General features: G+C 63.6%; 152 protein-coding genes, 1 tRNA gene, 5 other RNA genes, 4 pseudogenes and 1 riboswitch (1 of these 163 running past the window's edge). Of the genes and pseudogenes, 103 read left to right on the top strand and 59 right to left on the bottom strand.

The genetic code is table 11. The features are described from left to right. Window positions 1-1565, bottom strand: partial view of a HEAT repeat domain-containing protein gene (locus ABQZ00_RS09275; RefSeq protein ID WP_323536987.1) — the 5' portion only. Its footprint begins 2422 nt before the window's first position; the window shows 1565 of its 3987 coding nt (coding positions 1-1565); its start codon is at window positions 1563-1565; its stop codon lies off the left edge, out of view. 258 nt (window positions 1566-1823) lie between these two features. Here ABQZ00_RS09275 and ABQZ00_RS09280 point away from each other — a divergent pair, with 258 nt between their 5' ends. Genes ABQZ00_RS09280 through ABQZ00_RS09290 form a run of 3 tightly spaced genes read left to right on the top strand, consistent with a single transcriptional unit; the run spans window position 1824 to window position 5720 of the window. Then, window positions 1824-2969: a hypothetical protein gene (locus ABQZ00_RS09280; protein ID WP_323536986.1), complete on the top strand. Its 1146-nt coding sequence runs from the start codon at window positions 1824-1826 to the stop codon at window positions 2967-2969. Beyond that, window positions 2966-4738, top strand: a complete 1773-nt coding sequence (locus ABQZ00_RS09285; protein ID WP_323536985.1) for an ATP-binding protein — start codon at window positions 2966-2968, stop codon at window positions 4736-4738. The genes ABQZ00_RS09280 and ABQZ00_RS09285 overlap by 4 nt, the downstream gene beginning before the upstream one ends. Window positions 4739-4784: 46 nt before the next feature. Then, window positions 4785-5720, top strand: a complete 936-nt coding sequence (locus ABQZ00_RS09290) for a hypothetical protein (protein WP_323536984.1) — start codon at window positions 4785-4787, stop codon at window positions 5718-5720. A 411-nt stretch (window positions 5721-6131) separates the two neighbouring features. Here ABQZ00_RS09290 and ABQZ00_RS09295 read toward each other — a convergent pair whose 3' ends face one another. The 4 genes from ABQZ00_RS09295 to ABQZ00_RS09305 all read right to left on the bottom strand — a co-directional run bounded on the left by ABQZ00_RS09295 (window position 6132) and on the right by ABQZ00_RS09305 (window position 10132). Continuing rightward, window positions 6132-6935 carry a hypothetical protein gene (locus tag ABQZ00_RS09295; protein ID WP_323536983.1) on the bottom strand — a complete coding sequence of 268 codons (804 nt, stop codon included), beginning with the start codon at window positions 6933-6935 and terminating at the stop codon, window positions 6132-6134. Window positions 6936-7117: 182 nt separating this feature from the next. Next, window positions 7118-7519 carry a GIY-YIG nuclease family protein gene (locus ABQZ00_RS23830; RefSeq protein WP_503064256.1) on the bottom strand — a complete coding sequence of 134 codons (402 nt, stop codon included), beginning with the start codon at window positions 7517-7519 and terminating at the stop codon, window positions 7118-7120. Between the two features lie 200 nt (window positions 7520-7719). After that, window positions 7720-10032 carry a hypothetical protein gene (locus tag ABQZ00_RS09300; protein ID WP_323536982.1) on the bottom strand — a complete coding sequence of 771 codons (2313 nt, stop codon included), beginning with the start codon at window positions 10030-10032 and terminating at the stop codon, window positions 7720-7722. Between the two features lie 25 nt (window positions 10033-10057). Beyond that, window positions 10058-10132: transfer RNA gene (locus ABQZ00_RS09305), tRNA-Asn, on the bottom strand. Between the two features lie 255 nt (window positions 10133-10387). Here ABQZ00_RS09305 and ABQZ00_RS09310 point away from each other — a divergent pair. Further along, window positions 10388-11194, top strand: a complete 807-nt coding sequence (locus ABQZ00_RS09310) for a hypothetical protein (protein WP_323536981.1) — start codon at window positions 10388-10390, stop codon at window positions 11192-11194. A gap of 288 nt (window positions 11195-11482) precedes the next feature. Here the strand turns inward: ABQZ00_RS09310 and ABQZ00_RS09315 are convergent, their stop codons facing one another. After that, entirely contained in the window at window positions 11483-12193 is a 711-nt protein-coding gene (locus ABQZ00_RS09315; protein ID WP_323536980.1) for a hypothetical protein, read from the bottom strand. 751 nt (window positions 12194-12944) lie between these two features. On the opposite strand from ABQZ00_RS09315, the gene ABQZ00_RS09320 reads away from it, so the two are divergent. From ABQZ00_RS09320 to ABQZ00_RS09335, 4 genes are all read left to right on the top strand, one after another. Next, complete coding sequence (locus tag ABQZ00_RS09320) at window positions 12945-13244, top strand: hypothetical protein (RefSeq protein ID WP_323536979.1); 300 nt, start codon at window positions 12945-12947, stop codon at window positions 13242-13244. Window positions 13245-13748: 504 nt separating this feature from the next. Continuing rightward, complete coding sequence (locus ABQZ00_RS09325; protein ID WP_503064257.1) at window positions 13749-14087, top strand: tyrosine-type recombinase/integrase; 339 nt, start codon at window positions 13749-13751, stop codon at window positions 14085-14087. A 385-nt stretch (window positions 14088-14472) separates the two neighbouring features. Next, complete coding sequence (locus ABQZ00_RS09330; protein ID WP_053069772.1) at window positions 14473-15030, top strand: TetR/AcrR family transcriptional regulator; 558 nt, start codon at window positions 14473-14475, stop codon at window positions 15028-15030. A gap of 89 nt (window positions 15031-15119) precedes the next feature. Beyond that, window positions 15120-16295 carry a DUF418 domain-containing protein gene (locus ABQZ00_RS09335; RefSeq protein ID WP_323539616.1) on the top strand — a complete coding sequence of 392 codons (1176 nt, stop codon included), beginning with the start codon at window positions 15120-15122 and terminating at the stop codon, window positions 16293-16295. Window positions 16296-16440: 145 nt separating this feature from the next. Here ABQZ00_RS09335 and ABQZ00_RS09340 read toward each other — a convergent pair. Together ABQZ00_RS09340 and ABQZ00_RS09345 are read right to left on the bottom strand one after the other, a co-directional pair. After that, window positions 16441-16620 (bottom strand): annotated as a pseudogene (locus tag ABQZ00_RS09340) (transposase); the annotation flags it as partial. A 212-nt stretch (window positions 16621-16832) separates the two neighbouring features. After that, entirely contained in the window at window positions 16833-17816 is a 984-nt protein-coding gene (locus ABQZ00_RS09345) for a GlxA family transcriptional regulator (protein ID WP_323536977.1), read from the bottom strand. Window positions 17817-17911: 95 nt separating this feature from the next. Here ABQZ00_RS09345 and ABQZ00_RS09350 point away from each other — a divergent pair, with 95 nt between their 5' ends. Both ABQZ00_RS09350 and ABQZ00_RS09355 read left to right on the top strand, forming a co-directional pair. Next, window positions 17912-18781, top strand: coding sequence for an MBL fold metallo-hydrolase (locus tag ABQZ00_RS09350; RefSeq protein WP_323536976.1), 870 nt, complete (start codon window positions 17912-17914; stop codon window positions 18779-18781). A gap of 11 nt (window positions 18782-18792) precedes the next feature. Continuing rightward, the gene (locus tag ABQZ00_RS09355) at window positions 18793-19281 is read left to right on the top strand and encodes an isochorismatase family protein (RefSeq protein ID WP_323536975.1); all 489 of its coding nucleotides are present in this window, start codon (window positions 18793-18795) and stop codon (window positions 19279-19281) included. 79 nt (window positions 19282-19360) lie between these two features. Here ABQZ00_RS09355 and ABQZ00_RS23835 read toward each other — a convergent pair whose 3' ends face one another. Continuing rightward, window positions 19361-19483 (bottom strand): AraC family transcriptional regulator, encoded by a 123-nt coding sequence (locus ABQZ00_RS23835; protein WP_115562122.1) that lies wholly within the window; start codon window positions 19481-19483, stop codon window positions 19361-19363. A 42-nt stretch (window positions 19484-19525) separates the two neighbouring features. Further along, window positions 19526-20031: pseudogene (locus ABQZ00_RS09360) on the bottom strand (integrase core domain-containing protein); the annotation flags it as partial. Between the two features lie 596 nt (window positions 20032-20627). Between ABQZ00_RS09360 and ABQZ00_RS09365 the strand changes: the two are divergent. The 9 genes from ABQZ00_RS09365 to ABQZ00_RS09405 all read left to right on the top strand — a co-directional run bounded on the left by ABQZ00_RS09365 (window position 20628) and on the right by ABQZ00_RS09405 (window position 41502). After that, a complete protein-coding gene (locus tag ABQZ00_RS09365) occupies window positions 20628-22178 on the top strand; it encodes a ShlB/FhaC/HecB family hemolysin secretion/activation protein (RefSeq protein ID WP_323536974.1) in 1551 nt (516 codons plus the stop codon). 34 nt (window positions 22179-22212) lie between these two features. Continuing rightward, a complete protein-coding gene (locus ABQZ00_RS09370; protein WP_323536973.1) occupies window positions 22213-23991 on the top strand; it encodes a DUF2341 domain-containing protein in 1779 nt (592 codons plus the stop codon). 5 nt (window positions 23992-23996) lie between these two features. Next, window positions 23997-24401: an ExbD/TolR family protein gene (locus ABQZ00_RS09375; protein ID WP_115527826.1), complete on the top strand. Its 405-nt coding sequence runs from the start codon at window positions 23997-23999 to the stop codon at window positions 24399-24401. A gap of 10 nt (window positions 24402-24411) precedes the next feature. Beyond that, entirely contained in the window at window positions 24412-25104 is a 693-nt protein-coding gene (locus ABQZ00_RS09380; RefSeq protein WP_323536972.1) for a TonB family protein, read from the top strand. A 27-nt stretch (window positions 25105-25131) separates the two neighbouring features. Continuing rightward, window positions 25132-26832, top strand: a complete 1701-nt coding sequence (locus ABQZ00_RS09385; protein WP_323536971.1) for a putative porin — start codon at window positions 25132-25134, stop codon at window positions 26830-26832. 2 nt (window positions 26833-26834) lie between these two features. Further along, window positions 26835-27485, top strand: a complete 651-nt coding sequence (locus ABQZ00_RS09390) for a hypothetical protein (RefSeq protein WP_323536970.1) — start codon at window positions 26835-26837, stop codon at window positions 27483-27485. Further along, window positions 27482-27850, top strand: a complete 369-nt coding sequence (locus tag ABQZ00_RS09395) for a hypothetical protein (protein WP_323536969.1) — start codon at window positions 27482-27484, stop codon at window positions 27848-27850. The genes ABQZ00_RS09390 and ABQZ00_RS09395 overlap by 4 nt, the downstream gene beginning before the upstream one ends. 24 nt (window positions 27851-27874) lie before the next feature. Beyond that, window positions 27875-39922, top strand: a complete 12048-nt coding sequence (locus ABQZ00_RS09400; RefSeq protein ID WP_323536968.1) for a filamentous hemagglutinin family protein — start codon at window positions 27875-27877, stop codon at window positions 39920-39922. A 263-nt stretch (window positions 39923-40185) separates the two neighbouring features. Then, entirely contained in the window at window positions 40186-41502 is a 1317-nt protein-coding gene (locus ABQZ00_RS09405) for a PstS family phosphate ABC transporter substrate-binding protein (protein WP_323536967.1), read from the top strand. A 495-nt stretch (window positions 41503-41997) separates the two neighbouring features. Here the strand turns inward: ABQZ00_RS09405 and ABQZ00_RS09410 are convergent, their stop codons facing one another. Continuing rightward, window positions 41998-42963 (bottom strand): LysR family transcriptional regulator, encoded by a 966-nt coding sequence (locus ABQZ00_RS09410; RefSeq protein ID WP_115562030.1) that lies wholly within the window; start codon window positions 42961-42963, stop codon window positions 41998-42000. A 115-nt stretch (window positions 42964-43078) separates the two neighbouring features. Here ABQZ00_RS09410 and ABQZ00_RS09415 point away from each other — a divergent pair, with 115 nt between their 5' ends. From ABQZ00_RS09415 to ABQZ00_RS09460, 10 genes and pseudogenes are all read left to right on the top strand, one after another. Continuing rightward, window positions 43079-43702 (top strand): flavodoxin family protein, encoded by a 624-nt coding sequence (locus ABQZ00_RS09415; RefSeq protein WP_323536966.1) that lies wholly within the window; start codon window positions 43079-43081, stop codon window positions 43700-43702. A 33-nt stretch (window positions 43703-43735) separates the two neighbouring features. Beyond that, window positions 43736-44035, top strand: coding sequence for a YciI family protein (locus ABQZ00_RS09420; RefSeq protein WP_323522929.1), 300 nt, complete (start codon window positions 43736-43738; stop codon window positions 44033-44035). Between the two features lie 16 nt (window positions 44036-44051). Continuing rightward, the gene (locus ABQZ00_RS09425) at window positions 44052-44510 is read left to right on the top strand and encodes a hypothetical protein (RefSeq protein WP_323536965.1); all 459 of its coding nucleotides are present in this window, start codon (window positions 44052-44054) and stop codon (window positions 44508-44510) included. Next, window positions 44461-45156 (top strand): type 1 glutamine amidotransferase domain-containing protein, encoded by a 696-nt coding sequence (locus tag ABQZ00_RS09430; protein ID WP_323536964.1) that lies wholly within the window; start codon window positions 44461-44463, stop codon window positions 45154-45156. Before ABQZ00_RS09425 ends, ABQZ00_RS09430 begins: the two co-directional genes overlap by 50 nt. Window positions 45157-45262: 106 nt before the next feature. Further along, window positions 45263-46294: an amidohydrolase family protein gene (locus ABQZ00_RS09435; RefSeq protein WP_323536963.1), complete on the top strand. Its 1032-nt coding sequence runs from the start codon at window positions 45263-45265 to the stop codon at window positions 46292-46294. 339 nt (window positions 46295-46633) lie between these two features. After that, window positions 46634-47338, top strand: coding sequence for a putative quinol monooxygenase (locus ABQZ00_RS09440; RefSeq protein WP_323536962.1), 705 nt, complete (start codon window positions 46634-46636; stop codon window positions 47336-47338). A 57-nt stretch (window positions 47339-47395) separates the two neighbouring features. Further along, window positions 47396-47676 (top strand): annotated as a pseudogene (locus ABQZ00_RS09445) (helix-turn-helix domain-containing protein); the annotation flags it as partial. A gap of 833 nt (window positions 47677-48509) precedes the next feature. Then, window positions 48510-48806, top strand: a complete 297-nt coding sequence (locus ABQZ00_RS09450) for a XapX domain-containing protein (RefSeq protein ID WP_323536961.1) — start codon at window positions 48510-48512, stop codon at window positions 48804-48806. 290 nt (window positions 48807-49096) lie between these two features. Continuing rightward, window positions 49097-49987: a glyoxalase gene (locus ABQZ00_RS09455; RefSeq protein WP_323536960.1), complete on the top strand. Its 891-nt coding sequence runs from the start codon at window positions 49097-49099 to the stop codon at window positions 49985-49987. A gap of 6 nt (window positions 49988-49993) precedes the next feature. Beyond that, window positions 49994-51391 (top strand): alginate export family protein, encoded by a 1398-nt coding sequence (locus ABQZ00_RS09460; protein ID WP_323536959.1) that lies wholly within the window; start codon window positions 49994-49996, stop codon window positions 51389-51391. A 641-nt stretch (window positions 51392-52032) separates the two neighbouring features. Here the strand turns inward: ABQZ00_RS09460 and ABQZ00_RS09465 are convergent. From ABQZ00_RS09465 to ABQZ00_RS09475, 3 genes and pseudogenes are all read right to left on the bottom strand, one after another. Continuing rightward, window positions 52033-52281, bottom strand: a pseudogene (locus tag ABQZ00_RS09465) (MFS transporter); the annotation flags it as partial. A 102-nt stretch (window positions 52282-52383) separates the two neighbouring features. Next, window positions 52384-52460, bottom strand: a non-coding RNA gene (locus tag ABQZ00_RS09470) — sX9 sRNA. Window positions 52461-52662: 202 nt separating this feature from the next. After that, window positions 52663-53352, bottom strand: coding sequence for a DUF1349 domain-containing protein (locus tag ABQZ00_RS09475; protein WP_323536958.1), 690 nt, complete (start codon window positions 53350-53352; stop codon window positions 52663-52665). 146 nt (window positions 53353-53498) lie between these two features. Between ABQZ00_RS09475 and ABQZ00_RS09480 the strand changes: the two genes are divergently transcribed. The 6 genes from ABQZ00_RS09480 (at window position 53499) to ABQZ00_RS09505 (ending at window position 58103) form a co-directional block, all read left to right on the top strand. Then, a complete protein-coding gene (locus tag ABQZ00_RS09480) occupies window positions 53499-54041 on the top strand; it encodes a TetR/AcrR family transcriptional regulator (protein ID WP_323522939.1) in 543 nt (180 codons plus the stop codon). Window positions 54042-54239: 198 nt separating this feature from the next. Next, on the top strand, window positions 54240-54665 hold the full coding sequence (locus ABQZ00_RS09485; protein ID WP_323536957.1) for a YqaA family protein: 426 nt from the start codon (window positions 54240-54242) through the stop codon (window positions 54663-54665). 170 nt (window positions 54666-54835) lie between these two features. Then, a complete protein-coding gene (locus tag ABQZ00_RS09490; protein ID WP_323536956.1) occupies window positions 54836-55111 on the top strand; it encodes a hypothetical protein in 276 nt (91 codons plus the stop codon). Between the two features lie 228 nt (window positions 55112-55339). Further along, window positions 55340-56491: an SPFH domain-containing protein gene (locus ABQZ00_RS09495; protein ID WP_115553812.1), complete on the top strand. Its 1152-nt coding sequence runs from the start codon at window positions 55340-55342 to the stop codon at window positions 56489-56491. A 14-nt stretch (window positions 56492-56505) separates the two neighbouring features. Then, window positions 56506-57852 (top strand): TFIIB-type zinc ribbon-containing protein, encoded by a 1347-nt coding sequence (locus ABQZ00_RS09500; protein ID WP_323536955.1) that lies wholly within the window; start codon window positions 56506-56508, stop codon window positions 57850-57852. Then, window positions 57852-58103 carry a hypothetical protein gene (locus tag ABQZ00_RS09505; protein WP_115527782.1) on the top strand — a complete coding sequence of 84 codons (252 nt, stop codon included), beginning with the start codon at window positions 57852-57854 and terminating at the stop codon, window positions 58101-58103. The genes ABQZ00_RS09500 and ABQZ00_RS09505 overlap by 1 nt, the downstream gene beginning before the upstream one ends. Before the next feature lie 153 nt (window positions 58104-58256). On the opposite strand, the gene ABQZ00_RS09510 is transcribed toward ABQZ00_RS09505, so the two are convergent. From ABQZ00_RS09510 to ABQZ00_RS09530, 5 genes are all read right to left on the bottom strand, one after another. After that, window positions 58257-59306 (bottom strand): Gfo/Idh/MocA family protein, encoded by a 1050-nt coding sequence (locus ABQZ00_RS09510; protein WP_323536954.1) that lies wholly within the window; start codon window positions 59304-59306, stop codon window positions 58257-58259. A gap of 168 nt (window positions 59307-59474) precedes the next feature. Beyond that, a complete protein-coding gene (locus tag ABQZ00_RS09515; RefSeq protein WP_323536953.1) occupies window positions 59475-60170 on the bottom strand; it encodes a thermonuclease family protein in 696 nt (231 codons plus the stop codon). Window positions 60171-60240: 70 nt separating this feature from the next. Continuing rightward, window positions 60241-60316, bottom strand: a non-coding RNA gene (locus ABQZ00_RS09520) — sX9 sRNA. Window positions 60317-60721: 405 nt separating this feature from the next. Then, window positions 60722-62056 carry a PQQ-dependent sugar dehydrogenase gene (locus tag ABQZ00_RS09525; protein ID WP_323536952.1) on the bottom strand — a complete coding sequence of 445 codons (1335 nt, stop codon included), beginning with the start codon at window positions 62054-62056 and terminating at the stop codon, window positions 60722-60724. Continuing rightward, window positions 62053-62469: a hypothetical protein gene (locus ABQZ00_RS09530; RefSeq protein WP_115527778.1), complete on the bottom strand. Its 417-nt coding sequence runs from the start codon at window positions 62467-62469 to the stop codon at window positions 62053-62055. Before ABQZ00_RS09530 ends, ABQZ00_RS09525 begins: the two co-directional genes overlap by 4 nt. Before the next feature lie 750 nt (window positions 62470-63219). Between ABQZ00_RS09530 and ABQZ00_RS09535 the strand changes: the two genes are divergently transcribed. Continuing rightward, window positions 63220-63852: a carboxymuconolactone decarboxylase family protein gene (locus ABQZ00_RS09535; RefSeq protein ID WP_323536951.1), complete on the top strand. Its 633-nt coding sequence runs from the start codon at window positions 63220-63222 to the stop codon at window positions 63850-63852. 1716 nt (window positions 63853-65568) lie between these two features. Continuing rightward, window positions 65569-68319 (top strand): S8 family serine peptidase, encoded by a 2751-nt coding sequence (locus ABQZ00_RS09540; RefSeq protein WP_323536950.1) that lies wholly within the window; start codon window positions 65569-65571, stop codon window positions 68317-68319. Between the two features lie 459 nt (window positions 68320-68778). Here ABQZ00_RS09540 and ABQZ00_RS09545 read toward each other — a convergent pair whose 3' ends face one another. After that, window positions 68779-78978, bottom strand: a complete 10200-nt coding sequence (locus ABQZ00_RS09545; protein ID WP_323536949.1) for an autotransporter-associated beta strand repeat-containing protein — start codon at window positions 78976-78978, stop codon at window positions 68779-68781. Between the two features lie 730 nt (window positions 78979-79708). Here ABQZ00_RS09545 and ABQZ00_RS09550 point away from each other — a divergent pair. Beyond that, entirely contained in the window at window positions 79709-81520 is a 1812-nt protein-coding gene (locus ABQZ00_RS09550) for an EAL domain-containing protein (RefSeq protein ID WP_323537424.1), read from the top strand. Window positions 81521-81637: 117 nt separating this feature from the next. On the opposite strand, the gene ABQZ00_RS09555 is transcribed toward ABQZ00_RS09550, so the two are convergent. From ABQZ00_RS09555 to ABQZ00_RS09570, 4 genes are all read right to left on the bottom strand, one after another. Beyond that, the gene (locus ABQZ00_RS09555) at window positions 81638-82558 is read right to left on the bottom strand and encodes a M14 family metallopeptidase (protein WP_323536948.1); all 921 of its coding nucleotides are present in this window, start codon (window positions 82556-82558) and stop codon (window positions 81638-81640) included. 80 nt (window positions 82559-82638) lie between these two features. Continuing rightward, window positions 82639-82869 carry a ferritin family protein gene (locus ABQZ00_RS09560; protein ID WP_323536947.1) on the bottom strand — a complete coding sequence of 77 codons (231 nt, stop codon included), beginning with the start codon at window positions 82867-82869 and terminating at the stop codon, window positions 82639-82641. Beyond that, window positions 82870-83148: a DUF892 family protein gene (locus ABQZ00_RS09565; protein WP_323536946.1), complete on the bottom strand. Its 279-nt coding sequence runs from the start codon at window positions 83146-83148 to the stop codon at window positions 82870-82872. Window positions 83149-83578: 430 nt separating this feature from the next. Then, window positions 83579-83836: a KGG domain-containing protein gene (locus ABQZ00_RS09570; protein WP_005990975.1), complete on the bottom strand. Its 258-nt coding sequence runs from the start codon at window positions 83834-83836 to the stop codon at window positions 83579-83581. Between the two features lie 490 nt (window positions 83837-84326). On the opposite strand from ABQZ00_RS09570, the gene ABQZ00_RS09575 reads away from it, so the two are divergent. Next, window positions 84327-84401: non-coding RNA, sX9 sRNA (locus tag ABQZ00_RS09575), on the top strand. Between the two features lie 212 nt (window positions 84402-84613). On the opposite strand, the gene cobA is transcribed toward ABQZ00_RS09575, so the two are convergent. From cobA to ABQZ00_RS09610, 7 genes are all read right to left on the bottom strand, one after another. After that, window positions 84614-85360: a uroporphyrinogen-III C-methyltransferase gene (gene cobA / locus ABQZ00_RS09580; protein ID WP_323537423.1), complete on the bottom strand. Its 747-nt coding sequence runs from the start codon at window positions 85358-85360 to the stop codon at window positions 84614-84616. Between the two features lie 65 nt (window positions 85361-85425). Next, window positions 85426-88161 (bottom strand): nitrate reductase, encoded by a 2736-nt coding sequence (locus ABQZ00_RS09585; RefSeq protein ID WP_503064272.1) that lies wholly within the window; start codon window positions 88159-88161, stop codon window positions 85426-85428. A gap of 59 nt (window positions 88162-88220) precedes the next feature. After that, window positions 88221-88586, bottom strand: a complete 366-nt coding sequence (nirD, locus tag ABQZ00_RS09590) for a nitrite reductase small subunit NirD (RefSeq protein WP_323536944.1) — start codon at window positions 88584-88586, stop codon at window positions 88221-88223. Continuing rightward, the gene (gene nirB / locus ABQZ00_RS09595; protein WP_323537422.1) at window positions 88583-91000 is read right to left on the bottom strand and encodes a nitrite reductase large subunit NirB; all 2418 of its coding nucleotides are present in this window, start codon (window positions 90998-91000) and stop codon (window positions 88583-88585) included. Before nirB ends, nirD begins: the two co-directional genes overlap by 4 nt. 58 nt (window positions 91001-91058) lie before the next feature. Next, the gene (locus ABQZ00_RS09600) at window positions 91059-92228 is read right to left on the bottom strand and encodes a nitrate/nitrite transporter (protein WP_193552886.1); all 1170 of its coding nucleotides are present in this window, start codon (window positions 92226-92228) and stop codon (window positions 91059-91061) included. Between the two features lie 822 nt (window positions 92229-93050). Beyond that, the gene (locus ABQZ00_RS09605; RefSeq protein WP_055854329.1) at window positions 93051-94130 is read right to left on the bottom strand and encodes a CmpA/NrtA family ABC transporter substrate-binding protein; all 1080 of its coding nucleotides are present in this window, start codon (window positions 94128-94130) and stop codon (window positions 93051-93053) included. Window positions 94131-94134: 4 nt separating this feature from the next. Then, entirely contained in the window at window positions 94135-94707 is a 573-nt protein-coding gene (locus ABQZ00_RS09610; protein ID WP_055854586.1) for an ANTAR domain-containing response regulator, read from the bottom strand. 84 nt (window positions 94708-94791) lie between these two features. Between ABQZ00_RS09610 and ABQZ00_RS09615 the strand changes: the two genes are divergently transcribed. Then, window positions 94792-95796 carry an NAD(P)-dependent oxidoreductase gene (locus ABQZ00_RS09615; RefSeq protein WP_323536943.1) on the top strand — a complete coding sequence of 335 codons (1005 nt, stop codon included), beginning with the start codon at window positions 94792-94794 and terminating at the stop codon, window positions 95794-95796. A gap of 268 nt (window positions 95797-96064) precedes the next feature. On the opposite strand, the gene ABQZ00_RS09620 is transcribed toward ABQZ00_RS09615, so the two are convergent. From ABQZ00_RS09620 to ABQZ00_RS09645, 6 genes are all read right to left on the bottom strand, one after another. Then, window positions 96065-96427: a hypothetical protein gene (locus ABQZ00_RS09620; protein ID WP_323536942.1), complete on the bottom strand. Its 363-nt coding sequence runs from the start codon at window positions 96425-96427 to the stop codon at window positions 96065-96067. Beyond that, the gene (locus ABQZ00_RS09625) at window positions 96411-96980 is read right to left on the bottom strand and encodes a molybdenum cofactor guanylyltransferase (RefSeq protein WP_323536941.1); all 570 of its coding nucleotides are present in this window, start codon (window positions 96978-96980) and stop codon (window positions 96411-96413) included. The genes ABQZ00_RS09620 and ABQZ00_RS09625 overlap by 17 nt, the downstream gene beginning before the upstream one ends. A gap of 37 nt (window positions 96981-97017) precedes the next feature. Further along, the gene (locus tag ABQZ00_RS09630; protein WP_323536940.1) at window positions 97018-98271 is read right to left on the bottom strand and encodes a molybdopterin molybdotransferase MoeA; all 1254 of its coding nucleotides are present in this window, start codon (window positions 98269-98271) and stop codon (window positions 97018-97020) included. A gap of 483 nt (window positions 98272-98754) precedes the next feature. After that, a complete protein-coding gene (gene xth, locus ABQZ00_RS09635) occupies window positions 98755-99798 on the bottom strand; it encodes an exodeoxyribonuclease III (protein ID WP_323536939.1) in 1044 nt (347 codons plus the stop codon). A gap of 460 nt (window positions 99799-100258) precedes the next feature. After that, window positions 100259-100474, bottom strand: a complete 216-nt coding sequence (locus ABQZ00_RS09640; protein ID WP_323536938.1) for a hypothetical protein — start codon at window positions 100472-100474, stop codon at window positions 100259-100261. Window positions 100475-100787: 313 nt separating this feature from the next. Continuing rightward, window positions 100788-101090: a hypothetical protein gene (locus ABQZ00_RS09645; RefSeq protein ID WP_323536937.1), complete on the bottom strand. Its 303-nt coding sequence runs from the start codon at window positions 101088-101090 to the stop codon at window positions 100788-100790. On the opposite strand from ABQZ00_RS09645, the gene moeB reads away from it, so the two are divergent. Together moeB and ABQZ00_RS09655 are read left to right on the top strand one after the other, a co-directional pair. Further along, window positions 101089-102231, top strand: coding sequence for a molybdopterin-synthase adenylyltransferase MoeB (moeB, locus tag ABQZ00_RS09650; protein WP_323536936.1), 1143 nt, complete (start codon window positions 101089-101091; stop codon window positions 102229-102231). The genes ABQZ00_RS09645 and moeB overlap by 2 nt on opposite strands. A gap of 306 nt (window positions 102232-102537) precedes the next feature. Then, window positions 102538-102614: non-coding RNA, sX9 sRNA (locus tag ABQZ00_RS09655), on the top strand. 16 nt (window positions 102615-102630) lie between these two features. Here ABQZ00_RS09655 and ABQZ00_RS09660 read toward each other — a convergent pair. The 8 genes from ABQZ00_RS09660 to ndk form a co-directional block, all read right to left on the bottom strand. Further along, on the bottom strand, window positions 102631-103851 hold the full coding sequence (locus tag ABQZ00_RS09660) for a molybdopterin molybdotransferase MoeA (RefSeq protein WP_323536935.1): 1221 nt from the start codon (window positions 103849-103851) through the stop codon (window positions 102631-102633). A gap of 163 nt (window positions 103852-104014) precedes the next feature. Continuing rightward, the gene (gene der / locus ABQZ00_RS09665) at window positions 104015-105412 is read right to left on the bottom strand and encodes a ribosome biogenesis GTPase Der (protein WP_115527763.1); all 1398 of its coding nucleotides are present in this window, start codon (window positions 105410-105412) and stop codon (window positions 104015-104017) included. Between the two features lie 10 nt (window positions 105413-105422). Beyond that, complete coding sequence (bamB, locus tag ABQZ00_RS09670) at window positions 105423-106640, bottom strand: outer membrane protein assembly factor BamB (RefSeq protein WP_161963866.1); 1218 nt, start codon at window positions 106638-106640, stop codon at window positions 105423-105425. Beyond that, window positions 106640-107278 carry a YfgM family protein gene (locus tag ABQZ00_RS09675; RefSeq protein ID WP_055854356.1) on the bottom strand — a complete coding sequence of 213 codons (639 nt, stop codon included), beginning with the start codon at window positions 107276-107278 and terminating at the stop codon, window positions 106640-106642. Before ABQZ00_RS09675 ends, bamB begins: the two co-directional genes overlap by 1 nt. Window positions 107279-107348: 70 nt before the next feature. Then, window positions 107349-108209: a RodZ domain-containing protein gene (locus tag ABQZ00_RS09680; protein ID WP_323536934.1), complete on the bottom strand. Its 861-nt coding sequence runs from the start codon at window positions 108207-108209 to the stop codon at window positions 107349-107351. Then, window positions 108206-108994 carry a type IV pilus biogenesis/stability protein PilW gene (gene pilW, locus ABQZ00_RS09685; protein WP_323537421.1) on the bottom strand — a complete coding sequence of 263 codons (789 nt, stop codon included), beginning with the start codon at window positions 108992-108994 and terminating at the stop codon, window positions 108206-108208. The genes ABQZ00_RS09680 and pilW overlap by 4 nt, the downstream gene beginning before the upstream one ends. A 10-nt stretch (window positions 108995-109004) precedes the next feature. Further along, on the bottom strand, window positions 109005-110210 hold the full coding sequence (gene rlmN / locus ABQZ00_RS09690) for a dual-specificity RNA methyltransferase RlmN (RefSeq protein WP_055854364.1): 1206 nt from the start codon (window positions 110208-110210) through the stop codon (window positions 109005-109007). Between the two features lie 18 nt (window positions 110211-110228). Beyond that, window positions 110229-110654 carry a nucleoside-diphosphate kinase gene (ndk, locus tag ABQZ00_RS09695; protein WP_002812972.1) on the bottom strand — a complete coding sequence of 142 codons (426 nt, stop codon included), beginning with the start codon at window positions 110652-110654 and terminating at the stop codon, window positions 110229-110231. Between the two features lie 218 nt (window positions 110655-110872). Between ndk and ABQZ00_RS09700 the strand changes: the two genes are divergently transcribed. The 3 genes from ABQZ00_RS09700 (at window position 110873) to ABQZ00_RS09710 (ending at window position 115268) form a co-directional block, all read left to right on the top strand. Next, window positions 110873-111505 (top strand): TetR/AcrR family transcriptional regulator, encoded by a 633-nt coding sequence (locus ABQZ00_RS09700; protein ID WP_007963815.1) that lies wholly within the window; start codon window positions 110873-110875, stop codon window positions 111503-111505. Between the two features lie 25 nt (window positions 111506-111530). Further along, on the top strand, window positions 111531-113903 hold the full coding sequence (locus tag ABQZ00_RS09705) for a 3-hydroxyacyl-CoA dehydrogenase/enoyl-CoA hydratase family protein (protein ID WP_323536933.1): 2373 nt from the start codon (window positions 111531-111533) through the stop codon (window positions 113901-113903). Between the two features lie 159 nt (window positions 113904-114062). Next, window positions 114063-115268, top strand: a complete 1206-nt coding sequence (locus tag ABQZ00_RS09710; protein ID WP_055854369.1) for an acetyl-CoA C-acyltransferase — start codon at window positions 114063-114065, stop codon at window positions 115266-115268. A 337-nt stretch (window positions 115269-115605) separates the two neighbouring features. Here ABQZ00_RS09710 and crcB read toward each other — a convergent pair whose 3' ends face one another. The 5 genes from crcB to ABQZ00_RS09735 all read right to left on the bottom strand — a co-directional run bounded on the left by crcB (window position 115606) and on the right by ABQZ00_RS09735 (window position 123169). Continuing rightward, entirely contained in the window at window positions 115606-116007 is a 402-nt protein-coding gene (gene crcB, locus ABQZ00_RS09715) for a fluoride efflux transporter CrcB (RefSeq protein ID WP_055854372.1), read from the bottom strand. Between the two features lie 113 nt (window positions 116008-116120). Continuing rightward, a riboswitch (Fluoride riboswitch) is annotated at window positions 116121-116189 on the bottom strand. A 2-nt stretch (window positions 116190-116191) separates the two neighbouring features. Further along, window positions 116192-117481, bottom strand: a complete 1290-nt coding sequence (locus ABQZ00_RS09720; RefSeq protein ID WP_323537420.1) for a replication-associated recombination protein A — start codon at window positions 117479-117481, stop codon at window positions 116192-116194. Window positions 117482-117822: 341 nt separating this feature from the next. Then, window positions 117823-118494: an outer membrane lipoprotein periplasmic chaperone LolA gene (lolA, locus tag ABQZ00_RS09725; RefSeq protein WP_055854377.1), complete on the bottom strand. Its 672-nt coding sequence runs from the start codon at window positions 118492-118494 to the stop codon at window positions 117823-117825. A gap of 57 nt (window positions 118495-118551) precedes the next feature. Continuing rightward, a complete protein-coding gene (locus ABQZ00_RS09730; protein ID WP_055854378.1) occupies window positions 118552-120477 on the bottom strand; it encodes a DUF3857 domain-containing transglutaminase family protein in 1926 nt (641 codons plus the stop codon). A 337-nt stretch (window positions 120478-120814) separates the two neighbouring features. Next, entirely contained in the window at window positions 120815-123169 is a 2355-nt protein-coding gene (locus ABQZ00_RS09735; protein WP_115512948.1) for a DNA translocase FtsK, read from the bottom strand. 284 nt (window positions 123170-123453) lie between these two features. Between ABQZ00_RS09735 and trxB the strand changes: the two genes are divergently transcribed. The 4 genes from trxB (at window position 123454) to infA (ending at window position 126689) form a co-directional block, all read left to right on the top strand. Next, the gene (trxB, locus tag ABQZ00_RS09740) at window positions 123454-124422 is read left to right on the top strand and encodes a thioredoxin-disulfide reductase (protein ID WP_055854385.1); all 969 of its coding nucleotides are present in this window, start codon (window positions 123454-123456) and stop codon (window positions 124420-124422) included. Between the two features lie 57 nt (window positions 124423-124479). Continuing rightward, window positions 124480-125598, top strand: a complete 1119-nt coding sequence (locus ABQZ00_RS09745) for a GNAT family N-acetyltransferase (protein ID WP_323536932.1) — start codon at window positions 124480-124482, stop codon at window positions 125596-125598. A 43-nt stretch (window positions 125599-125641) separates the two neighbouring features. Next, window positions 125642-126391, top strand: coding sequence for a leucyl/phenylalanyl-tRNA--protein transferase (gene aat / locus ABQZ00_RS09750; protein WP_323536931.1), 750 nt, complete (start codon window positions 125642-125644; stop codon window positions 126389-126391). A 79-nt stretch (window positions 126392-126470) separates the two neighbouring features. Next, window positions 126471-126689, top strand: a complete 219-nt coding sequence (gene infA, locus ABQZ00_RS09755; protein WP_002813418.1) for a translation initiation factor IF-1 — start codon at window positions 126471-126473, stop codon at window positions 126687-126689. A gap of 396 nt (window positions 126690-127085) precedes the next feature. On the opposite strand, the gene clpA is transcribed toward infA, so the two are convergent. Both clpA and clpS read right to left on the bottom strand, forming a co-directional pair. Continuing rightward, on the bottom strand, window positions 127086-129368 hold the full coding sequence (clpA, locus tag ABQZ00_RS09760) for an ATP-dependent Clp protease ATP-binding subunit ClpA (RefSeq protein ID WP_055854392.1): 2283 nt from the start codon (window positions 129366-129368) through the stop codon (window positions 127086-127088). Window positions 129369-129510: 142 nt separating this feature from the next. Further along, window positions 129511-129831, bottom strand: coding sequence for an ATP-dependent Clp protease adapter ClpS (gene clpS / locus ABQZ00_RS09765; RefSeq protein ID WP_016901748.1), 321 nt, complete (start codon window positions 129829-129831; stop codon window positions 129511-129513). Window positions 129832-130069: 238 nt separating this feature from the next. Between clpS and ABQZ00_RS09770 the strand changes: the two genes are divergently transcribed. The 7 genes from ABQZ00_RS09770 to ABQZ00_RS09800 all read left to right on the top strand — a co-directional run bounded on the left by ABQZ00_RS09770 (window position 130070) and on the right by ABQZ00_RS09800 (window position 135410). Then, window positions 130070-130528, top strand: a complete 459-nt coding sequence (locus ABQZ00_RS09770) for an NUDIX hydrolase (RefSeq protein WP_323526431.1) — start codon at window positions 130070-130072, stop codon at window positions 130526-130528. Continuing rightward, window positions 130525-131661, top strand: coding sequence for a tRNA 2-thiouridine(34) synthase MnmA (gene mnmA, locus ABQZ00_RS09775; protein ID WP_323536930.1), 1137 nt, complete (start codon window positions 130525-130527; stop codon window positions 131659-131661). Before ABQZ00_RS09770 ends, mnmA begins: the two co-directional genes overlap by 4 nt. Continuing rightward, window positions 131661-132275, top strand: coding sequence for a high frequency lysogenization protein HflD (gene hflD / locus ABQZ00_RS09780; protein ID WP_323536929.1), 615 nt, complete (start codon window positions 131661-131663; stop codon window positions 132273-132275). Before mnmA ends, hflD begins: the two co-directional genes overlap by 1 nt. A 147-nt stretch (window positions 132276-132422) precedes the next feature. After that, on the top strand, window positions 132423-133613 hold the full coding sequence (locus ABQZ00_RS09785) for a methyl-accepting chemotaxis protein (RefSeq protein ID WP_055854408.1): 1191 nt from the start codon (window positions 132423-132425) through the stop codon (window positions 133611-133613). Window positions 133614-133699: 86 nt separating this feature from the next. After that, window positions 133700-133987: a hypothetical protein gene (locus ABQZ00_RS09790; protein ID WP_055854412.1), complete on the top strand. Its 288-nt coding sequence runs from the start codon at window positions 133700-133702 to the stop codon at window positions 133985-133987. 296 nt (window positions 133988-134283) lie between these two features. After that, window positions 134284-134979: a hypothetical protein gene (locus tag ABQZ00_RS09795; RefSeq protein WP_323536928.1), complete on the top strand. Its 696-nt coding sequence runs from the start codon at window positions 134284-134286 to the stop codon at window positions 134977-134979. A gap of 167 nt (window positions 134980-135146) precedes the next feature. Continuing rightward, window positions 135147-135410: a hypothetical protein gene (locus ABQZ00_RS09800; protein ID WP_153066238.1), complete on the top strand. Its 264-nt coding sequence runs from the start codon at window positions 135147-135149 to the stop codon at window positions 135408-135410. Between the two features lie 22 nt (window positions 135411-135432). Here the strand turns inward: ABQZ00_RS09800 and ABQZ00_RS09805 are convergent, their stop codons facing one another. Beyond that, on the bottom strand, window positions 135433-138219 hold the full coding sequence (locus tag ABQZ00_RS09805; protein WP_193552856.1) for a bifunctional diguanylate cyclase/phosphodiesterase: 2787 nt from the start codon (window positions 138217-138219) through the stop codon (window positions 135433-135435). Between the two features lie 119 nt (window positions 138220-138338). Here ABQZ00_RS09805 and ABQZ00_RS09810 point away from each other — a divergent pair, with 119 nt between their 5' ends. Both ABQZ00_RS09810 and ABQZ00_RS09815 read left to right on the top strand, forming a co-directional pair. Further along, window positions 138339-140471 carry a sensor histidine kinase gene (locus ABQZ00_RS09810; RefSeq protein WP_323536927.1) on the top strand — a complete coding sequence of 711 codons (2133 nt, stop codon included), beginning with the start codon at window positions 138339-138341 and terminating at the stop codon, window positions 140469-140471. A gap of 3 nt (window positions 140472-140474) precedes the next feature. After that, on the top strand, window positions 140475-142196 hold the full coding sequence (locus tag ABQZ00_RS09815) for an EAL domain-containing protein (protein WP_046964054.1): 1722 nt from the start codon (window positions 140475-140477) through the stop codon (window positions 142194-142196). 149 nt (window positions 142197-142345) lie between these two features. Here the strand turns inward: ABQZ00_RS09815 and ABQZ00_RS09820 are convergent, their stop codons facing one another. Next, on the bottom strand, window positions 142346-143572 hold the full coding sequence (locus tag ABQZ00_RS09820) for an ATP-binding protein (protein ID WP_055854422.1): 1227 nt from the start codon (window positions 143570-143572) through the stop codon (window positions 142346-142348). A 132-nt stretch (window positions 143573-143704) separates the two neighbouring features. Between ABQZ00_RS09820 and ABQZ00_RS09825 the strand changes: the two genes are divergently transcribed. Next, window positions 143705-143780, top strand: a non-coding RNA gene (locus tag ABQZ00_RS09825) — sX9 sRNA. A 226-nt stretch (window positions 143781-144006) separates the two neighbouring features. Here ABQZ00_RS09825 and ABQZ00_RS09830 read toward each other — a convergent pair. The 3 genes from ABQZ00_RS09830 to flgA form a co-directional block, all read right to left on the bottom strand. Beyond that, entirely contained in the window at window positions 144007-144339 is a 333-nt protein-coding gene (locus tag ABQZ00_RS09830) for a flagella protein (RefSeq protein ID WP_055854424.1), read from the bottom strand. Between the two features lie 15 nt (window positions 144340-144354). After that, entirely contained in the window at window positions 144355-144666 is a 312-nt protein-coding gene (gene flgM / locus ABQZ00_RS09835; protein ID WP_055854427.1) for a flagellar biosynthesis anti-sigma factor FlgM, read from the bottom strand. A 66-nt stretch (window positions 144667-144732) separates the two neighbouring features. After that, window positions 144733-145377, bottom strand: a complete 645-nt coding sequence (gene flgA, locus ABQZ00_RS09840; RefSeq protein ID WP_323536926.1) for a flagellar basal body P-ring formation chaperone FlgA — start codon at window positions 145375-145377, stop codon at window positions 144733-144735. Window positions 145378-145677: 300 nt separating this feature from the next. On the opposite strand from flgA, the gene ABQZ00_RS09845 reads away from it, so the two are divergent. The 18 genes from ABQZ00_RS09845 to ABQZ00_RS09930 all read left to right on the top strand — a co-directional run bounded on the left by ABQZ00_RS09845 (window position 145678) and on the right by ABQZ00_RS09930 (window position 164029). Beyond that, window positions 145678-146622, top strand: a complete 945-nt coding sequence (locus ABQZ00_RS09845; RefSeq protein ID WP_016901727.1) for a chemotaxis protein CheV — start codon at window positions 145678-145680, stop codon at window positions 146620-146622. A gap of 580 nt (window positions 146623-147202) precedes the next feature. Further along, window positions 147203-147604: a flagellar basal body rod protein FlgB gene (flgB, locus tag ABQZ00_RS09850; RefSeq protein WP_055854433.1), complete on the top strand. Its 402-nt coding sequence runs from the start codon at window positions 147203-147205 to the stop codon at window positions 147602-147604. A 3-nt stretch (window positions 147605-147607) separates the two neighbouring features. Beyond that, the gene (gene flgC, locus ABQZ00_RS09855; protein WP_005914451.1) at window positions 147608-148015 is read left to right on the top strand and encodes a flagellar basal body rod protein FlgC; all 408 of its coding nucleotides are present in this window, start codon (window positions 147608-147610) and stop codon (window positions 148013-148015) included. A gap of 37 nt (window positions 148016-148052) precedes the next feature. Further along, on the top strand, window positions 148053-148724 hold the full coding sequence (locus tag ABQZ00_RS09860; RefSeq protein ID WP_323536925.1) for a flagellar hook assembly protein FlgD: 672 nt from the start codon (window positions 148053-148055) through the stop codon (window positions 148722-148724). Between the two features lie 31 nt (window positions 148725-148755). Then, complete coding sequence (flgE, locus tag ABQZ00_RS09865; RefSeq protein WP_115527748.1) at window positions 148756-149979, top strand: flagellar hook protein FlgE; 1224 nt, start codon at window positions 148756-148758, stop codon at window positions 149977-149979. Window positions 149980-150123: 144 nt separating this feature from the next. Continuing rightward, on the top strand, window positions 150124-150879 hold the full coding sequence (gene flgF / locus ABQZ00_RS09870) for a flagellar basal-body rod protein FlgF (protein ID WP_055854442.1): 756 nt from the start codon (window positions 150124-150126) through the stop codon (window positions 150877-150879). A 1006-nt stretch (window positions 150880-151885) separates the two neighbouring features. Continuing rightward, window positions 151886-152671: a flagellar basal-body rod protein FlgG gene (flgG, locus tag ABQZ00_RS09875; RefSeq protein WP_006452262.1), complete on the top strand. Its 786-nt coding sequence runs from the start codon at window positions 151886-151888 to the stop codon at window positions 152669-152671. A 38-nt stretch (window positions 152672-152709) separates the two neighbouring features. Continuing rightward, complete coding sequence (flgH, locus tag ABQZ00_RS09880) at window positions 152710-153402, top strand: flagellar basal body L-ring protein FlgH (protein ID WP_055854443.1); 693 nt, start codon at window positions 152710-152712, stop codon at window positions 153400-153402. 10 nt (window positions 153403-153412) lie between these two features. Next, the gene (locus ABQZ00_RS09885; RefSeq protein ID WP_055854446.1) at window positions 153413-154531 is read left to right on the top strand and encodes a flagellar basal body P-ring protein FlgI; all 1119 of its coding nucleotides are present in this window, start codon (window positions 153413-153415) and stop codon (window positions 154529-154531) included. 1 nt (window position 154532) lies between these two features. Beyond that, window positions 154533-155723, top strand: a complete 1191-nt coding sequence (gene flgJ / locus ABQZ00_RS09890; protein WP_115512936.1) for a flagellar assembly peptidoglycan hydrolase FlgJ — start codon at window positions 154533-154535, stop codon at window positions 155721-155723. A gap of 11 nt (window positions 155724-155734) precedes the next feature. After that, window positions 155735-157609 (top strand): flagellar hook-associated protein FlgK, encoded by a 1875-nt coding sequence (gene flgK, locus ABQZ00_RS09895; RefSeq protein ID WP_055854453.1) that lies wholly within the window; start codon window positions 155735-155737, stop codon window positions 157607-157609. Further along, complete coding sequence (gene flgL, locus ABQZ00_RS09900; RefSeq protein ID WP_055854455.1) at window positions 157609-158814, top strand: flagellar hook-associated protein FlgL; 1206 nt, start codon at window positions 157609-157611, stop codon at window positions 158812-158814. The genes flgK and flgL overlap by 1 nt, the downstream gene beginning before the upstream one ends. A 318-nt stretch (window positions 158815-159132) precedes the next feature. Next, window positions 159133-160332, top strand: coding sequence for a flagellin (locus ABQZ00_RS09905; RefSeq protein ID WP_115527746.1), 1200 nt, complete (start codon window positions 159133-159135; stop codon window positions 160330-160332). 236 nt (window positions 160333-160568) lie between these two features. Beyond that, window positions 160569-161894, top strand: a complete 1326-nt coding sequence (gene fliD, locus ABQZ00_RS09910) for a flagellar filament capping protein FliD (protein ID WP_323536924.1) — start codon at window positions 160569-160571, stop codon at window positions 161892-161894. Between the two features lie 150 nt (window positions 161895-162044). Continuing rightward, window positions 162045-162458, top strand: coding sequence for a flagellar export chaperone FliS (gene fliS, locus ABQZ00_RS09915; RefSeq protein ID WP_055854461.1), 414 nt, complete (start codon window positions 162045-162047; stop codon window positions 162456-162458). 8 nt (window positions 162459-162466) lie between these two features. After that, window positions 162467-162760, top strand: coding sequence for a hypothetical protein (locus tag ABQZ00_RS09920; RefSeq protein ID WP_055854464.1), 294 nt, complete (start codon window positions 162467-162469; stop codon window positions 162758-162760). Next, on the top strand, window positions 162760-163326 hold the full coding sequence (locus ABQZ00_RS09925; protein ID WP_323536923.1) for a PilZ domain-containing protein: 567 nt from the start codon (window positions 162760-162762) through the stop codon (window positions 163324-163326). The genes ABQZ00_RS09920 and ABQZ00_RS09925 overlap by 1 nt, the downstream gene beginning before the upstream one ends. A gap of 70 nt (window positions 163327-163396) precedes the next feature. Next, window positions 163397-164029, top strand: coding sequence for a response regulator transcription factor (locus ABQZ00_RS09930; RefSeq protein ID WP_055854470.1), 633 nt, complete (start codon window positions 163397-163399; stop codon window positions 164027-164029). Here ABQZ00_RS09930 and ABQZ00_RS09935 read toward each other — a convergent pair. Continuing rightward, window positions 164011-164184, bottom strand: a complete 174-nt coding sequence (locus ABQZ00_RS09935; RefSeq protein WP_161961611.1) for a hypothetical protein — start codon at window positions 164182-164184, stop codon at window positions 164011-164013. The genes ABQZ00_RS09930 and ABQZ00_RS09935 overlap by 19 nt on opposite strands. Before the next feature lie 98 nt (window positions 164185-164282). Here ABQZ00_RS09935 and rpoN point away from each other — a divergent pair, with 98 nt between their 5' ends. The 26 genes from rpoN (at window position 164283) to fliP (ending at window position 191558) form a co-directional block, all read left to right on the top strand. Next, window positions 164283-165686: an RNA polymerase factor sigma-54 gene (rpoN, locus tag ABQZ00_RS09940; protein ID WP_115553772.1), complete on the top strand. Its 1404-nt coding sequence runs from the start codon at window positions 164283-164285 to the stop codon at window positions 165684-165686. A gap of 8 nt (window positions 165687-165694) precedes the next feature. Next, a complete protein-coding gene (locus ABQZ00_RS09945; RefSeq protein WP_005997154.1) occupies window positions 165695-166078 on the top strand; it encodes a response regulator in 384 nt (127 codons plus the stop codon). After that, complete coding sequence (locus tag ABQZ00_RS09950; protein ID WP_323536922.1) at window positions 166071-167555, top strand: sigma-54 dependent transcriptional regulator; 1485 nt, start codon at window positions 166071-166073, stop codon at window positions 167553-167555. The genes ABQZ00_RS09945 and ABQZ00_RS09950 overlap by 8 nt, the downstream gene beginning before the upstream one ends. 117 nt (window positions 167556-167672) lie before the next feature. Then, window positions 167673-168782, top strand: a complete 1110-nt coding sequence (locus ABQZ00_RS09955) for a DegT/DnrJ/EryC1/StrS family aminotransferase (protein ID WP_323536921.1) — start codon at window positions 167673-167675, stop codon at window positions 168780-168782. A gap of 64 nt (window positions 168783-168846) precedes the next feature. Further along, the gene (locus ABQZ00_RS09960) at window positions 168847-169071 is read left to right on the top strand and encodes an acyl carrier protein (protein WP_055854478.1); all 225 of its coding nucleotides are present in this window, start codon (window positions 168847-168849) and stop codon (window positions 169069-169071) included. 5 nt (window positions 169072-169076) lie between these two features. Next, a complete protein-coding gene (locus ABQZ00_RS09965; protein ID WP_115558972.1) occupies window positions 169077-170117 on the top strand; it encodes a ketoacyl-ACP synthase III in 1041 nt (346 codons plus the stop codon). A 2-nt stretch (window positions 170118-170119) separates the two neighbouring features. After that, entirely contained in the window at window positions 170120-170881 is a 762-nt protein-coding gene (locus ABQZ00_RS09970; RefSeq protein WP_115512927.1) for an SDR family NAD(P)-dependent oxidoreductase, read from the top strand. Then, the gene (locus tag ABQZ00_RS09975; protein WP_323536920.1) at window positions 170878-171657 is read left to right on the top strand and encodes an SDR family NAD(P)-dependent oxidoreductase; all 780 of its coding nucleotides are present in this window, start codon (window positions 170878-170880) and stop codon (window positions 171655-171657) included. Before ABQZ00_RS09970 ends, ABQZ00_RS09975 begins: the two co-directional genes overlap by 4 nt. Then, window positions 171654-172319: a PglD-related sugar-binding protein gene (locus ABQZ00_RS09980; protein WP_115558971.1), complete on the top strand. Its 666-nt coding sequence runs from the start codon at window positions 171654-171656 to the stop codon at window positions 172317-172319. Before ABQZ00_RS09975 ends, ABQZ00_RS09980 begins: the two co-directional genes overlap by 4 nt. A gap of 13 nt (window positions 172320-172332) precedes the next feature. Beyond that, the gene (locus tag ABQZ00_RS09985) at window positions 172333-173478 is read left to right on the top strand and encodes an aromatic ring-hydroxylating oxygenase subunit alpha (protein WP_323536919.1); all 1146 of its coding nucleotides are present in this window, start codon (window positions 172333-172335) and stop codon (window positions 173476-173478) included. Then, window positions 173468-174091, top strand: a complete 624-nt coding sequence (locus tag ABQZ00_RS09990; RefSeq protein WP_115512923.1) for an LbetaH domain-containing protein — start codon at window positions 173468-173470, stop codon at window positions 174089-174091. Before ABQZ00_RS09985 ends, ABQZ00_RS09990 begins: the two co-directional genes overlap by 11 nt. Next, window positions 174088-175611 (top strand): FkbM family methyltransferase, encoded by a 1524-nt coding sequence (locus ABQZ00_RS09995; protein WP_323536918.1) that lies wholly within the window; start codon window positions 174088-174090, stop codon window positions 175609-175611. The genes ABQZ00_RS09990 and ABQZ00_RS09995 overlap by 4 nt, the downstream gene beginning before the upstream one ends. Before the next feature lie 369 nt (window positions 175612-175980). After that, entirely contained in the window at window positions 175981-176349 is a 369-nt protein-coding gene (locus ABQZ00_RS10000) for a hypothetical protein (RefSeq protein ID WP_146095789.1), read from the top strand. A gap of 538 nt (window positions 176350-176887) precedes the next feature. Further along, window positions 176888-180415, top strand: coding sequence for a glycosyltransferase (locus ABQZ00_RS10005; protein ID WP_323536917.1), 3528 nt, complete (start codon window positions 176888-176890; stop codon window positions 180413-180415). 996 nt (window positions 180416-181411) lie between these two features. Beyond that, entirely contained in the window at window positions 181412-181783 is a 372-nt protein-coding gene (gene fliE, locus ABQZ00_RS10010; protein ID WP_055854604.1) for a flagellar hook-basal body complex protein FliE, read from the top strand. 13 nt (window positions 181784-181796) lie between these two features. Next, window positions 181797-183521 (top strand): flagellar basal-body MS-ring/collar protein FliF, encoded by a 1725-nt coding sequence (fliF, locus tag ABQZ00_RS10015; protein WP_115553762.1) that lies wholly within the window; start codon window positions 181797-181799, stop codon window positions 183519-183521. A gap of 10 nt (window positions 183522-183531) precedes the next feature. Further along, complete coding sequence (fliG, locus tag ABQZ00_RS10020; RefSeq protein ID WP_055854507.1) at window positions 183532-184521, top strand: flagellar motor switch protein FliG; 990 nt, start codon at window positions 183532-183534, stop codon at window positions 184519-184521. Further along, window positions 184518-185138, top strand: a complete 621-nt coding sequence (locus ABQZ00_RS10025; RefSeq protein WP_055854509.1) for a FliH/SctL family protein — start codon at window positions 184518-184520, stop codon at window positions 185136-185138. Before fliG ends, ABQZ00_RS10025 begins: the two co-directional genes overlap by 4 nt. After that, window positions 185135-186511 carry a flagellar protein export ATPase FliI gene (gene fliI, locus ABQZ00_RS10030; protein WP_005997126.1) on the top strand — a complete coding sequence of 459 codons (1377 nt, stop codon included), beginning with the start codon at window positions 185135-185137 and terminating at the stop codon, window positions 186509-186511. Before ABQZ00_RS10025 ends, fliI begins: the two co-directional genes overlap by 4 nt. Before the next feature lie 3 nt (window positions 186512-186514). Further along, entirely contained in the window at window positions 186515-186970 is a 456-nt protein-coding gene (gene fliJ, locus ABQZ00_RS10035; protein WP_115512919.1) for a flagellar export protein FliJ, read from the top strand. Next, window positions 186967-188244: a flagellar hook-length control protein FliK gene (locus ABQZ00_RS10040; protein ID WP_323536916.1), complete on the top strand. Its 1278-nt coding sequence runs from the start codon at window positions 186967-186969 to the stop codon at window positions 188242-188244. Before fliJ ends, ABQZ00_RS10040 begins: the two co-directional genes overlap by 4 nt. Window positions 188245-188409: 165 nt before the next feature. Continuing rightward, on the top strand, window positions 188410-188961 hold the full coding sequence (locus tag ABQZ00_RS10045) for a flagellar basal body-associated FliL family protein (RefSeq protein ID WP_193552442.1): 552 nt from the start codon (window positions 188410-188412) through the stop codon (window positions 188959-188961). A 9-nt stretch (window positions 188962-188970) separates the two neighbouring features. Next, a complete protein-coding gene (gene fliM, locus ABQZ00_RS10050; protein WP_115561971.1) occupies window positions 188971-189984 on the top strand; it encodes a flagellar motor switch protein FliM in 1014 nt (337 codons plus the stop codon). After that, a complete protein-coding gene (fliN, locus tag ABQZ00_RS10055; RefSeq protein ID WP_055854516.1) occupies window positions 189981-190319 on the top strand; it encodes a flagellar motor switch protein FliN in 339 nt (112 codons plus the stop codon). Before fliM ends, fliN begins: the two co-directional genes overlap by 4 nt. After that, window positions 190316-190723, top strand: a complete 408-nt coding sequence (gene fliO / locus ABQZ00_RS10060; protein WP_323536915.1) for a flagellar biosynthetic protein FliO — start codon at window positions 190316-190318, stop codon at window positions 190721-190723. The genes fliN and fliO overlap by 4 nt, the downstream gene beginning before the upstream one ends. A 1-nt stretch (window position 190724) precedes the next feature. After that, complete coding sequence (fliP, locus tag ABQZ00_RS10065; protein ID WP_323536914.1) at window positions 190725-191558, top strand: flagellar type III secretion system pore protein FliP; 834 nt, start codon at window positions 190725-190727, stop codon at window positions 191556-191558. A 642-nt stretch (window positions 191559-192200) separates the two neighbouring features. On the opposite strand, the gene ABQZ00_RS10070 is transcribed toward fliP, so the two are convergent. Then, on the bottom strand, window positions 192201-192397 hold a 197-nt coding region (locus tag ABQZ00_RS10070; protein WP_323536913.1), incomplete at its 5' end, for a hypothetical protein.

The raw sequence follows: 192397 nt of genomic DNA on the forward strand, positions 1-192397 counted from the left end.
CTCAGAAGCAGCGACGCGGCCATCCCAAGTAGATGCGGCGTCCATACAACGCGCGACGTTGGCCCCTTCTGCATGGCGACCGACGCGATGGCGTCGGCTCGTGAAGCAATGCTTGGCTGAGATGACGCCGCTGCTCGCAGGAGGATCGCAAGATGCGTCGCGGCCGCAGCGTCGTCGAAAGTCAGAAGTTCGTAATGCCGCCACGCAGCAAGGGCTGATGTGTGATATCCGATAGGTCGCGTTGCAACCACAACTCGCAGATCAGGATATCCCGCCGCACACTTCGCGATCTCTACCGCTACCATTTCTTGCCCGGAGTGGCATTCGTCCAATCCATCGCAAAGCAGCACCCAGTTTCGAAGCCCTGTATTCCTCGCTACCTGCTCTGGCACACCCGACCCCGACAGACCTAGGTGCAGCGCGCTTTCTAGGAAGCTGCTCCCAGCGTTCATGCGGGCAGCGACTGCGCTCAATTTCACTTTGAGCACCGGGTAGCCATCCGTTGCATAGACCTGCGCAAGGCGTGTCAAAAGGGTGGTCTTTCCGGTACCAGGACCTGCTACAACAACGGCGCGTGTGTAGAAGCGGCCGATCCATTGGCCGCTCAGCTCCTCATCATGGTGCCCCGGACCTCCCGAGCGGCGCCCTTTCTGATACTTCGACAATGCCGCAGCCACGTCGTTGTCGTCCCGATCGGGAACATCAATGACGACCGCCTGGAGCTGAATCCAGGCCACGCTCATCAGAAGCGGCGACTGAATTCCTACCACGGAGAAGCTCTGGTTCGTTTGCTGCACCCAGTCGCAGACGTTCGCTTCTGCCTGCAGCAGAGAGCTGCCCTGCGCGAGGATCGTTCCCGACGAGCCGAGCAGCATGCGGAGCGAGAGGCTTGTCCAGCGGCCCCGGCACTCGATCAAGCGGTGCGCGTCGCGATACAGCACGCCCCAGATCATCTCGGAGGACCCGGGGCGCGCATCCACGCCTGCGAGAACGGCCTTAACCGACGTGACGGAAGCACCGTCAGTCTCAGTCGCATGCACGGTATGGATGCGCAGACGGGCGCAGGCCGCCTCCACGGGAATGCCGTGGGTGCCGAGGAGCGTGTGCCAATGCTGCCCAAGGTCGGTAAGCGCGTCGGTTCTGCCATCTGCTAACCGGCGCAAATCCCCCCCCAGCTTTGGGATGCTCCTTGAACTACAAGGCGACGCGACGAGAACCCCATATGCAATTGAGCCGTCCACCACGCCGCGTGCCAAAAGCAAGAGCGCGCTCCACAAGTCGCTCGAACCGCGTAAGCCCTTCTTGACTTGCACCTCGACGACCTCCCCACCCGCGAGCTCGAGTCGGATGTCATCACCGGCCCCACCGCTCTCGGCTGAGACAGCGACCGGAACATCGTCCATGATGCCCGGCAACCACCCGAGTGCTACTCCGCGGATGAGATGTGCGCCTGCAATCGCCGTGACCCCTGCTTGGAAATTGAAGCCACCACCCGCTGCGGCACCACCAGCACTCCCGCGCCCCTCCTTGGCCGGCGCCGCACCGTTCCCTTTGCGCTTAGGCACCGATCGACTCCTTATTGCGCCGGATGCTTTCCGATGGGGCTTTAGTATGCAACTTCCAAGAGCAAGCGGTTCAACGACGCTCCTCACAGAAATATGAAGTTCGCGGCGGCTTGAGTTGCCTCGTGGCCATGATTCCACTGATGTAGCAACGGAGGGAAGGTCCAGGCCTTCTCTTTAAGTCTTGGGAGGCCGCATACGCGGCAGCGCTGAGATCGAAGCTGATCAGTATGCTTGCACATACACTTCCAAGGACCGGCCATGAGCTTTGATGTCAACGCGATCTACGACAAACCCCTCAGCTTTCTGATCGGGTCTGGGGCCTCGTTTGGGCTGCTCCCTACCCTTGCCCTGAAGGTCACACGGGCCGACGGCACGGCACACACTATTGAAACTCTGGCGACGCATTACGAGCAGCAGGACGATAGGAAGCGCTACACCGCACTCTTCATGCACTACTACGACCAGTGCATTCGCCCTGCTCAGGTGATGTCGTTCGAAGCCATTCGTAGCGACCCCGCGCGAGCGCCGGTGCAAGCCAACTACGAGCGCTTTGTCCGGGCGCTGCTCACGCTGCTCCAGCGCCGCCGCGGGGTCGACCGGCGCTGCAATGTGTTCACGACCAACTACGACGGGTGCCTGCCGGAAGCAGCCAATCGCATTACGCTCGACGGCGGTCAGGATTTCGTGGTCAACGACGGGAGCCGCGGATTCTTCCGTCGTGTGGTCGAAGCGCGCAACTACAACACCTATCTGACGCGCACCGGCATCTTCGAGCGGCACCGTCAGACTGTCCCCCAGATCAATATCATCAACCTGCACGGTTCGGTCTATTGGTCCCGGCATGTCGATCAAGTACATGTGACCTACAACCATGATCACTTGGTGGACGCCTCTTTAGTCAAAGAGGGAATGCGCGAGACCGTGAAGGCGTATTTGGAGCAGTTGGGCGCTGGCGGCCCAGATACCGCGCTGCCTGACGCCCCCCTCACTCAACCTCAGATGGACGAGTTCTGGACTGCCTACCGCCAGCTCCCTATCGTGAACCCCACCAAGTGGAAGTTCCACGAGACGGTTTTCGAGGAGCACTACTACCAGATGCTCCGGATGCTCAGCTTTGAGCTGGAGCGTGAGAATGCTGTCCTCATCACCTTCGGCTTCTCGTTCGCAGATGAGCATATCCTCAACCTGGTCAAACGCTCGCTGTCGAACCCGCTGCTGATGGTCTTCATCACGTGCTTCAACGAGACCGAGCATGCGCGCCTGTCCGCCCAGTTTGCTGACTACGCGAATGTGACCTGCTTGATGGCCGCGGACGGAAACCTCACCTTCGACGCGTTCAACGCGTTGCTCTCCGCCGCCAACCCAACGCCCGCCGCAGGGCCCGTGGTCGGGGCGACCCCATGATGCGGATCGGCGAGGTCATTGCCGTGTCGGGCACCAAGGTCACGCTCCGCATCGATGAGGAATCAAGCAAGGAAGTCCTATTCCATCGCGGTGAACGGCTGAAGGGCATTTCGATCCGCGAATACTTGGCCATCACCCGCGGCTTCCGCGACATCATCTGCATGGTCGAGGGTGAGTTCTTGGACGAGCGCAGGAGTGAGACTGACGGCGTTCGAACCGAATATGTGCGTCGCGTCGACGCGCGGCCCATCGGATACTTTGAGGACGACCGATTTGTACATGGGATCAAGTTTTTGCCGATGATCTTAGATGAAGCACATCTCTTATCGGACCACCGGATTGCGCAAATCTTTGACCGATCAGCACATGCCCCCGGGTTGCGAATCGGCGTGTTGCAGAAAGAAGGTCTGCCGGTCGCGCTGCCTTACACCCGCGTCTTCAACAGTCACATCGGCATCTTTGGGAACACCGGCAGCGGCAAGTCCAATACCTTGGCCAAACTCTACACAGCATTGTTCGAGCGCAACCCGCCCGGTTTAGCCCAGCACAGCCGCTTCGTTCTCATCGACTTCAATGGCGAGTACACCCAAGCGCAACTGGTCGACGTACCCCATAAACGGGTGCTCGATGTGTCGACCGGACGCATCCCCGGCGACCGCATCACGATCGCGCCGGACGAATTCTGGGATGTCGAAACTCTTTCACTGCTCTTCCAAGCCACCCAGCACACCCAGCGTCCCTTCCTGAGTCGGGTGGTGGAAGGTCGCAGGCGCTTTGGACACCTGGCCGACTCGCTGACCCGCTACTTTCGCGGCGTGATCAAGAAAACCTTCACCTCGAGCCGCCCGCGTTCAGAGCTCTTGGATCGAGCCCGCTTTTTGGCCCGCCAGTTGGGGCTCGAAGACCTACTCCAAGCGCTCGAAGAGATTCAATGGCACGGTGCCGGGTCAACCTTCTATAACGCCCGCAGTGGCACCTGGTTCAACGCAGACGGGATTAGCTACGCCGGTGCACTAGCCCCGCTCGTTGACGCCGCAGCACTGCCCGGCATGGACGCATTCGAAGAGTTGGACATTCGCTGCCAACTGGGTCTGATGAACGACATCGTTACTGGGCAGGTTCAATTCGACCACATCTTGCCACTGATGAAGCGCATGGAAGGAGCGATCGCCATGCTGCGTAAAGCCGTACAAGTTGCGGTCGTGGGCCCTCAGCTCCTCCCTATGGTGACGGTTGTATCGCTTAAGAGGTGCAGCACCGACGCAAAGAAGATTCTTCCCATCCTCATCGCCAAGAACGCGTATCACCATCACCGCGCCGCCGTGGCCTCGCCGCCAGACCGCACATTGCACCTAATCATCGACGAGGCCCACAACATACTGTCGGAGATGTCCACTCGCGAAGCGGAAGCGTGGAAGGACTACCGTTTGGAACTGTTTGAGGAAATTATCAAGGAAGGACGAAAGTTCGGCATCTTCTTGACCATTGCCAGCCAGCGGCCGGCCGACATCTCTCCGACCATCGTGTCTCAGATCCACAACTTCTTGATTCATCGCCTGGTGAACGACCGAGACCTATTCCTGATCGACAACACCATCTCGACCCTAGACCCGATTTCGCGAGCGCTGATTCCAAACCTTACCCAAGGCTGCTGCGTTGTGACAGGGACCGCCTTCGACTTGCCGATGGTGGTGCAGATCGACATGCTCAGCGCCAACCGGCGTCCAGACAGTGGCGACATCGATCTACAAGAACTTTGGCAAGCTTAGTGCCTAAGCATTCGCGCCAATCATAGGCCAACAGGATGACCCATCCATGCCAGTCACGCTTCTGACTTTCACCGAGTTCTTGGAGGAGTACAGGCACGCGCTCAAGTGGTTGCGTGGTAGGGACGTGCGTGTGGATGCAACACGTTTGGCAACGTACCTTGCCCTGATCGAAGCCGCACAGCGTGCTGAAGTTGATGGCCACCAGCCCGTGCGCCACACACCTGAATTGATGAACGCCTTGATCGAGGCTGCGGAGGTCATCGACATTGCATCATTAAACATTGGCTATCTCACCAATACTGACGCCACAGCCAAGTTGCTGACCATTTCCGGAGGGCCAGAATTCATGGGTCAGAACGGTTTTGATCGCACACGGGACAATGCATTTGAGTTAAGCACGGCTGCGGTACTGCAGGAGCAAGATGCGTTCGGAGGCTTCTCCACCACAGGTGGTGATCTCACCATTGCACCTGAGCTCAACCCTGCAGAGTGCAAACGCATTTCTTCCCTCCAACGCCTTCGCGATAGGTTGCGCGACGCCAGAGAGCAATTGAGAGCACAGGTCGTGGGTGGAAGCCCCGCTGGGGTCATTGTGATTGATGTGACCAGGCCAGTGACACACGGCCATGGCTACATTGAGGCGCCCGATGATGACGCTTTCATGCTCTTGGCTGAGCAACGCCTCAGTGCTTACCTCAGAGCCCGTGTGATGACACCGGAGATTATCAGGACGGTGGACTATCCTGAGGTGTTGGGGCTGATCGCTCGATGCCGATCTGCAGGAACATCAGGTAGTCCTTACAACATCCGTCGGTGTGTGGTGTGGCAAGCGTGCTCAATCCATCCAGGCGGGTCGGAAAGAGATACGCAGTTTCGAGAGATTGCAAAATATTTCGGGCCAGGAGAGCTACGAGAAGGCTCCCGGCAAGATCTCATCAGAGCAGCAGCTCGGGTTCGCGTGCCACCTCTACGCCGACATTGACTCTCATACTTCCAATTTTTCTTAGCTGGTTGCAGTTCGCCCAGGAATGGAGGTCAAAGCAAGATCACCATCTGTGATCGCCTTGCCACGCTTGGGATACAAAGACGAACGACACAGCACAATCGTTCGACTTAACAGACGTGCGGCATGGAATGCGCAACGCTTCATGTACTTGGAAGTGCTTTTGAATTAGGTATTGAAGCTTGGAGCTGCCCACGTGGCCCCTTCCTTACCCTCGATAAATCGTCCTAATCCCAACCGCTGAGGTTGTCTTCTGTCCAGAGCAGATCGGCTATGGCCGAGGCGGCGACGGAGTCTAACAGCGCATTTGCATGACACGAGTGATGCGTCCAGCATTGCCTCTCTAGCGGAAACGCTCCTTCAAGTAGCTCGCTTTGTCGCTACCGCAGCTCAGAGCTCGGAGTCCAATTCGATCGACCTTATGTCGATCGCTTCCCGAAGAATCTCTCCCGAACTCCGACGCCTAACCTTGAATCTAAGCATCACCGTCTCAGACCTGTTGTCTCTCTGCACATCCTGGTCTGATACATACAGTTCGGGATCCGCTAGTTCGATCATAAACCGAGGGGCAACTCTCATCGGAACAGCAAAAATCACGCGAATCACCCCCTCCCCATTGGGGGTATACACGACTAGATCGGCTGTGCTGGTCAGCGCCTGATGATAGGCGACCATCGCTTGTTCCTCCGTCATCTGCTGCTCAGCGAAGAGGCCGCCACTAGGTGTTAACGTGGTGAAGTGATCCTCCAGCCCATCTGGAGCTGCAAATGCGACTGGATCTATTTGCACAACAACTGAGTAGCCTTCAGCTTCGTACGAAAGCTTTACGGCACGCGACGATGGCTCGAACTGAGGCGGGGCTATAAGTACTGAAAATGAGAGGGGTCCTTCTGGAAGATCAGACAGGTCAATTATCAGATCATCTATTGCGCCTGTGCTTTCGTGCTCATCCAACTTATCGATGGCAGGGATGCGGTAACCATATATCTGAAAAGGCGTTTCGGTCTTGGTTAGTGGCGCAATGTAGATGGAGCCTCCATTTTGGTGGTAGTTCACGCGGCCCGACTGATGAATCGTGATCTTTTTATTCTTTGATTTCGGTATATCGAATTCGGATGTCCTGGGCGCCGCCTCTTTTGTCCCCGTGGCCCATGACGTTCGCGAGTTGCTATGGCCATCCCTTCTGATTGTCATGATCAGCGATCCGTCTCGATCGGTAGTTTCCAAGGTCATGAACTTGCGAACTACGGGTCCGTGTCTTATTAAAATTCTCATTCCGAAGTTGGTCTCTAGCTGGAGATGGGGGGGCTACATTGCTCTAGCCGCTTGGGTGTGGGGGAGTGAGGTGGTAAGTTCCGCATCCACGATAAACATCCCTAATCCAGAAGCTCTACATGCCTTTTTTGGCACTGAGGGTTTTGGTTGAGGATGTACGCCTTCCGGTGGTGCACTAGGCCGCCACTGGTGGATCGCTCGCACACATTCGACCAGAAGCCACCACGCACCTTCTGCCAACCGTGCTTAGACATCAAGAACAGAGTAAGCCTGTTCTCAAATTGCTCAGCTACCTTCCAATCGCGCGTTCTAACCGTCTTGGCGCACAACACAGCAACGGGTGAATGTAGCTGCGTCCAGGCAGATCCCTTTCCCTGGAAGTGAGCAGCAATTCGTTCGACGAACTTGCAGGATTGTCCAACGTAGTAGCAACCGTTCTCAAGCGCCAGCACGTAGATGGCAATGGGCGAAGATCGAATTGTTGAACTCAGAAGGTCTGTCATATTGACGTCCGCTTCAATGCAGCCAGATCACACGGTATGCCCACTATGTGGGCCTGCTGACGATGTCTTTAACATTCTCCTCAGCCAAGCTGAGCCGCAGCAGTACTCCCTGTCCAGGTAAGGCCGGTGACCAAAACGCCGGTACATCTTGTTGTTCATCCAGTGAGCACTTGGTTTGTCCAAGTTCCTGGCTACAGCGCTCAGGAAGCCAGCCAGTGTCGTTCGGTCGTCCAGCCTTTGAAGACCCTTGCGCCATTGGGTCCAGTCTCGTGTTGAGGCAGCCGCCGTCCTTCTGCCGCCAGCCGAAGGCCCCACATAACGGGCTCGAAGCGCGACCTGAGCGTGTTAGGTTGTTCGTAGAAATGCGCTTCAATGCGCGCGATCGCCACCTGCCTACGGGCATCGTCGAGCATCGATAGAAAGAAAAGCATCTGTCTCCACGCATACGCCGTGTTCTTGAGCATGATCAGTTGGGCATGCCAATGTGGGATCTGCATCTGCTGGCGTCTGCATATCCATTGGAAGCTCTGGAGCGCGATCGCATCCAGCGTTGGATGCAACATGGCGCGAAGTCCGGCGCCGTCGAACAGGACCGCAAGGTTGTGCGTCGTCAGGATCTGGACCTGCTCAAGGATGGTGCCGTTGATCGCTGGACTCCATCCACCCGATGAAGCGTTGGCGCGCCGCGTAGCCAAGGTCGATAGCGCATCTGTGGAATCGTTTGCCCTGCTCCACCCATTTCGCTTGATCTCGGCCTTGAGCCTATCAGGGAGAACGGCCAGTGCATCGGTGTCGATATTGTAATAGTCCGCATACAGCGTTCCCGCAATGACTTGGGCTGCGAATCGCGCGGCTTCGATAAATGTGTTGGTGAACTCGCCCGTGAAGATATCGGTCGCGATCTCATCGACGAAAGGCAGCTTCAACTTCGCGCCGTCAGCGAGGACGCGGAACTCTCTGACCAGCTTGTTGGGAGTAATAGCGTGCGGAAAGGCCGAGATCGTCATCGAAGCCGATTCGATCAGGGCCGCGCGTGCGGCACCCGCGGTAACGGTGTCGGCATTACGATCGCCATCGACCACTGAGATCCAAGGCAGCTCGTTCAAGCGCACCTGGCCTTCGAGGTTGAGCAGCAGCAGCGACCGCCGCCTCCGGAAAGCGCGATAGGTCGCAGCGTACAAACAACGCAGCGTCGGGTTGGCCAATTCGCTGCTACGGATCTCTGCAATCAAGACAGGAAGCACGCGAGCGATCGTGTCGCCCGACGTGACGATGCCGGCATCGACCAATTCGGCGATCGTGCCGCGACGGCACCGTTCCAGACGGTATCGAACCGGATCCGGCAACTGCTGGTCCGGTTCGATACCGAACGTCGCAGCCTCGTCTTCGTTGATCGGGGCTGACAACGCAGAGAAGTCGGCGATGCCTTCTGATGGGGGATATGCTGCCAGTCTCGCAGCGACGGCATGACCGATACGGTGGTGCGCCGCCGAGGCCACGTCGCGCTGTTGCTGCTGCCGGAAGGCAAGGTGCCGTGACGAATCGGGCCTGCCGTGAGCCTCAACGAAATCGTCGACGATCCTGCGAATCCGGCCGACTTGGCGCCCGGTAAGCGCGGCCGGATCGTCAGCACACGCGGCCAAGAGCGCGAACGCCTCAGTCACCCGGTCTCTCTGCCTCGTGAGGTCACCATGACCATCGGCCGGAGCGTCACTGATCCCCGCCACCAATGCCTTGGCCGACGCTTGCCAGTCTCCCGGAAAACGGCGGCACGGCCAGCCATCGACGTAGGTATCGAGAAACAGCGAGATCGTCGCGTCGTAAAGAGGCAAACGGATCTCGATCGACCACTTCTGCGCCGCTAGCCTGCGTTGTGCACCCAGTTCCGACAGACGTTGCCGAACATCGCCAGCGGTGAAGATGCTGACTTCGGCGGACAAAGGGGATGTGCCATCGATGCGCGCCGGAAAGAACCGCAATCTGTCGAAAAACGGCGCGATCGCTTCAATGATCGTTTGTGCCTGCTCGATGCGGCCCTGGCCGACGAGCCACGCGACCATCGGCAGCGCCGCCTCTTCGGGCAGATCGATACTGTAGCCACCTTCCGTGAGCATGCGCTGCAGGTGACCGAGGCCGGCCTCGGTCAGATGCCAGAGATTCAAGTCCAACCGTACCTGATCGGCGCTGACATGCACCCCCCTCTTGGACAGCTCGCGTTCGTACGCGGTTAATTCACCGCCGGCGAGCAGACGACCAGTGGCGAAACCACCGGTGTTAACCTCCAGTGTCGCCCAGGCGGGGACATCGGCGAACGGCGTGCGGGAACCATAGTGCGCGGTTTCCATCAGCACATGCTCAAGTACCTGCATCCAGCGTTCCGCACGGACGCCAGCGCGTAACCGCGCCTGCGAATCCGTGTGATGTTCCGTGGTGTCCAGCGCCTTCGCCAACTGGAAGCGCGCGTAGTTGAATCCGGGCCATGTGCTCGAACCACTGCTTCGATCTGAAGTCATGCGTTCTATCGATATTGCGAAGTGGTGGGTCCGGGGGCTGGATTCGAACCAGCGCCCTCCCGGTTAACAGCCAAGTGTTCTGCCGCTGAACTACCCCGGAACATGGTAAGAATGTCGCATGGGGCGAGCGAAAACGCAATACGACCGCGATGCCGCGTCGTCGAAGTAAGTTCAGAACCCGTACTCGAACGACCAAGCTTGGCGGCCACACAGCGGGCACCCGCGATAGCGCCAAATCTACTTTTGAGGCGAGAGGGGACATCTCCCCTAGCCTCGATAACGCGTTCGAATCTTTGATACGCTGGGGACAAACTTTAGGGTGCACGGTGTTGGCATGTGGAGAGAGGATTGGTTGTTGGCTGAGAGCATAGCGAAAGAGCTTGAACGTGCTGCGGCGGCACTTGACGAGGTTGACAAGCTAATAAGTATGGGTGCCGCCAATAATGATGATCCGGAAGACGATCGCTATCAGACCGCTGAGCAAACGATGGTCTACTATATTGACCGCGCGTACCGCTCAATTGCGGCCCTTTCTGAACGTCTGGGAATTACTACCATCGCCAAGGAGGCTGTTGCAGCGCGAGCAGACAAGAAGTTCCTTTCGGGAACCGACCGTTCTAACGAGGGCGACATTCATAGCGCGGCGCTCTCAAGGGCCCAAAGTTGCTTTGATCCGCTCAAGGCGTTGACCTCTGCCCGTGCCGTCACGGCCCAGGACATACTCCGAACCATCCTACAAAGCTCGGGTAAGATCGTAGCTGCTCGCGGCACTCCCCCAAAGAATGAGGCGGACATTCGGAATGCTGTGCTTGAAGTTTGTGAGTTCGCTTTCAACGACGCGATGCGTGAGACGTCTGTTGCCAAGCGGCTGACGGGATATCGAATTGACCTGACGGTGCGATCACTTCGCTCGGCTGTCGAGTTCAAATTCATCGACAAAAAGTCCGAAATGAGGACGGCTATTGAAGGTGTCTATGCAGACATGAAAGGCTATCGGCATCCGGACTGGGATAGCTTCTACAGCGTCTTCTACATGACATCACCATTCTATACTCAGGCAGAAGTGAACGAGGAGTTCCGCTACGTCGATGCTGATAAAAGCTGGGAGCCAATCGTAGTCCAGGGGCCGGGGGGGCGAAAGCCAAGCGGGGCGAAAGCTTGATCTTCGCGCCTAGTAGCCACGGAAACGGCACATGGAGGTGTGGTTCTTCCGCCTCACCTAGCGTGGAGTAGATTTAGCTACTCCGGCCAGCTGCTACGAGGTCAACTGTAGTGGCTGTGGGTGGCCCGCAGAATTTTCTAGTTCTGGCTGGTTTAAGTTATAGGGAGGAGGTCACGAGATGTTACGATGCCAAGTCATTTGCGCGGACGGGTGTTTCGCTCTGTCCTCTCCCCAGTCCTATCCGCCCCGCAACCTTGAGGAGGCTGCACAGGTGGTTTGCGCGGCGCCTCAATCATTGACATCTTCAATGAACAAGGTGGTGAAGTGAAAGGCATCGAAAAGGTAATAGCCGATCGCGTATCCATTGGGCTGGTGGCTCACCTCGTCTGCGTGACTGAAAATGTCATAGTAAAAGATGGTCTTCTGCAGGCCCTTCGCCTGATCCCGAATCAGCGCTGTTGCGTAGCGCTCGCGATCCTGCTTTTCCATTTCCGTGGCATCATCTCCCAAGAAGCTGTGTGGAAAATGAATCACACGGCCCTTCCAAACACATCCCGTTTCGTGGAATAGCAACGCCCGCGCAATGCTATCCATAAACCGTCGTAGCCGATCAAAATTGAAAGCGAAGGAGGTCGTCAGCAGGTGTCCTCCCGTTTCCCTTGGAATCTGCTCTTCACGAAGGTCCATGTTCATCAGGCCTACCAAGCCTGTGCGCAGCAGTTGCTTCTCTTCCAGCGCCTGGATTACCTTCCCTGCACCTAATGGATCTGCCTCATACTGCTCGTAGATATCCTGGATGGCATCCCTGTCATTTTCACTTTGAATTTGACTGGCCGCGCGCTCAATCGCGCGAACAAGCGCTCGTTCATGCGCCTGGCGTTGCGATACGACATCAGGGTTTCCATCGACCAGATTGGAGCTCAGAAAGACGCCTCTGAAATACTCGTCATCCTTGGACTTCTTTGAGTTGTGTTCGTCGCACGAGCGCACTGAAATCAAGGCATTCCGGCGATCCTCCGGAAAAAAGCACTGCGGCGGAGCGTGTTCATCGCTAACATCAGGATTTCCACAATAGTAACACCCAACCATTCTTTTTTCCCTTGAATTCCGCAGCCAATATTAGCTTATTTAACGACGCAGCGTAATGATTCGGTGCGCCCCGACGGCCTTCGGGACACGGTGCCGTAGCACTATTTTCGACGACAGAATGACCGAAGTTCCTTCGTTGTATCAGCGTAGTGCTCAGCCCTCCGGGGCAGCGGTCTTCTGTGCAGTACAAAGGAGCACGAACTTGGCCGGATACACCGGCGCCAGGCCGATGTAGATGTATTGCAGGCTCGGGTCGCTCTCCTCCTGCGGATTGTTGGAGACGTCGCAGGTGACAAAGAAGGCCTCTGCCGGCGTTGCCCGAAAAGCGCACCGCCTGCCACAGCGTGGTCAGAAATGCGATAGTGCTTTGCGAGACCGCGCTCAGAGCAACTGTCTATCGCTGCGTTCTTCCAAGCATTCGGGCGGCAACACCTCAGGCTGCGTGTTGCGCTAGCCGCGAAGCGCTGTTGCGCGACTTGGAGGATGCCCCGCAACACAAGGATCGGATTCTTGAACGCAACGCATCAAGGCGTATTTGACGCGAAAGCATCGAAATCAAATGCCTATTTGAAACGCAACGCGTCCTACTTATACCAAGATTACGATATCTGGTGTTGCGTTCGGTAAGGGCGCGGCTCCGCTGGAACGCCGGCTGCGTGGCTTGCTGTGGCATGCCAATGCCAGCGACATTCGGGATTCGGTCCGCCGTCGAAACGCCAACCGCAAAGCGGTTCAGCAGTCGATGGTCAAGGTCATCGTCGTTGGGCTGTACACCAGATACGAGACGCGCCAAGCGATGGCCCAGCTTGAAAAAGAATCGAAACTAGCGACCAGGAACGCGCCTGAGGTGCGGGAATATTACCCACCAAGACTGTTAAGCGACGGCGAGCGCTGCTTACAAGGCCGCCGTTTCAAATGCGTGTCAAACGGCTGGGTGCAGCTGACGCACGATCCCTGCTGATGGTCTACAGATCAGCCGTGGTCGAAGGGACGCTAATAGCAGTAGCGTAAGGCTTCGACTCGGGGAAGGTGCCGACGTCACGTGTGCCCCTTGCAATGACAGATCCTGCGAGCTGCAAAGGCTGATTCTGATGACCCACCTGCCCGGTCTGCGCCTGCTGTTGTTGCTGCTGCTGGCGCACATCCTTGTACGGGTTGTGAGGAGTGCCATTGCGCGCAAGCGTGCGGCACATAGGCTGGGGAAGATCGTACCGCGTGCCCTGCTCTGTCATACAGGTACAGGACGCCTCGCGCGGAGCGGATCTGAGGCGGTGGGCACGAACACCTGCGGATCAGCGACAACCGGACGCTGATCGAACACCTCAGCAGTCCACGGCATCGTTTCAAAACGCGGTAGGTGCTTGGCGGCGTAATCACTCTTGCCGGCTTATTTGACATAGCCGTTGTTGTCGCCGCTCAGCACGCCAGACCCGAGCGCTGAAGCGCCCGTGCCCGGCGTGCTGGCTTGCTCCTTCTCACCGCCTCCCATCAGGCTTGGATCACCCATGTTGACCTCAAAGCCTCGGATTTCCTTTTCAGCAGCCGAGTATCGGACTCACCTCACCTATCAACGAGGCAGTACGCCAGAATTTTCCACCGCTGGCTGGAAGAAGCCGGCCTCGATTCCGGCTCCTACGGCACCTACACGATGCGCAGGACCAAAGCTTCGCTGATCTACCGCAGGACACGAAACCTAAGGGCGGTCCAGCTATTGCTGGGGAATACGAAGCTAGAAAGCACCGTGCGCTACCTAGGCATCGAGGTCGACGACGCCCTAAAGATCGCCGAGCAAACGGATGTCTAAGCCCAAGAGGCCACTCCTCGACCGGCAAGGTCGAGGAGTGGCCAGAAGAAGAAGTTCAGAAAGTGCTGCGAGACCTCGCCCGAAAGAAGGAACTTCAGGAGGTTCCTACTGAGCGCTTCGCAACCCTGAGCATCTCTTCCGGCCAGTACACCGATCAAACGTTTGGCCCGGCCCCGCGTACTCCGTGATGGCTAGGATCAGCACGATCCACGCCAAGGCCTGGACCTTTGCCGCCTGCCCGGCACCCGCCTGAGTTCAGGCGCCGGGCCAGCCAAGCCAAACGCGATGCCACGTCTGCTCCCGGCGATGTCGTGGGTCTGCGCTCTACTTGAAATGATACAGATCGGTCTATATCATCCGCGGCGAATCCACCGCCGGAGTGATCATGAGCAAGGTTCGCGAGCGCATCCTTGATGTCGCTACCAATCTCTTCTATCGGCAGGGGATTCAGGCGGTCGGCGTGGACGCCATCATCAGCACCGCGGAAGTCGCCCGCATGAGCTTCTATCGGCACTTTCGGTCGAAGGAAGGTCTGGCGTTGGCAGTGCTGGAGCGGCGCGACGAACGACTCTGCGCCTGGTTCGAGCAGGAGGTCGAGCGCTTGGCGCCCGATGCAAATCTGCGGCCGCTGGCAGTGTTCGACGCCTTGGCGATGCGCCTGGCCAGCCCCGACTACCGCGGTTGCGCCTTCCTCAACACCATCGCCGAGACGCCGCCGCCCAGCCACGCACTGCACCGGGCTGCGGCTGCGCACAAGCACCGCTTCGAGGCCTACTTCGCCCGTTTGTTGCGAGCGGCCGGTCTGGACGAAAGCGCGGCCGGCGATCTCATGCTGCTGTTCGACGGGGCCGTGGTCACCGCGGTTCGCGAAGGAAACCCGACCCCCGCCACGCGGGCAAAAAACATGGCGGCGCGGGTGCTCGGCATCGCGCCGGCGAACTGAGTCAGTGTCTTACTGAGAGAGTAGTTATGTCTGCGGAAGCTGTGTCGCAAGACCCGGTCGCTCGCGGCGAACGGTTGTTGCAATTGGATGTGCTGCGCGGTCTGGCCTTGTTCGGTGTGCTGCTGGTCAATATCGGTTACTTCTGCGGTGCCGATTTGGCGCGGGAAGCCGGGGTCGCCTATCCGCTGGGAGACTTCGGTGGCTTGGCCGGCGACCTCGTTAGGGTGCTGTTGGAGAACAAGGCGGCGGCGCTGCTGTCGATCCTGTTCGGTGCTGGCCTCGCCATCCAAGCCGATCGTGCGTCCGAAAATGGTCAGTCGCGCTGGCCGTTTGCGCTGCGTCGCAGCGCGGTGCTCGCCCTGCTGGGCAGCGTGCACACGTTCTTGTTGTGGAACGTCGACATCCTGCTCGACTACGCACTGATCAGCTTGATGGTTCTGCCCTTCCTGCGGCTGTCGGCCGGCCGGGTGTTGTGGGCGATCCCGGTGGTGCTGATCGTCTCGGCGGTGATTGCCGGTCCGATGCAGGCGCTTGCAACGGATCTGCCGCCGGCGCAAACCTACACCCTTGGTCTCCAGCACTACGGGCAAGGTGGGTGGCTCGACGCCCTGCAATACCGATGGTGGGAAACGCTGCATGTGGTCGGCCCGATGCGTATTGCCAATCGCTTCGTCATCCTGGCGCCGTTCTTCATCGTCGGCGTTGCGGCCTGGAAGGGCGGATGGCTTTCGGCGCCGGACGCGCATCGGCGCCGGCTGCGGCAGGTCTTCGTGCTCTGCTTCAGCTTCGGGCTGGTGGCCAACGCGGTGCCGCAGGAGGCGCTGCATGCCTGGGTGAATCAGCTTGCGCTGCAGCCGCTGCGGGTCTTGATTAAGGCGACCTTCTTCTTCGCCAAGTTCGCGCTGACCCTGGGCTACGCGGCCGGCATCCTGTTGCTGCTGCAGCGATCACGCTGGCGCGTGTGGCTGGGTGTGTTCGCGCCGCTCGGTCGCATGGCGCTGACCCAATACCTGCTGCAGTCGCTGGTCTGCACATGGATCTTCTACGGCTTCGGTCTGGGCCAGTACGGGCGGATGCCGCTCGACCTGGCGCTGGCGCTGGGCGTGCTCCTGTTCGCTATGCAGGTGATCAGCAGCCGCTGGTGGTTGGCGCGCTTCAGCATCGGCCCGGTGGAGTGGCTGTGGCGGCGATTGAGCTACGGCGGCATTCGCCAGCGCCCACGGGCGCTCGCAGCGGCCGGGGCTGAACAGGCCCGAAGCCGGTAGCGTGGGTGATGCCGCGTCGCGGCATTAGCGCCGTGTTTTTTGCGCCTGTCGGCGGGGTGGTGTGCGGGCGGATTCAGCGCCATGAGCGCGTCGCTGCGGCCGCCGGCGTCGACAAGACCCGGATACTGGGATGCCGTCAATCTACTTCCACATCCTTCAGATGCCGCAACTGCGACACCTCCATGCCGGCGTAATTGGGCTTCCAGACGTAATAGGTCGGCTCGCTGATCCCGTGCTTGCGGCAGGTCTCGCCAACCCTTGCACCGGCCTCGACTTCTTTGAGGATCCGAACCATCTGTTCTTCGGTGAACTTCGACTTCTTCATGCAGAGCTCCTTGGGATGGAACTCTACTTCCAAGTGGATCGAGTTAACGAGGACGCTTCACCTCCAGACCGACTGAAGCGCTTGATCCGTTCGACACCAGCGTCTGCAGCAGTACGGTGAGGTCTTCGCGCATAGATATGCGACCCCCTTAGTGGCTTGAGCGTGACATTTGAGCCCAATTCTATTGATTGACGGTTCGCCTCCCCCGCTCGCTACCCGTCCAGCGAGAACGCGCGACGCCAGTCGCGCGGGCTCACCTGGAATGCCCGGTTGAAGCTTTGGCGGAACGATACGGCCGTGCGGTACCCCGATCGTTCCGCCACCTGATCGATGGACAGCGAGGTGGACTCGAGCAGATCCTTCGCCCTGCGCAGGCGCTCGGCATCCAGCCAGCTGCCGACCGTCATGCCGGTCGTCTTGAGGAAGCGACGGGTAAACGATCTCCGGCTCATGGCGACACGTTCGGCGAGTTCATCCAGCGAATGATCGCGCTGCAGGTTTTCGCGCATGTAGTCCAACAATCGGCTGAGCAGTGCATCCTGCGGCGAGGCTGGTATCGGCTGGTCGATGTATTGGGATTGGCCGCCTTCGCGGTGCGGCGGCAGGACCATCATGCGGGCGATACGGTTTGCCTCGCGCGCACCGCAGAGCTTCCTGACCAGATACATGCAGCAATCCAATGCCGCCCCGCTGCCTGCCGACGTCACAACACGGTCTTCGTCGACGTACAGGGCATTCATGTCGAGCGTGACCGCCGGAAAGCGCGCGTGGAAATCCGCTTCGGCAAGCCAGTGCGTTGACGCGGCATGTCCGTCAAGCAAGCCCGCGTAAGCAAGCGCATAGGCGCCATAACACAGGCCAACGACGTGGGCGCCACGCTGATGGGCCGCGATCAGCTTGGCGCTCAGCGCGGCACTCGGTGCGTGATCCAGATCGGCCCAGCCGGGGATGATCACCACCTCGGCCTGGTCAAGCAGTTCCAGTCCGCCGTGAGGTATCACCGCCACCTGCCCACCCGATAACGTGACCCCTCTCCGCTCCGCGGCAATCCGCAGCTGGAACAGCGGCGGGTCATCTCCATGCACATCGAAGATCGTCAGCGGGACGGACAGTTGGAAGGTGCTGACGCCTTCGGGCGCTACCACGACGACCCGGATGGGCCCGCTGCGTTGCTGGGATGAACAGTGGCTGGCCATGGCCCGATATCATCTATGTTGGTCTTTCGGGCCACTATACACAGCTTCGCGTCCGCCTCAATCTGGGCGCCATCCGCTCAGCTTGAGAGAACCACATGAAACTCCCGTCCCTTGCACTTGCCACGGTGTTGGCTCTGGGTATCCAGACCAGCGCAAACGCGGCAGTCCCGGCATCCCCTACCACCTCGATCCAGCAGATCCGCAATGCCACGGCCAAGATCACCTATGGCGACACCGTGCTGCTGGTGGACCCGATGCTGACGGCCAAGGGCGCATATCCCGGCTTCCCGGACACGTATCGCAGCGAACTGCGCAATCCAACCGTCGACCTCCCCTTCGATGTGGGCCAGGTGCTCAAAGATGTGGATGCCGTCCTGCTGACCCACACCCATCTTGATCACTGGGACCCCGCCGCCGAAACGCTGATCCCACGGCAGATGCCGATGTTCGTCCAGCATGAGGCGGACGCCGCCCTGCTGCGCGGCAAAGGGTTCGCTGATGTCCGTATCCTCCCCGCGCACGCCACCTTTGGCGGGGTAAAAATTTCGCGCATCGCCGACCAACACGGCACGGCAGCCATGTTCCAGGTGGAGCCGCTAGCAAAGCTGCTCGGCAGCGTGACCGGCTTTGTGTTCGAGAAGGCCGGTGAGCCGACCATCTACCTTGCCGGCGATACCGTGTGGACCGACGACGTACAGGACGCGATCAAGCGCTATACCCCGGATGTCATCGTGCTCAATACGGGCGATGCGCGGATCAAGGGCTTTGATGCGGGCATCATCATGGGCGTGGCTGACACCTCGCGTGTCCATGCGCTGGCGCCGAAGGCGAAGATCGTCGCCGTCCACATGGATGCGGTAAATCACATGACCGTCTCCCGCGCAGACCTGCGCCGCTACGTAAATGAGAAAGCCATCCAGGACAGCGTGCTGATCCCTGAAGATGGCGAAACCCTGAACTTTTGAACGAGTACAACATGAACACTGCACTGATCGTTGTCGATATCCAGAACGACTACTTCGCGGGCGGCCGCTTCACGCTGGAAAACAGCGAACAGGCCCTGATCGCAGCGCTAGACGCAATCGCGAAGGCCAAACAGGCTGGTGACGTAGTCGTGGGGATCCAGCACATCGCGCCTAGCGATGGTCCGTTCATGGCGAGAGACACCCAAGGTGCCGAGCTGCATCCCGCCATTGCGGAGGCGCTGGAGGGCTGCCCGGTGATCGAAAAGCATCAAGCCGACAGCTTCCTTGGCACTACGCTGGGCGAAACACTCGCGGCCCGGGATGTCTCGGCCATTCGACTGGTAGGGATGATGACCCAGCACTGCATCACGCATACGGCACTGTCGCCGGACGCAGCGGCCTTTGACGTCACGATCATCGGCGCGGGCTGCGCTGCGCCGACCGCGATGATCAGCGGTATCGCGCTCTCCGGACTGGCCGGGCGCTGCAACGTAGTCTGATGTGTGCCGAGGCGCCTGTGGAAGGCAGGCGCCCAGCAGTAGCGAGCGTGCGAGCACTGCAGTGACGCCTCTGCAGCCTCTACGCAACCCGCGCGTGCGCCTGACGTTGACGGAACGTTGCAGGTGTACGGCCCACCTCGCGCTGGAACAACCTGATGAAGTTAGGTGTGTCGCTGAAACACAATTGTTCAGCGACCTCCAGTGACCCACCGACGACGTGCCTCGCCCTGAGTAGTGGTCGGGTTTAGAGTCTGGAGTTGATGATATCGGTGTTTGCTAAATGTTGGGCATAAGCGGCCGGCGTCATGCCGCCGATTGCCTTCTTGGGTCGGTGCTCGTTGCATTCGCATCGCCAGCGTTTGGTCTCGGTGCGCGCATGCAGCAGTGTTGGGAACCCTTGTTCGTTGAGGCATTCGTCGCGTTAGCCGGCGTTTGAAGGATTCGACGTAGGCGTTCTGGTTCGAATTGCCTGGTTGGATCAGTCGCAACTGCACGCCACAGGCATGCGCCCAGACGACCATGACCTTGCCGCAGAACTCCTTGCCGTTGTCGGTACGGATGACCACGACCGTGCGCCAGCCGGTTCAGCGCACGCGTCACGCCACGGCCCGAAATTGCGTGCTCCACCTCGATGACCACTGTTTCGTGTGTCGCGTCGTCCACGACCCCCAGACACTTGATCACCCGACCCTCGGCAGTGCGATCGAACACGAAGTCAATCGGCCACACCTGGTCGGCCTGCGCTGGCCGCCGCTATGGCTTGATTTTTTACTTCTGCGATATCTTTATTCTCTAGCTTGGTGTTTGCAAGTTAGCAGTCTAGAACAACCAACTTTGATCTTTGAAATGCAAAAGGCACGGCTATGATGACAACTGTAGTTGACGTGTCGGTATATCCATACACGCCGATTTGGCAGCGCCATGAAAGCCAAATTCAGTGAAACCTATGGCAATCCATAATCTACTTCTTGCTGCCCTGCCCGACCATTTGCATGTTCGCGTTTCACTCTGTCAAACGACGCACCAAGCGAAGCGACTAGATCAGTAGCTGTTCGTTTCAATCCTCATCATCCTCGCGCTCCATCCGTAAAAAAACCTCTATGTCACGCACCCCAACTTTCGGGTAAGAGCAGTCTGTCGCTAAAGCGTCCACACGCCGATTGACGAGTAGACGCTGCATACAGCGAGCATTGCTAGCGCTTGCTTGATTCGGTGCCCGCGTCAACGCAGCAATACAGCGCCGTCATAAAAGCATTTCAAAATCGTCATTTGCCGCGCTTAAGGTCGCACCAGCGGCGAGGTCCTCGCCGCATCTTGGGGGCGCCTTTCATATGGACTTGCGAGGTATGGCGATGCTCAGTGTGCTGGCTGTCAGCGCACCGGACGCTACTGCCATGGAGCCGGTGGAAGATGCGCATTTCGACATCCTGGCTTACCAGGTTGTAGGCAATACTCAGTTACAGAACGTGCAAGTCGAGCGTGCGGTCTATCCGTTTTTGGGTCCACAGCGCACCGCCGCCGACGTTGAACAGGCGCGTGCTGCACTCCAAGGCGTTTACGAGGCCGCAGGACTGGCAACGGTTGCGGTCAGCGTTCCCGAGCAGGATGCGGCCAGCGGTTTGGTCACGCTGCAGGTCACCGAGCAACGCGTCGGGCGGGTGCGTGTAGTGGGCGCGGACTACTATTCGCCGGACGATGTCATCCGTGGTGCGCCATCGCTGGCCGAAGGCAGCGTGCCCAACTTCAAGGACGTGCAGCGCGATATCGTTGCGTTGAATCAGTTGCCCGACCGGCGTGTGACGCCACAGGTCCAGGCGGGTGCGCAGCCGAATACGGTCGATGTGGATCTGGCTGTCGACGACGCATTGCCGCTGCACGGTTCGCTTGAACTCAATAACCGCAAGAGTGCCAACACCTCTGAACTGCGGCTCAGTGCGGCAGTGCACTACGACAATTTGTGGCAGCGCGGTCATAGCCTGAATGTTTCTGGGCAGACCGCGCCGCAGAATCCTGACGATGCGCGGGTGTATTCCGCCTCTTATCTGGCGCGCTTTTCAGACTCGCCGTTCTCGTTGCTGGGCTACAGCGTACGCAGCGATAGTGAGGTCGCCGCGATCAATAGCTACAACGTGATCGGCAACGGGTCGCTGTCCGGGTTACGCCTGATCCGCGCGCTCCCCAATGGCACTGGATTCTTCCATTCGTTGAGCCTGGGAGTGGACTACAAGGACTTCAAGGAAGACACGGTGTTCGGCAGCGACCGCAGCTCGGCACCGATCCGGTATGCGCCGTTGAGCGCAGCCTACAACGCGAGCTGGGTGAACGCGCGCAGCACCAGTGCGCTGACCTTCACCGCCACCGCCAATCTCCGCGGGGTGGGCGACGATGCCCGCCAGTTCGATGCCAAGCGTTACCGCGCACGCCCAAACTTCATGCACCTGCGCGCAGATGGGTCGCAGACCCGGACGCTGGGCGAAGACATTCAGCTCTACGCGCATGTGCAGACGCAGCTCGCGGCAGAACCATTGATCAGCAACGAGCAATTCAGCCTGGGCGGTCTTGACAGCGTACGCGGCTACGACGAGAGCCAGGCCTTGGGCGATTTTGGCGCAATCGGCCAGTTGGAGCTGCGCAGCCCATCGTTCGCATCGGCTGCAGCAAAGCTAGTGCAGGAGGCACGCGTGTATGCGTTCGTCGATGGGGGCTACGCACGCATCCGCAATCCGCTGCCTGAGCAACGGGTTAGCGAGACCCTGATCAGCACTGGTTTGGGATTCACCTTCAAGGCCGTGTCGCATCTCAGCGGCGCGGTGGATCTCGCCGCGCCGCTGTCGCGCCCGGATGGGCGCAAGCCGGACGAACTCAATGTGCTGTTTCGGCTCTGGGGCGAGTTTTAAGCCGGACGCAATCAACTTTTCAGTGGGGTAACGCGTGAGCAGATTACGGCTGTATGTATTCGTCGGTTTGATGTTGGCGGCACTGCCTGCCATGGCAGAAACCTGGTGGGACGCGAAATGGAGTTATCGCGCCAAGGTTTCGCTCAACACCACATCGACCGGCGCGGCGGTCGAGCAGGCACCTGGCCGCGTGCAGGTGCTGGTACGGCTGCATTCGGGAAATTTCAATTTCACCGATGCCAAGCCGGATGGCAGTGATATCCGGTTTGTTGCAGGCGATGACCGCACGCCACTGAAGTACCACTTCGAAAAATACGATGGTCTGGTCGATCAGGTTGCGCTGGCATGGGTGGACCTGCCTGCCCTGCCCGCCAATGCGATGACGCCGCTGTTTGTGTATTTCGGCAATCCAGAGGCGAGTACCGGCGCGGATGCAAAGAAGTCTTACGACGCCGACACCCTGGCGGTGTACCACTTTGCCGATGTGCAAGGCGCCGGCCAGGACACCACCGCTTATGCCAACAACATTGCTGCACCGTTGGCACTGGCCGACACGGCGCTCATCGGTTCGGGCCTGCGCCTGGATGGCACCGCTCCGGTGTCGGCGCCGGCCTCCGCATCGCTGACGTTGCCTGCCAACGCTGCATTCACGTTCTCTGCCTGGATCAAGCCGGCCACGCCTGACGCGTCCGGGGTGCTGCTGGCGCTGCCGGGTGCACTGAACGTGCTGCTGGAAAAAGGCACCGTGGTGGTGGAGTCGCGCAGCGGCGCACGGCTGGCAAGCGCCGCGCCGTTGGTGGGCGATGCATGGGCGCATCTGGCGGTGCGTGCCGATGGCAAGCAACTGGCGCTGTACCTCAATGGGAAGAACGTGGGCGAAACCGCGGCGACGGTTCCGGCGGCGACCGCCGGGCTAATGCTCGGCGGAGAGCCGGGCACGACGCGTCCCAACTTCATCGGTTTGCTGGACGAGGTCGAACTGAGCAAGGGTGCGCGCCCTGTCGGCGCAATCGAGGCGGCGGCACGCAGCCAGGGCGTGGATGCGCGTCTGTTGACGTTCGAGCCGGTGGAGCAGCGCGCCGGTGAAGGCGGACATGGCTACTTCGGCATCCTGCTCAATGCGCTGACACCCGATGCCTGGGCGGTGATCTGCATTCTGGGGGTCATGGCGTTGATCAGCTGGTGGGTGATGGTGCGCAAGGGGCTGTACCTCAATGCCACTGCCTCTGCGAATGCACGCTTTTTAGGCGCGTTCCGGCAGCAGGTGGCGCAGCATCCGTTGCATGCGCCTAGCTGGCAACAGCTACATGCAAGCGGCCCGTTGAATGGCGCTCGATCCAATCTGGCGCGGCTATTGAATATCGGATTGGAAGAACTGCGCGGGCGTCTTGCCGCCAGCGGTACCTCGGTGGTGCGCACACAGTCGATTGCGGCCATTCGCTCGGCACTGGATGCCGCAGTGGTGCGCGAAGGACAACGCATCCACAAAGGCATGGTGTTGCTGACCATCGCCATTTCCGGCGGCCCGTTTCTCGGTCTGCTGGGCACCGTGGTGGGGGTGATGATTACCTTTGCCGCGGTGGCTGCCGCTGGCGACGTCAACATCAATGCCATCGCGCCCGGAATCGCGGCCGCATTGCTGGCCACGGTGGCAGGGTTGGCCGTGGCCATCCCTGCCCTGTTTGGCTACAACTACCTGCTCAGCCAGGCCGATGCGGTCGCGGCGGACATGCAGGTGTTCGTCGACGAACTCGAAAAGCGCATTGCCGAAGATTACGCCGGCGATGCACCCGCACGCATGCAGGGAGGCTGAGCGCGATGAAGGTCCAGGGGCGTAAGCCGTACGACGACATCAACATCACGCCGATGCTCGATCTGGCCTACGTGCTGTTGGTGATCTTCATCATCATGACGACCGCCGCGGTGCAAGGCATCAAGGTGGACCTGCCGAAGGCCAGCGCGGCCAAGCCCTTGTCCGAACCCAAGACCAAGGTGATTGCGATCGACAGCAACGGCCAGGTCAGCCTGGACGCGGTGCCGGTCAGCATGGACGAGCTGGAGCAGCAGCTACGCAACGCGGTGGCCAACGATGCCGAGCTGCCGGTGATGCTGCGCGGCGACCGCACCGTGCAGTACGAAAAAATCATGGCGGTGCTGGATCTGTGCAGCAAGCTGGGCATCGGCTCGATCGGTCTGGCGTCGCAACGCCAGCCTGCGGGCTGAGCACGCGGCGATGGATGCCCTGGACCCCACACAACCGTTGCTGGAAACCACCGGCGTCGGGCGCTGGCGCAAGCTGGCCATCGTGCTGGCAGTGCTTGCACTGTTGGGGTGGCTGGTCTCGCTGGCACTGCGTCCTTCCACCGCGGCACCACCGCGCGCGGCACCGCCGCGCATCACCCATGTGACGCTGCCGCCCCCTCCTCCGCCACCGCCGCCACCCAAACCCGAGTTGGAGCCGCCCAAGCCGCAGCCGCGCATGCTGGACAAGCCGATGGCCGCGCCGGATCCGTCACCGCCCAAGCCGGCGGAAGCGCCGCCCGGCGATCCGCTGACCGCCGCCGCCGGACCAGGCGACAACACGTTCGGCCTGCAGGCCGGCAATGGCGGCGGCACCCGGATTGGCGGTGGCGGGGGCGGCAGTGGTAGCCCGTTCGCGGCCTATGCGGCATCGGTGCAGCGCGCCGTGCAGATGCTGTTGCAGCGCGATGAGAAGACGCGCAAGGGCCGCTACCGCGCCACCGTGGCGGTGTGGCTCAACAGCGACGGCAGCATTGCGCGCACCCGCGTGATCGCATCTGCAGGCACGCCCGAACTGGACGCGGCTATCGCCCAGGCGTTGCAGAACAAGCCCCTGCCCCAGCCCCCACCCGCCGATCTCCCGCAGCCCATCCAGTTGCGGATTGGCGCGCTCGCACCCGGTTGACGTTCCCCTCTTTCAGGAAGCTCGTGCATGACTGCCCCGTTCCCGCCACGTCGCGTTACCCGCCTTGCGTTGTGTCTGCTCGCGATGATCGCCGCTCCCGTCGTGTGCATGGCGCAAGGCGCCAGCGCGGTGGATCCTGCGCGCATCAGCCCGCAGGTGACGCTGCGCCTGATCGATCTGCTGGTGGCCAAGGGCGTGATGACACGCGACCAGGCCGATGCGCTGATCCAGGAGGCGGCCACCCCGATGACGGCCGATGTCACGCCGCCGCCTGCCGGCTTGCCGTACCAGACCCAGCCGGGCGCGATCGTGGTGCCGTATGTGCCCGAACCGGTGCGCGCGCAGATCAAGGACGAGCTGCGCAGCGAAGTGACTGCGCAGGCCAAGCGCGAAGGCTGGGCCACACCGGGCGCATTGCCGGAATGGACCCAGCGCCTGCGCCTGTACGGCGATCTGCGTCTGCGCGGTGAAGGCATTTTTTATCCCGACGACAACTACGGGTTCTTCCCCGACTTCACCGAGATCAATGCGGGTAACGGCTTCGATGTAGTCGGCACCGGCAACGCGCCGTTTCTCAATACCTCGCGCAATCGCAGCCGCATGCGCATCCGTGCGCGGCTCGGCGTGCAGGCGCAGATCGCCGACTGGATCACCGGCGATATCCGCCTGGTTACCGGTGCCGATCGCGGCCCGGTGTCGACCAACCAGACGCTGGGCGGCGGCGGCAACCTGGCCAAGGAACCGATCTGGCTGGACCGTGCGGCGCTGGTTCTGCAGCCCATGCGCGATCTCGACCTGTCGTTCGGGCGCTTTGCCAATCCGTTCTGGAGCAGCGAGCTGGTGTTCGACGAAGACATCAACTTCGATGGCATCGCCGGCCGCTACGCGTTTGCGCCGCAAAGTGACTTCGCACCGTATGTCAGTGCAGGCGTGTTCCCGGTGTACAACACCGACCTGGATTTCGGCTCGACCAACACGCTCAAGACCCGCAGCCGCGACAAGTGGCTCTATGGCGCCGAACTGGGCGCGCAGTGGCGCATGCACGACGACATCGCACTGCGCATGGCCTTCAGCTATTTCCAGTACGACCAGTTCGAGGGCAAGCGCTCCGGTGCCTGCCTTGCCCCCACCGCCAATGACAACTGCGATACGGACGGCTCGCGCCCGCAGTTTCAGCAGTTCGGCAATACGCTGGTGCCCATTCGCAACATCGTCGCCGATCCGGCCAATCCGGCCGGCCCGCAGCTGCAGTACTACGGTTACGCCAGCAAGTTCGGCATTGCCAATCTGCACGCGCAGCTTGAATTGGCGCAATTCGATCCGGTCAAGCTGCTGATCGAAGCGGACCTGGTCAAGAACACCCGCTACAACGCAGAGCGCGTGCGCTCGCTGGGCCCGATCAACAACCTTGGCAATGGCGGCGCCTTCGACGGCGGCGATCACGGCTATCTGCTCAATCTGCTGGTCGGCCAGCCACGCGTGACCGAGGCCGGGCAATGGAATGCGTCGATCGGTTATCGCTATCTCGAATCGGACGCGGTGCCCGATGCATTCGCCGACTCGGATTTCCACATGGGCGGCACCAATGCGCGCGGCATGATCCTGGGCGGCGCCTACGGCCTGGCCCGCAATACCTGGCTGTCGTTGCGCTGGCTCAGTGCCAATGAAATCTCCGGCCCGCCGTATGCGGTGGATGTGTTGCAGCTGGACCTGAGCGCGGAGTTTTGAGCATGCGCGCATGGCTGCTTCTGCTGGTCGGTACGGTGCTGTGGGTTGGAGCGCTGCCTGCGTGGGCGCAGGCACAGACCGAAACGCGTCTGCGCGATGCCTTGCGTCAAACCAGCGCCAGGCTGCGCCAGGTAGAAGCCGATCTGGCGCAACAGCAATTGGCCACCGCTGCGGCACAACGCGAGCGCGACGCCGCGCAGCGGCCTACCCCGGCGGCGGCGCCTGCGGAAAACGGCGTGCGCCTGGCGGCGCTGCAACGTGAGCTGGAACAGCAACGGCAGGCGCTGGCCGCCGAACGCGCGCAGCGTGCACAGACCAATGCCGCGCAGCAGCAGGCGCTGGCGCAACAGCAACACCAGCAGCAACAGGCATTGCTGGCCGAACGCACGCAGACGCGCGAGCGGCTAAGCCGCTGCAACGCAGAGGGCGATGCGCTCTACGCCAGTGCGCAGGAACTGGCGGTGCTGTATCGCGACCCGGCGTTCGTGCGGTTTGTGCGGGGACGCGGGCGCGAGCTGTTTGGTATGGCACGGGTGGCGCATGAAAACCGGGTGCATGCCCTGCAATCCACGATCGATGCGCGTCACGCGCAGCTGCGCACCTGCCTGGATGGTGGTGCCCTGCAAACAGCGCCAACGACCGCTGCGCCATGACGCCTTCCCTGTGGATCAGCGTTGTGTTGATGACGGTGATCGCAGCCGCTCCGGCTGCCGCTGCATCGCAAGCAGCCGTCACGCCAGACCCCGATTCGCAGGCAGCGCCTTGTGTGGAAGTGCAGATCGGGCAGACCAGCACCGGCCGTCTGTCTTGCCTGAATCAGCTGCTGCGTGAGACGACGGCGCGTGCAACCGGCGCACCCCAGGCAGCGGTCACACCGGCGAGAGGGTCGCCGATTCACCTCGGCCAGCCCACTCCGGCTGCACTGCGTCAGCGGCTTGGGCAGGCCTACGGCAGGTCCGCGCAGCCGCAGCGCCCTGCGCCACCACGCTATCCCACTCTCTTCGCGCCAGTGCGCTGACACGCGCGCTTTCAAGGATTCGTCATGACCCGCAAACGTCGCTCCCGTCCCCTGCGCGTGTTCCTGTTGAGCGCGGCGATCTCGACGGCGCTGTTCGATCAGGCGCATGCACAATCCAGCCCGTTCGTGCGACGTGGCGCCGATCCGTCCGTGCAGGCCGCGCAGGCGGCGCAACAGCAGGGCGTGCAGTCCGCCGCGGCCGGGACGCTGGCACAGAAATCGTTGCAGGCGTTTCAACGCGCCGCGCAGGCACGCCAGGCGCTGGACGCCACGCAGGCTGCGGCGCGTGCTGCGGCAGCTGCAGCGCAGGCAGCGGTTCCCGACGGGCTGGTACGCGGTGGCTTGCAGGTGCCGGACAACGTGCAGATCGATCCCGGCACGGTGCTGGCGAGCGACCCACGGCTGGGCCAGCGCAACGTTTGGCTGGGCGCCAGGGCACCGACGCAACAGGTCAGCGATGGCACCACCCAGGTGACCGTGACCCAGACCCAGAAGAAGGCCATCCTCAATTGGGAAACCTTCAATGTCGGCAGCCGCACGCAGTTGCGCTTCGACCAGTCGGCCGGTGGCAGCGAAGCCGCGCAGTGGATCGCCCTGAATCGGGTCAATGATCCGGGCGCAGCGCCGAGCAGCATCCTGGGCAGCATCCAGGCGCAGGGTCAGGTGTATCTGCTCAACCGCAACGGCGTGTTGTTCGGTGCCGGCAGCCAGGTCAATGCGCATTCGCTGCTGGTGTCGTCGCTGGATCTGTTCGACCCCAACCGTGCCCTCAGCGACCAGACGTTCATCAATCGCGGCCTGTTTGGTCCCACCGGCCAGACCAGAGTCGTGTTGACCGGCAGCGAGGCCGCCGCCGACCGCATGCCGGGCGATATCCGCATCGAAGCCGGTGCCCGTCTTGCCACTGGCAGCCAGGGCTACACCGTGATCGCCGCGCCCAATGTCAGCAATGCCGGCAGCGTCACCGTGCAGGACGGCCAGGCGTTGCTGGCTGCGGTGCTGGGCCTGCGGCAATCGCAGGAGTTGCAACAACTGCTCGGCAGCAGCGGGACGAGCGCGCCGCTGGGCTTTGGCAATTTTCTGTCGCCGATCGGCAACGATCTTTCGGGCATTGGTCAGTTGGACAACAGCGGCATCGTGTCGGCGACGCGCGGGAATGCCACTCTGGTCGGTTACTCGGTGCAGCAACGCGGCCTGGTGCAGGCCACTACCAGCATCAGCCGCCCCGGCAGCGTGATGCTGCTGGCACTCAGTCAGGACAATCAACTCGGCGACAGCCTGGCCGGTTACAAGGGCGGTTCGCTGGTGCTGGCGCCCGGTTCGGTCACCGCGACACTGCCCGAACACGATGGCGAAACCACCACCTCCAGCGCTGCTTCGGACCTGGCGTTTGTCGGCCCGCGCATGGTGCTGGCCGGCGCGCAGATGCATCTGCAGCCGCAATCGCTGACGTTCGCGCCCGGTGGCACCGTGGACATGGTCAGCCTGGCCGCTGAGAGCAGCGATGCGCAACTGCGTGGCCGCACCGCCCTCACCAACCGCCTGCTGATCGACAGCGGTGCGCGGGTCGATGTCTCCGGTATCGCCAACGTGCAGCAGGCCATGCAGGACAATCTGGTGCGCATCCCGCGCGTGGGCTTGAACGAATTGGCCGATGCGCCGTTGCAACGCGACGGCGTGCTGTTCCGCCAGGCGCTGCAGTTCGATCGGCGTGCAACCGGTGTTCGCAGCGATGGCCAGGCGTGGGTCGGTAGCCCGCTGCTCAATGCACAAGGGTATGTGGACCAGGTGCCGCGCAGCATCGATGAACTCCTGCTCGATGGCGGCACCGTCAACATCGTGGCACGCGATCTGGTGATCGCCCCGCGTGCGCAGGTGCAGCTGGATGGCGGTTATTTGCGTACCGAAGGCGGCATGGTGGAAACAGCACGCCTGCTGGGTGCCGATGGACGCCTGTACGATCTGGCCAGCGCCGATCCCACACGGCAGTATCTGGGCATCGCCGGATCGCAAACGGTCGAACACACCCGCTGGGGCGTGAGCGAACAGTTCGGCAATCCGCTGCTGGGGACGCGCCGTTTTTACGAAAGCGAGTATCTGCAGGGCGGCAATGGCGGTGCGTTGAATATCGCGCTCGGGCGGCCGCTGGGCACCTCCGGCGTGGCGGTGCTGGCCGGCGAGATCTCGGCGCACGCGGTGTCTGGGCGGTATCAACGCGCCAGCGGTGCAATGCCGCAGGGCGGCACGCTCGGTATCAACAGCGATGCGGCCTTGTACAACACCACGTTGGGGCAGTCTGGCGATGCGCCGCGCGATCCACGCAGCTGGCAGATCGTCGACGCCGCCGTGCAGATGCCGCAGGGTCTGCAGATCGGCACGCAAACCTCGACGTTGCCCGGCAGCCAGGGCAATGCCCAGCAACGCGACAACCCGCTGTTCTGGTCGCAGCTGTCTAGCAGCATGCTCAAGGACAGCGGCCTGCACGGCGTGGCAATCGGCAATGCGCCGGTGATTGCAGTGGATGCGGATGCGCAGTTGCAGGTAAGCGATGGCGGACGCATTGCATTGCAGGCGCAGCGCGTCGAAGTGGATGGTGCGCTGATTGCGCGAGCCGGCACCATTGCGCTGCAAAGCAGTGGCGGGCTGGTCAAGCCGCAGGACTGGCGGCCGGATGCAGTGGACGCGCAGGAGCGCGGCGACCTGCTGCTTGGCGCTGGCGCGCGCCTGGACGTGAGCGGACGTTGGGTCAACGACGATCGCCGGCTCACGCTGGAACCACAGGGCCGCGCATTTATCGATGCCGGCAGCATCACGCTAGACGCGCTGCAGCAGGCCATCGGCGATGCGGGTTCGGCGACCGGACGCGACGTCAGTGCCTCGCTGCTGATCGCACCCGGCGCGGTGCTGGATGCATCCGGCGGCGGCTATGTCGCACCGGATGGCAGCCTGCCGCTCAGCGATGGCCGCCCGCTTGGACACGGCGGCGACATCGCGTTGCGAACCTATCAACGCCCGGCAGGCGAGAACGCAGGTTCGCCCACCTACACCGCCGACTTGCAGCGCGCCGACAATGCCGGCCGGCTGCAGTTCGATCCGGCCAGCCTGCGCGCAGACAGTTTTGCCGGTGGCGGCACCCTGAGCCTGCGTGCGTTCGGTGTGCAGATCGGTGGTCAGGCGCCGTCGGATCCGCGAGTGCTGCACCTGGATGCGGGATTCTTCGAGCAAGGCAGCTTTGGTCGCTACGATCTGGCCGCCGAGCACGATGCCAGCATCGCCGCCGGCAGCCAGGTGCGGGTGAGCCAGCGCAGCCTGCTTGCGAACCTGCAGACACTGCCCACGGCGCCCAGCGACAGCGCGGTGTTCGCCGGTGCCACGCAGGCCGGCGGCAATGGCTACGTCTCGTTGGGTCAGCTGGATCCGTTCTATCGTCCCAGCACCGATTTCGCGTTGCGTGGTGGCGATTATCTGGGCCGCGTCGCTGGCAATCCGACGCTGGATAACGGCACCGGGCAGGTGCGGATGGAGCGCGACGCACAACTGCTGCTGGACCCGGGTGCGACGGTTCGGCTGGGTGGGCGCGGCCAGGTCACGGTGCTCGGCGGCATCCAGACCCAGGGCGGCCACATCCTGCTCTCCGGCGACACCTCGGCCAGTTCGGGCCTGTCCGCACCGCCGGATATCGACGAAGGTCAGGCCTACGCACTGCCGGGCAAATCGGTCTGGCTTGGCGAAAGCAGCCGTCTGGATGTGTCCGGCGTCGCGGTGCTCGACCCGCAGGCGGCATGGCGGCCCGGCGCGCGCGGGCTGGTGCAGCCACGCAGCGGCCGCGTGCTCGATGGCGGCAGCATCACGCTCAGCAACGACAGCGGCGCGGTTGTCGTCGCTGCGGGCGCCCAACTGGATCTGCGCGGCGCCGCCGCCACGCTGGACCTACCCAGCGGCAGCCCGCTGATTGGCGCAGGCGACCCCCTGCAGGCGCAGACGGTGGGCAGTGCGGGCGGCCAGTTGGCATTGGCCGCCGCTACCGGCCTGTTCTTCGACGGACGCATCCAGGCTGCCGGCGGCACGCCGCAACAACGCGACGGCAGCTTGTCGCTGCTGCCGCTGCAGCTGCAATCCGGTAACGGGCTGCTGCTGCCCGGACCCAGCGGGGTGATCTTCACCCAGCATGACAGCCGCCTACCGCAAGGCGCACAACCCGGTGCACCGCTGCCATTGGCAACCGCCACGCCGGGCCCGCTGTACTTCGCCGCCGACCGTCTCACCGGCGCCGGCATCGACACCTTGCAGGTTGGCGACCTGGCGCCTATCGAAGCGCGGCCGCTGGTGCCGGTCGGATTTGCCGGCGATGTGTCGTTGCAGCTGTCGCGGGCGCTGCTGTTAAACGCGCCGTCCTATGCGCTGTTGCGCAGCGATGCAACCGACTTCTCGTCACTGGCCGACAGCAGCCGGGTCGATCTTGGCGCTGCCTACGTGGGCCTGTCTGGCTACCGCCTGCAGCGCGCCGGCGAAATCACGCTGGCGCAGCCGCGAGCCGGCAGCGATACCACCCTGGCGGTGCAGGCGCAGCAGATCGATGTGGGCGGGCAGTTCACGCTCGACGGAATTGGCAATACGCTGCTGTTCAGCAGCGGCGCGCTGCGCTTCCACACCCCGGTGGCCTACGCCTATGCGCAGAACGCCACCGGCGGTGCCACCCCGCGTGCCGGCGACCTGCTGACCTCCGGCAATCTGATCTTGCGCGCCGCGCAGGTGTATCCGGGTAGCGGCGAAACCTTCCTGGTGCGTGCCCTGGGCGCGACGGATGCCAGCGGCACCCGCGCCGACACCCAGATCCATCTGCAAGCGGTCGGCGATGTGCCGGCGCTGCCGTTGTCGGCCGGCGGTACGCTGGCCATGGACGCCACCACCATCGTGCAGGAGGGCCGCCTGCGCGCACCCAACGGCCGGCTGATACTCGGCGTCCAGGCCGGCGAAGACGGCGCGGCCGATGCCGTCTTCGGCCCCCGTGCCACCACGCCCACGCGCGAGGTTCGCCTGGAGCCCGGCAGCCTGACCTCGGTGTCGTTGGAAGGCGCGGTGTTGCCGTATGGCACCACCGTGGATGGCAGCCAGTGGCGCTACGACGGCACCGTGCAAGGCACCTCGGCTGCGCTGACCGCCCCGCCACAGAAACAGATCCGTCTTGCGGGCGACGCGGTGGCCTTGGCGCCCGGCGCGCGCGTGGACCTGTCTGGCGGCGGCGATCTGCTGGCCAGCGAGTGGGTGCCGGGTACCGGCGGCAGTCGCGATCTGCTGGCCTCCAGCAACACCAGCTATGCCAGCGGCGCGGCCACGCAGGTGCCGCTGTACCCCGATGGACGCCGCGTGTATGCCATCGTGCCCGGCCCGCAATCGCTGCTGGCCGCCAGCGATGCGCCGTTCGAACGCCTGGAGGGCGCACCCGCACCCGGCAGTGCGGTGTACCTGGACGGTGTGCCTGGCCTGGCCAGCGGCACCTACACCCTGCTGCCGGCCCGGTACGCCACCCTGCCCGGCGCCTTCCGGGTGGTGATGCGGCCCGACAGCAGCGATGCCACGGCGGCGCAGAACCTGCTGGCACCCGACGGCACCGCCGTGGTGGCCGGTCATTTGGTCGACACCTTGAGCGGCACGCGCAATGCGCGCGCGCACTTGTTCGAGGTGCAGTCGGCAGCGACCTGGGGCCGGTATTCGGAATACACCAGTACCCGTGCCACCGCCTTCTTCGATGCGCAGGCCAGCCTCAGCCAGCAAGCGGCAGCTCAATTGCCACGCGATGGTGGGCAGCTGATTCTGGCAGCCACGCAGCGGCTCGGCCTGGGCGCCACGCTCTCCACCGCAGCCGCCAGCGGCGGCAGCGCCGCGCAGGTGGACATTGCCGCACGTGCGCTGCAGGTGCTTGGTAGCGGGCAGGTTGCCAGCGATGGCTACGTCGGGATCGACGCCGGCGCGCTCAATGCGCTGAACGCCGGCAGCCTGTTGCTGGGCGGCGTGCGCGAGCAGACCACGGCGGGCACGCGCGTGCACGTGACATCGCAACGTGTGCGGGTCAGCAACACTGCCGATACCGCGTTGCGCGCACCGGAGCTGTTGCTGGCCGCTGGCGGCGACAGCAGCGGCAGCGGCGTCTACATCGATGCCGGTAGCGTGCTGCAGGCGCAGGCCGGCAGTGACGCGCGGGTCGCCACACCGCTGTTGCTGGGCGAGGCGTCTGGAGAGAGCGGCGACGGTGCGCTGCTGCGCCTGTCCGGCGTGGGTCCCGTTGCGCTGCAGCGCGCCAATGTGCCCGATGCCGCACAGTCGAAGGCGTTGCTGCAGATCGGCGATGGAGCACGCCTGGAGGGTGGTGCGGCGCTCACGCTGGATTCCACCGGCGCCAGCGCCATTGCCGCTGGCGCCGTGCTGCGCGGCGAGCAGATCGATGCCAGCGCCGGCCGGGTGCGCCTGGATACGCAAGCGGTCAGCAGCGATGCCGATGGGCTGGTGTTCGGTCTGGCCAGCCTGGCTCAGTTCGGGCAGGCCAGACAAATCAGCCTGCACAGCTATGGCGACATGACGTTTGCCGGTGGCCTGGACCTGCGCGTGGACAACGCCCTCACCCTCAGCGCCGGTCGCTTCATCGGCGATGGTCGCTCGGTCAGCCTGCAGGCCGATCGGCTGACCCTGTCCAACCTGGGCGCTGCAGCCGATCCTGCCGGCGTGGTCGCAGGCAGCGGTCTGCTGAGACTGCAAGGGCGCGAGGTGGCGTTTGCAGGCGGCGACAAGCAACTGGCCGGTTTTGCAGCGGTCGCGGTCGAGGCCAGCCAGCAGGTGGTGGTGCGCGACCGTGGCGAATTCGATTTCGGCGCCGTGGATGTCGACCTGCGCGCGCCGTTGCTGCTGGCCGACGCCGGTGCCGACCATGCATTGATCACCACCGGCGCACTACGGCTCGCGCGCAGTGAAGGCAGCAGCGACACCGCTCGCCCGTTGGGCGGCCGGATCACCTTGCAAGGCGGCAGTGTCGACAGCACTGCGCTGATCCGCGCCAACTCCGGGGCGATCCAGCTGCGCAGCAGCCAGGGCGCAGTGCGCCTGCACGATGGCGCACACCTGGACGCGGCCGGCGTTGTGGACACGTTCTTCGACCGCGTCCAAGCCACGCCCGGCGGCAGCATCACGCTCGCTGCCGCGCATGGCGATGTGTCTGCCGATGCCTCCACCCGGCTCGACGTGAGCGCCCCAGCACAGGCCGACGCTGGCTCGCTGACGCTGATAGCGGCACAAGGCAGCGTCACCCTGCCCGGCCGCAACGACGGCACCGCCGCACAGGGACGCGGCGGGCGTTTTGTGCTGGATTCGGGCAGCCCGGTCGCGCTGGATCCGCTGGCAACGCAACTGGCCGCAGGCGGTTTCGATGGCGCCATCGACGTACATGCGCGCAGCGGCAATCTGTGGCTGTCGGCCGGTCGCAGCCTGCGTGCGGACAGCGTTAGCCTCACCGCCGACGGCGGCGCGTCCGTCGCCGGCCGCGATGCGGACAATGGCAATCTGCGCATCGACGGCCGCATCGATGCCTCCGGGACGCAAGGCGGCAGCATCGCTTTGTGGGGACGCCACGGCATTGCCATCGACGGCCAGCTGTTGGCGCGTGGCAGTGCCGCCGACAAACGCGGCGGCAGCATCCAGCTCGGCAGCAGCGGCGTGGCCGATGGCTCGTTGAATCCAGAGTTCGGCTACCAGAACGTGCAGGCCGCAGCGGCGGGCACCATCGCCATCGGTGCCGCTGCCGTGCTGGATGTCTCCGGCGGCAGTGCCGGTGGCCTGTCCGGTGGCGATGTGCAGATCCGCACGCCGCTGTTGAACGATGGCGAGGTCAACGTCACCGTCGCCGATGGCGCCAGCATCCGCGGCGCGCGTAGCGTGGATCTTGAAGCGTATGCGGTGTGGAGCACCACCGACGCCAGCACCGATGCAGTCAAGCATTTCGATGGCATCGTCGACCCGGCCGGCTGGTACGACGCACAAGGCAGCCTGGTGGCAGGCAGTTGGTCGGACATGACCGGCACGCCGATCGCAGTGGCGCCGAGCACGCCGGAACAGATCGCCGATTACCTGAGTCGTTATCTTTTTACCCCCGACAACGCCAATCTCGCGCATCGGCAGTTCTATGGCTATGCCGACGATGCGGCGCGCACCCCCGGCACATTGATGGGCTTTGTGCTGCGCCCCGGCTTTACGTTCGAGCAGCGTCTGGCGAATGTGCCGAATCTGCACGCCCGCCCGGGCATCGAACTGCGTAACCCCGACCCTACCCTCAACGGCGGCGAAATCCGCGTGCTGAGCAACTGGAACCTGGGCGCCGGCGCCAACCGCAATCAACTGGATTTCCGCTACAACGGCAACGCACCCACGGTCAGCCTGCGCGCCGAATCGGCCGTGATCGTCAAGGCCAGCCTCAGCGACGGGTTCTATCAACTCAGCAACCCCTTCGGCGGTGGCGGGCCGCAGGCCAGCTATCCCACGGCGAACTCCGGCTATCAGGCAGTGCTCGCGTTCGGGCAGGACCAGCTGTTCGCCACCCTGGACGGCCTGGTTCCCGCGCCGCCGTCCAGCCTGGGTGGCGACCAGGAACAGGCCCTGCAGTACTACGGCCAGTACATGCAGTTACTGGCCATGCTGCAGAAATCGCAGCCGGAATGGGCAGGCACGTTCCCGCCCTACGACACGTTGCTGGGCGGTTTCATCGCCAACTACGCGCCCGAACTGGGCTACCCGGTGCAGGACTATCCCGGTCAGCCGGTGGCGCCACCGGCGCCGAGCTCGCCCGCCGACTATCCGCAATACCTCAACAATTACGAGCGCTACGTGCTGGATCTGGCTGCGTTCTACAACGCGCTAGGGGAGTTCGCGTTGCCCACTTTCACCGCACCAGCGCTGCCAGTGCTGGGAGCGCTGCTTCCGGCGGCCACCCAGAACACGCCGTCCCTGCAGGCCAACGCCAACAATCCGCTGCCGATGGCGACCACCAGCCTGATCGGTGGCGACAGCAGCAGTTACCGCCTTATCGCTGGCGCAGATTTTTCCGGCATTCGTCCCGATGCGCTGCGCGCCGACAGCACTGCGGACGTGGTGCTGGATGGTCACCAGCGCTACCAGGAAGACGGCCTGAAAGATCTGCTGCTTCCCACCGTAGTGCGTACCGGAACCGGCAGCATCCAGATCGCCGCCGCACGCGATCTGCGTTTTGCCGACGTCGATGCACCGGCCAGCATCTACACCGCCGGCCGGCCCGCTGGCGATGGCGAGATCGGCACCGATGTCCGGGTTGTACGCAATGACGGCAGCGCGGCCGATCAGATCGTCAGCGCGCAGGCCAACGCCGACGCTGCCGGCAACATCCAGCTGCAGGCCGGGCGCGATATTGTGGGCAACCGCCAGATTTACGATCGCGACGGCAGCAGAACCGGAGTGACCGGCAATTATGTCGGTCAGTACTGGTGGCCCTGGTTGCAAGTGGGTAATCCGCTGGACACCGATGGCACCACCCCACGCGCTGGGCTCATCAACTATGGTGGCTTCGCTCAGGGGGTGCTGGCCAGCGGTGGCGACGTGGCGGTGCAAGCCGGTCGCGATATCCGCGAACTGTCGGTCTCCCTGCCGACCAGTTACCAGCTGGTGGCCGATGGCCGGCAGACGTACGGCGGCGGTGATCTCGATGTGCAGGCCGGGCGCGATGTGCTGGGCGGCGATTACTTCGTCGCACGTGGACAAGGCAACCTGAGCGCCGGCGGCAGTCTGGGCAGCGCGTTTGCCCTGAGCGCGCAAGGCTTCGATATCAATGGCACCCCACGTACCGTGAACAGCGCGGTCGACCCGGTGCTGGCGGTGCAGGACGGCCAATGGGCCGTGCACGCCGGTGGCGATGTCGCGCTTGGCGCCATCGTCAATCCCGCCTATCTCACTGCCACCGGCAGCATCGGTCCACTGTTGGGCGCTAGCGCGCGTGCGACCACCGATTACGGCCAGACCTCCTCGGTCGAGATCGATGCACTCAATGGCGATGTGCGATTGGGAACGCTCAAATTGCCTGGCGTGCTGTTCTTCAACGGGCAACGCGACCCGAGTCGCGGCACCGACAGCGCCATCCTCACCGACAGCGTATTCGACAGCGTTCTGCCCGCACAGCTGTATGCAAGCGCGCATGGTGGCGCCATCCAGATCGAAACCAGCGGCCGGCTGTATCCGTCCGCGCAGGGGCAACTGGAGATCCTGGCCCAGGACGATATCCGCTTGTTCGACGACACCTTGAGCGGCGGCAGACGCAAGTTCGAACTGGCGATGCTGGATGAAACCGGCGCCTATGCCGGCGACGACAGCGCTGCAGCGGCAACCGACAAACTCAACCTGCATCGCCAAGACACCCAGCCGGTGCGCCTGTACAGCCGCGATGGCGATTTGGTCGGCGGCTACGCGGTGGATGGCTTCATGGTCAATCCGCTGACCATCAAGCTGCCCAAATTCGCCGATCTGCGTGCCGGCGGCGATATCGTCAATCTGGATCTGCGTGCACAGAACTACCGGCTGAGCGATATAACCCGCGTGCAAGCGGGCCGCGATATTTACTACACACCGGTGCAGGGCGGTGCCAATCAAAGCACCAGTACCGAGGCGGTGCGCTGGGGCTGGATGGAGCTGGCAGGCCCGGGTACCTTCGAGGTACAGGCCGGGCGCAATCTTGGTCCGCTCACCTCGGCCAATGAGGCGCTGAGCGCGGCATTGCTCAACGACCGCAATGCCGGCGGCATCCGTACCACCGGCAACCGCAGCAACACCGGATTGCCCAGCGAAGGCGCGGACCTGGTGGTGCGCTACGGCATTGCCAATGGCGAACAAGCCGATGCCTTCGCCGCGCAATACCTTGACCCGTCCAGCGCACATAGCAACGCCACGTATCAGCAATGGTTACTCGCGTTCAGTCGCCTGCATTCGGCCGAAAGTGTCGGAACCGAGCCATCCCCCGCGTTGCAGGCCAACACCGGGCCGGCCGCGGCGGCGACCGCAACCGCAACAGATGCCTGGCAGACCTTCAACCGTTTGCCGGCCAGCACCCGCAGGCTGCTGACCGAGCGCGTTTTTCTGGACGTGCTTAAACAGGTGGGCGAAGGCTACGCCAATCCCGCCAGTGCCGATTTCCAGAAGTACGCACGCGGCTATGCCGCGATCGATCTGCTGTTTCCGGCCAGCCTGGGCTACACGCGCAACAACCTGGAAGGCGGCGCCAACGGCGCCAGTGAGCGCGTGCGCACCGGCGCGTTGGACATGCGTGGTTCGACCTTGCAGACCGAACGTGGCGGCGACATCCGTGTGCTCGGCCCCGGCGGCGATCTGCAGATCGGTAGCGTGCTGGCCCCGCCGAGCGTGGTCGATGGACAAGGCAATGTGCTGATCGGCCCGGCGCAACAAGGCATTCTGGCCGTCGGCCAGGGGGAGATCGGCCTGTTTACCGATGCCAACGTGCTGCTCGCGCAGAGCCGAATCTTCACCCAGCGCGGCGGCAACCTGACCGTGTGGAGCTCCAACGGCGACATCAACGCCGGCAAGGGAAGCAAGACCAGTGCCGAGCGCGCTCGCGCCCGCTATCTGTGCGACCAGGACCAGTTCTGCATGCTGGACGCCAGTGGACAGGTGAGCGGTGCCGGCATCGCCACGCTGCAACTCAATCCCGGCGATCCGCGTGGAAACGCCGTGTTGGTTGCGCCGCGAGGCACCGTCGACGCGGGTGATGCAGGTATTCGCGCCGCCGGTAATCTGGTGGTGGCCTCGCAGTTCGTTGCCAATGCCGACAATATCCAGGTCCAGGGCGATGCGGTCGGGGTTGGCAGTACGCGCAGCGTCAATACCAGTGCGCTCAGCAGTGCATCCAATGCAGCCTCTGCAGTGGCTGATGCCGCCAGCGAGGTCGCCAAGCGTCCGGCAACTGTCACCGACACGCCATCGATCATCACCGTACAGGTGGTGGGATTCGGTGACTGCCCTGAAAACGATGCTAATTGCCGGAAAACCCCGTGATTCTGTCAGCGCTTGCGCTCGTCATCGAATGGAGATATTGCCCCGTGCGAATGCAGTAAATCTGACATTCCCGCATAAATCCGTATGCGGTCGAAATATGAATGTTGCATTTCGTCGCAATTAACCGAAGTCACAAAAGAAATTTAATTTTGTCGCGCAACCATAACGCAAGAAGCGCAGCCTGGGTTTGCGATAGTTAATCGCATTCAATTCGCACGGATAAACCCATCCGATCCGCTGTTTTCCAATGAAGGAGAAAAGCAGTGCGCACTTCCATTATTTCCCCCGTTTCGCTCGCCGCCGCCGTCGCGGCCGCTCTTGTTGTCCTGGCCACCCCCGCCATGGCTGCCGAAAATCTGTACGGTGGCGGCGCGACCTTCCCGGCGCTGCCTTATGTGGGCAATGCCTACCTGACGCCGAACCCCGATGCGCGTCTGTCCACCAATGCCGGCAACACCGCCGGCGGCAGCAGCACCGTTGCCGGGATCAGCGCAGGCTCGATCTTCGCCACGTTCAGCGCGGGCGCCAACAGCAACAAGGTGTCGTACTGCCAGACCGGCAGCGGCACGGGCAAGAACACGCTTGCAGGTACCGTCGCTGCCAACCAAGCGTGTAACGATTTCAGCGTCGCCCCCGCTGGCCTGAGCGCAGCCACCGCCACGCCGGATTTCATCGGCACCGATGCACCGTACAGCACCGCCGACTACCAGGCATTTCTGAGCGGCAGCAATGCCGCAGCACGCGTCGGCGTGGTGCAGATCCCGACCATCGCCGGTGCCATCGCGTTGTCGCAGAGCACAGCCACCACCGCGCTGGCGTTGACCTCCGCACAGGTCTGCCAGATATATTCCGGCCAGGTCAGTGACTGGTCGCTGGTCTCCGGCAGCGGCGCAACCGGCCCGATCAAGATCGTCTACCGTACCGATGGCAGCGGCACCAGCTTCGCCTTCACCAGCTATCTGGCGCGTACCTGCAATGGCACGGCCAATGTGCCGTCGGGCTTTGTCTTCACCCCCAACCAGACCTTCAACTCGGCACTACCGGGCGGTGTGAGCACGGTGTACGGCTCGCGCGGTATCGGCGCAAGTGGCAACAACGGTGTGGTCACCGCGGTGCGCGCAACGGCCAACACCAATGCGCTGGGGTATGCCGACATTGGCGAAGTGCTGCTGCAGTCTGCCAAGTACGCCAAGGTCAACGGATTCGATCCGGCGCTGTTTGGCCAGAACGGAACCCCGGTGTCGCTGGCAGCGGCGGCCCTGCTGAGTGGTCGCGTGCTGGATGGTGCCACCGTCAACGCAGCACCGGGTACCGGAACGCAGGCCGTCAAGAATTGCGTCCGCCTGGTCAATCCGGCCGCGTCGATCACCAATGCGTATCCGATCGCGGCCATCACCTACGTTGCCGGCTATACCAGCGGCAATGGCAGCGCCGCGCACGTGCAGGCAGTGAAGGATCTGTTCGGTATCTTCTACAACACCACCACGCGTCCGGCATTACCAGCCGGCTTTGCCTACCTCGATGGCGTCGCTGCGTTCCGTACCTCGGTACAGAACACCGTGGCGACCTGCGTGCAGTAACGACTGCCGCAGATGTAATACGCAGCGATTGGCGGCGGGCAGCAATGCCCGCCGTTTTGGCTTTGCGCGCGTTGATGCTTAGAAGACGTTGAACAAGTTCTAAGGGGCACGATCCTCAGTAAGGCCTTGCTGCTGTACTCGCCATTCATTGCGACACGGTCGCTTGCTTGGCATCAGGTAGCAGCCGCTTTGCCGCACCATCTCTTAGCGCGCGCGTGTTTGGGGTGCTTGGGCTGACTCCGTCCGGGATGTTGATGCCACGCCGCCTCAAGTGCTGCCGGCGGATCGTTCAATTTGGTCAGTTGTGCCTCAAGTGCATTGGACTCCTGAAGCGCACGAAATGATCTCCGCATATGCCCGGTCTTCAGTGGCGCGCATGTGTTGGTTCAAAGTGTCTCGCTCGGCATGCGCCGTATCCAGAAATTCCTGGAGTTGAGTCCATAGCGTTTCGTTGGCGCCTTCTGCACCAGTGGCACGCTTCGACAGCACCATGCGTCAAGTCGCACCTATCGCATAGGCATCCAGCATCTTCAATGGCACGTGCAAGGTCTTATCTGCGGAAAACGCCTCCAGCAGGTAGTCCACCGTGACCCGCACACGCGGAGCGATCAGGGCGCGGTGGGGATACTGTATGACCATCTCGTAGCTGCCGGGGTGGTACTGGCGATGCAGCACGATCTTCAATCTGCCCGAGACCAGTTCCTCCCATGCCAGATGCACCCCAACCTGTGCAATGCCGATGCCGTCGCATGCGGCCGCGACCAGGCTTGCCGGTGCCGACAACGTCAGCAGCGCGGTGTCGGACGGATCGAGGGTGACGATACCGCCGTCTGTCGCGCGGAAACTCCATGTCGCCACCGCACCGCCCAGGAAGCGCCGCGCGATCAGCCTGTGCTGGCGCAACTCGCTGGGATCGCGCGGTACGCCGTGGCGCGCCAAATAATCGGGCGAAGCGACGAGGACGGTGTTCAGGCGACAGACCGGGCGCGATACCAGCGCGGAATCGCGGATGTTTCCCCCGCGTAGGGCCAGGTCGTAACCGCCGCGCACGAAATCGACGACGCGGTCGTCGAAGTCCACCTCCACCGACAAGCCGGGATGCCGCGACAGCAGGCCCGGCAGCACTGGCATCAGATGTTCCTGTCCGAACGAAACGCTGGTGGTGATGTGGACACGCCCACTGAGCTGCTCGCGCTGTATGGCAACGGCATCGACGGCCGCGTCCAATGCTTCCAGCGCCAGCCGTGCCCGCCGCAGGAACGCGACGCCCTCGTCGGTGAGCTTGAGCGTGCGCGTCGTGCGGTTCATCAGGCGCACGCCCAGCACCTTTTCCAGAGTGGCGACGTTCTTGCTGACCGCAGCGGAGGTCACGCCAAGCGTGCGCCCGGCCGCCGCGAAGCTGCCGCCGTCGGCGGCGTGCACGAAGGAAAGAATGGCGCGGACGCGGTGTGGCGAATCCATGCTGTGCTCGGATAGACAGCGGCGAGGCCGGAGACCCGATTATCAACTGCAGGTTGATAGATGATCAACCAATTGACGACTTCTGGTTTAGAGATACGCCGCGCATGATGCCGGCATGTCATCGATAAGCACTCCCCCGCCGAGCATCTGCGTCGTCTACGACAGCGGCTACGGCCACACACGTAGGCAGGCCGAGGCCGTCGCCGAAGGCATTCGCCGCGTGTCGGGAACCGAAGCGCGGTTGATCGCCATCTCCGACGGCCCGATTCCCTGGCCGGCCCTCGCCGCCAGCGATGCCATCGTTTTCGGTGCGCCCACCTACAACGGCGCGCCCAGCGCTCGCTTCAAACAGTTCTGCGAGGACTCCACCGCGGTCGCCTGGAACGCGATGAAGTGGCGCGACAAGATCGCCGCCGGCTTCACCAATTCCGGCGCGCAAAACGGCGACAAGCTGCATTCGCTGATCCAGATGGCGCTGTTCGCCGCGCAGCACGGCATGGTGTGGGTGGGGTTGGACCTGAAGCCCGGCAATGACAGCAGCCGAGGCAGCGTGCACGACCTCAACAGACTCGGAAGCTGGCTGGGCGCCATGGCGCAATCCAACGGCGACCAAGGCCCGGACGACACCCCCATCGCAAGCGATCTGGAAACGGCCGCCTACCTTGGACAGCGCGTGGCCGAGACGGTGCGCCGGCTTGGTTCCGTCGGACCTGCATCCGCCCGCGTTGAACTCGCCTGACGCACCTCCATCCATTTCCCACAAGGACCTGCCATGAAATTCCTCTGCCTCGACACGCCTCAGCCCGGCGCCAGCCTGGAAAAGTACCAGCCGCACATGCTGGACGAAGCCCGCCATTGCTGGCAGGACTACAAAAGCGGCTTCGTCCGCGACATTTATTTCCGCCAGGATCGCCCTGGCGTTGCGATCATTGCCGAAGCCGACTCGGTCGAAACGGCGCAAAAAGTACTGAGCGCGTTTCCGCTGGCCAAGGCCGGACTGATCGGCTGGGAGGTGATCCCGCTCGGCCCGTTCACGAACTGGGAAATGCTCTTCGCATCCGGCAACGCCTGAGTCCTGATGAAGACCGATGGTCCAGCCGTCCCGCTTTCAGAACCGGGCCGTGCAGATCGTCGCCCGCCTGCAACTGCCCGGCAATTCCAGCGAGGACAGCAATTTTCCGGTGCTGGTCGGCATTCGCCCTGCCGGCGGTCTCGATCTTCAACACCTTGCCGGAGCCGCTGACGCCGCCACCACTGCTGGTCGCCGGCAGCTGAGCGTTATCAAGGAGGGGCTACAGCGACCAAGCCGATGCGCTCACCAAGGAGCCAGGCCGCTGTTGGTGATCGCAGGCACCACCCACATCGCACTGTCCGAGCTGCCGCACGACATCGATCCGACGGTTGCGACGCTCGCGCATTTTTCGGCAAGCACCTCGCACTCGATGCGGTCGCTTGACCATAGACCAGAGTTCGCTCGAACACAGGAATCCCAAGACCATGCCCAAGCACGCCTCAGACCTCCTGCCAGTCCTCTTCGTCGTCACTAGCTGCGCAGTGAAGGGCGACACAGGCATTCCCACCGGCTACAACCTTGCCGAAGTCACCCATCCGCTGGAAAAACTGCACAAGGCCGGTATCAAGGTGGAATTCGCCTCGATCCAGGGCGGCGACGCACCGTTGGACGGGATGGAAGACCTGCACGATCCAGTCATCGCGCACTACTGGGCCGATGCGGAATTCCGCCATGCGATCGCCAACACGGTGCGCCTGGACGAGGTGAATCCCGCGCGCTACTCGGCGATCTTCTTCGCCGGCGGCCACGGCACGATGTGGGACTTCCCCGACAGCGCCGCTGCGCAGAACGCGATCCGCGAGATCGATGCGGCTGGCGGAATCGTCTCGGCGGTGTGCCACGGCCCGGCGGCCCTGGTGAACGCGACACGCGCCGACGGCAGCCTGCTGATCGCCGGCAAGCAGGTCGCCGCCTTCACAGACGACGAGGAAGAGGAAGTGCAATCGACGCACGTCGTGCCCTTTCTGCTGGCGTCCACGCTCAACGCACGCGGTGCGCATCACCAGAACGCGTCCAACTGGGCCGACAACGTGATCGTCGACGGCGGGCTCATCACTGGCCAGAACCCGCAGTCTGCGGCGAGCCTGGGCGTCGCACTGCGGGACGCGCTGCTGGCCTGATCGCAGGCGGATATGGCGGCAGGCGTTCACGCTCGGCGCTGACTGCTCTGGTTGCCGCCGATGACCAAGGCTGCCTGCGTCCGATCCCTCTTTCAACGGGAGCATCATGAAACTGATCTGCGTCGAAGAACACGTGCTCGATCCGGCGATCGGACAGGCCGCGAAGCCGCGCGTAAGCGCCGAGGCGCCCTACCTCGCCGATTGGGGCCGCCGCGTGATCGATGGCCGGCAGGTGACCGATCGCAGTCGCCCGCATGTCATCGCGCCTGCCGAGTCCGCGCGCAAGGCGATGGAGATGGGCGCGTCGCGACTGGCGGACATGGACGCAGCCGGCATCGACATGCAGGTGCTGTCCTTCGGCGGATTCCCGCAACTGTTACCGGCGGCCGACGCTATCGCGCTCAATTGTGCAGCCAACGACAGGCTGGCGGAGGCAGTGCAGGCCCACCCCACCCGCTATGCCGGTTTCGCCACCCTGCCCTGGCAGGCGCCAGCCGCCGCGGCGCGCGAGCTGGAGCGTGCAGTGAAGGAACTAGGCCTCAAGGGCGCGCTGATCAACGGCCGCCCTGGCGATACATTTCTGGACGATACGCGCTACGCGCCGATCCTCGCCGCGTTGGACGCGCTGAAGGTGCCGCTGTACGTCCATCCCGGCCTGTCGCTGCCTGCCGTGCAGGCGCCCTACTACGGCGGCTTGGATCCCGAGCTGAGCGCACGCTTGTCCACGTTCGCCTGGGGCTGGCACAACGAAGCCGGCATCCAGGTCGTGCGCATGCTGCTGGCCGGGGTATTCGACCGCCATCGCAACCTGCAGGTCATCAGTGGCCACTGGGGCGAGATGGTGCCGTTCTTCCTGCAGCGGCTGGAGGATTCCATTCCGCAGGAAGCCTCGGGTCTGGAACGCTCTATCTTGCAGACCTATCGCGAACACGTGTACGTCTCCCCCAGCGGCATGCTCACCCTGCCGCATTTCCAGTTTGTGTACGCGCTGATGGGCGCGCAACGCATCCTGTATTCCATTGACTACCCCTACCAGAGCCTGGATGGCGCGCGCGCCTTCATCGACAACCTGTCCGTCAGCGATGCGGAAAAGGCGCTCATCGCCCACGGCAACGCGACGCGATTGCTGAGGCTGTGAGTCGGTCATGTCGAACACGACGCTACCGCCTCGTCGGCGTACGCTGCGCCAGGCAAACCCGCGTCAACGGCCTACGCCTGGTGATGACCGCAAGCATGGGCCACACACCGGGATGATGCGGACGTCGGCAGGCGACATGGTCCGGTGCGCGTCTGGCATCACGCATTGGCCAGACGCGCGCCGCCCCGGCAACGCCCACCGCGCCGGCACGGGAATACAGGACGGCCTGAGCGACGATCAGTACCACCGTCGACGGGGGCGCATCATGAACGTTTCAATCTGTAAGTACCCGTCGAACCAAGGTGGACTGACGTGAACTGCTGGAGAATTCTATTGACCATGGCAACGATGCTGGTCGCCCCGATTGCCGCCGCGCAGCCGGTGGTACGTCTCTTCGAATTGCAAACCGATCCTGCGCGGGCGCAAGTGTTCGATGCTGCGGGCCGGGACAATATGCAGGCCTCGCTCCGCGACGAGCCCGGTGTGCTGGCGATGCATGCGGTCGCCAGCCTGAGCAGACCCGGCCTGGCCTACGTGCTCGAACTATATGCCGACGAGGCAGCCTATCGGCGCCACATCGAGACTGCCCATTACCGGCGCTTCTTCGAATCGACGCGGTCGCTGGTCACAGACAAGCGCCTGGTCGAGACCGATCCGGTGTTCCTCGCGGAGCAGCCGGCTGCGCTATCGATCCTGCAGCGCGGCAAGGCGCCGGAAGCACGCATCGTCGAGGTGACGGTGAAGCGCGAAGACCTCGCCCAATTCCATCGCATCGTCACGAAGGAGATGCGCAAATCCATGCAGGTCGAGCCCCGCGTACTGGCGATGTATGCGGCGACCCGCAAGGGGCGGCCGGATCAATGGATCTTCTTCGAGATCTACGCCGATGCCGAAGCTTATGCCTCGCATCGCCAAACACCACACTTCAAGGACTACCTGCGCCTGACCGGCGACATGCTGGTGGAAAAGAGCCATGTCGAGGTCGAAAACATCGCGCTGCAAAGCCGCGGCGGATTGCGATTTGATCCGCCGGCGAGTGACTAGGTGTTTGATCCCAGACATTGAGGGTGCACTCTTTACCCACGACTGGAAGCAAGCACGATAGGCCAGGTTCTGCACGGGAACGCCACCACGACAGAGGCAATCCGTCGAGCGATACAACATCGTCAAGAAAGTCTGAGAGCGCTCTCCAAGCGTTAAGGAATTAACCAAAAAAAACCGTGGCGAAATGGAAGAAGCGGACCGCGGTTGCGGAGTTGCCCACCGGTCCGAGGCGGCCGCGCTCCATCGTTTTATCTAGTGAGTATGAGGCGGCGATCGTTGCCTTTCGCACGCACACCCAACTGTCGCTGGCCGACTGTCTCTACGCATTGCATCCGACCGGTGACAACGTGAGTGGCTTGCGCCAGATCGCCGAGTGCGATGTGATTGGCCGCTTCGATCACATCTGCAGCGCCCAATGCTGCGAGCAGTCCGCGTTAGGTCAGGAACGCCAGCAGCGGATCGCGAAAGGCACCAGGAAGTCGCTGATCTCCACGTCTGTGTTCTCCCCCACCACCGCAATCACCACGCGCGCGGTTGAAGCGAGCGCGATAGGCGGGATCAACGCCTCCTCGGTGGATGTGGCACTCGATGTCGCTGCTGCAAGTGGCGTCGCCTTCGATGGCGGCGCTGCACATCCGGCCAGCAAGACGCATGCAGCCAACGTGGCGTGCCGAACCAATCCAGGGCAGATGCCAGGTGCCATGGTGCTGCCGTAGGTGGGTGGTGTGCGTGCATTCTTTGCCCACTCCCCCGCAGCAACAATGCCGCTGTTACGTCATTTCCTGCAATGCGTCGATGTTGATCTGCCGTGCTGGTTGATGTCGCCTGATCCAGCCTGCTGCACAGGACGCATGGCGGAGGCGCGTCGTGCGCCGTGTGCACGCATCCCCCGAACGAGTCATCGGACCCTGCCCCGACGCGGTGTTCTGGATTCGGCCCGAGGCGTCCAGCATGGACCACATCGCTGGCGTCCCTCGACGCCCTGACCCAGCGATTCCCCCTCCAGAGAGATCGCGTCCATGACGATGTCTGATGTGTCGGGCCAGCGCCACGCGCTCGCCGGCAGTGCACTCCCCTCGCCACGCGACCAGGCACGTTGGCTGGCGGTGGCACGTAGACGCCATGCACTGCCGACCTGCGCGGACCGTGCGTCACAACAGGCAGTCGCACGATGAAGCCCTATTTGCTCTCGCTTGGCGCCGGTCTGCTGGTCGGTGTGATCTACAGCCTGCTCAATGTGCGCTCGCCAGCGCCGCCGGTCATTGCATTGGTCGGCTTGCTTGGCATCCTGGTCGGTGAGCAACTGCCGCCACTTGTGCGACAGCTGACAACGCGCAGTCAGACCGAGGCCTCGTGGATCGGGCATCAGGTCAAGCCACATATGTTCGGGCATCTGCCAGAAGGCAAACGCGTGCCGCTGGCTGCGCCATCACCGCCACCTGCGCGAACCGACGAAGGCGATGCGTGAGCGCGCTCGTCCATGCGATCTGATGGTGCATCTCACCTGCGTAAGGCCGAGTACGTCGCCGGCGAGAATCCTGCAAAGACGGCCGGTTGTTCTCTGTCGCGATGCGCGTAGCTGCAACGCAGATCGCGCGCGTGATCAAGCAACTTGGCAACAAACACAGCGCGATGCGGGCGGCGTCTAGTCCAACCGGCGCGCAAGAACGCTTCAAGTGCATCCAACTCCTACCGCAAAGGCATCGACAGCCCATGGCCGGAGATGCCGCCGCCGCCCTCTTTCCCGAAGGAACTTCCATGCGTCCGCTACTTTCCCTGAGCCTGTCCGCCGCGCTGATGCTGAGCGCGGTCCTTCCGGTCCTTGCCGATGCTGCAGCGCCGGTGTCGGTCGGCCCGCAGTACGACACCACACACGTCTATGTGGCACCCGCCGATGTGGATGCGTTTGCGCGCAGTTTCGCCGCGACCTTCGGCGGACAAAGCACGCGCCAGGTGATCGCCACGGTCACGCCAACGCCCAGCAGTACCAGTTCTCAACTGGTGCAGACGCCGGCAGGCACCGTGTCGTTGTTCGGATTTCGTACGCCGGTGCCCCACCCGTTCGGCAGCGAACGCACCGGCTATCTGGTGACCGACATGCAGCAGGCAATCAGCGCCGCACGCGCTGCCGGAGCGGAGGTACTGGTTGCGCCGTTCAAGGATCCTATCGGTATGGATGCGGTGATCGCCTGGCCGGGCGGCGTCAGCATGCAGCTGTACTGGCACGACACCGCACCGCATTACGCACCGCTGGCGACGATTCCGGAGAACCGCGTCTACGTCTCGCCAGATTGTGCCGATGCGTTCGTTAAAGCCTGGCTGAAGTTCTCGCATGGCAAGGTGCTGCACGATGACCGCCGTGCGGACGCAACGCTGATCGGCCGGCCTGGCGTCACTTACCGCAGCATCGTCATCAGCTCCGGCTTCGGTGCGCTGCAGGTGTTGGTGACTGACGGCCACCTGCCCTATCCGTACGGGCACGAGCTCACCGGATACGCAGTGGACGACCTTACGGCAACGCTCGCGCGCGCCACCGCGTCCGGCGCAAAAGTGTTGGTGCCTGCGGTGGCCGCGTCGGGTCGACAGTCGGCGATGGTGGAATTCCCCGGTGGCTATGTCGCCGAGCTGCACGCCGAACTCCACTCCTGATCGCACATGTCGTTACGCCTCACACTGCCCTTGATGTTGGTCCTGTGCCCATGCGCCGATGCATGGGCGCAGTCTTCGGTCGATGCAACCGCCGCCACACCGGTACGCCCTGCCATCAAGTCCAACCGTTGGCAGGAAGACTGGTCGCCGCTTGCTGACCCCGCGCTGCGCACGCACCCGTTCGATCGCCTGAAATATATCCCGCTTGGCGACGCCGGCTACGCCTCATTCGGCATCAACCTGCGCGAACGCTTCGAAAGCAATCACACGCCTGCGCTGGGTATCGGCCGCGAGAGCGACAGCTATCTATTGCATCGCCTGCAGGCGCATCTGGACGTGCGGGTTGGCGAGCACTTGCAGCTCTTTACCCAACTGGAAGACGTACGCGCAGTGAATAAACGCCGTATCGGCCCGGCCGATGCCAATCGTGCCGACCTGCGCATGGCGTTCGTCGCATACACCGCGCCACTGGCCGATGGCGATATAAAACTGCGCGTGGGCCGGCAGGAGTTTGCCTTCGACCTGCAGCGATTCGTCTCGCTGCGTGATGGCCCGAATGTGCGCCAATCTTTCGATGCGGTGTGGGTCAACTACGAGACCGGCCCATGGCGCTGGATTGCGTTTGTCAGCCAGCCGGTGCAGTACGCCGATGTGCGCAGCTTCGATGACTTCTCCAATCGACATCTGCGCCTTGATACCGTGCGCGTCGAACGCCACGTCCTGGGCAGCGACGAACTGTCGCTGTATTACGCACGCTATCGGCAGGATGACGCCAGCTTTCTGGATGCGGCCGGCAACGAGCGCCGCGATATTGTCGATGCCCGCTTCGCAGGTGTGCACACTGCATTGGACTGGGATCTTGAGGCGATGGGGCAACGCGGAAAGGTCGGCAACAGCCGTGCGCGTGCCTGGGCGCTCGGCCTCAAGGCCGGCTACACCTGGCAGGACACCGCGTTGACGCCGCGCCTGGGGTTGCAGGTCGATACCGCCTCCGGCGACCGACATCCGGACGATGGACAGCTTGAAACCTTCAACCCGCTGTTCCCGAACGGCGCATACATCAACCTGGCCGGCTACACCGGCTATAGCAACTTGCTGCAGATCAAACCGATGCTCACCCTGCGGCCCACCACACAGCTGAGCGTTACCGCCTCGCTCGGCCTGTTATGGCGGCAAAGCACCGCCGACGCCGTGTATGTGCAGCCAGACATTCCGCTGGCCGGCACTGCCGGCACCGGCAGTCACTGGACCGGCCGCTATCTGCAGCTGCGCGGTGACTGGAAGCTCAACACACACCTGCAGACCGCCATCGAAGCAGTCCATTACCAGGCCGGCGACACCGTGCGTTCCGCCGGCGGTCACGACAGCAATTACCTTGGCTGTGAGATGAAGTTCATGTGGTAGCTGGTGCTGGATCGCCCGCCGCTGCGCTTAGCTCGCTGATTGCTGAGCATTCATTGCGAACGTAGACGCCAATGCGACCGAAGCACCGTTGCGTTGATCGACGCATCAGTGCATGAGCGCAAAGCGCTCCTGACCAGTTAATGCCTGCATGCTGATAGCACCGCGCCTTGTGCGGCAGACGTTGCAGCGTGCCGGCCGCATGTGTGGTCGATGGATTATCGCGGCTAGCAGAATGCTGCGAGCACTCATCAGTGCACGGAAAGCACACGTATAAGCACTGATGACCGAATCTACGTTTGCTCACGCGGAGCGGATGCTCCACCTTCGCACCAATGCCGGCTTCCACCTGAGCGGCCACTGTGGGAACGTACCTGACGTGACTAGGCAACGCTGGTTGGCCCGCGCTGCTGGGCGACCCGGCGTCGGGGATCGATCTACTGGCTGCGCAGACAGGTCTGGTGGTGCGGCGCGACTGAGCGATGACGGTCGCCACGCCGGGCGGCGATTACTGAAATTGATATGGGAGGCAAGATGTCCCAAGAACCGGAGACCGCAACATGCAAGCCCGTCGATTGATGCTGATCGCTGCCCGGACCCTGGGGATGCTGATGACCAAGGCGTTGGCCTAGCCCTCCCCCGCCCTAATCAGCGTTACCCAATCGCAACCAGCGGGCAGAAATGGCGACCGCACACATCGCGGCAGCCACGAGCATCAGCGCGGCGGTCAGTCCCCAGCCGTGGGCGGCGAAACCGATCAAGGCGGGGCCGGTCAGGACGCCGGCGTAGCCGAGTGTCGTCATTGCGGTGATCGCCATGCCCTCGGGCATGGCGCGCTGTTGTCCGGCCATCGAAAACAACGCCGGTGCGATGTTGGCGCATCCCAACCCGATGCGTGCTGCTGCGCACTGTGTGAAGCATGAGACGTCATCAATCATCCAACTGCGAAGACACCTGCTGCCAGGCGATAGACGGCATGAAGAGCCACTAAGAGCGGCTAACAAAACGCAGCGATCAGTCGTCAGATGGATGCGGACGGCGCGCTCAGAACCGGGCTGTGCGTGTGGTATATGCCGCTCCGAGCACCGGTCGCCACCGCCTGGCGGTAAACGCAGTCTTTTTTTAGCCGATCTAGGAAAGCTGAGCGAACAGTCGTCAGTTCGGTTTAGACGGCGCACTCAGAACCGGAGTGCACCCATGGCATGTGCCGCACCAAGCACCGAACACAGGCCACGTCCGCCTGACGGTGAACGCAGCTGTTATGTTGTAAACCCTCAGGACAGATCGTGCAGATCCTTGCCGATTACCGGGCCGAGCTTCCAGTCGGAGAAGTGCACCTTCAAGCCTTCGCGCTCTGGCGTGCAGGTCATCGGACCAACCAGATAGGTGCTGGCCACCGGGAATGGGCACAGCCGCACCAGCGGCCAATACGTGCCGTCCTTCGAGACTTGCAGACGCAGCACGCCCTTGTCGACGGTGGCGCGGATCCAGAAGTTGGACGGGTCAGCTTCGTACGGCCCTGTGGCCCAATCCGATTTGCCATCGGTCAGCACGCTACTGAGCATCGCGCGACCGTCGCTGAGCTCGATGCCCGCCTTGACCCACTGCCGCTCGTTGACGCGGATCATGAGCCCGGCCTGGTCGTAGAGCTGCTCGAACTTTGCGCGCACGCGCAGCTGGCAGGTAAATGCTGCCGGCGCCGCGATGCCAAGAAAATGCCCGCTATCGCGGGTGAATCCGTAATGGGTTTCGCGCCAGAAGTCAGTGTCCTTGTCGGTGACGACCTCCAGCACATCGCCGCTCACGATACGGTGCGATTTGGGTTCATTGAGCCATTTGCCTTGCTGCCAGTGACTGGATGGCGCCGCACCTGCACCAGTTGCAATGACCACGCCGCCAGCGGCCAAACCGCCCAGCGTCGCCCTGCGGCCCACATCGACCTGGTGTTTTTCCGAACCCGTCATACCTAGTCCTCGTGACGAAAAAGCAATGCTCTCCGGTGCCTTTCTGCGGGCAGCATAAAGCCAGTAGCGTCAATTTGTACATCTGTACCAATTAGCAAGTCAACTCTGGATTACCATCGCCCTGGTCGATACGTGCATGAAGACAGATGAGCGGCAGGACCTGGCGGCAAGACCCACATCGAAAAGAACACATTGAGCAGGCCACCTTGCAGGTGGTCGTCGAGCATGGCGTGGCTGGGACAACCTTCCGCAAGGTTGCCGAACACGCACAGGTGCCGTTGAGCGCGACCACGTACTACTTCGGCTCCATGCATGAGCTGCTGATCGCGGCATTCACCCGCTTCTCGCAGGAGGTCTCGAAGAACTTCGCCACCGAGATCCGCGCTGCGAAGAACCGCGACCAAGCCTGCGATGCTGTGGTGAACATCATCTTTGCCGACAGCACCGCCTCGCCGCGGATCTTGCTGCTGAGCTACGAGCTGTATGCGTTTGCCCGGCGCCATCCGGAAATGACCGCGATCATGGAGCAGTGGATGGCACGCAGCCGCGCGGCGCTGGAACTGCATTTTTCCAAACCCGCCGCCAGTGCGATCGATGCCTTGATCGAAGGCATGACGATCCATCGTTCGGTGGTGCGTATGACCAAGAAGAGCGTGCGCAATGCGGTGGGGCAGCTGGCCCTGCTGTAACGCGTGCTGGGCGCTGCACAATTGGGCGGTACGTGCATCGCGACTTCACTGCATGGCGACGGATTGATCGCTGCACACTGAATTTATGAGGTGAGGTTTTGCGGATGTCGCTGCCGCTCGCACAACAGTGCATGCGTGAGTCAAAGGCTTCCCTCTTCCGCTGAAACTCAAACGCCATGACCAACCCATAGGCTGTCCTTGACCTATCTCTCGCTGTTCGCATTGTCGTTGATTGCCGCTACGCTGCTTCCCGCGCAGTCGGAGGCGGCATTGGTTGCGTTGTTGCTGGATGGCGGTTCGGTGGTGGGGCTTGTGGCGGCTGCAAGCGTCGGCAACGTGCTGGGCTCTCTGATCAATTGGTGGATCGGGCGCGAGGTGCTGCGCTTCCAGGGGCGGCGTTGGTTTCCTGTAACCCTAAACGCCTTGGCGCGTGCGCAGGCCTGGTATGGCAGATACGGCAAATGGTCGCTGCTGCTGAGTTGGATGCCGATCATTGGCGACCCACTGACGCTGGCGGCCGGGGTCATGCGCGAACCGTTGCGCGTCTTCCTGCCATTGGTGACGATCGCCAAGGTCACGCGCTACGGCGTACTTGCATGGGCAACGCTGGCACTTGCCCGGTAATGCCAGGACGCGGAGCCTGCAGGACCGGCAGCGCGCATGACACAGCGCGCCATTGGCGCAGGTGGCTGCGCACGGGTTCTTAACGTGGCACGCCTATGCTGTCGGCGCGCTGCAACCCATCTGCCGCGCATCCAGGGACATTGCACAATGGACATTGCAAAGGAGATCGTATGAAGAAGCTGCACAGCATGCTGCTCGCCGGATGCCTGCTCGGCCTGAGCACCCAGGCCTGGGCCGAAGTGGCCAACCTGACCAATAGCGCCGATGGCGCCAACCGCGAAGCCGGCATTGCCGCGGTGAAGAAGAAACTTCAGGACGCCTGCACGTCGCGACGGGGCAAGGTAGACATGGCCTCGTTCGAAGTGGTGTTCGAAAAGACCAGCACCAATCCCGACGTCCCCAAACCCTATTACGTGGACGGCAAGATCAAGTGCGATCTGCCGTGATGACCGCGCTGGCGTAGCGCACTGCCCTACGCCGCCATGCACGAATGCAAAGCCCCGCGGATGCGGGGTTTTGCATGTCAGGCAGTCGTGCGGTGCAACCCGCTGTCTTCGATGGAGGGTCTGACCGCTCTGCAGGCGCCACCGGCGGCACGCCGCACCCGACGCACGGCATAGAGTTGCGTGCGCAAGACGGGTACGCTGCGGGTCTACCAATTACAGGATGTTGTCATGGGTCTGATCCAGGCAGTGGCAGGTGCGGTCAGCGGCGTATTGGCCGACCAGTGGAAGGATTTCTATACCGTGCCGGCGGATCTACCGGCGACGGCAGCGCTGTTCGCTGCGGTTTCGCACGGCAGCAACGCCGGGCGTGGTGCCAACACCAGCGCGTCGTCCAACATCATCAGCAATGGCTCGAAGATCGTAGTGCCCGAAGGCTACGGATTGCTGCTGTTGCAGGATGGCGCCATCACCGGGTTTGTCGCCGAACCGGGCGGTTACGAATGGCGTTCGGACGATGTCAATGCGCAATCGCTGTTTGCGGGCGACGGGCTGGTGGCGCCGTTGATCCGGCAGAGTTGGGAGCGCTTCAAGTTCGGGGGTCAGCCCGGATCTCAGCAGGCAGCGTTTTTTGTCTCGCTGAAGGAATTGCCGGATAACCGCTTTGGCACACAGTCGGAAATCTATTGGGACGACGGCTTTCTGGGCACGCAGGTGGGCGCGATCACGCGCGGCGCGTACACCTTGAAGATCGTCGACCCCATCCTGTTCGTGAAGAATTTTGTGCCGGCGCGCTATCTGCAACCGGGCGCGATCTTCGACTTCACCGATCTGGATAACGCCGCGGCCAGTCAGCTGTTCAACGAAGTGGTCGGCTCGCTCGCGCCCGCTTTCAGCCTGTATACGAACGACCCGGCCAAGGGCAATCGCATCACCAAACTGCAGCAGGATTCGCTGGGGTTTGCGCGCAGCCTGTCCGATGCAGTGGAGCAGGCGTATCAGTGGAAATCCGATCGTGGCCTGGCAATCGTCAAGACCACCATCGTGTCGATCGAGTACGACGCCAACACGCGCGAATTGCTCAAGACCGTGCAGCGCGCCGATGCGCTGGCCGGGGCGCGCGGTAACTCCAATTTGCAGGCCAGCGTTGCGCAGGGTCTGCAATCGGCAGGCGAACACGGCGGAGCGGCAGGCCTGGTAGGCGTGGGAATGGCCACGGGCTTGGCAGGCGGTGTGGGTGCGTTGCAGCAGCCTGTCGCAGCAGCAACGCCTGCGGCGGACGATCCGGTAGCCAAGTTGAAAAAGGCCAAGGACATGCTGGATCTGGGCCTGATCACGCAGGCCGATTACGACGCCGCAAAGGCCAGGGCGTTGGGTCTGTAAGCGCGCTCGCCGTCATGTCCGATCCCCGCTTTCCGCCGCCGCTGCCGCCACTGCAGCCGCCTCCACTGCCACCATTGGGTGCGGCACCGCCTACCGGTCCAGGCTCACCACAGGACGTGCCGCCGTTGCCGGGTAGCCTGGCGCTCGACCCTGCCACCCTGCCCGGCCCGATCCGCAAGGAAGTGCTGGCTCCCGATCCACTGGCGATCGACACCGCCGCTGCCGAGCTCAAGGACGGCCTCAACCGCTGCCCGGCCTGCGGCTCCAGCGATATCCGCCCCAAGCTCGGCACCGACCTGCTGGTCTGTCAGTACTGCCGCGCCGAGTGGCCAGGGGTGCGGGTCGAAGAGGCATTCGGCTTCGGGCAAGGCCTCGACGCGTTGCATGGCACGGTCGTCGCCTCCGGTGCGCAAGACATCGCTGCGGATGCGGCCAGCCTGATGAGCTTCAAGTGCGCCGGTTGCGGGGCCGAGGTCACCATCAACACACAAAGCGCCATGACGGCGCGCTGCCATTGGTGCCGGCATGTGTTCGGCGTCAACGAACAGGTGGCCAACGGCGCAGTTCCCGACGCGGTGCTGCCCTTCCATATCGACAAGCAGGATGCGGTAGCGCGCATCCGTCAGTTCGTGGGCAAGCGCCGGTTGTTTGCGTTGAAGGCATTCAAGCAGCAGTTCACGCCTGAGAACGTAGTGGGTGTGTACCTGCCTTACATGATCGTCGACGGCAATGTGAGCGCCAGCGTGTCGGGAATGGGCGAGATCAAGCTACGGCAGTACACGCGCGGCACCGACAAGAACAAACAGACCTATTACGACGCCGACGTATATCAGGTGCGTCGGCAGATCGAATTCACAGTGGACGATCTGCCGCTGGAATCGTCCGCGGCGCGCGGCAATCTGGATAGCCGGGTGAACACCAACAACATCGTCAACGCGATCCTGCCGTTCGATACCAAGAACGCCGTGCGCTGGAACGCGTCGTATCTGGCCGGTTTCAGCTCGGAAAAGCGCGACCGCGACATCGCGCAGCTACGCCCCAGGCTGGAAGACCAGCTGCTGTCGATCGCACGTGCACAGGTCGAACCGTCGGTCAGGCGCTATGGCCGTGGGGTGCGCTGGGAGTCGGAGCGGTTGGACGTGCACGGCACGCGCTGGGTGTCGATGTATCTGCCGGTGTGGTTGTATTCGTACCATCAGCCCGGTCGCGACGGCGGCATGCTGCACTACATCGCAGTCAATGGCCGCACCGGCGAAACCATGGGCAGCGTGCCGGTCCAGCAATGGAAACTGTTGCTGGCTGCGCTGACTGCAGGCACCGCGATCGAAGCGGCGGTTCTGTTTTTTCTGGCAGGTGTTTGATGAGCGATGATGGCGTTCTTTTTCTGCTGTTGGCGGGCCCGGCCGGTGGCTCGGCGCTGTACTGGATGCTGTATCGGTACTACCGCAACACCGATCAATCGCATGCGTTCGAGCGCGAAACCAAGGTCGATGCACAGCCGGTGACCGGTACCGACGTCAAGGTCGATACCATCATCGGCACGCGCCAAACGCAGATCGATGGCGACAATGTGTCTGCCTACCGTACACGGGTGCGACGCGAGGGCGATTGATCGTTGCCGCCGCGTTGCCTGTGGTTGCTGGGCGTGCAGGCAGTGCGACTGACGCGATGCGGGTGCGTTGGTGTGGTTGTGGTGCGGCCGTGAGGTGCTTGCGATCTGCGATGTAGCGGCTCCCCTGACAACGGTGAGGCGCGTCAAGCGGTATCAGCCAGCCGTTGCAGCCGCCGCGTGCAGCTGTGCGCGCGCCACGTCCAGCGTTGTCATGATCTGCACCACTTCGTCGAGCGGATGCAGCGGCGACTCGCTGTGGCCTTCCCCGATATAGCGTGCGGCGGCGTTTGCCTGCCATGACAGCCCTTCATAGCCCTTGATGCCGGTCGGGTCGGTCCATTCGACCGGCGTGCTGGCGTCATCGTGACTGCCAATCCGCAGCGTGGTGGGATTGTGGAAATCGCCGACCAGGTCGATGCGCCCTTCGGTGCCGGTCACGTAGGCCATCGAACTGCTGCGCGCGACGATGGAGCTGATCAAGGTGGACTGCGCATGCGCGCGATGCGACAGCACGATGGTGGAAAAAGCATCGACGTCGGTGTCGGTGAGCTCACCGACGGCGGTGATTGCGGTGGGCGTAGAGAGGATCATCGAGGAAAACTGCACGGCGTAGACGCCCAGGTCCAGCAGCGCCCCACCGCCAAGTTCGGGACTGCGTTGCCGATGTGCAGGGTCGCTGGGTCCACGCTGGCTCAGGTCGGCAAACACATGGCGCACATCGCCCAGCGTGCCATCGGCAAGCAGCTTGCGGATCACCGAGGTCTGCGGCAGATAGCGACTCCACATCGCTTCCATCAAAAACAGGCCGCGTGCACGCGCTTCCTGCACGAGCAGGTGCGCATCGTCGGCGCAGGTGGTGATGGGCTTTTCAATCAGCACATGTTTACCGGCGCGTAGCGCCAGCAGCCCATGCTGCAGATGCTCGCTATGCGGCGTGGCGATGTAGACGATGTCGACGTTCGGGTCATCGACCAACGCCTGATAGCTGTCGTACGCACGGTCGATCGCCCAGGTCTTCGCAAACGCGTTCGCACGCTCGCTGCTACGCGAGGCAACTGCCACCGGGCGTTGATGGGTATTGCTGCGCAACGCACGCACGAATGCGGATGCGATCCCGCCGGGACCGAGCACGCCCCAGCGCAGGGATGGCTCGCCTTGGCCAGGCACGAACAGATCGGGCTCGGGGATGTGGAGCATCGGCATCGGGTCGCTGCGTTGTCGTGGAGCGAGCGATGCTAGCAAACCACGCGTTTTGATCGGCGCGGCATGGCGCCTCAGGCGCAGGGCTGCAATAGCGCAAAGCAGACGCGGCCAGTACGCAGACTACATGTGCTTGCCTCTCGGGCCTGGCCGACTGAGTCCCCTCCCCGCTTAACGTGCGGCGCGCCGCCAACCGGCATTCAGCGCATCCTGGGCCGAGCAAAAATAGCGCTCACCCTTCTCGGTCGAAATGCTGGTACGCGCGTAATCGCGTTGACCCGGCATGTGGAAGATCTTGCTGCCCTTGCCCGAAATATTGCCCTTGATGGAGCACTTGCCCGGCACGGCTGCCGGTGCAGTTGCTGCTGCGCGTGATGCAACGCGATGGCGTTTGTTGCGCCGGTACTCGGCAGGCTGCTGGAAGGTTCCCTGCCAGAGATTGCGTTTTTGCTGCTGCGCGATGCGCTCATCGGCAACGAACGCAGTTGCGTACTGGCGATACGCCACCGCCCAGCCGTTGCGCACCATCCAGCCGTTGACCGATTGCCCTTGAACAAAACAATCGGCAACGACGCGTCCGTAACGGTCGGTATCCTTTTGCTGACACCGCACGGTCTTGTCGATCAGATAACCATCCAGCGCCGCTGCAGAGCGCCGGCCACAGGGCCACGCACGGCCGTCTGGATCATTGCACTGCTGCGCGCTTTCCGGCGCGTCGATTCCCCATAACCGGATGCGCTTGTGCGCCACGGTGATGGTATCGCCATCGGTGACGGCGGCCCTTCCAACAAGCTCTGCTGCGCCGGCAGGCAAAACGAGTAAGACACCCACAACACCCACAACACCCAACAACCATCTGAACAACATCGACAACAACGTCCCTTGGCAATCGGTAGAAGTCGTCCCTGCATTCTTCCCGTGTGTGCATTCTTAAAACGGCTAACAAAACGTAGCGAGCAGTCGTCAGGCGGGTGTGGACGGCGCGCTCAGACCGGCGTGTACGCGTGGTACATGCCGCAGCGAGCACCGGTCACGCCCGCCTGGCGGCTGCCCAGTCATTTTGTTAGCTGCTATTGGCCGGATGGCCTTGCCCGGCGCTGTCCTGACGCCCGACGTCCGCGCGGCAGTGCCGACGCAGGGCCGGCACTGTATGCGAATGCGAAGGGGATGGCTATCTTTTGCGAGTTGCGCACGACGACCTTTGAAGTAGACGATGCACGTGGATGTACACAACCCGTCGCAACCCGTCGCTGTCACAGCGCGCAGTTTTCCGCATGCATTGCGTTGCTGCGCACCCGCCCTGCGCTACTCGGGCGCACTGCCAAGCATCTGGCTGACTAGCCGTCTCGTGTGATCAGAACGGCAAAAGAAAGCCCGCCCGGCGCATCATGCAACCGGGCGGGCTCTCGCGTTGCAGATTACTGTGGCGCGGCTGGAGTCGCCGCTGCGGGCGCGGCTGCAGCAGCCTCTGGTGTCACGCGCCAGATGATGTTGGCCAGGTCGTCGGCCACGATCAAGGCACCGCGTGGGTCGACGGTGACACCCACCGGGCGGCCGCGCGTCTTGCCGTCATCGCCATGGAAGCCGGACACGAAGTCGATCGGCTGGCCTGCCGGGCGCCCATCGCGGAACGGCACAAACACCACCTTGTAGCCCACTGGCGGGTCGCGGTTCCAGCTGCCGTGTTCGCCGACAAACACGCCGTCGGCAAACTTCGCGCCCAGCACCGGAGACGAGAACGCCACACCCAGCGCGGCCACATGCGACCCCAGCGCGTAGTCGGGTGCGATGGCAGAGGCCACTTTCTGCGGGTCCTGCGGCATCACGCGTGCGTCCACATTTTTGCCCCAATAACTGTAAGGCCAGCCATAGAAGCCGCCTTCGCGTACCGAGGTCAGATAGTCGGGCACCAGGTTCGGGCCGATTTCATCGCGCTCGTTGACGACTGCCCACAGCGCGCCGGTGCCGGGCTGGATCGCCAGTGCGGTGGGATTACGCAGACCGGTGGCGTAAGGCTTATGCGCGCCGGTTGCCGCGTCCACTTGCCAGACCTGCGCGCGATCGACCTCTGCAGCCATGCCGCGTTCGGTGATGTTGCTGTTGGAGCCGATCGCCACATACAGATAACGGCCATCTGCGCTGGCAGTGAGCGCCTTGGTCCAATGGTGATTGATGACCGACGGTAGATCAGTCAGTTTGCTCGGCGCGCCGCTGGCCTTGGTCTGGCCGTCGCGATAGTCGAAACGCACCAGCGCATCCTGGTTGGCGACGTAGAGCGCATTGCCGATCAGCGCAAGCCCGTAAGGCGCGTTGAGCTTGTCGGCAAAGACCGTCTTCAATTCATAGGTGCCATCGCCGTCGGCATCGCGCAACAACGTCAGTCGATTGCCGCTCTTGGCCTTGGACGTGCCCTTGGCCTTGATCGGGCCGGCGATGATGTCCTTGGGCTTGAGATTTGGCGCAGAACCGCCGCGTCCTTCGGCCACCAGGATGTCTCCGTTCGGCAGCACCAGCGTCTGGCGTGGAATGCCGAGGTCGGTGGCAATGGCGGTAATGCGATAGCCCGCCGGGACGGTCGGCTTGCGATCGCCCCATGCACTTGGTTCGGCGATCGTCATGTCGGGCAGCACCCCGCGATCCGGGGACGGCAGCTCTGGCGTGGCGCCATGCTGATCCAGCTCGGGTGCCTTGCCGCAGGCGGCCAGCGCAGCAGCAAGAACCGAGACGGCAAGTACACGCGTGTAGCGGCTCATCGTGCACCTCCCACGCGCAGACCCGACAGCCCCGACCAGGTAGCGACCACTGCGAACAGTGTGGCGATTGCCGACAGCGTCAATGCCGCCGGCATGATGGCCCACGCATCGCGCGCGTGATGCAGCGCATCGAAAAATCCCACGATCCAGGTTGCCACCAATGCGATCACATAGATGATGTTACGGCTGCCACGCACCAGCGCGACGATGGCGGCCACGAGCGCGATGGTGGTCACCACCATGGCGCCGACCAACAGCCAGGACGCGAAGTTGCTCCATTGAATCTGGTAGCTGCTCCAGTAGGCGTAGTCGCTCAATAGCGCGCCAAGGAACAAGGGCCATACACCGCCAAGCACGGCTGCATGGAACGGGTGGATGGCCCAGCGACGGGGCGAAACGGCGGCTGCATTCATGGCGAACTCATTGTGGCGATGGCGAAACGTGCCCCGATGCTGCCAGCTGGCGTGTGATGAGAAAGGCGATATTCAGCGCCTCGCATCTCTACATGTCACGAACGCACTGTTGCACGCGCCAGGCTGTTGCGCTCGGCGATACCGGAAGACCGCATTGCATCGTCATGGCGTTGGCATGACATATGCGGCGAGTGTTGGCATGCGTCGAGTGTTTGTCTGCAGCGGGCGCTCACTCTGTCAGGGACTTCATCGCAACAAGGTGGTACGGACACTCGCTCATGAGTGCATCTCATAACTGCATGCGGTGCACACGGATGGAACAGCCATGCGGATACGGCATGCTGGCGCCCTGCCCTGTCGAGCCCCGCAACGGTGCGTGCATGTCGCGGTCGCGCAGTGCGTCTGGCCTGCAGGTATCGATTCACCAGGGGCGACCAACAACACGACTGCGCGACTACCCAACGGGGCTGCGGGTGCTCGGAATCGGCATGTACCGCTCGTACATTCCGGTCTCTGTGCACCGCCCAACTCCGCCGGGCAGCCGCGCATAACGTTGTTGGTTGCCGCGCAACAGGAGGTTAACGCTTGGATTTCACCGTATCTATCCCTAGATCTGGATCTGAGAGACCGATCAATGCGCCTCGTTGGCGCCCATTGATCGCTCGTGTAGTGGTCTGCGCCCTTGGCGCGGCCGCTGTTTGTGTCGTCGCCCCCTCCCCCGCGGCAGCACGTTCCCCGGAGTCCATCGGTATGCCCATCTCAGAAAGCCTGTCGCCCCAGCAGCAAGCCATCGCCCCGATTTCCGCGTTTGCGGCAACCGGCGATATCGACCGTTTGAAGAATGCGTTGGAGGCAGGTCTGGATGCCGGGCTGACCATCAACGAATGCAAGGAAGTGTTGGTGCAGGTCTACGCCTATGCCGGCTTCCCGCGCAGCCTCAATGCACTTGCGGCGTTGATGCAGGTGGTCCAGGCGCGACAGCAGCGCGGTGTGACCGACGCGCAGGGCGCGCTGCCGGGCCCGGTGCCGACCGGGCCGGAACTGCTTGCGTTGGGTACCGCCAATCAGACGCAATTGGTGGGGGCTGCGGTGTCGGGACCGCTGTTCGACTTCGCACCCGCCATCGATGCGTACTTGAAGACGCACCTGTTCGGCGACATTTTTGCGCGCGACAACCTCGATTGGGTGAGCCGCGAACTGGCAACGGTGAGCATGCTGGCAGCGCTGGAGGGCGTGGATTCGCAATTGCAGTCGCATCTGAAGATCAGCATGAACATCGGTGTGAGCAGCGCGCAGCTCAATGCGCTGGCGCAGGTGCTGGATAAACGGGTCGGTGCCGCGGCCGGCACCCGCGCCAGGGCCGCCCTGGCCAAGACGCAGTGAGGGTATTGACCAACTGATGCAGCCGCTGGCCGACGCAGCCGCAGCCGCAGCCGCAGCGTAAAGATTCGCCCAATGTGCCGCCACGTGGCAGGCAGCGACCTGGCCGCAGGTGGCGCGGCTCCTGGCGCCTGCGTGTCTGTATCCTGATGCATGGGCTGATTGTGCTGCCAGGACAGATTGCTGCCGACCTACACCGCGCTCTGCAACCACCCGACCGCAGGTGCGCGCCAGTGGTCGGATGCCCGCTCATCTGCAGCATCCTCAACACAGCCAGCAGACCGGCGTGTTGGGAGGCAAGCAGCGAGGTGCCGCCGCCCCTGTCGGCGCCGTCCATCGCCATCCCCATCCGCTGATTGCAGGATGCGGTGCGCATTGGCCAGGAAAAGCGACGACCACCGCGCCCGGCCAGCGCGCACCTTGACCCCTTGATCTCGACGCTGCGTGTCTTGCGCTGCAAACGCGTCGTTTAGCGCTTGCGTCACCTGCCCGCGCACCGCTCAAGGCACCCCAAGCGCCATTCGGGTGCCACTGCGGACTTCCATGTGCATCTGACCGCACCATACCTTCCGAACCCATGCGGGTGGTGGGTCGATCTTGCGGATGTTCAGCGGTGGCCTCTGGAGTAGCTGGTGACGGTACTAGTCGGTTGCAGACGTGATCGCCCAAGGCAGCGTGTGCAGATAGTCCGGCCACAGAGTCGGTCCGCAGTCTGTGGCGTCTATGAAGACTACACAGCCTTGCCTGCGCAGATCCCTCAAACAGTCACAGCCGCGACGCCACCGGCTTTCGCGGTACGGCGGGAGCAGAGGTCACTGGCCTCCTCCCCCAGCGAGCTGAACCTTTACAGGCTTCGAATGCCGAAGATGTCGAAAGCTTGCCCTCCACCGTCGCCACCCTCCAATTCGCGCCGTAAACCAACCGTGATTTCGAGAATTGATAATTAAATAACCGTCAACCCACCCGCGATTGGCCGGGAAAGCAATAATTAAAAATATACCCTAAAATAAACGGAATTATTCAAACCGTTCATTTTTAATGCAACCGATTGCGAAATCGGCGCCTTCAGACGTCGAATTTTGCACAATCGGAAGAGGCCGGTCGGCATTTCCCGGAGGCGTTTTTAACGCAAAAAAGGCAAGTGATAACGATCGTTTAAACAGCTTCAACCATCGCCTTAAAAAACATTATTCAAAATTTACCCACATACGGCAGAGTCCGTTAGAGTGACTAACTTGCGGTTGAATCCGCTACCAAGGGTGAGGGATTCACCGACATCTTTGACATGATTCCCTGATTACCCGCGCGCTCTATCGCATTTAGGATTGCCGCCCTCTGCGAAATGTGATGCAGAATTCTTGAGTTCGGTCCGACGTTTTTCTACATTCTGGCCTGTTAGCCGGTCTCTAATCCGATCTAGCTATGGATTAAATCGGCAATGCCTATCGCTCGATTCTTTTCTCTGAATAGCAACTGTCCATTCAGACTTTAGAGTTTATGGATAGCGCCGTTAAACAAACCGCAAGCACACGGCGAGTGCATCAGCGTATTCGCCGCGTGCTCCGTCAGCGCAACTCCGAGGGGACGGACCGCTGCGGCTTGAAGTGAATAAAACGTGAAATTAAACGCCTTCGTTGGTGACCACCAGCGCTGGGACCTTCTGCGCCAAATTTCAGAATCAGCAGTAGCGGCGCGCCTACAACGGAATCGACCACTCTTATGAATCGCTCGCTACTTGCAACCACCATCGCCTCCTGTCTTGTCCTTACCGCATGTGGCGGTGGTGGCGGTGGCGGCAACGTCCGCAATGATCCGCCGCAGAGCACCGTGATTGCGCCGGCCCCCACGCCGACCGCGCCCACCACCCCGGGCACCACGTCCGATCCGCTGCCCAAGACCGCGCCGGTTCCGACGCCTGCGCCTGCCCGCTATCAAGGCGTCGGCAGCAATCTGCTGGTGCCGATCAATGCCGATCTGGCGCAGCAAGCCGGTGCCCGGGGCCAGGGCGTGAAGCTGGCGGTGCTGGACGACAACCTGGTGCCGAGTTACGCGCCGATTGCCGGCAAGGTCGATGGCTTCAGCGATTACACCGCCAGCCCGGGCACGCCCGAGTCGTCGTCCAATGCGCTGCGCGGACACGGCACGATCGTCTCGGCGCTGGTGCTGGGCTCGGCGCAGGACGGCTTTGCCGGTGGCGTGGCTCCGGATGCGGACCTGTTCTATGCACGTATCTGCGCCGAGAATTCCTGCGGCACTCAGCAGGCCCGCCGCGCTGCGGTGGATCTGGCCGCCTCGGGTGTGCGCATCGCCAACCTGTCGCTGGGCGCTTCGTATGCCGACGCCGCCGGCAGCGCGAACGCGGCAGCCGCCTGGCGGTTTGCGTTGACGCCGCTGGTGCAGGCAGACGCACTGATCGTCGCCTCGACAGGCAACGAAGGCGCTGCCGAAGCCTCGTATCCGGCAGCGACGCCGGTGCAGGAAGCCAGCGTGCGCAACAACTGGTTGGCGGTGGGCGCGATCAATGTCGACAATGCCGGCAATGCGGCCGGTCTGACCAGCTATTCCAATCATTGCGGCGCCGCGGCGCAGTGGTGCCTGGTGGCACCGGGCAGCTTCACCGCGCCGGCGTTGGCCGGCACCGAATTACAGGGCCAGATCGCCGGCACCTCGTTCTCCACCGCTGCGGTCAGCGGCGTCGCGGCGCAGGTCCTGAGCGTGTATCCGTGGATGAGCGCGTCCAACCTGCAGCAGACCCTGCTGACCACCGCTACCGATCTGGGCGACCCGGGCGTGGATGCGCTGTATGGCTGGGGCCTGGTCAACGCGGCCAAGGCGATCAAGGGCCCGGGCCAGTTCGCCAGCAACTGGGGGATCAGCGTAGGTGCGGGCTACAACAGCACCTTTAGCAACGACATTTCCGGCACTGGCAGCTTTACCAAGGGCGGGACCGGCAAACTCACCCTGAGCGGCAACAACACCTATACCGGCGGCACCACCATTCTCGATGGCGTGCTCGCGCTGTCCGGCAGCCTGCGCTCGGATCTTCTGGTGGCCAACTCGGCCACCTTCGAGTCGCGCGGCGGCGTGATCAACGGCGGCTACAGCCTGGTCAACAACACCGGCACGACCGCCATCGAATTGGGCAAGGGCCTGACCGTCACCGGTTTGGCCAGCCTGAAAGGCAATCTGCTATTGCTGCCGGAAGCGGCGGGCTACACCGTCGGCAGCAGCGAGAAGATCGTCAAGGCCGGGGTCCTGCAAGGCACCTTCGACCGCGTGCAGTACGCCAACAATTTCTTCTGGACCGCATCGCTTGCCTACGACCCGACCACCGTCACCGCAACCCTGACCCGTAATGCGTCGGCTGCCAGCGCGCAGGCCGCCGGTGCGCCGCAGGCAGTGGTCAACGGTGCCGCCCAGGCCGATGCGCTGGTCAAGGTGCTGGACACCCGCGTGGCCTCCGGCGACACCGCAAACCTGGGTGGCCTGATCAGCGCCGCCGGCTCGCTGCTGGCGGCATCCAATGCGCAGGTTGCCGCATCGCTGCCGACCCTGGCCGGCCAGGTGCATGGTATCGAGCGCACGCTGGGCTTCCAGTCGGCACTCAACGATGCGCGCGTTGCTGCCGATCGCCTGCCCTATCTGGCAGACACCACCACGCTGACCACCTGGATGCAGGGCAGCTATCTGGATGGCGATCTGAGCCGCAGCGGGTTCGCCTCGGCCGACTACACCCAGCAGGCCACCACCTTCGGTGTGGATCTGCCGCTGGGCAGTGCCGGCACGGTGGTCGGTGCGGCAGTGACCTCGGGCCAGGACCGCGCGCACATCGATGCGTCGGCCAGCCGCCTGCGCTCGGACCGTTATGCGATGACCGCGTATCTGTATCAGCCCATCGGCCAGGCGTACGTGTCGGGCATTGGTTCGTATGGCATGAGCAATGTGGACACCGAGCGCAACGTGCAGGCCGGCAGCATCGGCGAGCGTCTGCAGGACCGTCGCCACGACACCAACTGGTCGCTGCGCGCAGAAGTGGGCCTGCTGCCGCATGCCGGGCTGTCGCCCTTCGTTGCTGCGGGTGTGGTCAGCCAGACCCAGGATGCCTTCAGCGAGGCGTCGGTGACCGGTCTGGGCCTGAGCGCCGGCAGCGACACCCTGCGCGCTGGCTACGGCGAGGTGGGCGTCCGCGGTCATCTGGCGCGCGGCAAGTGGGGCTTCGATGGTCTGGTCGCGTATCGCTCGTTGCTGGGCAACCCCAATGCCGACTTCACCGCCTGGTTCACCGGCTTGCCGGAAGCGCGCTTCAATGTGGCCGGGACGCCGGTGTCGAAGCAGGCCGTGCGCGCCTCGGTCGGCGTGCGTTACCAGGTCAACGACGCGTTTTCGCTGTACGGCAATGTGGGCGCCGAGCGTGGTCGTTCCGATTCCAACAGCATCAACGCCAATGTCGGTCTGCGCTGGCAGTTCTGATCCGGCGATGGTGGTGGTAGCGCGACACCCTCCGCTGGCCGCGTAATGCCAGCGACAACGAAGGCCCCGGCATGCCGGGGCCTTCGTGCGTCTGTGCGTGTGGTAGCGCGACTGCCATAGCACGCGTGGCCGTGGGCTTGCACGCTACGAAGGCACTCCAGGAGATGCCACGGCCTGCAGAAAACGCTTGAAAAGCGTTGCTTTCGACCGATTCGGGAATGCGGCAATGCACGCCACCGACGTGATGTGCAGTCGATCCCCGCCCATGCTCACCGGCCGCCCCGCACATGGTTGTCGACGCGCTTGCGCTGGTCGAGACAGAGCGCAAGCCACGAGCAAACCGGTACTGATCGGTTACTTCATCGACGACGACGCGTCGATACGCACCCGGTCAAGCGGATCGGCACACAAAAAAAGCCCCGGCATGCCGGGGCTTTGTCGTTCACTGCGTGGAGCCGATCAGAAACTCCAGCCCCAGGTCACCTGCCCGCCATACGCGGTCTGTCCATCGCCGTTGAGTCCTTGCAACGACAGCGACAGGCGGCTGTTGGGCGAGGTGATCAGGCTGACCCCCAACTCACCGATGGCGGCATTCTTGGCCAGCGTGACGCTTTGCACTGCGAACTCCGCGCCAGTCCCGATGAAGCCCGCCGAACGCTGCACGGCGCGATCGCCGAACGCATGCCGCCAACCCACCGAGGCATACAGCGCGGCTTGCCGACCAAGCTCCCAACGCCCGCGCACACCCAGCGTGCTGGTGGTGAACGTGTCCGTGGCACTGTCGACCGTCAGCCCGGCGATCCCGCCGCGCTCGTCGAATCCATCGGTCTTCAGATGGGTGTAGTCGGCGGCAATGAACGGGCTGTACACCGCATTGCCGGTGCGCAGATTCCACGACGCTTCCACCGACACCGTTACCGCTGTGGCGTCGTATTCGCTGGTGAGCCGTTCTTCAAGCACGCCGGGCAGCATCACCCGACGCGAGCCGTCCACGCTGTAGTCCGCATAATCCACGGCGCCCTGCAGCGAAAACGCGGACCAGTCGGCCTGCCCATACACACCGACGTGCGTGCCATCGATGTCGGCGCGGTCGCCCCACTCGCGCGACCAGCTTTCGATGTCCTGGCTGCCCACCGCAACACCGAGCACGCTGCGCTCGCCGATGCGACGTTCTGCACCGGCCATGATGCCGTTGTCTTCGCGGCGCACCGAAATCGCATTGGCATCGCCATCGACGCGGTTGGGCAGGCTACGCCCGGTAATCCACACCGTGGTGTCGCCAATGCGGGTGTCCTGGCTATCGCCGCGCAGATGGCCGCCGATGCCGCTATTGAGAAAGCGGCTGTCCAGCATGGCGGTCGCGGTGCTGGCATGGCTTTCGCCCGACAGCGACGCGAAGGCGGTGGCGATTGCCTCCGGGTCGTCCGGCAGACGTATCACCGCCTGATACACCGGGCTGGTCACCGGCAGGCCATCGACTGCGCCAGCAGTCGACTGCTGGTTGGGCGTGGTCACCGCATCCACCATGCCAACGGTATTGCGGCCCATCGATATCGACAGCGCCGTTGCAGTGGTGCTGACGTTGGGATCCATAAACGCGTAGTCGGACACGACGTTGGTGAATTGTCCGGTGAGGCCGCCGGCCGCGTTGATCACCGGAATCTCGGTGAACAATGGCAGGTCGACCGCACGCACCAATACCAACGTGCTGCCCGGTGCTAGCGTGGCCGCGCCGCCTACCGTCAAAGGCGTCACCGCACCGCCCGTACCGGGCGTGACCTGCACCGTGGAGCCAGGGCCGATGGTAGCGTTGCCGCCCACACTGATCGTGCCGGTGGTGCCGCCCATGGCCAAGGTGCCGCCGGTCGTGGTCAGGCTGCCGATGCTGCCGCTGCCGGTCAGCGTACCGCCCGGCCCCACCGTCACTGGACCGCCGATGGCAGCGCCCGGGTTGGTCGGGTTGCCCACGCTCAAGGTGCCTGCGGTGATGGTGGTCGGGCCGGTAAAGCCGCTGCTGTTCGCAGTAACCAACAAGGTGCCGACGCCGTCCTTGAGCAGACTGCCGGTGCCCGACAGCGTGCCCGCATAGGTGCCGTTGGCGTTCTGCAGGAACACCAACGCACTGTTGTTTGCGATGTTGCCCTGCAGGCTGTCGGTGTCGCCGATCAAGCTGCCCGCATTGATCGTAGTGCCGCCGAGATACGCGTTGACGCCATCCAGTGTGACCGCACCGCTGCCGTCCTTGATGAGCGCACCACTACCGGTGATGTTGCCGGCAAACGTGCCATCGCCGGCTTGGTCGAACACCAGCACTGCGTCGTTGAGGATGTTGCCTTGCAGGCTGGTGGTAGTGCCTTGCAGTGTGCCGCCGGTAATGGCGGTGCCGCCGCTGTAGGTGTTGGCACGAGCAAGCCTGAGCACGCCGGCACCCCGCTTCACCAAACTACCGGTGCCGCTGACAAGGCCGGTAAATGTGCCATCGGTGGCTTGTTCGAAGACCAGCGTGGCGTTGGTCACCACGTCGCCCTGCAGGCTGGTCGTGGTGCCGATCAAGCTGCCGGCACTCACCAACGTGCCGCCGGTGTAGCTATTGGCACCGGTCAGTTGCAGTGCGCCGGTGCCGGCCTTTTCCAGCGAGCCGGTCCCACTGACCACGCCGGCATACACACCGCCGGTGGTCTGGTTGAACACCAGTGCCGCGTTGTTGACGATATCGCCCTGCACGCTGGTGCTGTCGCCGATCAAGCTGCCGGCGGCAATGGTGGTGCCGCCGCTGTAGCCATTGGCGCCGTTGAGCAATAGCGCCCCGGCGCCGTCCTTGATCACGTTGCCGGTGCCGGTGATCGAGCCGCTAAACACTCCGTTGGCTGCTTGGTTGAAGACGACGGTGGCGTTATCGACAATCGCGCCCTGCAAGCTCGCGCTATCGCCTGCCAGCGTGCCGGCACCGACTGTGGTACCGCCGGTGTAACTGTTGCTGCCGTCCAGCGTCAGCGTGCCGGTGTTGGTCTTGATCAGTGCGCCGCTGCCGCCGATGGCGCCGGCCAGGGTCAGATCGGCCGGGTTGTCGACGGTGAGCGCGGCACCCAGATTGACCGCATTGCCCAACGCGGCAGCAATCGCATTGCTGAGCACCGAATCGCCGGTCACCGACAGCGTGCCGACACCCAGCGCGGTGTTGCTGCCTACCGCCAACGTGCCGGCGTTCAACACGGTGCCGCCCGCGTAGCTGTTGTTGCCGCCGAGCGTGAGCGTGCTGGTGCCGTTCTTGATCAAGCCGCCCGCACCGCTGACCGACCCGGACAAGGTCAGGTCGTTGCTGCCGATGAGATTCAACGCACCATCCAGGATCACTGCATTGCCTACCGCCACTGCCTGGTTGCTATCGAGGCTGGTGCCCGCTGCTGCGGTCAACGCGCCGGTGCCGAGCGCTTGTGCATCGCCCAGCACCAGCGTGCCGCCACCGAGCGAGGTGCCGCCGGTGTAGCTGTTGGCTGCGTCGAGCACCAGCGTGCCGGTATCGAGTTTCTGCAGTGCGCCTGCGCCGCCGATGGCGACATCGATCGTGCCGGTCACGCCGGGGTCGACGCGAATGATGGTGTTGGCGGCATTGGCGCTCAACGCACCGGCACCGCCATCGCTCAGCACATAGCCATCGGTGACGAACTGCATGCCGGTGATGCCCTGGGTGCCCTGCACGCCCACGGTCCCGGCAGTGCCGGCAAACACCGCGAAGCTGTTCTGCCAGGTGTCGTTGGCCAGGCCGTCGATCGATGTCCAGTTGGTGCCGCCGGCCGTCCATGCAGCGGTGCCGCCATCGATGCTGCCGTTGGCAACGGTTTGCGCACCATCCCAGAACTGCACGTTGCTGCCTGGCGCCAACACCACCACGTTAACCTGCTGGGCCAGTGCGGTCTGCAGTGTCAGCTGGGTCGGGTCCACGGTGCCGGGCAGCGTGCCGATGCCCAGGCCGTTGTCGGTCAGCGCACCGCTGTAGTCGATCAGGCGATACACACCGGTGCCGAAGCCGCCGATGTCGGTGATATTGAGCGTGCCATCCAGCGTGAGGTCGCCGTTGACCTGCAGCACCCCCGTCAGACTCGGGATGCCCAGGAATGCATCGAGCGTGGCGTTGGGCGCCATGCTCAAACTGCCGGTGGTCAGCAATGCACCACTGCTCACCACCAGACGGCCGCCATTGTTGACGGTGACCGCCGCATCGACCAGGCCACTGCCGCTCAAGCTGCCGCCCGCGCCAACGCTCAGGCCACCAGCGCTGGCCAGCGTGCCATCCACATCCAGCGCGCCGCCGAGGACCTGCGTGGTGCCGCCCAGCGCGCTGGTGCCAGTGAGCTGCAACGTGCCGGTGCCCACCTTGTCCAGGTTGCCGGCGCCACTCAAGCTGCCGGCAAACGTACTGCCAACGTTGTTGACGCCCAGCTGCAGCGTGTTGCCGCCGAGGATGTCGACCGCACCCAGCCCGGTCACCGCGCCCAGCGCTGCATTGCTGCCCAACGACAGCCCGGCACCCGAGGCGATATCCACCGCGCTGGTGGTGCCCAGGTTGCCGGTGGCAGCGGTGGCCAGCACACCGGCCTGCACCGCCACCGGACCGCTGAAGCTGTTGGCGCCGGACAAGGTCAAGGTGCCCAGCCCGGTTTTGGTGAGCGCACCCGCACCACTGAGCGTGCCGGTCAGTGCCAGATCCGCGGCACTGGCGATGGTCAGATCCGCACCCAGGTTGACGCTGTTGCCCAGCGCCAGTGCGATCGCATTGCTCAAGGTGGAATTACCCAACACCGACAAGCTGCCGACACCCAGAGCGCTGTTGCTACCCACCGCCAACGTGCCGGCATTCAATACCGTGCCGCCCGCGTAGCTGTTGTTGCCGTCGAGCGTAAGCGTTGTGGTGCCGTTCTTGATCAAACTGCCCGCACCGCTGACCGGCCCGGACAAACTCAGGTCGTTGCTGCCGATGAGATTCAGCGCGCCATCCAGGACGACCGCATTACCCACGGCCACTGCCTGGTTGCTATCGAGGCTGGTGCCCGCTGCTGCGGTCAACGCGCCGGTGCCGAGCGCTTGTGCATCACCCAACACCAGCGTGCCGCCACTGAGCGAGGTGCCGCCGGTGTAGCTGTTGGCTGCGTCGAGCACCAGGGTGCCGGTGTCGAGTTTCTGCACGCCACCGATGCCGGAGATGTCTACATCGATTGTGGCTGTGGCGCCGGGGTCGACGCGGATTGCGGTGAGGGGGCTGGTCACCGCCAGCGTGCTCGCACCGGCATCGTTCAGCACGTAGCCATCGCTCGCAAACTGCAGGCCGCCGATGGTTTGCGTGCCCTGCACGACAACCGTGCCGGCAGTGCCGGAGAACACTGCAAAATCGCCCTGCCAGGTGCTGTTGGCGGAGCCGTCCTGGCCAGTCCAGTTGGTGGCAGTGCCCCATACCCCCGAGCCGCCATCGACCGTGCCATTGGCGGTGGTCTGCACGCCGTCCCAGAACTGCACGATGCTGCCCGGTGCCGCGACCACCAGGTTGATCTGCTGGCCGATCGCGGTCTGCAATGCCAATTGGCTGATATCGACGCTACCGGGAATGCTGCCGAACAGCACACCGCTGTTGGTCAGCACACCGGTGTAGTCGATCAACCTATACACACCGGAACCGAAGCCGCCAATGTCGATGACATTGAGTGTGCCGTCCAGGGTGAGATTACCGTTGACCGCAAGCAGGCGCGTAGTGCTCGGCGCCGCAAGCGACACGTCCATCACCGCGCCCGGTGCCAACGTCAGCCCGCCCATGCTGAGCGACGCACCGCTGCTCAATGCCAGACGGCCGCCATTGCCGATGGTCACATCGCTACCGATGCTGCCGCTGGGGCCGGTACCAGTGAGCGTGCCGCCAGTTGCCACGTTCAACGCGCTCGTACCCAGGCTGCCCACCACGTCCAGGACGCCGCCGCTCACCTGCGTGGCGCCGCCGATCAGGCTGGTGCCGAGCAGGTTCACGGTGCCCGGGCCGACCTTGTCCAGATTGCCGCCACCGCCCAGGCTGCCGGCGAAGTTGCCGCTGCCCAGCTGCAAGGTGGCGCCGGCATCGGTATCGACGTTCCCCGCACCGGTGAGTGCATTGATCAGGCCACCGTTGGTCAGGTTCAACACCGCACCGGCTGCCACATCCACGTTACTGGCATTGCCAAGCGATGCAGCCGTGCTGGCCACCACGGTGCCAGCCTGGATCGCCAGCGGGCCGGTATAGGTATTGCTGCCGCTCAGCGTCAAGGTGCCGAGGCCGGTTTTGGTCAGCGCGCCCGCGCCACTGATGGTGCCGCTGGCCAGCATGTCCGCCGTGTTGTCGACGGTGAGCGCTGCAGCCAGATCGATGCCATTGCTCAAGGCCACCGCGATGGCGTTGCTCAGCACCGAATCGCCAGTGACCGACAAGCTGCCGGTGCCGAGTGCGTTATCGGCCCCCACCGCAATCGTGCCGGCGTTGAGCGTGGTGCCGCCGCTGTAGGTGTTGCTGCCATTGAGCGACACGGTGGTGGTGCCGTTCTTGACCAGACTCCCGGTGCCGCTGATGGTGCCGTTCAAGCCCAGGTCGTTGCTGCCGATCAGCGAAAGCTGGCTGTTCAATTGCACGCTATTGCCGACAGCCAGCGCAGTATTGGCATCCAGTTCGGTTGCGCCACTGACCACCAGGCCGCCCACGCCCAAGGCTGCAGCGTTGCCAAGCACCAGGCGGCCGGCGTCCAGCGTGACGCCGCCACTGAAGGTGTTAGCGTTGCCCAAGGTCAATGTTGTCGTGCCTTGTTTAGCGAGACTACCGGCGCCGCTGATCACACCGTCCAGCGTGATGTCCTGCGTGCCGGGCAGCGTCAATGCGCCGTTCAAGGCAAGTGCATTGGCCAGCGTCACCGCCGTGGTGGCATCGAGCGTTGTGCCGCCCGCAGCGGTGAGCGTGCCGAAACCCAAGGCGGTGTTGCTGCCAACCACCAACCCGCCGGATTGCAGCTGCAACCCGCCACTCCAGGTGTTGTTGCCGGTGAGCGTGAGCGTCTGCGTGCCGCTCTTGATCAGGCTTCCCGCACCATCGATCACACCAGTGAGCGTGAGCGCCTGGCCGTCGATGCCGAGCGCGCCATTCACCGTGACGGCATTCTGCAAGGTCGCGGCGATAGCGGCGCTGAGCAGCGTGCCATCGGCCGCGATGAGCGCGCCGCTTCCAAGCGCCGTGTCACTGCCGACGATCAACGAACCGGCATTCAACAGCGTGCCGCCGGCATAGCCATTGTTGCCGGTCAGCGTCAACGCTCCAGTGCCCTGTTTGATCAGGCTGCCCGCACCGCTCACCGTGCCGGTCAAGTCCAGCGCGTTGTTGCCGGTCAGCGACAGCGCACCGTTCAACACGACGTCATTGCCCACTGTCGCTGCAGTGGTCGCCTGCAATTGCGTGCCGTTGGCAGCGGTCAACACGCCGCTTCCCAATGCCGCCCCGCTGTCGATCAGCAAGGCGCCTGCATTGAGATCCACGCCACCGGCAAAGGTGTTGGCGCCGGTCAGCGTCAGCGACGCACCGCCGTTCTTCACCAGACCGCCGGCACCGCTGACGCCGCCATTGAGCGCCAGGTCCTGGCTGCCGCCAAGCTGCAGATCGGCATTCAGCACGACGTTGTTGGCGAGCACGCGTGCAGCGGTGCTATCGAGCAGGCCGCCGGCAACGGTGAGGCTGCCTGTGCCCAGTGCGGCATCGCTGCCCAGCACCAGGCTGCCCGCAGTCAGCAGCGTGCCGCCGGTGTAGGTGTTGTTTCCCGCCAGGGTCAGGCTGGCGGGGCCGAGTTTGTCCAGGCTTCCGACACCGCTGATGCCGCCATTGAGCGTCAGCGCGTTGCTGCCGCCGATGCTGACCAAACCCGTCAGCGCGATGGCGTTGGCAAGCGTGCTTACCGCGACGTTATCCAGCGTAGTGCCGGCTGCGGCGGTCAATGCGCCCACACCCAACGCTGTGTCGCTGCCAACGACAAGCCTGCCCGCGCTCAGCGATGTGCCACCGGTATAGAGGTTGTTGCCAGTGAGGGTGAGATCGCCGCTCCCGGATTTGACCAGGCCGCCGGCACCGCTGATGCCGCCACCCAGCGTCAGCGCCTGCGTGCCATTGAGCGTCAATGCATTGGTGTTCAATGCGATTGCATTGGTCAACGTGGTGGACGTGGTGCCCTGCAGATTGGCGTTGCCGGTCAAGCTCAGCGCACCAGTGCCGAGCGCACCGTTATTGGTCACCTGCAAGGTGCCGCCGGCAAGCGTGGTGCCACCGCTGTAGGTGTTCAAACCACCCAAGGTGAGCGTGCCGGTGCCGAGCTTGCTCAACGCACCGGTGCCGCTGATCGCACCACTCAAATTCAGCGCGGTGCCATTGCTGGCCACGCCCAGCGTGCCGGTGAGCGCAAGCGCATTACCCAGCGTCGCCGCAGTGCTTGCATCAAGCACACCGCCGCTGGCGGTCAAGGTCCCCGTGCCCAGCGCAGCATTGGAGCCGACCACCAGGCGCCCGGTGCTCAGCGTGGTGCCACCGGTATAGCCATTGATATTGGTCAGCGTGAGATCGCCGGCACCGCTCTTGATCAGGCTGCCGCTGCCGTTGATGGCGCCGCCAAGGGTGAGCGCCTGCGCGCCGGTCCAACTCAATGGCCCGGAAAGATTGACCGCATTGGTTACCGCCAACGGTGCGCTGGTGCTGAGACTGGAGGCGCCGGTGACATTCAACGCGCCGGTGCCCAGTGCGGACGCAGTCCCCAATTGCAGGGTGCCGGCTGCCAGCGTTGTGCCGCCGCTATAGGTGTTGGCGCCGTTGAGCGCCAGCGTGCCGGTGCCGGTCTTGTTGAGACCGCCGGTGCCGGCAAGCGCACCGGTCAAGGTGAGTGCATTGCCGCTGGCACCCAGGCCCAGCGTGGTGTTGAGCGCAAACGCATTGCTCAAGGTCAACGGTGCAGTGGTGTCCAGCAGACCGCCTGCTGCAGTGACGGTGCCGGTGCCAAGCGCGCCGGAGGTTTCCAGCACCGTGCTGCCCGCGCTCAGCGTGGTGCCGCCGGAATAGGTATTGGCGCCGCCAAGCGTGAGCGTGCCGGTGCCGGTCTTGTTGAGTGCACCGGCTCCGCTGACTACACCGCCAAGCCGCACGGCATTGGTCCCGCCAATGCCCAGGTTGCTGTTCAATACAAAGGCGTTGCCCAGGTTGAGTGCGGCACCGGCCAGCAGGCTGCCGCCGGACGCTGTGACGGTACCTGTTCCCAAGGCGGCGCTATTGCCCGCGGTCAGCGCGCCGCCACTCAGGTTGACGCCACCGCTGAAGGTATTGGCGCCGGTCAGATTCAATCCGCCGGTACCGGCCTTGGTTAGCGCCCCCGTGCCTGTCAGCGTGCTGCCGATGGTCAGCGCATTGGTGCCCTGCACCGTCAAACCGCCCGCCGCGATCGCAATACCGCCGGCCGGTGCCAGCGTCAAGCCGGCAGCGGTGGCTTCGAGCGTGCCGCCGTTGGCGGTGATCGCCGTGCCCAACTGCGCGGGTATCGCAAATTGCAGGACACCGCCATTGAGTGCGCTGCTGCCAAAGTTGCTTGCGCCGCCCAGCGTCCAGGTCCCGCTGTTGACGCGCAGACTGCCGAAATTGATGTACTGATCGGTGCTTGCCGCGCCGACACCGGTAATGCCGCTACCGGTTCCTGTCGCGGAATTCTGCAGGATCAGCGTGTTGGTTCCGCCCGCACCGCCATCCACCACCCCTGTGCGTGCAAAGCTCAGCAAACCGCCTGGACCAAGCAATTCCAGTCCGAGTCCGCCAGCGCTGTTGATGCTTCCGCCCGTCACTGCGGTGAAGGTATTGGTGCTGTTGGCACCCATCGACACGCTGCCGTTGATGGTGCCGGAATTGACGAAGCTGTTGCCGGTAGCCGAGCTCTGAAAGCCGACGCGTCCATCGATGGTGCCGGTATTGACCGCATTGACGGTGCCGCCGCCACTGACCGCGATCACCGGCGTGTCGGCACCTAGTATCGAGAGATTGAGCAACGTCCGGCTGCTGATCAAGCCGGCATTGTTGATCTGCACGACGCCATTGCTGGCGGAGGTCAGGCCCAACGCCATTCCATCGAGATTGAGCAGATTGGCGCCCAGCAACCCGCCGGTCCCGTAGATGGTGCCGCCGGACAGATTGTTGGCAATCACCGATGTCGAACTTGCGTTGCCCATGGTAACGCCGGTACTCAACACCGACAGCAGACCCAGCACGGACGGGTCGATGGTGCCGCTGTTGTTGAGCGTTGCATTGGTGCCACCGAGCGCGATGGCGGTACCGCCCAGCAAACCGGCCGTCATCTGCGTGCTTGCCGCAACGTTGACGGTCAGATTATTCGCGTTACTCGAAAAAGCATTGCTGACGATCGGCAGACCGGTGCAGGTGACGGTTGCGCCGGCAGTCGGCAATGCGGGGGTGCACGCACCCCAGGCCAATGCGGGAGCGGCGGCCCCCACCGCCAGAACCACCAAGCTGGGCAGTGCACGGCGCGTCGCTCCGGGCTTACGTCGACGCCGCACCAGTTCATGCGTCACGACCCAATTGCCAATGGCTGCGTTCCAGACCAGCGCAAATGCACGATTCATTTTGATTCCCCTGATTGCCGCGCGATAGATCAGCGCGCACACATGCGCGCCTTCAAAAGACGGAAGTGGATTAAAGATTCGGTGGATTTAAAGCGTGACTCGCTTCAACCCGCTCGCTCAAGAATGAGAGTGGTTAATACCAATCCCTGGTAAACACGTTGCCAAATTAATAGGCGAATCGCCTCAATTGAACTGTGCGGAGTATCACTAACCACGCACTCGCGCGTTACACGGGCATAAACTATCGACGTGTTTACTTGTGCCCGCTTCAAACGCTTGAACGGCCGCCTTTAATGCAGCCATAGCCTTGCCAGACGGGCGAAACAGCTAAAATCAAGACGTATTTCACGGTGATCCATGCCAATGCATTGGTTGAGTCCGAATCACCGAGCCAGCCAATACGCATTACACCGCGTGATAGCGGTCCGAACCTTATGAATAGAAGAGACCGCGAATATGTCGTGTTGCGAAAGGACGGAATCACTGCCAAATGGTCTACCTGAGTCCGGTTGGATCGATATAACCAATCCACTCTCGACGCCGGTCGGTGGAATGCGGTATTTGTAGAGGCCAGTCCAAAGTGAAACGAGCAGCCGTTATCGATTATTTGTTATGTCCGCTTACGGGAGTACACGCTATTGCGCGAAGGATTCGAGCGTGATGGCAGCATCACGCCCCCGGCTCATCACCCATTGGTGACCTCGAATTGTTTCTAGTGGCCCTGCAGTGTGTGATCTTCAACACGGAACCTGACGACATGACGCTTGCTTCGGCAGACAAAACACAGGAACGCCACTTCGATTGGTCCGGGGTGCCAATCGATCTCGGCGGGATGGAGCCGCTCGAACAGATCGCTCGCCTGCTGTGCCATGCGCTGGTCGCACCAGCGGCGGCGTTGACCATTACCGAAGCCGGCCGCATGCGGGTGCTGGCGGCGCGCGGGATCAGCACCACCCAGGTCGAACAAGCCATCGCGCTGTGTCAACGCGCACCGGCCGCTGCCAATGGTGTGACGGAGTTGATCGAAGGCGCCGCACTCGCGCCGATTCAATTGGGCGATGCGGCGTTTCCCGGGCTGCCTGCACGCTTTATTGCGTGCGTGCCGGTCGGTGCGCCGCAGGCCGGCATCACCGGCACGTTATGCGTGATCGACACGCGCGAGCGCCGCCTCGCCAGCCAGGAACATCAGCAGCTGCTGATGTTTGCCAATGTGACGGCAGCGCAGCTGGAGCTGCAATTCGGCGCGGGCCGGCGTGAGCCGCACAGCGGCCTGCTCAACACGCGTCAGCTGCAATCGGATCTGGATGCCCTCGCCTTCGGCAGCCACAGCGTGCCGACCATTGCAGCTTTTATCGAGGTCTACGACACGCAGGCGGCCAACGAGGCGCGCCAGGCCCTGGGCATGCAGCCGCTGGAAGAGCTGATCCGTCACGCCAGCTATGTGCTGACCCGCGCCCTGCGCGGCAAGGCCACCGTCTATCACGTTGCGTCGATGCGTTTTGCGTTTTTTCTGCTCAACTCGGCGCCCGACGAGATGGAAGACCTGCTGCTGGATTTGCGCGACATGCTGCAAAAGCCGTTCGATGCCGCCGGGGTGCCGATGTCGCTGACCTTCCATGCCGGCGTGGTGCGCTTTGCACCGCAACAACCTGATACCAACGATGTGATGCGCAAGGGGCTGGTGTCGCTGGGCGATGCCATCGGCAACAATGCCGTGGTGTGCTGGTATAGCGCCTCGCAGGACGATGCCATCCAGCGCTCGTATCGGTTGGCGCTGGATGCGGAAAAAGCGCTGGAAGCCGGCGATTTCCGGTTGGTGTTCCAGCCGCGTATCGATCTGGAAGATCTGTCGGTCGTCGGGTTCGAGGCACTGCTGCGCTGGCAGCATGCCAGCCTGGGGCCGATCGGTCCGGACGAATTCATTCCGTTGTTCGAAAAGACCGCACTGATGTGCACAGTCACCAACTGGGTGATCGAAAGCGCATTGCTGCAGTTGGCGCAATGGCGAGCGCAAGGCCTGGATTTTTCCATCTCGATCAATCTGTCGTCGCGCGATTTCGGCAACATCAATCTGGCAGCCGACGTGATCAATCGCTGCAAGGACCTGGCCATTCCGACCACGCGGGTCGAGCTGGAAATCACCGAAGGCCGCTGGTTGCGCAGTAATGTGGAAGCCGTCCCGCGGCTGCGCGCCCTGCGCGATGCCGGCGTCAGCGTGGCCATCGACGACTTTGGTACCGGCTACAGCAATTTCGGGTATCTCACCGAGTTGCCGGTCAACGTGCTCAAGCTGGACCGCTCGCTGGTCACCGGCATTGCCAACAAGGCCGGCATGCAGATGCGCGCAGAAGCAGTGGTGCGACTGGCCAGCGCGCTGGGCTATCGCACCGTTGCCGAAGGCATCGAGCATGCCGACGAGATTGCGTTGCTGCGCAGCTGGGGCTGCGATGAGGCGCAGGGATATCTACTGTCCAGGCCGATGGAGGCGCAGCTGGTGGCGGCCTATGTGCAGGACGCCAGGGTGCAGCAACGCCTGCCTTAAGCAAAAGCCGCGTGATTGCGCTGGATTACATGCCAGTCGGCACCGCTTGCTCGCCTGCAGCACGCTGGCGGCTGAAGCGCGTCGCAAGCCCGCGCTCACGCTGCTGCCTAAGTGTCTTCATCCTTCCGAGAGTGCGTAATCCAGTGCCGCACAAATCGCCGCGACCTGTGCGGCGTTGCACTGCTGCGGCGTGGCGCGGGGGCTGTCCGGGTACACCTCGGTGGTGGTGCGATAGCGCGCAGCGGTGACGCCGGCACACAGGCCCAGGCGTCGCACCGGGTAGTTGATCACCCCATGACCCGTAACCGGCGCACCGATGATCTGCCCCTGCGCATCGGCTGGCGCGATATGCGTGACCTGCTCCACTGCCGCGATCACCGCCTGCTGAAATGCGGTCTGCGGGTCTTCGCTATCGCCCACCAGGTAGAACCCGTCCGGAATGCTGCCAGGCACGAACGGTACGCCATCGCGTGCCGCCAGCGCGGGACGGAACTCGCTCTCATCGCTGTCGGTGGTTTCGTGCAGGTCGATATGCACCAGCATCGTGCCAGCGGTTGCGGCGACCAGTTGCATCAAACCCGCCGACTCTGCAGCCGGACTGTTGTCGCGGAATGAGCGATTCGGGTCGACCGCGTCGGCGTTCCAGCGCTGGATGCGCTCATAGCCCCAGGGATTGACGCATGGCGCCACCAGCAGATTGATCCTGCCCACATACTCTGCGGCGCGTTGCTGCAGAAATAGCAGCGCGCCTTGCACGCCACTGGTCTCGTAGCCGTGCACGCCACCGGTGACGAGTGCGCACGGCAGCTTGTCGTCCCACGCGGCACTGCGCAATGCCAGCAGCGGGTACTGCATGGAATCCGCCACGATGCTGCCGTAGTGCACGCGTTGGTAGCGCTCATCCAGTGCATCGATGACCTGCACCACCTCGGCGGCGTAACTGCGTTGCACCACTTGTTGCGCGCGCCATGCGCTGCGTTCGCCATCGCCCCATGCCTGGCCAGGAGTACCGATCGGATAATCGAGATGCGTTGTCATGATCGAGCCGGGTTGCCAAAGAGCGTCCAAGGGTAAGCGCTCGCCGCGCAGAAAGAAAAAGCCCGCATTTTTTAAGATGCCTAGGGCATCAGCGCTGGCGGCCACTGTGTGGCAGTCACGTGTGAGATGGCATCGCGAACCAAGCACTCTTCGATCAGCGCGGGCAGAAGTGCAAGCAGCCAGTCGGCAATAGCCTGGTCCTGGTCCTGCGGCAGAGTCTGCCAGCAGACACTCTGTGCCTGGGCATCGCGCATGGTCTTGGCTGCACTTGGTAACGCGGTGGGCGCGGCGATCTCCAGGTTCTTGAGCAACTAGCTGGCCAGTGCGTCCTCGACGACCTCATCGAAGGTCGTCACACCCCATGGCTGGGTTGAACGCAGCCCTGTTGCCCATGGAGTTCTTGACCGCCGATGGCGATCCGTCAAGCGTTCGATGCACGATCCCACTAGGTATTGCTGGCCGCGAGGTTGCTCAAGATGCTGCTCGATGCGCGCCTTGAGTTGCCGCTCTTGCTCGATGCGCCCGGCCTGGGCCTTGCGCAGCGGTCCGGCCTGCCGCTTCGTTGCCCACGCGTCGCGCAACCATTGCATAGCGCTATCGCATCTGCGCTCTCGACCAAGCATGCGGGCGCGTTGTCGGTCTTGTGATTCGCTGCCAAGACCGTTCTGAGCACTCGCCTCATCACGTTGCAGATTCTGCAAGGTCTGCAAATTCTGCAGACGCCAGACTGTTTGATCACCAGAGGCGGAAAATTTGCACTGCAATCGATGGCGAGCACGTGCAGGTCTGCAAAAATTTCCGGGGCGCTTGTAATGCGTTTTGCATCAATCAGTTATGGAATTGGGAGCGCAAGCATTGCAGCGATGGCGTGTGCCGATGTCATTTGCGTGCAATCGATTGCTTGTCGGCGTGCGCGCTTGGTGGGCTTGCGCCCTAAAAAAGCAGGCCCTGCGCCGTGACGGCGCAGGGCCTGCATCCCCTGAATCAATGACGGCACGCTATTGCATGCCCAACCGTTGACTACGCGGATTCTTCCTGCGGCTTGGCCTGCTTGGACCGCCCGCCCTTGCTGCCAATACGCGACATATGATCGCGATCGCGGCTCACGGCCTGGCCACCCTTACGACCGGCTTCGCGTGCCTCGTCGCTGGTGAATTCGTGCGCATTACCGCTGGCGTGTGCAGCCTTGCCACCGCTGCTGGCCAGCACGCGACGCTTCTCCGGGTCCAATGCGGCAAAGCCACGCCGGCTACGAGTACTGTTCTGTCCGTCTTCCACTGTGCCTCCTCTCGATGCATCGGGTACGTCATTCGGTGAGGGGCTTAACGCAACATTCGTGCCAACCCAAAACACAGGCCAAATGGGGGCAGACGAGCACATGCAGGAAAAAACGGCTGCGCTCGCTGCGCAAATCTTGCACACCTCACGCGCCTGGAACCGCCGCATCACACTGCAGGATGGGTAGCGCTACCAAAAATGACGAAACAGATGTCGCCAAAGGCAGATCATGGCGACAGCGCGCACCCGCGTACCGACGGACGAGCGTCCACGACGGGAGCCACGATTCGGATCAGCGTGGTCTGCGCTACATCCTGCCGTGTCGGATGGTTGGTTCACCCCGCACTGCAGGGACTGACAGAACGAGCCGTCGTCAGTTGCGCGCAGCCGGCACGCAGGATCGGCTTGAGTGCGTAGTGCCGGCTCTAAGCGCAGCTGACAAAACGATTGTGCCGCCGCCAGGCGGGCGCGGCCGGTGCGAGGAATCGGCATGTACCACACGCACCTTCGGTTCTGAGTGCGCCGTCCACACCTACCTGACGACTGCTCGCTGAGGTTTTCAGCCGCTCCAAACCGCCTCAGCGCGTCCGATGGCCGCTGAGTGTTGTGCCTTCAAGCTGGGGGACCGGTCAGCGATGAGCGCTCAAAACCACACACACCCAGCATCGGCGGATCAGGCTGCTTGAGCAAAATCGCTCGCGTCGTCCTGCAATTAGAACGTGCGCACGCTAGACAGCATGCGCATCAGGCAGTGCGCCATGACGCGCCGCGCAGCGCTTACCCCACTGCCTGTTGCAGTACCGCACCGAAGCGATCGTCGCAGGCCACCGACGCTTCGGACAATGCATCGCCCACCAGCAGCAGGGTCGGCAGACCGGGCAACAGCGCTGCCGCGGCATTGGCCAGGTCGCCCAGTGTGGTCAGCCTGCGCTGCTGCTCCGGCCGCGTGGCCGCCTGCACGATGGCGGCCGGCGTGCTGGCCGGCAGATGCGCAAGCAATGCCGTCGCCAGCGCGTCTGCACGGCGCAACCCCATGTAGATGCCGAGCGTTGTGCCGCTGGCCGCCAGCGCACCCCAGTTCGGCTCACCATGGTCGTGCGTGTGCGCGGTGACAAACGTAATGCCATGGCAATGGCTGCGATGTGTCAATGACACTTCCAGCGACGCTGCGGCGGCAAACGCGGCGCTGACGCCATTGATCACCTGCACGCCCACGCCGGCGCGTCGCAGAAAACCGATTTCTTCGCCCGCACGACCGAACAACAACGCATCGCCGCCTTTGACGCGCACGACGCGCAAGCCCTGCAACGCATAACGCCGCATCAGCCGGCAGATGAACTCCTGCGGCGTGGAGCGGCAACCACCGCGCTTGCCCACGCGGATCACGCGCGCCTGCGGTGCCAGCGTGACGATGTCGGGGTTGGCCAGGTCGTCGAGCAGCAGCACCTGGGCCACTGCCAGCGCCTTGACCGCCTTGATGGTGAGCAGCTCCAGATCGCCGGGACCGGCCGACAACAACACCACATCACGCGCGCAGGAAGGTGTGACTGACATGAGAGATCTCGCAGTGTGTGGAGGGATGAGGTGCATCAGGCCAGCCGCGGTTGGCGGCACAGCCGGGTCAGTTGCGGAACGCAGGAACCGCAGACGGTGCCGCAGCCCAGGCGTTGCTTGAGCTGCGCCACGTCGGCGCCATCGTCGATGGCCGCATGAATCGCGGCGGCCGACACCTGCATGCAGGTACACACGATCGGGTCGCTGGGCGCGGAAGGCGTCGGTGCGAACACGGCCAGCCGTGCACCCCGCCAAGGCTTGCCGGCCAAGGCGACCGTCAGCAGCGACTGATTGGCATCGCTGGGGTATGCGGCAGTCAGCAGCAGGCCATCGATATGGCTCTGCCCGTCCTGTGTGCGCCAGCCAACGCGGCGCATCAATCCGCGGCGCAGATCGCGGTACTCCAGAACGTCGGCGCCGGCCGGCAACTGCAGCGCAGCCACCAGACGATCGATCCAGGCAGGATCGGGCGCGCGCTCGCAGGCCGCATGCAGCACCGCCCACTGCCCACTGGCATCGGCCAAGGGTTCAGCATGCAGACGCAAGCTCGCGTAGCCGCACTCGCGCAGCAGCGGTTGCAGTGCCTGCTGCAATGCCAACGCATCACCGCGGCGTGCCGCCAGCAGATGCCAGCCGAACGCCGCCTTCTCCACGCGGACTGCCGCGTGTTTGAGCTCGGGCTGTTGCGAGCGCGCATCCACCGCCGAGGTGCTGACCTCGTTGATGCCGCCGCTGGACAGCGTCTGCCCGCTCCAGTGCATTGCAGCGAAAACCGTGCCGGAGCGCAGTTCGTCCGACAACTCCAGCGGCAGCACCAATGCACCGCGCTTGCTGGCCACCTGTACCAACTCGCCAGCCACCAACCCGCGGCGTACGGCATCGTCCGGGTGCATGCGCAAGGACGGTTCCGGGCTGTGCGCATAGGCCGCGGCTACGCGCCCGGTGCGCGACATGCCATGCCATTGGTCGCGCAGGCGACCGGTGAGCAGGCGCATCGGAAAGCGCGCCGAGGTGGCTTCTGCCACCTTGCGATACGGCGTTGCATGAAACCGCGCACGGCCATCGGCAGTGGCGAACACTCCATCGGTGTAGCGCCGTGCCTGCCCTTGCGTCGCCCCTGCAGGAAACGGCCATTGCTGCGGGCCATTGTCCAGCACTGCGTAATCCAGGCCACCGATGTCCAGGTCGCGCCCTACCGTCAGCGCACGATGCTCGTCGAAGACCTCTGCGGTACTGTCGAATGCAAACAGGCCGGCGCCTGTGGCGGGCGCCAGCAGCGCCTCCAGTCGACGCGCAACTTCGTTGGCAATCCACCAATCGGCACGCGCTTGCCCCGGCGCTTCCACTGCCTTGCGCACGCGGGTGATGCGGCGTTCGGAGTTGGTCACCGTGCCGTCCTTCTCGCCCCAGCTGGCCGCCGGCAGCAAGACGTCGGCATAAGGCACGGTGTCGGTGCCGGAGAAGGCATCCTGCACGATCACCAGTTCGGCCTGTTCCAGCGCGGCGCGAATGCCGGCCACTTCCGGCATCGAATGCACGGGGTTGGTACAGACGATCCACACTGCCTTCAAGGTGCCGGCGCGCAGGCGCTCGAACAACTCCACCGCCGGCGTGCCGGGATTCGGCGAGATGCGCCCCGCCGGCACGCCCCAGAGCTGCTCCACTTCGGCACGATGCTCCGCATTGCCAATCTCGCGGTGCGCCGCCAGCATCGTCGCCATGCCGCCTACTTCGCGCCCGCCCATCGCATTGGGCTGGCCGGTCAGCGAAAACGGCCCAGCGCCCGGCTTGCCGATCTGACCGGTGGCCAGATGCAGATTGATCAACGCAAGATTCTTGTCGGTGCCGTGCGCCGACTGATTCAAGCCCATGCAATACAGCGACAGCGCCGCCGGGCTGCGCCCGAACCACTCGGCCGCCTGCACCAGGTCCTCGTGCGAGATTCCGCAGATCTCGGCGCTCATGCGCGGGGTGTACTCGCGCAACATCCGCTTGAGGGCATCGAACTCCTGCGTGCTCGCCGCAACGAAACGCGCATCCACCAGACCCTCCCAGATCAGGTGATGCAGCATGCCGTTGAACAAGGCGACGTCGGTACCGGGTTCGATTGCAAGGTGCAGGTCGGCCATGGCCGCGGTATCGGTGCGCCGCGGATCGATCACGATCCAGCGAATGTCCGGGTTGCGTGCGCGCGCGTCTTCGAGCCGGCGAAACAGCACCGGATGCGCATACGCCATGTTGCTGCCGGCAAACAGCACCGTGTGCGCCAGCTCCAGATCTTCATAGCAGGTGGGCGGGCCATCGGCACCGAGCGCAAGCTTGTACCCGGTGACCGCGCTGGACATGCACAGGCGCGAATTGGTATCGATGTTGTTGGTGCCGAGCAGGCCCTTGGCCAGCTTGTTGAAGACGTAATAGTCCTCGGTAAGCAGCTGCCCGGACAGATAGAACGCCACCGAATCCGGGCCATGTTCCTTGACGATGGCGGCCAGCTTGCTGCTGACATGCTGCAGGGCCTGATCCCAGCTCACCGGCGCACGCGGCGCCTGCCGATGCCGGCGCAACTCCGGCGCAAGCACACGCCCCTGCGTGCTTGCAACGGTCTGCGGCAACGCCAGACCCTTGCTGCACAGACGGCCGTGATTGGCCGGATGCAGCGGGTCGCCTTCGATGCCAACGATGCGCTCGCCATCGGCGTCGTGCTCGCTGTGGATCAGCACGCCGCAACCCACACCGCAGTAGCAACAGGTCGAACGCGTGATGCGATGCATCGGCGCTGCCATGTGCGACTGCGCTGCCGTGGCAGGCGACGCGGCCTGCAGGCCTTCGCTCATGTCGCCGGCTCGGTCACGGCATCCGGCTGCGACACCGGCTGCAACACGATCCACACGGCATCGGCTTCCACCTTGACCGGGTAGCGCGGCGCGCAGCCCACGTCCGGTGCGTGGGCCTGCCCGCTCTGCAAGCCGATCGCCCAGCCATGCAACGGGCAGGTCACGGTGTCGCCGGCCACGATTCCTTGCGACAACGGCCCGCCCTTGTGCGGGCAACGGTCGCGCAGCGCAAACACCTGGTCGCCGGCAGTGCGGAAGATGGCGATCGGCGGCAGCCCATCGACTTCCAGCACGCGCGCGCCCAGCGCCGGCAGGTCCTGCAATGCGCACACGCGCACCCATGCGTCGTTGTGCATGCTCATTCCTCCACCGTTGCGGCTGGCGCGGCGATGCGCAGCGGTTGGTATTCCTGGCGCCGCTCGCCGGCAATGCGCGCCTTCCAGGGGTCGACCAGGCCTTCCAGCGAATACAACAGCCGCTCGTACAGCGCACGCCGGTTGGCGGCGTCTTCGACCACCTGCGCACGGATGTAATCCAGCCCCACGCGTGCGATGTAGTGCACGGTGCGATCCAGGTAATAGGCCTGTTCGCGATACAGCTGCAAAAACGCACCGGTGTATTCGCGTACTTCCTCGGCCGTGGTCACCTTGACCAGAAAACGCGCAACCTCGGTCTTGATGCCGCCGTTGCCGCCAACGTGCAGCTCCCAGCCCGAGTCCACCGCGATAATGCCCACATCCTTGATGCCGGATTCGGCGCAATTCCGCGGGCAACCAGACACCGCCAGCTTCACCTTGTGCGGGCTCCACATGTTGGCCAGCATGGTTTCCAGATCTATGCCCATCTGCGTGCTGTTCTGGGTGCCGAAGCGGCAAAACTCGCTGCCCACGCAGGTCTTTACCGTGCGGATCGACTTGCCGTAGGCATGGCCGGACGGCATGCCCAGATCGCGCCACACATCCACCAGATCTTCTTTCTTGACGCCAAGCAGATCGATGCGCTGTCCGCCGGTTACCTTGACCATCGGCACCGCGTACTTGTCGGCGACATCGGCAATTCGGCGCAACTCGCTGGCGTTGGTCACCCCGCCTTTCATCTGCGGAATCACCGAGAAGGTGCCGTCTTTCTGGATGTTGGCGTGCGCGCGCTCGTTGATGAAACGCGATTGCGGGTCGTCGATGGCTTCATGCGGCCAGGTCGAGAGCATGTAGTAGTTGATCGCCGGCCGGCAGGTGGCGCAGCCATTGGGCGTGCGCCACTCCATGAAGGCATAGGCCTGCGCGTGGGTCAGTAGTTTGTGTTCGCGAATGGCACGGCGCACTTCGCCATGACTCAAGTCGGTACACGCGCAAACCGCCTTGGTTTTCGGGGTTTCCTGGAAGTTGGAACCCAGGCAATTCATCAGGATCTGTTCGACCAAGCCGGTGCATGAACCGCAGGAACTGGCCGCCTTGGTGTGCTTTTTCACCTCGTCCACAGTGAACAGGCCTTGCTCACTGATCGCTTTGACAATCGTGCCCTTGCACACGCCGTTGCAACCGCAGACCTCGTCGCTGTCGGACATGGCGCTGGCGCGGTCCTGGCCGCCTGTGCCCGAGTCGCCTAACGCGCTCTCGCCGAAGATCAGTTGGTCGCGTTGCGCCTGGATCGGCGTGCCGTCCTTGAGCAACTTGAAGTACCAGCCGCCATCGCTGGTGTCGCCATACAGGCACGCACCCACCAGCACGTCGTCGCGGATCACCAGCTTTTTATAGACGCCGCCGGCCGGGTCGGACAGCACGATTTCTTCGCAGCCATCGCCGCCCATGAAGTCGCCGGCCGAAAACAAGTCGATGCCGGTGACCTTGAGCTTGGTCGATGCCACCGAGCCGCGATAGATACCGATACCGAACTGCGCCAGATGGTTGGCGCAGACCTTGGCCTGCTCGAACAATGGCGCGACCAGACCGTACGCAATGCCACGATGGTTGGCGCACTCGCCCACCGCATACACGCGCGGGTCGAAACTCTGCAGGCTGTCGTTGACCACGATGCCGCGTGAGCAATGGATGCCAGCTTCTTCGGCCAGCCGCGTATTCGGGCGGATACCGGCGGCCATCACCACCAGATCGGCGGGGATCTCGCTGGCGTCGGCAAACTTCACCCCGATCACTTCGCCCTGTGCATTGCCCAGTAGCGCGCTGGTGGCGGTATTGAGGCGGAACTCCAGCCCGCGTGCGCGCAGCGCCTGTTGCAACAGGTTGCCGGCCACCGGGTCGAGCTGGCGCTCCAGCAACCAGCCGGCCAGGTGCACCACGGTCACATCCATGCCACGTACTTTCAACCCGTTAGCCGCTTCCAGACCGAGCAGGCCGCCACCGATCACCACCGCATGCTGTCTGCTGCGCGCGGTGTCGATCATGGTGCGGGTATCCTGGATATCGCGATACCCGATCACGCCTTTCAACGTATTGCCGGGAATCGGCAGCACGAACGGCACCGAGCCGGTGGCGATCAACAACCGGTCGTACTCGGCTTCGGTGCCATCGGCGGCGATCACGCGGCGGCGCACGCGATCGATGCGTGTCACTTCCTTGTTCAAGTGCAGATGGATGCCGTTGTCGCGGTACCACTGCAGCGGGTTCAACACGATGTCGTCGAACTCCTGCTCGCCGGCCAACACGGGCGAGAGCAGGATGCGGTTGTAGTTGGGATGCGGCTCGGCCCCGAACACGGTGATGTGATACATGCCCGGCATCAGCTTGAGCAGTTCTTCCACGGTGCGGATGCCGGCCATGCCGTTGCCGATGACGACGAGTCTGGGTTGCTTCATTGCCTGGATTCCTGTCGACATGTCAGACGCGCGCCGCGCCGGCGGTGGACCACTCGCTGCGCCACTGGGTCTTGACCCCGGCCAGCAGCGCCCAGCCACCCAACGCGAAGGCAGCGAACAGCCACATGCCCAATGCATAACTGCCGGTGTGTTGCTTGAGCACGCCCAGGCTCGCGGCCAGAGCAAACCCGCCGATGCCGCCGGCCATGCCGATCAAGCCGGTCATCACCCCGATGTCCTGGCCAAATCGCTGCGGCACCAGCTGAAAAACAGCGCCATTGCCAGCGCCAAGGCACAGCAAGGTCAGTACGAACAACGCCAGCGTGAGCGTGGCCCCACCCGCACCGAATCCGGCAATTCCCACCAGCACGGCCACCAGCAGATACACCGTCAGCAAGGCACGTGTGCCGCCGACGCGATCGGCAATGACGCCACCGAGCGGCCGCATCACCGAACCGGCTAGCACGCAGGCCGCAGTCGCCCACCCGGCAGTGCGCGCATCGAAGCCGAATTGGTCGTGGAAGTAGCCCGGCAACGCGCTCGCAAAGCCGGAAAAACCGCCAAAGGTGATCGCGTAGAAAAACATGAAGCGCCATGCATCGCGGTTGCCCACCAGCACGCGGCCGTAGTCGGCCCATTGCTTGCGTGCGACCGGTGTGGGCGCTTCCTTGGCAATCGACGCAAACACGATCAGCGTCAGCACCAACGGAATGCACGCCAGTCCAAATACGTTTTGATAGCCGAATGCGGCGGCCAGCATCGGCGCGAACAACGCGGCCAGCACCGTGCCGGAATTGCCGGCACCGGCAATGCCCATCGCAGTACCCTGATGCTCGGGCGGATACCAGCGCGATGCCAACGGCAATGCCACTGCAAACGAGGCGCCGGCAATGCCTAGCAGCACACCCAATATCAACACCTGTCCCATGCTGTTGACGCCCAGTTGCCAGGCACCGAACAACGCGGCGATGACGGCGAGCTGGGCGAGTACGCCGGCACGCTTTGCACCGACGCGATCGGCAAACATGCCCAGCACCAGGCGCAGCACCGCGCCACACAGGATGGGCACCGCCACCATCAAGGCGCGCTGCTGCGTATCCAATCCCAGCGCTTGCGCAATCGGTACCTGCAACGGCCCGAGCAGATACCACACCATGAAGCTCAGGTCGAAATACAGGAAGGATGCGAACAAGGTGGGCGTGTGCCCGGATCGCCAGAACGAGCGCTGCATAGAGACCTCTTCGAATGCGATGGCCAAAAAAAAACGGCGCCCCTCCGGTAAACCGGAAGGACGCCGTTGTCCTGGATGCGTGCGGATCGCCGTTGAACCGCTGCACCGTGTACGTGTTGTTGCAGGCACGCCGTTGTACCTGCACGTGACTGCTACGCAATCAGCGTGCCAACTTTTTCATCAACACGTCACATTGATGCAAGCCATTGAAAAATTTGCGTTTCATTGAATTTCGCGCGAATGCTTCGCGGCTTTCTGGTAGGCAGATGCAGCTCGCCACTCCCGTCTTTCGTGCGGCTACGCACCAATAGCGTGCGCCGGCCATCCAGGTGGCTAACTAGGCAAGATCAACATGTTGCACCCATCGCCTGCGCCGCAGCGAAGCCATGGACCTGCGGCTCCGCAGTGGATGCATCTGCGCTGTCCAAGCATTGCGATGCAGAAGATAAGTCGATGAGTCGCGTCGTTATAGGGACAGGCAACTACTGACTGCGTCGAGCGCGCGGTGCCCTCACCGCTCGCGGGACACGCTGTGAATCCATCTCTGGACGCTGCGTGGCGGCATCCATGCCGCCAGAGGGTCCCGCGAGCGGCGACGACACCGCACCAGACCGTTGGTCGGTCGCTGTATTGAAGAACAACACACCACCCCTCTAGCCTGGTCCTTGCGCGCCTACCGTCGCGGGACGTTATGCGGCATGGATGCCGCATAAGAGCCTCCCCGGAAGGATTCACGGCGTGTCTCGCGGTGGTGGCCGGGCAAGGCCCTTAAAAAAAACCGTGTCAGTCGCCTATAGGTGTATCGAACAACCGATTGCGCCGATGATCGCCATCCGGCACAGCCACCCCCACGCGCGCCGCGGCACGGCGATAGTTGTCCAAGCGATGGATGTCGCGCAGCCGCGCGATATCGTCGTCCTGGATGTCGTGCCATCCCCAGCGCTGGAACTGGCGCAGGAACCACTCGCCATCCGATAGCCAAGGCATGTTCACCGTGCCGTGGCGATGGAAGGCCAGCGCGGTGGCATCGCGCGCTAGACCATCGGCATCTGCATCGGCATCCAGGCACGCTGCCAGATGCGCCGCCGACACGCCGATATGCTGCGGCTCCGCCAACCACTGCGCGCAGTGCGCGCGGTTGTCCGCGGAGGCATCCAGCCAGCGGCACGCTTCCAGCACGCAGGCGGTCAATTGCTCGGTCAGCTCCGGCTGCAAGGCGGCAAACTCGCGCCGGCAGGCCAGTACCTTTTCGGGATGGCCGGGCCACAGTTGACCACTGCGGATCACCCGCGCGCCGCTGCCCTGCGCCTGCGCCACGGCTGCCCAGGGCTCCCCGGAGCAGTAGCCATCGATCAATCCACTGGCCAGGGCATCGGGCATCTGCGGCGGTGGAATGCTGAGCACATCGACATCGCGCATCGGGTCCACGCCGCCCGCGGCCAACCAGTAATACAGCCATAACGCGTGCGTGCCAGTGGGAAAGGTCTGCGCAAACACCGCGCGTCGTCCCAGGTTTTTCAGTACCTGCGGCAGCGCCTGGCCGTCGACAAGCGCCTGCGCCAATGCCGGCGCCATGGTGATCGCCTGACCGTTGTGGTTGAGCGTCATCAGCAACGCCATCGGGCACTGCGGCCCGGCAACGCCCAAATCGATGGCATACACCAGGCTGGCCAGCGCATGCGCTGCGTCCACCTCGCCCGCCAGCAGACGGTCGCGCACGCCGGCCCAGGAGGCCTGCCGGTGCAGGTCCAGCTGCAGCCCGTGCACGCGATCCAGGCCCAGCCGGTGTGCGGCAATCAACGGCGCGCAGTCGATCAGCGGCATGTAGGCCACGCGCAATACGGGGAGATCGGCTTGGCTCATCTGTTCATCCCAACAACTCGGCCATGGCCACGATGCGTCGCGCCACTTCGGCCAGCTTGACGCCCTGCTTCATCGCCTGCTGGCGCAGCGCGGCGTACGCATCGGCCTCGCTGAGGCCACGTTTTTCCATCAGCAGACCCTTGGCGCGGTCGATCTGTTTGCGGTCCTGCAAGGCCTGCTGCACATCGTCCAGGCGTTTGCGCATGCTGCTTTCGTGCGCAAACCGGGCCAGCGCCACCTGCACGATCGGCGCCAGCCGCGCCGGCGCCAGGCCATCCACCACATACGCGGTGACACCTGCGCCTACCGCCGCGTGGATCAGCGCGTCGTCGCCATCGCCGGAAAACATCACCACCGGGCGCGGCGCATGGGTGTGCAGCATCGACAACTGCTCCAACGTGTCGCGCGACGGCGAATCCACGTCGATCACCACCACATCCGGCTGCTGGCTCTGCACCGCATGCAGCAACGCACCGACCGATGCCACATCGTCGAGCACCGTGTAGCCGGCGCGCGTCAACGCCTGGCGCAGTTCGCCAATGGGCTTTTCGGTATCGTTGACCAGCAAAACACGCATTGGCGGCGGCGAGGCGTGTGGACGTGACCCGATGGTGCCATGCAACATGCCGTTGGTGCGAGTCATCATTTTGGAGTGGGCCTGATGCCGTTGTTCCCGTTGTTCGCAAATCTGCAGGGGCGTGCCGTGCTGGTGATCGGCGGTGGCGAGGTCGCCACGCGCAAGGTGCTCGCGCTGCTCAAGGCAGGCGCGCAGATCCGCCTGTACGCGCACGCGCTGTCGCCCGAACTTGCGGAGTTGATGCAGGCCGGGCGCTTCGAGCAGCTGGGCGGCGAGTTCGATCCGGCCTGGATCGACACGGTCTGGCTCGTGGTCGCGGCTACCGACGACACCGACTTGAACCAACGCGTCGCTGCGGCCGCGGGGGCGCGTCAGCGGCTGGTCAACGTGGTGGACGATGCCGAGCTGTCGACGTACCAGGTACCGGCGATCGTGGATCGCGACCCGCTGGTCATCGCCATTTCATCGGCCGGTGCGGCGCCGATGCTGGCACGCCGCCTGCGCGAGCGGCTTGAACGCGAGCTGGATGCATCGGTGGGCCGCTTCGCTGGTTTGTTTGCGCGCCATCGCGAGCGTATCCGCAGCCAATTTCCCGATATGAACCGGCGCAGGCGTTGGTTCGATCGCGTGATCGATGGACAGGTGCCGTTGCTGCTGCAGGCCGGCGACGATGCCGCAGCCGACGCTGCGTTCAATGCGGCACTCGACGACGCTGATACCGTCCCGGCGCGCGGCAGCGTGCAGCTGGTCGGCACCGGCCCCGGCGATCCAGGGCTGCTGACCTTGAAGGCGTTGCGTGCAATGAATCTGGCCGATGTACTGCTGGTCGGCGCGGACGTGCCCGACGCGGTACTCGAGCTGGCCCGCCGCGACGCCTCGCGGCGCGCACTGCCGCCCGAGCCTCAGGCACAGCACGCATTGCTGCTGGAACTGGCAAGCGAAGGCCTGCATGTGGTCGCGCTGCGCAGCGGTACCGGCTACTGCCCTATGGCAGCGGCCCCGATCGAAGCCGCACTGCAGGAACGCGGACTGGCCTGCGAGCGCGTACCTGGCATCTGCACCGAACGGTGCAAGCGGCTCACGCCGTGACCAAGAGCGGCTAACAGAAACGACTACGCAGCACCCAGGCGGGCGCGGTCGGTGCTCGGAGTGCGTATGTATCTCTACATGCACTCAGCTTCCGGTGTGCCGTCCCCACCAGACTGACGACTGCTTACTACGTTTTTAGCCGCTTCAAGTCGCAAGCAGACTGCAGCCGTGTCGGTGATGGGCAGACCGCAGGACGAGCGTTTACCGCATTCCATCCCTGTGTAGGCCCATCACGCGCATGCAGCAACGGCGCATCTAAGACGTCAACTCACTCCTTCGGAAACCGCTTGCGCGCACTGTCGCGCACATCGATATCGAAGGTCACGTGCAGCGCCATGTGTTCTGCATGCCCGGCGCCCGCATCGAAACTGAAGCTCAATCCCTCGCGGCTCGGAAGTTGGCGGGAGTGTTGTTCCAGCGCGTCGCGCGGCACCAGCAATTGCCAGTGATCGGTGGCGCAATTGCACGCAGCGTGACCGCCGGTCAGGCTGACGCTATGCCGCACCAACCGCGCGCCCTGCCCGCTTGGCAAGCGGCTGAGATTGTCGACACTGCGACCGGCAAGCAAAGCAGCCAGTTCGTCTTCGTCGATACGGAACCGCACCTGCTGACCTTCAATCTGGATTTTCATGAATGAGCTGACTCCACTGCTCGGGCGTATTGCAATTGACGAACGCGGCGCGTTCGCTGTCTGTGACAGCCACGCGATGGCACTGCAGTGAACGTTGCAGGGCGCGCAGCGAGCGTGACGCTGCAGCACCATGCATCAACGTCGACAACGCTTCACGCACGGTGGCATCGATGCACAGGCGCATCGGCAACATCTGCTCGTCGAAGGCGACACAGCGCTGCTGCGCGGGTGCCAGCAGCCGCGCGATCAACTGCGAGGACAGCAGCGGCATATCCACCGGCACCACCACCAGCGTGGTCAGATCGGCGACCTGATCGATCACGCTGACCAAGCCGCCGAGCGGCCCCAGATCCGGCTGCGTATCGGCGATGCCGTCATAGCCCGGGCGCTGGCCGCTGATCAGCACATCCTGCGCACCCGCATCGCGCAGCAGCGCCTGCATCTGCGCAATCAATGGACGCCCGCGCCAAAGCAGCATGGCCTTGTCCTGCCCCATCCGCGACGAGCGGCCGCCGGCCAGCACCACACCGGTCCATGGAGATGCGGCGCTCATGCCGTGCACGCGCCTGTCGTGCGGTCCGCATGCCGGCTCATGCCATCAACACCGGTGCTGCCGGCTGCAGATGGCCCAGCCCGAACACCTCCGCCGTCGTATGTGGCGCAGCTGCGTCGTCCTGCGGCTCCAGCACCGCCCACACATTGGCCTGCAGCAAGGGCGCCACCCGGAACGATTCCTGCTGCGGCAAGATCTGCACACACAGCGCGCCCAGCGCGTTGCAGTACAAACGCGCACGCAGATGCTGGCGCCAGATCGGCCGCGCTTGCAGCGGCGTCTCCAATGCCACGCGCAGGCCGCGCTCGTCCGGCATGCCCAGTAATCCGCGCAAGGCCGGTTCGACAAAAAACCGGAGCCCGGCAGCGCTGGCCATTGGATTGCCCGGCAAGCCCACGTACAACACGCCGTCGGTAAACCGTGCCAGCAACACCGGTTTGCCCGGTCGCACGGCGACCTTGTGAAACAGCAGGCGCGCTGCGTGCCGTGCCAGTGCATCGGGCACAAAGTCATAGCGACCGCGCGACACCGCACCCGTACTCAAGATCACGTCGGCGCCAGCGTTGCGCGCCTGTGCAAGTGCGGCGTCGAACGCCGCATCGTCGTCACCCACCTGCCCTTGCCACACCAACTCCGCGCCCGCTGCGTGCACCTTGCTGCGCAGATAGCTGCTGGTGCCATCGCGGATCTGTCCGGGCTGCAGCGGTTGCGTGGGGTCGCTGATCAACTCGCGGCCGGTCGCGATCAGCGCAACCCGTGGTCGCCGCACGACCTGAACTTGCGCGCATCCCAGACCGGCCAGCAACATCAAATGCGCACCACGCAGCACGGTACCCGCAGCGATCACGACATCATCCAGGCGAACATCTTCCCCACGGCAGCGGATGTGCTGCCCCGCACGCACATCCGCACGCAGCCGGATGCGGCTGGGGCGTGCGTCGTGGTGGGCAAGAATATCTACCTGCTCGATCGGCACCACCGCATCGGCATGCGCAGGCACGCCAGCGCCGGTCATGATCTCCCACGCCGCACCCAACTCCGCCGCACCGACATCTGTCCCTGCTGCGACCGTGCCCGCCACTACATGCTCGCTGCCTGCTGCAGCACCAAGCCCCTGTGTGGCGATGGCAAACCCATCCATGGCGCTGTTATCGAATGGTGGCAGCTCGGCCGGGCTCGACAACGCATGCGCAAGTACACGGCCCTCGGCATCGGCGCTGTCCACCCACTCGCCGACTAGCGTGGCGACCTGCTGGTGCACGATGGCAAGTGCTTCGGCGTAGCTGATCATGAGCAATGCGATGCCGACCGGTGGATGACCTGGCTAGGATACCGGCCTGCAGCGTGGCCGGTACAGCGTGGGCATTGGCGTTCTGGTAGCGCCACGACCTATGGGGCGGCGATCGACCTGCCTCTATAGCGCGCTGGTTGGCATTGCTGCGTCTATCCTCAGCAATGCCTTGGTCCTGCTGACCGTAAGCACCGGCGATGTGCCGCAGCGGATCAAACATCGTCGCCTGGATGGAATGACTGAGATTGGTTGGCGGAGCCTCTGAGTGTCGACTGCACAAACATGCATCGATTGAAAGATCAACGCCCGTGCAGTGCGTGATCTGCAGTGCCGTTCCAGCTGGAGTACAGCGCAGTGCCAGAGAAAGATGCAGAAGCCGCATCTCCGTACCCCACCCTCATTCGCAAGCGGTCTAGCGCGACGGCGTGATTGGCTTGGCACAGCAACCAGCTGGTAACCGGATGCATGGCGTAGCCGTTTCCGTTACGTCTTGCCAACCGTGCGCACAGCCTTCTTGGCTGCTGCTTTGCCAGCGTTTGCGGAACTGCCTGCCGGCGTGAGCGTTGCATTTTTCTTCTTCGCTACCGCTACCGTAGCGGACTGCTTCGCAGAACGCTTTGAAACGCCTTTCGCCGCCGTCTTGGCTGCCGGTTTGCGCACTGGCGTTTTTTTCGTCGCCCCACGTTTGCGTGTCGTCGATGCAGCGTCATCGCTCGCCGTCGTCTCGGCGATCGCGTCCGGTACCCGTACGCTGATCCAGGTAGGCGCGTGATCGCTGGCCTTTTCCAGGGCTCGCACCCATTTGTCTACGCCCGCATCCTGCAAGCCGGCCGCCAATGCGCGATTGAGCAGCAGATGATCGATACGCAGCCCGCGATCGCGCGCAAAATGCTGGCGAAAATAATCCCAGAACGTATAGATCGGCGCATCGCCATGCACCGCCAGCAGACTATCGGTCCAGCCCTGCTCCAGCAGCGTCTGGTACGCCTGCCGGCTTTCCGGTTGCAGCAATGCATCCTTGCGCCAGCCCTTCGGGTCGTAGATGTCCGCATCGGTCGGCACGACGTTGAAGTCGCCGATCAAGGCCACCGGATGCGGCAACTCCACCAACGTCTCCGCGTGACGGATAAGACGCTGAAACCAGGCGAGCTTGTAATCGAATTTCGGACCAGGCTGCGGGTTGCCGTTGGGCAAATACAGACACGCCACCACCACTCCATGAATCGCCGCTTCCAGATAGCGACTCTGGGTGTCGCTCGGGTCCCAGGGCAGGCCACGGCGAATCTCGACAGGGTCGGCGCCGCGCGCCAACAAGGCAACGCCATTCCAGGCGCGCTGTCCCTGCCAGATCACACCGTAGCCAGCATCGCGAACCGCCTGCTCCGGGAACGCCTCTTGTGTGGCTTTCAGCTCCTGCAGACCCACAATATCCGGCTGCTCGCGCGTGAGCCATTCCAGCAGGTGCGGCAACCGGCTGGCGATTCCGTTGACGTTGAAGGTGGCGATCTTGCGTGTGGTGCTTGCCATGGAAATGCCAGCTTGTTGCGCGCTCGATGAACTCGCAGCATGGCGGCGGTCACATGAAGGCGATGCCCAAGCGAGGTGAAGCTGCCGCGCAGGTATGCACGGGCGCACACGCCTCGCTGCATGCGCCCGACCATGACAGGCGAGGCATCAAGCCAGGCATGCGAGAAGGTGCCAGTCTCGCCTTCACCGGTCTGCTACCACGCCTGGGAGACCGGCGTTTGGCGATGCGGTCGCACACACAACCATACGATGCCCCAGCACGCACCACGCAACGCACCGCGTTTCACCGAGGCGAAACCGGATACGTGCATCACGAACAAGCAGCAGCATGAAGACGAAACCAACGCCGAGTCAGTGCTGACGCAGCACCGCTTTCATCACGCAAGGCATCCACATCGATCGACAGGTCGCACCACCTCATGCGCTATCGCCGACGACTGGCAACCGAGCAGCGGCGATCTCACGCTCCAGGGTCTGCTGGTCCAAGCTGATTGGCGGCCAGAATTTCATCGATCCGTTTAACAATCTGCGCGGCCTCTTCCTGCGACTGGGCAGCAGCAGTAATTTTTTCGGCACGTGCGTGGAACACGTCCCAAAAATCGTCCGGATGCTGGCTGCGAATCTCGGGCAAGTGTTTTGCCAGCTGCTTCAATTGCGCATCGATATCGGGTGTCATCAAGATCTCCTTCTGTAGCCAAACGCGGCTGATAAGACGTAGCGAAGAATGCTCAGGTGGATTCGGACGGCGCATAACTTGCGCGTTGACGCGAACACGAAAATTCCAGAGACCGTCCGCATCTGTCTGACGAACATCCAACGCAAGACCATTGCGCTACGCTACCGCCGCCTGGGTGAGCCTGATGACAATGCAGCACGCCACCTCATCGGCGGAACGAAAATCCGCAGTGCTACGGACGTACCAGCGCTGCAATCTCGCGTGGGAAATCTGCGCGCTGGCAATCCAGGCAGTGATTGGTCGTGGTTCCTAGTCACTTGCGCGCTCCGGCCAGCAGCGTCAGGTTGTTGTTGAGCTCGTGATTGAACGCAAGGTGCAGCCACTTCGCGATGCTGTTCGATCTGCTGCAGTTATCGCCGGAAGCGTGCCGCAGAATTTCTGCGCCAGGTGCGGGCCACACCTGCAGAGGGCCTTGCACAGTCATCCGCCAAGATGGCGTTGTAAAGCGTTCTTCGACACCGCGCTCGAAGGCCAGAGGATCGGCCTGAATACGCTCGACTCCCACCGTCAGCCGCTGCACATCAAACCCCCGATGTTTGCGCGACAATGGCGCCATGAGCAGCCATGACCTCTCCCCCGCCGATGCACGTGCACGCGCCCTGCAAGGTGCCTTGTTGATCGATATCCGGCAACTGCATGAGCGCGCCAGCGGCCAGGCCGAAGGTGCGTTGGCGATTGCGCAACACGATCTTGAAACCGCACCCACCCAGCATCTGCCCGACCAAGCACGCGAAATCCTGTTGATCTGCCAGAGTGGTAAACGCTCCGCGCACACGGCCGAGGTCTTGCGTGCGCTGGGGTACACGCAGGTGGCATCGGTGCTGGGAGGGACCACTGCATGGATGAGCGATGGCCTGCCGTTGGTGCGCCCGACACTGCCGGCGGACGAACAGGATTTTCTTGAGCGCTATTCGCGGCATCTGCGCTTGCCGCAGGTCGGCCTGCAAGGCCAGCAGCGGCTGGCACGTGCGCGCGTACTGCTGATCGGCGCTGGCGGGCTGGGCTCGCCGGCTGCGTTTTATCTCGCTGCCGCAGGCGTCGGCCACCTGCGCCTGGCCGACGACGATGTCGTCGACCGCAGCAATCTGCAGCGCCAGATCCTGCACACCGAAGACAGCGTCGGCAATGCCAAGGTCGCCTCGGCGGCGCAGCGCCTCGGCGCGCTCAACCCCCGCGTGCACGTCGAGGCGGTGCAGACACGCGTGACCGCCGACAACGTGGAAGCGTTGTTGCAGGATGTCGATGTGGTGGTCGACGGCGCCGACAACTTTGCGGCGCGCTATTTGCTCAACGATGCATGCGTCAAACTCGGCAAGCCACTGGTCTACGGCGCGGTGCAACAGTTCGAAGGCCAGGTGAGCGTGTTCGATGCCGGCCGCAATCGCGGGCAGGCGCCGTGCTACCGCTGCCTGTTCCCCGAGCCGCCGCCGCCGGAATTTGCGCCCAGCTGCGCGGAAGCAGGCGTACTCGGCGTGCTGCCGGGCGTGATCGGGCTGTTGCAAGCCACCGAAGCGCTCAAATTGCTACTTGGCATCGGCGACAGCCTGAGCGGCCGCCTGCTCAGCTTCGACGCGTTGTCGATGCGGTTTCGCGAGATCCGCCTGCCGCCCGATCCGCACTGCCCGGTGTGCGCGCCGGGTGTGGCATTTCCCGGCTATGCGGACTACGCGTCCTTTTGCGGCAGCGCAGTCGGCTGAGGCAGCTTTCGAAGCGGCATTGCAGGTCTGCAACGTCCGATCAGCGCTTTGATCGCGATAGCGGCGCTGATCCGCCAGCGCGACTCGGCGGCCAATCAACGCCGGTTGACGCGCTAGCGCGTTGAGCGAACCTGCCTGGGCGCCGGCGTACCACAGCGGCTTTTGCAGCGCGGCGAAGCCAAGCGGCACACATTCTCCGCACCGCTTCCTTCTTGCCCACGCGACAGCAGCGTCGCCGCGCAGACGAGTCATTTAGAGCAGCTAGTCAAACGACCTTGCAGCCGCCAGGCAAGCGCGGCGCGTGCGCGGAATCACTCGTACACACCGATTCTGAGCGCGCCGTCCATACCCACTTAACGACTGCTTACTACGTTGTGTTAGCCGCTCTTTGTCATCTGCCTACAGCGCGTACGGAATCACCCGCACGATCTCGCCCGCCTCGAAGCGACGCGCCTGCTCCGGCAGGACGATCAGGGCATTGCTGTCGGCCGCGCCACGCAGCAGATGCGAAGCGTCGCCACGATGCGGCTGCGCGCTCAGACGTCCGTCGGTGCCGCATTCCAAGCGGCCGCGCAGGAATTCCAGGCGCTCGTGACGTTTTTCCCAGGGACTGGCCAGCGCGGCGTGCCACACCGGGCGCGGCTCGCTGCGTCCCTGTAACCCGTCCAGCAACGGCACACCGTAGGCGATCAACGTTGCCAGGACAGACACCGGATTACCCGGCAGCCCCAACACCAGGCAGCGCCCGATCTGCCCCAACACCGCCGGCATGCCTGGACGCATACGCACACGCCAGAAATGGATCTGCCCCAACTCCTGGATCAGTCCCGGCAGATAATCCTTTTCGCCAGCCGACACACCGCCGCAGGTAATCACCACATCGAAGGCGGCCGCCGCATCTTCCAGCATGGTGCGGATGCGCTGCGGATCGTCCGGCAAGGTCGGCCACGCGGTCGGCGCATAGCCAAGCGCCCGCAGCTGCGCCATCAGCATGTCGCGGTTGCTGTTGTAGATCTGGCCGGGGCCAAGTGGCATGCCCGGCTCCACCAACTCATCGCCAGTGGCCAGCACCGCGATGGTCGGCCGCGGTGCCACCGCCAGTCGCGACATCCCCAGCGCCGCAGCCAGCCCGATACGCGCGGGAGTCAGCACCTGCCCGGTCTGGATCACCAGATCGCCTGCACGCACATCGCTGCCGGCCAAGCGCACCGATGCACCCGCGCTGGGTGTGGACCGGATGGTGACCACGCCGTCGCGTTCTTCGGTGTCTTCCTTGGGTACCACGGTGTCGGCACCTGCCGGAAGCGGAGCACCGGTGGTGATGCGCAGGCATTGCCCTTCGGCCAGCGTGCCGCCCCACTGCTCGCCGGCAAACTGCTCGCCGACAAGCTGCAAGCGCGTCTGCGCGCCAGCCAGATCGGCATGCCGCAATGCAAAGCCATCCATCGCACTGTTGGCGAACGGCGGCAACGCCAGTCGCGCGATCAGATCGGCAGCGCAGATGCGGCCATCGGCACGCGCGGTGGCAATGTTTTCGTCGGGCGGACGATTGGCACCGGCGACGGCGTGCAGAATCTGCAACGCCTGCGCGTAAGCAATACGGGTGGGATAGTCGTTCATGGCATGAAGGATACCAGCGTGCCATGACTGCTCGGGGCCTACCCCGTCGGCCTGTCATGCAGATGCCGCACGCGGGCGCATTACCCGCCGCTCGCTAGCCAACACATGCTGCTGCAATCCATCGATGCCACGGCGCCGAGGCGCCATGGCATACGACAAAGACTTACTTGCCTTTGACGTGCCGCATCAAACGCCGCTTGCGCGCAACCTGACGGTCCGAAAGCGTGTTCTTCTTGCCCTCGTACGGATTGGAGCCTTCGCGGAAGATGAAACGCACCGGCGTCCCCACCAGCTTGAAGCGCTTGCGGAAGAAGTTTTCCAGATAGCGCTTGTAGGATTCCGGCAGCACCTTCAATCGCGTGCCGTGCACGATAAACGTCGGCGGATTTGCGCCACCCGGATGCACATAGCGCAACTTGGAGACGTGGCCACGAATGCTCGGCGGCGGATTGGTTTCGTAGGCGATTTCCAGCGCCTGATTCACTTCGCTGGTGCTGAACTCATGCGTGGCAGATGCATGCGCGCGATGGATCGCCTGGAACAGCTCGCGCATGCCCGAGCCATGCAGCGCGGAAATCCGCACCGCTTCGGCCCAGCTGACAAAGCCCAGCTTGCGCGACAACAGGTCTTCGGCCTGCGCACGCTGATAGTCGCTCTGTCCATCCCACTTATTGATCGCTACGACCAGCGCACGGCCAGCGTCCAGGATTGCACCAAGAATGGTTGCGTCCTGATCGGTGACGCCTTCGCCGGCATCGAGCATCAGCACTGCGACCTGGCATTGTTCGATCGCCTGCAGCGTCTTGAACGCGCTGAATTTCTCCACCGCCTCTTCGACCTTGCCCCTGCGACGCAGACCTGCCGTGTCGATCAAACGGTATTGGCGACCGTCGCGATCCATATCCACTGCGATCGAGTCACGCGTGGTGCCCGGCACTTCCGAGGCGATCATGCGCTCTTCGCCAAGCAGGCGATTGACCAGCGTCGACTTGCCCACGTTCGGGCGACCGACAAAAGCGATGCGCACCCGTGCCGGATCGGTATCCAACAACTCGCCGGCACCTTCCGCAGGCAGACGCGCACCGACTTCTTCGAGCAACTCGTCGATGCCCTGCCGGTGCGCAGCAGACAGCGCGACCACATCGGAGAAGCCGTAGCGCGCAAATTCCGAACGCACAGTCTCTTCGTCGGTGCCGTCGATCTTGTTGATGACCAACACGGTCGGCCGCGCCAGCTTGCGCAACCAGGCCAGAATTTCGTCGTCCAGCGATGAGGCGCCTTCGCGGCCATCGACCACGAACAGCACCAGATCCGCCTCGCCCGCGGCAGCGCGTGCCTGACGCGCAGTTGCACCGGCCAGGCCTTCCTCGTCGCCGGCGATACCACCGGTATCGACCACGATGAAAGGGCGCTCCTCGTCGAGACGGCAGACGCCGTAGTTACGGTCGCGGGTGACGCCCGGCTGGTCATGGACCAGCGCGTCACGGGTGCGCGTCAGCGCATTGAAGATGGTGGACTTGCCGACATTGGGCCGTCCAACCAGGGCGACCAGGGGCAGCATCGCAAGGTCCTTATTGTGCCAACCGGAAGGCGGTGAGATCGCCGTCGGTGTTTTGTACCAACAGAATGCCATCGACGACTATCGGCTGCGCCAGCAGCGTGTCGCGTCCAGCGCGAGCGCGCGCGGCCAGTGCACCATCGCTGAGTTTCAGCCAGTGCAGATAACCCTTGTAATCGCCAACCACGGCGTAATCGCCCTGGATGGCCACACCGGTCAGGGAGCGACGCGCCAAGGCAGCCTGCGACCACATCGCCGCACCGCTGCTCTTGTCCAGGCCCCACACCGAACCGGCGTTGTCGGACACCACCACCATGGCGGACGACACACCAACGCCACCGGCGCCGCCGTGATCGCGTGTCCACAGCGGACGGCCGCTCGGGCCTTCCAGCGCGAGCGTTTCGTTCTTGAAGCTGGTGGCATACAGCGTGGTGCCATCCACTACCGGTGCGCCGTCCACGTCGGACATGCGCTCCAGCTCGGTGCGACCTTCCGGCACGCCGATGGCCTGCTCCCACAACGGGCGGCCATCCTGCAGCGCCAGCGCACTCAAGGTGCCGCTATCGTTGCCGACGAACACCACGCCCGGGCCAGTCACGATCGGCGCATTGCCGCGCACCGAAAGCGTCGGGCCTTCCTCGGCATGGAACCAGCGACGCTCGCCGGTCGCCGCATCGAAGGCGCTGACGCGACCGTCGTTGCTACGCACCAGTACCAGACTCTGTGCAATGGCAGGCGCGGCGATCACTTCGTTGGGTACCTTGGCGCGCCACTTTTCGGTGCCGTCGGCCTGGTTCAACGCAATCACATCGCCAGACAGCGTCCCGATCACCACCAGGCCTTCGCCAACACCGGGACCGCCGGACAGGCGCTGCTTGAACTTGCGATCGTTACGCTCTTCTTTCTTGGGCTTGTATTCCCACACGCGCTTGCCGGTCTGCAGGTCCAGCGCCTGCACGCCACCGGTGATCGCCGAGGCATACACCTTGCCATCGGCCACGGCCGGGCGCTGACGCACACCAATGTGCCCTTCGCCCTTGCCGACGCCGGTGGACCAGATCTTGTCGACCTTGACCGACGGTTCGAACTTGACCAGCTCGGCAGGCTCCTGCGCCTTCTTGGCAGCAGCATCCTTACCGGCAAACCAGCCCTTGACCGTGCTGCAACCCGCCAACGACATACCCATCAGGGCGATCAACGCAATGCGCTTGTACATGGTGTCCTGCTTCATCAAATCTGCTCCGCCGGATCGGGCACTTTGCCGCCCACATCCATCAGCTTGGTTTCCAGCAACCGGCGCTGCGGCGAGGCCACATCCACCGTGGTCAATGCCTTGGCGTACAGCGCACGCGCCTCATCGGCCTTGCCCTGCGCGACCAACGCGTCGGCGCGGATCTCCAGGCTGGTGTGATCCTGCGCATCGGCCAACAGCTTGATCGCCTCGTCCGGCTTGCCGCTCTCGGTCAGCACGCGTGCCAGACGCTGCTGCACGATCTGCTTGAGCTCGCCTTGTGCAGGTACGTCGCGCAGCGTCTTGATCGCTTCGGCATTCTTGCCGGCATCAACCTGCGCCTTGGCCAGACGTAGCGCCGCCAGCTCGGCATAGATGCCGCCCTTGCCGTCGTCGAGCGCCACGATGTCCTTGGCCGCCTTGTCCAGGTCCTTGCCCTGGATCGACTTCACCACCGCCTCGTAACGCGCGTTGGCTTCAACCAATTCGGTGGTGGTGTGCTTCTGCCACCACTGCCAGCCCAGGATCAGGGCCAGACCAAGCAGGACGCCGCCCACCAGTCCCGCGCCATTCTTTCTCAACCAGGAACGAACGCGTTCGCCTTGTTCGTGTTCGTCCAGCAGATCGTCGATCGCCATGCGTACTCTCGCTCCGTCATCCCGGAGGCGCGGAACATCAAAAGGGAAAAATGAAAAACCGCAGTCCGCTTCACTCGGAAGCAGGTACCACGGAGCCGTCGGAGGATACCGCAAAACGTGCCACGTTAGCGCGCTGGAACGGTTTCACATCGACGATACTGCCGCCTTGCTGAACCTCTACCGCCGACGCATTGCCCAGCACGATGCGGCCCACCTGACCCGGCGAATAGCTGCGACGCTCACCGGCACGGATCAGTGTTTTTTCGACTGCGCTGCCATCCGGCGCCAGGATCTGCACCCAGCTGTCGCCACTGAAACTCAACGACAGACTTTTGCCTGCATACGCCACTGCCGGTACTGCCTCGGCTTCGGGTGTTGCGCGCGGCACCGGGGTCATCGACGCAATGTACGGCGCCGGCTGCTCGCGCGGCGCTGCGGCCGGTTGCGCTGAAGTGTTACCGGCCGTGCCTGTCTTCGCTGCGACCGGCATGCTGTCCAGCGACACCGTGCTCGGCGACCTGCCGTCCAGATGCGAGCGTGTCGCATACCAGACCGGCACCGCAAACACACCGGTGATGACGACATACATCGCCTTGCGCGCGGCACTTTCGAAAATGCGGCGCGCACGCGGCGTGTGGGTATGGCTGACCAGCTTCACCGGTTCGATCGGCGCGATGCTGGCTTGCTGCAGCGACGGCTCCAGATCGATATGCAGCAGCCGCGCATAACTGCGCAACTGACCGCGCACAAAAACCGGGGCGCCCAGGCGCTGCCAGTCTTCCTGCTCAAGCGACCGCACCACGTGTGCCGGCATGCGCAGCTTGCCGGCGACATCTTCGATGCTCAGGCCCGCCGCTTCGCGCGCGTCGCGTAACTGCGGCCCGCAGCCCTTTTCCTGCTCGAAAGGGTTCGGATTGGAATCACTGATCACAATGCATTGGCCCCGGGGTTAGCGGTCGCTGCGTCAGGAAATTCCTTGACCAACCGCTGTTGGTAACGGCTGGCAGCTACCTTGTCGCCTAGCCCTTGCTCAATCTGAATGGCGAGTTGTAACACGGAAGCCGTTACCGGTGCAGCCGCAAGCCGTCGTTCGATAAAAGCACGTGCTTCAAAATAATTGCGCCGTCCGGCCTCCAGCCGCGCCATCGACTCCAACGCATAGGGATTGGCCGGATCCAGTTCGAGCGCTTTGCGTAAATCGCTTGCCGCGCGCTCGGGCTGCCCCGCCTTGAGTGCGCAACCACCTGCATTGCCGAGTGCGGACGCAGGCGATGCGTAGGTGCGGTCGGCCAATGCGCGATCGAACCAGATCAGCGATTCGGCGGGCGACCCATTGGCGCATACCCACGCGCCATAATTGTTCAACACATCTCCGCGCTGCGGCGCCAGTTCGGCGGCGCGGCGATAGGATGCGCCCGAACCGGCGACATCGCCGCGGCCACCCTGGATCAGGGCCAACATGCCGATGGCGTCCACCGATTGCGGATCTTTCTTCAACGCGGCGCGAATCTGCTCTTCGGCGCCGGCATAGTCGCCGGTCTGCATCCGGTTGCTAGCCAGGCCGAGCTTTTCCTGCACCGCCAGGCGATCCTTGGTGGCCTTGTTGTCGCGGAAGGAATACACCGGCGCGACTTCTTCCACACTCTTGGCCGAACCGGCCTTGGCATTGCGACCACCGCAGCCGACCGCGCATAACGCGATCGCCACGGCCGCCATTAACGCAAGTTCACGCTGCCGCATCTCGATCGGCCTGCCCTTCCAATGTGCGGCGGAATTCCGCCTGGCGACGGGTGCGGTCCATGACCTGCCCCTTGAGCTGCCCGCACGCCGCATCGATGTCGTCGCCACGCGTACGGCGAACCATCGTCAGCACCTGCGCGTCGAGCAGAATCTTCTGGAATGCGCGAATTTCCGTCTCGCCAGAGCGCTCGTAGCGCGTACCGGGGAACGGGTTGAACGGGATCAGATTGACTTTGCCGGCGTCCTTGGACTGCACCGTATTGTCGAACTGACGCATCAGCCTGGCCAACTGGCGCGCATGCTCCGGCTGGTCGTTGATGCCCTTCATCAAGGTGTATTCGAAGGTCACCGAGTCACGTTTCTTGTTGCCACGCAGGTAGCGCGCGCAGGACTCCATCAACTCGGCGATCGGGTACTTCTTGTTCAACGGCACCAGGCTCTCGCGCAGCGTGTCATTGGCGGCGTGCAACGAAACCGCCAGCGATACATCGCTTTCGGTGGACAGCCGGTCGATCATCGGGACCAGGCCGGAGGTCGACAAGGTCACCCGCTTGCTGGCCAGGCCGTAGCCCAGATCGTCGCGCATCACGCTCATCGCGCGCACGACGTTATCGAAATTCATCAACGGCTCGCCCATCCCCATCATCACCACGTTGGTGAGGCGGCGCTGCTGGTGCGGCACGTTACCCAGATGGCGCGCCGCCACCCAGACCTGCCCAACGATCTCGGCAGTGGTGAGGTTGCGATTAAAGCCCTGGGTGGCGGTCGAACAAAACGTGCAGTTCAACCCGCAACCGACCTGGGAGGACACGCACAGCGTGCCGCGGCCCTTGTCGGGGATGTAGACCGTTTCGATGGCGTTCTTGCCGTCGGTGCCCATGGCCAACAGCCATTTATGGGTGCCATCGGTGGACGGCTTATCGAAAACGACGTTTGGAACCAGTACCTCGGCATGCTGGTGCAACTTCGCACGCAATGCCTTGCCGAGGTCGGTCATCTGGTCGAAATCGGTGACGTAGCGGTGGTGAATCCACTTCATCACCTGATGGGCGCGGTAACGCGCTTCGCCGAGCGTGTCGGCAAAGAAGCGCTCCAGTCCCTCGCGATCGAGGTCGAGCAGGTTCTGCTTGCGCAGTTCCGGGGAACGGACGGGAACGTCCTGCAACACGGATGGGATCACAACCTCATTCACGATTCGACTCTCTCGGCCTCAGCGCGAGACCACTTCGGTGGCGGCAAAGAAATACGCGACTTCGTTGGCGGCGTTCTCGACCGAATCCGAGCCGTGCGCGGCATTGGCATCGATCGAATCGGCGAAGTCGGCGCGGATGGTACCCGGCGCAGCGTCCTTGGGATTGGTCGCGCCCAGCAGGTCGCGGTGTGCGGCAACGGCGTTTTCGCCTTCCAGCGCCTGGATCATCACCGGGCCGGAGATCATGAACTCGACCAGCGCATTGAAGAACGGACGCTCGCGGTGCACGGCGTAGAAGCCTTCTGCTTCACGACGCGACAGCTGCTTGTACTTGGCGGCCACGACCTTCAGGCCAGCCTTTTCGAAGCGGCTGTAGATTTCACCGATGACGTTCTTGGCGACGGCGTCGGGTTTGATGATGGACAGGGTGCGCTCCAGCGCCATGGGAAGTTCTCCGTTGGGCGGGCCACTAAAGACCCGAGGTTATCATGAAAAAAACCCGCGTCAAAACGCGGGCTTAGGCTTCTTTGCGATAGCCAATTCTATCTCTTCGCCACCGTGTTTGCACACCGCCCCCTGAATCGTGCTGCATTGCCGCATGACCTGCCCGCAACCAAACCCGTAGACTCAAACAATCGTTTGATTGAGTCCGACCCCAGCGCATGCCCAAGCCCGCCCACTTCTCCACCAAGGACCGCATCCTCGGTGCCGCCGAGGAGCTGTTCGCCCAGCACGGGTTTGCCGGCACCTCGCTGCGGCAGCTGACCACCCAGGCCGACGTCAACATCGCCGCGGTCAACTACCACTTCGGCTCCAAGGAAAACCTGGTCAACGAGGTGTTCCGCCGTCGCATGGACGAAATGACCGCTGCGCGCCTGCAACAGCTGGAGGCAGCAAAGAAATCGCAGCCGGGCGAGCTCACCGCGGTGCTGGCCGCCTTCGTCGAGCCGGCGCTGGCGATGGCACAGGACCGCCAGAACGGCGGCGCCTTCGTGCGGGTGATCGCACGCGCCTACGCGGAAAAGAACGACAACCTGCGCAAATTCCTGTCCGACCATTACGGCCATGTTCTGCGCGAATTCGGCAAGGCCATCGCCGGCTGCGTGCCGGGCCTGAGCAAGGAAGAGCTGTATTGGCGGCTGGATTTTCTGGCCGGTGCGCTCACCTATGCCATGGCCGACTTCGGGCTGATCAAGCGCCCGGCGGGCGTCAGCGAAGCCGACCATCGTGCGCGTGCCGCGCGCGAACTCATTCGTTTCGCGGAACCTGGTTTCCGCGCTCATTCCACACCGTAAACGCTCCACCAAGAGGCTAATTGCTATGTCCAATCCGTTGCTAGTTCGTCGCGCCGCCGTGCTCGGTGCCGGCGTCATGGGCGCGCAGATCGCCGCGCACCTCACCAATGCCGGCGTCGACACCGTCCTGTTCGACCTGCCTGCCAAGGAAGGTCCGGCCGACGGCGTCGTGCTCAAGGCCATCGCCAATCTCGGCAAGCTCAGCCCTGCCCCGCTCGCCAGCAAGGCGCTGGCCGAGGCGATCACGCCGGCCAACTACGAGAGCGGCCTGGAACAGTTGCGCGATTGCGACCTGATCATCGAAGCGATCGCCGAGCGGATGGACTGGAAGCAGGACCTGTACAAGAAGATCGCCCCGTATGTGGCCGATCACGCCGTACTTGCCTCCAATACGTCGGGCCTGGGCATCAACAAGCTCTCCGACGTGCTGCCCGAGCAGTTGCGCCACCGTTTCTGCGGCGTGCATTTCTTCAACCCGCCGCGCTATATGCACCTGGCCGAGCTGATTCCGGCCAAGGGTACCGACAAGGCCGTGCTGGAAGGCCTGGAAGCGTTCCTGGTCACCACGCTCGGCAAGGGCGTGGTGTACGCCAAGGACACCCCGAACTTCATCGGCAACCGCATTGGTGTGTTCTCGATCCTGTCCACCATCCATCACACGCAGGAGTTCGGCCTGGGCTTCGATGAAGTGGACGGCCTGACCGGCCCGCTGGTCGGCCGCCCGAAATCGGCGACCTACCGCACTTCAGACGTCGTCGGGCTGGACACCATGGCGCATGTGATCAAGACCATGGGCGACACGCTGCCGAACGACCCGTGGCACCAGTATTTCAAGTCGCCGAAGTGGCTGGACGCGCTGATCGCCAAGGGTGCGCTGGGCCAGAAGGTCGGCGCCGGTATCTTCCGCAAGGTCGGCAAGGACATCGTGGTGCTGGACCTGCAGAAGCAGGATTACCGCGCCGCTGATCGCACTGCCGCATCGGAAGTGGTCGAGATCCTCAAGATCAAGAACCCGGCCGAGAAGTTCGCCAAGTTGCGTGAGAGCCAGCACCCGCAGGCACAGTTCCTGTGGGCCACGTTCCGCGACCTGTTCCACTACAGCGCCTATCACCTGGCCGACATCGCCGAGACCGCGCGCGATGTGGATCTGGCGATCCGCTGGGGCTACGGCTGGTCGCTGGGGCCGTTCGAAACCTGGCAGGCCGCCGGCTGGAAGCAGGTGGCGCAGTGGATTGCCGAAGACATCTCCAACGGCAAGAGCATGAGCAGCGCGCCGTTGCCGAATTGGGTGTTCGATGGCCGCGACGGCGTGCATGGTGCCGAAGGCTCGTACAGCCCGGCGCACGACGCCAAGCTGCCGCGCTCCGCCCTGCCGGTCTACAAGCGCCAGCGTTTTCCCGATCCGCTGTTGGGCGAGCAGTTCTCGCCGGGCGAGACCGTGTTCGAAAACGACGGCGTGCGCATGTGGCATGACGGCGACGACATCGCGGTGGTGAGCTTCAAGACCAAGATGAACACCGTGTCCGACCATGTGCTCAACGGCTTGCAGGACGTGGTTGGCCGCGCCGAGAAGGACTTCGCCGGTCTGGTGATCTGGCAGCAGAAGGAGCCCTTCTCCGCCGGTGCCGATCTGGCCGGCGCGCTGGGCCTGTTGCAGGCCGGCAAGGTGGACGCGTTCGAAGCGCTGGTCGCCAACTTCCAGGCCACCAGCCAGCGCATCAAGTATGCGCAGGTGCCGGTCATTTCGGCCGTGCGCGGCCTGGCACTGGGCGGCGGTTGCGAGTTCCAGATGCACAGCGCCAAGACCGTCGCATCGCTGGAAAGCTATATCGGCCTGGTCGAAGCCGGCGTCGGCCTGCTGCCGGCCGGCGGCGGCTTGAAGGAGATCGCGGTGCGCGCCTCGATCGCTGCAGGTCCGGGCGGCGACGTGTTCGCCGAACTGAAGAAGACATTCGAAACCATCGCGATGGCCAAGGTCTCCAACTCGGCGGTCAACGCCCAGGAACTGGGCCTGTTGCGCGCTACCGACAAGATCGTGTTCAACAGCTTCGAGGCGCTGCACATCGCCAAGGCCGAAGCACGTGCACTGGCAGAAGGCGGCTACCGCGCCCCGCTGCCGGCACGTCGCATTCAGGTCGCCGGCGACGTCGGTATCGCCACCTTCAAGATGCTGCTGGTCAACATGCTGGAAGGCCGCTTCATCAGCGAATACGACTATGAAATCGCCACCCGCATCGCCACGGTGATGTGCGGCGGCGAAGTCGATCGCGGCGCGCTGGTGGACGAAGAATGGCTCCTCAAGCTGGAGCGCAAGCACTTCGTCGAACTGGCCCAGCAGGAAAAAACCCAGGCGCGCATCGGCCACATGCTCAAGACGGGCAAGCCGTTGAGGAACTGAGAATCGGGAGTGGGGAATCGGGAATGGGTAAAAGCCCCACCGATTTCCCGCTTCTCCCCATTAAATTCTGCCGGGCGATGAAGATGGCGAACTCAGGCGAATCCGCACTTGCGATTCCCGATTCCCCATTCTCGATTCCCGGCTACCGGAGATAGCCAAATGAGCAAGCAGATTCAAGAAGCCTACATCGTTGCCGCCACCCGTACGCCGGTCGGCAAGGCGCCGAAGGGCGTGTTCCGCAACACCCGTCCAGACGACATGCTGGCACACGTACTGCGTGCGGTCGTGGCGCAGGCGCCGGGCATCGATCTGTCGCGGATCGACGACGCCATCATCGGCTGCGCGATGCCCGAGGGCGAGCAAGGCATGAACGTAGCGCGCATCGGCGTGCTGCTGGCTGGCCTGCCCAACACCGTGGCTGGTCAGACCATCAACCGTTTTTGTTCGTCGGGCATCCAGGCCGTGGCGATGGCGGCCGACCAGATCCGCCTGGGCAATGCCGACCTGATGTTGGCCGGCGGCACTGAGTCGATGTCGATGGTGCCGATGATGGGCAACAAGGTGGCGATGTCGCCGAACGTATTCGCCGACGACCACGTGGCCATTGCCTATGGCATGGGCATCACCGCTGAGAAGGTCGCCGAAGAATGGAAGGTCTCGCGCGAAGATCAGGACGCGTTCGCGCTGGCCTCGCATCAGAAGGCGATTGCGGCCATTGCCGCAGGCGAGTTCCGCGATGAAATCACCCCGTACGAAATCCTCTCGCACCAGCCCGACCTGGCTGGCAACGTCATCGCGCTGCGCAAGCGCCTGGTCGACACCGATGAAGGCCCGCGTCCGGACAGTTCGCTGGAAGGCCTGGCCAAGCTGCGTCCGGTGTTCCGTAACGGGCAGTTCGGCGGCAGCGTCACTGCGGGCAACTCCTCGCAGATGAGTGACGGCGCCGGCGCGGTGCTGCTGGCCTCCGAGCAGGCGATCAAGGATTACGGGCTGACCCCGCTTGCGCGGTTTGTCAGCTTCTCGGTGGCAGGCGTGCGCCCGGAAGTGATGGGCATCGGCCCGATCGCGGCAATTCCCAAGGCACTCAAGCAGGCCGGCCTGACCAAGGACCAGATCGACTGGATCGAACTCAACGAAGCCTTCGCCGCACAGGCGTTGGCGGTGATCCGCGACAGCGGGCTGGACCCGTCCAAGGTCAATCCGCTGGGTGGCGCGATCGCACTCGGTCATCCGCTCGGTGCGACCGGCGCGATCCGTGCGGCGACGCTGGTGCACGGCCTGCGTCGTCGTCAGCAAAAGTACGGCATGGTCACCATGTGTATCGGCACCGGCATGGGTGCGGCGGGCATTATCGAAGCGCTGTAAGTCGTTTTCGTCCGGGATCGGCCACCGCGCCGATCTCGCGAACGCGAGGAAGAGCCGACTGAAGGCGTGCGCGAGCACGCCTTCTTTTTGGGCGGCTGAAAACCGCCGCCGGCCGGATTTGCATCGCATGCGGATTCGCTTGCGCCAGTCGATGCATCCGGTGAACGCAGCGCTTACGCGCCCGTGCGCAAGTTGAGCAGCCGCTGTTGGCGCGATCGTGGGAACTACCGCACAAACCAGGCCGCACATCCCGACGGGATCGCCGCGTGCAATGCACAGCGCAGCTGGCAGAAACCGACGCCCGCGCAGTTCAAAATCTTGCGGACAACGTGGCGGTCTAGCGTGCCACCAGCCACTGGCCTGCACGCGCACCGGCAAACATCAGCGCCAGCCCGGCCACCAGCGTCACCGCCAGATACACGCCGATCATCGTGGAGCGATCGGTGCGCGCAAACACCAGACACTCCATCATCAGCGACGAAAAGGTGGTCAGCCCGCCCATCACGCCGACGATCAGCAGCGCCCGCAGCGGCCAGCTCGACGGACCGCGCGCATCCAGCCAGACCAGCAGCACGCCGGCGACGAACGAGCCGAGCAGATTTACCGTCAACGTTCCCCACGGAAAGCCGGCGCCAAAGCGCTGCAGCAGCGCTGCACCGATCGTAAAACGCAGCCCCGAGCCCAATGCGCCGCCGGTCATCGCCAACAATAATTGCTGCCACCACACCGGTGCGTTCATGCACGTACTCCGCAACCGCCCAGTTGGGTCTTCGAAAAAAACGTATGCGCGTTCGGCATCATCAATCCTGAGTCGAGAAGCGATGCCGGGGCACGGGCCTGCCGCCCCGGCGGGGGTGGACAGGCATCATCAGCGCGCAGACTGCGTGCGGTTCAAGGAGGAATGCCATCTCCCGTATCGCCGATTATGCCGTGGGCTTTCCAGCCTTGTCAGCCCGCGCCTGCGCACGCGCCTCGCGCAGCCGGTCGAGCTTTTCCTTGAGCTTGATTTCCAGTCCACGCGGCACCGGCTTGTAATACACCTGCTCGCCCATCGCGTCCGGAAAGCCGGTCTGGTCGAGCGCGATGCCGCCCTCGGCGTCGTGGTCGTATTGATAGTCCTGGCCGTAACCGAGCGTCTTCATCAGCTTGGTCGGCGCATTGCGCAGGTGCAGCGGCACCTCTTGCGTGCCGGTGGCGCGCACATCGGCCTTGGCTTGATTGAAGGCCGCGTAGCCGGCGTTGGATTTAGCGGTGCTGGCCAGATACAGCACCAACTGTGCGAACGCCAGCTCGCCTTCCGGGCTGCCCAGGCGCTCGTAAATATCCCAGGCTTCCAGCGCCATGCTCTGCGCCCGCGGGTCGGCCAGACCGATATCCTCGATCGCCATGCGGGTCAGCCGGCGCGCCAGATAGGCCGGGTCGCAGCCGCCGTCGAGCATGCGGGTGAGCCAGTACAACGCCGCATCCGGATTGGAGCTGCGCACCGACTTATGCAGCGCCGAGATCTGGTCGTAGAACTGTTCGCCGTTCTTGTCGAAACGGCGGGTGCGGTCGGCCAGCACCTGCAGCAGCGTCTGCGGCGTGATCTCCCCGCCCTCGCCGCCTGCCAGCTCGGCGGCGATTTCCAGCAGGGTCAGCGCACGTCGCACATCGCCATCGGCGGCGCTGGCGATTTCCAGCAGCGACGCATCGCTGACCTGGATGGTCTCCTGTCCCAGTCCACGCTCGGAATCGTGCAATGCGCGTTGCAGCGCTTCAACAATGTCCTGCGGCGACACCGATTCGAGCACATGCACGCGGCAACGCGACAGCAATGCGGAGTTCAATTCGAACGACGGATTTTCCGTGGTCGCGCCGACGAACAGGATGGTGCCGCGCTCGATGTGCGGCAAAAATGCATCCTGCTGCGCCTTGTTGAAGCGATGCACCTCATCGACGAACAACACCGTGCGTCGGCCGCTGGCAAACCGTTGCGCGGCCTCGGCCAACACCTGACGGACCTCGGGCAGCCCCGACAACACTGCGGAAATCGCCTTGAACTCGGCATCCGCGTAGTGCGCCAGCAGCAAGGCAAGCGTGGTCTTGCCGCATCCTGGCGGGCCCCACAAGATCATTGAATGCACGCGACCCGATTCCACCGCGCGGCGTAGTGCGCTGTCGGGCGTCAACAAGCGTTTTTGGCCGACCATTTCGTCCAGCGTCCGCGGACGCATGCGCTCTGCAAGCGGGCGCAGATGGTCTGCGTCCACGCTAAGCAGATCGGCGGTGCTATCGATGGTGGATCTGGTTCGTGCCACGCCCCATTCTATCGCGCCGGGGCGTTATCGCATTGCAGCGGTGAGCTGCCGCGCGAAAGCGGCAGATCTCTCACGTTTCGGAAGGCGACCGTAGCGACGATGCGGGTTGGCGAGCGCATCTGGATCACAGAAGGCACAACGCAAGACGCCTCCCCGTAGGAAGGCGTCTGCAATATTGCCTCAACGCATCTGCTGACAAGTTGCAACGTGCAGCCTTGCGCCCCGAGTGAATCGGTCGCCTTCAATCGGGCATGACCTTACTGCGCGTCGCCCACCACATCCACTCCCTTGGCCGGGGTGTAGCGGAAGGTGTCGGCCGCAAACGCGGGGTTGCGCTTCCAGCCACTGAAGCTGATCGCAGTGCGCTGACCCACCGCATCGACCACCTCCATCTTGGCCAGGCCGTCCTTGCCGAAGCCGAGCGAGGCCATCTGGAAGCTGGCTTCGGTGTCGACCTTGGGCGTCAACGACAGCCACTGCAGGCCGTCGCGCGGCGCGGCTTCTTCGCTGACGTCGTATTGCTTGTCCAGACGCGCGGGGTCGATCAACGCCACCAGCGGGCTGTTCTGCTCTTCGTTGCCCTGCGCGCGCACGGTGACCTGCTCCAGGTCGGGGTCGAACACCCACACCTTCTTGCCATCCGCCACGATCAATTGCTTGTAAGGCTTGGCGTATTCCCAACGGAACTGACGCGGTGCCGACAATGCCACCCGCCCGCTCGAACGCTCCTTGACCCGGCCGTTGGCATCGGCAACCTGCTGATCGAACTGCCCATCCAGGCCCTTCAGGCCACGGGTGAACGTGTCCAGCTCCTGGCGCGCACCGGCAAACGCGGTGCCGGCAAACAGAGCGGTGGCGAGGACGGCATAACGGAGCTGGCGATGCATCGCGGTCTTCCAGAAAGGAGTACGCCAATTCTGAAGCTTCATAGATGAATGGGCGAGCGCTATTGCATGGCCGCGTTCATGCAGCGGCAGCGGGTTGCCTCAATCATTGGTCTGCACCTTGGACAGATCGCCGTAAACGATCTGCCCACGAAAGCCGCGTCGCACCTGCTGATACAACTCGCGAAATGCACGGTAATCCTGCGGCTGGCATAAGGCCTGTGGCCCGTGCACCGCCGCACGTTGCAGGCGATGGACCGCAGTGACCGTCTGTCCCTGGCGCGACCAATCCACCACGTATTCGCCAGCCGCATTGCGAAACTTGCTGCTACGCGGGATGGCAATGATCGGCACCGTCTCGGGGAAGGTCACCACGTAGGTTTCCTCACGCACGCTGTCGTTGCAGTAGAACGGAGTCAGATTGTCTTCGGCCGAAGTGGTGGCGTAGATCCCGCGGGTCGATTCGGCCCCCGGCATGTCCGGCAAGGTCATACCGCCGACCACCGAAAAATCCACCGCATCGTTGGCCTGGAAGCTGTAGCGATAGTTGAACGGCGTTTCCAGATCCAGCGGATCGCCCTGAATCAGCAGATCGCCGGTCCCGACGAAACCGGACTGGGCAATGATGGATTCCTCGATACGGTTACGGTTCTGCGCATTGAGTTGTACGAACATCGCGCGCAAGCCCACTTCGCCGGTCTGCCCGCTGTCCAGGGTCGTCAGGCCCTGCAATCCGCCCTGCGGCGTGAAGCGGTACTCGGTCCGGGCGACGTAGCGGTTGACCTTGCGATCGTTCGGCGGGGTCTGAGTGACCTTGCCGTCGCGCGTATGCACCACCGGCGCGCCAAGATCGCCGGCCGGCAGCTGGCCGAAGCGCGCGTAGGGGTTGGTCGAATCGACGTAAAGATCGAAGGCCGGGATGTAGGTGATGGCGTGATTGAAGCGCCCCAGCACAGGAATTGCCGGCAATGTCGGCCCGCCCTCCGCGCCGATCAGCACCGGCGTGCTGGCGATGCCCTTGGCGGCCAGCAGCGCTTCCAGAATCACGGTGTGATCCTTGCAGTCGCCATAGTGATTGGCCAGGATGCTGTCGGCACTGTTGGGCTCCAGACCGCCATTGCCCAGGTACACCGCCACGTAGCGGATATTGCGCGCGACCCAGGCATACAACGCCGCCGCCTGCGCCCGCGGCTCATCGATTCCCTTGGTCACCTGGTCGGCCAATGCCTGGATCGCGGGTGTGACCGTGGCGGCGCGCCCACCCTTGACGTGATATGCCAGGCCCATCTGCGACCAACTGTCGAAGGTGCTGGCCATCAGCGTGGGGCTGAATTCCCAGGTCGCCGCACTCCAGTTCTGGTTCTTCATCGGCGTGGCGCGCTGGTAGCGCCATTCCCAGCGCGCCTGATCGCCACGCACCACCGGCTTGGTGCTGCCCTGCAAACCACGTGCGGACAGATGCATCGGTAGCGACTTGGGCGCAACCAAGGTGACCACTGCATCGTCGTATTGCGCGAACACGCTGAAGGTTTCCCACAGACTGAAATAGCCTGGGAAGTAAGGCGTGTTCTGTGCGCGTCGCACGCGATAGACGATGCGCGCACCCGGCGCCAGGTTCGGGAACACCACCACCTTGACCTTGCGGTCGGCGTACATCGCCGCCGAAGCGCTGGAATAGCTTTCCTGGGTATAGATCTTGTCGGCTGCCACGTCCTGGCGCAGCCCTTCGGCGGTGACGGTGTACGCCTCCAGCACTTCGAGCGTCTCCATCTTTTCGCTGTAGCTCAACCGCACCTGGCTGAACTGCTCCACCGCCGACTTGGTCTTGAGCAGGATTTCGTACTCGTCGGTCTCCACACTGCTGGCATCGGCGCGCACTTCGTAGTCGGCGCGGTAGCGCACAAAGCTGTAGTTGGTATCGGCCTGGGTCCGCGTCGCCGCCGCGGCAGGCGCGGGGCGCTGTTGCGCCTGGGCGAGCAGCGGAGCGCAGATCAACAATACGAGCAACAACACAGGACGACGCAGCATGGGTCTCGATCACGACGGGCCGGAGCGGCCGTTGTCCGATAGGGTAGCCGGTGTGCCCGGCAATGACAGGTATCGACTTCCAACAATGCCGCATTGATACGTGCGGCAGCGCTCGTTGAGACGACTCACACACCGCAGTCCACGCAGACGCGCAATACGGGGTCTTGCGCCGGCGCGTGGGCGCAACTGGACGAGAATCGAAACGCGTCCTGCACACGTCGAATCCAGGCAATGGCCCTTTCGCCCTATCGCTGCGCCGCGTGCCACCGTACCGCGCAGCGACTGCCGCAGCCGCGTGCCACCGCACCGCACTGCGCAGCGACGAGAGCCGCCGCGCTTACTTGGGCGGCGGCGGCGCCAGCACGGTGCGATCGCCGTTGTGCTCGGGCTGGCTGACCACACCGGCCGCTTCCATCGCCTCGATCAAGCGCGCAGCGCGGTTGTAGCCGATCTTCAGGCGACGCTGCACACCGGAAATCGATGCGCGCCGGGTTTCGGTGACGATGCGCAGTGCCTCGTCATACAGCGGGTCGGATTCATCCCCACCGCCGCCACTGCTCTCCGGCAAGCCGGTTGCGCCCACCACGGTGCCATCGCCCATGGTCTGCACTTCGTCCAGCACGCCTTCGACATAGGAGACCGGCCCACTGGCTTTCAGGTGTTCGACCACGCGATGCACTTCTTCGTCGCTGACGAAGGCGCCGTGCACACGGTCCGGCAGCGCGGTGCCCGGCGGCAGATACAGCATGTCGCCATTGCCCAGCAGCGCCTCGGCGCCGGACTGGTCCAGGATGGTGCGCGAGTCGATCTTGGAGCTGACCTGGAACGCCACGCGGGTCGGGATATTGGCCTTGATCAGACCGGTGATCACGTCCACCGACGGCCGCTGCGTAGCAAGGATCAAGTGGATACCGGCCGCACGCGCCTTCTGCGCCAGACGCGCGATGAGCTCTTCGACCTTCTTGCCGACGATCATCATCATGTCGGCGAATTCGTCGATGAAGATGACGATGAACGGCAGCGTCTCAAGCGGCCGCGGCGCCTCGCCCAGCTCCGGATTCGGTTTGAACAGCGGGTCCATCATCGGCTGGCCGGCGTCGATGGCGTCCTTGATCTTCTTGTTGAAGCCGGCCAGGTTGCGTACGCCCACCGCGCTCATCAGCTTGTAACGGCGTTCCATCTCCGCCACGCACCAGCGCAGGCCGTTGGCAGCCTCCTTCATGTCGGTGACCACCGGCGCCAACAGATGCGGGATGCCCTGATAGACGCTCAATTCGAGCATCTTCGGGTCGATCATCAACATCCGCAGTTCCTTGTGCGAGGCCTTGAACAACAGGCTCAGCACCATCGCATTGACCGCCACCGACTTGCCCGAGCCGGTGGTACCGGCCACCAGCAAGTGCGGCATGCGCGCCAGATCGGCCACGGTTGGGCGCCCAGCGATGTCCTTGCCGAGCGCAAGCGTCAGTGGACTGGCCGACTTGTCGTATTCCTTGGAACGCAGCAGCTCGGACAGGAAGATCATCTCGCGGGTGACATTGGGGATCTCCAGACCCACCACCGACTTGCCCGGAATCACGTCCACCACACGCACCGACTTGACCGACAGGCCGCGCGCGATGTCCTTGTCCAGCGAGCTGATCTGGCTGACCTTGATGCCCGGCGCCGGCTCGATCTCGAAGCGGGTGATCACCGGACCGGGATAGGCCCCGACCACCTGCGCCTCGATGCGGAAATCCTTGAGCTTGAATTCGATCTGCCGCGACAGCGTTTCCAGCGTCTCTTCCGAATAGCCCTTGGCCTGCGGCTTGGGGTCGTCCAGCAATGCCAGCGGCGGCAGATCCGAGCCGTCGGTGCTCACGCCCTGGAACATCGGGATCTGGGTGTCGCGCTTGGCGCGCTCGCTCTTTTCCACCACCGGTGCCGGCGGCGGCTCGATCTTGACCGGCTCGCGCTTGGCCTGCTTGACCGCATCGACCTTGCGCACTTCCTCGCGTTCTTCGCGCATCACGCGGGTTTGCTGCCACTCGGTCGCCTGATGGGTCTTGCGCTGCATCAACGGGCCCAGCGCCAGCACCCACTGACCGATCCGCTCCATCACCACAAACCACGACAACCCGGTCGCCAATGTGATCGATACCAGCAGCAGCACTATCACGAACAGATTGGCGCCCAGGGCACCAAAGCCCGAGCTGAGCGACCCGCTGACCAGCTTGCCGAGAATGCCGCCGGCCTCGGCGACCTCGCCCTGGAACAGGCGCAGATGCAAAAAGCCGGTCGAAGAGATCAAAAAGCCCACCATGCCGACCAGCCGCAGCGCCGGCCCCAGATCGCTCTGGCTCTGCTCCTCGCGCTCGCCGATCAGCGCGATCCACGCCACCGCGCCCAGGATCACCGGCAACAGGAAGGCCACATAACCGAACAGCTGCAGCAACACATCCGCCGCCATCGCGCCGAATCTGCCGCCCATGTTGTGGATCGGCGCGACCAGATTGCCGGTGCGCGACCAGCCAGGATCGGTTGCCGAATAGGTGAACAGGCTGGCCAGCAGATACAGCAACAACGGCGCCACCGCGATCAATGCCAGATCACGCCAGAGCTTTTGCCGACGCGGATTATCCGCCACCGCCGTCTTGCGCGACGACGATTTGCCCTCTGCGGGCTTGCTGCGTTCGGGAACCTGCTTTGCCACCTGTAGCCAGACCTTAGAAAAATGCTGTTAGTGGTTGATAATAAACGACTGAGGCCACGGTTTCAGCAGTTGAATGAGCACCGGCTGCCGGGGCGCCCGGCCGCCAACGAAAAACGCCGCACAAGGCGGCGTCGAACATGCATTGCGGGCGGACCATGCCATCTGCGGTTCAAGCAGTTCCATCGCGCCGCCTTGATTCACCGGGTGGGGACCGCCACTCTATGCCGCCACGGGGGCGCAATTCATCAGCGCCGTCCCTACCAATTCCTAGACCGCGAGTATACATGAGCGCCTCATCTGCCAGCCCCGCCAAGCATTCCCGCCTGCTGATCCTCGGCTCCGGCCCGGCCGGCTGGACCGCCGCGGTCTACGCCGCCCGCGCCAATCTCAAGCCGGTGGTGATCACCGGCCTGCAGCAGGGCGGCCAGCTGATGACCACCACCGAGGTGGACAACTGGCCGGGCGACCCCCACGGCCTGATGGGCCCGGACTTGATGAACCGCATGCAGGCGCATGCCGAGCGCTTTGAGACCGAGGTCATCTTCGACCACATCCACACTGCCGATCTGTCGCAGCGGCCGTTCCGGCTGATCGGCGATAGCGCCGAGTACACCTGCGACGGGCTGATCATCGCCACCGGCGCCACCGCCAAGTACCTGGGCATCCCCAGCGAAGAGGCCTTCAAGGGCCGCGGCGTCTCCGCCTGCGCCACCTGCGACGGCTTCTTCTACAAGGACCAGGACGTGGTGGTGGTCGGCGGCGGCAACACCGCGGTCGAAGAAGCGCTGTACCTGTCCAACATCGCGCGCAAGGTGTACCTGGTGCACCGCCGAGACACCCTGCGCGCGGAAAAGATCATGCAGGACAAGCTGTTCGCCAAGGTCGCCGCCGGCAAGATCGAAACCGTCTGGCACCACGCCATCGACGAAGTGCTGGGCAACGATGCCGGCGTGACCGGCGTGCGGGTCAAATCCACCCTCGACGGCAGCACCCGCGATATCGACGCGCACGGCTTCTTCGTTGCCATCGGCCACCACCCCAATACGCAGCTGTTCGACGGCCAGCTGGCGATGAACAACGGCTACCTGGAAATCCGCTCCGGCCTGAACGGCGCAGCGACCGAGACCTCGGTGGCCGGCGTGTTCGCCGCCGGCGACGTGGCCGACCAGCACTACCGCCAGGCCATCACCTCCGCCGGTTTCGGCTGCATGGCCGCTCTGGATGCCGAGCGTTACCTCGACAAGAGCGCCTGAGATGGCTGCTGACCGCCGGCCGCGCCGCGCGGACAGCAGCACCAACGGGCCGCGCGCATGAGCGTGACGGCCCGCTGGTGCCGCCGGCTGGACGAGCTTCCTGCCGGTGCCTGGGATGCGCTGCACGACGGCAGCCATCCCTTCGTCAGCGATGGCTTTCTGCAAGGCCTGGAACGCGAAGGCTGCCTGCGCCCGGATTGGGGCTGGAATCCGCTGCACCTGACCTTGTGGACTGGCGACACACTGGTCGCCGCCGCGCCGGGTTATCTGAAAAACAATTCGCACGGCGAGTTCGTGTTCGACCATGCCTGGGCGCATGCGTATGCGCGCTACGGACAGGAGTATTTCCCGAAGTGGCTGTGCGGCGTGCCCTACTCGCCCGTCACCGGCCCGCGCCTGCTCGGTGCGCCCAAGTGGCGCGGGCACTTGCTGGCCGCGATGCGCGAGCTGGTGGAGCGCAGCAGCTTGTCCTCGGCACATGTGAATTTTCATCTGGCCGACGAAGACACCGCATTCGATGCCGAGTGGCTGCAGCGTCACGATCTGCAGTACCACTGGCACAACGCCAGCGGGTGGAGCGACTTCGAAACGTTTCTGGCCGCGATGGACCACAAGCGCCGCAAGAACATCCGCCAGGAACGCGCCAAGGTGCAGCGCGCTGGCATACAGCTGCGCGTGGTGCATGGCGATGAGGCAAGCGAGGCCGACCTGGACGCCATGTACGGGTTCTATCTCAAGACCTTCAACGAGTACGGCAATTCGCCGGCACTGACTCCCGAATTTCTGCGCCACCTGGCGCAGCACCTGCCGCGCCAGCTGGTGATGTTCTTGGCCGACCTCGACGGGCAACCGATTGCCGGTGCGCTGTGCCTGCGCGGCCACGACACGCTCTACGGCCGTTACTGGGGCGGCGAAGCCCTGCCCGGGCTGCACTTCGAAACCTGCTACTACCAAGGCATCGAATACTGCCTGCGCGAAGGCCTGAGTCGCTTCGAGCCCGGCGCGCAGGGCGAGCACAAGATTGCGCGCGGCTTTCTGCCGACCGTGGTGCGTAGCCGTCACTGGATCGCCGACCCCGGCTTCCGCGAACCACTGGCGCAATGGTGCGCCGACGAGCGCGAGGCCGTCGCGCGGCACGCGCTCGAACTGGCAGACCACAGCCCGTTTCGCGACTGACCCAATGCGCTCCACCCGCATGCCGCACCGCTAGACTCACCCCATGTCGCGCGCCCTGCCCCACTTGCTGTCACCTGACCCTGCCAGTCCGTTTCCTCCGGTCGAACATGCTTTACGCGACCCCGACGGCCTGCTCGCCCTCGGTGGCGACCTGCACCCGCAACGCCTGCTCAACGCGTACGCGCAAGGCATCTTTCCGTGGTTTTCGGAAGGGCAACCGATCCTGTGGTGGAGCCCGGACCCGCGCATGGTGTTCCGCACCGATAGCGTGCGCCTGTCGTCGCGCTTCAAACGGCAGCTGCGCAACTGCAACTGGACCCTGCGTGCCGATACCGCATTTGCACAGGTCATTGCCGCGTGCGCGTCCAGCCCGCGTCCCGGACAGGACGGCACCTGGATCACCGCGCAGATGCAGGCGGCCTATCTGGAGTTACACCACCGCGGCCACGCACACTCGCTGGAAGTGTTCGATGGCGCACGCCTGGTCGGCGGCATCTACGGCGTGGCAGTCGGCAGGATGTTCTTCGGGGAAAGCATGTTCAGCGCTGTCAGCGGCGGCTCGAAAGTGGCGTTAGCCGCTCTGGCCGCCGACCTGCATGCGCGCGGCTGGCCGCTGCTCGATGCGCAGGTGGAAAACCCGCACCTGCTCAGCCTGGGTGCGCAGCACATGCCACGCCCGGAGTTTGTGCAGCACGTGCAACGCCAGGTTGCCGTGGTGGAACCGGCCGGCAGCTGGTCCGAACGCTACGGCGAGCGGCCCGCCACGGCACTGGGTGAAGCCCACTTAACATAAAATTTGCACCACGGGGAGATGGAGCGTAAAATGTCGTCCCTTACGGCCCCTCCGGGCCAGCTTTGATTGCCAGGATTACATGTCGAAAGACGACTCCATTGAATTCGAAGGCAGCGTCAGCGAGACGCTTCCCAACACCACGTTCCGGGTCAAGCTGGAAAACGGGCATGAAATCATCGCCCACATCTCCGGCCGTATGCGCAAGAACTACATCCGCATCCTGACCGGCGATCGGGTCAAGGTTGAGATGACTCCGTACGACCTGACCAAAGGCCGTATTACCTACCGCATGAAGTAAGCGGTTCTGGTGCTGAGACGCAAGGCGGCCAATGGCCGCTTTTTGTCGTGCCTGTGATCTGGCACGCTGCTGGTGGCAGTGCTGCGACTCATCACGATGTGGCGCGGGCTGCAATCCGCTGACGTGCGTATCCACGAGCCCGCATCGACCACGCGCGCGCAGGCATTCGCACGTCAAACTCGGGCGTGCGCCGATATAGCAGCACTCTTGCCGTTTTCTTGCTCGCCACACCGCATTGCGGGGTTCAGCAGATGCGGGGCGCTCGACGGCTTGTTGGGCGTTGGGAGCTAACTAGCTGCTCGCACAGACAGCATCGAGCACCCTCTCCCAGACATGAAAAAGCCGCTCATTCGAGCGGCTTTTTTTGTTTCAGAACGCATGAATCAACTGCGTCGATCAGTCGACGGTTGCCGGCAGCAAGCGCTCCGGCTCCGGATGCGCTTCCACCACCAGTTCGCCATCCTTGACGTCGATATTGACCCGCCCGCCCTCTACCAACTTGCCGAACAGCAGCTCGTCGGCGAGCGGACGCTTGATCTTCTCCTGGATCACGCGCGACATCGGGCGCGCGCCCATCAGCGGATCGAAGCCGTGCTGGGCCAGCCAGTCGCGCGCGGTCGGGGTGGCCGACAGCGAGACGTGCTTTTCCTGCAGCAACATTTCCAGCTCGATGATGAACTTGTCCACCACGCGCAAAATATGGTCGAAGCCCAGCGCCTGGAACTGCACGATCGCATCCAGACGGTTGCGGAACTCAGGCGTGAACCCGCGACGGATCGACTCCATTGCGTCGGTGGAATGATCCTGCTTGGTGAAGCCGATCGAGCGACGCGATGCCTGCGTGGCACCGGCGTTGGTCGTCATCACCAGGATCACGTTCTTGAAGTTGGCTTCGCGCCCATTGGTGTCGGTGAGAATGCCGCGGTCCATGACCTGCAACAGGATGTTGAAGATGTCCGGATGCGCCTTCTCCACCTCGTCCAGCAGCAGCACGCAGTGCGGCGTCTTGACGATTTTCTCGGTCAGCAAACCACCCTGATCGAAGCCGACATAGCCCGGAGGCGCACCGATCAGGCGGCTGATCGAATGCGCTTCCATGTACTCGGACATGTCGAAACGCACCAGTTCGATCCCCAACTGCAATGCCAACTGCTTGGTCACCTCGGTCTTGCCCACACCGGTGGGGCCGGCGAACAGGAAGTTGCCGATCGGCTTTTCCGGGTTGGCCAGACCAGAACGGGCCAGCTTGATCGAGCCGGCCAGCGTCTCGATCGCCGGGTTCTGCCCGAAGATCACCATCTTGAGGTTGCGCTCCAGATGCTGCAGCACGTCCTTGTCGGTGGCGCTGACCTGCTTGGCCGGAATGCGCGCCATCTTGGCGACGATGGTTTCGATCTCCTCGATGTCGATCAACTCCTTGCGCACGCCTTCGGGCAGCAATCGCTGACGCGCGCCGGCCTCGTCCATCACATCGATGGCCTTGTCCGGCAACAGACGATCGCCAATGTGCTTGACCGACAGGTCCACCGCTGCCTGCAACGCATCGTCGGCGTAGGTCACGCCGTGGTGCGCCTCGTACCTGGGCTTGAGGCCCTGCAGGATCTCGAAGGTTTCACCAACGGTCGGCTCGACGATGTCGATCTTCTGGAAACGCCGTGCCAAAGCCCGATCTTTTTCGAAGATGCCGCGGTATTCCTGGAACGTAGTCGAGCCGATGCAGCGCAGCTCGCCCGATGCCAGCGCCGGCTTGATCAGGTTGGAGGCGTCCATGGTGCCGCCCGAGGCCGACCCAGCGCCGATGATGGTGTGGATCTCGTCGATGAACAGCACCGCATTGGGCACCTTCTTCAACGCGGTCAGCACGCCCTTCAGGCGCTTTTCGAAGTCGCCGCGGTACTTGGTACCGGCGACCAGCGCGCCCAGGTCCAGCGAGAAGATCACCGCGTCGGCGAGTACTTCCGGCACGTCGTTGTCGACGATGCGCTTGGCCAGGCCCTCGGCGATCGCGGTCTTGCCCACACCTGCCTCACCCACGTACAGCGGATTGTTCTTGCGGCGGCGGCACAGGACCTGGATGGTGCGCTCGATCTCATCGGCGCGGCCGACCAGCGGGTCGATCTTGCCGTTGCGCGCCTGCTCGTTGAGGTTGGTGGCATATTCGGCCAGCGCATCGCCCTTGGCCTCGCCCTCCCCGCCCTCGCTCTTGGGCTCACCATCGGACGCGGACGGCTGCTCGCCGTCTTCGCCCAATTTGGCGATGCCGTGGGACAGGTAATTGACGATATCCAGACGGGTGATGTCCTGCTGATTCAGGAAATACACCGCGTGGGAATCCTTTTCGCCGAAGATGGCGACCAGCACGTTGGCGCCGGTGACCTCTTTCTTGCCCGAGGACTGCACGTGGTAGACCGCGCGCTGCAGCACTCGCTGGAAGCCCAGGGTCGGCTGAGTGTCGCGGCCATCGTCTTCGGCCAGACGCGAGACCGAGGCCTCGATCGCCTGTTCAAGATCGTTGTGCAGCCGCAGCTGATCCGCGCCGCAGGCCTTGAGCACGGCTTGCGCGGAAGGGTTGTCCAGCAGCGAGAGCAGCAGGTGCTCGACGGTCATGAACTCATGACGCGCCTCGCGTGCTCGCTTGTAGCACTGGCCGATGGTTTGCTCTAGGTCTTTGCTGAACATTGGTAACTCCGAACGGCTGTTGCCAACAATATGCGGCTTTTGTTGGGATTTTCCACAACCCTATCGGATAGGCATGTTCAGACGGCGTTAGCACGTGATTGCAGCCACACTGTTGCGCTGCTGGAATGATCCCGCTGCCAGCTCAGGTCTGTTCCATCGTGCACAGCAGCGGATGCTGGTTCATGCGCGAAAACTCGTTGACCTGCGCCACCTTGGACTCGGCCACTTCGCGGCTGTAGACCCCGCAAACGCCGCGTCCACGGGTATGGACGTGCAGCATGACCTGGGTGGCCCGCTCCAGATCGAGGTTGAAAAACTGCTGCAGCACGGTCACCACGAAGTCCATCGGGGTGTAGTCGTCGTTCAGCAGCAGCACCTGATACCGCGGCGGTGGCGCCACTTCAGGCTTGCTGGCTTCGACCGTGAGGCCATGATCGTGTTCGTGAGATGTCTTCCGGGGCATCCGGCCATTATACGGTTCATCGCCGCGCGCATTGGACGATTTGCGCCGCGGCCCGCACAATTTGTCTCCGATTCCCCGGCTGGCCCTTGATGACCGATACCCCGACCGCGCTGCGACAGGCGCCGTCTGCTGCAGCATCCCTGCATGCCCGCGCGCCCCTGGCTGCTCTGCGGTGTTGCGCCGCCCGCCTGTGCACCGATGCATTGGCCGGCCTGTCGCCCGCCCAGGCGCTCGACCGATGAGCACGCCCGAACAGCGCTGGCACCCGGACGTCACCGTGGCCACGGTGGTGGTGCGCGACGGCCGATTTCTGCAGGTGGAAGAAACCATCGCGGGCCGGCTGTTGTTGAACCAGCCCGCAGGCCATCTGGAGCCGAACGAAAGCCTGCTGGACGCGGCCGTGCGCGAAACTCTGGAAGAGACCGGCTGGGACGTGCGGCTGACCCACTTCATCGGCACCTACCAGTGGGTGGCGCCGAGCGGCCAGTGCTTCCTGCGCTTCGCCTTCGTCGGCGAGGCGGTGACCCATCACCCGGAGCGCCGCCTGGATACCGGTGTGGTGCGCGCGCTGTGGATGACACCGGATGAATTGCGCGACGCGACCGAGCGGCTGCGTAGCCCGTTGGTGTGGCAGGTGGTGGCCGACTTTCTGGCCGGGCAGCGTCACCCGCTGGCGTTGGTACAGCACGTCGCATGAGTACGCCGCGTATCGTGGTGGGCGTGTCGGGTGGCGTGGATTCGTCGGTGGCGGCGTGGAGACTGGCGCAGCAAGGCGAGCCCATCGCCGGGTTGTTCATGCAGAACTGGGCCGACGACGGCAGTGGTGATTGCCGCGCCGAAGACGACCGTCGCGATGCGGTGGCGGTGTGCGGCGTGCTGGGTATCCCGTTCCACTTTCGCGATTTTTCCGGCGAATACTGGAGCGGCGTGTTCGAGCACTTTCTGGCCGAATATGCCGCCGGACGCACGCCCAACCCGGATGTGTTGTGCAACCGCGAGGTCAAGTTCAAGCATTTCCTGGACGCTGCCCAGGCGCTGGGCGCCGAGCGCATCGCCACCGGCCATTACGCGCAGGTGGCCCACAGCGGCGGACGCTGGCGGCTGCTGCGTGGGGCGGACCGTGGCAAGGACCAGAGCTATTTCCTGCACCAACTGGGGCAGACCCAACTGGCCGCGACCCTGTTCCCGATCGGCGATCTGGAAAAGAGCACGCTGCGCCGTATCGCCCAGGACGCCGGTCTACCGACCCACGCCAAAAAGGATTCCACCGGCATCTGCTTCATCGGCGAGCGCGACTTCCGCGAATTTCTGGGGCGCTACCTGCCCGCCCGCACCGGCGAGATCCGCGACCCGCAGGGGCAGCGTATTGCCGACCATCCGGGGGTGTTCTATTTCACCCTGGGTCAGCGCGAAGGCCTGAACATCGGCGGCGTGCGTGGCCGGGCAGCAGCGCCCTGGTACGTGGTGGGCAAGGATGTGGCCAGCAACGTGCTGTATGTGGATCAGGACCGCGACAGCCCCTTGCTGCAATCGCGCTGGCTGCAGTCCGAGCAAGCCCACTGGGTGACCGGCGCACCGCCTGCGCGCCGCTTCAGTTGCACTGCGCAGACACGCTACCGGCAGCCGGACGAGCCGTGCACGGTGGATGTGCAGGACGATGGCAGCGTGCAGGTGTGGTTCGAGCGGCCGCAGCGGGCGGTAACGCCCGGGCAGTCGCTGGTGCTGTACGACGGCGAGGAATGCCTGGGCGGTGCGGTCATTGCCGCCACCGATGCGCCGCTGGAACGCCAGCTGGCGGGATCTTCTTTTTCCTCTGAGGGTGTGGCTTGATGAGTGTTTCCATGGAATACCGCGTGCTGGCGCTTGCCGGCGTCGCCCAGGCGTTGCAGCAGGTGCGGCGGATCGCCGAAACCGGGCATTCGGAAGCGGCGACGGTGCGCACCGCCATGGACAGCGTGTTCCGGGTGGATGCGGCCTCGCCAGAGGCCGTTTACGGCTCGGCTGAGGCGGTGGCGCCCGGTCTGCGCCTGTTGCACAACTACTTCCGCAACCAGACTCAGGACGATGTGCTGCCGCGCCTGGCGCTGGCGGTGCTGCAACTGGAGCGCCGTTTCGTGCGCGACACCACCACCGTGTCGACGGTGTCCAACGGCATCGAGGCAGCCGCACGCCAGGCGCAGAACCTGAACGACAGCGCTCATCCGGATGTGCTCAGTTCGCTGGGCGGGCTGTACGCGCAGACCATCAGCCACCTGCGCCCCAAAGTCATGGTGCAGGGCAACCCGCATTACCTGGGCCAGGCAGGCGTGGTCGCGGAAATCCGCGCATTGTTGCTGGCGGCAGTGCGCTCGGCGGTCCTGTGGCGGCAGATGGGGGGCAGCTTGTGGGACTTCCTGTTCGCCAAACGCGCGATGAGCGAAGCGGTGGACCGCGTGCTGCGCTGAGTAGCGCAAACAAGGCGGTTTCAGGCGCCTATAACGGGCGCTAGCGTGCGCCGGCCGCAAGCGCATGGGCAAGACGATATGGCGATCGTCGCTAAAGACAACGGGGGTATTGCCGATACAGCAACCGTGACTCTGCCGAGAACGCCCATGTATTCACGTCCACTCATCCGTCTAGCCGCTCCTTTGGCTCTGACCTTGCTGTTTCCCTTCGCTGTCGGATTCGACTGGCCCGCCTCGGTGCGCTGGGCGATCCTGGCGACCATGACCCTTAGTTGGTTGGTTTTCGCTGCCTGGGTGACGTATTCCCAGTTCCGGCGCAACCCGGACCAGACCCGCATCCTGCGCGAGCAGGACCAACTGCTCAACGAACTGCGTACGTTCGTCAGCAACGAAGTCGATGGTTCGCGCTCGGAAGTCGAGCGTGCCCGCGAACTGATCCGCCAGGCCGTGTCCGGTCTTGGTGGCAGCTTCGAATCGATGAACCGCAAGTCGCGCCAGCAAAGCCAGGCACTGGCCCGCATCGTCGACCGCGCAGGCGACGATGGCAGTGCCGGCGTCGACGTCGCCCGCTTCGCCCAGCACGCCAGCTCCCGCATGGAGCAATTGGTGGAAGCGCTGGAACAGGTGAGCGGCCAGAGCACCAACACCGTCCATCACATCGATGAGATGGCACAGCATCTGGATGGCATCTTCGCGTTGCTGGAAGACGTCAAGTCGATTGCCGACCAGACCAACCTGCTGGCGTTGAACGCCGCCATCGAAGCAGCACGTGCCGGTGAAGCCGGTCGTGGCTTCGCGGTGGTCGCCGACGAGGTGCGTAACCTGTCCGAACGTTCCACCACCTTCAACGAACAGATCCGCAAGCTGGCACACAGCTCCAAGGAATCGATCGCCAAGGTGCGTGAAACGGTCTCGCAGCTGGCATCGCGTCACATGGACCGTTCCCGCGAGGCGCGCCATGAATCGGCCGCCATGCTGGAGAACGTCGCTCAGATCAACGCCTCGTTGGGCGATGGCATGCGCGAAATCTCCGAGTGCGCTCGTTCCATCGATGGCAGCGTGGCCGAAGCCGTCCGCGCCCTGCAGTTCGAGGACATCGCCACGCAGACGTTGAGCGGCATCCACACCCACCTCGATCGCCTCACCGCGATCAACCGTGAGGCGGTGGCGCTGCAGGAACTGCTGCATCGCAATGGCGGCGTGTACGACAGCGACCTGGTTGCGTCGCTGGCCAAGGTGTCCAGCCGTCTGCGCGACATGCGTGTGGAGTGGGAACGCCCGCCGCACAAGCCGGTCGCACAGCAGGGCATGGGTGCCGGCACGGTCGAGTTGTTCTAAGACCGATGTCTGCCCGCAGCTTCTGATCCCGACATTCCCCGGCTTTCCGGGGATTTGTCGTTCCGTAACGACCCGGTGTTCCGCTCATGACGCTCCTTGCCCCCACTATCGATACCGACCCCACTGCCGCATTGCAGGCAGCAGCCTTGGCCACCGCCCATGCCGAGCGCATCGCGCAAAGCGAAGCGGCCAGGCCGGTGCTGCGGCGGGTACGGTTGCCGGCCGCACTGGAACGGCTGGAGCTTGCCGCCCGCGCGGAAATCAAGGCGTTGATCAACCCGCGCCGCGATTGCAGCGAAACCGACCTGCTGTTCGCGACTGTGGCGTGGGACCTGGGCCTGGACGGCGCCGCCGTCGGCGCGTCCACACGCTGATCCCTGCAACGGCGGGGCGTGCCTCGGCAGGCGCCCCGCCGGTTGTTTTGAACTGCCCGATCTCAGGCTTTCCAGCCAACCGCCTCAGGCTCGCCGGCTGTCAGTTGCCCCGGGCCACACGGCACTACGCGGACCGCACACACACAAGTCCCCCGCCCTGGCCAATACGCCAACACGCCCCAGGGTTTGTTAGCCACAGGGACGACACCGTTTTCATCACTCCCGGAGTGCCAGCCCCATTGCCTATCAGCATGGGAAGATTGCGTTTGTCCTCAGGTTGAACGTGCTGGATATCCATGAACGGAAGTCGCTTGGTTTTATTGGCTGCAGCAGCGCTCCAGCCCGCGGCAGCTGTCGCAGCATCGGCGAACGAGAGTGTGTATCTCGAATTCCTCTGGGAGGCGCGGCCGCCCCATTCGATTACGCGCCAGCAAACCATCCAATTTCTGACCGATGGTCAGCACCATCACCAAGTCTGTGTCGCAACCAACTTTGCCGATACCGATGTGGGCGGGTTGATGTTGAAGGCCTTCGACGCATCCGGGCGGGAAGTATCGAGCCACCAGTACCCTGAGTATCGTGGTGCAAAGCAGTGTTACGGCGCCGACCTGGGCCAAAGCGGAGCGCCTGGCTTATGGACTTTTCAAGCCCAAACAGGCGATGGGCGCACTGGCGAAAGCACCATCCAGGTCAATGCAAAACTTGAAGATTCGCCACTGTCCACAGACCCTGGAACGCCTTATGTCGTTGGCCGACCGAACTATGACGCATCGATTCCCCCGGACCAGTGGCGCGGCCGCCTTGTGTGGGACATGACGGTCGATGCGCAAGGCACGGTGACCGACGTATCCGTAGTGACCGCGGAAGGCGTCGGTCTGAAACTCCGCGACCGCGCCATCGCGGCAGGCTATTTATCGCTTTTCTTCCCTGACAAGCAAAGAGAAAACACGCCGCTGGTCTGGAGGCGCGAGCTTTCATTTGCGCCGGAATGAAAACTGCACCAGAGCGGTTAAGCGTGCTGGCTTGCGGACCTCACGTGCACCACTGACGACAGGGCTGCATGCAGATGCGATCACTGAACGTGCCGGACATCGGCCTGGCAGCTGGCGCCGTGTAGCAGCCAGATCCGGACTGATGATGTATTGGGAAGATGTCGCAGATGTCCATGACGCTCCGCACGGGAATCCGTGACGCGTCGCCGGATAGCAGCGTCATACATCGCGAGGCTCGCATCCGGGCGTTCTGCGACGTTGAGCGGAACGCGCGTCTGCCGCTGCGTTGGGAAAATGGCATGGAAGATTCTTGTGGTTCCACGCAGTCGCTTGCATTACGCGAGCTGCAAACCTTTTGTATGACGGCACGCCGCATCGGCGTATCAAACTGCTACACGCCCCTGCGCGCCATGGCGCAGCATCAAGACTGACGGTGCCAGCCAGACCGGCGTCTCAGCTGGCGATCACCAAGCGCGCACCCAGCCGCATGCCGGCTTCGGCTTCGCGCAGCCACTGCGCCATGTCGCGCGGCGACAACGGGCGCGAGTAGAAATAGCCCTGGATCTCGTCGCAGCCTTGTTGGCGCAGCAAGGCATCTTCCTGCACGGTCTCCACGCCTTCGGCGACGACCTGCATGCCTAGCGCGTGGCCCAGATGCACGATGGCCTGGGTGACCTCGGCGGTGTTGGCGTCGTCGAGCATGCCCTGTACGAAGCTGCGGTCGATCTTGAGGCGCTGCACCGGGAAGCGGTTGAGGTAATGCAGGTTCGAGAAGCCGGTGCCGAAGTCGTCCACCGCCAGCAGCACACCGTTTTGCTCGAACAACTCGAAGCAACGGCGCAGCGAATCCGAATCGCGAATCAGCGCCGACTCGGTCAATTCCAGTTCCAGCCGCGATGGCGGCCAGCCGTTGTCGCGGCAGATTTCCAGCACGCGCTCGGCAAAGCCGCGTTCGCGCAACTGCACGGCCGAGACATTGACCGCGATGCGGCTGAAATGCAGCCCGGCGCGATCCCAGACCACCGCCTGGCGGCAGGCTTCACCGATCACCCATTCGCCCAGACGCACGATTTCGCCGCATTCTTCCGCGATCGGAATGAATTCGACCGGGCTGCACGGGCCATGGCCTGGGCGATTCCAGCGCATCAGCGCTTCGATCGCCGGCGATGCGTCGCCCACGGTGTTGACCAGCGGCTGGTAGACCAGCGTGAACTCTTCGCGCTCGAGCGCACCTTGCAGTGCATGCTCGAGCTCCAGCCGGCGCTGCGCACGCAGCAGCACGTCCTGGCTGTAGTAATGGAAGGTGTTGCGACCGGATTCCTTGGCCGCGTACATCGCCGCATCGGCGGCGCGCAGCAGGCTGTCGAAGTCCGAAAGACCCTCTCCCTGCAGCGCAATGCCGATGCTGGCACCGAGCTTGAGGGTGACATGGTCCTTGCGCAGCGGTTCGCCCAGCGCGCTGATCAACTTGCGCGCCACGTGGCCGGCATCTTCCGGCTCGGAGAGATCGCGCAGCAGCACGATGAATTCGTCGTCGCTGAAGCGGCCGAACAGATCGCTGTTGCGCAGATGCTGATGCAGCCGCGCCGACGCAAGCTTGAGCAAGTTGTCGCCGGTGGCATGGCCGAACGAATCGTTGATGCTCTTGAAGCCATCCAGATCGATCAGCAGCATGGCCAGCACCTGGCCGCGCTCGTGCGCTTCGCGGATCGCGTTTTCTGCCTGCTCGCGCAGCAGAAAACGGTTCGGCAGGCCGGTCAATCGGTCGTAGTGCGCGAGCAGCTCGATGCGTTCGTTGGCTTCGCGCTCGCGGGTGACATCGCGGAACAAGGCGACAAACCGCGGCGGCAGCCCTTCACGACGATCCAGCTCGATCAGCACCTGCACCCAGATGCGTTGACCGGAGTTGCGATAGAAGCACAGCTCCAGCTGCTCGGGCAGACCGCCATCGGAAATGCGCAGCAGCGCCGCTTCGAAAGCGTCGCGCGAATCCTGGGTGTACAGCGCAAGCGCCTGCTCCAGGGTGATGTTTTCCTTGCGCAAGCCGTGGATGCGGTAGCACTCCTCGGTCCACTGCATGCGACGGGTATCGACCTCGATTTCGCAGCCGCCGATCTTGCCCAACGCGGACACGCGATTGAGCAGTTCGGTGCGCCAACGGATCAGGGCATCGGTCTGCCGCTGCTCGGTGACGTTCTGCAACTGGCCGAGCACACGCACCATGCTGCCATCGCCATCGAACACCGGTTGCGCCCAGACCCGCAGATGATGCGGATTGACGCCGAGCAGGCCGTTGACCTCCAACTCGAAATGCACCGGCAGGCCTTCGTGCTTGATCTTGCGCCAGGCCCCGCGCAGTTGCGCCACCGAAGGCCGTGCGAGCAGACGCAGCAGGTCGCGAACGCCGTGCAGGCGCAGCTGGGTCATGCCGAGCTGCTGCAGGAAGTCCTGCGATATCCACAGTTGGTCCTTCAGCGAATCCCAGCTCCAGCTACCCATGCTGGCAATGCGCTGGGCTTCTTCGAGCTGGGCCTGCTGCTCGCGCAGCTGCTGCTCGAGCAATTTGTGGTGATGCACGTCGGTATGGGTGCCGACCATGCGCAGCGGGCGGCCATCGGCGGTGCGCGAGACCACGCGACCGCGATCGAGGATCCAGCGCCATTGGCCGTCGTGCTGGCGCAGCCGGAATTCGGCTACGTAGGTATCGGTGCGCCCATCCAGATGCGCCTGGACGGCGGCGCTGACCTGCGCGTGGTCGTCGGGATGAATCAACCCGGACAACGCGGTGAGATTGTTCGGTAGCGGTTGCTCGGAATAGCCGAGCATGCGGGTCCAGCGCTCGGAGCGGTACACCACGTCGGCGGGGATATCCCAATCCCACAACCCGTGATCGGCGCTGTCCAGGCCCATTTCCCAGCGGCTGGTTCCATCGGCGCCCATCGGCTCGGGAATGCTCAGGGTGAAGGCCATGACCTTGCCGTGCTCGTCGCAGACCGCGCGCAGCCAGCCTTCCAGCCGTCCGCCGCCCGTTCCCGGCAACACGCAGGCCGCCATGCCGCCGCTGTCGGCCACCTGGGCGCGACTGCTCTCCAGCACTTCGGCATACGCACCAAGGGTTGCCGGCAGCCCGAGGGACTGCGCAACGCTATTGGCCGCCAGGGGCTGGCCATGCGCATCCAACAACACCACCGCTGAGGTCAGCGGGTGCTGCAGCATGCTTGCAATGACGCCTGAGTCCACTCTGGAACACTCCGAAGGATCGACCCCTGCCTCGGGGTCGCAATGGATAACGGCCGTCCAGCGGATTAGTTGAGGCGAGTGTTTCGAGCGCAACCGAACCGGGCCGACTTACGGCTAAGATGGCCGCATCGCCCGCTCCAAAGGTCGTCCGCGGACCCATGCACCAACCTGTCGCCGCGCCCGCGTTCTCGTCCCCTCCCGTGTCCCGACTTCGCCTGGCCGAACGCCTGCAGCAAGGCCTGTGGACGCTGACCGGTCTGTACCTGCTGATCGGTGTGGTGTGGCTGCTGCTGGGCAACCGATTGCTCAATCTGGCTGGCGCGGCAGTGCCGGAACGCTGGTCCGATGCCAGCTTTCTGCTGGTGTCGAGCATCGTGATCCATCTGGTGCTGCGGCGCTTCATGACGCTGATCGTGGAAGAACATGCGCAACTGGCGCAGTCCGAAGCCTTGCTGCAGGCCAAGTTCCTGGCCCTGCCCAGCCCGGCCTTCATCTACGACCTGGCGACCATGCGCATCCTCGACGCCAATCCGGCGGCGCTGGAATTCTTCGGCTGGGAGCGCGACGAATTCCTGCAGCAGACGCTGCAGGCGGTCTGGCCCAACGCCGATGGCGCGCGGCTGGAAGACATCATCACGGAGATCCGCGGCAAGGGCGACACCACCTGCGTGTTGAACGAAGATCTGCTGACCCGCAGTGGACTGCGGCATGTCGAGGTGCGTAGCAATCAGCTGCATCTGGCCAGCGGCCCTGCCCGTCTGGTGGTGACGGTGGACCGCAGCGAAGAACGCCAGGCGCAGCATCTGCGCGACGAAGCGCTGGAACGCCTGGAAGAAGCGCAGGGCATCGCGCGACTGGGTTCGTGGCAACTGGATCGCGCCAGCGGCCTGGGCCGCTACTCGGCGGCGGTGTATCGCATCCTGGGACGCAGCGTGCCGATGCATCGGCGCGAACATCGTCTGGAAGAGCTGCTGACCGCATCCGATACCGCCACCCAGGCGCGTATCGAACGCATGATCGAAGACATGTGCACCGGCGGCGAAGTACAGATCGATGTGCTGCTACCGCTCACCGGTGGCGATTCGCAACCGCGCACCGTGCATCTGCGGGCAGAGAGCGTGACCTTGCCCAGCGGCGCAAGCCATGTGCACGGCACCTTGCAGGATGTCAGCGAGCGCGAACAGTCGCGGCGTCTGCTGCGCGAGCGCGAAGAACAGTTCCGCGAGCTGGTGCGGGTGCTGCCGGACGGCGTGCTGATCCTCGCCGACGAGCACGTGATGTACGCCAATGCGGCAGGCTCCGCCCAGTTCGGTTTTCAGGGCGAAACCATTCTGGGCGAGCCGCTGCAAACGCTGGTTGGCGATTCCGATTTATCGGTGGTGCGCGAGTATCTGCGTGCCGGCAGCGATCGCAATGAGCCGGTGTCCAGTGCGCGGGCGATGCGCCGTCGCGATGGCAGCACGTTCTATGCAGGCCTGTCGGCGGGCGATATCCGTTACGGCGGGCGCAGCTGCAAGCTGCTGGTGGTACGCGATCTGAGCGAGCCCGAGCGCATGCGCGATGCCCTGGCCGAGAGCAATGCCGAGTTGCAGGCAATGGCCAAGCGGCTGTTCTCGTTGCAGGAAGACGAACGTCGTGCGATCTCGCGCGATCTGCACGACGACATCGGCCAGGCGATCACTGCGATGAAGTTGTCTGCGCATGCGGCATTGGACGAGCTCGACCCGGTCGCGCGCCGCGAAGATCTGCTGGAAGTGGTGTCGCTGGCCGATTCCACCGTGAACAAGCTGCGCAATCTGTCGATGCTGTTGCGTCCGCCGCAACTCGATGCGCTGGGTCTGGAAGCAGCGTTGCGTTGGCAGGCCTCGATGCTGTTCCGCGTCTCGCAGGTCCGGTTGGAGCTGGATATCCAGGCGCTCGACGTGCGCCCCGGCAACGAAATCGAACAGGCCTGCTTCCGCATTGCGCAGGAAAGCCTGACCAATGCCTTGCGACACGCATGCGCCGGCGAAGTGCGCATGAGTCTGCAATCGATCGACAGCGAGACGTTCCGTCTGGAAGTCAGCGATGACGGCGACGGGTTCGAGCCGGAAGGCCCGCGCGGACTTGGACTGATCGTGATGCGTGAGCGTGCGCAAACCGTCGGTGGCGTGCTCGCGATAGACTCAGCACCCGGAGCAGGCACGCGCGTGACGTTGCGCCTGCCCTATCACCCGGCCGGCGAGTCCGTCCACGAAGATGGTGGACGTTGAGTCATGTGGAGCCCCGTAATCCCGCCCGGATTGGAAATCGTCAAACCGACGCGCCTTGGCGCAGGCAACCCCGAATTACTGCATCTGGTCGACGCGGCCGCATCCGGCGGCCAGCCGTTGATGATCTTCCATGTCGACATCGACCATTTTGCCTCGATCAACGAGAACATGAGTGGTGAGGTCGGCGATCAGGCACTGACGCTGGCCGCACGCCGTCTACAGGAGTTTTTAGGCACGCGCGGCAAGTTGTGGCGCCACGGCAGCGACGAAATGATCATCGTGGCGGTGCGCCGCGACGACACGCCGCTGCCGGAAGATTTTGCCGAAGAGATTCGCCAGCAGCTGGAACTGCCGTTATCGGTGCTGCCGTATACGTTGTTCATGACCGGCAAGGTCGGTATCAGCCTGTGTCCCGAACACTCGACCTCGCTCTCCATCCTGCTCGACTACGCCGAAGAAGCCAGCTATCAGGCCGCGCGCGAAGGCGGCAACACGGTGCGCTTGTACACGCGCAATTCGGCGACCAACGCGCATAGCGAGAGCATCATTGCGCGGCAGATCGTCGATGCGATCCCGCATGGCGAACTGCGCCTGCGCTACCAACCGCTGGTCAGCGCACGCGACGGCCGCATCGTCGGCATGGAAGCGCTGCTGCGTTGGCAATCGCCCACGCTGGGCATGCTGGTGCCGGAGCGCTTCATGCGCACCGCAGAGCGGCTGGGCGTGATCGTGCAGATCGGCGAATGGGTACTGCAGAACGCAGTGCGTCAGGCGCGGCTGTGGCGCGACCAGGGCTTCGACGATTTCAGCATTGCGGTCAATGTCTCCACGCTGCAGTTGCTGCGGCCGGGCTTCTTCAACGAAGTGATGGCCATGCTGCAAACGGCGGGCGTGCCGGCGCAGTTCGTAACGCTGGAAATCAACGAAAGCGCGTTGACCAACAACGTCAACTTCGTCCACGAGACGATGGCCAACCTGCGCAACGAAGGCATCAGCCTGAGTCTGGACAACTTCGGCACCGGCGATTCCAGTCTGAGCGCATTGGTGCGCTACCCGGTCGACCGGCTCAAGATCGACCGCAGCTTCATCAAGAGTGCCCCGGCCGGCAGCCGCGAGGCAGCGATTGCGCGCGCCATCATCGCGATGGGCCACCAGCTGGGCATGACGGTGATCGCCAATGGTGTGGAATCGCAAGCGCAACTGGGCTTTCTGCGACGCAACGATTGCGACATCTTCCAGGGCTATCTGTTCGGAGAACCGATGTCGGCCGAGTCCGCCGGCATGGCACTGCGTCGGCGCTATCTGCGTCCGGAATCGTTCGCCGAAAGCCGCCCGGACCGCACCTTGTTGCTGCTGGACGACGAAGAAAACGTGCTGCGCTCGCTGGTGCGCCTGTTCCGCCGCGACGGCTATCGCATCCTGGCGGCCGGCAACGTGCGCGATGCGTTTGACCTGTTGGCCACCAACGACGTGCAGGTGATTCTGTCGGACCAGCGCATGTCGGATATGAGCGGCACCGAGTTCCTGGGCCGCGTCAAAATGCTCTACCCCGATACCGTGCGCCTGGTGCTGTCCGGCTACACCGACCTGGCCACGGTGACCGAGGCGATCAACCGTGGCGCGATCTACCGGTTCCTGACCAAGCCGTGGAACGACGACGAACTGCGCGAGCATATTCGCCAGGCCTTCCGCACCCATGACGAGCTACGCAACGGCCGGGAATAGGGAATAGGGAATCGGGAATGGAGAATTGGTAGAGCAGATATCTACCGCTTGATTCTCCGCGTGCCAAATCGTGCCTCAAAATCAAAGCACCAGCGCATGCCGCTCTCCCGATTCCCTACTCCCGATTCCCCACTCCCAGCGCGTCAGCGCTACTTCGGCTGCCGGATCGGCAACACGATGCGGAAGCTGGCGCCCTGCCCTGGCACGCTTTCGACGTCGATACGGCCGTGGTGCTTGTTGATGATGCCGTAGGAGATCGATAGCCCCAGGCCGGTGCCGCTGCCGACCGGTTTGGTGGTGAAAAACGGGTCGAAAATGCGCTGTAGCAGGTCCGGGGCGATGCCGGCGCCGCTGTCCTGGAACTGGATCCAGACGTTTTCAGCTTCATCGCGTCCGCTGGTGACGGTGATGGTGCCGCGCTCGACAATCGCCTGGCCGGCGTTGAGCAGCATGTTCATGTAAACCTGGTTGAGCTCCGATGGCAGGCATTCCACCAACGGCAGCTCGGCATAATTGCGCTCCAGCGTCACCTTGTACTTGAGCTCGTTCCAGATGATGTTGATCGTGGATTCGAGGCCGGCATGCAGGTCCACCATCTTCCACGACTCGGAACGGTCCGAGTACGAGAAGTCCTTGAGGTCGCGCACGATGCGGGTGACCCGCTCGATGCCTTCGCGCGATTCGGCCATCAACTGCGGCAGATCGCGGCTGATGAAGTCGATATCGGCACGGTTGCGGATTTCGTCGATCTCGGGAATCAAGGCCTTCGGGTCCGGCGCCTGCAGCGCGCGCTCGTAGGCTTCGATCAGGGTGAACAGGCTGCGCAGGTACTCCTGCAGGCTGCCGAGATTGGAGTGCACGTAGCCGATCGGATTATTGATCTCATGCGCCACGCCGGCCGCCAACTGGCCGATGGAGGCCATTTTTTCCGACTGCAGCAGTTTGTCCTGTGCGCCGTTCAAGCGCATGTAGGCCTGGCGCAGTTCGGCGTGGCGCTGTTGCAGCTCGCGCTCGTAATCCTGCTGGCCTTCGATGTTGTGGAACAACGCCAGAAAATGGCCGACGCCCTGCTCTTCGTTGTAATACAGGTGCGCGATGACCACGCGGTCGGCTACCGGCAGGCTGCCGGTCCAGCTGCCCTTGCTGCGCGCTTGATTCAGCGCATCCGATGGCAGCACCTGCGAAATCCGCTCGCCCAGATTGCGATCGTCGGCGGGGTCTTCCTTGCACAGGCTCTGACGCGCAACCGCGTTGGCCAGAATCAGCTGCCCATCGGCACGGAACAGCAACACACCTTCAAGCATCTGGTCGCCGAATGCGCGCAGGATGGTCGAAGACGGCAACAATGCTTGATTGAGAAAAAACTTGGCGGTCACGGGACACGGCGGCAGCAGGGACGCTTCAATATACGCCGAACCATAGGGCGGCCATATCGCCACTTGGTCTTAGAGCAGCTAGCAACAGGACTGTGCAGCCACCAGGCGGGCGCGGCCGGTGCTCGGTGCGGCATGTACCGTTCGTACACTCCGGTTCCTCCCCGCCCTCGACACACACCAAACGACTGCTCGCTACGTTTTGTTAGCTGCTCTTGGAACCGTCTTAAAGCTGCTCTATTGGCAGTTGCCAGGCGCGACCGCTGATCGGCATGGCGTGCGTGCGTGCATTGGAACAGCGGTGACTCCACGCCGTCCCTTTCCGTCGGTCGATTGCGCACGGTGTCTGCCAGCCGGCAGTGTCGACCGTAGCAAACCTGCGTGGCCTGCGTGCGCGCAGCAGCTGGGTGCGTGCGCCCGCGGCAGTGACGGCTACCTCAGGCGACTGCCAGCGACCGTCCGCCGCGCAGTACGTTGGATTGGCCCTTGGCGTCGTAAGAAGGCGCGCTTTCGGTTCGCCCCAGGTGACGCAGCGCCCAGTTCACTTCGCGGCGGCGACGTGCCAGCAGCGCACCATTGGCGCGGTTGGCTTCGGCCAGCTCACGCAGACGTTCTTCTTCGCCTTCGGGCATTCGCGCTTCAAGCGCGCGCAGCGCCGACAGCTTGTCCTGCGTGTGCCGCATCAACCCGTCGATGTCGTTCTCGAGTAATGCCTGGCGTTCGCCGGCCAGCGCATCGCTGAGACGTTGCAGGAACTCGTTCACGTTCATCCTTTTAGTCGGGGATCAACCCGCCAGTTGCTGATTCAGATCCATCATGCGGCTGGCGATGGCATCCGGGTTGATGGAGTAGCTGCCGTTCTGCAAGGCGTCTTTCACAGCCTGGACGCGACCGGTGTCGATCGCCGAGGACTGCGACAGCTCGCGCTGCAGGTTCTGCAGATTGGTGGCTTCGCCGGTCAGCTTGACGCTGTCGGTGGGCGGTAAGGCTGCAATCGGGGACGCGCGATCTTCACCGGCCGGAACGATCTTGCTGCTCGTGGCCGCGGTGCGAAGGGTGGCAGCGGTCGGTAGATTGCCTTCAATTTTCTGGGTCATGTCAGGAACTCCTCTACAGGTCGTAGGGGATAACGGCACCCAGAAAAAAAACTTTATAGAAAATTTTTACCTGGAGACCACAACGGTTCCGCTCGCTTCAACAATCCCCTGCACCACACGGCGGGACGAGGAATTCTCGACCGAAACCCGCTCGTTTTCGCCGGCATCGGAGAGCGCGCGACCGCTCATACGCACCTCCAGACCGCCGTTGCGCGACACCAGCGGGACGGTATCGCCGCGCCGGACCAGCCGCTGCGTCACCAGATCATTGGCCGAGAGCAGCGAGCCGGCCGGCAGGACACGGCGGGCGGACTTGCCCACTGCGGCCACCGGGTCGGCCAGTACCGCACCGACGATGCGGGCGGCGTCACGCTTCTCGATACTGATATCGGCTAGCGAGATGATTTCTCCAGCGCTGATGCCCCGACGCAGCACCAGGACATCCTGGTTGCGGCGCACCTTCAATGGCACGAACAAACGCCAGCCAGCCGGCTGCGGGCAGGCCACTTCGACGGTGTTGGTGCCGGTGGGCTGGGCTTGCAGGGCGATGGGACAGGCCGGCATGCGCAGACCCGGATCGAGCGTGGCCTCGGCTTCGGCATCGGGGCCAACCGTGGCCAGCGCCGCTGCGCGAATGGAATCGACCGACTGGTACCCATCGGCCCAGGCCGGGGAGGCGACCAACAAAATGACAAGCAGGAGCAGGCGCATGGGACCAGATCCGTAGGAAGACGCGGAAGCTCATGCAAGCGGTGTGCCTGTTTTCGAATAGGGAATCGGGAATGGGGAATCGGTTGGTGGCTGAAAGATGGTCGGCCTTCGTTGCTGCCGTGCGATTTACTGGGTGAAAGCTATCAGCAGGCAAAGTCACTGCCCTTCGCCTCGGGCTTGCTGCGGAAAGCTTCATCCCTCGCTTTTACGATTCCCCATTCCCGACTCCCCATTCCCGACAGCGCCCCGACCAACCACAAAGCCCTCAAGTTTCCAGGCGGCGCTGTCGATATCTGCCCCATGACCCACGATCTGCTCAACCGCATCGACCAGCGCACCCGACTGGCTGGCCACAATCGACTGGCGCTGCTGCTGTTTAGGCTAGGCGGGCGCCAGCTTTTTGGCGTCAACGTCTTCAAGGTGCAGGAAGTGCTGCGCCGGCCGGAACTGTTCCAGGTGCCCGGCCTGCCGACCGAATTCGCCGGCGTTGCCGACGTGCGCGGGCGCTCGGTCCCGGTACTGGATCTGGGCCTGGCCATCGGCCACCCGGAACGCGACGCGCACTCCGAAAATGGGCCCGGCTACCTGGTGGTGGCCGAGTTCAACCGCTCGGTCCAGGGATTTCTGGTCAGCGGTGTGGAGCGCATCGTCAATATTGCGGTGGAAGATATCCACCCGCCGCCGGAACTAGGTGCCGAAGCCACTTATTTGACGGCAGTGACGCGGTTCCAGGGCGAGCTGATCCAGGTGATCGACGTAGAAAGCGTGTTGGCCGACATCGCCAAGGTCAGCAAGGACGTGCAGCTGGACCCGTCGCTGCAGTTGGTGGCCTACGACCGTCAGTTCCAGGTGTTGGTGGTGGACGACTCGCGGGTGGCCCGTCAGCAGATCCGCAGCGTACTCGACCAGTTGGGCGTGTCGGCAACCTTGTTGTCGGATGGCCGCCAGGCGCTGGACCACCTGCTGCAGGTGGCGGCGTCGGGCGAAAACCCGGCCGACCGCTATGCGATGGTGATCTCCGATATCGAAATGCCGGCAATGGACGGCTACACGCTGACGACGGAAATCCGGCGCACGCCGGGCCTGCAAGGCCTGTACGTGCTGCTGCACACCTCTTTGTCGGGCGTGTTCAACAACGCCATGGTCGAGCAGGTGGGTGCCAATGCCTTCGTTGCCAAGTACAGCGCGCATGAGTTGGCCGACTACGTGTTGGCACGCTTGAAAGTGGTTGCCGAAGCGGCCTGAGCAAGAAATCGAATGACTGGTTCGCCGGCGGCGGGTCGTTCGCAGCGCCGGCCGCGTGCAGGTGCCGATGACAATGAGAAGGAATGCCTTGCAGGCATTCCCGGCGTAGAACTCCGGCGACACCCAAGCTGTCTTGGCGACGCGCCTTGAGTGGATTGGCGACGCGGATTGAATGGAAATGGATTGGCAGCCTGTTGGCGTGAATTACCGTCAATAGTGGCTTCGCAACACTCCCCACCTAATCTCGTCAGGCAAGACGCCCACATTGGGCGCAGCGCATTTCTAGGGCTGCGAGCCGTTGCCGCTGTTACCTGACCCTTCCCGATAGTCCCGACCGTTGCCGGCCGCAGCCGCTAGCCAAGCAGCGCCTCGCACAGGACTTGCATCAGCTAGTCCGATAGCGCCCAAGAGCCCCGAACCGGTCGTCCAGGTTCGCCATCCTGTCTGAAACCGCGGCCTTGGCCGATCAAGGCCCCGCCCCGGCGCTCTAGCCGCCCTACCCGATCAACGGGTTCAGCAGCACCCCCTGATTTGGCACAAACATTGCTTCTTCTCTGGCAACACTTCGCGGGAGAGCACCGTGTCCAATCCCTTCTCGTCCTTCCTCGGCGTCCACGGCGACGCATTGTCGCTGCGCGAGCAGCGCATGAAGCTCATTGCCAGCAATCTGAGCAATGTGGACACCCCCGGGTACAAGGCCAAGGATCTCAACTTCGAAGCGGCCTTGAAGTCGGCCCAGGGCGTGCAGGATGGCGGCCTGATGCAGGCCACCGACGCCAAGCATTACGAAGTGGGCGGCGGCGCCGGGCTCAACCCGTTCCAGATCACCCGCGAATCCGATCAGCCCAGCCTGGACGGCAACACCGTCGATCCCGATGCAGAACGCGCCGCCTACGGCCGCGCCGCGCTGGAATACCGCGCGTCGCTGAGCTTCCTCGAATCCAAGGTGCGCTCGATGCTCACCGCGATCACGGGCCAATAAGTCATGAGCAACCTTCCCATTTTCGATGTGGCCGGCTCGGCGCTGCATGCGCAGTCGGTCCGCCTGAGCACCATCGCCTCCAACCTGGCCAACGCCGACTCGGTCGCCGGTTCTGCAGAAGCCACCTACAAGCCGATCGAGCCGATCTTCCAGGCCCAGCAGAGCCGTCAGGACCCCAGCCTGACCTCGGTGAACGTCAAGGAGATCACCACCACCAACGCGCCGCCGATCCGTCGCTACGAGCCCGGCCACCCGCTGGCCGATGCCGACGGCTACGTGTTCTCGCCCGACGTGGACCCGGTCTCGCAGATGGTCAACATGATTTCCGCCTCGCGCAATTACCAGGCAGGCGTGGAAATGCTCAATACCGCCAAGGAACTGGCGCTCGCGACCCTGACCATGGGTCGCTGACCCTCCTTGCTGACCTTTTTCCTACGGACCCTTTCCAATGAGCACGATCGGTAGCGACCTCTACACCAGCCTCGGGCTGACCTCCAGCAGCGCCACATCGACGACGAAGAAAGAGGAAGCACTCGGCCAGGCCGACTTCCTCAAGTTGATGACCGAACAGCTGCAGCACCAGGACCCGCTCAAACCGATGGAAAACAGCGCGTTTCTAGGCCAGTTGGCGCAGTTCTCCACCGTGCAGGGCATTGGCGACCTCAATACCAAGGTCGGCAATTTCTCCGATTCGATGAACGCCGACCAGGTGCTCAAGGGCGCCGCGCTGGTGGGCCACAACGTGTTGGTGCCGTCGGCACAGGTCGCCATCGATGCCACCGGCTCGGCCAAGGGCGTGGTCGCCGCAACCTCGGCTGGCTTCGTCAATTTTGAAATCACCGATGCCAACGGCGCCTTCGTCAAACAAATCAGCGTGCCGGCCAGCGCCGCCGGTGAGGTCTCGTTTGCCTGGGACGGTACCGACGCCAACGGCAACCGCATGGCCGCCGGCAAGTACGGCATTACCGCAACCCAAACCGACACCGCCGGTGCCAAGAGCAAGTTATCCACCTATGTCGATGCACCGGTGGACAGCGTCACGATCGGCTCGGACGGCCTGTATCTCAACCTGACCGGGCTAGGCACTTCCCCGCTCGCCAACGTGCTCCGCGTCAGCTGAGCCGGCAACAGACACTTAAAGGAACTCATCCATGGCTTTCAATACCTCGTTGTCCGGCATCAACGCAGCCAATGCCGATCTGAACGTTACTTCCAACAACATCGCCAACGTCAACACGACCGGGTTCAAGGAATCGCGCGCCGAGTTTGCCGACATGTTCCAGAGCACCAGCTACGGCCTGTCGCGCAACGCGGTCGGTTCGGGCGTGCGGGTCAGCAACGTGGCGCAGCAGTTCTCGCAGGGCAATATCGACCCGACCGGGCGCAGCCTGGATCTGGCGATCTCCGGCGAAGGCTTCTTCGCCGTGTCGTCCAACGGCGCCAAGATGTACACCCGCGCCGGCAACTTCCAGACCGATGCCAACGGGTATGTGGTCAATCCGCAGGGCGCGCGCCTGCAGGTGTTCGCGCCGAATCCCAGTGGCAATGGCTTCGACGTGGGCCGCCTGTCGGACCTGCAGTTGCTGACCACCGACAGCCCGCCCAAGTCGACCTCCACGGTCAACCTGGCCTTCACCCTGCCCGGCAACGCCACCGCACCGACGGTGACCCCGTTCAGCCCGGCCGACGACAAGACCTACAGCCACTCCACCGGCGGCATCAATGTCTATGACTCACTGGGTGTCAGCCACGTGCAGACCTCCTACTTCGTCAAGACCGCCAATCCGAACGAGTGGCAGGTGCACAACTATGTGGACGGCACGGCAGTCGGGGCGCCGACCACACTGCAGTTCTCCGACACCGGCTCGCTGACCACTCCGGCCAACGGCATCATCGCGATGGACCCGTTCACACCCAGCACCGGTGCCGGCGTGCTGAACATGCAGCTCAACGTCAGCGGCTCGACCCAGTACGGCGAAGCCTTCGCGCTGCGCGACACCCGCCAGGACGGCTACGCCAGCGGCAAGCTCAACGAGATCAGCTTCGACACCAGCGGCGTGGTGTTCGCGCGCTACTCCAACGGCGCCGACAAGCCGCTGGGCCAGGTCGCGCTGGGCAGCTTCGTCAATCCGCAGGGTCTGCAGTCGCAGGGCAACAACATGTGGGCCGAAAGCTACACCTCCGGCGCCGCACGCATTGGCGCACCGGACACCTCGGACCTGGGCCAGATCGAATCCGGCTCGCTGGAAGCTTCCACAGTGGACCTGACCGAGCAGCTGGTGAACATGATCGTGGCCCAGCGCAACTTCCAGGCCAACTCGCAGATGATCTCGACCCAGGATCAGGTCACCCAGACGATCATCAATATTCGTTAACGGCTGGGAATAGGGAATCGGGAATAGGGAATCGTAAGAGCCGGCGTCACGTCTAGCGGACAACGGCCTTACCTCCCCTCTCCCAGTCTCCAGCAATTCCGCTTTTACGATTCCCGATTCCCCACTCTCGATTCCCGGTGTCAAATGGACAAAGCCCTCTACGTCGCAATGACCGGTGCCCGTGCCTCCCTGCAGGCGCAGAGCACCGTGTCGCACAACCTTGCCAACGTCGATACGGTGGGGTTCAAGGCCGCATTGGCCAATACCGAGGCCTTCAAGATCCAGGGCAAGGGGTATCCGTCGCGGATCGATGCGCTGCACGTGGATCAGGGCTTCGATCGCAGCCAGGGCCATCAGAAAGTCACCGGCAACCCGCTGGACGTGTCGCTGCAACAGGACCGCTGGCTGGCTGTGCAATCGCCGGATGGCAGCGAGGCCTACACCCGCAACGGCGAATTGGCGCTCACCGCCAATGGCCAGCTGGTCACCGCCAACGGACATGCGGTGCTGGATGAAGGCGGCAACCCGATGACCATCCCGCCGCACCAGGCGATGGAAATCGGTAGCGACGGCAGCATTTCCATCATCCCGCAGGGCGAAGGCCCGCAGGCGATGGACATCGTCGGCAAGATGAAGGTGGTGGATGCGCCCGCCGACCGTTTGACGCGGCGCCCGGACGGGTTGATGCGCAATACCAGCACCGACCCGGCGCAGGCGTTTGCGGTGGCCACCGGCAAGACCGTCAACAGCGGCATGCTGGAAGGCAGCAATGTGGATGCCGCTGGCGCGCTGGTGGAGATGATCCAGCTGCAGCGCCAGTTCGAAATGCAGGTCAAGATCATCAAGAACGGCGACGACAACGCGCAGTCAGCCAATTCGTTGCTGCGGGTCAGCGGCTAACAACGCCTCTAGCGAGCGTTGGCCAGGCGGGTGCGGCCGGCGCAGAGGACCCGGTCACGCAGCGACACCTGCCGATTCCGGGCACCGGATGCGCTTGTCTGCTGGCCATCCAGCCACCGTCAGATGTTCTAAAACCGTCAGATGTTCTAAACGTGATCGCCGAAGCGATTGCGCCGTCAGGCGGGTGCCTATGGCGGTGTTTCGGCTGCTTGAAGCACGACGCCCGCATTATTGCGGGGCGTTGATCGCACCTGCCGTCTTCGGCGTCAGGCCTGAAAGCGGCCGGCCTGCAAGCGGTCTAAACGCGCAGTGCGCATGGAGTCGCTCCAAGCCGTTGCACCCATTCGCCAGCGAAGACATCAGTCAACGCACGGCACCTGATTCAAACGCCACTTCTATCAACGCCGCATTTATCTCAGTCACCGACCAAAACCGGCGGTGCTTGCACGCGTGTAGGCGTGGGACCTTATGCAGCATGGATGCCGCATAAGAGCCTCCATCGACGGATTCACGGCGTGTCCCACGCCTACACGCGTGCAAGCGCCCTCAGCAGACCACCGCCCGCCATAAATTGGAGGCGGTGAGTAGAAGTGGAGCCCTCGTGACCGGACAGGTGTAATGCGCGGGTTGGTCGATGCGCGGCGCCGTCTCCGGGAGCGGGACACGCCGTGAATCCGTCCGTGGAGGCTCGGTAGCGGCATCTATGCCGCTACACGGTCCCGCCCCCGGAGACGACGCCGCGCTTCCACGGTTGGCCACTGCTGATCGGCAGGCAATCGCGGAAGGCATCAACGTTCACTGGCTTGCTGTCTGCACCCCGCTACATCCCTGCGGTTGTCCGCCCCCTCCAGCGCAACCATGCATCGTCTCCTGGTCGCCGCGTCTCGGCCCTGCGCCGCGTGATCCACCGCACAGCCGGCAAAATTCCGACGCGGGTTTGGCACAGCACGTGCATATACCCAGCCGTACCCGGAACACATCCCCGGGTCTAACGAGGAATCGGGTCATGAATCAGGCTTTGTGGGTCGCCAAAACCGGACTGGATGCGCAGCAGACGCGCATGTCGGTCATTTCCAACAACCTGGCCAATACCAATACCACCGGCTTCAAGCGCGACCGTGCCGCGTTCGAAGACCTGCTCTATCAACAAGTGCGTGCGCCGGGTGGTTCCACCTCCGCGCAGACGCAGCTGCCGACCGGCCTTCAGTTGGGTACCGGTGTGCGGGTGGTCTCCACCTTCAAGGGCTTCGACCAGGGCAGCCAGCAGCAGACCGGCCGCGCGCTCGACGTGATGGTCAACGGCCGCGGCTTCTTCGAAGTGCAGATGCCCGACGGTACCTCCGCCTACACCCGCGACGGCACCTTCCAGATCAATGCGCAGGGCGAAGTCGTCACCAACAGCGGCTACCCGCTGCAGCCCGGCATCCAGGTGCCCGAAGGCGCGCAGTCGCTGACCATCGGCAACGACGGCACCATCAGCGTGACCCTGGCCGGCCAGGCCGCGGCGCAGGAAATCGGTGCGTTGACGCTGACCGACTTCATCAACCCCTCGGGTCTGCAGTCCAAGGGCGAGAACCTGTTCGTCGAAACCACTGCCTCCGGCCCCGCACAGAACGGCACCCCCGGCCTCAATGGCCTGGGCACCACCGTGCAGGGCGCGCTGGAAGGCAGCAACGTCAATACGGTGGAAGAGCTGGTGAGCATGATCGAGACGCAGCGCGCCTACGAAATGAATGCCAAGGCGATCTCCACCACCGACTCGATGCTCGGTTACTTGAACAACAACGTCTGATCGGTTTGCCGGTCGCTGCCCTCTCAGGAATCCACGCCATGTCACGCCTGCCCTCTCTCTCTTCGCTGTCTCTTGCCATTGCCTGCAGCGCGCTGCTGGGTGGCTGCGTGGCAGCCGGCGATGTGCGGCCGTTCGCCGAACTGGCGCCGATCGTGCCGGTGGTCGCGCCAGTGGCGCAGCCCAGCGCCGGTGCGATCTATGCCGCCGGCCCGGGGCTGAACCTGTATGGCGACCGCCGCGCCCGCGACGTCGGCGATCTGCTGACGGTGAATCTGGTCGAAAGCACCACCGCCTCGTCCACCGCCAACACCAGCATCAGCAAGGCCGACACCGTCGACATGAGCACGCCCACGCTGCTTGGCGTGCCGCTCACCGTCAACGGCACCGACGTGCTGCGCAACTCCACCAATGGCGACCGCAGCTTTGCCGGCAAGGGCAACACCGCGCAGAGCAACCGCATGCAGGGCAGCGTGACCGTCACCGTGATGCAGCGCCTGCCCAACGGCAATCTGGTGATCCAGGGGCAGAAGAATCTGCGCCTGACCCAGGGCGACGAGCTGGTGCAGGTGCAAGGCATCGTGCGCGCCGCCGACATCTCCCCGGACAACACCGTGCCGTCGAGCAAGGTGGCCGATGCCCGCATCGCCTACGGCGGCCGCGGCGCGATCGCGCAGTCCAACGCGATGGGCTGGTTGAGCCGCTTCTTCAATTCCCGTCTGTCGCCCTACTGAGCCTGCGACCATGAATCTGTCATCCCTGCCCTTCCGTTTGCTCGCCGCCGCAGTCGCGCTATGCGCGATTGCCGCACCGGCATCGGCCGAACGCATCAAGGATCTCGCCCAGGTCGGCGGCGTGCGCGGCAACGCGCTGGTCGGCTACGGCCTGGTGGTCGGCCTGGACGGCAGCGGCGACCGCACCAGCCAGGCGCCCTTCACCGTACAGAGCCTGAAAAACCTGCTCGGCGAGCTGGGCGTCAATGTTCCGGCGAACGTCAACCCGCAGCTGAAAAACGTCGCGGCCGTGGCGATCCACGCCGAGCTGCCGCCATTCGCCAAGCCCGGCCAGCCGATCGACATCACCGTGTCCTCGATCGCCAACGCGGTGTCGCTGCGTGGCGGTTCCTTGCTGATGGCACCGCTGAAAGGCGCCGATGGCCAAGTCTATGCGATGGCCCAGGGCAACCTGGTGGTTGGCGGTTTCGGTGCGCAGGGCAAGGATGGCTCGCGGGTGTCGGTCAATATTCCCAGCGTCGGCCGCATTCCCAACGGCGCCACAGTGGAGCGCGCCCTGCCGGACGTGTTCGCCGGTAGCGGCGAAATCACCCTCAACCTGCACCAGAACGACTTCACCACCGTCTCGCGGATGGTCGCGGCGATCGACAGCAGCTTCGGCGCCGGCACCGCGCGTGCGGTGGATGGCGTGACCGTGGCGGTGCGCTCGCCTACCGACCCGGGCGCGCGTATCGGCCTGCTGGCGCGGCTGGAAAATGTCGAACTCTCGCCGGGCGATGCGCCGGCCAAGGTGGTGGTCAATGCACGCACCGGCACCGTGGTCATCGGCCAGCTGGTGCGGGTGATGCCGGCCGCCATCGCGCATGGCTCGCTCACCGTGACCATCAGCGAAAACACCAACGTCAGTCAGCCGGGTGCCTTCAGTGGCGGCCGCACGGCGGTGACACCGCAGTCCACGATCACGGCGACCTCCGAAGGCAGCCGCATGTTCAAGTTCGAAGGCGGCACCACGCTCGATCAGATCGTTCGCGCGGTCAACGAAGTGGGCGCGGCTCCCGGCGACCTGGTCGCCATTCTCGAAGCCCTGAAGCAGGCTGGCGCGCTGACGGCGGAGCTAGAGGTCATCTGACATGCGTATCGCAGCCTCGCCCATTGATCTCAACCCGAGCACCAAGGCCGATCCCGCAAAGATCGACAAGGTCTCACGTCAGCTCGAAGGCCAGTTCGCGCAGATGCTGGTCAAGAGCATGCGCGATGCCAGCTCCGGCGACCCGATGTTTCCTGGTGAAAACCAGATGTTCCGCGAGATGTACGACCAGCAGATGGCCAAGGCGCTGACCGAAGGCAAGGGCCTGGGCCTGTCGGCGATGATCTCCAAGCAGTTGAGTGGCGACACTGGCGGCCCGGCGTTGAACACCTCGCTGAGCACCGCCGATGCGGCCAAGGCCTATGCCCTGGTCGCCGGCAAGCGCGATGCATCGCTGCCGCTGCCTGCCCGCGACGGCGCGGCAACCAGCGTCGGTGCGAGCCTCGGCGCAGCTGTCGGCGCCGCTGCAGGCATCGGCGCAGGCGGCCTGACCGGTATCGGCATGAGCCAGGTGCTGGATCTGATCGCCGGGCGCAGCGGCGGCAGCGATGCCGGCAGCGACGACGCGGCCGCGCTGAGCTGGCCGTCGGCCAACGATCGCTGGTCCGATGTGGCCGCCAGCGACGCCGCCGATGCCAATACCGCCGTCAACGCGAGCGCGGCCAGCACTGCTGCTGCCAGCCTGGGCGAGCGCACGCCGGAAGGCTTTGTCGCCAAGATCTGGACGCACGCACAGAAAGCCGCGCGCGAACTCGGTGTGGACCCGCGTGCGCTGGTCGCACAGGCCGCGCTGGAAACCGGCTGGGGGCGGCGCGGCATCGGCAACGGTGGCGATTCCAACAACCTGTTCGGCATCAAGGCGACCGGCTGGAGTGGCAACAAGGTCACCACCGGCACCCACGAATACGTCAACGGCGTCAAAACCACCGAAACCGCCGACTTCCGCGCCTATGGCTCGGCCGAAGAGAGCTTTGCCGACTACGTGCGCCTGCTGAAAAACAACAGCCGCTACCAATCCGCGTTGCAGGCCGGCACCGATATCAAGGGTTTTGCACGCGGCTTGCAACAGGCTGGTTACGCCACCGATCCGGGCTACGCAGCCAAGATCGCGGCGATCGCCAACGGCCCGACCATCGACCGTGCGGTCGCCGCCATCGGCAACGCAGCGGCAGATCTGTCCAACCGTTACGCCAGCACCGCCGAGCCTGCCGGGCTTGGCACCATCCGTCGTTGAGGTAAACGCCCATGTCCATCATGTCCACCGGGACCAGCGCGCTGATCGCCTTCCAACGGGCGTTGTCGACCGTTAGCCATAACGTCGCCAACATCAATACCGAAGGCTACAGCCGCCAACGCGTGGAATTTGCAACGCGCACGCCCACCGACATGGGCTACGCGTTCGTGGGCAATGGCGCCAAGATCACCGATGTGGGCCGGGTGGCGGACCAGCTGGCCATCTCGCGCCTGCTCGACAGCGGCGGCGAACTCTCGCGCCTGCAGCAGCTGTCGTCGCTGTCCAACCGCGTGGACGCGCTGTATTCCAACACCGCCACCAACGTGGCCGGGTTGTGGTCGAACTTCTTCGATTCCACCAGCGCGGTGTCGTCCAATGCCTCCTCCACCGCCGAGCGCCAGAGCATGCTCGACAGCGGCAACTCGCTGGCGACGCGTTTCAAGCAGCTCAACGGGCAGATGGACAGCCTGAGCAATGAAGTCAACAGCGGATTGACGTCCTCGGTGGACGAAGTCAACCGTTTGACGCAGCAGATCGCCAAGCTCAACGGCACCATCGGCAATAGCGCGGCCAACGCTGCGCCAGACATGCTCGATCAGCGCGATGCGCTGGTGAGCAAGCTGGTGGGCTACACCGGCGGCACCGCGGTGATCCAGGATGGCGGCTTCATGAATGTCTTCACCGCCGGCGGCCAAGCGCTGGTGGTGGGGACGACCTCGTCCAAGCTCACCACCGTCGCCGATCCGTACCAGCCGACCAAGCTGCAGGTGGCGATGCAGACCCAGGGGCAGAACGTCAGCCTCAGCGCCAATTCGCTAGGTGGGCAGATCGGTGGCCTGTTGGAATTCCGCAGCAGCGTGCTGGAGCCGACCCAGGCCGAACTGGGCCGCCTTGCAGTGGGCATGGCCAGCACCTTCAACGCCGGTCACGCCCAGGGTATGGACCTGTACGGCGCGATGGGCGGCAACTTCTTCAACATCGGCTCGCCCACCACTGCGGCCAACCCGAGCAATACCGGAACCGCTTCGCTGACCGCCAGTTTCAGCAACATGTCGGCCGTGGACGGGCAGAACGTCACGCTCAGCTTCGATGGCACCGCGTGGAAAGCCACCAGCGCCAGCACCGGCGCAGCCGTGCCGATGACCGGCACCGGGACCGCTGCGAACCCGCTAGTGCTCAATGGCGTGAGCATGGTGGTCGGCGGCACGCCGGCCAGCGGCGACAAGTTCCTGCTGCAGCCCACTTCCGGGCTGGCCGGCACCGTGGCGGTGGCCATCACCGACCCGTCGCGCATTGCCGCAGCAACGCCGGTCAAGGCCACCGCCACCGTCGCCAACCTGGGCTCCGGCAAGATCAGCGACGTCAAGATCACCAATGCGCAGAACCCGGCGCTGCTGACCCCGTCGTCGGTGGAGTTCATCGATGCCAACCAATACACCATCGACGGCGCCGGCCCGTTCGCCTACACCCCCGGCCAGACCATCAGCGCCAACGGCTGGAGCTTCGCGCTGGATGGCGCGCCCAAGGCTGGCGACACGTTTGGCGTCGGTCCGACGGGCGCCGGCTCCAGCGACAACGGCAATGCCAAGTTGCTGGCCAAGATCGACGATGCCAAAGCGCTCAGCGGCGGCACGGTCACGCTCAACGGCGCGCTATCGGGCCTGACCACTTCGGTGGGCTCGGCCGCGCGTGCAGCCGATTACGCCGCCGACGCGCAGAAGGTCATCAATGACCAGGCGCAGGCCAGTCGCGATTCGATTTCCGGCGTCAACCTCGATGAGGAAGCCGCCAACATGCTCAAGCTGCAGCAGGCCTATCAGGCGGCCGCACAGATGATCTCCACCGCCGACACCATCTTCCAAGCCATCCTGGGCGCCGTACGCTGATGACCGACCGTATCTCCACCAGCATGATGTACAGCCAGTCGATCGCCTCGATGGGCGCCAAGCAAACGCGGCTAAACCAGCTCGAATCGCAGCTGTCCAGCGGGCAGCGCCTGGTGACCGCCAAGGACGATCCGGTCGCTGCCGGCACTGCTGTGGGCCTGGATCGCGCGCTGGCCGCGATTACCCGCTTCGGCGAAAACGCCAACAACGTGCAGAACCGCCTGGGCCTGCAGGAAAACGCGCTCTCGCAAGCCGGCGACAAAATGGCGCGCGTCACCGAACTGGCGGTGCAGGCCAACAACTCCTCGCTCAGCCCCGACGACCGCAAGGCGATCGCATCGGAATTGACCGCACTACGCGACAGCATGGTGAGCCTGGCCAACAGCACCGACGGCACCGGGCGCTATCTGTTCGGCGGCAGCGCCGATGGCAGCGCACCGTTCATCAAGAGCAATGGCGGCGTCGTCTATAACGGCGACCAGACTCAGAAGCAGGTCGAAGTGGCGCCGGACACCTTTGTCAGCGACACCCTGCCCGGCAGCGAAATTTTCATGCGCATCCGCACCGGCGACGGCACCGTGGACGCGCACCCTTCCAACGCCAATACCGGCACCGGCCTACTGCTGGATTTCAGCCGCGATGCCAGTACCGGCAGCTGGAACGGCGGCAGCTACAGCGTGCAGTTCACCGCCGCCGACACCTACGAGGTGCGCGACAGCACCAATGCAGTGGTCAGCACTGGTACTTATAAGGATGGCGACGACATCACTGCGGCCGGCGTGCGCATGCGCATCAGCGGCGCACCGGCGGTCGGCGACAGTTTCCAGATCGGCGCCTCCACCACCAAGGACGTGTTCTCCACCATTGACGATCTGGTTGGTGCGCTCAATTCCGACACGCTGACCAAGCCGCAGAAGGCAGCGATGATCAATACGCTGCAGACGTCCATGCGCGACATCGCGCAGGCCTCGTCGAAGATGATCGACGCGCGCGCCTCTGGCGGCGCGCAGTTGTCGGCCATCGACAATGCCAACTCCTTGCTCGAATCCAACGAAGTCACGCTCAAGACCACCCTGTCGTCGATCCGCGATCTGGACTACGCCTCGGCGATCGGGCAGTACGAACTCGAGAAGGCCTCCTTGCAGGCCGCTCAGACCATTTTTCAGCAGATGCAGTCGTCGTCCTTGTTCAACATGATCCGCTGATTTGCAGCAGAAAACCTGCGTTTTCTTCGCTCCTGCGCGTGAGCACTTGCGCAGGCGGACGGAGTTTATTTTTCGAACGGTTATACCAACGCTAAAGATTTAAGGGGTGCTGCCGAATAAACCAAACCCCTTGATACACAACGCTTACGCATTTCGTCCCGCAGCAGAAAAACAGTAAAAAAATACTGAATTTCGCTAAAGGTTCCCGACGCAACGCCGTTATTCATCTCAGCAGCGGCAACGGCCAACTTGATGGCCCCCCTGCGGAGGCTCCGGGCAAGTCCCCCTTGCCGGAAAAATCGCTTAGGAGAAATCAAAATGGCACAGGTAATCAACACCAACGTAATGTCGCTGAACGCTCAGCGTAACCTCACCACCAGCAGCGCCAGCATGTCGACGAGCATCCAGCGTCTGTCGTCGGGCCTGCGCATCAACAGCGCCAAGGACGACGCGGCCGGTCTGGCGATCTCCGAGCGTTTCACCACGCAGATCCGCGGCCTGGACGTTGCCTCGCGCAACGCCAACGACGGTATCTCGCTGGCCCAGACCGCTGAAGGCGCGATGGTCGAAATCGGCAGCAACTTGCAGCGTATCCGCGAGCTGTCGGTGCAGTCGTCCAACGCCACCAACTCGGCCACCGACCGTGACGCGCTGAACTCCGAAGTCAAGCAGCTCACCGCTGAAATCGACCGCGTTGCCAACCAGACCAACTTCAACGGCACCAAGCTGTTGAACGGCGACTTCTCCGGCGCGCTGTTCCAGGTCGGCGCCGACGCCGGCCAGACCATCGGCATCAACAGCATCGTCGACGCCAACGTCGATTCGCTGGGCAAGGCCAACTTCGCTGCCGCCGTCTCCGCCGCCGGCGTGACCGGTACCGCCACCGCGTCGGGTTCGGTCAGCGGCATCAGCCTGTCGTTCAATGACGCCAGCGGTTCGGCCAAGAGCGTCACCATCGCCGACGTCAAGGTCGCTTCGGGCGACACCGCTGCCGATGTGAACAAGAAGGTTGCTGCGGCCATCAACGACAAGCTGGACCAGACCGGCATGTACGCCTCGATCAAGAGCGACGGCTCGGTGCAGATCGAATCGCTGAAGGCCGGCCAGGACTTCACCTCGCTGTCCGCTGGCACCTCCAGCGCCACCGGCATCACCGTCGGCGCCGGCATCACCACCGCCTCGGCCGCTTCCGGCACCACCGCTTCGACCCTGAGCAGCCTGGATATCTCCACGTTCTCCGGCTCGCAGAAGGCCCTGGAAATCGTCGACAAGGCGCTGACCGCGGTCAACTCCTCGCGCGCCGACATGGGTGCGGTGCAGAACCGCTTCACCTCCACCATCGCCAACCTGAGCGCCACCTCGGAAAATCTGTCGGCCTCGCGTAGCCGTATCCGTGACACCGACTACGCCAAGGAAACCGCCGAGCTGACCCGCACGCAGATCCTGCAGCAGGCCGGTACCGCGATGCTGGCCCAGGCCAAGTCGGTTCCGCAGAACGTGCTGAGCCTGCTGCAGTAACTTGCCGCAGTCGTTCAGAAGCGCTTCGCAGCAAATCAAAAGCCCCTCTTCGGAGGGGCTTTTTTGTGGGTGCGGGGTTTTTGACGCCGGTCGTTTGGCGCGGCCGGCACGGAAGTTGCATCCGCTTGGTGGTCAACAAGACGCGTCGGCGCCGCTAAAGTCCTCCCGGATGCGGCCGATACCCGTCTCGTAATCCCATGCATCCGCTGTCCGGATGCCCAGACGAGGAATGCAACATGGCATCGGTGATCAGTACGTCCGGCTCCGGGCTGGATATCCCCACCGTGGTGTCCACCCTGGTATCCCGTCAGAAGGATCCGGAGCAGGCGCGCATCAACAAGGCCGGCACCGCAGCGACCACGCAGCTGTCGGCCATCAGTCAGATCAAGAGCAGCATGACCACGCTCAAGTCTGCACTGGACAAGGTGGTCAGCAGTGCCGATACCAACGCCTACAAGGCGACGGTCCCGACCGATGCCGGCTTCACCGCCACCACCACCAGCTCGGCCGCGCCCGGCAACTATTCGGTGGAAGTGGTCTCGCTGGCCGCGTCGCAGAAACTGGCCTCCGGCGCATTCACCGCCGATGCCACGGTCGGCAGCGGCACGCTGACGATCGGCTACGGCGACCAGAGCGTGACCGTCGACATCAGCGGCACCGACAAGCTCACCGACATCGCTGCAGCCATCAACAAGGCCGCCGCCGGCAAGGGCGTCACCGCTAGTGTGGTGACCGCCAACGATGGCCAGCACCTGGTCTTCAACGCGGTCGACTCCGGCACCAAGGGGGCGCTGACCGTCAGTGCCAGCGACCCGAGCTTGAACAGCCTCACCTTCGGCGCCGGTGTCACCGGCGGCCTGACACAGAAGGTGGCTGCCGCCGATGCGCTGGTGCGCGTGGACGGCTTCGAGCGCACCTCCAGCTCCAACACCATCAGCGACATCGTGCCGGGTGTGGTGCTCAACCTGACCAAGGCCGCCGAAGGCACCAAGTTCAACCTGGGCGTCGCCGCCGACACCAGCGGCCTCAAGGCCAATCTGACTGCGTACGCCGCCGCCTACAACACCGCCAACACCTTGCTGGCCAAGAGCAGCGCCTACGACGCCACCACCAAGACCGCCTCGGCACTGACCGGCGACTCGCTGGTGCGTGGCCTGCAGCAGCAGTTGCGCGGCCAGGTCAGCGGCAACGTCAACGAGCTCAAGTCGCTGGGCCTGACCATCGACAAGGATGGGGTGATGAGCTTCGACGGTGCCAAGTTCGACACCGCCATCGCCTCCGACGGCGGCGCTGCCGCCGAGGTGCTCGGCAAGGACAGCAAGTTCGGCTCCGGCATGACCAAGCTGCTGGACAGCAACGTCAACGCCAACAACGGCACCTTGACCCTGCGCTCGGACAGCTTGAACAAGACCATCAAGGGCTATGAGGCCGACCTGGACGATCTGGACGCACGCATGACCAAGCTGACCGATCGTTACACCGCGCAGTTCACCGCGATGGAAACCATGATCAGCAAGCTGCAGAGCAGTGCCAGTTCGCTCAGCAGTCTGTTGAACAGCTGATTTCCGTGATGCCGATCCTCAAGTCCCGCAAGGGTCTTGCCGATACAAGAAGGGCCTATCGTGATTTCGGCCTTGCCTTCTGGCAGGAGCGTCGTCGCAGGAGCACAGCGCTCCGGGACCAGCGAAGGTCAGCCCATTGAGGAGTCATCCATGTACGGTTCCAATCGTCAATATGCCGAGCAATACCGCAAGGTCGGCGTGTCCACCAGCGTGACCGAAGCCGACCCGCACAAGCTGGTGTCGCTGTTGTTCGCTGGCGCCTGCCAGCGCATCCGTCTGGCCCAGGCCTGCCTGGCGCAGGGCGACCAGGCGCGCAAGGGCAAGGCCATTGGCGAAGCCTGCGCGATCGTCGGTCATTTGAACGGCTCGCTCGATCACGAAGCCGGTGGCGAGATCGCTGGTAACCTGTCGGCCCTGTACGACTACGTCATGCAGCGTCTGACCGCCGCCAACCTGCACAACGACGAGACTGCGTTGACCGAAGCGCTGGAGTTGCTCAGCGAAATCGACTCGGCGTGGAACTCTATCCCCCTCGAACAACGCGGCCTCGCTGCGGTTTCCTGAGTCCAGCCATGCATAACGCGCAAAGCCTTCAAGCCGAAATCGCCGATCTCCGCCTCGCCATGGCGCAAGAGGACTTCGAGGCGATGCCGTTCCTGCTCGACAGCCATGACCTGCACCTGCGCGAGTATGCGCAGCACGTGGATCTAAGCCAGGACCGCGACGCGCTGCAGACCTTGCAGACGATGCAGCAGGACTTGATGCGGATGATGCTCGACCGTCGCCGCAAGCTGCTGGACCTGATCCGCGCGCAGCGCACCTCGTCGTCGGCCAGCCTCGCCTACGCACGGGTCGGCCGGATCTGATGACCGCGCTCGGCACACTCGCGCCATCCGCCGATGCCGAGCTGTTTGCCGACACGCTTAGTTGCGAATTGCGTCTGCCGGCCGGCTTCCAAGCCGGTGCCGACGCCGGCTCGCACAGCGCCGCAGAAACCCTGCTACGCAGCCTCGGCCAGGTCGAAGACCTGCGTAGCGAAGAAACCAGCGAAGACCGTGGCGAACTGCCGCTGCTGGTGCAACGCATGGATGCCAAGCTCGATCTGATGCTGGCACTGATCGGCCGCCTGGTCCGCCAGGGCGACAGTGGCCTGATCCAGGATGTGGTGCATTGGTCGGTCCGCGGCATCCGCTTGAATTGCGCAACCAGCCATGCGCCGGGCACCACGGGCAGTGTCTGCCTGCAGCCATCCGACTGGCTTCCTGAATTGGTACAGCTTCCTGCCGAGGTGCTGGCAAGCGCCAGCGATGGTCACGATCAGTGGCTGTGGCTGCGGTTCGCGCCGTTGTCGCCGGGTTTGCAGGACGCCCTGGAACGTCATTTGTTTCGTTTACATCGCCGTCAGATCGCCGACGCCCGCCGCCAGCGTTGATCCCGCTAGTTGGCGCCAGACGCCGGGTCGGCTAAGGTGCCCCATACCGAAAAAAGGTCTCATCTGCGCCGTGCGAGTCATCATCGTCGACGATCACACCCTTGTCCGTGCAGGCCTGTCCAGGCTGCTGCAAACCTTCGCCGGCATCGATGTCGTCGCCGAGGCCAGCAACGCGCAACAAGCCCTGGATATGACATCCCTGCATCGCCCGGATCTGGTGCTGATGGACCTGTCCCTGCCCGGCCGTAGCGGTCTTGATGCCATGACCGACGTGCTGCGCGCTGCGCCGCGCACGCATGTTGTGATGATGTCGATGCACGACGACCCGGTGCACGTGCGCGATGCGCTCGATCGCGGCGCGGTCGGTTTCGTGGTCAAGGACGCCGCACCGCTGGAGCTGGAACTGGCGCTGCGTGCCGCCGCTGCCGGCCAGGTGTTCTTGAGCCCGCAGATCTCGTCCAAGATGATCGCGCCGATGCTGGGCCGCGAAAAACCGGTCGGCATCGCCGCCCTGTCCCCGCGTCAGCGAGAAATTCTGCGCGAGATCGGCCGCGGACAGAGCAACAAGGAAATTGCCGCCGACCTGGGCATTAGCGTCAAGACGGTCGAAACCCATCGCGCGCGCATGATGGAATCGCTGGGCTGTCGTCGCGCCAACGATCTGGTCCTGCTCGCCGCCAAGCATCACAACGAACTGGTCTGAGCGATTGCAGCCGCAATCGCCGTATCGGTCATTCGAAATACACGGCGCGGCCCGCACAGGGCCGCCGCGACGAAAACAGTGACGGAATTCCGGCGGGCACGCTTGAGCTCGCCCTTCATGTCAGGGAGTTCCTGACAGACTGTCAGGAAAATCATGAGTCACCTCACCTGACTCCCTGATTAGAAACCCGTCGCTTTGTCCTGCAAGATGCGTTCCATCGCTGCTGCATGCAGCGCCCTTCGGAAGCGCTTCCATGAAGACGACCATTTCCGCCCAGCTTGGCCAGCAACTGCACCTCACCCCGCAGTTGTTGCAGTCGATCCGTCTGTTGCAATTGGACGGCATGCAGTTGGAACTGGAAATCCGTCGTGCCCTGGAAACCAATCCGTTGCTGGAGTTGGAAGAGCTGGCCGATAACGGGGATGAGGCCACCACCAACGACGATGGCGCCGGCGATATCGCTGCGTTCGACGAGCTGCCGGAAAGCACGATGTGGGACGTGCAGAGCAGCAGTTGGAACGATGGCGACGACGACCGCATGCAGCGCGTGGCCGCCGGCGAGTCCACCGACCCGCATGTGCGCATCCTGCGCGAACTGGCGCTGGACCTGGACGAGGCCGCTTTGGGGGCCGTCGCGTTCTGGTTGGAGCAGACCGATGACGCGGGGTATCTGACCGAGGCGCTGTCGACGCTGCAGCAGCTTGGCGCCACTCGCCTGGGTATGACCGTTGAGGCAGTAGAAGCGATCCGTCAGCGTCTGCTGCACGGCGACCCGGCCGGACTGGCCGCCTGCGACCTGCGCGAGTGCCTGCAAGCCCAGTTGAACGCCCTGCCCGGCCGCGTCCCGGCTCGTCATCTGGCTGCGCGCATCCTGTCCGGCGATCTGGATCTGCTGGCCAGCCACGACTACGCGCTGCTGGCGCGTGCGCACGATGCCGAGGTGGACGATGCGCGCGAAGCGGTGCGGCTGATCCTGTCGCTGCAGCCGCGCCCGGGCGACGACCTGCTGCAGGAAAGCAACGCCAGCGTGATTCCGGATGTGCTCGCCTGGCATGCCGATGGCAGCTGGCGCGTGGCGTTGAATCCGGCCACCACGCACCGCGTCAGCATCAACCCGGTACACGAACGCGCATTGGCCGAGGCCGGCGATGCCGCGCAGCCGCTGCGCGACATGCTGCAGGAAGCGCGTTGGCTGACCCGCGGGCTGTCGATGCGCTACGAAACCCTGCTGCGCGCCACGCGTGCGATCGTCGAACGCCAGGCCGCCTTCCTGGCGCGCGGCGAAGAAGCGATGGCACCGCTGACGTTGAAGGAAATCGCCGACGAAATCGGCATGCACGAATCGACGATTTCGCGCATTACCACCGGCAAATACCTGCAAACCCCGCGTGGCACCTTCGAACTCAAACATTTCTTCGCCGTGCGACTGGAAGGCGCCAGCGTCTCCGGCCAGGCGGTCAAGGCCATGGTGCGTCGTTTGATCGAGAGCGAGCCGGTGGGTCGCCCGCTGGCCGACGAAGCCATCGCCGGCCTGTTGTCGCGCCAGGGCGTTAATATTGCGCGAAGGACCGTGGCCAAGTACCGCGAACAACTCGAGATCGCCCCGGCCCGCGAGCGCCGCCGTAATAACAAACCGCTGCTTGCGCGAGCGGGATAAGGACTACTATGAGCAAACTCACCGTGCTGCTGGTCGACGACCACGAGGGCTTCATCAACGCTGCGATGCGTCATTTTCGCAAAGTGGAGTGGCTCAACATCGTGGGCAGTGCCGCCAATGGACTGGAAGCGATCGAGCGCTCTGAGTCGCTGCGCCCCAATGTCGTGCTGATGGATCTGGCCATGCCCGAGATGGGCGGACTGCAGGCAACGCGTCTGATCAAGACGCAGGACGATCCGCCGTATATTGTCATCGCGAGCCACTTCGACGATGCAGAGCATCGTGAACACGCTCTTCGCGCGGGTGCTGACAATTTTGTCAGCAAGCTGTCCTATATCCAGGAAGTCATGCCAATCCTGGAGGGCCTGACGGAAGGAGCCAGGAATGAGTGAGTCCCGCATTCTGTTGATCGACAGTGACGCCGTGCGCGCCGAGCGCACCGTGTCGCTGCTCGAGTTCATGGACTTCAATCCCCGCTGGGTCACCGACGGCGCCGACATCAATCCTGGCCGTCACCGCCACGATGAGTGGATGGCGGTGATGGTGGGCTCGGCGCAGGACGCCGCGCAGGCCGACAAATTCTTCGACTGGCTGGCCGATGCCAAGCTGCCGCCGCCGGTGCTGTTGATGGAAGGCAGCCCGATCACGTTTGCGCAGACGCACGGCCTGCACGAAGCCAATGTCTGGGCATTGGACACCCCCCTGCGCCATGCACAGCTGGAAGCCTTGCTACGCCGCGCGAGCCTCAAGCGTCTGGATGCCGAGCATCAGGCCGGCGTGCAGCAGGACACCGGTCCAACCGGCAACAGCGAGGCAGTCACCCGCCTGCGTCGCTTGATCGACCAGGTGGCCGCGTTCGACACCACCGTGCTGGTGTTGGGCGAATCCGGTACCGGCAAGGAAGTAGTCGCGCGCGCCATCCATCAACATTCGCCGCGCCGCGACGGGCCGTTTGTCGCAATCAATTGCGGCGCGATCCCGCCGGATCTGCTCGAAAGCGAACTCTTCGGTCACGAAAAAGGCGCCTTCACCGGCGCGCTGACCACACGCAAGGGCCGCTTCGAAATGGCCGAAGGCGGCACGTTGCTGCTGGACGAAATCGGCGACATGAGCTTGCCGATGCAGGTGAAGTTATTGCGCGTGCTGCAAGAGCGCAGTTTCGAGCGCGTTGGCGGTGGCCAGACCATCCGCTGCAACGTGCGCGTGATCGCTGCCACCCACCGCAACCTGGAAACGCGCATCAGCGACGGGCAGTTCCGTGAGGATCTGTTCTATCGCCTCAACGTGTTCCCGATCGAAATGCCGGCGTTGCGCGAGCGCGTCGACGATCTGGCCATCCTGGTGCAGACGATTGCCGGCCAGCTGGCGCGCACCGGGCGCGGCGAAGTGCGCTTTGCCGATGAAGCCTTGCAGGCGCTGCGCAGCTACGACTGGCCGGGCAATGTGCGCGAACTGACCAACCTGGTGGAGCGCCTGGCGGTGCTGCATCCCGGTGGGCTGGTGCGCGTGCAGGACCTGCCGGCGCGCTATCGCGGCGATTTTGCATCGTCCATTCCGGTCGAGCTGCCGCCGGAACCAGCCTTTGTGGCGGCGCCCACCGACGCTGGCGCACTGCCGAGCAACGTGGTGACGCTGCAGCCCAAGACGGCCGATGCCGAACCGGTCGCTGCCGCCAGCCTGCCCGACGACGGCATCGACCTGCGTGGCCACATGGCCACCATCGAGCTGGCCTTGATCAACGAAGCCCTGGAACGCACTCAGGGCGTGGTTGCGCATGCGGCCCAGCTGCTCGGCCTGCGCCGTACCACGCTGGTGGAGAAGCTGCGCAAGTACGGCATCGACCGCGAGCAGACCGAGCTGGCGAACTGAGCGGGCCACGGCTCCACCAGCGCCCGCTGGCATAGCGCTTGCTTCAACAGGATCACTCCGTCCGCAGCCACCGGTTGCGGCGGAATCCCGACATTCACCCGTCCCAGCGAGGCATTGATGCCCATCCCCGTCACCAGTCCGCTGCTGCCGCCGCTGGAAGACTTTCTGCCGTATCTGGAACGGATCTGGACCAGTCGCATCCTCAGCAACGGCGGCGAGATGCACCGTGCGCTCGAGCAGGCGCTGTGCGACTACCTGGGCGTGCCGCATCTGGCCCTGTTGACCAACGGCACAACCGCGTTGATCACCGCCTTGCAGGCGCTGCGCATCACCGGCGAAGTCATCACCACGCCCTACTCCTTCGTGGCCACGGCGCACTCGTTGCTGTGGAAGAGCATCACTCCGGTGTTCGTGGATATCGACCCGGTGACGCTCAACATGGACCCGTCCAAGATCGAGGCGGCCATCACCCCGCAGACCACCGCGATCATGCCGGTGCACTGCTATGGCACCGCGTGCGATACCACTGCCATCACGCGCATCGCCGACATCTACAACCTCAAGGTGATCTACGACGCGGCTCATGCGTTCGGCGTGCGCGATGAGGGCGGCTCGATCCTGCGCCACGGCGACCTGAGCGTGTTGAGCTTTCATGCCACCAAGGTGTTCAATACTTTCGAAGGCGGCGCCATCGTGTGCCCTGATGAGAGAACCTATCAACGCATCGGGCATCTGAAAAATTTCGGCTTCGTCAACGAAACCACGGTGGTCGCACCGGGCATCAACGGCAAGATGAATGAGATCAGCGCCGCGTTCGGCCTGCTGCAGCTCAAGCACATCGACGAGGCCATTGCGCAACGCGGCGCGATCGATGCGCAGTACCGGCAGCGGCTGAGCGCAGTGCGCGGCATCCGCTGCGTGGCATCGCCGCAGTATTCCAGCGCCAATCACGCGTATTTTCCGATCCTGGTGCAGGACGACTACCCGCTGTCGCGCGATGCGTTGTATCAGTTGATGCGCGAACACGGCATCCTGGTACGGCGTTACTTCTATCCGTTGATCAGCGACTTCCCGATGTATCGCGCCCTGCCCTCGTCGGCACCGGCGTGGTTACCGGTGGCGCGCTCGGTGGCCGCGCAGGTGTTGTGCCTGCCGATCTTTCCCGGCTTGCACAGCGATCAGGTCGACACCATCGCCGACCTGATCGCCGGCGCACAGGCAACATGATCGCAACACGCTGCACCTGCATTTCAGACTTCCATCTCTTCAACCGGCAACCAGGCGAGATCGCATGACCCAGGCAACATTTATCGAGAACTTCCTCTCCGCCACCGACTTCCAGGAACCGGTGGAGGTCACGCTGGAGACCGTGCTGCTGGAATTGCCGGAGTGGGATTCGCTGGCCGCGCTGGGCGTGATCGTCATGTTCGACATGGAGTACGGCAAGACCATCACCGGCGAACATCTCACCACCGCCGTCACCGTAGGCGATCTCTACAAACTCACCGAGGCGTAAGCACCATGCCGACCTCCACGCTGCACAACGTCCGCTTTGCCGGCATGGCGACCTGCGTGCCCAAGCGGGTCGTGTCCAATCTCACCGACTGCCGGCCGCAGATCCGTTCCGAACGCGAGCGCCTGGTGCGCAACATCGGCATCGAGACGCGCCGTATGGCCTCGGAGTGGCAGTGCTTTTCGGACCTGGCCTTCGATGCGACGGAAGTGCTGCTGGACAAGCTGCAGTGGAAGCGCGAAGAGATCGACGCACTGATCGTGGTGACGCAATCGCCGGACTATCCGATTCCGGCCACCGCGATCATCCTGCAGGACCGGCTGGGCCTATCGCATGCCACGGTGGCGTTCGACGTCAATCTGGGCTGCTCGGCCTACCCGTTCGGCATCAACCTGCTCGGCTCGATGATCGCCGCCGGCGGCGTCAAAAAGGGTCTGCTGCTGGTCGGCGACCGTAGCGCGAACCTGGAAGACCCGATCTTCTCCGACTCCGGCACCGCCACCGCGCTGGAGTTCAGTGCCGATGCGCCGCCAATGTATTTCGACCTCAACAGCGATGGCAGCGGCTATAAGGCGATCATCCTGCCGGTGGGTGGTCAACGCGAACCGGTTGCCATGCAGCATCTGATTCCGTTCCGCGAAGAACCCGATGGCCCCTGGCGCCGCGCAACCGACCTGATCCTGGATGGCGTGGCGGTGTTGAGCTTCTCCACTCAACGTATTCCACCGGCGGTGCAGAAGCTGCTCGACTACACCGGCGTTTCCAAGGATGAGATCGATTACTTCGTGTTCCATCAAGCCAACCGGATGATCAACGAGACCATTCGCAAGAAGCTCGGCCTTCCGGTGGAAAAGGTGCCCTCCACGTTGCGTGATTTCGGCAACACCAGTGGCGCCTCGTTGCCAGTGACCATGACCGTACGCATCAATAAGGAACTTGAATCCGGCCGCAAGCGTGTGCTGCTGTGCGGCTTCGGCATCGGGCTGTCTTGGGGTAGCTGCCTGGTGGATATCGAAGGCGCGGTGTTTCCTGATTTGATCGAGTCGTGAGCATGGCTTCAATCGCCACGACCGATGCATTCGGGTTGATCGATAAAACAATCCTGGTCACTGGTGCGTCATCCGGTATCGGCGCAGCTGTCGCCACGCTCTGTGCGCGGTTGGGAGCCACCATCGTACTCAATGGCCGCGATACGCAGCGTTTGGAGGCAGTGGCTGCCGATCTGGCTGGCAGCAGTCATAGCGTCATCGCCGGCGACCTCACCGACGAGCAAACCCGCACCCGCTTACTGGAAGCATCCGAGCGCTACCACGGCGTCGCCTCTTGCGCGGGTGTTGCCGCGCTGGTGCCGTTCCGAATGGCGGCAGAAAAGCATCTGCAGCAAATGCTGTCGGTAAATTATCTGGCGCCGATCATCTTGACGCAGCAATTGCTCTTCAAGCGCCGGCTGGCCGAAGGCGCATCGCTCGTCTACGTGTCGGCACTGTCTGCGCGTGCCGCACCACAGGCCGCAGCCGGCTACGCCGCCTCCAAGGCCGCGCTGGAAGCGGCCGTGCGCACGCTTGCGCTCGAGCAGGCCAAGCACGGTATTCGTGCGAACTGCATCGCACCCGGCTACGTCGACACGCCGATGCTGAAAAAACTGGGCACCGCTGCGGATATGGACGACAAGATCGGGCTGACGCCACTGGGCCGCATCGACCCGAATGACATCGCAAACGGCGTGGCCTATCTATTGTCCGCCGCGAGCCGCTGGATCACACGAAGCACCTTGACCATCGACGGCGGGATTTCTTTGCCGATTCGCTTATGAGCAGCCAGATCATCATGCCCTCCACGGACGCTACCTCAGCGCTGCTGCACACACTGTTTGGACTGGCCGGCAAGACGATTCTGGTAACCGGTGCGTCCAAAGGCATTGGAGAGGCCGTCGCCCAGGCCTGTGCCGGTGCGGGTGCGCGCCTGATCGTTGCCGGACGCGATGAACAGCGCCTGCAGGCCGTGCTGGCATCGTTGTCTGGCGATGGTCACAGTCTTTTCGTTGGCGACCTGAGCGATGCAACCGTGCTGCAACAGCTAGCCACCGACTCAGGCCCACTCGACGGAGTGGTCCATAGCGCCGGCATTCGTGGGCTTGCGCCGATGAAACTGGTCAGCGAAAAGTTTTTACGCGAGGTCCTGGACATCAATTACCTCGCACCGGTCATGCTGACCCGACACCTGCTGGCGCGCCAATCACTTCGGCCGGGCGCGTCGGTGATCTTTCTATCGTCCATCGCCGCGCTCACCGGCACCGTTGGCGTCGGCCCTTACGCAGGTTCGAAGGCCGCGCTGATCGGCACCTTGCGTCCGCTGGCGCTGGAACTTGCACGCCGCAAGATTCGCGCAAACGCGTTGTGCCCCGGCTTGGTCGAAACCTCATTGATCAACGAAGACAAAGCCTGGTTCGAGGAAAGTCGCAAGCGCTATCCGCTTGGTATCGGCCAGCCGGAAGATGTGGCAATGGCCTGCCTGTACTTCCTGTCTGACGCGAGCAGCAAGGTCACCGGACAGGCTTTCAGCATGGATGGAGGCGTGGAATTCGCATGACAGCCGATACACCTGCCCTGCCCTACCACCTGGTGATCGTCAACGCCGGTGGCTATGGGCGGGATATCGCATCGCTGGCGCTTCACGAAGATCCAGCGTACGGGGTGGAGTGGGACATCAAGGGATTTCTGGATGACCGAACGCATCTGCAAGGCACATCGCGTTGGCCGATCGTAGGAAACCCTTCCACCTATCACCCCGTCGAAGGCGATATCTTCATCTGCGCAATCGGAGATCCCGCCGCGCGGCGGCGCTATTCGAGGGCGCTGATCGACAAGGGTGCGGACTTCATCGTGTTCCATCCGCCGCCATCGCGTGAGGCCGCTGCCGGCTACATTGGGCGCGGAGGCGTGTTCGATTCGCGCGTTTCCATTGGGTCGGGTAGCCGGCTCGGCGAGTTCGTCACCGTGCTCTCTACGTCCATCATTGCGCACGAAGTCAGCATCGGCGATTACGTGCAGATCGGCAGTTTCGTTTTCATCGGTGGCGGCGCGGTGGTTGGCAACGAGGTGACGATTCACCCGCACGCCACCATCCTGCCCGGTATCCACATCGGCGACGGCGCCGTGGTCGGTGCCGGTGCGGTCGTGGTCAAGGACGTGCCGGCTGGCGCCAGCGTGTTCGGCAACCCGGCCCGGATCATCTTCCACAAGCATTCCTGAGGAAGCCGCGCCGATGAGATCGCGAATGCACCCCAAGTATTATCTGTCGCAGGAAATCTTCGAACGCGAGCAGCGCAAGATCTTCCGTCGGGTTTGGTTGTTTGCAGGGCTCAAGACACTGCTGCGGGAAAACAACTGCTTCATCACCCGCAAGATCGCGGGAATTCCTGTCGTGATCCAGAACTTCCACGGCCAAATCCGTGCGTTCGAGAACGTCTGCCTCCACCGTAGTGCACTGATTCAAACCGGTGCTGTCGGTTGCCGGCCTTTGGTGTGCCCCTACCACGCCTGGAGTTACGACGAACAAGGTCAGGTAAAGAACATCCCGGACTGCGATGCGATCTATCGCCTGGAAAATAGTGAGAAGGACAACTTGAAGCTGCGCGAATTCTCACTGCGCGCCATCGGCAACCTGCTGTTCGTCAACCTCGACCCCAACCCAATGCCAATCGAGGAACAGTTTTCGGCAGACTTCATCGCCTTGCTGGAAAGTAGTTCCAACGCCTATGACACTGAGGTCATGGTGACCACATGGCGTGGCCGGTACAACTGGAAACTCGCTTACGAAAATCTTCGGGATGCCAATCATCCGCGCTTCGTCCACCCGAAGACCTTAGCCAAGAGTGTCAGCTTCGTTGCCGAGGTAAACGAAGAACAAGCCAAAGAGTCGATCGACGCTTTGCAAGACAGCTCGCCCGCCGCCTTGAGGCGCGAAATGCGCCGCTTCAGTTTCGGCGGCCCGGACGCACCCATACCCGACCTTAAGCACTTCGGCTGGCACGATAAAGTGGAACGCTGGGGCGAGCAGGATGCCTACTTCAACTGGTTAGCCTTCCCGAACATGCATATCGCCAGTTCCAACGGCGGCTATTCTTTCACCCTGGAACACCATATCCCCGTTGCGCCGGACACGACCGATTTGGAAATCTATTGGTTTAGCGCGCGCAGGAAACAGCCTTACGGTTCTTCCAGCCAAGTACTGCTGACACAGATGCACGGCAGCAAGGTAGTGGTGGGCGAAGACGTGGACATCATGGAGCGGGTGCAGTCCGCGTTGCACACAGACGCGCCTCTGCCCACCCAGGGCGCCTATGAATCCATGAATCGCCTGGTCGAACGCTGGTACACGGCGCTGATGGAAACCGAACATGAGATCTAGGTGGATCATCGGCAGCAGCGCATACCTCGAACTGGCGTTTCACGCCTGGAAGCAGGCGCGTCAGGACGAGACGGTCATTCGGATCGAAGTGCCACAAGACTCGGAACACGAATTCGATCTTGGCGTGCTGGATGGACTGAATCCGACCGACGGGGCCATGTTCGTGGCGTTCGACGAACGCTTCGGCAACTTCAAGCGCTTGGAACTGGTGCAGGCAGCGATGGAACGTGGCTTCAAGCTGGAGCCCTTCATCCATTCCAGCGCAGCCGTCGGCTCTGACACGGTCATCGGGCTCAACGCATTCGTGGGAGTCAATGCTGTCGTCGGGCACGGATGCAGGATCGACTACAACACCGTCATCCATGCCGGCACGCACCTCGGACCGGCATGCCGCGTCAAATCTTCATGCTGGGTAGAGAATGGTGTGCAAATCGGCGCCGGCGTCGAGATCGGCAGCAATAGCATTCTGCGGACCGGCGCCATCGTGCACGGGGGCGTCAAGGTGGGACGAAGCTGCGAACTTGGCTGGCCGCGCGTCTACAGCGAGGACGTGCCTGCCAAGACCTATTTCGACGCCCGCTACGACGCTCCCATTCATACCTACGAGAGATGACGTTCATGAACTCAAGAAATGAGCAGCTTCGCCAACGGATTCTACGTATTGCGGAGCAGGAGCGCCCTGCACTCGATGAGGTCATTGCGCGCCTACCCGCAATTGCCAACCGCCCTGTATTTCTCGTCGCTCCTGAGTCCTACGCAGGCATGGTGCATGGTCCCAGGGTCGTTGCCGATCTGCACCATGTTGTTGCCGCAATTGATGACCAAAGTATCCACCTGGACCGCATTCATGGCGCGCCGCGCTGGAGCAGTCAGGAGTTTCTTGCCAAGGCGGGGCAGTATCCCGATGCGATCGCTATCGATTTCTCTTGCAGCCCGCGCGGACGAACGTTTGCAAATGACCTATGCACCAGCGCGGGCATTGAGCAACTAAGCATTGCGCCTCGCTTGGATCCGCTGATCCCAAGTTTCGAGCAGCGCCCCGTCTTTCTGCTCCAACCGCGCTCGGACATCGGCAACATTTATGGCCCACAGATCGTCCAGCGCCTCAGCCATGTCGTTGCCGCCGTTGATGACCAGCCAAGCGACGAAGACACCGTTCATGGGGTGCCGCGTTGGGGTTCTCGTCAGTTCATCGAGCAAGCGGCCCAGCATCCCCAGGCATTGGCCATCGATTTTTCTTACAGCCCGGGAGGATCGGGCTTGGCCCGCAAGCTCTGCGAGCAAGCAGGCATTGAAAGGGTAGACGCCTGCCTGGCGGTTGCGCACTGTGGGCTGCCCGCCGTATACGAGCCTGCCCAGGTATACCGTCAGCGCACGCTTCTGCGCCTTGATGAGTTTCTGCGCCTTTCAGAGCGACTGGACGACGATTTGAGCGTTTTTACGCTCTACAGCAACCTGTTGTTCCGCCTGACCTACGATTCCAGCCTCCTGCTGGACTGCTGGGCTACGCCGATCAACGAATACTTTTCAGAATACGCCGATACCAGCACATTCCAGCTGGGCACGCGTGAACATTTCTGCGATGGCGGTGCCTTCCAGGGCCCCATCGTCGATAAGTTTCTAAAAGCATCCCGCTATCGCTACGAAAGCATCACCGCCTTCGAACCCGATAACATCAACTTCCAGAAATTGGAGGATATCGCGAGCGCCATCCCCCTTCCCCCGCAAAATTTCAGGGCCATCAAAAAAGCGATCTCCAACGAACATACGACGCTACGCTTCGAGGAGACCGGCACAGTTTCCAGCCATGTCTCGCCGGATGGCGGAATCTCCGTGGCCACTACGCGCCTGGACGACGAGTTGGAAAAGCTGACGCTACTGAAGTTGGACATCGAAGGGTTTGAAGCCAGGGCACTCGAAGGCGCATCTCACCTTATCCGTACCCAGCGCCCCCGTATGGCTATTTGTGTGTACCACTACGCTCAGGATTTACTGGATATCGTGGAACAACTGGACAAATTGGTGGAGGGCTATCACTTCCGTCTACGCCAGCACTCTCCAGGCCACTACTACGACCTCGTTTTGTATGCATCGCCCGTCGCCGGTGCCGCACCGCCGCCATGGGCGGAGTGAGGTCAGGAAAATTCGCGACTTGGAGAGATAGAGCGATGACGGACGTCCACAAATTTTTCTTTTCAACTAGTCCCTTCCTGGATCCATGGAGATATCGAACCTCCTGAAAAGCATGGGGCCTGCTCATGCTGTAGGACACCTGCCAGTTGGTCTACGCCACCATTGACTTGCGAGAGCACGACAAAGACCGGTCGATTAATATCATAAGCCGGACTGTGGACACAGCGAAAAACTCGACTTGTCAGCTTACCCTCTACTGGGTAGTGTCATGGTTCGGTATGCGCGTCGTGCTTCGCAACGTCCTTTAGATCTCGACGGATATCATTTTATCAGCGCATCTCATCAGTATTCTGAAGCGAGGAAACCACCATGGAAATCTCGGGCAAGACAACGATTGTTCCGGTAGGAACTCAATTCGCGAATGTCGGCGTTGCAGCCAACGTTGTCACGCAAATTGTATCTCCTGCCACCAACCAGTACGGCCTCGTGATTCGCACATGTAGTCTTAGCGGCGCTTCATCCGCAATAGGCCTTGCCGTCTACGCAGATACTTCGGCACCATCCGGATATGGGGACGGAACCAAAAGGGTGATATTTCTCGGCGTTGCTCCTCCCTCAGACCACTTCCCCTACCAGGTCTACCTACCTCCGGGCTATGGCGTTTGGCTGGTAACGAACGGAAACGGCAGTATCAACATGACCTATGACGTTCTGGATAGACTGCCCACCGGCCTTTAACTGCCCATCGGCCCAGATCTCGATTGCGTTGCGCTCTAGATGTGTCCATTGTTGGCATGCAGGAGAACTGGATCTCAGCACTCGCAATCCTGCAACCTTGTCAGGGCATCACCACTCACCGTTCGAGGGTATTTTCATCGACGACACCCGTGCAGGCGAGCAAGCCACGCATGGGTCGTCGATGTGGCGTTCTTCGTTGGACGATCCATTTGCCGCGCACGCGATGGACGTGATGAGTGCTGCCGAATTCCGGTGGCACGCCGCCAAACGGCCACTACCAGCTCTTGAATGCCAAATCGCCCGTGACCAAGCGCATTGCCTACTTCAGAGGCCAGGATGGGAATGGTCGCCGACGGGCAGCACGGTGGCAGTGCAGCCATTCCTCCCGATAGCGACGCGTCATGCTTCGGCGGCATGCATATTGCATCGGTTCTCGGCCAATTCGATGCTCGCTGCCTTCCGCGTGATCGGACCAATTCGCGTCGGGACTGCATCTAGCATCGGATAATTATTGAATGATCAACTCGAACTACCGCCCGTGAGCTCTCCTGCCCTCGTCAGCATCGTCATGCCGACCTACAAGCCGCGCTACTTTGCGCAGGCGCTGGACAGCGTGCTGGCACAGACCTACGCAGCGTTGGAGCTGGTGATCTGCGACGACAACGGAGATGGTGCGATTGCGGTGTTGCTGGAACCCAGGCTAGCGGATGCCACATTCCCGATCCGCTATCACCGCAATCCGTCGCGGCTAGGCGAACTCGGCAGCACTATCAAGGGCATCGGCCTTGCGCAAGGCGAGTACGTCAAGTTCCTGCACGACGACGATGTGCTTGAGCCGGACTGCATTGAGCAGTTGGTGGCGGCGATCGAGCGCAATCCGGGCACGGCGATGGCATCGTCGCGGCGGTTGCGCATCGACGACGATGGTGCGCCGTTGCCGGACATCCTGGCCACCTGCTTTCCGTTTGCCGACGATGCGTTGATCGATGGGCCGGAGCTGGTGTCGTTCCTGGCGGACCACACCATCAACTTCATCGGCGAGCCGAGTTGCGTGCTGTGTCGGCGCGCCGATCTGCTGGCCATGGGCGCCGACTTGATGTCGTTGAACGGTAAGCCGATCCACTGGGTCGGCGACCTGGCGATCTACGTCAAGCTGCTGCGCCACGGCAACCTGGCGCTGCTGTCCAGGCCGCTCACGCACTTTCGGGTGTCCAACGCGCAGTTCAGTCAGGCCGGTCGTAATCAGCCCGGCATCGGCGACCAGGGCCACGAGGATCTGCGCCAGGGCATCCGCCAGCTGGGTTGGCGGCGCGAGACCGGCGACAACCGGCAGGTGCGGGTTGCGCCGCTCAGCCCGCACAAGGCGCGGGTATTCAAGTCGGTAGATCTGGTCAATGCGCTGATGCAGAGCGCCGGCATGGCCGAGCGGTTGTCGCCGGCCACTTGGCTGGGCGTGCGCCATCCCAGCGATGTGCAGCGCGCGTTGATCGATGCCCGCCTGCAGGCGCATGCCGGCGGGCCACGCATTGCAGTGATGCTGATCGACCGCGATGGCGATGCCGCCGCAGTCGCCGCAACCCAGGCCAGTATCGATGCGTTGGCCTGCTATCGAAATCAGCAGACCTGGGTGGTCAGCAGCGCACCGCACCAACTGGCCGAGCACGGCGAGCGTGCGGTACTGATTGGCGAGGCGGGTCTGGTGGCCGCACTCAACCAGGCCATTGCAAGGCAACAGGAGCTCGATTGGGTGGTGCTGGTGGATGCCGGCAGTGTCTTTACGACCAGCGGCCTGACGATGTTGGCGCTGGGCATGATCGAGCTGCCCGAGCAGTGTCAGGCGGTCTATGCGGACGAAGTGGTCTCGCTGGACACCGGGCAGCTTGGGCTGGCGTTGCGGCCGGCGCTGTATCTGGATGCGCTGTTGAGTGCGCCGTCCACGCTGTCGCGGCACTGGCTGTTCCGCCGCAGCAGCCTGGTGGCAGACGGCGGTTTTCCGGCAGACCTTGGTCAGGCCTTCGAACTCGGCTATCAGCTTGGCCTGGTCGAGCGTTACGGCCTGGCCTGCGTGCAGCACATCGCCGAGCCCTTGTTGGTGGCCGCGGCCCAGACCCGGCACACCGATGCGGACGAGCAACATGCTATTTCCCGCCATCTGGCCGCGCGCGGGTATGCGGACGCGCGCGTGCACAGTGCCGGCCCTGGTCGGCATGCGGTGGATTACCAACATGCCCAGCAGCCGCTGGTCAGCATCCTGGTGCTGGTCGATGGCCGTTTGCCGCAGGTGCAGCGCTGTCTGGAAAGCATCCTGGCCAACACGACCTACCCGCATTACGAAGTGCTGCTGCTGGATCGCGCCAGCAGCGCCCCGGACCTGCGCGATTGGCTGGCCGGCATCGAAGCGCTAGGCATGCAGCAGATCCGTGTGCTGCGCTTTGCCGCCGAGCCTGCGCGTGAAGCGGTCTGCAACGCGGCCGCCGAGCATGCACGTGGGGACGTGCTGCTGTGGCTGTCGGCCGGCGCTGCGGTGATGAAGGCCGATTGGCTGGAGCAACTGCTCAACCACGCACTCCGTCCGGAAGTGGGCGCGGTGGCGGGCAAGCTGTTGCGCGGCGACGGCACCGTGCATCACGCCGGTCTGCTGCTGGGCTTGGGGGCACCGGTGGCGCGTGCGTTCGAAGGCAGTGCGTTCGACGAATCCGGCTATCTGCAGCGCCTGCAGCTGGATCAGAACTACACCGCCTTGAGCGGTGAGTGCCTGATGCTGCCGCGCCAGCTATTTATCGACGCAGGCGGCTTTGCGCTGGAGCCGGCACTGGCGCAGTGGAGCGATGTCGACCTGTGCCTGCGCCTGCACCAGGCCGGGTACTTGAATGTGTTTGCCGCGCGCGCGCAGCTGTTGATCGACCCACCGGAGCAGACGCCTGCCACTGCGCTGGACGAAGAGGCGATGTACGCACGGTGGTTACCGGTGATGGCCAACGACCCGGCCTACAACCCGGGGTTTTCGCTGGACCCGGGCGCCGGCTTTGCGCTGGCCGACCCGCGCGCCAGCTGGCGGCCGTTGCAGTCGTGGCGGCCGCTACCGAGCGTGATCGCACTGCCGGCCGATATCGAAGGCTGCGGACACTACCGGGTGATCCAGCCGCTGCGCGCCCTGCGCGAGGCCGGGCTGGCCGAGGGCGTGTTGTTCAACGGCTATCTGGAGATCAGTGAGCTGGCGCGTCAGGATCCCGACGTGGTGATCCTGCAACGTCAGGTGGGCGAAGCGCGGCTGGAGGCGATGCGGCGCATGAAGGCCTTGTCGCGCGCGTTCAAGGTCTATGAGCTGGACGATTACCTGCCCAACCTGCCGCTGAAAAATACCCATCGCGCGCAGATGCCCAAGGACATTCTCAAGACCGTGCGGCGCGGGCTGGGCCTGGTGGACCGCTTTGTGGTGTCCACGCCTGCGTTGGCCGAAGCGTTTGCCGGGCTGCACAGCGATATCCGCGTGGCCGAAAACCGCCTGCCGCCGCATTGGTGGGCGGCGTTGCCGGAGCGCAACGTCCGCCACGGCGGCAAGCCGCGGATCGGTTGGGCCGGCGGCGCCAGCCATACCGGCGACCTGGAACTGATCGCCGACGTGGTGCGCGAGCTGGCCGACGAGGTCGAATGGGTGTTCATGGGGATGTACCCGTTCGCGCTGCGCCAGCACGTGCACCAGTTCCAGCCGGGCGTGCCGATCGATCACTACCCGGCCGCGCTGGCCGCGCTGGATCTGGATCTGGCGCTGGCACCGGTGGAGCAAAACCTGTTCAACGAGTGCAAAAGCAATCTGCGACTTTTGGAGTACGGCGCCTGCGGTTATCCGGTGATCGCCAGCGACGTGCGTTGCTACCAGGGCAACCTGCCGGTGACGCTGGTGAAAAACCGCTACCGCGACTGGATCGGTGCGATCCGCGAGCACCTGGCCGACCCGGCCGCTTCAGCAGCGAAAGGCGCAGCGTTGCGCGAGGCAGTGTGCCGCGACTGGATGTTGAGCGGCAGCCATCTGGACACCTGGCGAGCCGCCTGGTTGCCGGACTAGCGCGGGGACGCTGCTTCAGCGCTCTCCCGCTTGCGGTAGAACGGATGCGTGGCTGTGTGTGAATTGACGGTGGTGCCCTCATCCGGCGCTGCGCGCCACCTTCTCCCGCTAGCGGGAGAAGGGAAAGCCTGGCTGCGCGCGACTGGTCGGTTGCACTGCAACTGGTCGCCCACCGGCTCCCTTCCCTCGCTTGCGGGGGAAGGTGCCCGAAGGGCGGATGGGGGGCGTGCGTCCACACTCCGGCGCCGCGCGTTAACTGCATGCAGCCGCGTGGCGGTTAACGTCGTGCCCTCATCCGGCGCTGCGCGCCACCTTCTCCCGCCAGCGGGAGAAGGGAACGCCTGGCTGCACGCGACTGGTCGGTTGCACTGCAACTGGTCGCCCACCGACTCCCTTCCCTCGCTTGCGGGGGGAAGGTGCCCGAAGGGCGGATGGGGGGCGTGCTTCTACACTCCGGCGCCGCGCGTTGCTCTGCCTGCAGCCGCGTGGCAATTACCGTCGCGCCCTCATCCGGCGCTGCGCGCCACCTTCTCCCGCCAGCGGGAGAAGGGAAAGTCTGGCTGCACGCAACTGGTCGATTGCACTGCAACTGGTCGCCCACCGGCTCCCTTCCCCCACTTGCGGGGAAGGTGCCCAAAGGGCGGATAAGGGGCGTGCGTCCACACTCCGGCGCCGCGTGTTGCTCTGCCTGCAGCCGCGTGGCAGTTAACGCGCGCCCTCATCCGGCGCTGCGCGCCACCTTCTCCCGCCAGCGGGAGAAGGGAAAGCCTGGCTGCACGCAACTGGTCGATTGCACGCGACTAGTTGGCTGCGCGCGACTGGTTGATTGCACGCAACTGGTCGGTTGCACTGCAACTGGTCACCCATCGGCTCCCTTCCCTCGCTTGCGGGGGAAGGTGCCCGAAGGGCGGATGGGAATGCCCGGTGCCGGAATCCCGACGCGATTTCGGCACGCCGCTTGCATTGGTGTGGATGCCTCCCTGGCTGACCGCACCCATGAGCGACTCCGTTACCTCGATTCTTTCGCAGATCCGCAGCTACCAGACTCAGATGGGCCAAGGCCCGATGGGTGCGGTGGGCGATGCGGCGCGCGGCAATCAGATCCAGGGATTGGCTGGCGCACAGGGAACGCCGGCAACCCAGGCGCCCAGCTTCAGCGAGACCTTGCGCGGCGCCATCGGCGGCGTCAACGAGGCCCAGCAGAAGTCTGGTGCGCTGGCCAAAGCATTCGAAATGGGCGACCCCAGTGCCGATCTGGCACGGGTCATGGTCGCCTCCCAGCAATCCCAGGTGGCCTTCCGCGCCACTGTCGAAGTCCGCAACCGTCTCGTCCAGGCTTATCAGGACGTCATGAACATGCCGCTGTAAAGGTCGAACACCCATGGCACTCGCAATCAGCAGAGAAAACATGAACCAGAACGCCGAAAAGGCGGGCCAGTGGTTCGACCGTGTCCGTAGCCTGCAGATCACCCGCAAGCTGACCATGATGGCGATGATCGCCCTGGCGGTGGGTGCCGGCCTGGCGGTGTTCTTCTGGTCGCAGCAGCCGGGCTATCAGTCGCTGTACACCGGCCTGGACGAAAAGGGCAATGCCGAGGCGGCCGACCTGCTGCGCACCGCGCAGATTCCGTTCAAGATCGACCAGGGCACCGGCGCCATCTCGGTGCCGCAGGACCGTCTGTACGACGCGCGCCTGAAGCTGGCCGGCTCCGGCCTGACCGGTAAGGAGACCGGCGGCGGTTTCGAGCTGATGGAAAAGGACCCGGGCTTCGGCGTCAGCCAGTTCGTGGAAAACGCCCGCTACCAGCACGCGCTGGAAACCGAACTCTCGCGCACCATCAGCACCCTGCGTCCGGTACGCGAGGCGCGGGTGCATCTGGCCATTCCCAAGCCCAGCGCCTTCACCCGTCAACGTGACGTCGCCAGCGCCTCGGTGGTGCTGGAGTTGCGCGGTGGCCAGGGCCTGGAGCGCAATCAGGTAGATGCCATCGTCAATCTGGTGGCATCCAGCATCCCGGACATGACCCCGGAGCGCGTGACCGTGGTCGACCAGAGCGGCCGCATGCTCTCCATTGCCGACCCCAACAGCGACGCCGCCCAGCACGCCGCCCAGTTCGAACAGGTGCGCCGCCAGGAAAGCTCCTACAACCAGCGCATCCGCGAGTTGCTGGAACCGATGACCGGCCCGGGCCGGGTCAACCCGGAAGTCAGCGTGGACATGGACTTCTCGGTGGTCGAAGAAGCGCGCGAGCTCTATAACGGCGAGCCGGCCAAGCTGCGCAGCGAGCAGGTCAGCGACAGCAGCACCAGCGCCACCGGCCCGCAGGGCCCTCCGGGCGCCACCAGCAACAGCCCCGGCCAGCCGCCGGCTCCGGCCGTCGCCGGTGCGCCGGGCACCCCGGCCGCCGCCAACGGCCAGGCCGCAGCGCCGGCCGCGCCGACCGAAAGTTCCAAGAGCGCCACCCGCAATTACGAATTGGACCGAACCTTGCAACACACCCGTCAGCCGGCCGGCCGCATCAAGCGGGTGTCGGTGGCGGTGCTGCTGGACAACGTCCCGCGCCCCGGTGCCAAGGGCAAGATGGTCGAGCAGCCGCTCACCGCCGCCGAGCTCACCCGCATCGAGGGCCTGGTCAAGCAGGCGGTGGGGTTCGACGCGGCACGTGGCGACACGGTGTCGGTGATGAATGCCCCGTTTGTGCGGGAAGCGGTTGCGGGCGAGGAAGGCCCCAAGTGGTGGGAAGACCCGCGCGTGCAGAACGGTCTGCGCCTGCTGGTCGGTGCGGTGGTGGTGCTGGCGCTGCTGTTCGGCGTGGTACGCCCCACCCTGCGTCAACTCACCGGCGTGACCGCGATCAAGGAAAAACACCGCAAGGGCGGCAACGATGGCACTCCACAGAGCGCCGACGTGCGGATGGTCAACGACGACAACGACCTGATGCCCGGCCTGGAAGAAGACACCGCGCAGATCGGTCAGGAACGCAAGACCCCGATCGCCCTGCCGGACGCCTACGAAGAGCGCATGCGCGTGGCGCGCGAAGCAGTCAAAGCCGATTCAAAACGTGTCGCACAAGTCGTAAAGGGATGGGTCGCCAGTGAAGCCTGAAACACAACCGATGACTGGAGTGCAGCGCGCAGCGGTGCTGTTGCTGTCGCTGGGTGAAAGCGATGCCGCCGAAGTGCTCAAGCACATGGACCCCAAGGAAGTGCAGAAGATCGGCATCGCCATGGCCACCATGACCGGCATCTCGCGCGATCAGGTCGAGAAGGTGATGGACGACTTCAACGGCGAACTGGCCGGCAAGACCTCGCTGGGCGTGGGCGCCGACGACTACATCCGTAACGTGCTGATCCAGGCCCTGGGCGCCGACAAGGCCGGCGGCCTGATCGACCGCATCCTGCTGGGCCGCAACACCACCGGCCTGGATACCTTGAAGTGGATGGACCCGCGCGCGGTCGCCGACCTGGTGCGCAACGAACACCCGCAGATCATCGCCATCGTGATGGCGCATCTGGATAGCGATCAGGCCGCAGAGGCGCTGAAGCTGCTGCCCGAGCGCACCCGCGCCGATGTGCTGCTGCGCATCGCCACCCTGGACGGCATCCCGCCCAACGCGCTGAGCGAGCTCAACGACATCATGGAGCGCCAATTTGCCGGCAATCAGAACCTGAAGTCGTCCAACGTGGGCGGCATCAAGGTGGCGGCCAACATCCTCAACTTCCTGGACACCGGCCCGGAGCAAGGCGTGCTGGGCGAGATCGGCAAGATCGACGCCGACCTGGCCAGCAAGATCCAGGACCTGATGTTCGTATTCGACAACCTGGTGGACCTGGACGACCGCGGTTTGCAGACGCTGCTGCGCGAAGTCTCCGGCGAGCGCCTGGGCCTGGCCCTGCGCGGCGCCGACACCAAGGTGCGCGAAAAGATCACCCGCAACATGTCCCAGCGCGCTGCCGAGATCCTGATCGAAGACATGGAAGCGCGTGGCCCGGTGCGCCTGGCCGACGTGGAAGCGGCGCAGAAGGAAATCCTCACCATCGTCCGCCGCCTGGCTGACGAAGGCGCTATCAGCCTCGGCGGCGCCGGTGCGGAGGCCATGGTATGAACGACGTGGTCACCCGCTGGCTGGCCCCCGACCTGCACATGGCCCTGGCCGCGCCGGAACCGGAGTTCGACGAACCGGCCGTGTACGAGCCGGTGCTGCGCCCGCCGACCCTGGAAGAAATCCAGGCCATCGAAGACGCCGCCCAGCAGGAAGGCTTTGCCCGCGGCCATGCCGAAGGCTTTGCCCAGGGCCAGTCCGAAGTGCGCCGTTTGACCGCGCAGATCGACGGCATCCTGGACAACTTCACCCGCCCGCTGGCGCGACTGGAAAACGAAGTGGTCGGCGCGCTCGGCGAGCTGGCCGTGCGCATCGCCGGTCAGCTGGTCGGGCGTGCCTACCAGGTCGAACCGCAACTGCTGGCCGACCTGGTCGGCGAGGCCGTGGATGCGGTCGGCGGCGCCGGCCGCGAGGTCGAAGTGCGCCTGCACCCGGACGACATCACCGCGCTGCTGCCGCACCTGGCGCCCAGCAGCACCACCCGCGTGGCCCCGGACATGAGCCTGAGCCGCGGCGACCTGCGCGTGCACGCCGAAAGCGTGCGCGTGGACGGCACCCTGGAAGCGCGCCTGCGGGCCGCGCTGGAGACAGTCATGCGCAAATCCGGAGCGGGCCTGTGAGCGCCCTGTTCGGCGCCACCCCGGCCGATTGGCTGGATGCACGCAATCTGCGCCTGGCCACCCGGCTGGGCACGCTTGGCCTGGAACCCACCGCCGGCCGCACCCTGATCCGCGAAGGCATCCTGCGCCGCGCCGTCGGCCTGACCCTGGAAGCCACCGGCTGCGAAGCGCCGATGGGCGCCACCTGCAAGGTCGAAGTCGATGGCGGCTGGGTGGATGCCGAAGTGGTCGGCTTTGCCGGCGAACGTACCTATCTGATGCCCAGCGCCGAATTGCACGGCCTGCTGCCCAACGCCCGCGTGGTGCCCTCGCGGCGCCGCGGCGGCGTGGAAGTGGGCGAAGGCCTGCTCGGCCGCGTTATCGACAGCGATGGCACCCCGCTGGACGGCAAGGGCCCGATCCGCGGCGAAGGCAGCGTCAGCATGGCCGGCATGTCGATCAACCCGCTGGCGCGCGAGCCCATCACCACCTCGCTGGATGTGGGCGTGCGCGCCATCAACGCCATGCTGCCGATCGGCCGTGGTCAGCGCGTGGGCCTGTTCGCCGGCTCCGGCGTCGGTAAATCGACGCTGCTGGGCATGATGACCCGCTTCACCTCGGCCGACGTCATCGTGGTCGGCCTGATCGGCGAACGTGGCCGCGAAGTACGCGATTTCGTCGAAACCACCCTGGGCGAAGAAGGCCTGCGCCGCGCCGTGGTCGTGGCCGCCCCGGCCGACCGCCCGCCGCTGGCGCGCCTGCATGGCGCCTACCGCGCCACGGCGATTGCCGAATGGTTCCGCGACCAGGGCTTGAACGTATTGTTGCTGATGGATTCGCTGACCCGCTTCGCCCAGGCGCAGCGCGAGATTGGCCTGTCGGTCGGCGAGCCGCCCACCACCCGCGGCTACCCGCCGTCGGTGTTCGCCAAATTGCCGGCGCTGGTGGAACGTGCCGGCAACGGCGCCAAGGGCCGCGGCTCGATCACCGCGTTCTACACCGTGCTGACCGAAGGCGACGACCCGCAGGACCCGATTGCCGACGCCGCCCGCGCCATTCTGGACGGCCATATCTTGTTGTCGCGTCGGGTTGCCGACAGCGGCCTGTACCCGGCCATCGACCTGGAATCGTCGGTCAGCCGCGTGGTGCAGGACATCGCCGACGAACCCTGGCGCCTGCGTATCCGCAAGCTCAAGCGCCTGCTCTCTGCCTACACCGCCAACCGCGACCTGATCGCCATCGGCGCCTACCAGCGCGGCAGCGACCCGGCCACCGACGAAGCATTGGCGCGCTGGCCGGAGATCGTCGAATTCCTTGGCCAGGACGTCCACAAGGCATCGCTGCTGAGCGATAGCCTGTCCGCGCTGCAGCAGCTGGTGGAACCCGAGAATTAATCCATGATGCAGTCCAAGCGAATCGATCCCCTGCTACGGCGGGCACAGGAACAGGAAGACAAGGTCGCCCGCGATCTGGCCGAGCGCCAGCGCACCCTGGAGACCCATCAGTCGCGCCTGGAAGAACTACGCCGCTACGCCGAGGAATACGCCAACAGCCAGATGGCCGGCACCAGTGCGGTGGCGCTGAGCAACCGCCGCGCCTTTCTGGATCGGCTCGACAGCGCCGTGCTGCAGCAGGCCCAGACCGTGGAAAGCAATATCGCCAAGGTCGAATCCGAGCGCACCCGCCTGCTGCTGGCCAGCCGCGAGAAGCAGGTGCTGGAGCAACTGGCCGCCAGCTACCGCGCCCAGGAAAACAAGGTGATCGAACGTCGCGACCAGCGCGAGATGGACGATCTTGGCGCACGCCGCTCGCGCCTGGCGCGGGCCGAAGATACTCACGGAGAATCCGTATGAACCCCCTGTCCGCGTTTGCCGCCGGCCTTGGCGCGCTTGCCAGCACTGGCAAGAAGTCCAGCTACAGCGATCCGTCGTCCGAACAGGACCCGGCGCAGGACCAGTTTGCGCGCATGCTCAATCCGGCCAATACGCCCAACCACGCCCCGCAGCAGGCGCCCGAGCGCGTGCCGGCCAAACAGCCCGCGGCCAAATCCAGCCAGCCCGACAAGAACCGCGGCGACGACGAGCAAAACGATGACGCGCCCGGCGATGCGACCAAGCGCCCGCGCGCCCAGGACGGCGATACCAAGTCTGCCCAGCCCGCCAAGGAACCGACGGCCAAGGACAGCACTACCGCCACCGCGGCCGGCAAGAGCGCGACCGCCAGCAAGGACAGCAAGGACGCCCCCACCGATGCCGCCGCGCCGACCGAGGCCGGCTGGCCGCCAGCGGGGCTCGGCGGTTTTGGCATGAGCCTGCTGGCCCAGGCGGTACCGGGCGGCGATGTGCTCGCCGCCGCTGCCGCAGCACTGGCCGCCAGTATGGCCAATGCGGCCGGCGCCACACCGACCGCAACCGCACTGCCGACCGACGCCACCGCACCCACAGCGACTGCTGCCGCAACCGCCACGAGCGCCCTGCCCGCCCTGGGTGCGCTCGCGCCGGCTGCCGCCGCAGGCGCCAAGCCCACCTCGACCACGGCAGTGAGCGGCGATGCGCAAGCCGCCGCGCTGATGAGCATGGCGGTCAAGGCGCTGGACCCGGCCGACGACACCGCCGCAACAGACGCGCCGGATGCCCCGGCGTTTGTGTTGCCGACCGCCGCGCCTACGCTTACCCGCCTGCAGGACCCGGCACCGATCTTCGCCGCCTCGCCCACCCCGACCCCGGAGATGGGCAGCGACACCTTCGACGATGCCATCGGCGCCCGCCTGAGTTGGCTGGCCGACCAAAAGATCGGCCACGCGCACATCAAGGTCACCCCGAACGAGATGGGCCCGGTCGAGGTACGTCTGCATCTGGACGGCGACAAGGTCAACGCCAGCTTCACCGCCACCAACGCCGACACCCGTCAGGCCTTGGAACAGAGCCTGCCGCGGCTGCGCGAAATGCTCGGCCAGAACGGTTTCCAGCTGGGCCAGGCCGATGTCAGCCAGCAACAGCAGAGCCAGACCGGCAACCGCAACGGCGGTGGGCGCGATGGCAACGGCCTCACCCTGGACGACAGCCCGCCCGTCGGAATTCCGTCGGTGGTGTTACGCCAGCGTGGATTGCTGGACGCCTACGCCTGAACCACCGCGCCGGATTCACCCGGCGCGCTGCACAAACGCGCGTCGCACCGACGCTGCGACCATCCCAACCCCCACGCGGCGCAAGGCTCGTGGGGGTTTTTGTGCACGCGCGCCTGCAGCGCCAGGAAACCGTCGCTGTTTTGGCATGTCAATTGCATCCCTTGGATGAGCATTCTCCTGGAGCAGAACGTGGCAGCGGCCAAGAAACCTGAAAAGACCGAAAAGACCGAAGAGAAAGACGAGAAGAAGAAAGGCGGCAAAAAGCCTCTTCTGCTGATCGCCATCGGCGTGGTCGTGCTGGCAGCGGCCGGCGGCGGCGCGTGGTTCTTTCTGGGCCACAAGGGCGATGAAAAAGGCGGCAAGCACGCTGCGCCCAAGGTCGCCGAAGTGCCCAAGCCGGCGCAGTATTTTCCGATGGACCCGGCGATCGTGGTCAACCTGGCCGACCCCGGCGACGGCCCGCAGTACCTGCAGGTCGAAGTGCAGCTGGTTACCCGCGACCCGGAAGAACTCAAGCTCATCACCGAAAACGCGCCGGCCATCCGCGCACACCTGTTGATGCTGCTGTCGCAGACCAAGGCCACGGATGTGGCCGATCTGCCCGGCAAGCAGAAGCTGCAGAAGGCCGCGCTGACCGAAGCGCAAAAAGTCATGACCAGCGAAACCGGCAAGAAGTGCGTCGAAGAATTGCTGTTCACCAGTTTCGTTACCCAGTAAGGCCTGCCCATGAGCGTCAGTGATCTGCTTTCCCAGGACGAGATCGATGCCCTGCTGCATGGCGTGGATTCCGGTGCGGTCAATACCGAGCCGGAGCCGTTGCCCGGCGAAGCGCGGCAATACGACCTGTCCAGCCAGGACCGCATCATCCGTGGGCGCATGCCGACCCTGGAGATGGTCAACGAGCGCTTTGCGCGGCTGTGGCGCATCGGTCTGTTCAACCTGATCCGGCGCTCGGCCGACCTGTCGGTGCGCGGCATCGACCTGGTCAAGTTCAACGAGTACATGCACTCGCTGTACGTGCCGACCAACCTCAACCTGATCCGCTTCAAACCACTACGCGGCACCGGACTGATCGTGTTCGAACCCACGCTGGTGTTCACCGTGGTGGATAACTTCTTCGGTGGCGATGGCCGCTTCCACACCCGCATCGAAGGCCGCGAATTCACCGCCACCGAGATGCGCGTGATCCAGCTGATGCTCAAGCAGACCTTTGCCGATCTGAAGGAAGCCTGGGCGCCGGTGATGGAGGTGGACTTCGAGTACATCAACTCCGAGATCAACCCGCACTTCGCCAACATCGTCACCCCGCGCGAGTACGTGGTGGTGTGCCGCTTCCATGTGGAGCTGGAAGGCGGCGGTGGCGAGATCCACATCACCCTGCCGTATTCGATGCTGGAACCGATCCGCGAGCTGCTCGATGCCGGCATCCAGAGCGACCGCAACGACCGCGACGACTCCTGGAACGTGATGCTGCGCGAGCAGCTCAACACCGCCGAGGTGACGCTGTCGAGCGTGCTGGCCAGCAAGCGCATGAGCCTGCGCCAGCTCACCGGCTTGAAGGTTGGCGACATTCTGCCGATCGATCTGCCCGCACAGGTACCGCTGTGCGTGGAAGAAATCCCCATGTTCACCGGCGAATTCGGGGTCTCCAACGGCAACAACGCCGTGAAGATCACCGCCGTCCGCCCGCCCGGCGTGCAAGCCCCGCGTGCCGTTCCATCCCAGGACTCCAGCAAATGATGAACTCCGACATCCTCGACGCCGCGCCCGCCACCTTCGACAACCTGCAGGCCGAGCACGACCACAACGCTACCGACCTCAATCTGGACGTCATCCTGGACGTGCCGGTGACGCTGTCGCTGGAAGTGGGCCGCGCCCGCATCCCGATCCGCAACCTGCTGCAGCTCAATCAGGGCTCGGTGGTGGAACTGGAACGCGGCGCCGGCGAACCGCTGGACGTGTACGTCAACGGCACCCTGATCGCGCATGGCGAAGTGGTGGTGATCAACGACCGCTTCGGCATCCGCCTGACCGACGTGGTCAGCCCCAGCGAACGGATCCGGAGGCTGCGGTGATCGGCCTGCTGGCTGCCGCCGCGCCCGTCGCGGCCAAGGCCACCCAGGTCGGCGCGCACGCGCCATCCTCGCCCAGCCTGTTTGGCGCGGTCTTTGCATTGCTGTTGGTGCTCGCGCTGATCGTCGGCCTGGGCTGGTTGCTCAAGCGCATGCCCGGCAGCGGTTTCCGCAACAGCGAGGGCCTGCGCGTGGTGACCAGCCTGGCGGTGGGTGCCAAGGAACGCGTGGTGGTGGTGGAGGTGAACGGCCAGCAGCTGCTGCTGGGTGTCACCGCCGGCGGCATCAGCACCTTGCACACCTTGCCCGAACCGCTGCCGCCCACGCCTGCACCCACGATGCCCAATTTCAAGCAACTCCCCAATTTCGCCCAGCTGCTCGCTCAGAAGCTGCGCAAGGATCCGTGACATGTTCAGTTGTTGGAATCGCTGGGGGCGCAGCCTCCGCCTGATCTTGATCCTGCTGGTGATGAGCTGCCCGCTGCTGGCCGCCGCCACACCGGCCGCGTTGCCGTCGATGGCGCAGGCTGCCGCACCGGCGGCGGTGCCGCCCGGCTCCAACCAGTTGCCGACCCTGCCAAACGTGAGCGTCGGACGCATCGGCGACCAGCCGGTGAGCCTGCCGCTGCAGACCTTGCTGCTGATGACGGCGATCACCCTGCTGCCGTCGATGCTGCTGGTGCTCACCGCCTTTACCCGCATCACCATCGTGCTGGGCCTGCTGCGCCAGGCACTGGGTACCGGCCAGACTCCGTCCAATCAGGTGCTGCTGGGCCTGGCGATGTTTCTGACCGCCCTGGTGATGATGCCGGTGTGGCAAAAGATGTGGGGCGCCGGCCTGCAGCCGTACCTCAACAACCAGATCGATTTTTCCACAGCCTGGACGCTGACCACCCAGCCGCTGCGCGCCTTCATGCTGGCGCAGATCCGCGAAACCGATCTGATGACCTTCGCGGGCATGGCCGGCGACGGCAAGTACGCCGGCCCGGACGCGGTGCCGTTCCCGGTGCTGGTGGCGTCGTTTGTGACCAGCGAGCTGAAGACGGCATTCGAGATCGGGTTCTTGATCTTCATCCCGTTCGTGATCATCGATCTGGTGGTGGCGAGCGTGCTGATGTCGATGGGCATGATGATGCTGTCGCCGATGTTGATCTCTGCGCCGTTCAAGATTCTGTTGTTCGTGCTGGTGGATGGGTGGGTGTTGGTGGTGGGGACGCTGGCTGCAAGCTTTAATGCGTCGTAGGTGTGGGCGCGCGTTGCGCGCGCGACAGCACTCCCCCCCAGCTGACTTTTGTTAAAGCGCCGTCACAGCACAGCTGTATTACTCAAGCATCTGCGCTGCCTTCTGCCTTCCGCCTTTGTGCTTTGTCTTTGTATTTCGCTCTGGCTTCCAGCTTCTCCGGGGCCCCATACCGCAGCGGCAGGCCATCCGGGTCAAACCCCGCAGGGGCGGCGCGCATGGATGCGCGACGTTTTTCAAAGGGACATGGACGTCCCTTTGAAAAATTCCCGGATGGCCTGCGGACCTGGAGCGCGTAGCGCGGAAGGCGCGAGGACGGGGTGTGCTTTCTTTTGGTTACTTTTCTTTGCACAAGCAAAGAAAAGTGACTCGCGCCCGTAGGGCGTGAAAGCATTTGACCTACTGTTTCGATATCAAAGCAAGCGCACAAGCACAAGCAATTGCAGAGCTTTCGGCCCCCTTCGGGGGTCGAGTTACTTTCTTTGCTTGTGCAAAGAAAGTAACCAAAGAAACACACCCCCGTCCTCGCGCCCCTCCGCGCCAAGGCGCTCCGGGTAAGCAAGCCGGGTAGAAATTTTTGTAAGGGACATCCATGTCCCTTACAAAAACGTCGCGCATCCATGCGCGCCGCCCTGCGGGTTGTATCTACCCGGCTTGCCGCTGCGGTATGGGGGATGGGAAGCCAACGGCAACAGGCAAAGGCAAAGCTAAACGCCAAAGCCAACACCCAAAGCCAACACCCAAAGCCAACGCCCAAAGCGACAGCGACAGCGACAGCGACAGCGACAGCGACAGCGACAGCGACAGCGACAGCGACAGCGACAGCGACAGCGACAGCGACA

The organism is Xanthomonas sp. WHRI 10204, assembly GCF_040202875.1.
Lineage (GTDB): Bacteria > Pseudomonadota > Gammaproteobacteria > Xanthomonadales > Xanthomonadaceae > Xanthomonas.

What these genes read in the sequence shown, in the direction of transcription:
- ABQZ00_RS09970 (WP_115512927.1), top strand. Translation starts at nt 170,120, where the DNA reads ATGGCTTCAATCGCCACGACCGATGCATTCGGGTTGATCGATAAAACA.
- ABQZ00_RS09495 (WP_115553812.1), top strand. Translation starts at nt 55,340, where the DNA reads ATGGGTCTGATCCAGGCAGTGGCAGGTGCGGTCAGCGGCGTATTGGCC.
- flgL (WP_055854455.1), top strand. Translation starts at nt 157,609, where the DNA reads ATGACCGACCGTATCTCCACCAGCATGATGTACAGCCAGTCGATCGCC.
- ABQZ00_RS09455 (WP_323536960.1), top strand. Translation starts at nt 49,097, where the DNA reads ATGCGTCCGCTACTTTCCCTGAGCCTGTCCGCCGCGCTGATGCTGAGC.
- ABQZ00_RS09475 (WP_323536958.1), bottom strand. Translation starts at nt 53,352, where the DNA reads ATGACGGGTTCGGAAAAACACCAGGTCGATGTGGGCCGCAGGGCGACG.
- ABQZ00_RS09885 (WP_055854446.1), top strand. Translation starts at nt 153,413, where the DNA reads ATGAATCTGTCATCCCTGCCCTTCCGTTTGCTCGCCGCCGCAGTCGCG.
- ABQZ00_RS09395 (WP_323536969.1), top strand. Translation starts at nt 27,482, where the DNA reads ATGACGCCTTCCCTGTGGATCAGCGTTGTGTTGATGACGGTGATCGCA.
- ABQZ00_RS09365 (WP_323536974.1), top strand. Translation starts at nt 20,628, where the DNA reads ATGGCGATGCTCAGTGTGCTGGCTGTCAGCGCACCGGACGCTACTGCC.
- ABQZ00_RS09795 (WP_323536928.1), top strand. Translation starts at nt 134,284, where the DNA reads ATGAACGGAAGTCGCTTGGTTTTATTGGCTGCAGCAGCGCTCCAGCCC.
- ABQZ00_RS23830 (WP_503064256.1), bottom strand. Translation starts at nt 7,519, where the DNA reads ATGACAGACCTTCTGAGTTCAACAATTCGATCTTCGCCCATTGCCATC.
- ABQZ00_RS09480 (WP_323522939.1), top strand. Translation starts at nt 53,499, where the DNA reads ATGAGCGGCAGGACCTGGCGGCAAGACCCACATCGAAAAGAACACATT.
- ABQZ00_RS09500 (WP_323536955.1), top strand. Translation starts at nt 56,506, where the DNA reads ATGTCCGATCCCCGCTTTCCGCCGCCGCTGCCGCCACTGCAGCCGCCT.
- fliN (WP_055854516.1), top strand. Translation starts at nt 189,981, where the DNA reads ATGATGAACTCCGACATCCTCGACGCCGCGCCCGCCACCTTCGACAAC.
- ABQZ00_RS09800 (WP_153066238.1), top strand. Translation starts at nt 135,147, where the DNA reads ATGTCCATGACGCTCCGCACGGGAATCCGTGACGCGTCGCCGGATAGC.
- ABQZ00_RS09985 (WP_323536919.1), top strand. Translation starts at nt 172,333, where the DNA reads ATGAGATCGCGAATGCACCCCAAGTATTATCTGTCGCAGGAAATCTTC.
- ABQZ00_RS09620 (WP_323536942.1), bottom strand. Translation starts at nt 96,427, where the DNA reads ATGAAAATCCAGATTGAAGGTCAGCAGGTGCGGTTCCGTATCGACGAA.
- lolA (WP_055854377.1), bottom strand. Translation starts at nt 118,494, where the DNA reads ATGAAGCTTCAGAATTGGCGTACTCCTTTCTGGAAGACCGCGATGCAT.
- ABQZ00_RS09460 (WP_323536959.1), top strand. Translation starts at nt 49,994, where the DNA reads ATGTCGTTACGCCTCACACTGCCCTTGATGTTGGTCCTGTGCCCATGC.
- ABQZ00_RS09390 (WP_323536970.1), top strand. Translation starts at nt 26,835, where the DNA reads ATGCGCGCATGGCTGCTTCTGCTGGTCGGTACGGTGCTGTGGGTTGGA.
- ABQZ00_RS09415 (WP_323536966.1), top strand. Translation starts at nt 43,079, where the DNA reads ATGTCATCGATAAGCACTCCCCCGCCGAGCATCTGCGTCGTCTACGAC.
- ABQZ00_RS09660 (WP_323536935.1), bottom strand. Translation starts at nt 103,851, where the DNA reads ATGAACGACTATCCCACCCGTATTGCTTACGCGCAGGCGTTGCAGATT.
- ABQZ00_RS10045 (WP_193552442.1), top strand. Translation starts at nt 188,410, where the DNA reads ATGAGCATTCTCCTGGAGCAGAACGTGGCAGCGGCCAAGAAACCTGAA.
- ABQZ00_RS09425 (WP_323536965.1), top strand. Translation starts at nt 44,052, where the DNA reads ATGGTCCAGCCGTCCCGCTTTCAGAACCGGGCCGTGCAGATCGTCGCC.
- ABQZ00_RS09555 (WP_323536948.1), bottom strand. Translation starts at nt 82,558, where the DNA reads ATGACAACGCATCTCGATTATCCGATCGGTACTCCTGGCCAGGCATGG.
- ABQZ00_RS09605 (WP_055854329.1), bottom strand. Translation starts at nt 94,130, where the DNA reads ATGAGCCAAGCCGATCTCCCCGTATTGCGCGTGGCCTACATGCCGCTG.
- pilW (WP_323537421.1), bottom strand. Translation starts at nt 108,994, where the DNA reads ATGGCGGCCGTGGCGATCGCGTTATGCGCGGTCGGCTGCGGTGGTCGC.
- ABQZ00_RS09980 (WP_115558971.1), top strand. Translation starts at nt 171,654, where the DNA reads ATGACAGCCGATACACCTGCCCTGCCCTACCACCTGGTGATCGTCAAC.
- ABQZ00_RS09920 (WP_055854464.1), top strand. Translation starts at nt 162,467, where the DNA reads ATGCATAACGCGCAAAGCCTTCAAGCCGAAATCGCCGATCTCCGCCTC.
- ABQZ00_RS10025 (WP_055854509.1), top strand. Translation starts at nt 184,518, where the DNA reads ATGAACGACGTGGTCACCCGCTGGCTGGCCCCCGACCTGCACATGGCC.
- ABQZ00_RS09845 (WP_016901727.1), top strand. Translation starts at nt 145,678, where the DNA reads ATGACCCACGATCTGCTCAACCGCATCGACCAGCGCACCCGACTGGCT.
- ABQZ00_RS09430 (WP_323536964.1), top strand. Translation starts at nt 44,461, where the DNA reads ATGCCCAAGCACGCCTCAGACCTCCTGCCAGTCCTCTTCGTCGTCACT.
- ABQZ00_RS09710 (WP_055854369.1), top strand. Translation starts at nt 114,063, where the DNA reads ATGAGCAAGCAGATTCAAGAAGCCTACATCGTTGCCGCCACCCGTACG.
- fliG (WP_055854507.1), top strand. Translation starts at nt 183,532, where the DNA reads ATGACTGGAGTGCAGCGCGCAGCGGTGCTGTTGCTGTCGCTGGGTGAA.
- ABQZ00_RS09790 (WP_055854412.1), top strand. Translation starts at nt 133,700, where the DNA reads ATGACGCTCCTTGCCCCCACTATCGATACCGACCCCACTGCCGCATTG.
- ABQZ00_RS09350 (WP_323536976.1), top strand. Translation starts at nt 17,912, where the DNA reads ATGAAACTCCCGTCCCTTGCACTTGCCACGGTGTTGGCTCTGGGTATC.
- ABQZ00_RS09615 (WP_323536943.1), top strand. Translation starts at nt 94,792, where the DNA reads ATGCCGTTGTTCCCGTTGTTCGCAAATCTGCAGGGGCGTGCCGTGCTG.
- ABQZ00_RS09975 (WP_323536920.1), top strand. Translation starts at nt 170,878, where the DNA reads ATGAGCAGCCAGATCATCATGCCCTCCACGGACGCTACCTCAGCGCTG.
- ABQZ00_RS10040 (WP_323536916.1), top strand. Translation starts at nt 186,967, where the DNA reads ATGAACCCCCTGTCCGCGTTTGCCGCCGGCCTTGGCGCGCTTGCCAGC.
- moeB (WP_323536936.1), top strand. Translation starts at nt 101,089, where the DNA reads ATGAGCAGCCATGACCTCTCCCCCGCCGATGCACGTGCACGCGCCCTG.
- ABQZ00_RS09505 (WP_115527782.1), top strand. Translation starts at nt 57,852, where the DNA reads ATGAGCGATGATGGCGTTCTTTTTCTGCTGTTGGCGGGCCCGGCCGGT.
- ABQZ00_RS09380 (WP_323536972.1), top strand. Translation starts at nt 24,412, where the DNA reads ATGGATGCCCTGGACCCCACACAACCGTTGCTGGAAACCACCGGCGTC.
- clpS (WP_016901748.1), bottom strand. Translation starts at nt 129,831, where the DNA reads ATGCCCCGGAAGACATCTCACGAACACGATCATGGCCTCACGGTCGAA.
- ABQZ00_RS09720 (WP_323537420.1), bottom strand. Translation starts at nt 117,481, where the DNA reads ATGCGTCCGCGGACGCTGGACGAAATGGTCGGCCAAAAACGCTTGTTG.
- ABQZ00_RS09545 (WP_323536949.1), bottom strand. Translation starts at nt 78,978, where the DNA reads ATGAATCGTGCATTTGCGCTGGTCTGGAACGCAGCCATTGGCAATTGG.
- ABQZ00_RS09815 (WP_046964054.1), top strand. Translation starts at nt 140,475, where the DNA reads ATGTGGAGCCCCGTAATCCCGCCCGGATTGGAAATCGTCAAACCGACG.
- ABQZ00_RS09700 (WP_007963815.1), top strand. Translation starts at nt 110,873, where the DNA reads ATGCCCAAGCCCGCCCACTTCTCCACCAAGGACCGCATCCTCGGTGCC.
- ABQZ00_RS09810 (WP_323536927.1), top strand. Translation starts at nt 138,339, where the DNA reads ATGGCCGCATCGCCCGCTCCAAAGGTCGTCCGCGGACCCATGCACCAA.
- ABQZ00_RS09300 (WP_323536982.1), bottom strand. Translation starts at nt 10,032, where the DNA reads ATGACTTCAGATCGAAGCAGTGGTTCGAGCACATGGCCCGGATTCAAC.
- ABQZ00_RS09515 (WP_323536953.1), bottom strand. Translation starts at nt 60,170, where the DNA reads ATGTTGTTCAGATGGTTGTTGGGTGTTGTGGGTGTTGTGGGTGTCTTA.
- ABQZ00_RS09280 (WP_323536986.1), top strand. Translation starts at nt 1,824, where the DNA reads ATGAGCTTTGATGTCAACGCGATCTACGACAAACCCCTCAGCTTTCTG.
- ABQZ00_RS09990 (WP_115512923.1), top strand. Translation starts at nt 173,468, where the DNA reads ATGAGATCTAGGTGGATCATCGGCAGCAGCGCATACCTCGAACTGGCG.
- ABQZ00_RS09375 (WP_115527826.1), top strand. Translation starts at nt 23,997, where the DNA reads ATGAAGGTCCAGGGGCGTAAGCCGTACGACGACATCAACATCACGCCG.
- nirD (WP_323536944.1), bottom strand. Translation starts at nt 88,586, where the DNA reads ATGAGCATGCACAACGACGCATGGGTGCGCGTGTGCGCATTGCAGGAC.
- ABQZ00_RS09540 (WP_323536950.1), top strand. Translation starts at nt 65,569, where the DNA reads ATGAATCGCTCGCTACTTGCAACCACCATCGCCTCCTGTCTTGTCCTT.
- ABQZ00_RS09490 (WP_323536956.1), top strand. Translation starts at nt 54,836, where the DNA reads ATGAAGAAGCTGCACAGCATGCTGCTCGCCGGATGCCTGCTCGGCCTG.
- ABQZ00_RS09945 (WP_005997154.1), top strand. Translation starts at nt 165,695, where the DNA reads ATGAGCAAACTCACCGTGCTGCTGGTCGACGACCACGAGGGCTTCATC.
- ABQZ00_RS09785 (WP_055854408.1), top strand. Translation starts at nt 132,423, where the DNA reads ATGTATTCACGTCCACTCATCCGTCTAGCCGCTCCTTTGGCTCTGACC.
- ABQZ00_RS09585 (WP_503064272.1), bottom strand. Translation starts at nt 88,161, where the DNA reads ATGCATCGCATCACGCGTTCGACCTGTTGCTACTGCGGTGTGGGTTGC.
- ABQZ00_RS09730 (WP_055854378.1), bottom strand. Translation starts at nt 120,477, where the DNA reads ATGCTGCGTCGTCCTGTGTTGTTGCTCGTATTGTTGATCTGCGCTCCG.
- flgH (WP_055854443.1), top strand. Translation starts at nt 152,710, where the DNA reads ATGTCACGCCTGCCCTCTCTCTCTTCGCTGTCTCTTGCCATTGCCTGC.
- ABQZ00_RS09435 (WP_323536963.1), top strand. Translation starts at nt 45,263, where the DNA reads ATGAAACTGATCTGCGTCGAAGAACACGTGCTCGATCCGGCGATCGGA.
- mnmA (WP_323536930.1), top strand. Translation starts at nt 130,525, where the DNA reads ATGAGTACGCCGCGTATCGTGGTGGGCGTGTCGGGTGGCGTGGATTCG.
- ABQZ00_RS09830 (WP_055854424.1), bottom strand. Translation starts at nt 144,339, where the DNA reads ATGAACGTGAACGAGTTCCTGCAACGTCTCAGCGATGCGCTGGCCGGC.
- trxB (WP_055854385.1), top strand. Translation starts at nt 123,454, where the DNA reads ATGAGCGCCTCATCTGCCAGCCCCGCCAAGCATTCCCGCCTGCTGATC.
- ABQZ00_RS09965 (WP_115558972.1), top strand. Translation starts at nt 169,077, where the DNA reads ATGCCGACCTCCACGCTGCACAACGTCCGCTTTGCCGGCATGGCGACC.
- ABQZ00_RS09530 (WP_115527778.1), bottom strand. Translation starts at nt 62,469, where the DNA reads ATGAATGCAGCCGCCGTTTCGCCCCGTCGCTGGGCCATCCACCCGTTC.
- ABQZ00_RS09295 (WP_323536983.1), bottom strand. Translation starts at nt 6,935, where the DNA reads ATGACAATCAGAAGGGATGGCCATAGCAACTCGCGAACGTCATGGGCC.
- ABQZ00_RS09385 (WP_323536971.1), top strand. Translation starts at nt 25,132, where the DNA reads ATGACTGCCCCGTTCCCGCCACGTCGCGTTACCCGCCTTGCGTTGTGT.
- ndk (WP_002812972.1), bottom strand. Translation starts at nt 110,654, where the DNA reads ATGGCGCTGGAGCGCACCCTGTCCATCATCAAACCCGACGCCGTCGCC.
- flgK (WP_055854453.1), top strand. Translation starts at nt 155,735, where the DNA reads ATGTCCATCATGTCCACCGGGACCAGCGCGCTGATCGCCTTCCAACGG.
- ABQZ00_RS09950 (WP_323536922.1), top strand. Translation starts at nt 166,071, where the DNA reads ATGAGTGAGTCCCGCATTCTGTTGATCGACAGTGACGCCGTGCGCGCC.
- fliM (WP_115561971.1), top strand. Translation starts at nt 188,971, where the DNA reads ATGAGCGTCAGTGATCTGCTTTCCCAGGACGAGATCGATGCCCTGCTG.
- flgG (WP_006452262.1), top strand. Translation starts at nt 151,886, where the DNA reads ATGAATCAGGCTTTGTGGGTCGCCAAAACCGGACTGGATGCGCAGCAG.
- ABQZ00_RS09935 (WP_161961611.1), bottom strand. Translation starts at nt 164,184, where the DNA reads ATGATTTTCCTGACAGTCTGTCAGGAACTCCCTGACATGAAGGGCGAG.
- ABQZ00_RS09860 (WP_323536925.1), top strand. Translation starts at nt 148,053, where the DNA reads ATGAGCACGATCGGTAGCGACCTCTACACCAGCCTCGGGCTGACCTCC.
- ABQZ00_RS09675 (WP_055854356.1), bottom strand. Translation starts at nt 107,278, where the DNA reads ATGGCGATCGACGATCTGCTGGACGAACACGAACAAGGCGAACGCGTT.
- ABQZ00_RS09510 (WP_323536954.1), bottom strand. Translation starts at nt 59,306, where the DNA reads ATGCCGATGCTCCACATCCCCGAGCCCGATCTGTTCGTGCCTGGCCAA.
- ABQZ00_RS09960 (WP_055854478.1), top strand. Translation starts at nt 168,847, where the DNA reads ATGACCCAGGCAACATTTATCGAGAACTTCCTCTCCGCCACCGACTTC.
- ABQZ00_RS09905 (WP_115527746.1), top strand. Translation starts at nt 159,133, where the DNA reads ATGGCACAGGTAATCAACACCAACGTAATGTCGCTGAACGCTCAGCGT.
- ABQZ00_RS09640 (WP_323536938.1), bottom strand. Translation starts at nt 100,474, where the DNA reads ATGACACCCGATATCGATGCGCAATTGAAGCAGCTGGCAAAACACTTG.
- flgC (WP_005914451.1), top strand. Translation starts at nt 147,608, where the DNA reads ATGAGCAACCTTCCCATTTTCGATGTGGCCGGCTCGGCGCTGCATGCG.
- ABQZ00_RS09630 (WP_323536940.1), bottom strand. Translation starts at nt 98,271, where the DNA reads ATGATCAGCTACGCCGAAGCACTTGCCATCGTGCACCAGCAGGTCGCC.
- fliP (WP_323536914.1), top strand. Translation starts at nt 190,725, where the DNA reads ATGTTCAGTTGTTGGAATCGCTGGGGGCGCAGCCTCCGCCTGATCTTG.
- ABQZ00_RS09525 (WP_323536952.1), bottom strand. Translation starts at nt 62,056, where the DNA reads ATGAGCCGCTACACGCGTGTACTTGCCGTCTCGGTTCTTGCTGCTGCG.
- flgM (WP_055854427.1), bottom strand. Translation starts at nt 144,666, where the DNA reads ATGACCCAGAAAATTGAAGGCAATCTACCGACCGCTGCCACCCTTCGC.
- ABQZ00_RS09925 (WP_323536923.1), top strand. Translation starts at nt 162,760, where the DNA reads ATGACCGCGCTCGGCACACTCGCGCCATCCGCCGATGCCGAGCTGTTT.
- flgE (WP_115527748.1), top strand. Translation starts at nt 148,756, where the DNA reads ATGGCTTTCAATACCTCGTTGTCCGGCATCAACGCAGCCAATGCCGAT.
- ABQZ00_RS09450 (WP_323536961.1), top strand. Translation starts at nt 48,510, where the DNA reads ATGAAGCCCTATTTGCTCTCGCTTGGCGCCGGTCTGCTGGTCGGTGTG.
- nirB (WP_323537422.1), bottom strand. Translation starts at nt 91,000, where the DNA reads ATGGCCGGCATCCGCACCGTGGAAGAACTGCTCAAGCTGATGCCGGGC.
- ABQZ00_RS09420 (WP_323522929.1), top strand. Translation starts at nt 43,736, where the DNA reads ATGAAATTCCTCTGCCTCGACACGCCTCAGCCCGGCGCCAGCCTGGAA.
- ABQZ00_RS09410 (WP_115562030.1), bottom strand. Translation starts at nt 42,963, where the DNA reads ATGGATTCGCCACACCGCGTCCGCGCCATTCTTTCCTTCGTGCACGCC.
- rpoN (WP_115553772.1), top strand. Translation starts at nt 164,283, where the DNA reads ATGAAGACGACCATTTCCGCCCAGCTTGGCCAGCAACTGCACCTCACC.
- flgF (WP_055854442.1), top strand. Translation starts at nt 150,124, where the DNA reads ATGGACAAAGCCCTCTACGTCGCAATGACCGGTGCCCGTGCCTCCCTG.
- ABQZ00_RS09625 (WP_323536941.1), bottom strand. Translation starts at nt 96,980, where the DNA reads ATGAGCGCCGCATCTCCATGGACCGGTGTGGTGCTGGCCGGCGGCCGC.
- fliJ (WP_115512919.1), top strand. Translation starts at nt 186,515, where the DNA reads ATGATGCAGTCCAAGCGAATCGATCCCCTGCTACGGCGGGCACAGGAA.
- flgJ (WP_115512936.1), top strand. Translation starts at nt 154,533, where the DNA reads ATGCGTATCGCAGCCTCGCCCATTGATCTCAACCCGAGCACCAAGGCC.
- xth (WP_323536939.1), bottom strand. Translation starts at nt 99,798, where the DNA reads ATGGCAAGCACCACACGCAAGATCGCCACCTTCAACGTCAACGGAATC.
- crcB (WP_055854372.1), bottom strand. Translation starts at nt 116,007, where the DNA reads ATGAACGCACCGGTGTGGTGGCAGCAATTATTGTTGGCGATGACCGGC.
- clpA (WP_055854392.1), bottom strand. Translation starts at nt 129,368, where the DNA reads ATGTTCAGCAAAGACCTAGAGCAAACCATCGGCCAGTGCTACAAGCGA.
- fliE (WP_055854604.1), top strand. Translation starts at nt 181,412, where the DNA reads ATGAGCGACTCCGTTACCTCGATTCTTTCGCAGATCCGCAGCTACCAG.
- ABQZ00_RS09745 (WP_323536932.1), top strand. Translation starts at nt 124,480, where the DNA reads ATGAGCGTGACGGCCCGCTGGTGCCGCCGGCTGGACGAGCTTCCTGCC.
- ABQZ00_RS09955 (WP_323536921.1), top strand. Translation starts at nt 167,673, where the DNA reads ATGCCCATCCCCGTCACCAGTCCGCTGCTGCCGCCGCTGGAAGACTTT.
- aat (WP_323536931.1), top strand. Translation starts at nt 125,642, where the DNA reads ATGTCGCGCGCCCTGCCCCACTTGCTGTCACCTGACCCTGCCAGTCCG.
- fliS (WP_055854461.1), top strand. Translation starts at nt 162,045, where the DNA reads ATGTACGGTTCCAATCGTCAATATGCCGAGCAATACCGCAAGGTCGGC.
- ABQZ00_RS09345 (WP_323536977.1), bottom strand. Translation starts at nt 17,816, where the DNA reads ATGGCCAGCCACTGTTCATCCCAGCAACGCAGCGGGCCCATCCGGGTC.
- ABQZ00_RS09770 (WP_323526431.1), top strand. Translation starts at nt 130,070, where the DNA reads ATGAGCACGCCCGAACAGCGCTGGCACCCGGACGTCACCGTGGCCACG.
- hflD (WP_323536929.1), top strand. Translation starts at nt 131,661, where the DNA reads ATGAGTGTTTCCATGGAATACCGCGTGCTGGCGCTTGCCGGCGTCGCC.
- ABQZ00_RS09355 (WP_323536975.1), top strand. Translation starts at nt 18,793, where the DNA reads ATGAACACTGCACTGATCGTTGTCGATATCCAGAACGACTACTTCGCG.
- ABQZ00_RS09610 (WP_055854586.1), bottom strand. Translation starts at nt 94,707, where the DNA reads ATGCGTGTTTTGCTGGTCAACGATACCGAAAAGCCCATTGGCGAACTG.
- ABQZ00_RS09565 (WP_323536946.1), bottom strand. Translation starts at nt 83,148, where the DNA reads ATGCAATGGTTGCGCGACGCGTGGGCAACGAAGCGGCAGGCCGGACCG.
- der (WP_115527763.1), bottom strand. Translation starts at nt 105,412, where the DNA reads ATGCTGCCCCTGGTCGCCCTGGTTGGACGGCCCAATGTCGGCAAGTCC.
- infA (WP_002813418.1), top strand. Translation starts at nt 126,471, where the DNA reads ATGTCGAAAGACGACTCCATTGAATTCGAAGGCAGCGTCAGCGAGACG.
- fliD (WP_323536924.1), top strand. Translation starts at nt 160,569, where the DNA reads ATGGCATCGGTGATCAGTACGTCCGGCTCCGGGCTGGATATCCCCACC.
- ABQZ00_RS09645 (WP_323536937.1), bottom strand. Translation starts at nt 101,090, where the DNA reads ATGGCGCCATTGTCGCGCAAACATCGGGGGTTTGATGTGCAGCGGCTG.
- ABQZ00_RS10000 (WP_146095789.1), top strand. Translation starts at nt 175,981, where the DNA reads ATGGAAATCTCGGGCAAGACAACGATTGTTCCGGTAGGAACTCAATTC.
- ABQZ00_RS09705 (WP_323536933.1), top strand. Translation starts at nt 111,531, where the DNA reads ATGTCCAATCCGTTGCTAGTTCGTCGCGCCGCCGTGCTCGGTGCCGGC.
- ABQZ00_RS09535 (WP_323536951.1), top strand. Translation starts at nt 63,220, where the DNA reads ATGCCCATCTCAGAAAGCCTGTCGCCCCAGCAGCAAGCCATCGCCCCG.
- ABQZ00_RS09330 (WP_053069772.1), top strand. Translation starts at nt 14,473, where the DNA reads ATGAGCAAGGTTCGCGAGCGCATCCTTGATGTCGCTACCAATCTCTTC.
- ABQZ00_RS09440 (WP_323536962.1), top strand. Translation starts at nt 46,634, where the DNA reads ATGGCAACGATGCTGGTCGCCCCGATTGCCGCCGCGCAGCCGGTGGTA.
- ABQZ00_RS09285 (WP_323536985.1), top strand. Translation starts at nt 2,966, where the DNA reads ATGATGCGGATCGGCGAGGTCATTGCCGTGTCGGGCACCAAGGTCACG.
- ABQZ00_RS09400 (WP_323536968.1), top strand. Translation starts at nt 27,875, where the DNA reads ATGACCCGCAAACGTCGCTCCCGTCCCCTGCGCGTGTTCCTGTTGAGC.
- fliF (WP_115553762.1), top strand. Translation starts at nt 181,797, where the DNA reads ATGGCACTCGCAATCAGCAGAGAAAACATGAACCAGAACGCCGAAAAG.
- flgA (WP_323536926.1), bottom strand. Translation starts at nt 145,377, where the DNA reads ATGCGCCTGCTCCTGCTTGTCATTTTGTTGGTCGCCTCCCCGGCCTGG.
- ABQZ00_RS09290 (WP_323536984.1), top strand. Translation starts at nt 4,785, where the DNA reads ATGCCAGTCACGCTTCTGACTTTCACCGAGTTCTTGGAGGAGTACAGG.
- ABQZ00_RS09995 (WP_323536918.1), top strand. Translation starts at nt 174,088, where the DNA reads ATGACGTTCATGAACTCAAGAAATGAGCAGCTTCGCCAACGGATTCTA.
- bamB (WP_161963866.1), bottom strand. Translation starts at nt 106,640, where the DNA reads ATGAAGCAGGACACCATGTACAAGCGCATTGCGTTGATCGCCCTGATG.